This is a genomic window from Cupriavidus sp. Met-2 (genome assembly GCF_049843575.1).
In the GTDB taxonomy this organism is placed as follows: domain Bacteria; phylum Pseudomonadota; class Gammaproteobacteria; order Burkholderiales; family Burkholderiaceae; genus Cupriavidus; species Cupriavidus metallidurans.
In genome coordinates, this window is record NZ_JBBHZL010000011.1 from 1 (window position 1) to 230,686 (window position 230,686).

The 230,686-nt window shown below is 63.9% G+C and carries 196 protein-coding genes and 2 pseudogenes; 113 read left to right on the forward strand and 85 right to left on the reverse strand.

The window, feature by feature from the left end; genetic code table 11:
- The coding region (locus WD006_RS21500) for a helix-turn-helix domain-containing protein (protein WP_425648279.1) at positions 1-430 on the reverse strand (430 nt) is incomplete at its 3' end.
- A gap of 273 nt (positions 431-703) precedes the next feature.
- On the reverse strand, positions 704-1,573 hold the full coding sequence (locus tag WD006_RS21505; RefSeq protein ID WP_011519167.1) for an AraC family transcriptional regulator: 870 nt from the start codon (positions 1,571-1,573) through the stop codon (positions 704-706).
- 140 nt (positions 1,574-1,713) lie between these two features.
- Here WD006_RS21505 and WD006_RS21510 point away from each other — a divergent pair, with 140 nt between their 5' ends.
- Positions 1,714-2,259 (forward strand): carboxymuconolactone decarboxylase family protein, encoded by a 546-nt coding sequence (locus tag WD006_RS21510; RefSeq protein WP_029306334.1) that lies wholly within the window; start codon positions 1,714-1,716, stop codon positions 2,257-2,259.
- 145 nt (positions 2,260-2,404) lie between these two features.
- On the opposite strand, the gene WD006_RS21515 is transcribed toward WD006_RS21510, so the two are convergent.
- The 3 genes from WD006_RS21515 to WD006_RS21525 form a co-directional block, all read right to left on the reverse strand.
- A complete protein-coding gene (locus tag WD006_RS21515; RefSeq protein WP_029306333.1) occupies positions 2,405-3,055 on the reverse strand; it encodes an HAD domain-containing protein in 651 nt (216 codons plus the stop codon).
- Between the two features lie 334 nt (positions 3,056-3,389).
- Positions 3,390-3,590 (reverse strand): hypothetical protein, encoded by a 201-nt coding sequence (locus tag WD006_RS21520; protein WP_008651314.1) that lies wholly within the window; start codon positions 3,588-3,590, stop codon positions 3,390-3,392.
- A gap of 187 nt (positions 3,591-3,777) precedes the next feature.
- The gene (locus WD006_RS21525; protein ID WP_011519162.1) at positions 3,778-5,382 is read right to left on the reverse strand and encodes a methyl-accepting chemotaxis protein; all 1,605 of its coding nucleotides are present in this window, start codon (positions 5,380-5,382) and stop codon (positions 3,778-3,780) included.
- Positions 5,383-5,682: 300 nt separating this feature from the next.
- Between WD006_RS21525 and WD006_RS21530 the strand changes: the two genes are divergently transcribed.
- Positions 5,683-7,515, forward strand: a complete 1,833-nt coding sequence (locus WD006_RS21530; RefSeq protein WP_051722925.1) for a phosphodiesterase — start codon at positions 5,683-5,685, stop codon at positions 7,513-7,515.
- 20 nt (positions 7,516-7,535) lie between these two features.
- On the opposite strand, the gene WD006_RS21535 is transcribed toward WD006_RS21530, so the two are convergent.
- Entirely contained in the window at positions 7,536-8,321 is a 786-nt protein-coding gene (locus WD006_RS21535) for a response regulator transcription factor (protein ID WP_011519160.1), read from the reverse strand.
- Between the two features lie 323 nt (positions 8,322-8,644).
- On the opposite strand from WD006_RS21535, the gene cls reads away from it, so the two are divergent.
- The 4 genes from cls to WD006_RS21555 all read left to right on the forward strand — a co-directional run bounded on the left by cls (position 8,645) and on the right by WD006_RS21555 (position 11,813).
- Positions 8,645-10,078, forward strand: coding sequence for a cardiolipin synthase (gene cls / locus WD006_RS21540; RefSeq protein ID WP_029306331.1), 1,434 nt, complete (start codon positions 8,645-8,647; stop codon positions 10,076-10,078).
- 109 nt (positions 10,079-10,187) lie between these two features.
- On the forward strand, positions 10,188-10,844 hold the full coding sequence (locus WD006_RS21545) for a TetR/AcrR family transcriptional regulator (RefSeq protein WP_029306330.1): 657 nt from the start codon (positions 10,188-10,190) through the stop codon (positions 10,842-10,844).
- Positions 10,845-11,076: 232 nt separating this feature from the next.
- Positions 11,077-11,592, forward strand: coding sequence for a hypothetical protein (locus WD006_RS21550; RefSeq protein ID WP_080711333.1), 516 nt, complete (start codon positions 11,077-11,079; stop codon positions 11,590-11,592).
- A 35-nt stretch (positions 11,593-11,627) separates the two neighbouring features.
- Positions 11,628-11,813 (forward strand): hypothetical protein, encoded by a 186-nt coding sequence (locus WD006_RS21555; RefSeq protein ID WP_080711332.1) that lies wholly within the window; start codon positions 11,628-11,630, stop codon positions 11,811-11,813.
- A 60-nt stretch (positions 11,814-11,873) separates the two neighbouring features.
- On the opposite strand, the gene WD006_RS21560 is transcribed toward WD006_RS21555, so the two are convergent.
- The 4 genes from WD006_RS21560 to WD006_RS21575 form a co-directional block, all read right to left on the reverse strand.
- On the reverse strand, positions 11,874-12,299 hold the full coding sequence (locus WD006_RS21560; protein ID WP_011519155.1) for a hypothetical protein: 426 nt from the start codon (positions 12,297-12,299) through the stop codon (positions 11,874-11,876).
- A 298-nt stretch (positions 12,300-12,597) separates the two neighbouring features.
- On the reverse strand, positions 12,598-13,698 hold the full coding sequence (locus tag WD006_RS21565; protein WP_029306328.1) for an alpha/beta fold hydrolase: 1,101 nt from the start codon (positions 13,696-13,698) through the stop codon (positions 12,598-12,600).
- A gap of 80 nt (positions 13,699-13,778) precedes the next feature.
- Positions 13,779-14,546 carry a helix-turn-helix transcriptional regulator gene (locus WD006_RS21570; RefSeq protein ID WP_029306327.1) on the reverse strand — a complete coding sequence of 256 codons (768 nt, stop codon included), beginning with the start codon at positions 14,544-14,546 and terminating at the stop codon, positions 13,779-13,781.
- Complete coding sequence (locus WD006_RS21575; protein ID WP_011519152.1) at positions 14,530-15,438, reverse strand: DMT family transporter; 909 nt, start codon at positions 15,436-15,438, stop codon at positions 14,530-14,532. The genes WD006_RS21570 and WD006_RS21575 overlap by 17 nt, the downstream gene beginning before the upstream one ends.
- A gap of 254 nt (positions 15,439-15,692) precedes the next feature.
- Between WD006_RS21575 and WD006_RS21580 the strand changes: the two genes are divergently transcribed.
- The 3 genes from WD006_RS21580 (at position 15,693) to WD006_RS21590 (ending at position 18,119) form a co-directional block, all read left to right on the forward strand.
- Positions 15,693-16,208 carry a cupin domain-containing protein gene (locus tag WD006_RS21580; RefSeq protein WP_029306326.1) on the forward strand — a complete coding sequence of 172 codons (516 nt, stop codon included), beginning with the start codon at positions 15,693-15,695 and terminating at the stop codon, positions 16,206-16,208.
- A gap of 60 nt (positions 16,209-16,268) precedes the next feature.
- Entirely contained in the window at positions 16,269-16,715 is a 447-nt protein-coding gene (locus WD006_RS21585) for a hypothetical protein (protein ID WP_029306325.1), read from the forward strand.
- A gap of 609 nt (positions 16,716-17,324) precedes the next feature.
- Complete coding sequence (locus tag WD006_RS21590) at positions 17,325-18,119, forward strand: response regulator (protein WP_029306324.1); 795 nt, start codon at positions 17,325-17,327, stop codon at positions 18,117-18,119.
- A 40-nt stretch (positions 18,120-18,159) separates the two neighbouring features.
- Here the strand turns inward: WD006_RS21590 and WD006_RS21595 are convergent, their stop codons facing one another.
- On the reverse strand, positions 18,160-19,296 hold the full coding sequence (locus WD006_RS21595) for a histidine kinase (protein WP_029306323.1): 1,137 nt from the start codon (positions 19,294-19,296) through the stop codon (positions 18,160-18,162).
- Between the two features lie 313 nt (positions 19,297-19,609).
- On the opposite strand from WD006_RS21595, the gene gspG reads away from it, so the two are divergent.
- From gspG to WD006_RS21695, 20 genes are all read left to right on the forward strand, one after another.
- A complete protein-coding gene (gspG, locus tag WD006_RS21600; RefSeq protein ID WP_011519146.1) occupies positions 19,610-20,110 on the forward strand; it encodes a type II secretion system major pseudopilin GspG in 501 nt (166 codons plus the stop codon).
- Positions 20,111-20,153: 43 nt separating this feature from the next.
- Entirely contained in the window at positions 20,154-21,356 is a 1,203-nt protein-coding gene (locus WD006_RS21605) for a type II secretion system F family protein (protein WP_029306322.1), read from the forward strand.
- 6 nt (positions 21,357-21,362) lie between these two features.
- On the forward strand, positions 21,363-23,069 hold the full coding sequence (locus tag WD006_RS21610) for a GspE/PulE family protein (protein WP_011519144.1): 1,707 nt from the start codon (positions 21,363-21,365) through the stop codon (positions 23,067-23,069).
- Complete coding sequence (locus WD006_RS21615) at positions 23,050-23,964, forward strand: hypothetical protein (RefSeq protein ID WP_051722921.1); 915 nt, start codon at positions 23,050-23,052, stop codon at positions 23,962-23,964. The genes WD006_RS21610 and WD006_RS21615 overlap by 20 nt, the downstream gene beginning before the upstream one ends.
- A complete protein-coding gene (locus WD006_RS21620; RefSeq protein WP_029306320.1) occupies positions 23,961-24,491 on the forward strand; it encodes a hypothetical protein in 531 nt (176 codons plus the stop codon). The genes WD006_RS21615 and WD006_RS21620 overlap by 4 nt, the downstream gene beginning before the upstream one ends.
- On the forward strand, positions 24,488-25,054 hold the full coding sequence (locus tag WD006_RS21625; RefSeq protein WP_029306319.1) for a hypothetical protein: 567 nt from the start codon (positions 24,488-24,490) through the stop codon (positions 25,052-25,054). Before WD006_RS21620 ends, WD006_RS21625 begins: the two co-directional genes overlap by 4 nt.
- Entirely contained in the window at positions 25,051-25,659 is a 609-nt protein-coding gene (locus WD006_RS21630) for a hypothetical protein (RefSeq protein ID WP_029306318.1), read from the forward strand. The genes WD006_RS21625 and WD006_RS21630 overlap by 4 nt, the downstream gene beginning before the upstream one ends.
- Complete coding sequence (locus WD006_RS21635) at positions 25,660-27,864, forward strand: type IV pilus secretin PilQ (RefSeq protein ID WP_011519139.1); 2,205 nt, start codon at positions 25,660-25,662, stop codon at positions 27,862-27,864.
- A 3-nt stretch (positions 27,865-27,867) separates the two neighbouring features.
- Positions 27,868-28,398 carry a type II secretion system protein gene (locus WD006_RS21640; RefSeq protein ID WP_029306317.1) on the forward strand — a complete coding sequence of 177 codons (531 nt, stop codon included), beginning with the start codon at positions 27,868-27,870 and terminating at the stop codon, positions 28,396-28,398.
- 5 nt (positions 28,399-28,403) lie between these two features.
- Positions 28,404-28,841: a type II secretion system protein gene (locus WD006_RS21645; RefSeq protein ID WP_011519137.1), complete on the forward strand. Its 438-nt coding sequence runs from the start codon at positions 28,404-28,406 to the stop codon at positions 28,839-28,841.
- The gene (locus WD006_RS21650; protein ID WP_011519136.1) at positions 28,838-29,449 is read left to right on the forward strand and encodes a hypothetical protein; all 612 of its coding nucleotides are present in this window, start codon (positions 28,838-28,840) and stop codon (positions 29,447-29,449) included. Before WD006_RS21645 ends, WD006_RS21650 begins: the two co-directional genes overlap by 4 nt.
- A gap of 211 nt (positions 29,450-29,660) precedes the next feature.
- Positions 29,661-31,175, forward strand: a complete 1,515-nt coding sequence (locus WD006_RS21655) for a multicopper oxidase domain-containing protein (protein WP_011519135.1) — start codon at positions 29,661-29,663, stop codon at positions 31,173-31,175.
- Between the two features lie 10 nt (positions 31,176-31,185).
- Positions 31,186-32,817, forward strand: a complete 1,632-nt coding sequence (locus tag WD006_RS21660; RefSeq protein ID WP_029306315.1) for a multicopper oxidase family protein — start codon at positions 31,186-31,188, stop codon at positions 32,815-32,817.
- A 17-nt stretch (positions 32,818-32,834) separates the two neighbouring features.
- Entirely contained in the window at positions 32,835-40,931 is an 8,097-nt protein-coding gene (locus tag WD006_RS21665) for an Ig-like domain-containing protein (protein WP_029306314.1), read from the forward strand.
- Positions 40,932-40,943: 12 nt separating this feature from the next.
- On the forward strand, positions 40,944-41,432 hold the full coding sequence (locus tag WD006_RS21670) for a hypothetical protein (protein ID WP_011519132.1): 489 nt from the start codon (positions 40,944-40,946) through the stop codon (positions 41,430-41,432).
- 48 nt (positions 41,433-41,480) lie between these two features.
- Positions 41,481-42,260, forward strand: coding sequence for a hypothetical protein (locus WD006_RS21675; RefSeq protein WP_011519131.1), 780 nt, complete (start codon positions 41,481-41,483; stop codon positions 42,258-42,260).
- A 15-nt stretch (positions 42,261-42,275) separates the two neighbouring features.
- The gene (locus WD006_RS21680) at positions 42,276-43,124 is read left to right on the forward strand and encodes a hypothetical protein (RefSeq protein WP_051722918.1); all 849 of its coding nucleotides are present in this window, start codon (positions 42,276-42,278) and stop codon (positions 43,122-43,124) included.
- Complete coding sequence (locus WD006_RS21685; protein WP_029306312.1) at positions 43,121-44,746, forward strand: c-type cytochrome; 1,626 nt, start codon at positions 43,121-43,123, stop codon at positions 44,744-44,746. The genes WD006_RS21680 and WD006_RS21685 overlap by 4 nt, the downstream gene beginning before the upstream one ends.
- Positions 44,747-44,877: 131 nt before the next feature.
- Positions 44,878-45,501, forward strand: coding sequence for an SCO family protein (locus WD006_RS21690; RefSeq protein ID WP_029306311.1), 624 nt, complete (start codon positions 44,878-44,880; stop codon positions 45,499-45,501).
- A 52-nt stretch (positions 45,502-45,553) separates the two neighbouring features.
- The gene (locus tag WD006_RS21695; protein ID WP_029306310.1) at positions 45,554-46,429 is read left to right on the forward strand and encodes a peptidyl-prolyl cis-trans isomerase; all 876 of its coding nucleotides are present in this window, start codon (positions 45,554-45,556) and stop codon (positions 46,427-46,429) included.
- Positions 46,430-46,489: 60 nt separating this feature from the next.
- On the opposite strand, the gene WD006_RS21700 is transcribed toward WD006_RS21695, so the two are convergent.
- Positions 46,490-47,116 (reverse strand): lytic transglycosylase domain-containing protein, encoded by a 627-nt coding sequence (locus tag WD006_RS21700; protein WP_017514262.1) that lies wholly within the window; start codon positions 47,114-47,116, stop codon positions 46,490-46,492.
- 288 nt (positions 47,117-47,404) lie between these two features.
- Here WD006_RS21700 and WD006_RS21705 point away from each other — a divergent pair, with 288 nt between their 5' ends.
- The gene (locus WD006_RS21705) at positions 47,405-47,983 is read left to right on the forward strand and encodes a septation protein IspZ (protein WP_011519125.1); all 579 of its coding nucleotides are present in this window, start codon (positions 47,405-47,407) and stop codon (positions 47,981-47,983) included.
- A 64-nt stretch (positions 47,984-48,047) separates the two neighbouring features.
- Here the strand turns inward: WD006_RS21705 and WD006_RS21710 are convergent, their stop codons facing one another.
- The 6 genes from WD006_RS21710 to WD006_RS21735 form a co-directional block, all read right to left on the reverse strand.
- Positions 48,048-49,505 carry a GntP family permease gene (locus WD006_RS21710; protein WP_011519124.1) on the reverse strand — a complete coding sequence of 486 codons (1,458 nt, stop codon included), beginning with the start codon at positions 49,503-49,505 and terminating at the stop codon, positions 48,048-48,050.
- Between the two features lie 3 nt (positions 49,506-49,508).
- Positions 49,509-50,561: a patatin-like phospholipase family protein gene (locus tag WD006_RS21715; RefSeq protein WP_029306308.1), complete on the reverse strand. Its 1,053-nt coding sequence runs from the start codon at positions 50,559-50,561 to the stop codon at positions 49,509-49,511.
- A 65-nt stretch (positions 50,562-50,626) separates the two neighbouring features.
- On the reverse strand, positions 50,627-55,309 hold the full coding sequence (locus WD006_RS21720; protein ID WP_060784985.1) for a hypothetical protein: 4,683 nt from the start codon (positions 55,307-55,309) through the stop codon (positions 50,627-50,629).
- A gap of 29 nt (positions 55,310-55,338) precedes the next feature.
- On the reverse strand, positions 55,339-59,502 hold the full coding sequence (locus WD006_RS21725; protein WP_029306306.1) for a hypothetical protein: 4,164 nt from the start codon (positions 59,500-59,502) through the stop codon (positions 55,339-55,341).
- Between the two features lie 168 nt (positions 59,503-59,670).
- Positions 59,671-60,312 carry a DUF1109 domain-containing protein gene (locus tag WD006_RS21730; protein ID WP_029306305.1) on the reverse strand — a complete coding sequence of 214 codons (642 nt, stop codon included), beginning with the start codon at positions 60,310-60,312 and terminating at the stop codon, positions 59,671-59,673.
- A complete protein-coding gene (locus WD006_RS21735) occupies positions 60,309-60,893 on the reverse strand; it encodes a sigma-70 family RNA polymerase sigma factor (RefSeq protein WP_049799845.1) in 585 nt (194 codons plus the stop codon). Before WD006_RS21735 ends, WD006_RS21730 begins: the two co-directional genes overlap by 4 nt.
- Positions 60,894-61,219: 326 nt before the next feature.
- Between WD006_RS21735 and WD006_RS21740 the strand changes: the two genes are divergently transcribed.
- From WD006_RS21740 to WD006_RS21790, 11 genes are all read left to right on the forward strand, one after another.
- Complete coding sequence (locus tag WD006_RS21740) at positions 61,220-61,504, forward strand: BufA1 family periplasmic bufferin-type metallophore (RefSeq protein ID WP_011519119.1); 285 nt, start codon at positions 61,220-61,222, stop codon at positions 61,502-61,504.
- Positions 61,505-61,535: 31 nt separating this feature from the next.
- A complete protein-coding gene (locus tag WD006_RS21745) occupies positions 61,536-62,372 on the forward strand; it encodes a DUF692 domain-containing protein (protein ID WP_029306303.1) in 837 nt (278 codons plus the stop codon).
- Positions 62,369-63,145, forward strand: coding sequence for a DNA-binding domain-containing protein (locus tag WD006_RS21750; protein WP_011519117.1), 777 nt, complete (start codon positions 62,369-62,371; stop codon positions 63,143-63,145). Before WD006_RS21745 ends, WD006_RS21750 begins: the two co-directional genes overlap by 4 nt.
- 25 nt (positions 63,146-63,170) lie before the next feature.
- Positions 63,171-63,641 carry a DoxX family protein gene (locus WD006_RS21755; RefSeq protein ID WP_011519116.1) on the forward strand — a complete coding sequence of 157 codons (471 nt, stop codon included), beginning with the start codon at positions 63,171-63,173 and terminating at the stop codon, positions 63,639-63,641.
- A gap of 384 nt (positions 63,642-64,025) precedes the next feature.
- Positions 64,026-65,363 (forward strand): short-chain fatty acid transporter, encoded by a 1,338-nt coding sequence (locus WD006_RS21760; protein WP_011519114.1) that lies wholly within the window; start codon positions 64,026-64,028, stop codon positions 65,361-65,363.
- 22 nt (positions 65,364-65,385) lie between these two features.
- Positions 65,386-65,682, forward strand: a complete 297-nt coding sequence (locus WD006_RS21765) for a YciI family protein (RefSeq protein ID WP_008646080.1) — start codon at positions 65,386-65,388, stop codon at positions 65,680-65,682.
- Positions 65,683-65,704: 22 nt separating this feature from the next.
- Positions 65,705-66,763, forward strand: coding sequence for a cyclase family protein (locus WD006_RS21770; RefSeq protein WP_029306301.1), 1,059 nt, complete (start codon positions 65,705-65,707; stop codon positions 66,761-66,763).
- A 28-nt stretch (positions 66,764-66,791) separates the two neighbouring features.
- Positions 66,792-67,076: a muconolactone Delta-isomerase gene (gene catC / locus WD006_RS21775; RefSeq protein WP_008646082.1), complete on the forward strand. Its 285-nt coding sequence runs from the start codon at positions 66,792-66,794 to the stop codon at positions 67,074-67,076.
- A 15-nt stretch (positions 67,077-67,091) separates the two neighbouring features.
- Positions 67,092-67,871, forward strand: coding sequence for a 3-oxoadipate enol-lactonase (pcaD, locus tag WD006_RS21780; RefSeq protein ID WP_029306300.1), 780 nt, complete (start codon positions 67,092-67,094; stop codon positions 67,869-67,871).
- Positions 67,872-67,946: 75 nt separating this feature from the next.
- A complete protein-coding gene (locus WD006_RS21785) occupies positions 67,947-68,759 on the forward strand; it encodes a YdcF family protein (protein ID WP_029306299.1) in 813 nt (270 codons plus the stop codon).
- An 810-nt stretch (positions 68,760-69,569) separates the two neighbouring features.
- On the forward strand, positions 69,570-70,913 hold the full coding sequence (locus tag WD006_RS21790; protein ID WP_029306298.1) for an LGFP repeat-containing protein: 1,344 nt from the start codon (positions 69,570-69,572) through the stop codon (positions 70,911-70,913).
- A 196-nt stretch (positions 70,914-71,109) separates the two neighbouring features.
- Here the strand turns inward: WD006_RS21790 and WD006_RS21795 are convergent, their stop codons facing one another.
- On the reverse strand, positions 71,110-71,481 hold the full coding sequence (locus WD006_RS21795) for a hypothetical protein (RefSeq protein ID WP_141192950.1): 372 nt from the start codon (positions 71,479-71,481) through the stop codon (positions 71,110-71,112).
- Between WD006_RS21795 and WD006_RS21800 the strand changes: the two genes are divergently transcribed.
- From WD006_RS21800 to WD006_RS21835, 8 genes and pseudogenes are all read left to right on the forward strand, one after another.
- Complete coding sequence (locus WD006_RS21800) at positions 71,474-72,037, forward strand: hypothetical protein (RefSeq protein ID WP_035831813.1); 564 nt, start codon at positions 71,474-71,476, stop codon at positions 72,035-72,037. The genes WD006_RS21795 and WD006_RS21800 overlap by 8 nt on opposite strands.
- A 389-nt stretch (positions 72,038-72,426) precedes the next feature.
- Complete coding sequence (locus WD006_RS21805) at positions 72,427-72,711, forward strand: ribbon-helix-helix protein, CopG family (protein WP_011519105.1); 285 nt, start codon at positions 72,427-72,429, stop codon at positions 72,709-72,711.
- 48 nt (positions 72,712-72,759) lie between these two features.
- Positions 72,760-74,740, forward strand: a pseudogene (gene hyfB / locus WD006_RS21810) (hydrogenase 4 subunit B).
- Between the two features lie 10 nt (positions 74,741-74,750).
- Positions 74,751-75,698, forward strand: coding sequence for a respiratory chain complex I subunit 1 family protein (locus WD006_RS21815; protein ID WP_029308932.1), 948 nt, complete (start codon positions 74,751-74,753; stop codon positions 75,696-75,698).
- 1 nt (position 75,699) lies between these two features.
- Positions 75,700-76,359 (forward strand): formate hydrogenlyase, encoded by a 660-nt coding sequence (locus WD006_RS21820; RefSeq protein ID WP_011519102.1) that lies wholly within the window; start codon positions 75,700-75,702, stop codon positions 76,357-76,359.
- A gap of 1 nt (position 76,360) precedes the next feature.
- Positions 76,361-77,815 carry a hydrogenase 4 subunit F gene (locus WD006_RS21825; protein WP_029308933.1) on the forward strand — a complete coding sequence of 485 codons (1,455 nt, stop codon included), beginning with the start codon at positions 76,361-76,363 and terminating at the stop codon, positions 77,813-77,815.
- Between the two features lie 4 nt (positions 77,816-77,819).
- Complete coding sequence (locus tag WD006_RS21830; protein ID WP_029308934.1) at positions 77,820-79,364, forward strand: NADH-quinone oxidoreductase subunit C; 1,545 nt, start codon at positions 77,820-77,822, stop codon at positions 79,362-79,364.
- Positions 79,364-79,879 carry an NADH-quinone oxidoreductase subunit B family protein gene (locus tag WD006_RS21835; protein ID WP_029308935.1) on the forward strand — a complete coding sequence of 172 codons (516 nt, stop codon included), beginning with the start codon at positions 79,364-79,366 and terminating at the stop codon, positions 79,877-79,879. Before WD006_RS21830 ends, WD006_RS21835 begins: the two co-directional genes overlap by 1 nt.
- Before the next feature lie 23 nt (positions 79,880-79,902).
- Here WD006_RS21835 and WD006_RS21840 read toward each other — a convergent pair whose 3' ends face one another.
- Entirely contained in the window at positions 79,903-80,085 is a 183-nt protein-coding gene (locus WD006_RS21840) for a hypothetical protein (protein WP_029308936.1), read from the reverse strand.
- Between the two features lie 157 nt (positions 80,086-80,242).
- Between WD006_RS21840 and WD006_RS21845 the strand changes: the two genes are divergently transcribed.
- The 5 genes from WD006_RS21845 to WD006_RS21865 all read left to right on the forward strand — a co-directional run bounded on the left by WD006_RS21845 (position 80,243) and on the right by WD006_RS21865 (position 87,488).
- Positions 80,243-80,494, forward strand: coding sequence for an HPr family phosphocarrier protein (locus tag WD006_RS21845; protein WP_011519097.1), 252 nt, complete (start codon positions 80,243-80,245; stop codon positions 80,492-80,494).
- A gap of 29 nt (positions 80,495-80,523) precedes the next feature.
- The gene (locus WD006_RS21850; RefSeq protein WP_029308937.1) at positions 80,524-81,339 is read left to right on the forward strand and encodes a fused MFS/spermidine synthase; all 816 of its coding nucleotides are present in this window, start codon (positions 80,524-80,526) and stop codon (positions 81,337-81,339) included.
- 59 nt (positions 81,340-81,398) lie between these two features.
- Positions 81,399-82,559 carry a DUF1275 domain-containing transporter gene (locus WD006_RS21855; RefSeq protein WP_029308938.1) on the forward strand — a complete coding sequence of 387 codons (1,161 nt, stop codon included), beginning with the start codon at positions 81,399-81,401 and terminating at the stop codon, positions 82,557-82,559.
- On the forward strand, positions 82,556-84,409 hold the full coding sequence (gene rpoD, locus WD006_RS21860; protein WP_425648286.1) for an RNA polymerase sigma factor RpoD: 1,854 nt from the start codon (positions 82,556-82,558) through the stop codon (positions 84,407-84,409). Before WD006_RS21855 ends, rpoD begins: the two co-directional genes overlap by 4 nt.
- A 517-nt stretch (positions 84,410-84,926) precedes the next feature.
- A complete protein-coding gene (locus WD006_RS21865; protein WP_029308940.1) occupies positions 84,927-87,488 on the forward strand; it encodes a bifunctional diguanylate cyclase/phosphodiesterase in 2,562 nt (853 codons plus the stop codon).
- A 315-nt stretch (positions 87,489-87,803) separates the two neighbouring features.
- Here the strand turns inward: WD006_RS21865 and WD006_RS21870 are convergent, their stop codons facing one another.
- The 6 genes from WD006_RS21870 to WD006_RS21895 all read right to left on the reverse strand — a co-directional run bounded on the left by WD006_RS21870 (position 87,804) and on the right by WD006_RS21895 (position 95,454).
- Positions 87,804-88,184 carry a putative quinol monooxygenase gene (locus WD006_RS21870; RefSeq protein ID WP_011519093.1) on the reverse strand — a complete coding sequence of 127 codons (381 nt, stop codon included), beginning with the start codon at positions 88,182-88,184 and terminating at the stop codon, positions 87,804-87,806.
- 56 nt (positions 88,185-88,240) lie between these two features.
- Positions 88,241-89,767: an argininosuccinate lyase gene (locus tag WD006_RS21875; RefSeq protein WP_080711470.1), complete on the reverse strand. Its 1,527-nt coding sequence runs from the start codon at positions 89,765-89,767 to the stop codon at positions 88,241-88,243.
- Positions 89,768-90,119: 352 nt separating this feature from the next.
- Positions 90,120-91,802 carry an amidohydrolase gene (locus WD006_RS21880; protein ID WP_029308943.1) on the reverse strand — a complete coding sequence of 561 codons (1,683 nt, stop codon included), beginning with the start codon at positions 91,800-91,802 and terminating at the stop codon, positions 90,120-90,122.
- A 318-nt stretch (positions 91,803-92,120) separates the two neighbouring features.
- The gene (locus tag WD006_RS21885; RefSeq protein ID WP_024569721.1) at positions 92,121-93,659 is read right to left on the reverse strand and encodes a DHA2 family efflux MFS transporter permease subunit; all 1,539 of its coding nucleotides are present in this window, start codon (positions 93,657-93,659) and stop codon (positions 92,121-92,123) included.
- A gap of 95 nt (positions 93,660-93,754) precedes the next feature.
- Positions 93,755-94,897, reverse strand: coding sequence for an HlyD family secretion protein (locus WD006_RS21890; RefSeq protein WP_011519088.1), 1,143 nt, complete (start codon positions 94,895-94,897; stop codon positions 93,755-93,757).
- A gap of 23 nt (positions 94,898-94,920) precedes the next feature.
- Entirely contained in the window at positions 94,921-95,454 is a 534-nt protein-coding gene (locus WD006_RS21895) for a winged helix-turn-helix transcriptional regulator (protein ID WP_011519087.1), read from the reverse strand.
- Between the two features lie 122 nt (positions 95,455-95,576).
- Here WD006_RS21895 and WD006_RS21900 point away from each other — a divergent pair, with 122 nt between their 5' ends.
- Together WD006_RS21900 and WD006_RS21905 are read left to right on the forward strand one after the other, a co-directional pair.
- Positions 95,577-97,064 carry an efflux transporter outer membrane subunit gene (locus WD006_RS21900; protein ID WP_029308944.1) on the forward strand — a complete coding sequence of 496 codons (1,488 nt, stop codon included), beginning with the start codon at positions 95,577-95,579 and terminating at the stop codon, positions 97,062-97,064.
- 155 nt (positions 97,065-97,219) lie between these two features.
- A complete protein-coding gene (locus tag WD006_RS21905) occupies positions 97,220-98,356 on the forward strand; it encodes a Fic family protein (protein ID WP_029308945.1) in 1,137 nt (378 codons plus the stop codon).
- A 35-nt stretch (positions 98,357-98,391) separates the two neighbouring features.
- Here WD006_RS21905 and WD006_RS21910 read toward each other — a convergent pair whose 3' ends face one another.
- Positions 98,392-99,411, reverse strand: coding sequence for a LacI family DNA-binding transcriptional regulator (locus WD006_RS21910; RefSeq protein WP_029308946.1), 1,020 nt, complete (start codon positions 99,409-99,411; stop codon positions 98,392-98,394).
- Positions 99,412-99,518: 107 nt separating this feature from the next.
- On the opposite strand from WD006_RS21910, the gene WD006_RS21915 reads away from it, so the two are divergent.
- The 7 genes and pseudogenes from WD006_RS21915 to WD006_RS21945 all read left to right on the forward strand — a co-directional run bounded on the left by WD006_RS21915 (position 99,519) and on the right by WD006_RS21945 (position 106,520).
- On the forward strand, positions 99,519-100,376 hold the full coding sequence (locus WD006_RS21915) for an SDR family NAD(P)-dependent oxidoreductase (RefSeq protein WP_035833418.1): 858 nt from the start codon (positions 99,519-99,521) through the stop codon (positions 100,374-100,376).
- A 10-nt stretch (positions 100,377-100,386) separates the two neighbouring features.
- Positions 100,387-101,442, forward strand: a complete 1,056-nt coding sequence (locus WD006_RS21920; protein WP_051723301.1) for a Bug family tripartite tricarboxylate transporter substrate binding protein — start codon at positions 100,387-100,389, stop codon at positions 101,440-101,442.
- Between the two features lie 18 nt (positions 101,443-101,460).
- Positions 101,461-101,994 carry a carboxymuconolactone decarboxylase family protein gene (locus WD006_RS21925; RefSeq protein WP_029308949.1) on the forward strand — a complete coding sequence of 178 codons (534 nt, stop codon included), beginning with the start codon at positions 101,461-101,463 and terminating at the stop codon, positions 101,992-101,994.
- A 176-nt stretch (positions 101,995-102,170) separates the two neighbouring features.
- A complete protein-coding gene (locus WD006_RS21930; protein ID WP_024569727.1) occupies positions 102,171-102,569 on the forward strand; it encodes a hypothetical protein in 399 nt (132 codons plus the stop codon).
- A 599-nt stretch (positions 102,570-103,168) separates the two neighbouring features.
- Complete coding sequence (locus WD006_RS21935) at positions 103,169-103,699, forward strand: DUF2726 domain-containing protein (protein ID WP_011519079.1); 531 nt, start codon at positions 103,169-103,171, stop codon at positions 103,697-103,699.
- A gap of 213 nt (positions 103,700-103,912) precedes the next feature.
- Positions 103,913-105,792, forward strand: a pseudogene (locus tag WD006_RS21940) (ATP-dependent nuclease).
- 185 nt (positions 105,793-105,977) lie between these two features.
- Positions 105,978-106,520 carry a DUF6984 family protein gene (locus WD006_RS21945; protein ID WP_375198992.1) on the forward strand — a complete coding sequence of 181 codons (543 nt, stop codon included), beginning with the start codon at positions 105,978-105,980 and terminating at the stop codon, positions 106,518-106,520.
- Here WD006_RS21945 and WD006_RS21950 read toward each other — a convergent pair.
- The 3 genes from WD006_RS21950 to WD006_RS21960 all read right to left on the reverse strand — a co-directional run bounded on the left by WD006_RS21950 (position 106,457) and on the right by WD006_RS21960 (position 108,377).
- The gene (locus WD006_RS21950; RefSeq protein ID WP_035833420.1) at positions 106,457-106,855 is read right to left on the reverse strand and encodes a VOC family protein; all 399 of its coding nucleotides are present in this window, start codon (positions 106,853-106,855) and stop codon (positions 106,457-106,459) included. The genes WD006_RS21945 and WD006_RS21950 overlap by 64 nt on opposite strands.
- A gap of 84 nt (positions 106,856-106,939) precedes the next feature.
- Positions 106,940-108,073 carry a WD40/YVTN/BNR-like repeat-containing protein gene (locus WD006_RS21955; protein WP_029308951.1) on the reverse strand — a complete coding sequence of 378 codons (1,134 nt, stop codon included), beginning with the start codon at positions 108,071-108,073 and terminating at the stop codon, positions 106,940-106,942.
- A gap of 34 nt (positions 108,074-108,107) precedes the next feature.
- Positions 108,108-108,377 (reverse strand): MoaD/ThiS family protein, encoded by a 270-nt coding sequence (locus WD006_RS21960; protein WP_008646108.1) that lies wholly within the window; start codon positions 108,375-108,377, stop codon positions 108,108-108,110.
- A gap of 267 nt (positions 108,378-108,644) precedes the next feature.
- On the opposite strand from WD006_RS21960, the gene WD006_RS21965 reads away from it, so the two are divergent.
- Together WD006_RS21965 and WD006_RS21970 are read left to right on the forward strand one after the other, a co-directional pair.
- The gene (locus tag WD006_RS21965; RefSeq protein WP_029308952.1) at positions 108,645-109,517 is read left to right on the forward strand and encodes a c-type cytochrome; all 873 of its coding nucleotides are present in this window, start codon (positions 108,645-108,647) and stop codon (positions 109,515-109,517) included.
- A gap of 35 nt (positions 109,518-109,552) precedes the next feature.
- Entirely contained in the window at positions 109,553-111,289 is a 1,737-nt protein-coding gene (locus WD006_RS21970) for a SulP family inorganic anion transporter (RefSeq protein ID WP_029308953.1), read from the forward strand.
- Positions 111,290-111,309: 20 nt separating this feature from the next.
- On the opposite strand, the gene WD006_RS21975 is transcribed toward WD006_RS21970, so the two are convergent.
- Positions 111,310-112,245, reverse strand: a complete 936-nt coding sequence (locus tag WD006_RS21975) for a DNA/RNA non-specific endonuclease (protein WP_029308954.1) — start codon at positions 112,243-112,245, stop codon at positions 111,310-111,312.
- Positions 112,246-112,522: 277 nt separating this feature from the next.
- Here WD006_RS21975 and WD006_RS21980 point away from each other — a divergent pair, with 277 nt between their 5' ends.
- Positions 112,523-113,365 carry a TauD/TfdA dioxygenase family protein gene (locus tag WD006_RS21980; RefSeq protein ID WP_029308955.1) on the forward strand — a complete coding sequence of 281 codons (843 nt, stop codon included), beginning with the start codon at positions 112,523-112,525 and terminating at the stop codon, positions 113,363-113,365.
- A 34-nt stretch (positions 113,366-113,399) separates the two neighbouring features.
- Here the strand turns inward: WD006_RS21980 and WD006_RS21985 are convergent, their stop codons facing one another.
- Both WD006_RS21985 and WD006_RS21990 read right to left on the reverse strand, forming a co-directional pair.
- Positions 113,400-114,407 carry an AraC family transcriptional regulator gene (locus WD006_RS21985; protein WP_375198985.1) on the reverse strand — a complete coding sequence of 336 codons (1,008 nt, stop codon included), beginning with the start codon at positions 114,405-114,407 and terminating at the stop codon, positions 113,400-113,402.
- Between the two features lie 142 nt (positions 114,408-114,549).
- The gene (locus WD006_RS21990) at positions 114,550-115,608 is read right to left on the reverse strand and encodes a 3-keto-5-aminohexanoate cleavage protein (RefSeq protein ID WP_008646114.1); all 1,059 of its coding nucleotides are present in this window, start codon (positions 115,606-115,608) and stop codon (positions 114,550-114,552) included.
- Positions 115,609-116,069: 461 nt separating this feature from the next.
- Between WD006_RS21990 and WD006_RS21995 the strand changes: the two genes are divergently transcribed.
- Positions 116,070-117,023 carry a tripartite tricarboxylate transporter substrate binding protein gene (locus WD006_RS21995; RefSeq protein WP_051723303.1) on the forward strand — a complete coding sequence of 318 codons (954 nt, stop codon included), beginning with the start codon at positions 116,070-116,072 and terminating at the stop codon, positions 117,021-117,023.
- A gap of 60 nt (positions 117,024-117,083) precedes the next feature.
- On the opposite strand, the gene WD006_RS22000 is transcribed toward WD006_RS21995, so the two are convergent.
- Both WD006_RS22000 and WD006_RS22005 read right to left on the reverse strand, forming a co-directional pair.
- A complete protein-coding gene (locus tag WD006_RS22000) occupies positions 117,084-118,175 on the reverse strand; it encodes an AraC family transcriptional regulator (RefSeq protein ID WP_029308958.1) in 1,092 nt (363 codons plus the stop codon).
- A gap of 117 nt (positions 118,176-118,292) precedes the next feature.
- Positions 118,293-119,264, reverse strand: coding sequence for a quinone oxidoreductase family protein (locus WD006_RS22005; RefSeq protein ID WP_017515032.1), 972 nt, complete (start codon positions 119,262-119,264; stop codon positions 118,293-118,295).
- A gap of 336 nt (positions 119,265-119,600) precedes the next feature.
- Here WD006_RS22005 and WD006_RS22010 point away from each other — a divergent pair, with 336 nt between their 5' ends.
- The 3 genes from WD006_RS22010 to WD006_RS22020 all read left to right on the forward strand — a co-directional run bounded on the left by WD006_RS22010 (position 119,601) and on the right by WD006_RS22020 (position 124,018).
- Positions 119,601-120,251 carry a response regulator transcription factor gene (locus WD006_RS22010; RefSeq protein ID WP_029308959.1) on the forward strand — a complete coding sequence of 217 codons (651 nt, stop codon included), beginning with the start codon at positions 119,601-119,603 and terminating at the stop codon, positions 120,249-120,251.
- Positions 120,248-123,205 (forward strand): ATP-binding protein, encoded by a 2,958-nt coding sequence (locus WD006_RS22015; protein ID WP_029308960.1) that lies wholly within the window; start codon positions 120,248-120,250, stop codon positions 123,203-123,205. Before WD006_RS22010 ends, WD006_RS22015 begins: the two co-directional genes overlap by 4 nt.
- A gap of 315 nt (positions 123,206-123,520) precedes the next feature.
- Complete coding sequence (locus WD006_RS22020) at positions 123,521-124,018, forward strand: YMGG-like glycine zipper-containing protein (RefSeq protein WP_011519063.1); 498 nt, start codon at positions 123,521-123,523, stop codon at positions 124,016-124,018.
- 58 nt (positions 124,019-124,076) lie between these two features.
- On the opposite strand, the gene WD006_RS22025 is transcribed toward WD006_RS22020, so the two are convergent.
- From WD006_RS22025 to WD006_RS22035, 3 genes are all read right to left on the reverse strand, one after another.
- On the reverse strand, positions 124,077-126,311 hold the full coding sequence (locus tag WD006_RS22025) for a phosphocholine-specific phospholipase C (RefSeq protein ID WP_029308961.1): 2,235 nt from the start codon (positions 126,309-126,311) through the stop codon (positions 124,077-124,079).
- 35 nt (positions 126,312-126,346) lie between these two features.
- A complete protein-coding gene (locus WD006_RS22030) occupies positions 126,347-126,547 on the reverse strand; it encodes a hypothetical protein (protein WP_029308962.1) in 201 nt (66 codons plus the stop codon).
- Positions 126,548-126,704: 157 nt separating this feature from the next.
- Positions 126,705-127,151: a hypothetical protein gene (locus tag WD006_RS22035; protein WP_029308963.1), complete on the reverse strand. Its 447-nt coding sequence runs from the start codon at positions 127,149-127,151 to the stop codon at positions 126,705-126,707.
- A gap of 221 nt (positions 127,152-127,372) precedes the next feature.
- On the opposite strand from WD006_RS22035, the gene WD006_RS22040 reads away from it, so the two are divergent.
- From WD006_RS22040 to WD006_RS22060, 5 genes are all read left to right on the forward strand, one after another.
- Positions 127,373-127,708 carry a hypothetical protein gene (locus WD006_RS22040; protein WP_011519059.1) on the forward strand — a complete coding sequence of 112 codons (336 nt, stop codon included), beginning with the start codon at positions 127,373-127,375 and terminating at the stop codon, positions 127,706-127,708.
- 53 nt (positions 127,709-127,761) lie between these two features.
- The gene (locus WD006_RS22045; protein ID WP_011519058.1) at positions 127,762-128,154 is read left to right on the forward strand and encodes a DUF3302 domain-containing protein; all 393 of its coding nucleotides are present in this window, start codon (positions 127,762-127,764) and stop codon (positions 128,152-128,154) included.
- On the forward strand, positions 128,155-129,333 hold the full coding sequence (locus WD006_RS22050; RefSeq protein WP_375198986.1) for an HlyD family secretion protein: 1,179 nt from the start codon (positions 128,155-128,157) through the stop codon (positions 129,331-129,333). It abuts the gene before it with no gap.
- An 18-nt stretch (positions 129,334-129,351) separates the two neighbouring features.
- Entirely contained in the window at positions 129,352-130,824 is a 1,473-nt protein-coding gene (locus WD006_RS22055; protein WP_060784162.1) for an efflux transporter outer membrane subunit, read from the forward strand.
- Between the two features lie 89 nt (positions 130,825-130,913).
- Positions 130,914-131,309 (forward strand): hypothetical protein, encoded by a 396-nt coding sequence (locus WD006_RS22060; protein WP_011519055.1) that lies wholly within the window; start codon positions 130,914-130,916, stop codon positions 131,307-131,309.
- A 53-nt stretch (positions 131,310-131,362) separates the two neighbouring features.
- Here WD006_RS22060 and WD006_RS22065 read toward each other — a convergent pair whose 3' ends face one another.
- From WD006_RS22065 to WD006_RS22075, 3 genes are all read right to left on the reverse strand, one after another.
- The gene (locus WD006_RS22065; RefSeq protein ID WP_029308967.1) at positions 131,363-133,588 is read right to left on the reverse strand and encodes a TonB-dependent receptor; all 2,226 of its coding nucleotides are present in this window, start codon (positions 133,586-133,588) and stop codon (positions 131,363-131,365) included.
- Between the two features lie 318 nt (positions 133,589-133,906).
- Entirely contained in the window at positions 133,907-134,719 is an 813-nt protein-coding gene (locus tag WD006_RS22070; RefSeq protein WP_324608816.1) for a DUF3626 domain-containing protein, read from the reverse strand.
- A 209-nt stretch (positions 134,720-134,928) separates the two neighbouring features.
- A complete protein-coding gene (locus WD006_RS22075) occupies positions 134,929-135,585 on the reverse strand; it encodes a GntR family transcriptional regulator (protein ID WP_035833433.1) in 657 nt (218 codons plus the stop codon).
- A gap of 150 nt (positions 135,586-135,735) precedes the next feature.
- Here WD006_RS22075 and WD006_RS22080 point away from each other — a divergent pair, with 150 nt between their 5' ends.
- Genes WD006_RS22080 through WD006_RS22090 form a run of 3 tightly spaced genes read left to right on the forward strand, consistent with a single transcriptional unit; the run spans position 135,736 to position 138,597 of the window.
- On the forward strand, positions 135,736-136,488 hold the full coding sequence (locus WD006_RS22080; protein WP_029308970.1) for an SDR family NAD(P)-dependent oxidoreductase: 753 nt from the start codon (positions 135,736-135,738) through the stop codon (positions 136,486-136,488).
- A 14-nt stretch (positions 136,489-136,502) separates the two neighbouring features.
- On the forward strand, positions 136,503-137,696 hold the full coding sequence (locus WD006_RS22085; RefSeq protein WP_029308971.1) for an acyl-CoA dehydrogenase family protein: 1,194 nt from the start codon (positions 136,503-136,505) through the stop codon (positions 137,694-137,696).
- 43 nt (positions 137,697-137,739) lie between these two features.
- Entirely contained in the window at positions 137,740-138,597 is an 858-nt protein-coding gene (locus WD006_RS22090) for an IclR family transcriptional regulator (protein ID WP_375198987.1), read from the forward strand.
- Here the strand turns inward: WD006_RS22090 and WD006_RS22095 are convergent.
- The 3 genes from WD006_RS22095 to WD006_RS22105 are packed head-to-tail and all read right to left on the reverse strand — an operon-like array spanning position 138,507 to position 141,274.
- The gene (locus WD006_RS22095) at positions 138,507-138,857 is read right to left on the reverse strand and encodes an AtuA-related protein (RefSeq protein WP_011519048.1); all 351 of its coding nucleotides are present in this window, start codon (positions 138,855-138,857) and stop codon (positions 138,507-138,509) included. The two genes, WD006_RS22090 and WD006_RS22095, sit on opposite strands and share 91 nt — an antisense overlap.
- A 29-nt stretch (positions 138,858-138,886) precedes the next feature.
- Positions 138,887-140,242, reverse strand: coding sequence for an acyclic terpene utilization AtuA family protein (locus tag WD006_RS22100; protein WP_029308972.1), 1,356 nt, complete (start codon positions 140,240-140,242; stop codon positions 138,887-138,889).
- A gap of 45 nt (positions 140,243-140,287) precedes the next feature.
- Complete coding sequence (locus tag WD006_RS22105) at positions 140,288-141,274, reverse strand: Bug family tripartite tricarboxylate transporter substrate binding protein (protein WP_011519046.1); 987 nt, start codon at positions 141,272-141,274, stop codon at positions 140,288-140,290.
- 448 nt (positions 141,275-141,722) lie between these two features.
- Between WD006_RS22105 and WD006_RS22110 the strand changes: the two genes are divergently transcribed.
- Complete coding sequence (locus tag WD006_RS22110; protein ID WP_029308973.1) at positions 141,723-142,091, forward strand: DUF2946 domain-containing protein; 369 nt, start codon at positions 141,723-141,725, stop codon at positions 142,089-142,091.
- Between the two features lie 85 nt (positions 142,092-142,176).
- On the forward strand, positions 142,177-144,312 hold the full coding sequence (locus WD006_RS22115) for a TonB-dependent copper receptor (protein WP_231108933.1): 2,136 nt from the start codon (positions 142,177-142,179) through the stop codon (positions 144,310-144,312).
- Between the two features lie 78 nt (positions 144,313-144,390).
- Here WD006_RS22115 and WD006_RS22120 read toward each other — a convergent pair whose 3' ends face one another.
- A complete protein-coding gene (locus WD006_RS22120) occupies positions 144,391-145,686 on the reverse strand; it encodes an O-acetylhomoserine aminocarboxypropyltransferase/cysteine synthase family protein (protein ID WP_029308975.1) in 1,296 nt (431 codons plus the stop codon).
- A 411-nt stretch (positions 145,687-146,097) separates the two neighbouring features.
- Between WD006_RS22120 and WD006_RS22125 the strand changes: the two genes are divergently transcribed.
- Together WD006_RS22125 and WD006_RS22130 are read left to right on the forward strand one after the other, a co-directional pair.
- Positions 146,098-150,105 (forward strand): ATP-binding protein, encoded by a 4,008-nt coding sequence (locus WD006_RS22125; protein ID WP_029308976.1) that lies wholly within the window; start codon positions 146,098-146,100, stop codon positions 150,103-150,105.
- A gap of 653 nt (positions 150,106-150,758) precedes the next feature.
- Entirely contained in the window at positions 150,759-150,920 is a 162-nt protein-coding gene (locus WD006_RS22130) for a hypothetical protein (RefSeq protein ID WP_425648290.1), read from the forward strand.
- Between the two features lie 35 nt (positions 150,921-150,955).
- On the opposite strand, the gene WD006_RS22135 is transcribed toward WD006_RS22130, so the two are convergent.
- Positions 150,956-151,792 carry a FadR/GntR family transcriptional regulator gene (locus tag WD006_RS22135; protein WP_029308977.1) on the reverse strand — a complete coding sequence of 279 codons (837 nt, stop codon included), beginning with the start codon at positions 151,790-151,792 and terminating at the stop codon, positions 150,956-150,958.
- A gap of 362 nt (positions 151,793-152,154) precedes the next feature.
- Between WD006_RS22135 and WD006_RS22140 the strand changes: the two genes are divergently transcribed.
- From WD006_RS22140 to WD006_RS22170, 7 genes are all read left to right on the forward strand, one after another.
- Entirely contained in the window at positions 152,155-153,357 is a 1,203-nt protein-coding gene (locus tag WD006_RS22140) for an ABC transporter substrate-binding protein (RefSeq protein WP_024570417.1), read from the forward strand.
- A 104-nt stretch (positions 153,358-153,461) separates the two neighbouring features.
- The gene (locus tag WD006_RS22145; protein ID WP_008643513.1) at positions 153,462-154,319 is read left to right on the forward strand and encodes a branched-chain amino acid ABC transporter permease; all 858 of its coding nucleotides are present in this window, start codon (positions 153,462-153,464) and stop codon (positions 154,317-154,319) included.
- Positions 154,319-155,317, forward strand: coding sequence for a branched-chain amino acid ABC transporter permease (locus tag WD006_RS22150; protein WP_029308978.1), 999 nt, complete (start codon positions 154,319-154,321; stop codon positions 155,315-155,317). The genes WD006_RS22145 and WD006_RS22150 overlap by 1 nt, the downstream gene beginning before the upstream one ends.
- Positions 155,314-156,081, forward strand: coding sequence for an ABC transporter ATP-binding protein (locus WD006_RS22155; RefSeq protein ID WP_008643515.1), 768 nt, complete (start codon positions 155,314-155,316; stop codon positions 156,079-156,081). The genes WD006_RS22150 and WD006_RS22155 overlap by 4 nt, the downstream gene beginning before the upstream one ends.
- Positions 156,078-156,782: an ABC transporter ATP-binding protein gene (locus WD006_RS22160; RefSeq protein ID WP_011518942.1), complete on the forward strand. Its 705-nt coding sequence runs from the start codon at positions 156,078-156,080 to the stop codon at positions 156,780-156,782. The genes WD006_RS22155 and WD006_RS22160 overlap by 4 nt, the downstream gene beginning before the upstream one ends.
- A gap of 23 nt (positions 156,783-156,805) precedes the next feature.
- Positions 156,806-158,068, forward strand: a complete 1,263-nt coding sequence (locus WD006_RS22165) for a Zn-dependent hydrolase (RefSeq protein ID WP_029308979.1) — start codon at positions 156,806-156,808, stop codon at positions 158,066-158,068.
- Positions 158,069-158,101: 33 nt separating this feature from the next.
- On the forward strand, positions 158,102-159,595 hold the full coding sequence (locus WD006_RS22170) for a M81 family metallopeptidase (protein ID WP_029308980.1): 1,494 nt from the start codon (positions 158,102-158,104) through the stop codon (positions 159,593-159,595).
- Positions 159,596-159,634: 39 nt separating this feature from the next.
- Here WD006_RS22170 and WD006_RS22175 read toward each other — a convergent pair whose 3' ends face one another.
- The gene (locus WD006_RS22175; protein ID WP_029308981.1) at positions 159,635-160,228 is read right to left on the reverse strand and encodes a TetR/AcrR family transcriptional regulator; all 594 of its coding nucleotides are present in this window, start codon (positions 160,226-160,228) and stop codon (positions 159,635-159,637) included.
- Between the two features lie 75 nt (positions 160,229-160,303).
- Here WD006_RS22175 and WD006_RS22180 point away from each other — a divergent pair, with 75 nt between their 5' ends.
- The gene (locus WD006_RS22180) at positions 160,304-160,729 is read left to right on the forward strand and encodes a PaaI family thioesterase (protein ID WP_011518946.1); all 426 of its coding nucleotides are present in this window, start codon (positions 160,304-160,306) and stop codon (positions 160,727-160,729) included.
- A 95-nt stretch (positions 160,730-160,824) separates the two neighbouring features.
- The gene (locus WD006_RS22185; protein ID WP_029308982.1) at positions 160,825-161,469 is read left to right on the forward strand and encodes a dihydrofolate reductase family protein; all 645 of its coding nucleotides are present in this window, start codon (positions 160,825-160,827) and stop codon (positions 161,467-161,469) included.
- A 39-nt stretch (positions 161,470-161,508) separates the two neighbouring features.
- On the opposite strand, the gene WD006_RS22190 is transcribed toward WD006_RS22185, so the two are convergent.
- Positions 161,509-162,372, reverse strand: a complete 864-nt coding sequence (locus tag WD006_RS22190) for a hypothetical protein (RefSeq protein ID WP_060784161.1) — start codon at positions 162,370-162,372, stop codon at positions 161,509-161,511.
- Between the two features lie 852 nt (positions 162,373-163,224).
- Entirely contained in the window at positions 163,225-163,776 is a 552-nt protein-coding gene (locus tag WD006_RS22195) for a TetR/AcrR family transcriptional regulator (RefSeq protein WP_029308985.1), read from the reverse strand.
- Between the two features lie 109 nt (positions 163,777-163,885).
- Between WD006_RS22195 and WD006_RS22200 the strand changes: the two genes are divergently transcribed.
- The 3 genes from WD006_RS22200 to WD006_RS22210 all read left to right on the forward strand — a co-directional run bounded on the left by WD006_RS22200 (position 163,886) and on the right by WD006_RS22210 (position 165,590).
- Positions 163,886-164,545: a DJ-1/PfpI family protein gene (locus WD006_RS22200; protein ID WP_051723307.1), complete on the forward strand. Its 660-nt coding sequence runs from the start codon at positions 163,886-163,888 to the stop codon at positions 164,543-164,545.
- Positions 164,546-164,607: 62 nt separating this feature from the next.
- A complete protein-coding gene (locus WD006_RS22205; protein WP_051723310.1) occupies positions 164,608-165,033 on the forward strand; it encodes a lipocalin-like domain-containing protein in 426 nt (141 codons plus the stop codon).
- Between the two features lie 41 nt (positions 165,034-165,074).
- Positions 165,075-165,590 carry a DUF2867 domain-containing protein gene (locus tag WD006_RS22210; protein ID WP_029308988.1) on the forward strand — a complete coding sequence of 172 codons (516 nt, stop codon included), beginning with the start codon at positions 165,075-165,077 and terminating at the stop codon, positions 165,588-165,590.
- Here WD006_RS22210 and WD006_RS22215 read toward each other — a convergent pair.
- The 5 genes from WD006_RS22215 to WD006_RS22235 all read right to left on the reverse strand — a co-directional run bounded on the left by WD006_RS22215 (position 165,556) and on the right by WD006_RS22235 (position 169,171).
- The gene (locus tag WD006_RS22215; protein ID WP_231108936.1) at positions 165,556-165,729 is read right to left on the reverse strand and encodes a hypothetical protein; all 174 of its coding nucleotides are present in this window, start codon (positions 165,727-165,729) and stop codon (positions 165,556-165,558) included. The genes WD006_RS22210 and WD006_RS22215 overlap by 35 nt on opposite strands.
- A 189-nt stretch (positions 165,730-165,918) precedes the next feature.
- The gene (locus WD006_RS22220; RefSeq protein ID WP_029308989.1) at positions 165,919-166,389 is read right to left on the reverse strand and encodes an NUDIX hydrolase; all 471 of its coding nucleotides are present in this window, start codon (positions 166,387-166,389) and stop codon (positions 165,919-165,921) included.
- A 392-nt stretch (positions 166,390-166,781) separates the two neighbouring features.
- Complete coding sequence (locus tag WD006_RS22225) at positions 166,782-167,195, reverse strand: VOC family protein (RefSeq protein WP_008649245.1); 414 nt, start codon at positions 167,193-167,195, stop codon at positions 166,782-166,784.
- Between the two features lie 173 nt (positions 167,196-167,368).
- On the reverse strand, positions 167,369-168,109 hold the full coding sequence (locus WD006_RS22230; protein ID WP_029308991.1) for an SDR family NAD(P)-dependent oxidoreductase: 741 nt from the start codon (positions 168,107-168,109) through the stop codon (positions 167,369-167,371).
- A gap of 138 nt (positions 168,110-168,247) precedes the next feature.
- Complete coding sequence (locus tag WD006_RS22235; RefSeq protein WP_029308992.1) at positions 168,248-169,171, reverse strand: LysR family transcriptional regulator; 924 nt, start codon at positions 169,169-169,171, stop codon at positions 168,248-168,250.
- A 280-nt stretch (positions 169,172-169,451) separates the two neighbouring features.
- Here WD006_RS22235 and WD006_RS22240 point away from each other — a divergent pair, with 280 nt between their 5' ends.
- The 3 genes from WD006_RS22240 (at position 169,452) to WD006_RS22250 (ending at position 173,404) form a co-directional block, all read left to right on the forward strand.
- Entirely contained in the window at positions 169,452-169,748 is a 297-nt protein-coding gene (locus tag WD006_RS22240; protein ID WP_324608818.1) for an autotransporter outer membrane beta-barrel domain-containing protein, read from the forward strand.
- A gap of 965 nt (positions 169,749-170,713) precedes the next feature.
- On the forward strand, positions 170,714-172,096 hold the full coding sequence (locus WD006_RS22245) for an MATE family efflux transporter (protein WP_029308994.1): 1,383 nt from the start codon (positions 170,714-170,716) through the stop codon (positions 172,094-172,096).
- Positions 172,097-172,603: 507 nt separating this feature from the next.
- Positions 172,604-173,404: a YecA family protein gene (locus tag WD006_RS22250; protein WP_029308995.1), complete on the forward strand. Its 801-nt coding sequence runs from the start codon at positions 172,604-172,606 to the stop codon at positions 173,402-173,404.
- 727 nt (positions 173,405-174,131) lie between these two features.
- On the opposite strand, the gene WD006_RS22255 is transcribed toward WD006_RS22250, so the two are convergent.
- From WD006_RS22255 to WD006_RS22285, 7 genes are all read right to left on the reverse strand, one after another.
- Positions 174,132-176,546 carry a TonB-dependent receptor gene (locus WD006_RS22255; protein ID WP_060784160.1) on the reverse strand — a complete coding sequence of 805 codons (2,415 nt, stop codon included), beginning with the start codon at positions 176,544-176,546 and terminating at the stop codon, positions 174,132-174,134.
- 10 nt (positions 176,547-176,556) lie between these two features.
- Positions 176,557-178,791, reverse strand: a complete 2,235-nt coding sequence (locus WD006_RS22260; protein WP_060784159.1) for a TonB-dependent receptor — start codon at positions 178,789-178,791, stop codon at positions 176,557-176,559.
- Between the two features lie 103 nt (positions 178,792-178,894).
- The gene (locus tag WD006_RS22265; protein ID WP_011518958.1) at positions 178,895-179,881 is read right to left on the reverse strand and encodes a FecR domain-containing protein; all 987 of its coding nucleotides are present in this window, start codon (positions 179,879-179,881) and stop codon (positions 178,895-178,897) included.
- A 27-nt stretch (positions 179,882-179,908) separates the two neighbouring features.
- Positions 179,909-180,409 (reverse strand): sigma-70 family RNA polymerase sigma factor, encoded by a 501-nt coding sequence (locus WD006_RS22270; RefSeq protein WP_008643876.1) that lies wholly within the window; start codon positions 180,407-180,409, stop codon positions 179,909-179,911.
- Positions 180,410-181,092: 683 nt separating this feature from the next.
- Positions 181,093-182,076, reverse strand: coding sequence for a Bug family tripartite tricarboxylate transporter substrate binding protein (locus WD006_RS22275; protein WP_060784158.1), 984 nt, complete (start codon positions 182,074-182,076; stop codon positions 181,093-181,095).
- A gap of 83 nt (positions 182,077-182,159) precedes the next feature.
- Positions 182,160-183,854, reverse strand: coding sequence for a long-chain fatty acid--CoA ligase (locus tag WD006_RS22280; protein ID WP_060784157.1), 1,695 nt, complete (start codon positions 183,852-183,854; stop codon positions 182,160-182,162).
- Between the two features lie 13 nt (positions 183,855-183,867).
- Positions 183,868-184,875, reverse strand: coding sequence for a tripartite tricarboxylate transporter substrate binding protein (locus WD006_RS22285; protein ID WP_029309969.1), 1,008 nt, complete (start codon positions 184,873-184,875; stop codon positions 183,868-183,870).
- Between the two features lie 305 nt (positions 184,876-185,180).
- Here WD006_RS22285 and WD006_RS22290 point away from each other — a divergent pair, with 305 nt between their 5' ends.
- Positions 185,181-186,374 carry an AraC family transcriptional regulator gene (locus WD006_RS22290; RefSeq protein ID WP_060784155.1) on the forward strand — a complete coding sequence of 398 codons (1,194 nt, stop codon included), beginning with the start codon at positions 185,181-185,183 and terminating at the stop codon, positions 186,372-186,374.
- Here WD006_RS22290 and WD006_RS22295 read toward each other — a convergent pair.
- Complete coding sequence (locus WD006_RS22295) at positions 186,331-187,257, reverse strand: LysR family transcriptional regulator (protein WP_060784154.1); 927 nt, start codon at positions 187,255-187,257, stop codon at positions 186,331-186,333. The two genes, WD006_RS22290 and WD006_RS22295, sit on opposite strands and share 44 nt — an antisense overlap.
- Positions 187,258-187,549: 292 nt before the next feature.
- Between WD006_RS22295 and WD006_RS22300 the strand changes: the two genes are divergently transcribed.
- Positions 187,550-188,854: an MFS transporter gene (locus tag WD006_RS22300; protein WP_060784153.1), complete on the forward strand. Its 1,305-nt coding sequence runs from the start codon at positions 187,550-187,552 to the stop codon at positions 188,852-188,854.
- A gap of 54 nt (positions 188,855-188,908) precedes the next feature.
- A complete protein-coding gene (locus tag WD006_RS22305) occupies positions 188,909-190,120 on the forward strand; it encodes a M20 aminoacylase family protein (protein WP_060784152.1) in 1,212 nt (403 codons plus the stop codon).
- Between the two features lie 52 nt (positions 190,121-190,172).
- Here WD006_RS22305 and WD006_RS22310 read toward each other — a convergent pair whose 3' ends face one another.
- On the reverse strand, positions 190,173-191,045 hold the full coding sequence (locus tag WD006_RS22310; RefSeq protein ID WP_011518966.1) for a flagellar brake domain-containing protein: 873 nt from the start codon (positions 191,043-191,045) through the stop codon (positions 190,173-190,175).
- Between the two features lie 354 nt (positions 191,046-191,399).
- Here WD006_RS22310 and WD006_RS22315 point away from each other — a divergent pair, with 354 nt between their 5' ends.
- The 4 genes from WD006_RS22315 to WD006_RS22330 are packed head-to-tail and all read left to right on the forward strand — an operon-like array spanning position 191,400 to position 196,227.
- On the forward strand, positions 191,400-191,654 hold the full coding sequence (locus WD006_RS22315; protein WP_008643890.1) for a YtcA family lipoprotein: 255 nt from the start codon (positions 191,400-191,402) through the stop codon (positions 191,652-191,654).
- Positions 191,651-192,700, forward strand: coding sequence for a multidrug transporter subunit MdtN (gene mdtN, locus WD006_RS22320; RefSeq protein ID WP_011518968.1), 1,050 nt, complete (start codon positions 191,651-191,653; stop codon positions 192,698-192,700). Before WD006_RS22315 ends, mdtN begins: the two co-directional genes overlap by 4 nt.
- Positions 192,681-194,672 carry an FUSC family protein gene (locus tag WD006_RS22325; RefSeq protein WP_060784151.1) on the forward strand — a complete coding sequence of 664 codons (1,992 nt, stop codon included), beginning with the start codon at positions 192,681-192,683 and terminating at the stop codon, positions 194,670-194,672. Before mdtN ends, WD006_RS22325 begins: the two co-directional genes overlap by 20 nt.
- Positions 194,665-196,227, forward strand: coding sequence for a TolC family protein (locus WD006_RS22330; RefSeq protein WP_029309647.1), 1,563 nt, complete (start codon positions 194,665-194,667; stop codon positions 196,225-196,227). The genes WD006_RS22325 and WD006_RS22330 overlap by 8 nt, the downstream gene beginning before the upstream one ends.
- 7 nt (positions 196,228-196,234) lie before the next feature.
- Here WD006_RS22330 and WD006_RS22335 read toward each other — a convergent pair whose 3' ends face one another.
- On the reverse strand, positions 196,235-197,086 hold the full coding sequence (locus tag WD006_RS22335) for a 3-hydroxyacyl-ACP dehydratase FabZ family protein (RefSeq protein ID WP_029309646.1): 852 nt from the start codon (positions 197,084-197,086) through the stop codon (positions 196,235-196,237).
- A gap of 175 nt (positions 197,087-197,261) precedes the next feature.
- A complete protein-coding gene (locus tag WD006_RS22340) occupies positions 197,262-198,941 on the reverse strand; it encodes a site-specific integrase (protein WP_011518972.1) in 1,680 nt (559 codons plus the stop codon).
- Between the two features lie 564 nt (positions 198,942-199,505).
- Here WD006_RS22340 and WD006_RS22345 point away from each other — a divergent pair.
- Entirely contained in the window at positions 199,506-200,657 is a 1,152-nt protein-coding gene (locus tag WD006_RS22345; protein ID WP_029309645.1) for a sensor histidine kinase, read from the forward strand.
- Positions 200,654-201,298: a response regulator gene (locus WD006_RS22350; protein WP_011518974.1), complete on the forward strand. Its 645-nt coding sequence runs from the start codon at positions 200,654-200,656 to the stop codon at positions 201,296-201,298. The genes WD006_RS22345 and WD006_RS22350 overlap by 4 nt, the downstream gene beginning before the upstream one ends.
- A 30-nt stretch (positions 201,299-201,328) precedes the next feature.
- Here WD006_RS22350 and WD006_RS22355 read toward each other — a convergent pair whose 3' ends face one another.
- Complete coding sequence (locus WD006_RS22355) at positions 201,329-201,781, reverse strand: universal stress protein (protein ID WP_011518975.1); 453 nt, start codon at positions 201,779-201,781, stop codon at positions 201,329-201,331.
- A gap of 198 nt (positions 201,782-201,979) precedes the next feature.
- Here WD006_RS22355 and WD006_RS22360 point away from each other — a divergent pair, with 198 nt between their 5' ends.
- Entirely contained in the window at positions 201,980-202,828 is an 849-nt protein-coding gene (locus tag WD006_RS22360) for a universal stress protein (protein ID WP_029309644.1), read from the forward strand.
- Between the two features lie 51 nt (positions 202,829-202,879).
- On the opposite strand, the gene WD006_RS22365 is transcribed toward WD006_RS22360, so the two are convergent.
- Positions 202,880-204,238, reverse strand: coding sequence for an MBL fold metallo-hydrolase RNA specificity domain-containing protein (locus WD006_RS22365; RefSeq protein WP_029309643.1), 1,359 nt, complete (start codon positions 204,236-204,238; stop codon positions 202,880-202,882).
- A 104-nt stretch (positions 204,239-204,342) separates the two neighbouring features.
- Positions 204,343-205,167, reverse strand: a complete 825-nt coding sequence (locus WD006_RS22370) for a universal stress protein (protein ID WP_029309642.1) — start codon at positions 205,165-205,167, stop codon at positions 204,343-204,345.
- 400 nt (positions 205,168-205,567) lie between these two features.
- Between WD006_RS22370 and WD006_RS22375 the strand changes: the two genes are divergently transcribed.
- Positions 205,568-206,341 carry a helix-turn-helix domain-containing protein gene (locus WD006_RS22375; RefSeq protein ID WP_029309641.1) on the forward strand — a complete coding sequence of 258 codons (774 nt, stop codon included), beginning with the start codon at positions 205,568-205,570 and terminating at the stop codon, positions 206,339-206,341.
- Positions 206,342-206,361: 20 nt separating this feature from the next.
- Here WD006_RS22375 and WD006_RS22380 read toward each other — a convergent pair whose 3' ends face one another.
- Entirely contained in the window at positions 206,362-207,303 is a 942-nt protein-coding gene (locus WD006_RS22380; protein ID WP_011518980.1) for a GlxA family transcriptional regulator, read from the reverse strand.
- Between the two features lie 143 nt (positions 207,304-207,446).
- Here WD006_RS22380 and WD006_RS22385 point away from each other — a divergent pair, with 143 nt between their 5' ends.
- Positions 207,447-208,247, forward strand: a complete 801-nt coding sequence (locus WD006_RS22385) for an SDR family NAD(P)-dependent oxidoreductase (protein WP_011518981.1) — start codon at positions 207,447-207,449, stop codon at positions 208,245-208,247.
- Positions 208,248-208,280: 33 nt separating this feature from the next.
- On the opposite strand, the gene WD006_RS22390 is transcribed toward WD006_RS22385, so the two are convergent.
- The 12 genes from WD006_RS22390 to WD006_RS22445 all read right to left on the reverse strand — a co-directional run bounded on the left by WD006_RS22390 (position 208,281) and on the right by WD006_RS22445 (position 223,436).
- Complete coding sequence (locus WD006_RS22390) at positions 208,281-208,931, reverse strand: FMN-binding negative transcriptional regulator (RefSeq protein ID WP_011518982.1); 651 nt, start codon at positions 208,929-208,931, stop codon at positions 208,281-208,283.
- Positions 208,932-209,191: 260 nt separating this feature from the next.
- The gene (locus WD006_RS22395; RefSeq protein WP_029309640.1) at positions 209,192-210,199 is read right to left on the reverse strand and encodes a DUF58 domain-containing protein; all 1,008 of its coding nucleotides are present in this window, start codon (positions 210,197-210,199) and stop codon (positions 209,192-209,194) included.
- A 17-nt stretch (positions 210,200-210,216) separates the two neighbouring features.
- The gene (locus WD006_RS22400) at positions 210,217-211,197 is read right to left on the reverse strand and encodes an AAA family ATPase (protein ID WP_029309639.1); all 981 of its coding nucleotides are present in this window, start codon (positions 211,195-211,197) and stop codon (positions 210,217-210,219) included.
- Complete coding sequence (locus tag WD006_RS22405; RefSeq protein WP_029309638.1) at positions 211,194-213,728, reverse strand: fused MFS/spermidine synthase; 2,535 nt, start codon at positions 213,726-213,728, stop codon at positions 211,194-211,196. Before WD006_RS22405 ends, WD006_RS22400 begins: the two co-directional genes overlap by 4 nt.
- 183 nt (positions 213,729-213,911) lie before the next feature.
- The gene (locus WD006_RS22410) at positions 213,912-214,988 is read right to left on the reverse strand and encodes an HAD family hydrolase (RefSeq protein WP_011518986.1); all 1,077 of its coding nucleotides are present in this window, start codon (positions 214,986-214,988) and stop codon (positions 213,912-213,914) included.
- 63 nt (positions 214,989-215,051) lie between these two features.
- The gene (locus tag WD006_RS22415) at positions 215,052-216,278 is read right to left on the reverse strand and encodes a formylglycine-generating enzyme family protein (protein WP_029309637.1); all 1,227 of its coding nucleotides are present in this window, start codon (positions 216,276-216,278) and stop codon (positions 215,052-215,054) included.
- A gap of 128 nt (positions 216,279-216,406) precedes the next feature.
- On the reverse strand, positions 216,407-217,498 hold the full coding sequence (locus tag WD006_RS22420) for a BatD family protein (protein WP_029309636.1): 1,092 nt from the start codon (positions 217,496-217,498) through the stop codon (positions 216,407-216,409).
- Positions 217,495-219,090 carry a VWA domain-containing protein gene (locus WD006_RS22425; protein WP_029309635.1) on the reverse strand — a complete coding sequence of 532 codons (1,596 nt, stop codon included), beginning with the start codon at positions 219,088-219,090 and terminating at the stop codon, positions 217,495-217,497. Before WD006_RS22425 ends, WD006_RS22420 begins: the two co-directional genes overlap by 4 nt.
- Positions 219,087-220,091, reverse strand: a complete 1,005-nt coding sequence (locus WD006_RS22430) for a vWA domain-containing protein (RefSeq protein WP_029309634.1) — start codon at positions 220,089-220,091, stop codon at positions 219,087-219,089. The genes WD006_RS22425 and WD006_RS22430 overlap by 4 nt, the downstream gene beginning before the upstream one ends.
- Positions 220,078-220,575: a DUF4381 domain-containing protein gene (locus tag WD006_RS22435; RefSeq protein ID WP_029309633.1), complete on the reverse strand. Its 498-nt coding sequence runs from the start codon at positions 220,573-220,575 to the stop codon at positions 220,078-220,080. The genes WD006_RS22430 and WD006_RS22435 overlap by 14 nt, the downstream gene beginning before the upstream one ends.
- A 143-nt stretch (positions 220,576-220,718) precedes the next feature.
- Entirely contained in the window at positions 220,719-222,359 is a 1,641-nt protein-coding gene (locus tag WD006_RS22440) for a phage integrase family protein (protein ID WP_029309632.1), read from the reverse strand.
- A gap of 120 nt (positions 222,360-222,479) precedes the next feature.
- The gene (locus WD006_RS22445; RefSeq protein ID WP_011518992.1) at positions 222,480-223,436 is read right to left on the reverse strand and encodes a SphA family protein; all 957 of its coding nucleotides are present in this window, start codon (positions 223,434-223,436) and stop codon (positions 222,480-222,482) included.
- A 291-nt stretch (positions 223,437-223,727) separates the two neighbouring features.
- Here WD006_RS22445 and serA point away from each other — a divergent pair, with 291 nt between their 5' ends.
- Positions 223,728-224,933, forward strand: a complete 1,206-nt coding sequence (gene serA / locus WD006_RS22450; protein WP_029309631.1) for a phosphoglycerate dehydrogenase — start codon at positions 223,728-223,730, stop codon at positions 224,931-224,933.
- 24 nt (positions 224,934-224,957) lie between these two features.
- On the opposite strand, the gene soxR is transcribed toward serA, so the two are convergent.
- A complete protein-coding gene (gene soxR / locus WD006_RS22455; protein WP_011518994.1) occupies positions 224,958-225,467 on the reverse strand; it encodes a redox-sensitive transcriptional activator SoxR in 510 nt (169 codons plus the stop codon).
- Positions 225,468-225,589: 122 nt separating this feature from the next.
- Between soxR and WD006_RS22460 the strand changes: the two genes are divergently transcribed.
- Both WD006_RS22460 and WD006_RS22465 read left to right on the forward strand, forming a co-directional pair.
- On the forward strand, positions 225,590-226,018 hold the full coding sequence (locus WD006_RS22460) for a RidA family protein (protein ID WP_011518995.1): 429 nt from the start codon (positions 225,590-225,592) through the stop codon (positions 226,016-226,018).
- Between the two features lie 102 nt (positions 226,019-226,120).
- Positions 226,121-226,588 carry a hypothetical protein gene (locus WD006_RS22465; protein WP_011518996.1) on the forward strand — a complete coding sequence of 156 codons (468 nt, stop codon included), beginning with the start codon at positions 226,121-226,123 and terminating at the stop codon, positions 226,586-226,588.
- On the opposite strand, the gene WD006_RS22470 is transcribed toward WD006_RS22465, so the two are convergent.
- From WD006_RS22470 to WD006_RS22480, 3 genes are all read right to left on the reverse strand, one after another.
- Positions 226,577-227,134 (reverse strand): hypothetical protein, encoded by a 558-nt coding sequence (locus WD006_RS22470; RefSeq protein WP_011518997.1) that lies wholly within the window; start codon positions 227,132-227,134, stop codon positions 226,577-226,579. The genes WD006_RS22465 and WD006_RS22470 overlap by 12 nt on opposite strands.
- A 191-nt stretch (positions 227,135-227,325) precedes the next feature.
- Positions 227,326-228,693: an MFS transporter gene (locus WD006_RS22475; protein WP_035833906.1), complete on the reverse strand. Its 1,368-nt coding sequence runs from the start codon at positions 228,691-228,693 to the stop codon at positions 227,326-227,328.
- Positions 228,694-228,891: 198 nt separating this feature from the next.
- On the reverse strand, positions 228,892-229,806 hold the full coding sequence (locus WD006_RS22480; protein WP_029309628.1) for a LysR family transcriptional regulator: 915 nt from the start codon (positions 229,804-229,806) through the stop codon (positions 228,892-228,894).
- Positions 229,807-229,909: 103 nt separating this feature from the next.
- On the opposite strand from WD006_RS22480, the gene WD006_RS22485 reads away from it, so the two are divergent.
- The gene (locus tag WD006_RS22485; RefSeq protein ID WP_051723429.1) at positions 229,910-230,674 is read left to right on the forward strand and encodes an SDR family oxidoreductase; all 765 of its coding nucleotides are present in this window, start codon (positions 229,910-229,912) and stop codon (positions 230,672-230,674) included.
- Positions 230,675-230,686 lie beyond the last annotated feature (12 nt).

The following is a 230,686-nucleotide window of genomic DNA, read 5'->3' on the forward strand; positions in this document are numbered from 1 at the left end:
GGTAGGTCTCGGACTGGCAGTTCTCGAATACCAGCATACGTCCGCGGTCGCGCACGATCAGCGAGGCGACGCCTTGCGACAAATCCGCCAATTCCTGCATGTAGGGCCGCGCCACCGCCAGGACCTCTGCGCCCTGCTGCGCGGCGGGCGCCAGCGCCAGTGCGGAACTGCCCAGGCGGTAACGAACGGGGTCCGTCAGGGCCTGGAGGTAGCCAAGTTCGGTCAGCGTGTGGGTCAGGCGCGAGATCGTCGATTTTGGCAGGCCACAGCGCTTGGCGAGTTCGGCATTGCCAAGTTCGCTGTCGAATGCACGAAAGCACGCCAGCACATCCAGACCACGCGCCAGCGCGGTCACGAAATGGCGGTCTTCCTTGCGTTTGCTTTCCTTGGGTGCGGCGGCGATCTCCGCCATTTCGATCACATCTTCCATGGCGTGCTCACTCTTTGCCCGTGGCAAGTTGCACGTGCAGCTTCGCCTGGATGGTGGTGCCTGCGAGCAGGCGTGGTCTTGCGAAAAGGGGGAAGGACGCGAGACCAGAACGGTTCGCGGGTACTGCGGTACTACGCATGATGTCTCCGGGTAAGGCGTCCGGTGTTGATGACTCACCGGTATTCGATGAGTCGCATCGTCCCACCGATACTCGGCAATTGTCAACCGCAGCGCGGAATCATAATTCTGCATTGCAGAATTAAACGACTGAATCTAGTGCTCGGAGGCTTGCGTCTGCAGCCATTCCCGTGGCGATTTGCCAACTTTGGCCGCGAAAACACGCGACAGCGCAGAGGGGTTGGCATACCCAAGTTCGTTGGCCAGCAGCTTGATCGGTACGCCATCACGCAGCCGGGCCTGTGCAAGGCTGATACGCCAGCCGGCCAGGTAGTCGGCTGGCGTTTGTCCCACGATTTCGCGGAAGGCGGAGGCGAATGCGCTGCGCGACATGCCGGCGCAGGACGCCATGCGGTCCAGGTTCCAGGTCTCGCCAGGGGCTTCGTGCATCGCCACCAGTGCGCGGGCCAGTCGCGGATCGGAAAGCCCGGTAATCAGGCCCGCCTGGATGCCTGCATCGGCCGGATGATCGAGCATCCAGCGCAGTAGCTGGATCAGCACGACCTCGAACAAGCGGTCTGCCAGCAGCCGCTGGCCGCAGCGGACACGCCCGGTCTCGGCGAACAGCAGCGATAGCGCGGCATCCAGCCCCTCGACCCGCGCCAGCGGCAACACGATCAGCGGGGGCAGGGCCCTCGCAACCGGGTTCATTGCACCTCCGGCGAACTCGAGCGTGGCGCAGGTGAACTGCGAGCCTTCGATCGGCGGATTGTGGAAGGTGTGGACGACGTGCCGCGGATAGAACAGCAGGGACGGCTCGCGGATTTCCATGCGCCGAGGCAGGCCACGGGCCGAGTGCGAGAGCGTCAGATGGCCTTCGCGCAGCACGTGCAGGAATCCGCGTTCCTTCACATCGAACCGGCTGATCCCGCAGAGCGCCCCGGTATGGAACAGGTGGGCGCGAACGCGGAAGCGCTCCAGCAAGCCGGAGAGGCGGTCAGGAGTGGATTCGATCGGGTGGGACATCTTGATGGATGAATTGGTATGTTTCGTGGACGTATGGTATCCGATCGTGTTGCGCCCGGCGGCATAGTGGAGCCCATGGACGGCACGGCCCGTCCGGTTCCCAGTACCACTCCACTTATCATCCAGAAAGGAGCTTCATCATGACCGCACGTGTTCCCCTCGTAGACCAACGCACTGCTCCGGCCGCAAGCGTGACTGCCATCGAACAGATCCAGACCGCGTTCGGCGTCGTACCCAATATGTTCCGCGCCGTGGCCAACTCGCCGGCCGCGCTGCAGTCGATGTGGGGCAGCTTCGGCGCGCTCGGTGGTGGCACGATCTCAGCGCAACTGGGCGAGAAGATCGCCGTAGCCGTTGCCGACCGCAATCGCTGTGAATACTGTCTGGCCGCGCATACCGCGCTGGGCCGCAAGGCGGGCGCATCGGCCGAGGAGATGGCCGCAGCCCAGGCAGGTCTGTCGAACGAACCCAAGACGGCCGCCGCGCTGGCGTTCGCGGTGAAGGTGGTGGAAGCGCGCGGGCAGATTAGCGAGACCGAAGTGGCATCGCTGCGCCAGGTCGGTTTCAGCGACGAAGAGATTGTCGAGATCCTGGCACACGTCGCGTTGAACCTGTTCACGAACTACGTCAACGTGGTGTTCAACGTGCCAGTGGATTTCCCGAGCGTGAAGCTGATTGCGCGTTGAGGTTGCGCCGAGATTGCGCTGATGGCGCTGATTGCGCTGATGGCGCGCGAGGCTGAAAGCCAATGAAAAAAGGGCCGCAATTGCTTGCGGCCCTTTTTCTCTTGCTGCGGGACCGATTGAGCGTCAGTGCTGAGTCAGCCCTGAATCAAGCGTGAATGGCACCCGATTCGAGCTGCTTGCCAGTCAGGCTGGCCACCGCGACCGCCATGGCGCGCTCGCGGGCCTCGGCGGCGGCGGGCGCCGGCATAAAGCGCTCCGGTGCCTCGCGTGCCAATTGCTGCAGATGGCGCAGCTTGGCCTTGAGATCCGGGTCGACGCGCGAATCCGGCGTGATGGTGGAAGGGCAGGCCACACCGAGGATGTCGAGCGCCTTGCGGAAGATGTCGACGGTCAGACCTTCGGCCGGGTTCACCTGTACCAGGTGTGCGCGCTGCTCGTCGGTCAGGGACTCGGGGGCAGTGGTCGAGATGATGACCCATGCGCCCGGCGCCGGGTGTTGCGCGAACCAGGCGTCGATCTCCGCGCCGTGTCCGCCTGCCACTGGCGGCGTCATGCCTTCGACCTGCAGATCCAGCTGCTGGAAGATGGCGGCCGGGGTGCCACGGCGCCAGGCGTCCGAGACCACGACGCGGGCGCCGGCAATGCCGAACAGGCGGCGCAGGTAGCCGAGGGCGATGGGGTCGAAGTACCTGACGTCTCGCAGGGTTCCCGTGTTTGGCGTGCCGCCCAGGCGGGTAGCGGAGCGGTCCGAATACAGGACGCCGGGGACGTCCAGCATGATGAGGCGTTCAGACATGGGATTCCTGTGTTTGTCAGTCGCAGTTAAGCGGTTAAGTTGAATCAAGCGTATCTGGCTTTAGGGTGCGATGGGCTACACAAATTGTGCTCAAGTGCAACAGCCGTGTAACTTGGCCACACAACTCGTAAATGCCGGTTAGCGCTTGATATCAGTTGTTTCGTGCAGACACACTGCCCGGCTGCAGTCCGCATTGTCTCGACAATGTCGACGCGCGGATACAGACCCGATGCACGCCTCAACGAGTGGTTTGGCGGGTCGGTTGACAGGAATTTGAAAGGAAATGTTCGCGGATGTGAAACATTTGATGCATTACAAACGAGGGGAAGGGCGTTCAGCGCTTGCGCAGCAATTGCATTTCGAAATGCTCAAACGAGTACTGGCACGTGATGCCGCAAAACAGTTCGGCTCGCCTGACCGGCTGCTCGCAGGCGTGGCAGGTGCCGCAAGGCTTGAGCCGGGGCGCCCAATCGCGCCCGGCGTTCTCGAAGTCTTCCAGAAAGCTGCTGTCGTCCTGTACGGCTTTGCGTAGCATTCGCTTGTCTCCGCGGAGGCATTTCCTTGGCCAATGACGCAATGCCTTCGGCCCGAGGGCCATGCTCGCGGGGCGTTCTGCGTCGGTCAATAGGCGTGTTGCCATTTACGGACGACAAATGCGAAAACTGAAGCCTTGCCCCGGCGTTCTGCACCCTCAGGGCAAGGTATTGCGGCGGTGCGAAACCTCAGAAGCGGAAGCGCGCGACGTCTGCCTCCAGCGCTGCGGCCTGTTGGTCGAGTTGCGCCGCCTGGCCGGACACCGCCTCCACGAGCGTGCCGTTCTGGGCGCTGGTCTGCTCGAGCCGTGTCAGCGCATCGGCGACGTGCCCGATGCCGGCCGCCTGTTCGTCGGCCAGCAGGCGCAGTTCTTCGGCAAGGGTGTGGCTGTGATTGACCGCGACATCGATGCCTTCCATGGCGCCCACCACGCGCGTGCTGAGGTCCGCACCGCGTGCGATCTCTTTCGCCGCGTCGCCGACAATGCCGCCGATTTCGCGCGCAGCCGTGGCGCTACGCTGGGCCAACGCGCGGACTTCCTGCGCGACAACGGCGAAACCACGTCCCGCAGCGCCCGCGCGAGCGGCTTCCACCGCTGCATTCAGCGCCAGGATATTGGTCTGGAAGGCAATCCCTTCGATCACCGTGACGATCTCGGAGATGTTGCGCGACTGCGCGTGAACGTTCGCCATGGCGCCGCTCATGTCGCGCACCGACGCCATGCCTGTAGTGGTGGCTTCGCGCGCGCGGCTGGCCATGTCGCTCGACTGTCGGGCCTGTGCGTGCGCCTGCTGGACCAGTTCGGTCAGGCGCGCCACGTTCCCTGCAGCCTCGGCAAGCGCTGAAGCCTGCGTGCCCGTGCGTGCAGCCAGTTCGCGGTTGCCGTTTGCGATGCCGTCGCTGGCACTGGAGATTTCATGCGCGCATTGCTGAATGCGCGCGAGCACGCCGGCCAATTGATCGCGCATGCCGGCCAGGAAGTAGAGCAGGCTGCCTTGATCATGCGCGCCCACGGCGATCCGGGCGGTCAGGTCGCCATTGGCGATGCGATTCGCAACGGCCGCGGCGTCGCGCGGTTCGCCGCCGAGTTCGCGTGTCAGGCTACGTGCAGCGATCCAGGCCAGCGCGGCGGCGGCAATGAAACTGGCGACGAGCAGTACCGCCATCACGGTCTGGGCGGTGACTTGCGCGGCGGCCACGCCGGCAACCGTGTCCGCAGCTTGTTGATCCAGCGTGGACCGTGTCTGTTCGATCAGGCCGGCGAGCTTCTGCAGTTGTTCGCCGACGAAGTGTCCGTCGACCGAGACCGATGAATCGAATTGCAGGGCGTCGAGCGGCTGCTTGCCGATCAGGGCCACGAAGTTGTTCATCAGTTCGCCGGCAGTCGCGCGCTCTTTCTGCAGCGCGTCGGCTTGCTGCGGGGCGGCCGAGCGGACGCCGTCAACGGCCTGGTCGAGCCGACGCAGCGCCTGGGCGATCTCCGACGCGGCGGTGTCGCGCTCCGCGGTGCTGGTGGCCAACGTCAGCGACAGCTGGGCGCGGCCCAGCGTGGCCAGCGCCGCCTGAGCACGCTCGGCGGAGATCGCGCCGCGCATGTCGCGCTGGTAGAGCGTGTCCGTATCCTGCTTCAAATGAACCAGATTGATGATGCCGGTGAGTCCGACGGCCGCGCCGAAGGCGTAGATCAGCACGAATGCCGCTGACAGCCGCATGACCAGCGGCAGGCGCGCCAGTCCTTGCCACAGGGATTTGCCTCCCAGTCCAGGCAGACCCAGCTTGATGGCTTGCAACACGAGAAACACTCCTTCGGGGCCGCGACCCCGTCATTCCATGACCCGATGCGCTGCGGCATGCCGGCCTCTCGGTCATTCCCTGGAGAGTGCGGGGCGTCGGTCGTGCTGCGGTGCAGCGCGATCGTCGTGCATGAATGTGACGATAACGTGACACCCCCTGAATGGGTGACGTCGTCATACTGGCGACACATTGCTGTCATGAAATGGCGGACGCTCCATTTATCGTTCGCGCCGAAAGCCGCCTCGTGGCATCACGGCCTCCCGGCCGATAACCTGCCATTCAACCCTTATCCGCATGTCATGCTGACCGTCGCCTCCTCGTTGGCCACGGCCCGAGAGGCTGTGTGCCTGCCTTCGCTGCAGGCGGTATTCCAGCCTATCGTGTCGCTGGGCAATGGGGACATTCTTGGTCATGAGGCGTTGATTCGCGGCCCGGCCGCATCGTTGCACGAGATGCCTGACGCCTTGTTCCGACGCGCGCAGGCAAATGGGACAACCGTGGCGCTTGAAGTGGCGGCAGCCCGTACCGCGCTCGATGCGTGGTCGTCGCTGAACCTGCCCGGCAAGCTGTTCCTGAACTTCAGTCCATTGACGCTGCGCCATCTTCTGGTCGGGCGTGGACACGCCATGGCCGCGTTGCTGGGGGCCGATGGCATTGTCGGCGGAGCGGCGGCTATCGCACCATCCCGGGTCGTCATCGAGATCACGGAGCAGACTGCCATCGGCAATGCCCAGACCTTTGGCCAGGCCATGGCGTTGCTCGGCGAGCTCGGCGTGCATTACGCTCTGGACGATTTCGGCTCGGGACATGCCAATCTCGACATGCTGGCCGATCTGTCGCCGCAGTTCATCAAGCTGGACAAGTCGCTCGTGCGCGGGATAGGCACGTGCTCGCGCCGGCTGGAGATACTGCGCGGGATGCTACGCATGATGGGAGCATTCGGTGGGCACGTGATCGCAGAAGGCATCGAGCGGGCCGAGGAACTGGCCATGGTGCGGGATCTTGGTGTTTTCGCGGGCCAGGGCTACTTTTTGGGGAGGCCAGTGGCGCAGCCTGAACGGCAAGCGTCGCTGGAGGTGCGAGCTGTGCTGGCCTCGCGTCAGATCGCGGTGTTTCCCCAAGCCTTGCGCTCGGGGTGGTCGGGCATGACAGCCGGGCAACTCCTGCGCCCCGCGCCCACGATTCATCCGACTACCTCCAATAACGACGTCCTGGCGCGGTTTCACAGCCAGCCCGATCTGCACGCCATGGCGGTGGTGGACGAGGCCATGCGGCCGGTGGCGATGATGAACCGGCAAATCCTGATCGACCGCTACGCCACGCCATTTCATCGGGAACTCTATGGCAGGAAGGCCTGCATCACGATCGCCAATCCGGCGCCAGTTTGCTTCGACCGCCGCACCAGTCTGGAGGATATGGCCGAACTCTTCGCGGGCGAGCAATCGCATGTGCTGGCCGATGGTTTCGTGATCACTGATCAAGGCAGATACGTGGGTCTTGGCACCGTGGCCGATTTGCTACGCGCCACCACCGAGGTACGCATGGAGGCGGCACGTTATGCGAATCCGCTGACGTTCCTGCCCGGAAACATCCTGCTGAACCAGCACGTCGACCGACTCATCGCAGCTGGCAGCGCGTTCCATGCGTGCTACGTCGACCTCAACCAGTTCAAGCCATTCAACGATCGCTACGGCTACTGGAAGGGCGACGAAATGCTGAAGGGCGCGGCCGCGATTCTGGCGCAGGCTTGTGACCCCGCGCGCGACTTCCTTGGACATGTCGGCGGCGACGACTTCCTGGTGTTGTACCAGGGGGACGATTGGGAGGTACGTATCCGGGACGCCATCGCACGCTTCAACGATGCGGCACTGATGTCGTACTCGTCGACGGATCGTGCTGCTGGCGGTATTCACGGCGAGGACCGGTTCGGCAATCCGGCGTTTTTCGTGCCGGTAACGATGGCCGCCGGCGTGGTCAGTGTCGGTGCGGAAGCAATGGCGACGCTGCGGCTATGCAGTCAGCATATCGGCGCGGCCTCGGCGGTGGCCAAGCGCAGCGCCAAGCGCGCGCCATCAGGCGTTGCGCGGGTCGATATCGCCGAACTGGCTGCGCGCGGCGCGCTCGATATCTAGATCTGGATTTTCAGGCGGTCTTACGAAAGCAATTTGAACATCCGCGCAGGGGTCGATGACGCGGAGGCCGCGCGAGCGGCAGCGGACAATTCGTGGCGCGCAGCTTGATCGAGGATGTCCAGCCGATACCCCTGGGCATAGACGACGCTGACCGTGACGCCGTTCTCCGCGCACAGGTTCAGGGTACGACGCATTCGCGATACCAGTCCGGCCAGCGCGCGGGAGTAGGGCGGCAAGTCATGTCCCCAGATTGTGTGCTCGATGCGGCGGCTGGCCAGAATGCGGCCCGCGTTGGCGAACATCAGCATGGCCAGGTCGAACTCCTTGGGCGTCATCGGAATCCGGCCGCCATTGAGCGTGGCGTAGCGACCGGGGTTGCTCAGCTCGTATGGCCCGGCGCGCAACGGCATGGCTCCGCGCAAGCGCGTGCCGCTCATGCGCCGGCGCAATGCGGCGATGCGGGCCAGCAGCACACGCGCGGCCAGCGGGCGAAGCACGTAGTCGTCGGCGCCGGCATCAAGGGCCTCGACGAGGTCGTCGTCATTGTTCTCGCTGGCAAAGATCACGATTGGCACGTCGCGGTTGCGCACCGCCCGGACGGTGCGAATCACGTCGATGGCGGAGATGTCGGCCAGCTCACGGTCGATCAGGAGCATCTCGTAGGTGTCATGGCCGAGCCCTTGAATCAGGTCACGCCCGGCGTGAAAGACGTTGCATTGGTAGCCGGCGACGGCAAGGAGTTCCTGCAGCGGATGCAGGGGTGACGAGCTGTTTGCAAGCAGCGCGATGTTCGTTCGGGCATTCATGCGACATTCTCTGGAAAGCGAAGTAAACGCGTTGCAGCGTAGCCAGCGTTGGCAGGGCGAACAATCGGTGTTTCCTTAAATGGATGGCGTTGACGTCGGAATGAAACGAAATCGGGCGTCCGGCCGGCGACGCGTGCGTGGTGTCGCTTATCCACAGATTGTGTGGATAACTGCGTCGGCGCCTCCGCCAGTCGCGCCGGGTCATGGGAGCGCATCGGACTGCCTAAAAATTAAGCAGCATGGATTCGGGTGCGAGGCTTGGGGATGTTGGAAGTGATGTGCTGTGCCAGAATAGCGTCCATCCCGTCCGGCCCCGGCTGCCTATGTTGACCCCTAGTGTGATTGCAGCGATCGTCGTGTCTCTTCACGTGCTGGGCGTGATTGCGGCGCTGCACGCCGTTATGACCGTACGCACTGCGCCCGGGGCCATAGCCTGGGCTGGATCGCTGGTCATGATGCCGTACTTCTCGCTGATCCCCTATCTGATCTTTGGACGAAGCCGCTTCGCGGGATACGTCAATGCGCGGCGCTTCAACAATCACCGTCTGCGCGAGATCCGCCAGAACATGAGTACCCAGGAGCTGGATTCGCTCAGCGCCTGCCTGGTGATGAACCCCGACCAGGAATGCATGCGCGCATTGCCGCGTCTGACTGGCATGCCATGCCTGGGTAATAACGACGTGCGGCTGCTGGTCAACGGCGAGGCGACCTTCCAGGCGATCTTCGCCGCGATCGATGCCGCCACGCAGGTCGTGGTGGTCCAGTTCTTCATCGTTCATGATGATGAGCTTGGACTCGAACTGCAACGCCGCCTGTGCGCGCGTGCCAAGGCGGGGGTCAGGGTCTATTTCCTATACGACAGCATCGGCTGTCACGCGCTAGGCCGGGCCTACCTGCGTGCGCTGGAGGAAGCCGGCGTCCACGTGCGCTCATTCGCCACGCATCCCGGCTTTGTCAATCGCTTCCAGCTCAACTTCCGCAATCACCGCAAGCTGGTCATCGTCGATGGCGAGCGCGCCTTTGTCGGGGGTCATAACGTCGGCAACGAGTACCTCGGTCGCCGGCCACCACTCGCGCCCTGGCGGGATACCCATATCGAGATTCGCGGCGCGGTGGTGCTCGAGCTGCAGATGACGTTCGCCGAGGACTGGTACTGGGCCGCGCACGAGGTGCCCTACCTGTTGCTGCCACCGCCGAGGCGTTTCGGCGACATGGTGTGCCAGATCGTGCCATCCGGGCCGGCGGATGCGCAGGAGACATGCTCGCTGTTCTTCGTCGAGGCGATCCAGGCCGCGCGCAAGCGGATCTGGATTACGTCGCCATACTTCGTGCCCGACGAAGCCGTTTCCGCGATGCTACGGCTGGCAGTGCTGCGTGGTGTGGACGTGCGCATCCTGATACCGGCCCGGCCGGACCATTACGTGGTCTATGGGGCGTCGACGATCTATGCCCACCAGGCCGTCTGCGCCGGCGTGAAGGTGTTCCGCTACCAGCCGGGCTTCCTGCACCAGAAGGTCATCCTGATCGACGACGACGCGGCGGCTGTCGGCACCGCGAATCTGGACAATCGCTCGTTCCGGCTCAACTTCGAGATGATGGTCATGACGGCTCACCCGGCATTCGCGGCCAGCGTGGCCGAGATGCTGGAAGCCGATTTCGCGCAGGCCCGTCAGATCGACCGCGAGGACTTCCTTGGCGCGCCCGCCATCCTGCGCGTGGCGATGCACGTGGCCAAGCTTTTCGCTCCCATCCTTTAGTGACGCGGGAAATACGCGAACAGCGCGGACGAACGGCGCTGGAAGTGTTTGTGTACACTGTCTACTATTGTTATTCGTTGCCCTGGACGTTGTCCGCATGGGAGCTAGCATGAATCGAACCGCCGCGCCCACACCGCCCACACCGCCCACACGCACCACTTATCGCCATGGTGACCTGCGCCGGGCCCTGCTCGAAGCGGGCATCGATCTGGCACGGCAGGGCGGGCCCGATGCCATTGTCCTGCGCGAGGCGACACGCCGAGCGGGCGTGGTGCCGAATGCGGCATACCGGCACTTCGCGAACCGGCAGGATCTTTTGCAGGCAGTGCGCGCGCACGCGCTGTCCAGCCTGGCGATAGCGATGGAAGCGGAGTTGGCGACGATTCCTTCCGATGCCGCGCCAGCCGAGCGCGCGCGAGCCAGCCTGCGGGCGGTAGGCGCGGGCTACCTGCGCTTTGCCTTGGGTGAGACAGGGCTGTTTCGCACCGCATTCTCGGTTCCCGACGATGTGGAGGAAGATTCCGATCCGGCAAAAGCCGGCAATAGCGGACTGAACCCGTTCGAACTGCTTGGCGCCGCACTGGATCGCTGGGTAGAGGCAGGCCTGCTGCCAGTCGAACGACGTCCGGGTGCGGAGTACCTTGCGTGGTCGGCCGTACATGGCCTGGCGATCCTGCTCATCGACGGGCCGCTGCGCGGCCGGGCAAGGGAGCAGGCGGGAGTGCTCGGCCAACGACTGCTCGACCTGGTGGAGAAGGGCCTGTGAAAAAAAGATGCCACGGGACGGGGACCGCGTGGCATCGTGAAGCCTGAGTCTCAGGGGGAGGGGTCGGCCCTGAAACCGGGTGGGTCGCCCGTATTGCACGGGCGAGAGGCAGTGTAAGAAGACGATTCTCATATGAGAATCGGAAGATTCCGAAATTTGGACTTCTCGATGCAGCTATTGTCTAAGTGACTGTCGGAAGTCAATTCCGACCGGGTATCGACAGGAGGTTGTGATGAGGGGCGCCCACGGGTGGGTCCTGGCGGCAGTGACCGCGGCAACGATGCTGGGCGGCTGCGCGACGTATCCCGGCTATGACAGTCCGTACGGATATGACCCCAACTATCCGCTGGGCGACCTTGGTTCTGTCTACGGTGGGTACCCGGGCTACGAATATGACTACGCGTATCCCTATTGGTACGGCTACCCGTACGCGTATGGCGGCGGTTATCCATACTGGCCCGCTTACTGGCCGGCGTACACTGGTGGCGTATTCTTCGGCAGCTTCTGGTATGGCTGCTGTCACACCTCTTACTACCACCGCTACGGATGGTATGGGCATGGGTACCGTGGATACTACGGGCACGGCTGGTATGGGTATCGCGGTGGCTACTACGGCTACCGTGGATCGCCGGGCTATCCTGGGTATCGCGGGTACCCCGGCTACCAGGGCGCAGGTGGAATGCCGGGATGGGGGGGCGGTGGTAGGGGCGGACGGAGCGGTGGTGGCCGCGGAGGCGGACATCGCTGACACGCATCACCAGCACTTTTCAAGGAGCCGATGCTATGAGCAAACTGGATTCCACCAAATCTCTCACACCTGCTTCAAGAAAGGCACGCGAGTCGCATGATCAGAAGGTCGAGCAGGAACTCGACGAGGCCTTGCTCGAGACATTTCCGGCCAGTGATCCGATCGCGGTGCATCCTGTGCCGCACGAACCGGCCCACAAGGGGCCGGGCGGAAAAGGGTGATTGGAAGGCGTCTGCGAGCGTTAGCGAAAGTGGCCAGGCAACCAGGGCAACCAGGGCAATTTAGGGCAACTGGCGCAATTGCCCGATGACGGACATCAGCCGGCCGTGCGCGACGGTGACCGCGGCTTCATCCTGCAGCGCTTCCTGATAGCGCTTGCGGAAGTCCGCGTCGCCACGTTCGCTGAACAGCTTCTGCGCGGCGGCGGCCACGGCCCGGCAGGTTTCGTCGTGATGTTCTTCACCATCGAGTTCTTCGTCGATCTCGATGATCAGTCTCGATAGCGGATCGAGCCAGCGGAAGAAGGATTCCTCGGTCACGAGTTGCACGAACTGGCCGGCTGGAATCGGACCGTGCAGCCGCTCGTACTGGCCACGGTCATAACCGATGACTTCCTTGTGAACCTGGAGCAGCGCCGCGCGCAATGCCCGGAGCCCCAAGCGGCGGGTTTCCTGGATTGCAAGGAACTGTTCGCTGGGCATGTCCATCTTCACTTTCCTCTTCAATGGCAGGCCGAATGGACATGATCATCCGTGGCATCCTCCCTGGGCCGCCAGAGCCTGCCCGCTAGTGTTATCGGGCACACTCGTAGACAGCGTGATGCTGTGTACGGTGCGAAGTCAGTATAGGCAGCGGGGCAGGCGCGATCTAGCGTTGAAGCCTAGCGAAATACCCGTATTGCGGCCCCGCGACAAAGCGTGCCGGGCTTGCTGCGCAGGCGCTCGCCACGCCTCGCACGTTGCAGTGCGGCACTCGGCCGCACGGGCGGGACGGGCGAACGTGGCGCTACTTTTGCGCGGGTAGCGACTTCAGCAGTTCAACGAGATACGGCTTCCAGACCTCGGGGTGTTGCAACGTCTGATGCCCATATGTGTTCACGCTCTCCGGCATCTCCACGTACTTGCCTTGCCGTACCTTCGGCACGGTGCGTTGCATGACGCCGAGGTCCACCGCGTTGATCATGTCGTCGGCGAAGTTCACCGCGTAAAGCGGCGCGCGGATCATGCCCAGATCCGGCTCGGGGTTGTAGTCCCATGATGATTCGAACCAGTACAGGTAGTCATTGGCGTCCACGCCGCGGCTGTCCGCCACGGTCTTGTCGACGTACTGGTTGACCTGGTCGCGCGTAGGGGCGGCCTTCTGCAACGTGGCTGCGCTTTGCGTCATCAGGGCGAATACCGGCGTGGTGCGGGTCCAGTGCGTGGGCTGCCGCGTGTAGTTGCCACCATTCCATTCCGGGTCATTCCGGATCGCGTCGATCAGCATCCGGCGCCACAACCAGTTGCGGCCCGACATCGCCACGGGCTGGCTGGCGATCGGCATCAGCGCATCCATCATGTCCGGATGCCGTTCACCCCAGACCCACGTCTGCATGCCGCCCATCGACGTGCCCAGTATCAACCGCAGGTGATCGACTTTGAGTCCCTCGGTCAGCAGGCGGTAGTGGCCTTCCACCACATCGTTGTAGCCATAGCGCGGAAAGTTCGCGCGCAGGGCGTCGCTGGGCTTGCTCGATCCGCCTCGGCCGATGCCGTCGGGCATGATGATGTAGTAACGCGAGGCGTCGAGCGGCTGTCCCGCCGCGAACAGTTCCTTCTGCATCAGCGGCGTCAGGTACGCGCGTCCGGTGCCGGTAGTGCCGTGGAGCAGAAGCACGGCGTTGTTGATTTTGCCGTCGGCGCCGCGAGTGGGCGTGCCCAGTGTCGCGTAGTGAAGCTTGACGGTCGGCAGCGTCTGGCCGCTCTGGAAGTGGAAGTCGCGTGCTTCGAAATCGCCTTCGGTGGGTTGCATCACCGGCACCGTCGATTGCGCATGGACTATCCCGCAGGCGAATAGCGTGGCAACGGCGAGGCGCTTGAGCCCGACCGTCGTGATCGTTGTCTTCATGGTTGTCTCCCCGTTTTGGTTCGCTGGTTCGCTGGCTCGAACACGCGCGCATCATACGCGCGGCGGGAGAAATCTGCAGATCAGGCCAGCGCGGCGGCCCGCCACGTACCGGGCGGCTTGCCGAACCGACGGGCGAATGCGCGTGTGAAGGTGGTCTGATCGGGATAGCCAACGCCATAGGCGATATCGGCGAGCGGCATCGTACCGGCCATCAACCATTGCACGGCCTGGTCCAGCCGCAGCCGTGTCTGATAGCCGTGCGGGGTATCGCCAAACGCCTCGCAAAACAGCGTGTGGAACCGACGCGCGCCCCAGCCCATGCGCGCGGCAAGCTGGTCTACCCGCAACGGCGACGCGAGATTGGCGCGCAGCCATGCATCGATGGCCATTGCCGGAAAATGCGTGGCATCGTTACGGGCCGCATCGAGACCCAGCGCCGATGCCAGATTGCCCGCGAGCGCCGTTGCGCAATGCCACGCGTGCTGGAGTGGCAGGTCGCCAGACGGGCGATGCGTCGCCAACGCGCGGACGCGGGCAGCGAAGCTGGCATCCATGGCGAAGGCACGCGGGTTCTCCATTAGCCGCGCAGGCAGGGCGACGGAACTGGCGGGAAAGTCCGCCACGAGCTGGAGGTTTTCGGTCAGGCCCGCGCAGACATGGTGGGCGCCCGCAGGCACCACCAGGCCGTGTTGGCCATCGACGCGGTACGCATGGCCGTCAATTTGGAGCTCGATGGCCCCGTCCACGCCGAACAGCAACTGATGGTAGTCATGCGCATGACCGAAGGGCCGCGGCGAATAACGGCGCGGCTCGACCAACGGCGAGGCGTGTTCAACGAGCTTGGGCATGTCGGGGGTTGCCCTGCGTCTGACAGAGCCACACGCCAATACCGGCCACGGCCATGCCGAGCCACTGGAGCGGGGCGAGCCGGTCGCCGAACAATAGCGCGGCCTGCACGGCGGCAAGTGGTGGAGCCAGGAACATCAGCGCCGCCGCATTGGCGGCCTGACCACGGCGCACCAGGCTGAGCAGCAGCCAGGTGCCGATCCCAGACAGCACGAACGCAGCCCAGGCCAGCGATGCCCACAGCGTCGGGCCGGTTTCCCAGCGCAATGCGCCGATCCCGCCCGTGGCGCAGACCAGCACCCCGGCCACAAGCATGGCGCCGACATTCTGCCAGGCCGAGCTAGCGCGGATATCCGCACGGGCGATCGAGGTTTTCTGGAGGAGGGTTCCCATCGTGATGGAGAGAATGGCGAGCACGCCCGTCAGTATGATCCATGGCGACACGGTCTGCGGCGTGCCAGCCTGCATGGCCGGAAGCACCACCAGCCCGACGCCCAACGCGCCGAGCCCAAGGCCGCGCCAGGTACGGGACGAAGGTTGCTCCTTCAGTAGCGGGATCGCAAGCAGGGCGGTCAGCAGCGGCTGCAAGGCGCCAAGCAGCGCCATGATCGAAGGAGACAGTCCATGCGCCACCGCGCCGTAGCCCGCGCACAGGTAGATGCCCTGCATCAGCGCGCCGGCCAGCAGATGGCGTGGCACCTGCTTGAGCGCAGGCCACGTGACGCCGCTGGCCATCGCCGCCAGGGCAAACATCAGCGCGGCCAGCGTGAAGCGGGCCAGCAGGAACAGGTTGGCGTCGGCGACCGGAACGACGGCCTTGCCGACGATGAAGCCGGTGGACCAGATCAGGACGAAAGCCATGGCCGGGAGCCAGGCGGGGAAGGGGCGCGACATCGGTTCGAATCGGGTAGGGCCTTGGTGGAGCCTCGGGATGGCATTTCTTGGGCCGGAATGGTCCGCGGAATGGTCCGCATTGTCCGGGAGCCTAACCCGCCACGTGCCGGGTCGTCTTGGCGAATCCTGCAATGCCGGGGCCATGCCGCCATCGGCCGACATTCTGTCATGCCTGGCTTTCGGGTAAGGTGGCGTGTCAGTCATCCGATCCACACACCAGCCCCCCGCAGCCCCTGCAGCCCCGGAAACAAGTCATGCCTACGCGCTCACCGCAGCAACGCCTGATCGACGAACTGTCCCTGGTCCCGCACCCGGAAGGCGGCTATTACCGCGAGACCTACCGGGACCCCGCGCGTATCACACGCGTGGCCGACGGAGCCGAGCGCTCTGCATCCACGGCCATCTACTACCTGCTGTGCGATGGCGCCTATTCGGCTTGGCACCGCATCCAGTCCGACGAAGCATGGCACTTTTACGCGGGCGATGTGCTCAATGTCCACGTGCTGGCACCTGACGGCGCGTTCACCACGCACCGGTTGGGTAATCCGCTGTTCCAGCCAGGGACCGTCTTCCAGGCGGTGGTGCCGGCCGGCTGCTGGTTTGCCGCGGAACCCGTGGTGGGCGCGGCCGGCTATGCCCTGGCCGGTTGCACGGTGGCGCCGGGATTCGAGTTCAGCGAGTTCGAGCTGGCGGACCGCGATGAACTGGCGCGGCTGGCGTCATCCCATCCACGTCACGCCGCGTTGATTACCCGGCTGGGCAAGGCATAAGCAGCGGCCCGTCGCTTGCCTTACCTGTCCTGTCCGTCCGATCAACGAGGCCAATTCACCATGAATGCACGGAACGCTGTCCTGCTGGCTGTCCTGCTTTGCGCCACGAATGCGATGACCGCGTTCGCGGCGACCCGGTGCGATGGCCCAGACCACAAGGTTCTCTATCTCGACGATGGCGTGACGTGCCCGACCGGCTACCGCAATGCCGGCGAGCCAGGCGGCACGCTCTCGATCATCGGCAAGACGGCGGTCACCCGGCAGCAGGAGGAAGCCTACCTCCGTCGCCACGACGTCGAAGCCAGGCAGTTGCAGCAGGCCAGCGCCCGTGAACAACAGATGACGATCACCGCGGAGAACAATCGCCGCTCCGGTTGCACCATGCTGTTCAATCAGCTCCGCCAGAACGACCTCGCCATGCGTCAGGGCAACGCCTGGGACAACATGGCGCAGCTCAAGGCCAACCGCCAGGCCATCGTGAATCAGCGTGGTCAGCTTGGCTGTTAGGCGGACCGGATACCAGAGTGCTGCAAGCTGCGCGACATATATGGTGGTATATATCGCCTCATAATCATTGATATATCCACAATCGACTTATAATTAAGCGGTTTTCCTCGCTTCTTAATTTTCCATTAATGTATTTTCTTCGGACATTCAAAATAACACTGAATGTCTAATGAAAAATGCATTATTCATTCCTCAGATCGGTATCTTTTCTGGTGTTTCTCTCCTAATCTTCACGCAGGGAAGGAGAACGCGCGGCGTCACCATGACCAAGACATGGAAAGCCGGACCGGGAGGGCGCCGCTGCCTCAAGCGGACAGAAGTCGAAGCACGCAATGTACCCCTGAATTCGGGGGAGGCCGCGTCCTTTGTGACGCGCGCCGGGCACCTGGACAGCGCGGAATCCTGTGAGCCAGCAAGGGATTCCAGTTCGGTTCGTGACTGCCCCAAGCATTGTCGGGCGGGCCTCCGCGGGCCCGATCTGTCCCAGGCAGTATCACCACCTGACAGGCTGATTCATGCTGCCCCCGCGTTGAAATACGTGTCGCCTCGGACACGTTTTCAATGTGGATGCCGCTCGCACTTCCGCGTAGTTCGAAGTGGGAGGCGCAAATGAATAACAACTGCAGTGTGCTGATCGTGGAAGACCATAATCTTCTGCGCGCGGGTTTGCGTTCGATGCTGTCCGCGCAAATGGGATATCACGTGGCGGGGGAGGCAAGAGATGGTCGGGAGGCCTGCCAATTGGCAATCTCGCTGTGCCCGGATCTGATATTGATGGATCTTTCGCTCCCCGGCATGAACGGTATCGATGCCATTGCAGCAATCAAGCGCCGATCTCCTGGTATTCGGATCATTGCGCTTTCGGTGCACCAGAACGACGAATATGTGCGCGAGGCATTGCGGGCAGGCGTCGACGGCTATGTACTGAAAGACACCTCCTTCGATGATCTGGTGACCGCGATGCGCGTCGTCCTGCTGGGCAAGAAACATCTGAGCCCGGAGCTCTACGGTAATCTTGTGGAGTCCTACGTCAGCGGCCATGAAATGTCGACCGCCAAGACCGGATGGGACCTGCTGACGGCACGGGAGCGCAGCGTTCTCAAGCTGGTGGCCGAAGGGCGCTCGAACCGGCAAGTCGGCATCTACATGAATCTCAGCCCGAAGACGATCGAGAAGTATCGGGCGAGTTTGATGCGCAAGCTCGGCATCACCAACCTGACGGAACTGGTGCTGATCGCCATCAGCATGGGGCTGATCACATCGTTGGCGCGGAAGTATTGCGACGACAATCATCCATCCGTGACGAACCATGACGGGCTGGATGCCGTACCACTTCCCGCAGTACGCCGGCAGATGCTGGACGAGGGGCACGCCGCCGGTTCGGATGGTGAGGCTTCCCCATGACTGCGGAACGAGTGACAGGGTAGCGGGAGGGTCTGCCCGATCAGACCCTCCATGCAGCGCTGACCAGGGTTCCGCTACCTTGGCCTGACGTCAGCGCAAAGCTCCCTCCGTTCGATTCGACCCGCTCGCGCATGCCCAGAAGACCAAGGCCGGAGAATGTCGGGCCGTCGGGTGAGCTGGATAGATCGTCGAAGCCAATGCCATTGTCCTGAATCGTCAGCAGAATCTCCTTCGCGGCGCGGCGCAGGACGATGTTGATCTCCGTGGCCAGCGCGTGCTTGATGATGTTGTTGATCGCCTCCTGGGCAATCCGGAAAATGTCCGCCTTGAGGTTGTCGGGCACCTCGTTTTCAACGATGCGACAGTCGAAGACCACCAGCAGATTGCCGGTGCATTGCTGCGTCTGCTTGCACAGCGCCTCCAGCGCCGGCACCAGGCCCAGATCGTCCAGCAGCCGTGGGCGCAGGTCATTGCAGATGTGCCGGACCTCGCCGATGGTTTCCCTGATGCGTAGCAGCGTGGTTTCGAGCAGCGACTCCGCCTGCTCGGCGCTGCCATGGCGCATCCGCCCAAGCGCATCCTCCACCATCAGCTTGACCAGCGTCAGCGCCTGCCCAAGGCCGTCGTGAAGCTCTGAAGACAGGCGCTTGCGCTCGTGTTCCTGACCGGTCAGCAGGTGCGTGTACAGACGCCGGAAATCCGCTTCCGACCGCATCAGGGCATCCACCAGCCCCTGCTGCAGCACGACAGGCTCCTCGAAGATGACAAGCACCGCGCTGCAGTTGCCCCTGCCATCCATCACCGGCTGAAAATGCAGCAGGACACTGGCTGCTCGATTGTCACGGCCATGCAGCACGACATTGAACGAGCGGAGGGTGCAGGAGATGCTCGCGGCCAGGCAATCCACGATCCATGCGCGATCGCCGTCGTCTGCCATGTCGGCCAGTGACCGGCCGATCAGCTCCGCGCAGGTGTAGCCGAGCAATCTGGCGGCGCCATGGTTGACAGATACGAAGTACCCGTCAGGCGCCAGAACTGCGAGCGCCGTGCCTCGTCCGTCGGTAATGGCACGAAAGCACCGGTGACCCGTTTCGATGGCCGCGCTCATCCGGCGCATCGCATCCGTGACGTCACGCAACTTCAGGGGCTCGGCTCCATGGGATGGCTTGTCTTCCATTGGCCCTCCGATACAGATTCGCGCGATTCCCACGTTCCGATGAAAGGCGCGCCATGGTGGCCCGGACCACGCGGGCCTGTGTTCCCGACTGCGACGGGCCGGCACTCCCGATGCGTGCCTTGTATCGTTTGTGATCATTCTAGGCGCGTGAAAAATGCAATGCCATGAAAGCGGCCCGTCGGAGGAAGAAGGAGGGTCTCTACCCATGCCTAAAGGCGGACCTCCCTACTACTTGGCACCCGCCCTGTATCCAAGAATGTCACTAAGGCCCCAGGTTGGATCGCAGCTCTCCACCAGGAGGAAGGGATTTGCCATGCGTATCGACACGCAACCGAAGCGGCTGGCGCAGCGCCGATGGCGATGGGTAACGCGCCGCTTCCCGGATCATCGCCCATATCGGCTGGCGGTGGGATGCCCGCCAGGGTTCACGTTGCTCGAGTTGCTTGTCGTCATGGTCATCATCGGCTTGCTGGCCGGGCTGGTGGCGCCGCGCTACTTCGAACAGATCGGCAAGTCGAACACCAACGTGGCCAAGGCGCAGGTCGACTCGTTGAGCAAGGCGCTGGACGCATATCGCCTCGACGTGGGGGCATACCCCACTACCGAGGAGCGTCTCGACGCGCTGGTCACGCGGCCCCAGAACGCGCCGCGCTGGAATGGCCCCTATCTGCAGAAGCGTGTGCCGCTGGACCCATGGGATCGGCCCTATCAGTACAGGTCGCCGGGGGAGCATGGCGACTACGACCTCATGTCGTTTGGCAAGGACGGACAGCCGGGAGGGACGGGAGAGAACTCAGACATTACTTCGTGGTGAAAGCGTGAGGGGCCGGCCCGCCGGCCTGACGTGGAGAACGACGGTGACCTACATGTTGTGCGTGTTCGACAGCGGTGGCCGGGTCAAGACCATCTATCTGGACGGCGAGTCCGCTGCCAATGTGGTGACGCAGGCGGAATCCCGAGGCCTGCGCGTGGCATCCGTCCGTTCCACCGTCACGACCACGAACAGTCTCCGCGGATGGCGCGTGCTGCCGGGTGTGCGGTTCGACGTGGAACTGTTCGCGCGGGAGCTTGCCGCACTGCTCGATGCCGGTGTTGGCGTGATCGACGCCTTGCGCACGCTGGGCGGCAACGATCGCAGGGAGGCGTCGGCACGTGTCTACGGGAATCTGCTCCGGCAGCTTGAGGAAGGCCATTCGCTATCCGCAGCCATGGTGAACGCCGCGAACGTGTTTCCCGATGTGCTGATCGCCTGCGTCAAGGCCAGCGAACAGACCGGTGGTCTCGCGGACAGCCTGCGGCGCTACTCACGCAACAGTGCCACGCTGCAGGCGTTGCGCGCGCGCGTGATCTCTGCAGCCATCTATCCGTCGGTTCTGCTGGTGGTGGGGATGGCGGTAGTCCTGTTCCTGCTGGCGTTCGTGGTGCCACGGTTCGCCGCGCTGCTCGAGCACAGCGGCCGCGAACTGCCGTTGATGTCGCGCTGGTTGATGATGTGGGGCGGCGCGGTGCACCGGCACGGCTCAGCCATCGCATTGACATTCGCCATGCTGCTTCTGGCCGGCATCGTTGCGCTACAGCGTCAGTCCATACGCGATCTGCTGGCCGACCGGCTGCTTGCGCTGCCTGGCATCGGGCCGCATTTCCGTATCTATCGCCAATCCCAATTCTTCCGAACGTCGGCGATGCTGGTGGAAGGAGGGATTCCCGCGGTACACGCCTTCGAGCTGTCGCAAGGGCTCGTGAGCCAATCCGATCGCGCCGCGCTGAGCACGGCACTGCACGCGGTACGCAGCGGCAGGAAGATTTCGGAAGCCTTCCAGCAGTGTGGATTGGCCAATGCCATCACTTCTCGTTTGCTGACCGTCGCGGAGAAGACCGGTGGCCTCGGCCCGGTGCTGGACAAGATCGCCGGATTCCAGGAGTCGCATGTCTCGCGCGCCATCGACCTGATATCGCGGTTGATCGAGCCGGTGATGATGATTTTCATCGGCGTCGTGATCGGCGGCATTGTCGTGCTGATGTACATGCCGATCTTCGAACTCGCCTCCAGCGTTCAGTAGACCATCATGGACCCGATCGGCACGCATCCGGAGCAGCATGGGGGGACCACCCTCCGCGCAACGCTGCGCGAACTCGCGGCGTCCTACGGGTCGGGCACCCGCGCGCTGGAAGCGTATATGTCCCAGAGCGGCGTGGGCGCGGACGAGAGCCTTGCCGAGCTGGCAAGCGCCTTCCGGATGGAGCCCATCGGCATTCGCGACCTGCAGGAGATGGAGCCCGACTTCGAGATCATTCCATTCGTCGAGGCCGTGGCACGCCTGTGCGTGTGCTTCCGGTCCGGGGACGGGCTGGTGTTCGTGATCGCGGACCCGCTCGATGCGCAGTCGCGCGGGCGGGTTGACCAGCGGATGCGTGCCCGGCCGCACGTGCGTTACGAATGGCGCCTGGCGACCGTCGGCGACGTGACGGCCTATCTTGCGGCGCGTGAGAAAGACGTCCACGCGCTGGATACCGTTGCCTTCGAGGAACTGGAGCACCGCGCGGCGGAATCGTCCGCGCTGGCGCTGAGTCTGCAGGGCATCAGCAATGACGACAGCTCGGTCGTCAGGTTGCTCAATTCGACCATCTATGACGCCTTGAAGATGCAGGCCAGCGATATCCATCTGGAATGCCGCGCTAACGGCCTGGTGATCAAGTGCCGCATCGACGGCGTGCTGGCGGTGGTGGGCAGGGTCGACGGACGCGCACCCGCCGATCAGGTGCTGTCGCGTGTCAAGGTCATCTCGGAACTCGATATCGCCGAGCGGCGTGTGCCGCAGGATGGCCGCTTCAAGGCGCAGTATGCCGGGCGGGAGATCGACTTCCGCGTATCGATCATGCCGAACCTGTTCGGGGAGGACGCCGTCCTGCGCATTCTGGACCGCTACCAGCTATCGCAGTCCGCGCAGGGCCTGACGCTCGAAACACTGGGTTTTCAGGCTGCCGATACGGGTTTCATGCGGTCGGTGGCATCAATGCCTTACGGCATGTTGCTGGTGACCGGTCCAACCGGTAGTGGCAAGACCACGACGCTGTACGCCATCCTGACCGAGATAAACGATGGTCTGGACAAGATCGTGACCATCGAGGACCCGGTCGAGTACCAGCTCGGGGACATCCTGCAGATCCCGGTCAACGAGGCCAAGGGCCTGACCTTCGCGCGTGGCCTGCGCTCCATCCTGCGTCATGACCCGGACAAGATCATGGTGGGCGAGATCCGCGATGCGGAGACCGCGCAGATCGCGGTGCAGGCGGCGCTGACCGGACACCAGGTGTTCACGACCGTCCACGCGAACAACGTGTTCGACGTGATCGGTCGTTTCACGAACATGGGGGTGGATCCATACAGCTTCGTCTCGGCGCTGAATGGCGTGGTCGCCCAACGGCTGGTGCGCAAGTGTTGCGATGGCTGCGTGGTCGAGGAAGCCGGTGATCGGGACTTGCTGGCACGATCTGGCATCGACCCGGACATGGCGGACGGGTTCCGCTTCCGGCGCGGACTGGGTTGCGCGGCCTGCCGTGGCAGTGGCTATCGTGGCCGGCGCGCGATTGCGGAAGCGCTGCGGATGAACGACGAACTCCGGGCGCTGCTCTCGGAGCGCGCGCCACTTGCGCGCATCAAGAGCGTGGCACTGCGGCAAGGTATGCAAACGCTGCGCAAGGCCGCGATCGAGATGGCGGCCGCCGGGGAAACAACGCTCGAGGAGATCAATCGTGTCACGATCTCCGAGTAACCGTCTTGCCATCGGCATTGGCACGTGCGATGTCGCGGTCGGCGTGTGCCAGTCCAGGGCCGAGCGTCTGTGGACGCTGTTGCAGCGACGCGAAGTCAAGGCGCTGTCGCTGGGCGGCCTCACGGCGCCGCTGGCTATCGTTTCGCACCGCAGCGTCGAGACGCCGTCCGACCGCTGGTATAACGAGGAGGGCGCGCTCGATAGCCTGCGCATGGCACTTGCCGAGGCGCATTCCCCGTCCAACCCGCCTTTGGCGGGGCGCAGACACCATGCTGCGATCGTACTGGACGACTTCTGGGTGAATCATGGGGTGCTGCGTGGCGATTTCCGCAGTATGCGCAAGCGGGACGTGGAAGAGGTTGCGCGCGCGTACTTCTCGGATGCGTTCGGCCTTGAGGGTGTGAGTCTGGCGATCGCCATCGCAGTGCAAGCTGGCGGTGACGCTGTCTTTGCCAGCGCGATGCCGAGATCATTGCTGACAGGCATCCAGGAAACCTGTGCCGAAGCCGGCATCAAGGTGACGTGCCTGTCTCCCAGGCTGCCCCGACTGCTCGACCGGACCCAGCGCGATATGCCGGATCTTCCGGGCATGATCGTCGTGGTAGCGGACGATCTGCTGCAGGTGGCCATGACCGCTGGCAGCCACTGGGTTGCCTATGACGCGCAGCGATTGTTTCCCGGCGAGACGGCTAGCGATACGCGGCTCGCCGATCAGGCCCGCACGATGTTCGAGAGGTGGTCGGACGAGAGTGCGAGTACGTGCACGGTCTTTCTCAGCGGCAATGCGGTGGACACGGCACCGTTCGAGCGCTGCTTCGCCAAGGTGCATCGGGCGACGGGGATGGATGCCACGTATGCCTCGCCGGCGTTAGGCCTGATGGGGCTTGCATCATGAAGCCGCGCCTGGACATCGACTTCTGCGCGGCACGCTGGCAGCCGCCACTGGCTGGCATTGTACTGTTGCTCGTGTCCGGCATCCTGCTTGGGTCGGGGGTGTGGGAGCTTTGGCGGGCGGGCGAGAGCAACGAGATCGCGCGAACGGATCTCGAAACCGTCATGCGCCGTGCCAGCCCGGCGAGGCACGCCATCGCTGTTGCCTCCACGCCAGCCGCGAAGCTGGCCGAGAAGCAGTCTCAGGCGATCCTGCGGGAGCTGACGGTGCCCTGGCAGGACCTGTTGTCGATTGTCGAGAACTATCCCGAGCACGATGTGGCGCTGATCGGCATCGACCAGAATCCGGCGCAGGGGCAGATTCGGATCGTCGCGGAAGCCAAGGACGCCGATGCGATGATCGCCTATCTCAAGTACCTGCAGAGTAGCGCGCTGTTGCGCGAGGCGGTCCTGAACGCGCATCTGGTGGAAACCAATGTGCCTGGCACGCCAATACGGTTTCAGGTTGCCGCTGTCTGGAGAAAGCCATGACAGCCGCCCAGGTACGCGATCGCCTGCTGACGATGCGTTTCGCGCTCTGGCGGACACTGGGGGCCCCAGGGCTGCTTGGCATCGCCGTTCTAGCGGCGGCGATTGTGGTCTGGTCAATGGTGCCCGACCTGATGGCGGACACGAAGGCACTTCATGCGCAGACATGGCAGGCCCGCAAGGTGGCAGGAATTCGTGCCGCCGAGGCGGCGCAGGCAAAGGCCGATATCAGCGCGCCGGACAAATTCCCCGAACTATTCTCGACCTTCTCTGGCAGCGGCGAAGACCTGACCGTCATCTTTGCCCAGGCGCGGGAGAGCCACCTGACGCTCGGCTCGGCCCAGTACCAGTTCAGTGCCGAGCCGGGCGCGCGCTTCGTGCGCTATCAGGTCACGCTGCCGGTCAAGGATCAGTACGGCGCGATTCGGCGCTTTATCGCGTCGGTGCTGAACAGTGTGCCTAACGCGGCCTTGCAGGAGATTCACGTCGAGCGGCCGGCCGTGGATGGCAATCAGATCGAGGCGCGTATCCGCTTTGCCTTGATCTATCGGACGGAGCGGCCATGACGCACGATCTCGCCCGAAAGATCCTGATCGGCACGACTGGCTTCGTGTTGGCCGCCGTCGTTTCCTGGTCGGTGATGCCCGACCCGCGCACCAACCCGGCACTTGCAGCGATCAATTCCGGCCCTTCCTGGGGCACGATGACGCGGCACGGCGCCTCCAGTGATGCCGCAGCGGCCAGTCACGCGCATCATTCCGCGGCGAAGCACCCACCCGCCAGCGCAGCCGTGGCCCAGACGCAGACCCATGCCGCGCCACGCGAGCAGCTGGAGAAGCTGCGCAAGCCGATGTCCGCGGAGCCGGGGCACGATCCCTTCACGGCGTCATCGTGGTTGCCGCCGCCGCCCCCACCGCCGCCTCCGGAACCGGTCGTCGAGCCACCGCCAACGCCGCCGCCCCTGCCGTTCAGCTTCCTTGGTGCGCTGGACGGCAATACGCCCAAGCCGCAGATTTTCCTGGGCAACGGCGACCGCCTGTTGATTGTCTCTCGCGGCGACGTGATCGACGGGCAGTACCGCATCGATGCGATTGCGACCGAGAGCATCACGTTTACCTACCTGCCGCTCAATATGAAGCAGGTCCTGCCCACCCAGAGCGAGGGGAAATAAATGCATACCTCACGTGGGCCCAGGCTGATCCGGGCGAGATGCAAAGCGCAGCCCATCTGCATCGGCGTCATCCTGTTGGGAACCTGCCTTGCCGGTTGCTCGCCCATGTACCAGCGATTCCCGCCGGACCCGAGCACCAATGCAGAGCAGATCGTCGGCGCGCTGCGCGAGCGGGACAGGCAGGTCAATGCACTGCTCGAGGAGGCGGAGCGACTACGCGCGGCAGGCCAGTACCAGGACGCCGTTCCGCTGCTTGGCGCGGCGAACCAGCTGGACCCCACCAACGAGCGCGCGCGCATTCTTGGCGCGGCGCTGCAGCGTGACTGGCGCGACGCGGCCATCCTGCAGGAAGCGGAGCGTATGTTCGATCGTGGCTCCTACGATATTGCAGCGGAGCGCGTCCGCTACGTGCTTGCCGAGAATCCGAACAGCATTGCCGGCAGACAACTGGCCCAGCGTATCGAGGAGCAACGCCGTCTGCTGCGGCTTGCGCGTGAGGAACAGCGCGCGGCGGGGTCCATCATGCGCACGCCGGTGACCCTGCAGTTCCGCGATGCCAACATCCGCATGGTGTTCGAAGCACTATCCCGTACCTCCGGTCTCAATGTCATCTTCGACCGGGATGTGCGTGCCGATCTCAAGACCACGATTTTCGTGACCAATGCGGCAATCGAGGACGCGGTGGATCTGATCCTGCTGCAAAGCCAGCTCGACAAGAAGGTGCTGAACGCCAACACGCTGTTCATCTACCCAGCCACGCCCGCCAAGCAGCAGGAGTATCAGGAGCTCAAGGTCCGCACATTCCAGCTGTCGAATGTCGACTCCAAGCAGGTCCAGTCGCTGCTGAAGAGTCTGCTGAAGATCAAGGAAGTCGTGGTCGACGAACGCGCGAACACCGTGACCATTCGCGGTACGCCAGACACGATTCGCGTGGCGGAGCAGATGATCGCCGCGCAGGACCTGCCGGAGCCGGAAGTCATGCTCGAAGTCCAGGTTCTGGAGGTGTCGCGCGAGCGTCTGACCGACCTTGGCATCGCATGGCCAAATTCGTTCACGATGGCCACGCCAGCCTCCGCGACGACATGGGGCGTGCTGCACCACCTGACCGCCAACGAGCTTGAAGTGAGTCCGTTGTCGGCGACAGCCAACTTCAAGCTGACCGATACCGATGCCAATCTGCTCGCCAGCCCGCGGATTCGTACGCGAAACAAGGAGAAGGCAAGGATCCTGATTGGCGACAAGGTGCCGGTGATCTCCAGTTCCAGCACGCCCAGCACGAGCGGACCATCGTTCACCCAGACGATCCAGTATCTGGATGTCGGCATCAAGCTGGAAGTGGAGCCCCAGGTGTATCGCGACAACGACGTGGGCATCAAACTGGCCCTGGAGGTCAGCAATATCACCAAGACGATCCAGAGCGGCAACGCGCAGACGGGTCTGAGTTCGCTGGCTTACCAGATTGGCACGCGCAGCGCGTCCACGAGCCTGCGACTGCGGGACGGCGAAACGCAGATACTCGGCGGGCTGATCTCGGATCAGGATCGGACGTCTGCCGACAAGGTGCCCGGGCTGGGGCAGTTGCCGGTGGTTGGGAGGCTGTTCTCCGACCACAATGGTGACCACGTCAAGACCGAGATCGTGCTGCAGATCACGCCGCATATCGTACGCCCGCAACTGACGATGGATAGCGACACGCGCGAGCTCTGGTCCGGCACCGATACCAATGTCCGCACCGAACAATTGCGGCTGGACCCGAGCCGTCCCGTCGCATCGACGGCATCCGGCGCGCCTGCGTTGCCCTATACGCCGGTCAAGCCTGGACAGGTAGGTGGCGGAACCATGGGGCCGCCACCGGCCGCAAGCGGCAGCGCTGCAGCAACGCCAAAGAGTGCATTCGGGCAGCCTCCGCCGCCGATGCGGACCACGCCGCCACCGGCTCCCTATAACGGTCGCTTCTCGGGCACGCCTGCGGTGCCGCAGGGGCAGGCAGCGCCAGCCGGCACAGCCGAGCCGGCGCCGCCACCACCCGTGCCGGCGTCTGGCAACGCCGACGGCTCGGCCGAAAATACGGCGCCGCCGCCAGCGCCACGTGGTCCGGTGCAGGTGGAGCTGATTCCACCGACGCCGCCCGCGCCAATGCCCCGGCAGCCGACGGACATCCCCAGCGACAACCCGCTGTACTCGATCCCCGGCGGCAGCCCCTGAACCATGAATGCCAGGCCCGGATCTCTCTGCATTGCGCGTCGCGGCCCGCTGGCGGGATGCGGGGGGCGCGGCTTCACGCTGATCGAGCTGGTGGTGACCCTGGCGCTGGTGGGCATCGTGGCGCTGGCGGTGTTGCCGTTCTCCGAGCTGATCGTGCAGCGCCAGAAGGAGCAGGAACTCCGCGTTGCCCTGCGCGAGATCAGAACAGCGCTGGATGCGTACAAGGAGGCCAGCGACTTCGGCTCCATCGAGAAGAAGGCAGATATGTCCGGCTATCCGCCAACGCTCGACGTGCTGGCGACTGGCGTCGCCGATGCCAAGGACCCGAAGGGTGGGCTGCTGCAGTTTCTGCGACGGGTGCCGCGCGATCCGTTCTATGCGGGCGATGTCGATGTGCCACCCGAGAGTACGTGGAATGTCCGCGCCTACGGCAAGGCGGCAGACGGCAGCCAGGCGGGCAGTGCCGATGTCTATGATGTGTCGTCGACGTCCACGCGCGTTGGCCTCAACGGCATTCCGTACAAGGACTGGTGACGGCCATGCGATTTCCGGCTTTCACGTGGCGGCGAGGATTCACGCTGATCGAGATCGTGGTCGTGATGGCGATCCTTGGATTGCTGCTGACCATCGCGCTGCCACGCTACCTTCACGCGATCGACCGTGGCAAGGAGCAGGTTCAGCGGCAGAACCTTGCGGTGATGCGCGACGCCATTGACAAGTTCTACGGCGACAACGGGCGCTATCCCGAGACACTCGACGAGCTGGTGACCCGGCGTTACCTGCGCAATGTGCCCGACGATCCGGTCAGCGGCAGCCGCGACTGGGTGGTCGTTGCATCGCCAGACGGCGAGAAACCCGGCGTGTACGACCTGGCTCCCGCCAGCGCGCCGGAGGCGGTAAAGCCCGCCGCTGCCACGACTACCGCAGCCGGGGGAGCTTCCGCGGCAACTGCTGCAGCCGAACGGCCAAGCCAATGAGCCCGATGCCTAGTGCGCGTCTGGTGCGTGGATGCCTTCGTCGCAGGCGAGGGCAGGGGCTGGTCCTGCTGTCGCTATTGATCGCGCTGTTGCTGATGGCGATCGCGATGGAAGGGGCGCTGGACGTGTGGGCGCTGCAACGACAGCGACAGATGGAAGAAGAACTGCTCTTCGTTGGCGAACAGTACAGGCAGGCGATCCAGAGCTATTACCTGGTGGGACGCGCGCTTCCGGCATCCATCGACGATCTGCTCGAGGACAAGCGGTTTCCCGTGCCATTGCACCACTTGCGACGCGCCTATCCGGACCCGATGACGGGCAAGGCCGACTGGAAACTGTTGATCGAAGGTGGCCGGATCTACGGCGTCTACAGCAGCTCGACCGCCGAGACGATCAAACGGGCGAGGTTTCCCAGACGCTACGCCGAGTTCGCGAACGCCAAGACCTACGCAGAATGGCAGTTTTTCTATGTGCCTCCTGGCCGCGGCATTCCGGGCACGAACCCCGGGCCGCAGACGCCAGCGCCGAACACGCGCGGTGGGAAAGGGGCAGTGCCGGGCAACGGGAACAGGACCTCTCCATTCGCGCCATTGCGGCCGGGCGGTTGAGGGTGTCGAAGACGGGGCAGTCTTTGATGGATTGCCCTACCGCATCAGTAGGGTGTTGCCCCATGCCAAGCTTTCGTCGCGCTTTCCAGAATGGAAGCATCGGGCGATGGATGTCCTGGACATCGGCCATTCGCCCGGATCGTTCGGCTGCGCGCGCAGACAGCCGGGGGCACCGGACCAGGACCGAGGCTGCCGCCAGGAAGGAGGCCGTATGTCGAGTTCCCGCATATTGCGCAGCGCGTTCACCGCGCTGCTGCTGACCAGCATCGCCTTGCCTGCACTGGCACAGTCGTTCCGGGTCCAGTGTCCGGACAGCACGACACTGCATCCGGCACCCGCGCAGGGCGGCGGCGTCGCGGCAGGCATCAAATGCCAGCAAATCTCCGGCGGCGATGGCTACGCCACGATGGGCGATGGCACACAGACCTACCTGTTCTCGTTCGGGCCACTGTCTGGGCTGGCCGATATCAAGAAAGGCCTGCCCGGCACCCAGCCAAACTCCGTGTTCAATACCGTGGGCAGCCCACAGACCGATCCGACCTACAACGGCGCGGTGGGTCTGGTGCCGGATCCGGAGGCAACGGACGCCAACCATCCGCTGACCGGTCACGTCGATCCGAAGCAGATCATGGACGTAGGCGTCATGAACGGCAACATGCCGGCGCCGACGATGGCGATCGACGAAGACGACGAGTTCTTCCTCACGTTGACGAACGTCGGGATGATCATGCGCCCAGACCTGTTCGAGCAGCACACCGTGCACTTCCACGGCTACCCGAATGCCTCGTCGTTCTATGACGGCGTGCCGGACGCATCGGTCGCGATCAATATCGGCGGAAGCTTCACGTACTACTACCTGGCGCCGGACGCCGGAACGTACTTCTGGCACTGCCATATCACGCCACCGGAGCACTTGCAGATGGGCATGGTGGGGCAGATCTACGTACGGCCGCGCCAGAACCGCGTGCCAATGGACGGCACCACCACGCTGTACGCCGCACTGATGTCGCAGCAGGCGGACCCGCGCACCCGCTGTGGCACGGACATTCTCTGCGCCACGCCGCTGCCACCGCAGAACACATTCAAGCGCGTGCCGAACAAGAGCGGAACGCCCACCCTTTATGCCTACAACGATGGCGATGGATCCACCGCCTATGACGTCGAGTACCCGATCCAGATCCACGGCTTCGACCCGAACTTCCACTTCGTGGGGATGACCTTCAATCCCGAGCCGTTCACCGACATGAAAGACAAGTACTTCCTGCTGAACGGACGGAGCTACCCCGATACGATCAACCAGGCGGCGATGCATACCCAGGTGGCGGACGGTACCGAGCACTTCTCGCAGCCGCTGCCGACGCTGATCAACATTCCCGTTGGCGGGAAGGCGCTGCTGCGGATCTCGGACCTCGACGTCAGCGAGTTCCAGACGCTGGCGTCGCTCGGCATCCCGATGCACGTGATTGCCGTCAATGCGCGCCTGCTGCGCGACATGGCCGGCAATGACATGACCTACTACACCAACTCGATCACGCTCGGCGGTGGCGAATCGATCGACGTGATCCTCGATGCCAGCGATGTGAACAGGTTCCCGGTCGGTTCGACCTTCTACCTGTACACGCCGAACCTCGATCACCTCTCGAACGATGCGGAGAACTTCGGTGGCCTGATGACGGAAGTCCATATCTGCAACGCCGTCGACCCCGCCAGCAAGGTCTGTTCCTAGGAGAGATGCCGTGAGCCAACTATCCAGAAACAGGGGGGCGTCCAGGGTGGCATCGCTGGCCTGTGCCGGTGTGGTTGCACTGGCCTGCGCATCGGTGCAGGCCGCGGCGCCCGGCATCACTGGCCCGGTGTTCAACCTGAACGCCGAAGCGAACCGCATCAGCCAGCCTGACGGATCGAGCATCTATTCATGGGGCTATGGTTGCAAGACCACGCCGACCGGCTTCCTTCCTGCCAACATCACGGGTACGTGCTCCTCGATGCAGATTCCGGGGCCGACGCTTATCGTCAGGCAGGGGGACACCGTCACCGTCACGCTGACCAACAACCTTCCTGCCGCGGCCGGTACCACGTCGATCCTGTTTCCGGGCTTCCAGGTCTGCGCGGCGGCGCTGAAACCGGACAAGACCTGCCCGAACACACCGACCGGTGTCCCGGGCCTCCTGACGCGCGAAGCGGCCAACGGTGGTGGCACGGTGACCTACAGCTTCGTTGCCACCACGCCGGGTACCCATTCCTACTACAGCGGCACGCAGGGCGATCTGCAGATCGAGATGGGGATGTATGGGGCGCTCATCGTACTGCCCACATCGGGTGGCGGTGGCGCGACGGTCGTGCCGCCCGGATGCCGCGCGGTGGCTGCCACGCTGCCGGATGGCCAGACCGACTACCGCAATGCGGCAGCCGCCTACAACAATCCGTCGGCCTGCTACGACCGTGAGTACCTGTTTCAGTTCTCCGAGCTCGATCCGCGTATCCATGAGCAGGCGGAGCAGCAGGCCGCCAAGACGTGCAACCAGCCCAACGGGTGCATGTCCGTGGTCACCGAGCCGTACCATCCGGCGTACTTCATGATCAACGGTCGCTCGATGCCGGACCTCATGGACCCGAACTATGCCGTGCAGTACCCGCATCAGCCCTATAACGGCAATCCGCATATGCATCCTGGGGAACTGGTGCTGTTGCGGATTATCGGGACTGGCCGCTGGCAGCACCCCTTCCACGAGCACGGCAATCACGTGCGCGTGCTAGCCAGGGACGGCAACCTGCTGTTGAGCCAGAGCGATTCGACCAAGCTGGCCGGGCCGCTGCTGTTCACCACCACGACCACGCCGGGGCTGGCCATGGACGGCATCTTCTACTGGACGGGCAAGGGCCTGAACTGGGACGTGTACGGCCATGTGGCTGGCGCTGTCTACACCGATCCGGCTTTCCCCGCGTACGCCGGCAAGCCGGTGGTGTGCCAGCCGGACGCGAATGGCTATTACACGGTCGATCCGCACGCGCCGAACTACTACGAGTGGTGCGCCGACCATAACAAGGCGCTCGAGGCGCATCCGTTCGGCAATGTCGCCAGTGGCGGGCCGGTGACGCTGCCCGACGCCAACATCCTGACCAACGGCGCGTGGTACGGCGGCAGTCCATACCTCGGCCCGGACGCCACGATCCGCGCCGTGGGCGCCAATGGCACCACACCGCCTTCCGGGACCATCGCCAATTCGCCTACGAGCGAGGCTGGCTTCGCCTTCATGTGGCATTCGCACAATGAGCGCGAGATCACCACGAACAATATTTTCCCGGGCGGAATGATGATGATGATGCTTGTGGACCCACAGGCATTCACGATTAACGAAGGCAACTAGCGGGCGGGAGAAACGCGATGAGATCCGATCAGTTCAGGGCCAGGGTGCTTGACCTGGTCAAGGCAGGACTCGCGGTGTCGCTGCTGCTCGTGGCGAGCGGCGAGTCTCTTGCACAAACCGTCAACCTCACGGCCCAGGCGGCCACGGCGGCAATGCCTGATGGCCAGGTCGTGCCGATGTGGGGCTACAAGTGCGGCACCGCCACCGGCGCGACATGCGTGGCGTCCAATGCGAACGCCGGTACGGGCTGGTCGCCGGTCATTATCCGGGTGCCATACATTGGCGCCGCGACCACGTTGACCATCAACCTCACCAACAGCCTGCCGGTGCCCAAGAACGCCACGAGCGGGGTTCCGACCTCGCTGGTCATCGCGGGACAGCTGGGAGGCGGCCTCGGCAAGACGGCCACGACCACGGCCAGCCCGGCCCACCCGGTGCAAAGCGCAACGTGGCCGATTGCCGGCGGATCCGCACAGTTCACGCCGCCCCAACAGGCCGCGCGCGTCCAGTCGTTCTCGACCGAAGTGGCGACGGGCGGGATGGCTACGCTGACGTGGAGCAACCTCAAGCCTGGCACCTATCTCATCGAATCGGGCACGCACCCGTCGATTCAGGGTCCCATGGGGCTCTACGGGATGCTGATCGTGACCACGCCGGCCAGTGCCGGCAACCCCGCGCTGGCATACACCAACGTCCCTTATGACGCTGACCTGCCGCTGCTGCTGAGCGAAGTCGACCCCGTGCAGAACGCTGCGGTGGCAGCGGCGGTGGCGACGCCGAACTTCAGCGAGACCGCAGTCTGGTCGGGGCAGGCCGGCAGTTGCGGGGACCCGAAGTCCCCAACGTTCGGCACCTGCTACCCGCCTGCCGTGAACTACGATCCACGCTACTACATGATCAATGGCGTGGCCTTCGATCGCACGAACCAGAACCGGTCCAGCTTCCCGGTTAGCACCACGCCCTCCACGGGCAGGATTCTCGTGCGCTACGTCAATGCAGGGCTGCGCGCGCACGTGCCGGTGATCGTGGGTGCCCAGACCGGCAACGCCGGCTCGTCCGGTGTTGCGTTGATCGCTGAGGACGGCAACGTGCTGCCCGGCACGCCCAAGGTGCAGAGCGCCACGTTCCTGGCTGCCGGTAAGGCCTACGACGTGATGATGAACGCGCCTGCGAGTGGCGCGCTGGCCCTGCCGGTGTTCGACCGGCAACTCAGTCTGTCGACGAACAACCAGCGCGATGGCGGCATGCAGGCCTACATCGCGGTCAATGGTGGCGCGCTGCCTCAGGCGTCGTCGTCGACGAATGCGGTGGCCAACCCTGATACGTATTTCCTGGTCCCCGGCAATCCGGTCATCGTGGCGGACCCGGCCAAAGGCGTGATCGCCAATGATGTTGGCGTCTATGGGGTGACGGTGCAGCAGGGGCCTTCTGGCGGTACGCTGACATTGAACCCGGATGGGACGTTTACATACAGCCCGGCTAGTGGCACCACCACTGACAGCTTCATCTATCAGGCCAATGGCAATCCAGCGATCAAGGCCAAGGTCACGCTGGCTGCCTGCACCTCCAATTCAAAATGCCTGGGCAAGGCGCCCGTGGCGGTGGACGACGCCTTCTCCAGCAGTACGGCCTCGCGCTACCAGTCAGGCGCGCCCGGCGTACTGGCCAACGACACTGATCCTTCGGGTCTGCTTCTGACGGCTGCCATTTCTGGCGCCGTGCAGGGCGGCACGGTGACGCTGAATCAGGATGGATCGTTTACGGCCATTCCCTCGGCGCCGCCGTCGGGCAACGGTACGGCAACGGTACGTTTCAGCTACACGGCCGTAAACTCGCAGAAGACATCCAGCAAGCCGGCCACGGTGACCGTGACATTCGCGGGCGGAAGCGGGCTTGTCGTGGCCGTCAAGGATGCCCCGACCGGAACACCGATCAACGACTACCGCTGGATCATCGAGGAAGACCGCACTTTCTACATCGATCCTGCCTGTCAGGTTAACAGCACGAAGCGACCGGCCAACTGTCCGCCGCTGCCCGTGCCGAGTCTGGGCACCAACTTCCACACCAGCTACATGCCTGTGGTTGCCTCGGGATGCGTCGGCGTGGTGGCTTGCGAATCCGGGCAGTCGGTGCTTGACCCGAACACCGGCACGCATTCGGCAGCGACCTGCGATGTCGGCAACGGTACTTGCCGTACCGATGCCGCGCAGAAAACCCCGCTGGACCCGAGTCAGGTGGTGCTGGACCCCGCCAAGCGCTACTACATCTCGATCCTGCCAGGCGATGCCGGCAATCCGTTCAGCGCCGGGGCGGGCGCGCCGAAGCCGGTGGACCCGAACAACGCGAACAGCCCGCTGCGGCCGTTCAGCATTGCCGCGGATTGTCCGTCCGGCCCCGCAGGCGCGGATTTCGCGCCGGGCTCGGGTACCTGTGGCCACGGCATGGGCGGCGCGCCCATCGCGGCGGGCCAGAAAACGGTGAACGTCCTGCTGCAGCAGACGCCCTTGCAGACCGCGAAGATCTCGGTGTTCGTGTTCGAGGACGACGCGCCGCTCAATGGCGAAGTCGATGTCAGCGGCGGCACGGACGGCTTCGGCACGGCCCGCGAACCGGGCCTGGGCGGCTTCGAGATCAAGCTCTTCGACGATGCCGGCGGCACGGGCGATCCGACCGGACAGATGACCTACGACATGTTCAACATGCCGTTGTCGAACTCTCTGCAGGGAACGATCGATCCGCTCACGGGGCTGGATGCCTGCCCGATTTCGAAGTCTCCGCCCAATGGCACGCTGGTCGGCATGATCCCGACCTGCCCGAAATTCGAATCCGATGGCAAGACGCTGTCGCCACTGGTGGGGCAGGCGATCATCGCCAACCTGATGCCGGGCCGCTACGGCGTTGTGGCAACGCCCGCAGCCGATCGGATCGGCCGGGGCGAGGAGTGGCTCCAGACCAATACGCTTGACGGCCAGAAAGCACACGATGCGTTCATCAAGGTTGGCGGGCCGTCCTACTTCCAGGAGTTCGGGCCGGCTGGCTTCCATGTATCGGTCGGCTTTGCCAATCCGAAGATCATCAATGCCCGCCTGAAGGCAATCTGCGCAAGCGCGGGGTCAGGCTGCGTCAACAGTGTGAAAGGCAGGATCACCAACTTGCACTACAGCCGGCCGCCCAACCAGCATCTGTACGGCAGCGGATCGCGCGATTCGCTTGGCTTCACGCAATGCTATGTGAGCGTGGGTGACCCCGACGGGGAGGATATTGCCTTCGCGAAGTGCAATGCCGACGGCACCTTCTCCGTATCGGGCATTCCGGACGGGACATACCGCCTGACCGTCTTCGACCAATGGAACGACCAGATCGTCGATGGCCTGGCTACCGCATTCCAGGTGAAGGGCGGACAGAACATGGTCCTGGGCGATATCCCGGTATTGCAATGGCATACCAACCTGTACACGCGCACCTTCATCGACACGAACAAGGATGGCGTGTCCCAGAGCGGTGAACCGGGGTTGACGCTTGTTCCCACCAATATCCGGTTCCGCGACGGCAGCTACTCGAACTTCAACAACACCGATCTCAACGGTTATGCGGCGTTCAACGAGGTGTTCCCGCTGTTCAACTGGTACGTAGTCGAAGCCGATACCACACGCTTCAAGCAGACGGGCGTGCACGTGGTCTATGACTCGGGTGGTCCGCCGGACGGCACGCCGGGCGGGGGGACGTCCTCGATCGCGTCGAACTATGCCAACACCCTGGAATCGAGCACGGCTCATCTGCCGAACCCCCTGCGGGTACCGGGATCGGTGTACTGCGACAACGCGGACTGCAATGGATACTCGATCCAGAACGGACCCGGCAGCAGCGCGCACCAGCCATCCACGGGCCGTATCGATCCGCCGTGGATCACCACCATGGGCTGGCAGGGCTTCTCGGGCCAAAGCGGATTCATCGAGTTCGGCAAGCAGCCATTCGCCGCGAACGAGAACGGTGGCATCCGTGGCGAGGTCATCTACGCCTCGACGCGTCCGTTTGATGATCCAGCGCTGCTGATCCATACGAGCTGGACGCCGAACGTGCCGAACGTGACGGTGAATCTCTACCAGAAGACCGTTGCGGCTGATGGCTCGGTTGCGCTCACGCTGGTCGATACCACGAAGACCAGTAGCTGGGACGACTTCGCGCAGGGCTTCCGCACCAACAACGTGCCGAACATGAACTGCCCTGGGCAGGAGACGCAGGCCAAGGACCCGTTCTTCTTCACGTTGCGCAACAGCACGCAGTGGCTGGACCCGACCCAGAAGCAGTTGCCGTCGAACGCGCAGTTCAAATGCTATGACGGGATGCACGCCTTCAACCAGCTGCAGCCTGCGCCGTACGATGGGATGTACAGCTTCCCGAGCGTTACCGGCCGCAACCCTGGCAACGGGAATGCCACCGGGACCAACTGCACGATCTGCGTGAAAAACCCGACCGGCGACGGCACCATGATGCTGCCCCCGGGCAAGTATGTGGTGGAAGTCATCCTTCCGCCCGGATACGAGCTGGTCAAGGAAGAGGACAAGAACATCCTGATTGGCGACAACTACATCGCGCCGGTCACGCAGCAGTTCGGCGCGCTTGGCAATATCTTCATCCTGCCCGACCAGGCCGCGGTAAACGCCACCTACAACCGCTTCAATGCCCAGAATCCGACCACGGGCCTCGGTTCGTCGCCACGGCATGAGGGCGACACGGGCAGCGTGGAAACGTTCTGGCCGTGCGTTGGCGCGTTGCGCGTGGTGCCGGACTACATCAGCCTGTTCCCGGGCTCGAAGGAGGTGGCGCCGTTTGCAGGTGCTTCGCGGAACCTGTGCGATCGCAAGGAAGTCATCCTGACCGACCAGATGACCGTACTGGCCAAGTTCTGGGTCTTCAGCTCCACCCATGTGGCCGCGCACTATACGGGCTTCATGCTGGACGACTTCTCGTCCGAGTTCGATCCGTACTCGCCGCAGTTCGGAGAGAAGTTCGCCGTGCCCAATGTGCCGATTTCGATCAAGGATTTCGGCGGCACCGAAGTGGCGCGCGTCTACTCGGACCAATGGGGCATTTTCAACGGCCTGAACTATTCCACCTGGGAGGTCAATCCGCCCAATCCGACTGGTTACGCGCCGACCATGATGGTGGCGTGCATGAACGATCCGGATATGCCCGACCCGGCGCACCCCGGCAAGACCATGCGCGACCCGCTCTACAACCCCGGCTACAGCCAGTTCTGCTACGAGATCCCGTTCATGCCGGGCCAGACGCAGTACATGGACACGCCAGTGGTGCCTGTCCAGGCGTTCGCGGATGGCTACAACCAGCCGGACTGCGCCTATCCCGACGCCACGCCAGCCATTTCGACCGTGCAAGGCGATACGGTGGGTACTGGCAGCGGGCCATGGGTGCAGGCGGCAGGCAACAGCCTGACCATCAAGGCGCTTGGCGATCAGACGGTGACCAACCACGCCTACAGCGGCCCATCGGCCACGACGGCGCCGTTCAACGCGAAGTCCATCAGTCGGCATTACGGCTTTGGTAGCCGGCCTGCCGGTTGCCCGGCTTCGGGTCCGTGTCCGAACGTGACCATCGGCGGCAAGCCGATGACCGACGTGACGTGGAGCGACCTCAGCATCACGGGCAAGGTGCCCGCCGGCGTGGCGGCGTGCTCGGTGCAGCAGGCGGGTCAGTCTGCGGCCCAGTGCGGCGAACTTTCGATCGTGGCGGCCAATGGCAAGACGTCGATCGACACCGTTACCGTCACTATCGGCGGCAAGGCGCCGACGTTCGTCAACGGAGAGAACGGATCCAACAATGCCATCCAGACTGCCATCGACAAGGCGAGCCCGGGCGACATGATCCTGGTGGGCCCCGGCACGTACAACGAGATGCTGCTGATGTGGAAGCCTGTGCGCCTGCAAGGTGTCGGCGCTCCGTCGGTCGTGGTCAACGCCAATACGCATCCTTCGGGCAAGCTCGATCCGTGGCGCAGGCAGGTGCAGTGCCTGTTTGGCGTGGCGACGAACGGCGGTCTGATCTCCGCGACCAATCCGTATGACAAGTCGGGAACGTACACCTGCCCGGCGAACATGCAGCGGCAGGTGGATGCGATTCCGCTCGAACCGGTGATCGGCTGGGATGGCACCCTGAATGGCAACCTGGGCGAGCTGCTTATCGAGCCGACGCTGATGGGCGCCTACGAAGGGGCGGCGATCACGGTCCTGGCCAAGGGGGTACGTGACGTGTCCGTGAACGGCGTGCTGCAATCCGACCCGAACTGCAGCGCCAACGGTATCTGCACGCCGCTGACCAGCAGCGCGGCGGATTGCTCCACCTATCCGAGCAACTTCCTCTGCAACCCGTCGCGGATTGATGGCATCACCTTTACCAATAGTTCGCAAGGCGGTGGCGGGATTTTCCTGCACGGCTGGAACCACAACATGGAGGTCTCCAACAACCGCGTGTTCGGCAACGCCGGAACGCTGACAGGTGGCATCACGGTGGGGCAGGTGGAAGTGCCTGACGGCACCATCGCCGCCGACGGCTTCACGCAGCAGCCGTTTGCCTACAACACCAATGTGAAGGTGCACCACAACGCTGTCACGTCGAATGCCTCCTACGGCGACGAGATCAACTCCACCACGCCGTCTTCGGCGGGTGGGGTGACGTTCTGCTCGGGTGCCGACAACTACAAGTTCGACTACAACTGGGTGTGCGGGAACATCAGCAGCGGCGACGGTGGCGGCGTGGCCCACTTCGGCTTCAGCTACTTCGGCGAGATGTCGCATAACTGGGTGCTCTTCAACCAGAGCAACAACCCCACGCTTCCCACCTATGGCGGCGGCATCATCGTTCAGGGGGTTCCGCCGGATGGCACCTTCTGCGAGAACTCGGCAACCGACCTGGATTGCGCGCCGCAGTTGTCCGATGGCGCGGGCCCGGGGATAAAGATCGACAGCAACCTGATCGTCGGCAACACGGCGGAAAGCGGCAAGGGTGGCGGGCTGCGGCTCCAGTCGGTCAACGGCACCGACGTGGCGCGTAGCCCGACGAACCCGAGCCGCTGGTACCAGGTGTCCGTCACCAACAACATCATCGCCAACAACGTGGCGGGTTGGGCTGGAGGCGGGGTGTCGATTCAGGATGCGGTGTACGTGAGCTTCATCAACAACACGGTTGTGTCGAATGACTCGACGGCGTCCGCCGGCGTGCTGTTCAACACCGCCGCGGCAAGCCAGGCCAACGTACCACCGCCGACCAACTGCACCACCGTGGGTGCGGAAACGACCTGTGACCCGATCACGACATCCACCTATCAGCCAGCGGGACTGGAGACCGCGCGGCATACGCAGAACCTGCTCGGCGCGTTCAATGGACAGAGCGTGAACTGTCCGGCCGGGCTCCCGGGGTGCAAGACGTACTCGAACCCGGTGATCGCCAATAACCTGTTCTGGCAGAACCGGTCCTTCTACATCAAGGTGGGCGCGCTCGACCAGGGGATACCCGGCCTCCAGAACATCGTGACCCTGATCCCGACGCTGAACCAGTCGGGACATGCCACCGGCTACTGCGCGCCCAAAGCGGTGTACTGGGACATCGGCGCCTATGGCGACCAGGGGCCGAGCGACCACTCGTCGGGACTGACGCTTGCGCCACGGCAGTCGATTCTGACGGATGCCGCCGACTATCAGGGGCAGGGGAATCTGGGCTCCAATCCGGCCCTGGTGAGCCAGTACTGCAATGGCTCGCGCAAGCCGCCGGAAGCGGGTGGCAACGGCATCTCGGTGCCACCGGGCATTGCCGATGCGGTGATCCCGAACCCGCTGTTCAGCCTGACGCCGTCGGCCACGCCGGACGAGGGTAACCAGTGGATCAACATGTCCTACGGCCCGTTGTCGCTGGTGAATGCCTCCGTCACCGCGGGCAGCGCGGGGTACGGCGTGCCGCTTGGCAATTACTCGATTACGGGCGCGTCTCCGGCGATCAATGCGGCAGGGGCGGGTGCGCCGGACCACGACTTCTTCGGGACGCCACGGCCGCAAGGCGGTGGGGTGGACATCGGCGCGGTCGAGTACGTGCCCTCGAAATAAGGCGGCAACGAAATGACCTGTTTCGCATGCATCCTGACCACCACGGCGTTGCTGCTTGCCAGCGGCGCCGTGCCCGGCGCGCTGGCCGCGTCGGGCGATGCGACGGCGGCCAAGGCAGGCTCCGCGTCCGCCTATCGGCCCGTCAATGTGCCGAAACGGGCCCAGTCCTACTACGAGCTGAATCGCGGCGTGGACAACCTGCGGGTACGCCGCACGGCGTCGGGCAACCTGCTGCGCTTCAGTTTTCGCGTCGTCCAGCCTGAAATCGCTCAGGTGCTGGGCGACAAGAACGCCACGCCGTATCTGATTGGCCAGCGCACCCACGCACTGCTCGAGATTCCGGTGATGGACAAGATCGGCCAGTTGCGGCAGACCGGGCAACTGGAAGCTGGCCAGGAGTACTGGATGGTGTTTTCCAACAAGGGCAACGTGATCAAGGCCGGCGACCGGGTCAGCATACTGGTTGGCACGTATCGCATCGACGGCCTGGTGGTGGAATAGGTGGACGGGCTCGGACAAGTCGACGCCTGAACCGGGGAGGAGAAACCCATGAACCGAAATCTCTTTGTGGCGCTGGGTCTGGCCGTGCTCGTGACACCGGTCGCGGCCGCCGCCGCCGATGCAGGCCGGATGTCCGCCGCCCAGATCGTCGACCGGAACGTGGCCGCGCGGGGCGGCCTTGCGGCCTGGCGGGCGGTCAATACGCTGACCATGTCGGGCGAACTGGACGCGGGTGGCAAGAAGGAGACGAAGCTACCGTTCGTGGCCACCATGAAGCGCCCCCACAAGGTGCGATTCGAGTTGCGGTTCCAGGACCAGACGGCGGTGCAGGTCTACGACGGCACGCAAGGGTGGAAGGTCCGGCCGTTCCTGGGGCGGGACGGCGCCGAACCGTTCACGCCCGCCGAGGCAAAGGCAGCGGCCGAATGGGCTGAGCTCGACGGGCCGCTGGTCGATTACGCCCGCAAGGGGTCTACCGTCGAACTTGAAGGCACTGACACCGTGGAAGGCCATCGTGCTTACCGGCTCAGGCTGACGACGAAGGATAGGGTGCAACGCAGGGTGTGGGTAGATGCGTCGAGCTTCCTGGAGGTGAAGATGGACGGCGAACCCCGCGTGATGGACGGACGGCCGCGTCCGGTTGCGATCTACTACCGCGAATACGGCAAGGAGAACGGCCTGATGATGCCGCACGTCGTGGAAACCGTGGTTGTTGGCGTCAAGCCGGGGCACAAGATGAAGATCCAGCGAGTGGCCGTGAATCCGCCGGTAGACGATGCGGCGTTCGCCAAGCCGCAGGCTGCCGTTCCGGGAGCCGCAGGCCAGTAGCAGGGGGCGAACGCCATGAGCACCATAGCAACACGCGCCCGGACCATGGGCACCAGGGCGATGGCTGGTAACGCGCTGGCCGCCTGTCTGCTGGTACTGGCAGGCGCGCAGGGCTGCGCGGCGGAGCCTACCGCTGCCGAGGTCGTCGAGAAGCATGGCAAGGCCATTGGCGGCGCGGAAGCCTGGCGCAAGATCGATGCCATGGTATGGGTCGGGCACGTGGAAAGCGCGCAGGCCCCCGCCCAGTTCGTGCTGGCCCTCAAACGGCCCAACAAGACGCGCTTCGAGATTCGCGGCGGCAGTCAACAGGCCGTGCGGATCTTCGACGGCAATCGCGGCTGGAAGGTGCGTTCGGCGCAGGGCAAGCCGAGCCTGACGCCCTACACGCCGGAAGAGGACAAGTTCGCGCACGACGAGCAGGTCATCGACGGGCCGCTGATCGACTGCGAGGCCAAGGGCATTACCGTGGTGATGGAGGGCACTGACGAGGTTGACGGGCACAAGGCCTACCGGCTCGGTGTCGCCTTGCCCTCCGGCAGTTCGCGCCGCGAGTGGATCGACGCGCAGACCTATCTCGATATCAAGTCGGAGCGGCAGTCCCGCAACGCCGCCGGACAGGCGCATCTGGTGACCGTGTACTACCGCGATTACCGGGAGGTGGACGGCGTGCGTCTGCCATTCGTCATTGAGAGCGGCGAGGGCATGGCGCGTGCCGGGGAACGGCTCGTGATCGATCGCATCCAGATGAATCCGCCATTGCAAGACATCATGTTCGCCAAGCCGCCGTCGATGCGTGGCAGCGAAGAAGCGGCACGACCCACTGCGGCGCCCCCATACGGCTTCCGCCCGGCCCCGATGCAATGAACCCGCTTGCTTGCCGACTCTGGCGGATTGCCGCGTGGCTGGCGCTGCTATTGCTGGCGGGCCTAGCCCGTGCCGACCCGCCGCCAGACGCTGGCGAGCGGATTTTCCGGCAGGGCACGCTGGCCTCGGGCGAGCCGCTTCAGGCCATCCGCGATGGCGGGATGCGCATGGAGGGCCAGGCCGCCGCCTGCATGAACTGCCACCGGCGCAGCGGGCTCGGCGCGCGTGCCGGCCTGACGGCGATTCCCCCGATTACGGGCAGGTATCTCTTTCACCCGCGCGCAACTAATCCCGACGATCTCGACCTGCCATTTGTCGATGGCATCCGTATCGACCGCGAGCCCTACACGGAGGCTACGCTGGCACGGGCCATCCGCAGCGGGCTCGACTCGGAAGGCCGGCCACTGAGCTACCTGATGCCGCATTTCGCATTGGACGATGCCGATATGGCGGCGCTGATCGGCTTTTTGAAGCGCCTTGACGCACGCACGCTGCCCGGCGTCGATGGGACCATGCTGCACTTCGCCACGATCATCACGCCAGACGCGGACCCGGTCAAACGCCAGGGAATGCTGGACGTGTTGCAGCACTATTTCGCTGACAAGAACGCGTTCCCGCTGGGCCCCACGCCGCGTCTGCGCGCGTCGCGCAGCATGATGTTCATGGTGAACCGGCGCTGGCAGCTGCATGTCTGGGAACTGAGCGGCGCGCCCTCCGCGTGGCAGGCGCAATTGCAGAAACATCTCGCGGAACAGCCGGTGCTGGCCGTGGTATCCGGGCTTGGCGGTTCGAACTGGGCGCCGGTGCACGCGTTCTGCGAGCAGGCAGCCGTGCCGTGCCTGTTTCCCAATGTCGAGGTGCCCGCCGAGGAGGGCAAGGGGTTCTATTCGCTCTACTTTTCCAATGGCGTCACCCTTGAGGCGCAGTTGATGGCACGGTCGATCCTGCGCGGCCAGGACGGCAAGGCAGTTGGCCCGGTGCTTCAGGTATACCGCGAGGGCGATAGCGGTGACGCTGGCGCCAGGGCGCTCGCGGCAGCGCTCATGCCCGCAGGCGTTACGGTGTCGAACCGCGTGCTGAAGGCGCACGAGAGCATCGCCAGCGCACTGCGCAAGGTGCCAAAGGGCAACGTACTGGTGCTTTGGCTGCGCCCGCCGGATGTGGCGGCGCTTGGCGGCAGCCCACCGCCCGGAACGACCGTGCTGATGTCGGGGCTGATGGGCGGGCTGGAACATACGCCTGTCCCTGCGGGCTGGCGAGCGGTCACCGAGTTGGCGTATCCCGTCGACTTGCCCGAACGCCGGCGTGTGCGCGTCGACTATGCGCTCGGATGGTTCACGATCCGGCGCATCCCGCTGGTGGCCGAACAGGTGCAGGCGGATACGTTCCTGGCTTGCGGGCTGCTAGCCGAGACCCTGAACCATATGGCCGATACCTTCCAGCGCGACTACCTCGTGGAGCGCGTGGAGGACATGATCGAGCGCCGCGTCATCACCGGATACTATCCGCGCCTGACTCTCGCGCCAGGGCAGCGATTCGCATCCAAGGGCGGCTACATGGTCCGCTTCTCGGGGCCGGATGGCACCCGGGTTGCGGCGGATGGGGACTGGACGGTGCCCTAGGCGCGCCGGGCGGAGGTTTACCTATCCCAGTTAGGGGAGGGTTCCCCATGCCGCCCTTGGCGCTGCTTGCCCACAATGGAGTAAACACCCGCCAGGGTGCGCGTCAGCGAAACGTCGAGGAGGGGACTCCCATGAAAGCGTACGCAAAGCGTTGGAGCAAAGTGGCGGCAGTGACCGCCGTTGGGCTGATCGTGTGCGTCTCGATGGGCGCCGTCGGTCATGAATCCGACGATCCGCATTCCCATCACGAGATGAAACGGGAGATGCATACGTCCACGGTGGACTATCGCCTGCCGCCGGTGACGCTGGTGCGTGACGATGGGCAGGCCGTGTCGCTGGCCAATGAACTCGATGATGGCCGGCCCGTGGTACTGACCTTCATCTACACCACGTGCACGTCGATCTGTCCGGTCATCAGCCAGACGCTGTCACAGCTTCAGGCGGAACTGGGTCCTGACCGGGACAAGGTGCATCTGGTCTCCATCTCGATCGACCCCGAGCACGACACCCCGGGACGGTTGCGGGAATATGCGGCGAAGTTCGGCGCGGGCCCGGAGTGGCAGCACTACACCGGCGCAGTGTCGGCCAGCGTTGCCGCCCAGAAGGCCTTCAACGTTTATCACGAAGACAAGATGAATCACAGTCCGGTGGTCCTGCTGCGCGCGGCGCCGGGCAAGCCCTGGCTGCGGATAGATGGTTTCGCGACGGCGGACGAGATCCTCCATGCGTACCACCATCTGATGGCGTCGAACTGATCTCGCCGGGCGCACGAACATCGCGCCAGTCGTCCGAATGCGGAGGCCCACCATGAATGCGATTGCCCTGTCTCGTCTGTCAGGTCCGGCACGTCTGGCGCTCGGGCTGATGCTCGCTGCGTGCCTTGCGCCATGTCAGGCAGCGGATGACAGCGGGAGCGGGGCGGGCACAGGCCTGCCGCCCGGAACGCTCGCCGTCGTCAACGGCGTGCCGATTGCGCAGACGCAGCTCGACGACGCCTTGCGTGTGGCGCGCCAGGCAGACACCCCGCAGATGCGCCAGTTCTTCACACAGGAACTGATCGTGCGCGAAGTGCTGCGGCAGTCGGCGGAAAAGGATGGGTATGACCGGAGGCCGGAAGTCGTGCAGGCCGCCAACACCGCGAAGGCGTCGGCGGAGGCGGAGCTTTACCTGCGCGACAACCTGCGCCTCGATCCGATTACCGATGCGCAGGTCAAGGCGCGGTATGACGAGGTAGTCAGCATGATGGGGAAGGAGGAGTACAAGGTCCGCATCATTTCGGTGGCGGACGATCGGACCGCCCGTACCGTGCTGGAAAAGCTCAGGGCGGGCGTGTCCTTCGATGAGCTGGTCCGGATGTACAGCGTGGCGTCGAGCAAGGAGGGCGGGGGCGAGATGCCGTGGATCACGTTCCGGGTGCCCGTGGTCGAAGGCAAGAGCCAGGGCGTGCCGGTAGCCGTGGCCGAAGCCGTCTCCCATCTGGAGGTTGGTGCGGTCACGCAGGAGCCAGTCGTGGTCGACAATCTTCGTGTCATCGTCAGGCTCGATGCGAAGCGTGCCACGCAGGTCCCGGCATTTGACGAAGTCAAAGACGACATCCGCAGGCAACTGCATATTGTGGCGCTCAACAAGGCCAGGGCGGATGTGGTCGGCAATCTGATGCAGGCGGCGACGATCCGGCAGTAGAGCCGTAGAGCCGTAGAGCCGTAGGGCAGTAAAGCAGCAGCACCGGCCATCGCCGGCGCATTACCCCGAGGCCAGCAGCCTGCGGTAGTGCGCCATGACCATCGGTACGTAGGCCTGCGTTTCCGCGTAGGCCGGGATCCGGTTTCCCGCCTGGATCACCGCATTCTCGCCAGCGTTGTAGGCCGCCAGCGCAAGTTCCAGATCATCGCGGAACAGGTCCAGCAGATAGCGCAGGTACTGTGCGCCCGCGAGTATGTTGTCGCGCGGATTCAGCATGTCGCCGGTCGAGAACCGCTTGGCGGTATCCGGCATCAGTTGCATCAGTCCGATCGCGCCCTTTCTCGATACCGCATTGGGATTGAAGCGCGATTCGATGGCAATCACGGCACGGATCAGTTCCGGCGGCAGGTGGGAGTTGCGGCTGGCTTCCGAAATGAAAGTCGCGAACAGCGCGGCGTCGGTGGGCAGATCCCTCGGCTCCCGGGGCTTGCGCTCGGCCGGTGGATTGCCGGCGACCAGCAGGTGCAGATGTGGATTTCCCGCCGTATTGGTCAGCGTGATGGACCCGTCCGCACTGACCGCGCCGAAGATCTGGGCCCGTGCCACGCGCGCAAAGGCAAGCCCCACGATCACCACGACCGTGAAAAGGATGGTCCTCGGCAACGTTGATGGCTTGCGCTCAGTCATTGGCGTCCCCTCCCAGTACATTCTGGTACGTCCCGACCCATTGCGGCAGGAGGAAGTATCCCCATGACGCAGTAGGGATTGTGGGAGTTGTAGGGATTGTGGGGTTCCTGGCGCCCCGTGCAGCGTTTGCGCACTCCGGGCCAACCCTGATTCACTCATGTTTACCTTGACGCGGGCAGGCGCGTCTCCGACACTTCGCAGAACTATGCAATGATCAGTTTGACGCGCTCTGGCGTCCGGATCACTTGCTGCGACGCACCGCCAGTTGGAGACTGGGAAAGGACCCGCATGAGCGCATTCTTCTACGCATTACGACCGGTATTGTTCGACTCGCTTGGCGTGATCGTCTTTGCCGTACTGTTTGCCATGAAAGTCGATGTCGTGGTGGCCACTGCGGCAGGTACTGCCGTGGCGGTCGGCGTGGTGCTCTGGGCGAGGTTTCGCGGTGAGCCCATTGCCGCGCTGCAATGGATCAGCCTGATCAGCGTGCTGGTATCGGCCGCTGCCACGTTACTGACGAACGACCCCCGCTTCGTGATGGGCAAGCCCAGCGTGCTGTATGTGCTGGTCGGCGTGGTCATGCTGCGCGGCGGCTGGATGCACCGCTACGTGCCACCGGTCGCGCGGGAGCGCATGGGCGATCTGCTGACCCGTTATGGCTACCTGTGGGCCGGGCTGATGCTGCTCACCGGCTTGCTGAACCTGGTGGTGGCAGTGGCGTTCACGGCATCGTGGCCGCTCTTTATCGGCGTGTTTCCGCTGGCATCGAAGCTTGCGCTGTTCGGCATCCAGTTCACGCAAATGAAGCTGGCCGCGCGCCGGATGGGCATCGTGCAGCCCCAGGTCGGCGGGGAGGGGGCCGCCTGACCCCTCGGTTCATCGGGCTTTAGTTCATCAGGCTTTGGTTCATCAGGCTTTGGTTCATCAGGCTTCAGAACGACCCAACCCAACTCCCCAGCGCGATCACCGCCGCCAGCGCCAGCATCGGGCCGACGATCCCCACCATCACGATGCCGCCGTAGCTTTCCCGATGCGTGGCGCCGCATACGGCCAGCAGCGTGACCACGGCCCCGTTGTGCGGCAGCGTGTCGAGTGTGCCAGCGCTCATCACGGCCACGCGATGCAGGATGGCGGGATCGATGCCCAGGTCGAAGGCACGTGTCAGGTAGGTGCCACCCAGCGCATCGAGCGCAATGGTCAGGCCGCCAGAGGCTGAGCCGGTCAGCGCCGACAATACGTTTGTTGCCACGGCCAGCGACACGAGCGGGCCTCCCTCGATCGACAATACCCAGTCCCGCACGACGCCGAACCCGGGCAGGCTGGCGACCACCGCGCCGAATCCCACCAGACTGGCCACGCTGAGCACCGGCAGGGCGGCGGCGTGAGCGCCAGCCCCCATGCTGTCGCGCAGCTCCGGCAGGCGCCGGAAATTCAGCGCAATCAGGCAGAGAATGGCAGCGGTCAGTGCGACGATAACGGACCACACGCCGCTGACTGCCTGCAGCGTGGTCGCGCCCCACTCGGGCAGGCCGAGGTAGTCGGCATCCACCCGTGGCAGCACCACGAAGCTCATGAGCAGGTTCACCACGATCACCACGGCCAGCGGCAGCAGCGCGATAAAGGCTGCTGGCGGCTCGTCGCTGCGACTGCCTTGCAGCGCCTCGGCCGGGTCGAATTCGCGTGCGGTACTGGCAAGCTCACGGATCAGCGGGCGCTCCGCCACCTCATCGGGCGAAGCCTCCTCCTCGGCAATGGCGTAACCCTCGCCCCTGCGGCGCGCAGCGTTCTCGCGCTGCGACAGCCACCACAGCCCGAACGTCAGCATGATCGCGCTGGCCACGATACCCAGGCCGGGCGCGGCGAACGGCGTGGTGCTGAAGAACGGCATGGGAATCGCGTTCTGGATCGCCGGCGTTCCCGGCAGCGCCGACATCGTGAACGTCGACGTACCCAGCACGATGGCGGCGGGCATCAGGCGTGGCGGGATGTCCGCCGCGCGAAACAGCGCGTGCGCCATCGGCGCCAGCACAAAGAACGCCACGAACAGGCTCACGCCGCCGTAGGTCAGCAGCGCGCCCGCAAGCACCACGGCCAGCATCGCACGCTGGGGACCGAGCACGCGCGTCATCCATTCGGCGATGGCCGTGACGGAGCCGCTGTCGTCCATCAGCTTGCCGAACAGGGCGCCGAGCAGGAACAACGGGAAGAACTGGGCAACGAACCCCGCCGCCGTGCCCATGAAGGTCTGGGTCCAGTGAGCCAGCAGCGGTTCGCCCGCCGTGGCCGCGGCCAGCAGGGCCGCCGCCGGCGCGATGATCAGGATGCTCCAGCCGCGAAACGCGAGCCAGATCATCGCCCCCAGGGCGATGACGATGCCAAGGAGACCCATGGTTCAGATCTCCTCGAGCAGTTCGTCGAGATTGAACGAAGAGCGCTGGCCGAGCGCGTCGCCGTGCTCGGCCAGGAATTGCGAAGCCGCTTCACGCCCTTCGTCGCGCAGCAGGCACAGGAACGACCACTCTGCATTCATCTTCGATGCCGTGCCGTACTCCGCGATCTTGTCGCTGGCAATGCGGTGGATGCGCATATTGGCCCATTGAGCTCCTTCCGCGTCACCGGGATCGGCCACGCGCTGCAGCACCGCCATCATCCGCAACTCCTTGAGCAGCGCGGCGTTGAACGAGATTTCGTTGAGGCGGTTCACGATGTCCCGGGCGCTGCGTGGCGCGCCGGGGCGGGCCACGGGGTTGATCTGCACAAGGATCGTGTCGTGCGAGCAGCATTCCCGCACCAGCGGCGTGATCGTCGGATTGCCGGCGTAGCCGCCATCCCAGTACGGCACCCCGTCGATTTCCACGGCCTGGAATACCGTGGGCAGACACGCCGAGGCCAGCAGCACCTCGGACGTGACCTCCGCGTTCTTGAACACGCGTCCGCGGCCGGTTTCCACATTGGTGGCGGTGACGAACAGGTGGATAGGCGCGCGCGCCAGCAGCTCGAAGTCGATGCTGGCCTGCAGGATATCGGCCAGCGGATTGCTGCCGGCGCGGTTCAGGTCATAGGGCGACCAGATCCGAGCCGCCAGATCGGCGGCGACGAACAGCGGGGAATCGTCGAGGGTCCAGCGGCCCAGGATCACGTCCAGCGGACTGCGGCGGAACGGGCTGAAACGCGCCGTCTCGGAGACGCGCTGCCAGAAGTCCGACAACGCCTGCCGGGCGCCTTCGGCGCCGCCAAGCGCGTGGCCATGCACGAGCACCGCGGCGTTCATGGCGCCGGCCGAGGTGCCGGAAATGCCGTCGATCTCCAGCCACGGCTCTTCGAGCAGCCGATCGAGCACGCCCCAGGTGAAGGCGCCGTGCGCGCCGCCGCCCTGTAGCGCCAGGTCGATCAGCAGCGGCTCCCGCCTTGGCGGCGGTGCGGCGGTCTTGCCATCGTCGGCCATGTGTCTCTCCGTTGGGTGAATCACGTGAGGTACAAGCCGCTCTATTATTTGTGTTGCGCTGCAACTTAGGCAAGCGGAAAGAATGTCGTGTAGACCAGACGTTCCTCCACCACCCGGCGCCGCAACGATTTGCCGGCCCGGACTTCTGGCACGGTGCGGTCGGTGTAATACCGCTCGAACTCCCGGATGGCCAGCCGCGCGGGCTTGCCTGCGACATCGGGCAGTGTGACCGTGCCGGACCAGATGACCGGATCGAGCAGGTCGCCCAGCGATGGCCGTGTCACGTCGATTGCTCCAATGGCGCCAATAGCCCCAATAGCCCCAATAGCCCCGGTGACGGCAGCGGGCGGTGCGATGCGGCCAAGCCCTAGCACTTCCGGGACGATGCGCTGCGGCGCCTGCCCCACCAGATGCTGGCCGACGGTGCCGATATTCAGCGGGGCCTTCGGGTCCAGCAGGCTGTCCGCCAGCACGCGAACATCCTGCCAGGCCAGATCGCTGTCGATGGCCGGATCCCGCGTCTGCAGCACGACTTCCACCTTGTTGCGCCCGGTCTCGCCCTCGGTGCCGAATGGCGGGATAAACGAGATGTCGAGATATTCGCCATCGGCCGACCACTTCATCGGCCCGTGGGCCGGCACCGTACCGCGCAGGCTGACGTTGACCTGCGTCCCCGTGCGGGCGAAGGTGGCGCGTCGGCGCGGCAGGATCTGGGCGAACTCGCAGAGCACGACTTTCGACACCAGCGCCTCGTCGATTGCATTTGGCTGGTAGCGGACCAGCGCCAGCCGCACGAACGGCATATAGGTCAACCCCGGGTCCAGCTCGATATCGCAGTACCAGCAACTGCGTTCGGCGTGCCAGTGAACCCGATGCCCGACCACCATGACCCTGGGATTGCCCGCTTCCTGCAGCGGGGCCAATGCCGATGTCACCCGCGCCGGGAAGTCGGTGTCGTGGATCGACATTTTCGGCAGTACCGAATCCCAGAGCGGATCGGCGCCCCACTGGGTCACGAGCCCCTCGAGCGGCAGCGGGATGCTGGCGAAATCCCCGCTGGCCGGCAACACGACGCCAAGCAGTTCGCCTTCGCCGGACGTGAACCACGGGCGATCCAGCCATACGCGCACGCCGTTGCCGAGCCGGGTGGTGTCGAAGTCCGTGTTGGTGGGCGTGCCGCTCCAACGGAACGTCGGCACGCAGTAGCGCACGCGCGGCGCATCCGGCGGAGCGCTGGCGGGTATGACGGTATAGGCGTCGGTGCCATCGGCAGCCCGCAGCATCGGTGCGCCCGGATCGTCGTCGGCGCCACGCACCATGCGCGGCCCCTGGGCGAATTGCCCGGTACGGGTGATGGCGTTCGGGTCCGCATAAAGGGCCGCCGGCAGGTACTCGCGGAAGCGCGTCGTAGCCCGCAGGCAGTACGACACCAGACGGCATTTCGTATCGCCGAATTCGTGCTGGTCGCCGCGCGTGCGGGGTCGTAGCGGATCAGCGATCATCGCATCGACAAGCGGACCGAGACTGTCGAGGTTGGGTCCGTTTTCCGGCAGGGCGATCTCCGCCAACGTGCCCTCGCAATGCGCGATCCGGGGGCCTGCGGCGTCGGCGGGGTCATCGATCCATTCGGTCCATGTCGCCTGCAACTCGAGCTTGCCCGTGCTCGGCCCATGCACCCGCACACGCGCGCCAAGTTTGGCAAAGCGATCGCCCGGGCTGCGTGCTGTGCCCAGTCCGGTCAGGAATTCCGGCGTGCAGACCGGTTGCTGCGTCGCGTGAACCAGCACCAGCGGCCGGTACGGCGTGAGCATCCATGCCGCGCCCGTCAGCGCCATCTGCTGTAGCAGCGCCTTTTCGGCGGCGGTATCCACCCAGTCTGGCAGGCCGAACGTGCCGATCAGGTCGGGATGGACAAAGCTGGCATAGGTCAGCCTCGCGATCTGGCCCTTGGGCAGAAGGAACGTCAGCGTGCGGGCGTCGGCGTCCCAGCGTGGTGCGCCGTCGTCGGGATACGTGACCTGACAAGGTGGGTCGGCGAGCAGTCCGATGCGTTCCGCCAGCACGATGCGCAGCCCACGTGTATCGGGCCAGCGCTGGTCGAACGCCACCATCAGGACGAGTTCGTTACCCGGAATGGCGACGATCTCGGCACCCGCGCCCAGTGACATCGGCCCGGTCACGCCGGGCAGCCGGCTGCCCGGCGCGGCGCGCAGCGCGATGCCCCCGGCTGCGACATCGGGCAGCCACGGCGTTGGCACCCGTGCCTCGCGATGGATCACGTACTGGCCAGCCGCGAGCCGGTCGCCAGTCGGGTTGTCCGGCGACGGCAGGGCTGGCGGCACCGCGACGGTGGTGGCAACGTTCGCCAGCGCCGTGGGGGTGATCAACGCCACGTCAGCGCCCGGACCGGTGTCGTAGAGCGTGCCGGATTCGCGCGCGGCCAGCGCGTACGCATCGCGGATTCCCGATGCGGATCCGAACATTGGATCAAACAGGCCGTGGGTCTCGCACAGCGTTTGCGACGCCTTGGGCGGTACCACATGCCGCTCGTTCGCGGGTGTGTAGGCGAAATCGGCGGAAGCGGGCAGCTTGATCGCATCGGCAAACGCGCCGGTCGTCAAAAAGGTGGCCGGATCGGCGTCGTAGTTGCTGCGAATGACCATGCGTTCCAGCGACTCCCCCTCGCTGGTACGCGCGCGTTGCACCAGCACGGGCGGGTCCACCGGCTCGAAACGCCAGTACGTGACTGGCTGCGTGACCTCCAGTTCGTTTTCTCCGTCACCGAGCGAGGGGTCGTCGACATCGAGGCTGTTACCGGCGAGATCGACCAGCCGCGCGCGCAAGCGATAGGCAAAGCCGAAGCGCAGCCGGGGCAGACTGCCTTTCGCGGCCACGAAGCTGGCCAGGATGCCGTTCCCATCGGTAGCGGCCGCGGCATCGGTCACATCGGTCGGCACTTCGGCCTGCACGCCCGAATCGCCATCCTGCGCGCGCAGCGTGCGGCCCGGACGCGGCACCACCAGGCTCCATCCAGCCCAGCGGAACAACGATTCGTGCAGATAGTGATCGTCAGGGTCGGCGCCGCTGGCAGGGTTGGCGGTACTTGTCGTCGATGCGCCCTTGACGTAGCCCTCGTCATCGGCAGGCAGCGAGAGCTTCGCGCCCGTCGCGGCAATCTGGTATGCGCCTTGCCGCCGACACAGCGATTGCCAGCGACCCGGCTTGCCTCCGATGATCGGCTGCACGTCGACCCTATACCCGCGCAGCACATCTTCCGTGAACAGGGCAATCCCGGCCGAAGCCGCCGCGCCGCTGCGGACGGCGCCATCCTTGGCGGCGCTGCTGGCGGCCCCGAAGGCCAGCGCGGCGGCACGCCCATGGCGGGAGACACCGATCCCCCCGGCACGCAACGCGGCAACGGGCTGGTCGTCCCCGGTGGTGTAGGTCACCGCGCCATCGGTGCCGGTCTTGTGGCTCTTGTCGATCAGCCGCTGCGCCGACAGCACGAAATCCACGGTCTTCAGCGCGGTGCCGTCGGGGTCTACCTGATAGACGTCGAACGGAATGCGCTTCGACTGATCCCAGCGATCATTGGCGCCGCCCAGCCGCAGCATTCCCATGTGGTGATCGTTGGTGCGCGGGCGGGCCGTGAAACGTTGCGAGTCGGCCTGCCACGCGGTGGCCGGGCAGCCATCCACGCCGGGATCGTGATCATTGGCCCAGCGCAGATCGAGTTGCATCGTCCCTTGCGCGTTGCCTTGCTGGCCGACCTGCTGATCGATCGGGTTTTCGGCGGGCAGGACGAAGTCGAGCAGCACACCAAGTCTGCGCAGCAGGGCTGGGTAGTCGCTGTAGGACGCCAGACGCTTGTGGAAGTCGAGCGTCTGGGTCTCGGGCGGCGGGGGAATGCCCTTGCCGCTCGGCCGGCGCATGGCAAGCGCATCCGCCGAGAGGGGTTCCCGGCGATAAAAGCGGTCGGCCTGGTACAGCGTGTATTCGGCGGCGGTGGCCCAGTTGGCCATCAACGCCGTATCGGGCGTGCCGGTGGGCGGCTGCCAGTCCGGCGGCAGCACGCGCACCGGGAAACTTGCCCCGTTGACCGGGTTGCCACCCCTGTCGACACCGATGCCGGCCGCGGTGCCCGAGTATTTCGAGTTAGGGCCGAATACGCTATTGCGCAGCACCTGCTCGATGCCACCATCGCCATCGTTGAAGAAACGGGCGAAGCCACCCTGGCGCTCCGCGCCCACCTCGCGCGGTGCCCCCATGTCGATCAGCATGGCGCGTAGTGCCGGATTGGCCGATGACCAGGGCAACAACGTCGGGTGCCGGCTGGTGGCGCCCACGGCCAGTTGCGCGTAGTACTTGCGCGCCAGACCGAGCACGTTGCGCACGGCGTAGGAGCGCAGGTTGACCCGGCTCATGTCGTTGAAGACGAAGCCATCAACCGGCGTCTCCGGCGCGAAGAGCTGGCTCCACAGATCGACGTCGGGCTGTGCCTGACCGGCAAGCGGCCCAAGTGGCTCGAGTGGCAGCAACGTGGTGCCGATGCGTAGCCCGAACTTTGCCTCGGCCACGGTCCTTGGCCAGAGCAGCCATTCAGGAAAGGCCCGGAGTTGTCGCTCGTTCGCGCGTTCGGGTGTCAGTCGCGGCGAAGCGACGACCGACACCTTGAGGCGCCCCTTCAAGGCCCCCTCGGTCACACGCCCGGCGGGCAGGACCGTCCAGAGAATCGTTTGCGTGGCCATGCGCAGCCCCCTGTTTGACCAACGTCGGGTCAGGCAAATGCCTCGGCGTACTGCCGCCAGGCGTACTCGGTGTCGTCGTGGATCAGCGCCAGTTCGTCCGTCAGCGGCAGGGCCGGCTGCAGCCCCATGAGTTCGCGGAAGGTCGGGTCGCCGTTCGCGCCGGCGAACTTTCGCTCGCAGCTGATCGTGACGCTGGTGGAGAACAGGAACACCTCGACTTCGATCGTCAACTGCGCGCGTCCCACGCACTTGCCGCTTTGCGATTCGTACGCCAGCGCAAGGTAAAGCTCGATCGACGCCGTGATCAGCCCCAGCACGCTGACGCTGCCGCCAAGGCGGAAATAGCCGGTCAGGGCGCAGTTGTCCTGCTCCATGCGGAAGTAGATGCCGGCCATGACATGGACACCGCCGGATGCCACGCCGAGGTTGACCGAGATGCTGGCGCCAAACTCGAACGAGGCTTCCAGCAGCTGGATGCCGCCCGGATCAAGCGTGATGCCGAAGAACCCGCCGCCGCCAAACATGCAGACAGACAGATTGAACGGCTGCTCGCGCGTGCAGAAATTGAACCGCACCGCCAGCGGCTGGCCAATGAACGGCACCGTGAACCCGGCGCCCAGCGCGAGGTTGCTGAGATTGAACATGCCCACCGAGATCGACGGCAGGGCCACATTGAAGCCCGCATCTATCCCCTGGGTGGAAATATCCAGGTAGGGCGGGTCGGAGAAGCCGTCGAGCGGTATCAGGTCACGCAGCGTCTCCACGAATGAGAGCGGGCCGATAAATTTGATGTCGTTGAGCAGCACGTCGACGTTCATCTTGTCGGCGGTGCCAACGCGGAATTCGATCTTCTCGAAATTCAGTTCCAGGAAGCCGGCAGCGCCTATCAGGATCAGGTCGAAATGCTTGAGCGAACTGACGACCGTGAGCTTCGGCTGCCCGCCGCCTGATTTCTTGACCTTGGCCTCCACGGCCACCGAGAAGCCGGCGGGGTCGTTGGGGTGAAAGATCGGGCCGGAGGCTGGCCAACTGGCGATGCGCGGGTTCCAGTTGAAGCGGATGGTCAGTTCATCGCCGAACAGCACCTGCAAAAGCGTGCGGAGCACATCATCGCTCACTGCGAGCGCCTGCATCATCGCGTCGAGTACGTTCAACAGCGTCTGCCGCGCCGCGCCTTCGAGCAGCCGGAAGTTGGCGAGGGTATTCCGCAGCGGCGCCAGCGCGTTCTGCACGGCCTTGAGGTGGGTAAAAGACGCGTCCGGATCGCTCAGCAGCGCCTGGAACGCTTTCGGGTCGCCGAGGATCGCATCGAGCGCGGCGAACAGCGCCTTGCCTTCGGCCACCAGCGCGGCCACCGTGCCGAGGTCGCCGGCAAGCGCCGTGGCAACGTTGGCGGCCTGAACCAACGACTGACGCAGGCCAGAGGGTAGCGAGACACCGGCGACCGTCGCACCCGCGGTGGCGCGCAATTGATCCGAGGCGCTCTGCACAGCCGTGATCGCCGTGGCGAGATTGGGCAGAGCAGGCGCTGCGTCGATCGACGTGTTGACCAGCGGCGCGATAGCGTTGCTGAGTGCGGTCAGCGCGGCTTGCAGGGCGTCCAGTCGCGCCTGCGCATCGGCAACGAGGCCCGGCGCGTAGGTGGCGGCCTGCTGTTTCAGGTCTGCCACCGTCGAGCCAATGGCGCTCACCCCGCCCGTGGCGGCGCTGCCTGTCTGCCCGGCCAGCCCAGTCAAGGCGGCATAAAGCTGCGCCAGACCGTTCAGGAATAGTTCGGCCTGGCTGCCGCACTCCGAGACAAAGCGCGGCACCTGCTCGGGCGTGTCCACCAACGACGTCACTGTCTCAATGACCGCGCCGAGTGGAATGCATCCGAACAGCAACGGAAGGTTGGGCAGTCCGGCGCCGGGGAAGGCATCCGACCCGGTCATGCGCCCGCCCACGAAATCGTTGACAGAGCCGGCGACCGGCCCGGTCAGGCGAGACACCGCGCTCGGACTGAGGTTCGGCTGGACGAAGCCGCCGGCGCGATCCCCCTGTGCGGAGAAATCGAGCCGGGCCTGGTTCTTCGGATCGTCTGGCACGATGTTGACGAACACCTGTCCCTTGTTGTCCGCGCCGAACTCGCTGACCAGGTAGGTGTTGTTCCATTCCACCACGTTGGCGTCGCCGCTGCCCGTAAGCTGCGCCAATGCAGGAATGCGCACCGTGGCCCGAACCACCTTCGGATAGAAGGCGGGACGCTGCTGGGTCTGGCCGTACGCCTTCAGCGTTGGATTGCCGGTGCCGGCTTCCGCGCCGAAGCGTAGCTCGCGCACCTCCAGCATCGTGTCACCGGGCTGGGCGCTGCGCGCCAGCGTCATCGATTGCGGCGCCATCGTCGCGCCACGTCCCGTGCCGGGGACCTCGCCGGGTGGCAGCCCTTGATCCCAAAGCGTCTGCGCTTTGGCGAACGTGTCGTTCGCAGTGCTCGGGTCCATGGCGATGGATTCATACATGAACACCATCGGCAGGTCGAAGCGGATGGCGCGCCCGTCGAGATCCGTGCCTTCGCAGCGGAACGGAAACGGCACGCCGCCGACCAGGGGCCAGATCGGGGCCGTCGTCGGCGTTACCGGGCTCAGGTCCGGCGTCACCAGGCTCAGGATGCGCACACTGGTCAGGGGCATCTGCAGGTGCAATTGCGTGCGGCCATCGGTACCGCTGCGCAGATCGGTCTCCGTGAAGGCCCGCTCGCGTTCGCGCACGATGATGAACGTACGCTTGCGTAGCACCGCCGCATTGCCGGGCACACCGCCATGCTGGAATTTTCGCTCGGTGACTTCGACCAGCACCGCGCGGTGCCCGAAGGGCCATAGAAACCCGCGCTTGACCGTGCGCACGTAGTGGTCGCGCCCCATGCTGCCGCGATGGGTCCAGGCGACGAGGTCGATCGACTGGGGGCCGTCCCATACGCCACGCACGTTGATCCACGCGCCCAGCGCGGAGAGCATCAACTGATCGGCAGGAATCGCGGCGGGGGTGTAGCCAGAGCGCGAGAAGTTGGACGACAGATGGACAATGCTGTAGCGGTCCATGTCGTTGAGTGCTGCCTTGAACGGCATGTCCACGGGAGCGGGCAGTTCCCCGACGGCGGCCGGAAACTTGGCCTGCATCGGCTTCGACGTCCCTTCACCCGCCAGCGCCCAGACCGCGCGCACGATGCGGTTGGGGTCGGGGTGCGGGGGCACGATGGTGCCCTGATCGGTGGGTGCCACGAGCTGGGTGTGCCATAGCTCCGTATGCCCGTCCGGCGTGGTGACTGGCGCCACCGCGTGATGCCAGCGCTCATCGGCATCGGGGCTCAGGATCAGGCGCCAGGGTACCTCCAGCGCGGTCTGCTGGGCGGTAGGCTCGGCGGGACGGGGTTTCAGGCCCGACAGGATCGGACCCAGCCCGACGTCCGTGGTAACGCCCCGGCGAACGTCGATGGCCGGCAGGGCCGCACGGCGCCGTGCCGTAGCCGGGGCCACCTGCCGCCGCTCAAGCGTCGACGTATCGCGCTGGACCGATGCGAGCTTCAGGTTGCGTAGCGTGATGCTCGGCAGGGCGGCGCGCTGGGCCAGCGTCAGGCTGCCGGTTGCCTGCGCGATCAGTCCGCCGAGCCATTCGGGAAAAGACAGGGGCGGTTGCGCGGCCGTGGGCGGCAGGGCATTGGCGCCCACGGCCAGCGGCAGATCGCGCACGGCCGTGAGCACGCCTTCGAGCGTGTATGGGATATCGAAACCATCAGGCACGGCAAACGCGATCCGCGATTCCCCCGCGATACGCGCGCGCGCCGGCAGCGTGACGGGGGGATCAACGGCTGGTGGGGAGGATTCGGCGAACGCCTGCTCGAAGATCGACTGAGGTGGAAAATGCAGGACCAGCGTGGCCACACCGCTGCCAGTCTTGCGCAGCCGAGGCGGGCTGCCTCGCTGCACGGTCAGATTGTTCAGTTCCACCCGCAGCACGAGCAGGTCGTCCTGCCGGACCACTGGCTGACCGGGGCGGCCCGCGTCGAAGAAATTCTGATTGGGATCGGGCGCGACAGGGAGCGGGATCGGGATCGGAATCGGAATCGGCCGGATTACCACGGGGCCATCGACACGCGTCTGGACTGAAGTTGTCTTGCCGGCGGCCGGCGTCGGCTTGCGCGGGACTCTGCTGACCATCGCAGCCCCCTTTCAGAGAATGTTCTGATTGTTTGCAAGAAACGGGGTCACGGGCAGCGTCCCGGGACACAGCCAATATATTCAGTCCGCGCGTTTGCGGAATTCGATATCTTGCAGATCAGATCTGAGACGGGCCACGCGCGGGGGGCAGGGTGTGGCCGTGGCGTCTCACCAGCGCAGCAGGCGCGGGCCGAGCAGCCAGCCCAGCGCCGCCGGAATCAGCATCCCGGCCAGATACCAGATTGCCCAGAACGGGACCTCCATTTCGGGGCAATGCAGGCAATAGACGATAGTCGCCACCGAACCGGCGAGCAGTCCGGCCAGGGCGCTGGCGGCGCGGAGGTTCGTTGGGGCCATCTGCCGAACCGCCCAGACCAGCGCCACGCACAGCGGCAAGGACAGGAACACGATATTGAACGGGCAGGTCCTCCACGTCATGCCGAGCATCAGTGACAGCCGCTCGGTTGCCGGCACATTGGCCAGCACCGCCAGGGCGCCGATCCACACCGCCAGCACCGGCACGCCGGGCACCGCCCAACGGGTACCCACCTGCGCGCCGGGCACCACCAGCCGTTTCAGCACAACGAATGCGCCGATTGCCAGCGACAGCGGAAACGCCACCTTGAGCCAGAAGATCGGCGTGACCAGCATCACGCGGATGTCTGGGCGCACCCCATACGTCATGGTCAGCAGCAGGAGCGCGCCGGCGGCACCGGCGCAGAGCGCCCGGACGAACGCCCGGCGCATGATGTGCGGGTCCACCGGGCGGATGCCGGTGGCCAGCAGGGAGATCAGATCGTCTGTCTTCATGATGTGAACAGGCGCGCTTTGGCGGCCAATGCCTTGAGCCCGCGATGAATACCTACCTTGACCGCCGATTCGGACAGCCCCGTCAGCCGGGCGGTCTCCGCCACCGACAGGCCCTCCAGTTTCACGTGCAGGATCGGTAGCCGCTGCTTGTCCGGCAGTTGCTCGAGCAGGCCGCTCAGGTCGAGTCGTGCATCGTGCGCCGGCGCGTCGTCGCTATGGCAGAGGATGTCCGCGACATCGTCCAGCGACTCCGTCGCCCCGTGACGGGAACGGCTACGCAGGAAATCCAGCAGCTTGTAGCGGGCAATCGCGTAGACCCACGCCGTCAGCGGTTCCTCGGCGCGGTAGGTGTGCCGGGCGTTGTGCACCGCCAGAAGCGTTTCCTGGACGATGTCCTCGACTTCATCCTGCAACTGATAGAGCCGCCGCCGGACAAAGGCGCGCAGCCGGCCGGTCAGTTCGGTCAGGAATGCATGATAGGCGGCCTGATCGCCACCCAGGCCGGCCAGGAGCAGCGCACGCAGGCGCTGCTCCACCGCATCCATCGCCTCCATGCCGGCGCGCTCGGGAGCGGGCTTCATGCAGGCGACGACTGCGCGGAGATTTGATCGATCAACATCGTCACGAGGTTCAGGGGTGATCGCTTCGAAATGATATGTGAGTGCACCCATGGCGACAATCCGCGTGCATGTGCTTCTCCGTTATTCGTCGGCGGGCGCCATCCGGTTACAGCGGACCACAAAAAAATATCCTCCCGGGCGGCTGTAACCGGTGACGGATCCCCCGCGAATTGACAGTCAGATCATCCGACCACCGAGCCCAACAACCTTGCGTCACAAGGCAGGCCGGGCGGGACCACGGATATCTGACTTCCCTTCACATTGATCCGCTCTCAAGGAGTATCGCCATGAACACCATCAAGCTCGCCGCCGCCGTGACCCTGGCCGCCCTGACTTCGGGCGTCGCCCTGGCGCAGAACAGCACCATGCAGCCGTCCAAGGACAAGCCCGCCATGGAGAAGTGCTACGGCGTGGCCATGGCCGGCCAGAACGATTGCAAGGCGGGGGCGGGCACGACGTGCGCCGGTACCCAGAAGACCGATTACGAGCGCGACCACTTCAAGTCCGTGCCCGTTGGTACCTGCGCGACGATCAAGACGCCGCACGGCATGGGCACGCTGAAGCCGATGTAAGCCGGATAGCAGCCCGTTGGAGACGTCTACCATGACAGCGACACCACGCGCGGGGCTTGGACTCAAGCCGCAACACTTCGAGCAGGCGCTGCAATGCGCCGAGCCGGGCCTGTGGTTCGAGGTCCACCCGGAGAACTACCTGATGGCAGGCGGTCCGCGCCTGGCGTGGCTGACGGCCATCAGGGAGCGCCATCCGGTGGCACTGCACGGCGTGTCGCTGTCATTGGCGGGCGATGCCCCGCCGGACGAGGCGCATCTCGATCGGCTTCACGCACTTTTGCGGCGGATCGAGCCGGTGCTGGTTTCCGAGCATCTGGCGTGGTCGACGCTGGACGGGCGCTACGTGCCGGATCTATTGCCGGTGGCGCGGACCACGGCAAGACTGGCGCAAGTGGCGGCCAATATCTCCCGCGTTCAGGACCGCCTTGGATGTGCCATCGCGCTGGAGAACCCGTCGCACTACCTGCGCATGGACCAGCACGACTGGAGCGAGACCGATTTTCTGGCCGAACTGGTACGGCGCACCGGTTGCGGGCTGCTGCTGGACATTAACAACGTTTACGTCAGCGCCCGAAACATGGGTTACGACGCGTGGGACTACCTGACCCGCGTGCCGGCCGAAGCCGTGCGGGAGATTCATCTGGCCGGACACAGCTTCGACGACGAGTTCGGCGCGTCACTGCTGATCGACTCGCACGATGCGCCGGTGGCGGAGGCCGTCTGGTCGCTATATCGCCGCTTCGTGGCGCGGGTAGGTGAGCGTCCGACGCTGATCGAACGGGACGACAACATTCCCGAATTCGCCGACTTGCTTGACGAGCGGGATCGCGCACAGTCCATCCTGGACGCGGAGGTCGCCACATCATGAACGCCAACGGACATCACTTTCAGGACGATTTCCTGCGCGCCATTCTGGCGCCGCCGGGCATCGCGCCGCCGTGGACCCCAATCACGCCGCTGACGCAGCAGCCCGGCTTCAAGGTCTATCGCAACACCGTGCTCAAGGGCTGTGTGGATGCGCTGGCCGCGAATTTCCCGACGGTCCTGCGGCTGGTAGGAGAGGACTGGTTTCGCGCGGCGGCGCTGATCCACGTCTGCGCGGAGCCCCCGCGCAGCGTCTGCCTGATTGAGTATGGGCAGGAATTCGCGGATTTCCTGTCGGGATTCGAGCCTGCCGCGGCACTGCCATACCTGCCGGACGTGGCACGTCTGGATCGCCTCTGGACCGAGTCCCACCTGGCCGCCGATGACGAGGCGCTGGACGCGGCGGCACTGGCCACGCTGAACGGGGGCGATCTCCTTGGCGCGGCGCTACGGCCATGCGCCAGCGTGCGCTGGCGCTGGTTCGAAACGCCTGCCTTCACGATCTGGCGGGCAAATCGGGAGCAGCGTGACCTTGATGGCGAACTCGAATGGATCGGGGAGGGCGCCTTGCTGACGCGGCCAGAAGGTGCCGTGGTCTGGCAACACGCCACGCAGGGCATGTGCGCCTTTCTGGATGCCTGCGCCGCAGGCGCCAACCTTCAGATCGCCAGCCAGTCCGCCATGGTTGCCGAGCCCGGCATCGACATCGCCCGCCTGCTGGCCACGCTGCTTGGCGCGCGGGTTTTCGCAGACATTCACGGCGCAGACATTCACTGAGCCTATCCAGCTTGCCGAGGTAGCCATGTCAAACGTATCTCATACCGATTCCCCAGTGCGGGCCGATACCACGCTCTGGTCGAACCTTACAACGCGGGCCTCGCGGCTGATCAGCGACTCGTTTCTGGCATTGCTGGCACGGCTGGCAATTGCCTCGGTGTTCTTCCTGTCGGGCCGCACCAAGGTCACCGGGCTGCTGACGATCAAGGACAGCACCTATTCGCTGTTCGAGCAGGAGTACAACCTGCCGCTGATCCCGCCCGAACTCGCGGCCCATCTGGCCGCGTACGCCGAGCACCTGTTTCCGGTGCTGCTGGTGCTCGGCCTGTTCACGCGATTTTCGGCGTTCGCGCTGCTGGGGATGACGCTGGTCATCGAGATCTTTGTCTATCCCGATGCCTGGCCCACGCACCTGACCTGGGCCGCGTTGCAACTCTTCCTGATTGGCCGGGGTGCCGGCGCCTTTTCGCTCGACCGCCGATTCGGCATCAAGTAGCCCTCAAGTGGACCTCAACCTGGCCCGAGAAACCTCTCGCGTCTTCTCCTTCCGCCCCGGCACGCTCGTTGGCCGGGGCATTCTCCTTTCTGCATGGCGGTTCTGTGCGGATATCGGCCAGATCTAGGCCGTCCGTCCGCACGTCAATGCTGCACTGCGCAATCCGATTGCTGGCGTATTTACAAGGCCAGAAGCCCTGGGTCACGCAGAGCATGTCGCGCTGCAATGCAGCATCGGATAGTTGTGACTTTCGCACTAATTAAGCAATTCATTAACTTGACTTTGCGCATTCGGACTCTTACGCTCCCGATCTTCATACAAGACGTTCGCATGTAGAACGCTAGTTCGATATGCGTTCATTTCGGATTTCGTAGGAGACAGATCTTGAGTAAGGTCGCCGGGTTCTTTACTGAACTGATGCGCCGGTATTTGCCGGACCCCTTTGTATTCGCCATCGGCCTGACGTTGCTGACGATGGTCATGGCAATGCTGGTAGAAGGACAGGCCGCCCAGGCGGTCATCACGAACTGGGGCAAGGGGTTCTGGAACCTGCTCTCGTTCACCACCCAGATGGCGGTGATTCTGGCGATGGGCTACGTGCTGGCCACCGCGCCGCTGGTCGACCGCTTCCTCAATGCCATCGTCGCCCGCGTGCAGACGCCGCGCGGCGCCATCATCGTGGCCACACTGGTCGGCGGTATCGGCAGCTACCTGAACTGGGGCTTCGGCCTGGTGATCGGCGGCATCATCGCCCGCAAGCTGGCGCTGAAGGTCAAGGGCGTGCATTACCCCCTGATCATCGCCTCGGCCTACAGCGGCTTCACGATGTATGGCCTGGGCCTGTCTGCCAGCATCCCGGTACTGATCTCCACCCCGGGCCACCCGATGGAAAAGCTGATGGGCGTGATCGGTCTCAAGGAGACGATCTTCTCCACACCGATGCTGCTGACGAGCCTTGCCGTCATCGTCACGCTGCCGCTGCTCAACGCGATGCTGCACCCGCGTGACGCCAAGGAAGTGGTGGAAATCCGCGAGGAGAACAGCTCCGAGGACCGCGCCGCCGGGCACGGCCACAGCATGGGCATCGAGAACACGCTTGCCACGCGCATGAACAACAGCCGCCTGCTGAGCCTGATCATCGGCCTGTGCGGGCTGGCCTACGCGGGTCTGCATTTCTCGCAGGGTGGTTCGCTGGACCTGAACCTGATCAACTTCCTGATCCTGTTTATCGGCGTGCTGTTGCTGGGCACCCCGGCCAACTACGTGGCCAAGCTGAACGAAGGCATCAAGACGATCTCCGGCATCATCCTGCAGTATCCGTTCTACGCAGGCATCATGGCGGTCATGGCCGGCTCCGGGCTGGTGGACAGCATCTCGCGCGTGTTCGTCGATATCGCCACGCCGCAGACGCTGCCGTTCTGGGGTCTGGTCAGCTCGTTCGTGATCAACTTCTTCGCGCCGTCCGGCGGTGGCCACTGGGTGATCCAGGGTCCGTTCATGATCGACGCGGCCAAGGCCATCAACAGCTCTGTGGCGCAGACGTCGATGTCGGTCATGCTCGGCAACGCCTGGAATGACCTGGTGCAGCCGTTCTGGATTCTGCCGGCGCTGGCGCTGTCGAAGCTGAAGCTCAAGGACGTGATGGGCTACACCGTGATCATGATGTTCTGGGTCGGCGCGATCTACATCGTCGCCATGCTGGCCTGGGGCGCGCAGATCTGACAACCGATACAGGAGACATTCGATGCCGTACCTCATTGAGACCTTCGACAAGCCCGAACACCAGCACGTACGCCAGGCCAACCGGCCCGCGCACCTGGAGTTCCTGGCGGAGAACAGCAAGCTGCTGCTGGCCTGCGGGGCCAAGCTCAATGACGACGGCAGCGATGGCGGCGGTGGCATCTACATCGTCGACGTGGACACACGCGAGGCCGCGCGGGCACTGATCGAGGCCGATCCGTTCTTCACGGCCGGCCTGTTCGCCGACATCCGGATCGTGCGCTGGCGCAAGGCGTACCTGGACGGCGTCTGCCATCTCTGAACGCCAGTCCGGAGCGTCAGCCATGAAACGATGGAAGCAACGGCCCGAAGGCGCCAACTGGGGTGATTTCGGCGATGACGACCAACTCGGCCGCCTGAACCTGATTACCGCAGACCGCGTGCTTGCCGCCGCGCGCGAAATCCGCAGCGGCAAGACGTTCTGCCTGTCTCTGCCGCTCGATCTGCCGGGCGGCAATGTTCTCAATCCACGCCGGCATCCGCCGGTGCTGCGTCCCACGTTCCGTGACGACGTGGCGTACGTCAACTTTCCGCTGGCCAAGGTCGACCCAAACGCGCTTGATGTCTTGAGCGACGACCAGGTACTGCTGTCGATGCAGTACTCGACGCAATGGGATTCCCTGGCGCACGTCGGCGCGCTGTTCGATGCCGACGGCGACGGCGTGGCCGAGCGGGTCTACTACAACGGCTTTCGCCCCAATACCGACATCGTCGGCCCGGTCGACTACGCGGAAGGCGACCATTTCTCCGCGCACCCGTGCGGCCATGACCACAGCCACGCCGACGCGCTCGGCATCGAGACCTTCGCCGCGCACGGTATCCAGGCGCGTGGCGTGCTGGTCGACCTGGCCGCGCATTACGGGCGCGAGTGCCGCACGGTCGGATACGACGACCTGATGCGCGTGATCGAGGCCGATGGCATCGTGGTCGAACCCGGCGACATCCTTGTGCTGCGCACCGGGTTTGCCGAGATGGTGATGGAGATGGCCGGCCAACCCGACGCCGAGGTGCTGCACCATAGCTGCTGCGCGCTGGACGGCCGCGACGAACGCCTGCTGCAATGGATCACCGATTCCGGCATCGCCGCGATCGCCGCGGACAACTACGCCGTCGAGCGCTATCCAGCGCGGCCCGCGCCGGAGGGTGCAGGGCCAGTGCCGATGCTGCCCCTGCATCATCATTGCCTGTTCAAGCTCGGCCTGCCGCTGGGCGAGCTGTGGTACCTGCGCGATCTCGCCGCATGGCTGCGTGCCGAGGGTCGCCATCACTTTTTCCTGTCGGCGCCGCCGCTGCGGCTGCCGGGTGCGATGGGGTCGCCGGTGACGCCCGTCGCCACCGTCTGATTTCGCCGGATTCACAAGGAGCCCCCACATGTTGTTCATGGTGGAAATGACCGTCCGTATCCCCCAATCGCTCGACCCGGAAGTGGCCGATGCGATCAAGGCCAAGGAAAAAGCCTATTCACAGCAACTGCAGCGCGACGGCAAGTGGCGCCATCTGTGGCGCGTGGCTGGCCTTTACGCCAACGTCAGCATCTTCGACGTGAAGGATGCCGACGAACTGCACACGCTGCTGACCGGCCTGCCGCTGTATCCGTACATGGAAATGAAGGTCACCGCGCTGGCGCAGCACGGCTCGGCCATCGCGCAGAACTGAGCCACGGGAGCCGTCATGCCTTTTGCCGACCTCTCCGACGTCCGCATCCATTACCGCCTGGATGGCGACGAGCACCTGCCGGTGCTGGTGCTGTCCAACTCGCTCGGCACCACCCTCGACATGTGGAAGCCGCAGATCGCCGCGCTGTCCCAACACTTCCGCGTGCTGCGCTATGACACGCGCGGCCATGGCGAGTCGGGCGTGACGCCCGGCCCGTACAGCATCGCGCAGCTTGGCGGCGATGTGATCGGGCTGCTCGACCATCTGGGTCTGCAGCGCGTGCATTTCTGCGGGTTGTCGATGGGCGGCATCACCGGCATGTGGCTGGCGCTGCATCACGCCGATCGCCTGAACCGCCTCGTACTGTGCAACACCGCGGCCTATATCGGCCCGCCCGAGAACTGGACCAATCGCGCCGCGCTGGTGGAACGCGAGGGCATGGCCGCGATCACGGCGGCCGTGGTCGACAAATGGCTGACGCCGGACTTCAGCGCGCAGCAGCCGGAACTGGTGCAGCGTCTGCAGACCATGCTTGGGGCCACCAGTCCGAGCGGCTATGCCGCCAACTGCCTGGCCGTGCGCGATTCCGATCTGCGCGCGGAGATCCAGCGCATCCAGACGCCGACGCTGGTGATCGCCGGCTCGGGCGATATCCCCACGCCGCCCGCCGACGGCCGCTATCTGGCCGACACGATCCCCGGCGCCCGCTACACGGAGTTGTATGCCGCCCACCTGTCGAATCTGCAGCAGGTGGAGGGCTTCACCCAGGCCGTGCTGACGTTTCTCGGCAGCTGATTCGAGCGGTCATTTGCCCGCCGCCACGCGGTGCGGGTAGCATTGCCCGCCTGACGACAACTTCTCGGGCGGGTGATGATCGACAAGCAGTACGGCGGCAAGCCTGCATGGCGACTGGCCATGGCTGTGGTGGGAGCCTTGCTGGCGGGCGACGGCATCGCCCTGATGCTGATGGGCGTGTTCAACTTCGGTATCGTGCTGCCGTTTTCGCTGGGTGTCGCCCTGATGGGCCTGGCCTGGCGCTGGGCCGCCATCGCCCGGTGGCGCGCGGCGGTGCCCTGGCGGCAATGGCTCTGGCGCGCCGGCTGGGCAGGGTTGATCGTGTGGCTGGTCAGCGTCGCCATGTTCTTCCAGCACATGCGTCACGGCATCGCCGACCTGGCGCCGAACGCTTCGGCGGCGGGCGCCCCCGTGGCGATCGTCATTCTGGGTTCCGGCTCACCCAACTGCGAGGTATCGCCCACGCTTGCGGCCCGGCTCGATGAAGGGCTGCAACAGGCCAGCCGTTTCCCGGCGGCATCGGTGGTCGTCAGCGGTGGGCAGGATTTTGGCCGGTTGCCCTGCACCGAGGCCGGCATCATGGGGGATTACCTGCTGGCCCATGGCCTGGTCCCGGAGCGCCTGATCCGCGAGGACCGCAGCACCAGCACCGCGGAAAACATGCAGTTCAGCCGCGAGGTACTGGCCCGACACGGCGTCCGCGCTACCGATCCCGTGCTGGTGGTGACCAGCGACTTCCATCTGCTGCGCGCCGAGCGGATCGCCCGCAAAGCGGGCTTTACGACACTTTCCGGCGCGGCTGCCGCCACGCCGCTCTATATCCGCTACAACGCCTGGCTGCGCGAGTATTTCGCCTATATCAGCGGCTGGGTGCTTGGAGAGTACTAAAAGACATTTTGGACGGCGTCCGCAAGTCCGATAAGCAGAGCCGCCGGCCGTGCATATCCCCAGAATTAGCGATGTGCAACGGCAGGCGATCCGGTCATCATGCCGCCACAGGCGTTTGCCGCGACTCGCCTGCTACCACTTCCAGCCCTCATTCCTCCCGGCCTGAGGGCTTTTTCTTTGCTTCTTCGCGATTGACGCGGGGTGTCGGAAAACGACCCATGACGGTCATTTGCGTTTTCGTTCGCAAATGACCGCAATCAGTCGCGGATCGGCCGTGCACAGTGTTACTCGCAGGTCCGGGATTTTGAGGTAGCCCGAACGCCGACAGTCGTTGAGAAGTCCTGTCGACCTCCGGACTGGCGAGGGCACTGACGCCCCAATCCTCCGAATCACTTTGCCACCACGAGGACCGCCTTGGCCGTCAGTCTGTAGGAGCCGTGGAAAGTGACACCCTGCCTGCCGTATTTCAACGCTACCCCAGCGTAGTTCAAATTGCGTCCGCCGATGTTGCGAGTCGAGTTGTCCACCTGAAAATGCACGGCTTTGTTAGGACGAATGAGAGAGTGGAGGTTTTGGACGACCTGTCAGCAGTTGATTAGTCTGAGGCGGTCTCCTTGTGATAGCGGAATCCCTTTATCTCGGATATTTACAGAGGACTCAAGTATTTAACATGTGCCATTAACTTTATTTGATTCAGATATAAATAAATATACTCGGAAGCCGGCTTGAATCTACTTACGTGGCCGCATAGCCTTCCTTCCAGTGTCTCGAGAACTTGGCTATTGCTATTCACTTTTCAGGAGCCAACAAATGCGAAAATGCGACTTTGCGAAACGCGGCTTCGCACTCGGGCTCTTTCTTTGCGCGGTAACGACCGCGATTGCTGCCGCGGTCTACGGGGCGATCGGGGATAAGTACAACGTTTTGGGAAGGGAGAACGGGCCGTTGGGCCCCGCCTTGACCGATGAAGCGAGCGCCCCTCGTGGCGGTCGCTTCAACGAGTTCAAGAACGGCTTCATCTATTGGCGTCCGGACATCGGAGCGTTTGCCGTTTGGGGTGCCATCGGAGCCAAATGGAATCAGCTCGGCCGCGTCGAATACGGGTATCCGATCACGGACGAATCAAAAACCCCCGACCAGCGAGGACGCTTCAATCACTTCCGCGCCGTTCACCTTCCAGGGACGCCCGAGTCGTCGATTTACTGGACGCCGCAAACTGGTGCCATTGCCATCTACGGAGCCATCCGTGAGAAGTGGGCGGCCGAAGGCTGGGAACGTGGCCGCGTGGGCTATCCCACCAGCGACGAAATCGCCGATGGCCCCTACCGCCGGAGCACCTTCGAGCGGGGATTCATTCGCTGGACCAGCACTGGCGGCCCCCAGGTCATCCCAACCACGCTCGCGCCGCACGACGGCGGGGGATTCGCTGGAAACGTCGTCAACGGCATCGCTGCGTACGCTGATCTTCCCACCGGTGCTCGAACGGAGCTCTACCGCGATCCCACGCTCATGTCCCATGCTGAACTCTGTGCCCGCTTCCTGAATCAGCCCGGCCTGAACGATACCCTTCGCAATACCTTGATTTCGAGGATACGACCGAAGCTACCGTCGGGCTTCGGCATTCATTCGCAGTCCAATCATACGACGGGCACTTCGTGCGCCGCCCGTTCGGAATTGTGGCCTCACTCGGTCTCCATCCTGATCCGGGTTCCGGGCAATCGATTGTTTGTCCGCGTCACCACGCCCGACGGGTTCCCGGGGGCCGTCGATCCCAACTTCGCCGTGACCTACGACCTTATTATCAGGACATCCATCACGTTCCCCGATACTGTCGCCGGCAGCGTAGTCCAGGGGCCTGTCACAGTTGAGGGCACGAACGTCAGTCGACCCGAGTCGAGAAGTGTCACCGGCAACCTCGTAATTGCCGTGAACGACATTAGCAGCTTCCTCGGCGGGCCCGACTTCTTCGCGGCCGTTCGTCAAGGCGGTATCGCGCAAATGTCGGGCGTCAATACGGGCGCGGCGCTGCTCAACCAGAAGCTGGCCCAACTCAGGAACAGTGCGCCACCGGGTACCCGACTCGAGCTATACCCCCAGGACTCCTTGGTTGCTGTGGTGGCCACCAATCGGCCGCCTCCTCAGGGGCCGCGTTGACAAACATCAAAGGACTTAGCTGTCGTCTTCCTTTGCATGTTCCATCCGTCGCAGCAAAGATGATCGTCGATAAGCGAGCCGTGGGTAATGGAAGCTAAGCGGACATCCGGGCTTACCTTTGAGGCCGAGACGAACGACGCTTCATGGCCGGCAGCGCCCGATCAGCCCGGAAGGCTGCTAGCAAGGAGTTGGCCCACTAGTTTGGGACAGGCGCCTCAACCTTCTTGCCCTGCAGTTGATACTCCAAGGTACTTCCTTCTGGCGCGCCTAGCTCAATGCGTTTCACCTTCAGGAAGGGCAGCCCTTTGTCTAGGTCGATCAGATCAACGTCAAGACCCACCCATTCAATTTCGCGCTCCTTGGATAGAGAACTGCCGCCGCCCGTGACTTCACCGAGCGTCGCTTTCTTCAGGCTGCGTCGAGTGGGTCTTCGTACTTCTGTCCTCTCTCGATCGGCATGATCGATTCGTTGATTCTCACGAACACGAACGTTGGTGCCGCTTGGGCCAGTGCCGCGGACGGCAATAGTAGAGCTAGAAGGAACGGGAGAGCTTACTGGGTTGGCCACGGCGGCTGCCGATCCTCTGCGCACGTTTTTGCAGCAAGCCGCCGAATCGAGTGAACCCCCAAATGGCGACCTTGTTGTCGCCGAGCAGGACCGCTTGCGTGTCGAGCACTTCGATCCACCAAAGGCCATCCGAAATTGGCCGGAACCAAGTGAAAAGACCCGACTTTCTTGGGATGAGCGCAGGAAGATGCGTTGCCATGAGTTGCTCAAGCCAGAGTTCGTAGGCGCGCGTGTTCAGATATGGTCTGTGTTCACGAATGACCCAGCGCGGCGGCACAAGATTCGGTCAGCAGGCCGGATCTGCGACGAAGCTGTGGTTTGGGATTTCGACTACCACGCGATGCCTGGCCGCGTAGTTGTGTCCAAGTACGACGTGGAAGGAAACCCCAAATACAGAATAGCGATCGCACGGCCTGCAAGCGACGCCACGATTCGCCAGCCCTCTTTTCAAGCCGAAGAAGGAACTCTGGACTTCGAATGGTGGAGTGGCGACCATTCCGGATCGAGCTACAACGCCACATCGGTCACTCGCGTGAGAGTCAGGGAGCCGGCGTGAGAGCGAGAGAAAATGACAGAGGGGACTTCTGGCGCGCGCATTTCGGACGCTCGTGACCGTCCGCTTCTGGCCGGTCTCGGCCTTCGGTCCACTTAGGAGGGGGCTCGGCGGCGCCAGAGGCGACTCCCGACCCACCTCAGCCGTTCCACTATTCCTGCCGTAACGGCGGCCCTCAAGTGTAAAGCGATCGATCAACAAAAACCGTGGCTGCCACGCGTGGGAGTGAGGGCTCTGGCACGAAAGAAAGCTTTGACGAGCAGGTCGCCGGCCCGCTGCGCGAAAGCGTCTTGCTCTGCTCCTGCCCTCGATTGCCGACACGCCTTGGTATTTCAACGAACATGGCACTACTATGTGATGCATATGATCATGGCATTGCAATGCGAGGCTCCATGGAACTCAAGACGGCCCGGCTCACGATCCTGATCGACCCGAATAAAAAGGCCGCCTTCGAGGCCCTGTGCGCGCAGCAGGACCGGACTGCCTCACAGGTGATACGCCAACTCATTCGCGACTACCTGACTCAGCACGGCGTTGACTACGTACCCAGCGGCTTGAATCTGGACGAGACGGTTGAGGGCAAACCGGCCACCGCTAAAAAGCCTGCCAGGAAGAAGTCATCGCAGCGCGATACGACTTCGCCCGCCAGGCGGCGCACGGTTCGCCGCGGAGCCTGAGTCGTGGACGGCGTGCCTGCGGTCGGACAGTGGTTGTTGCTCGACTGGATGCTCGTTGTCACGGCCGCGTGGCTGATGATCGGGGCAACCGGTGTGCTCGCACTGCATCGTCTGGCACTGGTGTCGCGCCTGCTCTTCCCTCTGGGCGCTCTGCTCGGGCTGGTGCTCAGCGCGCTGGCTCTTGCGGCGGTGGGTAACAGCCCCGAAGTGGCAGTGCTTTCCATCGGGCTGCCGCGTCTGCCTTTCCATCTCCGGCTGGATAGCCTGTCCGCCTATTTCCTGATGGTAATCGGTGCCGCAGCGGCCGGAATCTCCGTGTTCGCGGCGGGTTACTTCCGCCAAGGCGAGGGCACGCCCCCCCGGCTTGCTATGCCTGGAGTATCACCTGTTCCTGGCCAGCATGGCTGGCGTTGTGCTGGCCGACGACGCCTACGCGTTCATGGTGATGTGGGAGACCATGGCGTTGTCATCGTTCTTCCTGGTGACCGCCAACCACCGCATCGCGGAGGTTCGCAGCGCCGGCTACCTGTACATCACCATGGCACACATCGGGGCGATCGCGGTCCTGTTGTGCTTTGGCGTCCTGCAGGCCAATACCGGCGACTACACCTTCGCGAACATGCGCGCCCAAACGCTGACGCCGTTCTGGGCGTCGGTCGCGTTCCTGCTTGCAATGTTCGGCTTCGGCGCCAAGGCCGGTCTGCTTCCACTGCATGTGTGGCTGCCCGAAGCGCACCCGGCCGCGCCATCGCCGGTGTCGGCAATGATGAGTGGCGTCATGCTCAATACCGCCATTTATGGCCTCTTGCGTGTGGTTCTGGACCTGGCACAGATACATCTGTGGTGGTGGGGCGGGCTACTGTTGGCCTCCGGCCTGGCCACCGCGCTGTATGGCGTGGTGTTCGCCGCAGTGCAAACCGACATGAAGCGGTTGCTGGCCTACTCATCGATTGAGAACATGGGCCTGCTGTTCGTTGCTATTGGCCTCGCTTTGATCTTCTCGGCCTACGGCATGAAACCGTTGGCCGCTCTGGCGCTGACCGCAGCGCTATATCACGTGGCCAGCCATGCCTTCTTCAAGAGCCTGCTTTTCCTTGGTACTGGCAGCGTGCTGCATGCTACTGCCGAGCGCAGCCTCGGCAAGCTGGGAGGTTTAATACGCCAGATGCCGTGGGTGGGCTGGCTCACACTGGTGGGCGTGCTGACCAGCGCGGGTCTGCCACCGCTTGGTGGGTTCGTCTCGGAGTGGTTGCTCCTGCAGAGCTTTCTGTTTACGACCGGATTGCCGGTGCCGCTCCTGACCATGCTTATCCCCGTGGTGGCGGCGCTGATTGCGCTGGTAGCGGCCCTGGCCGGCTACACGATGGTGAAGTTCTTCGGTGTGATCTTTCTCGGCCTTCCGCGCGAGCCCAGACTCAACGACGCGCAGGACGCTGGCGGCTGGGAGCGCGCCGGCATGCTATGGCTGGCACTGGGAAGCATCGCGCTTGGACTATTGCCATCTCCTTTCATCGGCCTGATCGATGCAGTGACGCAGCAATTGGTCGGCAGCGGCCTCGGCGCACGTGTCGCGACCAGCGGCTGGCTGCTTGCGCCGATCAGTCCGGAGCAGGCCAGCTACGGGCCGGTCATCTTCCTGCTAGGTATCCTTGCCAGTTTCGCGCTTGCCTATCTTCTTGTGCGCGGTCTCTACCATGGCAGGCTGCGTCGCAGCGTGGCCTGGGCCTGCGGCTTTCCGTGGGGCACCCCGCGCATGCAAGATACCGCCGAGGGTTTCGGCCAGCCGATTCGGCAGATCTTCGAGCCCTTTTTTCAGATTAGGCGTGACCTGCCCACCCCGTTCGACGAACACCCGCAATATCGGGTGATAGTGTCAGATCCGTTCTGGCGCTGGCTGTACTTGCCCGTGGTCCGCCTGGTCGCGGTTATGGCACGCGCGGTCGGTGCAATTCAGCAGGGGCGCATTTCAGCGTATCTGCTGTTCAGCTTTCTGACGTTGATTGCCGTGCTGCTGGCGGTCATGCGGTGAGGCCATACCCATGAGCGCAACCGGCGTGCTGGCACAACTGCTCGAGATAGTGATCTCGATTGTCCTGGCGCCGTTGCTTTCCGGCTGGATCAATGTGTGGCGTGCCTGGCTGCAGAACAAGTCCGCGCCGAGCTTCTGGCAGCCCTATCGCATGCTGCACAAGCTCCTCAACAAGGAATCGGTGGTGGCTGACAATGCCTCGCCGCTATTCCGCGTCACCCCCTATGTGGTGTTTGGCTGCATGACACTGGCGTGTTCCATCATCCCCACATTGTCTACCGACCTGCCACTGGCGCCCGCCGCCGATGCCATCGCCCTGGTTAGCTTGTTCGCGCTGGCACGGGTGTTCATCTCGCTGGCTGCCATGGATGTTGGCACGGCCTTTGGCACGATGGGTGCGCGCCGAGAGATGCTGATCGGCTTCTTGGCGGAGCCGGCGTTGCTGATGGTGCTGTTCTCGGCCTCGCTTATCTCTCACTCGACCTCGCTCGCCACGATTGTCGAGACGCTGGCCCATCGTGAGCTGACCATCTATCCCGGCATGGCCTTCGCCGGTGTCGCATTCACCATGGTGTCACTGGCCGAAAACGCGCGCGTGCCGGTGGACAATCCCGCTACTCACCTGGAGCTGACCATGATCCATGAAGCGTTGATCCTGGAATACTCGGGCCGGCATCTGGCGCTGCTGGAGTGGGCGGCCAGTCTCAAATTGTTCGCATACTCCTGTATCGGGCTGGCGCTGTTTATTCCCTGGGGCGTGGGCGAGGCCAATGCACCGCTCTCGGTGTTGCTGGCATTGCCGGCACTGATGTTAAAACTGCTGTTGGGCGGGTTCCTGCTGGCGCTGCTGGAGACCGTCAACGCCAAGATGCGGATATTCCGTGTACCCGAGTTCCTCGCCACCGCTTTCCTGCTGGCGGTCATCGGCCTGCTTGTGCATCTGCTCCTGGTCCACTGATATGAGCATGCTACTCGCCCAGTTTGTCAACCTGCTCGGCGCGGTCCTGCTGATACTCGCGTTTGCGATGATTTCGCAGCGCCGCATCCTGTCACTGATTCATCTGTTTACGCTGCAGGGCATGACATTGGCGCTGGCGACAGCGGTGGTTGGCTATGTCACAACCCAGCCGCACCTGTACCTGTCGGCCGCGCTGACGCTGGTGCTCAAGGCCCTGTTGATTCCCTATCTGCTGCACCGGATCATCGATCGGTTGCAGATTCGTTGGGACATAGAAAGGCTGATCAATATTCCCACCACCATGCTGATCGGCATTCTCGTGGTGATATTCGCCTTCAACCTGGCCATGCCGATCTCGCAAATGTCGCTCAAGCTGGCCAGCGGCACGCTCGGCATTGCGCTGGCGTGCGTGCTGCTGTCCTTCCTGATGATGATCACACGCTCCAAGGCGGTGCCACAGGTGATCGGCTTTCTGTCGATGGAAAACGGGCTGTTCTTTGCAGCCACCGCAGCCACCTACGGCATGCCGATGGTGGTTGAGCTGGGCATTGCGCTGGATGTGCTGATCGGGGTGCTGATCCTGGGCGTGTTCATGTTCCAGATCCGGGCGCAGTTCGACAGTCTGGACATCCGGAATCTGGAGCAATTGAAGGAGGATTGACGTGGCGGCGCTCGCATTCCTGCTCGCAATTCCGCTCGCCGGCGGCCTGGTGCTGGCACTGGCAGGGCATCGCGAACATGCGCGCGACATCAATGTTGCGTTCAGCCTGGGCACCTTTGCTGCGGCCTGCGTGCTTGCGGCGATTGTTGTCTCCGATGGCCCCTTGCTCGCGTGGCAGTACGAGTTCTACGTCGACTCTCTGAACGTCTTCCTGGTCGCGCTGACCGCCCTCGTGGGGCTGACTACTTCGCTCTTTTCGCGACCATATATGCGGATCGAACGTGACCACGGCAAGATGACACCGCCCCGTCTGCGGCTGTACCACAGCATGTATCAGTTGTTCATGTTCACCATGTTGCTGGCGCTGACCACAAACAATCTCGGCATCGTGTGGGTCGCAATGGAAGCCGCAACGCTGACAACAGTGCTATTGGTCAGCGTCTACCGCACCGCGGCCAGCCTGGAGGCAGCGTGGAAATATTTCATTCTGTGCGGTGTGGGTATCGCTCAGGCGCTGTTTGGCACGGTGCTGCTCTACATGGCGGCGGAGAAGGTGGTCGGTGCCGAGGGCGGCGCTCTGCTATGGACCAACCTCAACGCGGTAAAGGAACACCTGGACCCCAATATCATCACACTGGCCTTCGCCTTTCTCTTCATCGGCTATGGCACCAAGGTGGGGCTGGTGCCACTGCACAACTGGCTACCCGATGCGCACGCAGAGGGGCCGACGCCGGTGTCAGCCGTGCTGTCCGGCCTGCTGCTTAATGTGGCCCTCTACGCGGTGCTGCGTTGCAAGATGCTGACGGACGCGGCGGTGGGCAGCCATCTCACCGGCTATCTCATGATGGGCTTCGGTCTGCTCTCAGTGGTGGCGGTCGTGTTTTTCCTGATGCGTCAGCGCGACGTAAAGCGCATGTTTGCGTACTCGTCGATCGAGCATATGGGCCTGATCACCTTTGCCTTTGGCATGGGCGGTCCGATCGCCAGCTATGCCGGGCTGCTGCACATGACGATGCATTCGCTGGTCAAGTCAGCCATCTTTTTCGCCGTCGGCCATGCCGCGCAGAAAGCAGGCACGCAGATCATGGATGACATCCGCGGGCTGATCCGCGTCAGTCCCACGGTTGGTTGGGGCTTGATGCTGGGCGCGCTGGCCATCCTCGGCATGCCACCGTTCGGCGTCTTTGCCAGCGAGTTCCTGATTGTCACGACCGCCATGCGCGAGCATGCATGGGCGACGCCGTTTCTGTTGATCGCGCTCGGCGTGGCCTTCGCATCGATCTTCAGCCGTGTTCAGCCGATGGTGTTCGGTGACACCGAACTCAAGCCGCTGGCGCATCCACCGGCCTTGGTCCCCGTGTTCCTGCATCTTGCGCTTGGGCTGGTTGCAGGACTTTACATTCCGCCATATCTCGATGTCTGGTACCGGCAGGCAGCCGCGATGCTGGGAGGCTAAGCGCATGACGCAACCCGACCTTGGTGTAGAGCTGGAGCGCCTGGTGGCGCCATTGCCGATGTGGCACGGGCGCCTTGGTCAAGATGCCTGGCAGGCGATTGCGTGTGTCGTTGCGAACGCGGGCGGACGCCTTGTTGCTGTGTGGGGCGCCGAGCGCGATCCAGATGCGATGGCGACGGCTTGCGTTGCCTATGCGATGCCGCATGGACTGGTCTGGCTCGAACTTCAGCTCGACGGCGCCCGGGCGATACCGGATCTGGCTGGCGTCTTTCCCTGTGCCAGCCGGATGCAACGAGCTATGACCGACCTCTCTGGAGTTTCCGTGGAAGGCGCCCACGATACTCGTCCGTGGCTTGATCATGGCCTGTGGCCGCCTGGCGCGCGTCCTCTGCAGTCAAGTGGGCCGGGGTTCGCCGTCGCAGCGGGGATGTTGCCGGCGGACTACGCCTTCGTGCGCGTTGAGGGTGATGGCGTACACGAGGTCGCGGTAGGGCCGGTACACGCCGGCATCATCGAGCCCGGACACTTCCGCTTCTCGGTGGTTGGCGAAAAAGTATTGCGGCTCGAGGAGCGGCTGGGCTATACGCACAAGGGAATCGAGCGTCGGTTTACTGAGCTTGCGCCAGAGGAGGGCTATCGGTTGGCGGGCCGGGTCTCGGGCGATTCCACGGTGGCTTACGCCTGGGCCTACTGCATGGCGCTCGAATCCGCATGCCGCATGACGCTGCCTGCGCGCGCGGCCTGCTTACGTGCGCTGATGCTCGAGCGCGAACGGGTGGCCAATCACCTGGGCGATCTTGGCGCACTGGGCAATGATGCGGGGCTGGCATTCGGATTAGCGCAGTTCTCGCGCTTGCGCGAAGACTGGCAGCGACTGTCGGGGCAAGTGTTTGGCCATCGACTGATGATGGATGTGGTGGTGCCAGGCGGGGTGGCGATCGACACGTCTGCGCCCGCGCTGGAGCGGCTGGGGCGGCAGTGTGACGAAATTGAGCGCGAACTGCACGTGCTGCGTGCCATCTACGATGAGCATGCCGGTTTGCAGGACCGCTTTCGGGGTACCGGGCAGATAACCCCGCAGCTCGCGGCCCGGCTCGGACTCACCGGACTGGCAGGTCGTGCGAGCGGCCAGGCCGTGGATCTGCGCTGCGACGTCGCATGGCTGTCCTATGAAACCCTGGCGGTCAGAATGGCCACGCAGAACGTTGGCGATGTGGCGGCGCGCGTGGCGGTGCGCTTTGACGAGGTGATTGAATCGCTGCGACTTATTCGTGCCCTCTGCACCGGGCTGCCAGAGGGGGAAATTCGCGGCGAACTGCGGTTACCGAGCGTGAGGGCGATCGGAGCAGGGTGGGTGGAAGGGTGGCGCGGTGAGGTCCTCGTCGCGCTCGAACTCGGGGCCGACGACCGTGTTCTGCGTTGTCATTGTCATGACCCTTCATGGCAGAACTGGCTGGCGCTCGAGCATGCCATTATCGGCAACATCGTTCCGGACTTTCCGCTGATCAACAAGTCCTTCAACCTCAGCTATGCGGGGCACGACCTCTGATGTGGCAAATACTGAAACAGATCGCGCGTACCGGCATTCTCACGGAGCCTGCGCCGCAAGGTAGTGCCGACGACACCGCGATCGAGCGTATCCACAAGGACCTGCTCGATATCCTCGGCCGCGCACTGACCATCCGGCAGGTCGACGCCGGCTCCTGCAACGGCTGTGAGCTTGAGATCCACGCGCTCGGCAACCCCTACTACAACATCGAAGGACTGGGCGTCAGGTTCGTGGCTAGCCCGCGGCATGCCGACATGCTGCTCGTCACCGGGCCGGTCTCACGCCATATGGAGGAAGCATTGCGGCGTACCTACGAGGCAACGCCCGAGCCAAAACTGGTGGTCGCCGTGGGAGATTGCGGGTGCACCAGTGGCATCTTCGGCGAAAGCTACGCGAGCTGCGGCCGTGTCTCCAATGTCATTCCAGTCGATTTGAGCGTCCCGGGTTGCCCACCGCCACCCATCGACATCCTGCGAGGCATCCTTGGCGCCGTTCTGCGCGATCGCGTTGGTTAGCGGGTACAAATTGCCCTGTTGCGTCAGGACGGGTCCCCGACCTTCGGGCGGGTCGCATAGTCAACGCCGTGTCGATTCAGGTACTCGCGGATGAGTTGGCGCACCACTTGCGACGGCGTCTGGTCTTGCGCCGCGCACAGTGATTCGAAGGCGTTTTTCTTCACCGGGTCGATCAAGACAGTGAGTCGGGCGGTCTTGGATTCCATGTGTGTTGGAGTTGTATTGTATGATAATGAAATTATCATAATACACAACTCGACTGTGGCGTGTGGATCTCACAAGGTGTTTGGGGGAATTTGACCCAGATGTCTCGGCTCAGGTTTGCCGCGCGACTGGCTCGGGGGCGGCTAGCTTGAGGGAGCGGTGGTAGAAAAATCGATTGTGGTGACCAGCAGTATTGGACTGCAAGGCCGGGGCTCGGCACGGCTCGCGCATGCGGCGAATCAGTTTGAGAGCGATTTGCTTCTAGTCAACGACGTCTGCATTGTGAATGCCAAAGACGTCATGCAGGTGCTGCGGTTTTCCGCGCGTGCGGGTAGCAGGGTACGGGTTCAGGCGAGTGGCTCGGATGAGGCCGCCGCCGTGAAGCGGTTGGTGGCGTTACTGACAGCCTGAACCACCCACAAGTACTGACCGAGTATCAGATGAATTCCCAACGCGCCTCTTTGAGAGAGTACCTACGGTTTCTAGCTACAGTCACCAACGATGGGAAGCCTGTAGTACTGGAGACGGAGCAGGCACTTTCGCTCCATTTCGACATACACGCGACGCAGAGCCTCATGTCTGTGCGCGACCCCAACAAGCTCGTGCTCGGCTATACACGCACGATGATGAGTTTTCTGCTGCTGCAGCCGACGCCGTCACGTATCTCCATGATCGGCCTAGGTGGGGGGTCCCTTGCCAAATACTGCTACCACCATCTTCCCAGTGCGAAGGTGGTGGCAATTGAGATTGACCCGGCAGTGATTGCCTTGCGCGACAAGTTCCAGATTCCGCAGGATGACGACCGGTTCGAAGTCATCTGCGCGGATGGCGCGGAGTATGTCAAGGGACAGGATGCTCGACCCGATGTCATTCTGGTGGACGGGTTTCTGGCGCACGGCATGCCTGCACAACTCGGAACAATCGCCTTCTACTCGGCCTGCCATGCGCGGCTTGCCGACGATGGCGTCCTCGTCGCCAATTTCTTGGAGAACGACAGGGACATCCCCTTCTATCTCGAAGAGATTCGCTCCGTATTCGGTGATTCGTTTTCCGTGTCGCTGACCGAAGATAGCTGTAATTACACGTTGATCGCGTGGAAGGGAACATGGAAGCTCCCTTCGCTGGATACGCTGGTCACGCGTGCGCGCCAGCTCGAGACCTCGCACCCCTTGAACCTGCGCTCGGCCGCCAGCCGTCTGAAGCGTGGCAGACACCTCGCGTCTGACCATACGTACTGGCAGAGGCTGACAAGATAGGCGGCGCCAGCCCACGATGCCCCCACATTTGCCCAAGCGCCTTTCCAAGTAAGGGGAGCATGCTGATCCCATACCTGCGCCGACTGACGGGGAAGGACCGCAGTCCCGAAGCGAACCTCCAATTGGCTCGGTATCTTGCGTTCGTTGCTGGAGCAACCAACGCGGGTGGATTCCTAGCCGTGCAGCAGTACACGTCACACATGTCCGGTATTCTGTCCGCTATGGCCGATAACCTGGCACTGGGTAGCCTGGGACTTGTACTCGATGGCCTTGGAGCCTTGATAGCGTTTCTGTCAGGTGCCGCTTGCTCGGCTGTGCTCATCAACTGGGGACGAAGGGAGCAACTGCAAAGTACCTTTGCCTTACCGCTGATGGTGGAGGCTGGGCTTCTGGTTTCCTTCGGGCTGCTCGGCGGCAACCTCGAACATCACGAATGGCTATTTGTTCCCGCGACAGTTCTGGTTTTGTGCTTCATCATGGGCTTGCAAAACGCCATGGTGACAAAGGTATCGAATGCTGAGATCCGCACTACGCATGTGACGGGTATGGTGACCGATATTGGCATCGAACTCGGCAAACTCTTTTACTGGAATCTGTCCAGGGCCGACTCTGGCAAGCCCGTGGTGCTAGCCAACAGGCAAAAGCTGCGTGTCTTGGCCACTCTGGTTGGTCTCTTCTTCGTCGGTGGCGTGGTCGGTGCACTGGGATTCAAGCATATCGGGTTCAGTGCCACCCTACCGTTGGCAATCCTGCTGCTCGCCCTCGCGGCAGTCCCGGTGGTCGACGATGTGCGCTTGCGCATGTGGCGCCAGGATTTTCTATCCCGCATTGCTGCGCGGGCACGTCGGTGGTCCCGCACGGTCAAGACGGACATCCACGCGATCTGGCTGGCCGCACGGGACCCCCGAACTCCTTGGTATGCAAAGGTTCTTGCCGCGGTTGTTGCGGGCTACGCGCTATCCCCGATCGATCTCATTCCGGATTTCATCCCGGTGATTGGGTATCTGGACGATGTTGTGCTGGTTCCCTTGGGCATCCTGGTCGTAATCCGGCTGATCCCGGAAGAAGTCATGAAGGAGCATCGGGCTGCGGCCAGCAGCGCCGAGCGCCGGCCCGCAAGCAAGATGGCGGCGGCAGCAATTATCGTGATCTGGACACTTTCCGCTTTCGCAATCGCGCATGCGCTCCCGCGCTTGCTGGCAAGCTTTTTTCATCCATGAATAACACCCACCCCGAGTCCTTGGTCGCGCTGGTTGCTTTAGGCCGCGAGCGGGGATTCCTGACGCACGGCGAGATCAGCGACGCCCTTCCTGACAGTGACTTTGGGCAGATCCAACGCGTGTTGGAGGAGCTGGGCGTCCAGATCGTTGAACGGACGTTGCCGAACGAACCCGTCAGACTGGAGGAGCACGCGGACGCTCTGGTCGTGGATGAGGCGGTCATCGAGGAAGCGGCAGCGGCAGTCATGCAGGCCGATGGGCGTGAGGCACGAACTACCGACCCTGTGCAACTGTATCTGCGTGAAATTGGGACGATTCCTTTGTTGACGCGAGAGGACGAGGTCGCGATTGCCAGGAGACATGAAATCGCGGTGACCGAAATGGTTGCCGAAATGGTCTCGTGTCCGCTCGTGGTTTATGAACTGCTCACGATGGCAGACGAAATCGAGCGAGGCGAGATGGCTGTCGACGACCTTATCGACCATTGGGATGAGGTGCCTGCCGCCGCAGTCAATGTACCAGCTATCGAGATGAGTGAGGCGGTCCAGGATGATGATCCAGCGCCTGGCGCTGCGGGTGTGGACCTCGAAGAGACGGATCCGGTCTCCACCGGCGCCTCGACGGCCCGATCATCGGCCGCATTGGAGCGTGAGGTGATAGCGCGACTTGCAATCGTTCGAAACCGGTTCCTTGACTGGTCACGCCAATCCAGGCAGCAGGCAGCCACATCGGACGCCTTCGTTGCATTGAATGCGATTCGGGGCGAGTTGGCGGTCTATCACTTCAGTGCCGCTGCAGTCGCCCGTCTCGGCCAGGTGCTGTCCACTCACATCGCTGCAATTCAACAGGCCGAACGCCGTATCGCGGGAATCGTCATTGATAGATGCGGTATCGCAAGAGAGCAATTCCTTCAGACGTTTCCGGGGCATGAAATCGATCTTGGCTGGTCGGAGGCGCTGGCGGCAGAGCGCATCAGTGGTGCTGCGGACGCGCTTGTGCGAGCCATCCCGGAAATTCAGGCAATTCAGCGGGAAATGAGGGTACTTGAGAACCGCGCGGCCATGTCACTTGGCGATCTGAAAAACCTCGGCCAGCGCGTTGCCAAAGCACGCGCGAGGGCTCAGGCCGCCAGGGACGAAATGATCAGGTCCAATCTCCGTCTCGTCGTTTCAAATGCCAAGAAGTATCTTCACCGCGGGATGCCTCTGCTGGATCTTATTCAGGAGGGCAATCTCGGGCTGATGCGAGCCGTAGACCGATTCGATTACCGCCGGGGCTACAAGTTCTCGACCTATGCCACGTGGTGGATTCGTCAGGGCATTACCCGCGCTATCGCGGACAAGGGGCCGACTATCCGGATTCCGATTCATCTGGTGGAGGTTGTGGGAAAGGTCAATCGTGCGTCACGGGAACTCTTTCATGAAACGGGAGAGGCCCCTGCACCGGAAGCTTTGGCCGCGCGTCTTTCCCTTTCCGTAAAAAAGGTCAAGGCGATTCTTGATCTGGTCAAAGAACCACTGTCGCTGGAAATGCCGGTTGGCGAAAGCGGAGATGCCTTGCTATGGGATACGCTCACCGACGAATGTTCAGCTTCACCGGATGAATCCGCAATGCGCGTGTCGCTCAGAAAGGATCTGGATGAGGCGTTGGCAACCCTGAAACCAAGGGAAGCGAAGATTGTAAAGATGCGGTACGGCGTTGATGCCGGCACAGACTACACACTCGAAGAAATAGGCCAGCAGTATGGTCTTTCGCGTGAGCGAGTCCGCCAGCTCGAACGTCAGGCCCTGCGCAAGCTACGCAATCCCGATCGCGCACCTCGCTTGCAGGCGCATCGAGATATCCATTAGGGTGCACGTTTACCTCTCGCCGGCAAAAATGGGGCCATGGAAAATGCTCGCCCAAGCTTGCAATAGGTGGTCCAAGCTCTTTCGGTTCCACGTGGGCACCGAAAGAGTGGCTAGCGCACGAAGGTATCTCGTCTGGGTCACGTACTCATTTAGGCTGGTACCGTCGATTGACCGTTGCGGACTGCGGATTCAACCGGTCGATACCTGCCACTTGACCGACGCTTCTGAAACATCCGCCTAGCATTGAGGTGAACGACTGCATTGGCTAGACGCGGAAGTTCGCCAGATACCCCATTTCGGCTACTGACTTATGCCCCTCGAAGGAAGGGGTACATCTCACTCCGATTGGGTCGACAACTACATGTTGATCTTTGAGGAGGAATGGGTCGGTACTCTTTGGAAGTACCGGCGCCAGCCAGACTTCAAGTGTGTGTCCGTGCGAAGCCTTTACTAGTTGCGTGACTACCCTCCCGAGAATCGCGGTGTTGCTGACCTCGTATTGAGCCCATCCTTCGGCATGAAACCCAACTCCTCCCTTCTGTTCGCTCCAACTATTGACGCGTATCGGAAGCGCCTGACCCTGTTAGTCGGCTTCCTGTTCGTTCTCTACGGGATACTGTGGCTCAAGGACACCAGAGCTGATATCGGGCTCGCGAACTATCTGCCATTGCACCTTGCGATGGAAACCGCAGCCATCGTTGCGGCGACGCTGGTCTTCGGCATTGCCTGGAATGCCCACGCGGAATCTCGTCCGGGCAGTGTCATTCTTCTTGGCGTGGTGCTGTTGGGTTCGGCGCTACTAGACTTCGCGCACATGCTGGGGTCCGGCGGCATGCCAGATTTCGTGACCCCTGCAAGCCCTCAGAAAGCCATCACATTCTGGTTCGCCGCACGATTTCTGGTAGCCATTGGATTGCTCATTATTTCTCTCCGCCCCTGGCAGCCGGTGCTGAATCGGCGAGGGCGATATCTGGCTCTCATGCTGGTTTTAGCTTACGTTGGGGCGATCTACATTAGTGAACTGTTCTTTCCGGTGGATGCGCCGCATTTCTTCATTCCGGGCAGTGGCATGACCCCGTTGAAGATCCGGATAGAGTATTCGCTGGTTCTGATGTACGGTATTGCCGCTGTTGCCCTCTATCGCAAGGCTTGCCTGGAAGCCGGTTTCAATCGGGCTGACTTGTTCGCCGCCGCTTCCATCACGTGCCTGTCAGAGTTATGCGCCACGCTTTACGGATCAGTCAGTGATACGTTCAATATTGCGTGCCACGTATTCAAGATCATTTCTTTTTTGCTGATCTTCCGTGCCGTTTTTGTCGATAGCGTGCGTCAGCCGTTCCGCGATCTCAATGGGGCGCTGCTGAAGGAGAGGCAGTATGCGGCGGAACAGCATTCGCTGGTGCGGACCCTGGACATGCTGGAGGAGGGCGTGGTGGAGCTTAGCCCGGATGGCGTCGTTATGCATGCCAATACAGGGTGGTGGAGGCTGGCCGATACGCGTTCTACTAACGGCACTCTGGATGAATTGATCCACCCCCAAGACCGCCCTGCATTTCTGGCGTGTCTTGGACATTTGCAATCCGGGCAAAAGGATGAATTCCACGGACGCTTCCGCTTCGTCGCCGGCGCCAGCCACGAACGCTGGATGGACTGTCGCTTTCTTGCAGAACGAAACGACCGGAGTCTGATCATCGGTATTCGGGGCGTTCTGCGCGACATCACCAAGACTTATCTTCAAGAGCGCCACATTGCTCATATGGCGCACCACGATGCACTTACCGGGCTGCCCAATCGGATATTGCTGGAAGACCGCATTAGTAAGGCCATCCAATCCGCCAAGCGCCACAACGAGATCGTCGCGGTATGCTTTGTCGATCTTGATCATTTCAAGAATATCAACGACGCTTACGGGCATAAGACGGGCGATGGCCTACTACGAGAGGTCTCCAGCGCACTGGTAACCTGTCTCGAGGAAGGCGACACGGTGGCACGCTGGGGGGGTGATGAATTTGTTGTACTGTTCCCGTGCATCACGGACCTCGACGCTGCGCGCGAGGCAGCAGGCAGGCTGATCAACGTCATGGGCCAGTCCTTTGAGTCGAATGGACAATGTGTCAATGCGACGTTCAGCGTGGGCGTTTCCCTCTACCCCATCGACGGAGACAATGTCGATACGTTGCTGACTCATGCCGATCGGGCAATGTTTTACGCAAAATCTCAGGGGCGCAACAACTTCCAGTTCTTTTCTGACATGACTGAAAGAGGGTTCGCGAAGAAGGAGCTTTACATCCAGGCGCGTCTAGCGCAGGCCCTCCGAGACGAGTGCATTACTATCTGGTTCCAGCCGCTGGTGAGCACTCGCAGCGTAGCCTCCGGCGAACGTTATCATCTGACGGGGGTGGAAGCCTTGGCACGCTGGAAAGACGACGAATTCGGCTGGATTCCTCCTGGCAGCTTTATCCCGATGGCTGAGAACCTCGGCCTGATCGGTGAGCTTGGCCGCCTGGTGCGAAGGAAATCGCTGGCCCAGTTCCGGGAATGGATGCCAGGCCGTCCGGACCTGCATCTTTCCCTGAATATTTCCAAACGCCAGTTGGTTGCGCCGGATTTTTGCAGCTCAATGGTCGAAGACTGTGTGACTTTTGGGGTTCCGACCGGCAGGCTGGTTCTGGAGGTCACGGAATCGATCGCTTTGATGGAAGTGGAGGGCGCCGCCGACCAACTACAGCGACTTGCCGACGCCGGCTTCACGCTTTCCATCGATGATTTCGGAACTGGCTACGCCTCCCTATCGCAATTGCATGCACTGCCCGTCGGAGAGCTGAAGATCGATATCTCCTTCGTGCGGCGCGCTCATACGCCGGATGGCCTGCGGATACTGCAGGCCATTGTGCAACTGGCCAAGGCTTTGTCTTTCCGCACGGTAGCAGAGGGCGTCGAGGATGAAGCGACAAGCGCCTTACTTGACGAATTGAATGTCGACATCCAGCAAGGCTACTACTTTGGTCGCCCATGCGCGGGCGAGGAGTTTGAAGAGCACGCACTTTATCTTTGCGGCGAGCTCCGACCCTGTCTCTGACATGAGGTACGGCAAGACACCTATCGATTGAGCTGCGGATCTCCGTGTGGCGACACGCTGCCCGTTTACGAATGACCGTTTCGGAGATCTGTAGCCAGTCGAGACACAATGGGCTGACGACGGTTCCTGGCCGGTCTCGGCCTTCCGTCTATCCAGGCAAGGGCTTCCTGGCGCAGAAGATCGCTACCGACCCAAAGCCGCCGTACGATTCGTTCCAAAGCGGTCGCTAAAGAGGGCAGCGCAACTGTCCCCGTTTGAAGCCAGCCCGTGCGGTGGTTGGCAAACTGGCCTTAACGAAGACGGTGGCGGTTGCCTCTAGCGAGTTGTTAACCCCTGGCCGCCAATCGGCGTTGTCTCAAACCGTTCGCCGAAACCCGCGATGAGTGGTTTGCCGCGCACGATGGCTTGTTGCACTGACGGCAAAGACAGGGAGGCTCGATGGCTATCTTGGCTGTCCCAGACCTCGGTGATCCAGATCGCATCAGCATCATTCGGATCATGCGCGACGATGTAGCTCAAACAGCCAGGCATTCCGCTAACGCCCTCAAGGAGGATCGAGGCTAGTGCCTCGCGTTGTCCAGGAATGACCTTCATCTTTCCAATCAGTCCGTACATCCTTGTTTCCTCATCACAGAAAAGCTCAACTTGCGTCATCTTGAGCCAATGATGGTCGAGCGTGGTGTCTTCGTCGATCACTCGCTGGCTTCACCACGCCGCCGTTATCGCGACAGAACCGCAGCGGGCATCGGCGCCTACTTCAGCAATTTCTCGAAATCACGGTCGAGTCGGCCCAGCGAGCCATCGATCGCCGCCCGCCGCGCGCGGATCCACGCATCCTGTTGTGCCAGTTGTCCCTCGGACGCCTTCAGCATGCGTTCCATCTCTGCTGGCTGCGGTCCGCCCACCGTCACGCGATGCTTGACGATGGCCACCGGATCGAGCGCCGCGCGAAACTCCGCCTCGCTCATCGGAAACTCCCCACCACCGTAGTCGCGCACGGCTTCGGCATAGATGCGCTTCGCCTCGGCATAGGGGAAGGCGCTTGGCTTGATGTCGTGCGCCTTCGCATAGTCCACCAGGTTCGACGCGAAGTGATGGCCGACGCGGAACGGCAGCTTGTACTTGCGCATCAATTCGTCAGCCAGTTCCTGCGACGCCGTCCAGTCGCTGTCCAGTTCATCCAGCGCGCGCTGCCGATCGATCACCAGGGCTGTCATGATGCGGTCCAGCCCCTTCAATGTCGTGATCGCGCTCTGCACCATCTGGCCATTGGTAACGGCATCCTTGGCATCGGACATGCCCGGCGGCAGGTTGTGGGCACGAATCACCGGCCCCATGGCCAACGTGATCGCTGTGGAGGCCTTCTCGCGCGTGGAGTTGAGCAGCCCCGGATTGCGCTTCTGCGGCATCGCACTGGACACATAGGTATTGCCGCCGCCCTCCTGCAGCAGGATCCAGGGGCGCGGCTGCGCATACTGCGTCATCACATCCTCGATGAAGCTCCCGGTGTGCAGGGCGATGCTGGTCACGATCGAGCCCACTTCCACCGGCAGGTCCACGGCGCTGATCTGCGACGCATCATAGGCGTTATCCACCAGCGCGGAGAATCCGAGGTAGCTCGCCATCCGCGTGCGGTTCAGCGGCCAGCCCGTGCCGTTCAGCACCGTCGTTCCCATCGGCGAGCGATCGATGCGCTGATAGGCTTCCCGCAGGCGCTGGGCATCGCGTTCCAGACCCGCATTGATGCCGAGCAGGTAGTGGCCATAACTGTTGGGCTGCGCAGCAACGCCGTTCGTGTAGTTCGGCACGATGGTTTCGGCATGCTGCCGCGCCAGCTTGACGATGGTGGCGGAGGTCTTGTTGAGCTGGTCGGCCAGCGACAAGACTTCGTCGCGCAACATCGCCGCGCGCACCGTCGCAAGCATGTCCTGGCTCGAGCGGCCGGCATGGATCAGCGTGACTTCCTGACCTGCGGCCTGAATCATCAGCGGCTCGAAAGTAATCACCGTCGACGGTCGTTGGCCGCCGGGCTTGTCGCCATTGGCCAGCACCGTGGCAATGCCGCCCGCCACGCGCGGCGCCTGCGAGCGATCCAGCAATCCCTCGTCGGTATTGATGACCGTCGACGCCTTGTTGATCTCCCCTAGCCAGAAAAAGGCATCGTGGCTAGCGCCGCCCGCCGCGAATGCGGCTTGGGGGCCGACCGACATCATCAGCATGGCTAGTGCGGTCAGCCTGGCCAGTGATTTGACTCGGCTGTGCAGTCGGGGGGTAGGCATGTAGTCTCCAGAGGTGTTTGCTTGTTCGGACAGGACTCCGGATTCTAGGGTGGAATCGCCGAGTTGTGGCACACGTGGCATTCTGCCTGTGGTGTGCATTGCTGCTGTGCTTCGTGATAAGCAGGCAACGCCGGATGTATCGAAATGGTGTCTCGGTGCTCGATCTCTCGGCCAGGGACGCCGGGGGCCTTGCAGCGTCGGGCGACGGGCTTGGTGTGCTGCGACATGGGCGTGCCGTGCGCAACGCCGTTCGACGTTTAAGAGGCAAAGAAAAAATCCCGCTCTCGTGAAGAGAGCGGGATTTTTCCCATGCAACGGCTATCACGCCATCACGGCGCAATCATGACTCGGTTCAGCGCTGTGCCGACTGCTCACCCTTCGCATACACGCGCTCGCCGGCCACCCACGTTTCCAGTACCTGGATCTTCCAGATATCGGCCGGGGCTACCTTGAACAGGTCGCGGTCCACCACGATGAAATCGGCCCACTTGCCGGTCTCCAGCGAACCCAGCGTCTTTTCCTGATGCTCGGCGTAGGCGGCGTCCAGCGTGAACGCGCGGAATGCCTGCGGCAGGGTCATTGCTTCCTCGGGGTGCCAGCCGTGGATCGGTCGGCCTTCATGGTCGGTACGCGTCACCGCCGCGTGCAGACCGTAGAACGGGTTGGCCGATTCCACCGGGAAATCCGAGCCGCCGGCAATCACGGTGCCTTGCTTCAGGAAGGTTTGCCAGGCATAGGCGCCCTTGATGCGTTCCTTGCCGATACGGTCTTCCGCCATGTTCATGTCGCTGGTGGCGTGCGTCGGCTGCATCGACGCGATCAGGTCCAGCTTCTTGAAGCGCGGAATATCAGGCAGCGAGACCACCTGCGCGTGTTCGATCCGGTTGCGCAGGTCGCGGCCACCCACTTCCTTGTAGGCCACTTCTATGGCGTCGAGCACCTGATGATTGGTCTTGTCGCCGATGGCGTGCACATTGACCTGGTAACCAGCCTTGAGGGCGGTCTTCACGGCGGTCTGCATCGCGGCATCGCTCATGAACAGCAGGCCGCTATGGGCGTGGTCGTCGGTGTAGGGCTCCATCAGCGCGGCGCCACGGCTGCCCAGCGCGCCATCGCCGTAGAGCTTCACGGCACGCAGGTAATAGCGGTCATTACCGTAGCCGATCAGCGGCCCCTTGGCGGAAAGGGCCTTGAAGTCGTCGCCCGTATCGCGAATCATCCCGTAGATGCGGGTGTTCAGCTTGCCCTGGTCGGCGAACTCGCGATAGATGCGGTCGTCGGCCACGGTCACGCCGGCATCGCCCACGGCGGTCAGGCCCAGCGCGTTCATATGCGCGACGGCGGCGGCCAGCGCGGCACGGCGATCGTTGTCGGTGTAGGGCGGAATCACATCGTTGACCAGCGCCATGGCCTTGTCGACCAGCACGCCGGTCGGGTTGCCCTCCGCGTCGCGCTCGATACGGCCACCGGCCGGGTCCTTGGTGTCACGTGTGATGCCGGCCGCCTGCATGGCCTTGGTGTTCAGCCACGCGGCATGGCCATCCACCCGAACCAGTCGCACCGGGCGGTCCGACACCGCGGCATCGAGCTCGGCGGCGGTCGGGAAGCGGCCCAGCTTCCAGTTCACCTGATTCCAGCCGTAGCCGAGCAGCCACTGGCGTTGAGGGTTCTTCTGACCGTGGGCACGGATCAGGCCTTGCGCTTCTTGCAGGTCGCGCGTGCCGGAGAGCGAAATCTCGGTCGTCTTGAAGCCCAGGCGGAACACGTGGCCGTGGGCGTCGATCAGGCCCGGCAGCAACGTCTTGCCCTGACCGTCGATACGCTTGGCATCGGGGTATTTCGCGCGCAGGGCGGCGGCGTCACCGGTGGCCACGACCTTGCCCTGGTCGAACACGAGACCGCTGAACTGCACGATCTGATCGTGCTGCAGCGTGTAGCCCTGCACCGACTCCACCAGCGTTGGGGCTGCGTGGGCGTGCATCATGGTCATGGCGGCTGCCAACGCTACCAGACTGGTACGGATGACTTTCTTCAAGAATCTCTCCTTCTCGTTGTGCTTTGTTTTTTAGTGTTCTGGCCGGCGATGGTGAGACCGGCCCACCTTCTTTGTATGTACTTGACCGGACATTGCAGACATTGGTCTGGCCCAAATCGGACGGCGCACGGGTAGTACAGTGCGCCGCATCATAAGAGAAAAAAGAAGGGGGCGATAGGCGGGGAAATGCCGAAACAAGGCCGTTCGGCGTGACCGTTACCAATGGACGTTCGATAGCCGCTCAATAGAAGCTCAATAGAAGCTCAATGGACGGTCGATGGACGGTCGATGGACGGTCAATCGACATTCCGCCGGCGTTCAATGGGCATCCGCAGACGGCGCGCTCGGGGGCGCAACCTTTCGCATTAGCACGACCATTGGAACCGCGATGACAAAACACACAAAGATCGCGAGGAACGCATCGGCGTAGGTCAGCGTGTGGGCCTCGCGCATCGTCAGCGCCCAGAGTTGCTTCAGGGCGGCCGCGTTGCCATCACTGATCTCGTTGTTCATCGTCACCGCGTGCGTGGTTGCCTCGTTGAGGAAAGCGGCCATGGACTCGTTGCGAATGTTCAGGTGTTCCGCCAGACGCAGGAAGTGCAGGTTGGTCCGGTCGTTGAGGATCGTCGCGCAGGCGGCAATACCGATGGCCCCGCCCAGGTTGCGCATCAGGTTGAATAGCCCGGATGCCAGCTTGAGCCGTGCCGGCGGTAAGCCGCCAAGCGTCAGCGTAACGGTGGGCGCCACGGCGAACTGCTGCGCCATACCCCGCAACGCCTGCGGAAACAGCAGTTCCGCGCCGCCCCAGTCGTGCGTGATTGGCGCGAAATTCCACATCGATAGCGCAAACAGGGCGAGGCCGAACATCAGCAGCCAGCGTAGATCCACGCGGTTCGCCAGGTAGGCATAGAACGGTATCGATAGCACCTGGAACAGGCCCGTCGAGAAGATCGCCAGCCCGATCTGCAGGGCGCTGAATCCGCGTACCTGACCCAGGAACAGCGGCGTCAGATATATCGTCGCGAAAATTCCGATGCCGACCACAAACGAGAAGAAACATCCGAGCGCGAAGTTGATGTCCTTCAGCGCGCGTAGATCTACCACCGGGTTCTTGTACGTGAGCGAACGCCACAGGAAACCAATGCCGGCCAGCCCGGAGATCCAGGCCGTGGTCAGGATCGTCCGGTCGCCCAGCCAGTCCCAGCGGGGGCCTTCCTCCAGGGTGTACTCGAGACAGCCAAGAAACAGCGCCATCAGTACGATGCCGAGGTAGTCCGCCCCCTTGAGCAGCGACCAGTCGGGCTCGTCGATCTTGACCAGCGCCGGCACCGCGATCGTCACGAAGATCCCCGGCACCAGGTTGATGAAAAACAGCCAGTGCCACGAAAAATTGTCGGTGATCCAGCCGCCGATGGTTGGGCCAAGGGTGGGGGCCAGCGACGCCAGACCACCGATGATCGCGGCGGCGGCCACACGCTGACGTCCCTGGAAGAACGCGAAGACGGTGGTGAAGACCATCGGGATCATCGATCCGCCCAGAAAGCCCTGCGCCGCGCGGAAGGCGATCATGCTCTGGATATTCCACGCGATGCCGCAGAGCAGGCTGGTAGCCGTGAATCCGGCGGCTGATGCGGCAAACAGCCAGCGCGTGGACATGACGCGCGCGAGCCAGCCTGATAGGGGGATGACGATGATCTCGGCGATCAGGTAGGCGGTCTGGACCCACACCGTCTCGTCCGCGCCAGCGGACAGCCCACCGCCAATATCACGCAGCGACGCGGAGACGATCTGGATGTCCAGCAGGGCGATAAACATGCCCACGCACATCGAGGCAAAGGCGAACACCCGCGCTCCCATCGGCAGTTCGCCGGGCGAGTGTATCGGGGAGACGGGTGGCGCTACGGGTGGAACCGATGACGCCTGCGCGGCGGAAGGCGTGCTGACGTCGGCGCTCATGACTTGCTCGCTGCGGTGTCTGCCGTCACCACCTTTGCGGCCTTCGTATCGACTTCCGCCACCACCGACAGGCCCGGGCGCAGGGTGCCGAGCCTGGCATCTTCGTCATCCAGCACGATCCGCACCGGCACGCGCTGCACGATCTTCGTGAAGTTGCCGGTGGCGTTCTCCGGAGGCAGCACGCTGAACTGCGCGCCCGTGGCCGGTGCCAGGCTTTCGACGCGGCCGTGGAAGACCTTGCCGGGCATCACGTCGGCCACGATCGTGGCACGCATGCCGGGCCGCATATGTGCAAGCTGGCCCTCCTTGAAATTGGCATCGACCCAGAGTCCGCGTGCCGGCACGATCGACAGCAACTGGCCGCCGTTAGGCGCGTAGACGCCGACGCGCGCGCGGCGGTTGCCCACGGTGCCGTCGACTGGCGCGCGAAGTTCGGTGTAGCCAAGATTGAGTCGGGCGATGTCGCGCTCGGCAATCGCCTGGGTCAGCGATGCCTGCGCCTGCTGCCTTTGCGTGGCGATCACATCGAGTTGGCGCAGGGCGGCTTCCGCGCTGGCCTTCGCTTTCTGGCCGTTGGCGACCGATTGCTTGTAGTCGGCATCGGCCTTCTGAGAGCTTTGGATCGAGACCGCCGATTTCTCGACCAGACTGGCATAGCGCGCCTGGTCGTCGCGCGCCCGCTTGGTTTCCGCATCCACCGCCGCCACACCGGCGCGGGCCTCGGCGATCACCGCCTGCTGCAGTTTTTCCCGTGCATCGAGATTGGCGATCAGCGCCTGCTCGGACGCGACTGCGCCCTCCGCCTTGGCCAGCGCTGCGCGATAGTCGCGGTCGTCGATGCGTGCCAGCAGATCTCCCGCGTGCACCTGCTGATTGTCGGTCACCAGAACCTCCGCGACATAGCCCGGCACCTTCGCGGCAATCAGCGTCACGTCACCGCCTACGTAGGCGTCGTCGGTCTCTTCGGTGAAGCGTGAATCAGTCCACCAGTGATAGCCGTATCCCGCGGCTGTCACGACGAGCAAGGCGCCCGCGCCGCGTATCAGCAACGCCCGCCGGTTGGTGCCACGCCTGGCCGGGGCTGCCGTGGATGGAGCGGCCTCGGCGGGGGCGCGGCTCGCGGTGGTGGTGCTTGTCATGACTGTGCTCCGTGGTTCCATGGTTAGCACGCGCCCATCGTGGGCGCGGTGGTATTCGAATCGGATTGCTGATGCTGAGCGGCGCGTTCCAGGCGCGCGCGCAGGCCCGGACCCGCGGCGGGGCCCGGCGCGAGGTAGTGATCGGATGCGGTGATGGGGGTGCCGGTGGCCGTATCCACCAGCGCGAATTCCACCGGGTGGCCGGTGCGGCGATCCATGAGACGTACCAGTTCGCCCTCCTGTGAGAAGTGGCGACTCCCCCATGCCAGCAGGGCCAGCAGCACGGGACGGAAATCGCGCCCGAGATCGGTCAGCAGGTATTCGTCGCGGGGCGGGTGGGCGCTGTACTGGCGTCGGGTCAGCAGCCCGTCGTCCACCAGACTGTTCAGTCGTCGCGTCAGCATGTTCGGCGCGATGCCAAGCACTTTCTGGAACTCGTCGAAGCGGGTCGTGCCGTAGAACGCCTCACGCAGGATCAGGAAAGTCCAGGGGTCTCCGACACGTTCGATGCCACGTGCCATTGGGCAGGGCGCATTGCGATGTGACTTTCTGAACATGGCAGTCCGTCCTCGAAAAAAGACGTTGCTATCAATATGAAAGTTAGTCTAGGCTAGTAACTATCATCATGCAAGAAACAGTTTCGAGAACCGCTGCATGAGAACTGACGAAAGGAATCGAGATGGCATCGAAAGCACTTCCCGGCACCCATGCCCAAGGACTGGTTCAACGTACCGCGCGCGCCGTGGCCCTGGCCGCCGCCACACTCGCTGCACTGGGCGTGGCCGCCTGCGCGGTCGGCCCTGACTACCGCACGCCGGATAGCGAGATGCCGACGCAGTACCAGCACGCCGCCGACGTGGCAGCGATCAACGACGCGCGCGAACCGGTGGCGCTGGATACGTGGTGGGCCGGCTTCCAGGACCCGGTGCTGACAAAGATCGTCGAGCGGGCCCTTGAACAGAATCTCGACATGGCGGCGTCAATTGCCCGCGTGGCGCAAGCCCGTGCCGCCGCCAACTTCGCTGGGGCCGAGTTGCTTCCGCAAGGCAATGCCTATAGCGACGTGACCAAGCTGCATCAATCCGTACAAAGCCCGCTGGGCAAGATCGGCAGCACATTCCCCGGATATGACCGCAACCAGACGCTCTATTCGGTGGGCGCTGCGGCCACGTGGGAAATCGACATCGCTGGCGGGCTGCGGCGCGGTGCCGAGGCGGCCAATGCCGAACTGCAGGCGGCAGAGGCGAACCATATGGGCGTTCGGATTCTCGTGGCAGCGGAGGCGGCGGACGCCTACTTCCGTGTGCGGGGTGCTCAGGCTCGCATCGCCATCGCGCAGCAACAGGTTGAGACCAACCAGCGCCTGCTTGATCTCGTGCGTTTGCGGTTGGCCGATGGCATCGGGGCGGAGCGCGAGCAGGCGCAGGCCGAGGCCCAACTCTCGCAGACGCGCGTCACGATTCCGCCGCTGCAGATCGAACTGGAAACGCAGCTTAATCGCCTCGACGTCCTGATGGGCGCGCAACCGGGCACCTACGCAGCCGAGTTGCGCGATTCGAAGCACGAAACGCAGGCGGTGCCACAAGTCGCCTTGGCACAGGGTCCGGCAAACCTGCTGGAACGTCGCCCAGACGTCATTGCCGCCGAACGCAGGCTTGCGGCGTCGAGTGCGCGCATTGGCGTGGCCACGGCGGAGTACTACCCGAAGGTTTCGCTATCGGCATTGCTTGGATTCGAAAGCCTGTCCGCCGGCAAGCTGTTCACCGCGCAGGCCTTCCAGCCTGCGGCGGCGGCTGGGCTGCGCTGGCGGCTGTTCGATTTCGGCCGGGTCAATGCGGAGGTCGCGCTGGCCAAGGGCGCCAATGCCGAAGCGTTGGCCAGCTATCGCAAGTCGATGCTGCAGGCCACCGAGGACGTCGAAAACGCATTGATCTCGCTGGCGCAGCTCGAATCGCAAAACCGCGAACTCGCCGTAGAGATCCGTGCGCATGAGCGTGCGCGAAACGCATCCGAGGATGCCTACAAGGGCGGGGTGGTCAGCCTCTATGAAGTGCTGGACGAAGACCGGCAATTGCTGGCTGCACGCGACCAGCAGGCAAGGGTGCAGGCGGATAATGCACGGGCGGCGGTGTCGGCGTTCCGGGCGCTGGGAGGTGGATGGTCCTGAGCCATTGGACGCGCCTTGGCTTCATGCTCAAAAAGCGGATCAATAGACATTTTGATGCCTCATCCAGACGATTTGCGGGGAATGACGGCAATATTCACCGCAACTTGTGCGGCGAATATCTTGTCCATGCGGTGAATGCCGGCCATAATCCCCGCATGAATCGCGGCGAATACACCTATATCTGGCAAGCCCCCGACTGGCCCAACTGGCGCTACGACCTCGGCGCGCTAGCCTCGCAGATGGCCGAGGTCAGTCGCGCCCAAGGCATGTTGATGGGGAGACTGGCAGACCTCGGCATGGGGCTGCGGGACCAGGCGTGCCTGGCGGCGCTGACCGACGACGTAGTCAAGACCAGTGAAATCGAGGGCGAGCATCTCAGCGTGCATTCGGTGCGCTCGTCCATCGCACGACGGCTCGGTGTTGAAATCGGCGCGCTGGCGCCCGTCGATCGACATGTCGATGGCGTCGTCGAAATGGTGCTGGACGCCACCACCAACAGCCAGGCGCCGGTGTCCCAGACGCGACTGTTCGGCTGGCACGCGGCGCTGTTTCCAACCGGCTACTCGGGCCTGTCGCGGATCAACGTCGCCCACTGGCGCGACGACTCGGCGGGGCCCATGCAGGTGGTTTCCGGCCCGATCGGCCGACAGCGCGTGCATTTCGAAGCGCCGCCCGCCGAACGTCTGCCCGCGGAGACGGACCGTTTCCTGGCATGGATCAACGCCGCGTCTGGCGAAGCCCCATTGATCCGCGCCGGCCTTGCTCACCTGTGGTTCGTGACACTGCACCCGTTCGACGATGGCAATGGCCGTATCGCGCGCGCCATCGGCGATCTGATGCTGGCGCGGGCCGACGGCAGCACGCAACGCTTCTACAGCCTGTCGGCCCAGATCCAGCGCGAACGCAACGCGTACTACGACATCCTCGAACGGACGCAGAAGGACGCAATGGAGGTCACGCCGTGGTTGTCATGGTTCCTTGAGACGTTGCACCGCGCGGTGGATCAGGCGCAGGTCACGCTCGACGACGTCCTGGCCAAGTCACGCTTCTGGCAGCACTGGGGCACGCAGGCGCTCAACGCCCGGCAGATCAAGGTGTTGAACCGGTTGCTGGACGGATTCGACGGCAAGCTCACGAGCAGCAAATGGGCGGCCATCGCCAAATGCTCCAGCGATACCGCGCTGCGGGACCTTAACGATCTGGTCGAGCGGGGGATGCTGCGCAAGGCGGCGGCGGGCGGCCGAAGCACCAGCTACGAGTTGAACGATGTGCCAGGCGACGGCAATCGCTGAATTCGCGGACTGCCGTACCGGGCGTCCTGGGGACGCTACCGCCCCGGACGCACCGGCGCGCATGATTCGCCCAACATAAGATCCATCGGTATCACCACGCGCCGCGCCTCGCCAGCGTAGTGGCCTTCGAGCCGGTCGAGCATCAGGTTCGCCGCGGTCTCTGCCGAAAGCGCTGTGTTGAAGCGGAGCATCGTCGGGGGCGGATACATCAGTTCGAGCGTTTCCGGCGTGCCAAGCGCGATGACGGACAGATCGTGCGGCACTTCCAGCCCGGCCTTGCGCGCCTCATAGAGCGCCCCTGAAAGCAGGCGCGTGCCCAGCGCGATCACCGCCGTCGGCGGTTGCTTCAGCGCCAGCATCTGCTTCATCGCCGCGCGCGAGGAGTCCATCGAGGGCAGGGTGCACACCAGCGCGGGATCGAATGCAAGCCCGACCTCGGCCAGTCCTTCCTGATAGCCGAGCAGCTTCTCACGGCCCGGACGGATGCTTTCCTTTGGCCCGAAGAACGCAATGCGCCGATGGCCGAGTTGCTTCAGGTAGCGCACTGCCAGGCTCAGTCCGGTTCGATGGTCGATCAGCACGCAATCCCTGGGCGATGCCGTTTCGCGATCCATGATGACGATCGGCAGGTCCGCCTTGGCGAACAGGTCTTCGGCCGGGTCCGAACTTTCCATGCTCAGTGACGCGATGATGCCCTCAAGCCGGCGCGTCTCGAACAGTTCGACCAGCAGGCGGTCGCGGTGGTGCTGGTTCCGCGTGGTGCCGATCAGCATCGAATAGCCCGCAGCGTGCATGTGCTGCTCGACTTCGCTGAAATGGGCCGCCAGCAGCGGATTGCTGATATCGGTTGTCAGATAGCCGACCGTTCGACTGCGCCCGGTACGCAGATGGCGCGCGGCGAAGCTCGGCTCATAGTCGAGTGCTTTCGCCGCGGCCAGCACGCGGCCGCGCAGTTCCTGGCTCGCATAGCCGTTGCCGTTCAGGACGCGCGACACACTGCCGACCGATACCCCCGCCGCCTGCGCCACATCGCGCACAGAAGCCTTTCCCGTCATGGTCTTCCCTAATGAAAACGTTCCACAGTTGGACGCCGATTTCCTTGCTGGGTAAATTAATACCACACGGAAAACGATTCCACATCTGGAACTACAACGGAGACAACATGACCGCGACACGCCCGATCCATCCGGAAGTGCAATGTTTTGACGAGGCGCTGGGACAAACCCCGCCCGCTGGCGGCCGACTGGCAGGGCGTCGCATTCTCGTCGTCGGGGCCGGACAGCGCGTCATCGATGATCCGGACCCGCCCGTCGGCAACGGCCGCGCGATCTCGCTGCTGTTTGCGCGTGAAGGCGCCACACTGACCTGCGTCGATATTTCCGAACCCGCCGTGGCGGAGACCTGCAGGCAGGCGAAGGACCTGGGTGCGACCGTCTTTGCCGAGGTGGCCGATGTCGAACGCGCCGAGACCATCGCGCCGCTAGTCGAGCGCGCGGCTCGTCAGATGGGAGGCCTCGACGGCCTGGTCATGGTGGTGGGCATTTCCAGCGCCTTGCCGATCGATAAGCAGGACGCCAACACGTGGGACCGCGAGTACGCCGTCAACGTGCGCAGCAACATGCTGTTCGCGCAGCAGGCCATGCGCCATATGGAGCCGGGTAGTTCCATCGTGCTGATGTCCTCGCTGGCTGCCTTGCGCAACAGCAGCGGCAACCCGGCCTATGAGTCGTCGAAGGCCGCCCAGGTGGCGCTGGCGCGTTCCATTGCGATGGCCGGGCAGAAGCAGGGCATCCGCTGCAACAGCCTGTTGCCGGGACTCATGGACACGCCGATGGGCCGTGCCGCCACCGCGCGACGGCCCGCGCGCGTCGGTGGGGCGCTGCCGTTCGGCCGGCAGGGCACCGGATGGGAGGTGGCGTATGCGTGCCTGTTCCTGATGTCCCACGAATCGTCGTACGTCAACGCGCACGCGTTGCAGGTGGACGGCGGACTGGCCGCCGGTGTGGCCCTGACGGCCTGAGGAGCGCTGCATGGATGCATCTCTTGTTTATGCGCGGGCGCACCGGTTGCGCGCGTTACGACCATTACGACCACTACGCCCGTTGCCTGCCCTGTTGCCGACGGCCTTGTCCATCGCGACGGTATGCCTGGCAGCCGTGACGCCCGTGCCGGGCCAGGCGGCTTCGGACTATCCGAGCCGGCCCATCAAGCTGGTGCTCGGCTTTCCGCCCGGTGGCAGTACCGATGTGGGCGCCAGGCGGGTGGCTGACCAGCTCGGCAAACGGCTCGGCCAGCCGGTGGTGGTGGAGAATCGTCCGGGCGCGTCGGGCAATATCGCGGCCGCCTATGTCGCCAAGACGCCGCCGGATGGCTACACGCTGTTCTACGGCACCAACACCACGCACGCGATGAACGTCAGCCTGTATCCGAAACTGGGCTACGACCCGGTGAAGGATTTCGTCCCGATCGTGCTGATGGGCAAGGTCTGGAACGTGCTGAGCGTGAATCCGTCGTACAAGGCCACCTCGCTGGCAGAGCTGATCGCGATGGCCAAGGCAGCGCCGGGACAGATCGACGTCGCGACACCGGGAAACTCGACCAGTCCGCATATGTCGCTCGTGCTGTTGGAGTCCAGAGCGGGCATCAAGATCACGCACGTGCCGTACAAGGGCAGCGCCGCGGCGCTGAACGACGTGATGGGCGGCCAGACGTCCGTGCTCTTCGACAACCTGCCGGCCTCGCTGCCCTATATCAAGGCAGGCAAGCTGCGCGCGCTGGCGGTTTCATCGCCCAAACGGCTGTCCGTCCTGCCTGACGTTCCGACCTTCGACGAACTCGGCATCAAGGGCTACGAAGTTGCAGGGTGGGGCGCGCTGTGGGCGCCGGCCGGGACACCGCAGGCCATCGTGGACCGGCTCAATCGCGAGACCAATGCAGTCCTGAAGGATCCCACCATGATCGCGCAAATGGAGGCGCTGGCATCTGACCCTCAGGGCGGTACGGCGAAGTCGCTGGCAGCCTTTGCCGCAACCGAAACGCAGCGCTGGGGCGAGGTCATCCGCGCCGCCGGACTCAAACTCGACTAGACAACGCAGGAGACAATCATGGCAAGACTTCCATACTTCGATCTGGAACAGGCATCGCCGACGTACAGGAAGATGATCGGCGCGCGTCCGCCGCTGAACCTCTACAGGATGCTGCCCCATGGCGGCGCCGTGGGCGAGGGATTCCTGGCGCTCGGTGGCGCGATCCTGCGCGAATCGGAACTGGACCCGACGTTGCGCGAACTGGTGATCCTGCGTGTGGGGGCGCTATCGGGGGCATCCTATGAAATCCATCAGCATCGGCGCGTCGCCCGGAAGGCAGGGGTGCCTGAAAACAAGATCGAAAGCGTGCTCGACCACGGCGCCGCCGAGCCTGACCCGAACGTGTTCTCCGACCTCGAGATCCGGCTGATCCGCTTCACAGATGCGGTCGTCCGGGACGTCAAGGCGCCGGCCCCGCTATACGAGGCCGTCGCATCGGTGCTGTCCAACAAGCAGCTGATCGAGGTGCTGATGACGATCGGCTTCTACATGCTGGTCAGCCGCTTCCTGGAAAATCTCGAGATCGATATCGAGAATCCACCTGTGGTCTGACGGCGCGACGCCCGCCCGCGTGTTTTTTCTAGTAGGGCCCCGGGACGCGGTTGTGCCAAGGCAACGAGGTCTGTACGATGCCGGCACCATGGCTGGCACGGCGGCGAAAGCACGCTCGCCGCCCGGCCCGACTTCGGACCACCCACGCCCGCGGGGCGGGCGTCTCAGGAAAACACATGCAAAAAACCCGGGTTCTGCTGATTGCCGCCTTGGCGGCCCCTTTGCTTGCGGCCTGCGCGGGCGGCGGTAATACCCCCGACTACATCCAGTCGCAAGAACCCAAGCGCATCCACTCGAATGCCAGCGTAGGCGACCTGGTCCAGTGCCTGAAGAGCAAGCTGCAGGAAGAAGCGACCATCGTCCCCTATGCGGAACCGGGCAAGGTCGATATCCGCATCGGCCACGCGTCCGCCTCCGAGATGCGCTACTTCTACCTGATCTACCTCCGCGCCGCCGCCCAGGGCTCGGACGTGGAAATCCGCAGCGCGGGCGAGTGGCACCCAATCCTGCGACAAGGCCGTATCGAAGGCATCGTTGAAGACTGCAAGCCCGGCGCCGCCAGCGCGCGCGGGTAATCTCAGGCCGCCGGCCAACTCACCATGTCGTACCGAATCGCCCGGGCGTTACGTAACACGTAACACCGGCGCGACAGCGACGTTCGCCACCAACGGCCTTGCACCGGCCGTCTGAAACGCCCGTAAGTCATTGAAACGATTGATTTTCAAGGTGCTCGACCGAGCGAATCCGACGAGGGCGAATTGAGCCGTGCCAGGGCTGGCACGCGGGTTGCGAATATGGAAGCGTCAAGGCTCAGGCCAAGGCTCAAGCAGTGGAGCCCCGGGCAGATCCCCGACCTACCACCCCAGGCTGATACCTGCACAGCCTGGGGTCTTTTTTTGCGGGGGCTGGGTTTGGCCAGAAGCCGCCGGTCGACACACTCGCCTCGATTGCACACAATCCGAAGGCAACGCCCGCGATCGCTTGGGGGCGGCAATGCTAGCCCCGTACGAAGATTGCTTTCTCCGGTGTTGTGATCAAGTTGGCAAGTGCGGATGGAACCCTCCGTTTGGGGCATGCGAGGTTACAGGCCTCTCGCCATAATCGCCGGTCGGGCCTCCGGGCACCGATATCGCTAGCTAATGCGGCGCACAGAGCAAGAATATCGAGGAGGCATATGAAGGCATTATTCGGCCTAGCGTTGTTCATGGCGCTCGTCTTTATCGTGCTGGGCGCGATGAAGACGAAGCGCGGCGGGGACAGGTCTTCGAAGCGCTATCAGTTTTCCCGAAAGGCACCGTTCATGCGCGACGACGAAATCCATCTCTATGAGCGGTTAGTGGTTGGCCTTCGAAACGCGCATGTGTTTCCGCAGGTAGCCATGTCGTCTTTCGTGCAGCACAAGGGGAAGGAGTACGGTGCCCGGAGTCTGTTTTCGCAGAAATATGTCGATTATCTCGTGTGTGAACGCGGGACAATGAGACCGCTGTATGTGATCGAGCTTGACGGCGCTTCGCATGGCAGCGTGCGGGCGAAAAAGCGGGATGAGCAAAAGAATCAGGTGCTGGAATCGGCGGGGATTCCGATCAAGCGGTACACGTCGAAGGACGTCGATTTCAAGGTCATTTTGTTGGATTTCGCATCGGTGGTTAGACCGGCAGAATCGGTTATGGATCCCGTTAGTAGGAGCGTGGTAAACCTTATGTAATGAAAGGACGAGCTCGGGACGAGCGGATTCGGCCAGGAATGGTCGTCCGCCGCCGTCGCCAAATTGTGAACAATTTTCGCGACCATAGGGTGGGTGGCCCTCCACCCACACATCGCAGAGGACGGAAACGCGCCTGTCGCCGCCATGCAGGAGCCGCTCAGCGGGTTCAATAGTTCAAGAGGCGACATAAATCACAAGGAGCAGAAGCCAGAAATGAAGATCCAAACCGTTCGCATCCGAAACTTTCGCACGTTGAAAGACGTAACGATTCCGTTCGATTCCGTCACGACCTTCATCGGGCCGAACGGTGCTGGCAAATCAACGGTGCTTCGTGCGCTTGACTGGTTCTTCAACGGCAAGCCCGGCTCGCTGACCGAGGAGGATTGCTCTTTTGGGGCGACCGACGAAGACATCGAGGTTCAGATCACCTTCGCAGACCTCACCGAAAAGGATCGTGAGGCACTTGGCAAGTACGCGCCGGAGGGAGTTGGCACGTTCACCGCATGGAAGCGCCGATCTCCTGATGGCGCCGATGTGCTCTCCGCCAATGCAAAGGGATTTCCGGACTTCAATGGCATCAAGGCGGCAGGGGGTGCGACTGCGAAGAGAGAGCTGTACGCCAGTCTCCGGCGCGATCGCCCGGAGCTTGATCTTCCCGCGGCGAATACTGGTCCTGCCGTCGAGCAGTCGATGACGACTTGGGAGGCGGCTCACACTGATCAACTTCTCGATGCGCCCGAGGCTCTACAAACTAACTTCTTCGGTTTCAACAGCGGCGGCAAGATGAGTGGGCTCTTCGACTTCGTCCTCGTTACGGCCGACCTTCGGGCGAGTGAAGAGTCCATCGACGGCAAGGCAAGCATCATTGGGCGAATCCTTGAGCGCTCGATTGACCGAACTGCCGCTGATGAGGCAATCGCAGAAATCGTTGCGGAGTCACGGGCAAAGCAGCAACAGGTCTATGAAGAGAAGTTCAAGGAGCAGCTTGGGGCCATCACGACGCAGCTCAACGAGGTCGTCACAACCTATGCGCTGGCCGTGCAATCACGGTTTCGCCGGCTGAAGTGGAACTCAAGGCGCCTCGCACGACGTTCGACGTGGCTGTGCTTGATGGCACCACCGAGACTGCGGTGGAGCGGCAAGGACACGGTTTTCAGCGCACGCTGCTGATCTCAGCACTACAACTCTTGGCCCAGTCAGGTGCAGCCTCGGCCGAGGGAATAATTTGCCTGGCGATCGAGGAGCCAGAACTTTTCCAGCATCCGATTCAGGCGCAGGCCTTTGCGAAGGTGCTTAGATCGCTCGCCGAAGACGCTAGCAAACGCATTCAGGTGACCTATGCGACGCATAGTCCCTACTTCCTGGAGGCCCGACATTTCCATCAAATCAGACGGCTGACGAGATCGGCTGACGAAGTCCCGGTAGTTACGGTCCACTGTGCCACTGTTGAGATTGTGAAGGCCAAGCTGAATGGAACAGTGGATGGCGATGTGGTCGATCGCAGGCTCGACCATAACGTGGCTGACCAGCTTGCCATAGCACTCTTCGCGAATCGCGCTTTTCTTGTGGAGGGCACAACCGAATCTGCTGTGTTCTACGGTATTGGAGATAGAACTTCCCCCGGCGCACTTGAAGCGGCAGGAATTTCGATCGTTCCTGTGGGCAGCAAGACATCGATACCCCTCGCGCATGCGATTCTGGAATCTATTGGCGTGCCAGTCTACGCACTGTTTGATGCGGACGGTGGATTTGAAACGCGAGCCAAAGCCAAAAACAAAAAGCAAGAGGAAATAGATCGGGAGCGCAACAATCATGCACTGGAGAACCGCAGGTTAATGCGGTACTTCGGCTTGCCTGAAGAGGATTTTCCACCTACTACTATTTCGGACGTCGCGGCCATATTGGATGATCACCTTGAATCGTTTCTGTCTGCGAACTGGAGTGAATGGATAACTACCTGCAATAGCGTCGAGCAGGATGCTGGAATAAATCTCTCGAAAAACCAATTGGCATACCGGACTGCAACACTCCGGTCGGGAGGAGTGGTGCCAGTAATGCTTACACAGATTCTTGTCAAGGTGGAGGGTAAGTAACCTGACATTGACCTCCTGGCCTAGCTGCACGTTTTGAAGCAGATGCGGCCGTTGCATCGATGGTGGACTAGCCGCGCTGAGCCCAGTCTTCATGCTGACTCGAAACATTCACGGCGCGCGCACTTTTCTTTTCAAGCATGACGATCAGAACCCTGAACGAAGCTGAGATTGTATTGATCAGGCATATGCTGCGGGGAACAGTGCAGGAGATTGCAATCGCTAACTCCCTCCCGACGTGCCTCGTCGAAGAAATGACCGATGATGGAATTGGGAGTCTCCGCTTCGATTCCAATATTCAAGCCCGGCTTCTCTGCAGGGATATCTGCAAGATGGAGTTCCCAGACTTCAATGCTGTGCGCAACTTCGTAACGTTGTTGCTGGACAATTACGACGAGTTGTTCGATCTCAACGTTTGGAACGCAGATTTCTCTCCTCTCAAACAATTCCCGCAGATTCGTCCGGCATCGGGCTCACGCACGCTGCCCCCTCAAGATTGCGTTAGACACTCCAACGTCCGCTTTCGGGAAAATGAACGTCCGCTTCGGGTCGATCAGAGACAGCCATCGCCCTGGCTGTTGGCAGCCGACTCGATCGGGCTCTTCCCAGCCAGATGGAGACAGTCGCGACGCAACCTATATGGCCACGCCAATCGCAACAGCCAGGCCTATTCACGCACCGGATCGTGGCAGCAAACGCAGATCTTATTTCCCTCGGAATCCCGGAAATAAGCGCCGTAATAGTCAGGGTGGTATTCAGGTCTTAAACCCGGAACGCCCTCGCAAGATCCTCCGGTGGCCAAGGCGCTGGCGTAGGCCTTGTCGACCGACTTGCGATCCGGCGCAAGTAACGCAACCATTTGACCGTTACCGCACCTGGCAGGGTTGCCGTCGTATGGCCCGCCAATCAGGAAGAGGGGCCGTGGCATGCCTTCCGCCATCCAGCCGGCCCAAGGCTTGTCAGGCTCGCTGAACTTCAGTTTGTGCCCGAGATCGCCCATGATCACCGAATAGAATCTGAAAGCCCGGGCAAAATCGGTAACGCCGACAAAAACGTGCGAAATCATCTGGTTCTTCCCCGAAGCAGGCATTAGCGCTGTCTGACGATAGCATGGCAGCAGCGCGTATGGCGCCTGCGGCAGGCTCTGCTCCTATCCAAAGCGAACACAATAAATCGGTGGCAAATGGGCTGAAATCAGATGCCAGTTTTCGCCGCCGTTCTCGGACGCCCAAAGCGCGCCGGTGGTCGATCCCATCGCCAGGCGCGTGCCGGAGTCATCCACCGCGAGGCCGTGCCGATACACCAGGTCATAGGCCGGTGCGGACGGCAGACCTGCCGAGAAACGCTCGAACGTGCGCCCGCCATCGCGGGTGCGCGTGACGACGAACTGGCCATCCACCGGGATCCGGCACTGGTCCTTCACGGCGGGCACGAACCACGCGGTGTCTGGCTCGTGCGGATGCACGGCAACCGCGAAGCCGAAGCTCGATGGCTGCGCTTCAATCCGGTGCCACTGCATCGCCCCGTCGGTCGAGCGGAAGATGGCGCAATGATGCTGTGTCCACAGGACGTCCGGGTTGGCCGCGCATTGCACGACGCGGTGCGGGTCCTGCGTGTTGGCGTCGCCGCGCTGTTCCGGTGGCATGTAGTCGGCCTCCATGCCATCGGCAGTCAATTGCCAGGTCGCGCCTCCGTCGCTGGTTTGCCAGACGCCACCGCACGACACACCGATCGTCACGTGCCGGCTGTCGCGCGGATCCACCATCACGGAATGGATGCCCGGCGCATCGTAGCCGCCTCCAAACCATCCGCGACGCTCCGGACGATCCCATAGCGTGCGGTTGAGTACCCATGTGTCGCCGCCATCGTCGGAGCGGAAGAGCCCGCCGGGAATCGTGCCGGCCCACAAGACGCCCGGCTCGTCCCCGCCGCCTGTCTCGAGCGACCAGATTTGCTGAAGCGACCACGGAGGCGAGGGTGGGATTGGGGCAGTCGCGCTTGCATCGTTCGCGCCGCCACCGGCGTGCTCGTCGGCTGGCTGCGGCGGGTAGACAGGCACCGCGCATTCTTCCCAATCGTCCATGCCAGCGCGCCGGCGATGCAGCTTCACGCCGAAATGGCCGAGATTGAGCGCCGCATACAGCGATCCGTCTCGCCGGTCAGCCAGCACCATGTTCACGGGCTCGCCGATGAAATGGGGCTCGCCGAGCGTCCAGCCGCCTTTGCCGTCGGCCTGCAACACAAACAATCCCTTGCGAGTTGCAACAAGCAACCTGTCGCTCATGTCTAGTGCCTCCTCGCGTGTGAGTGGACTCCCGCTATCCGCCCGACAGCGCCTGTATGACGTGCACCTGGCTTTTTTCGCCGAGCGCATCGGACAGATGTTGCCGATCGAGCACCCGTCGGCCGTCCACAAACACGGCAAGATGCCTTCGCAGCGCCCCCTGATCGTCGAGGATATAGCCGCGTAGTTGGGGGCGATCCGCGAAGACAGCCTCGAGCGCTTCGCCAAGCGTGCGCGCGTCGACCTCGCGCTCGGGCGTTGGAATATGGCGCTGAATCGAAGCGGCGAAGAAAATGTGCGCCATGAAGGGGGCTGCGCTGGAACGGGGCCTGGCTGTTGGTTTTGTAGTTTAGGCGATCCGGAATGGGCTTTGAGGCATCTCGAGACGCCACTGACACACCAGACACAGCGGCGTGTGGCGATGGTTTTGGACCTGAACGCTCGCCGCTCAATGCCCAACCCAGACCACCTTATGGCCTCCATTTGCTTGTGCGTGCACAGCACTCCAGCACGCCGCCATACGCTAGACTCCCGACACCGCCCAACTGACAATTCGCCCCCCGGAGACCCCATGCCCCCCTGGTTCGCCAAGCTCGCCGGCACACTCGGTTGCGCCCTGATGCTTCTGACCGGCCCAGCCGGAGCCGCAGGCGCAGCCGACCCCGCCACACTGACCATCGTGTCCGGCCCGCAGGAGCGAAGCTGGACACGCCAGGAACTGCTCAAGGATCGCCGTCTTGTGTCGGTGACCGTGGACGATGACAACCTCAAGCGGCGCCTGACCTTCAAGGCCATCCCGCTGGCGGCGCTGTTGCACGGCTTGCCGGTTGCCGCCGATGCCACAGCCACGACCGCTGCCAGCGACGGGTATATTTCCCACCTGCCGGTGCGGCTGCTGATTGCCGATGGCGCAGATACCCCGCGCGCGTGGCTCGCTGTGGAAAATCCGGCTGCGCCGTGGCCGAAGCTCAAAGGGCAGGACATCGGGCCGTTCCGGCTGATCTGGAGCGTGCCAAAGGGGCACGCCCATAACAAGGTCAGCGAGAGCAGCGAGATCAACGAAAGTCTCTGGACCTACAGCATCGTCCGGATCGACGTGACCGTATCGCCGGGCGAGCGCTTTGCCGCCATCCGTCCGGCGGCGGACCTGCCAGCCGACAGCCCGGTGGTGCGCGGCTTCGCCACCTTCCAGCGAGTCTGTTTTTCCTGCCACTCGATGAACCGAATGGGCGATGCCACGCTGGGGCCGGACCTGAACGTGCCGAACAGCGCCGTGGAGTACCTGGGCGACGAAAAGTTGAGCGCGCTGATCCGCGACCCGCAATCGCTACGCTGGTGGCCGGGCTCGCGCATGTCGTCGATCGACCAGAGAACCCTGTCCGATGCCGACCTGAAGGACCTGCTGGCCTATCTGCATCACATGGCCGGGCGAAAGGCGCCATGAGGATGGAAAAAAGAGGGGCCTGACTTGCCGGGCGCATGGGGCTACCATGCGTCAGATACGCACCCGCGGGAAAAACAACAAAGGGAATCGTGACCACGACCGATTCGACGCACCCGACCGACAGCGCGCGCGACGGCAGCCGCCTGCGCGACCTGGTTGCCGGCTGTTCGATAGCCGGCCTGCTGCTACCCGAAGCGGTGGCGTACGCCGGCATCGCCAATTTGCCACCGCAGGCCGGCCTGATCGGCCTGCTGGTGGGCCTGGTGGTCTACGGTCTCGCAGGCACCAGCCGGTTCGCGGTGGTTTCGGCCACGTCGTCCTCAGCAGCGGTGCTGGCCGCCATCACGCTTTCCATGTCCGGCGCGGACCCCGCGCAGCGGCTGTTGCTGGCTGCGGGGCTGGTGATCCTGAGCGGCTTCTTCCTGATGCTGGCCGGGCTGGCCAAGCTGGGCGGCATCACCGAATTCATTGCCAAGCCGGTGCTGCGCGGATTTACGTTCGGCCTGGCCATCACCATCATCCTCAAGCAACTGGCCAGCGTGGTGGGCGTGCACCCCGCGCACAACGATCTGCCGCGCTTCACCTACGAAATGCTGGGGCAGCTCTCGGCCTGGAACGTGAATGCGCTCATCGTCGCGCTGGTTGCGCTGGCGTTGCTGTTCGGCATGTCGCGCTGGAAGAACGTCCCCGGCCCGCTGGTGGTAATCGTGCTCGGCATTGCCGCCTCGCATGGGGTGGACCTGCATCACTTCGGGATCGGGCAGGTCGGCACGATCGATCTGGCGGATCTGTCGTTCTCGATTCCCGACCTGTCGCGCAGCCAGTGGCTCAGGCTCGGCGAACTGGCCTTCGCGCTGGTGCTGATCCTCTATGCGGAATCCTACAGTTCGATCCGGAGTTTCGCGCTCAAGCACGGCGACAGCACGTCGGCGGACCGCGACCTGCTCGCGCTCGGCTTCGCGAACCTCGGCTCCGGGCTGTTGCATGGTATGCCGGTGGGCGCCGGTTACTCGGCCACTTCGGCCAACGAAGCGGCCGGGGCAACGTCCCGGCTGGCGGGATGGTGCGCGGCCGTGGTCGTCGCCGTGATCGTCGCGCTGTTGCTGCCGCAGCTGGCGCTGACCCCGGAACCGGTGCTGGCCGCCATCGTGGCCTACGCAGTCAGCCATACGCTGCGACTGAGCGTGTTCCGGCCCTATTGGTCATGGCAGCGCGACCGCCTGCTGGTGGTGGCGGCGTGTGTGGCGGTGTTGCTGCTTGGCGTGCTGGATGGCCTGCTGGCCGGCATCGTGGTAAGCCTGCTGCTCACGCTCCGCAATTTTTCCGAACCTCGGGTCAGCCAGTTGGGCCGACTGGGCACGAGCCACAACTACGTGGATGTCTCCAAGCATCCCGAAGCCACGATTCCTCCCGGCTTGCTGATCGCGCGGCCCGAAGCGCCGCTGTTCTTCGCCAATGTGGAACGCATTCTGCTGCGCGTGCGGCACCTGGCCGAGGCGGAGCAGGGCGCCGTGCACACCGTGATCATCAGCCTGGAGGAAACGCCTGACCTGGATGGTTCGACGATCGAGGCCTTGCGTACGTTCGCCGCGGGGGTAGCCAGCCGTGGCCGCCGACTGTTGCTGGTCCGTCTGAAACCGCCTGCGCTGGACGTATTGACGCGCTCGGCGGACGATACGCTGCCGCTCGGCGCCCTGCATGAACTCAGCGTGGATGAGGCGGTGCAGTCGCTGGCCCTGGAAGCCATCGGCGCCGATGCGCCGGCAACATGAACGCGGTGACGGTCCGGCGATCAGGCCATGATGTGTCGTAGCTGAGCCCACCACCGCAGCAAGGTGTGCATGATCCGCTCGAAATCCTGCGCGATGGGCTGAATCAGCGATCTGAGCGCCTGGCCAAGATCCTCGCCCTCGCGCTTCGGCTCGCGCTTCGGCTCACGGTTGCCACGTGTGGTCGATTCCGCCCGCAGCTCCGGCGCAGTGGCAGTCGTGTTTTCACCGGGCATCAGGCCCGGCAGGAATTCGATGCCGGTACGTTTCACCAGTTCGTGATAGCTGATCGGCTTCGAAGGGCGAGCCTCGTTGGTGTTCGCAATCCAGTGCGCCCAGGCGCGATTCGTGGTGGGGTCGTAGACCAGCTTGAAGTAGTAGCTGGGCACCCAGACGCGGCCCGCGCCGATGGTTTGGGGGCGATCGGAGAATACAGGGCCAGAGATCACGTAGACATCGCCCTTGGCCCGCATGGCGTACTTGCGCGTGGCCGATTCGATCGAACTCCACGCCTCGCGGTTGTTCTTTGGCGCCTGTGGCGTCATGTTGGCCAGGCTGAACGATTGCGCCATGGCCTGCGCAGTGGGCTGATCGCCTGCCGGCGCCAGGTGACCACGATCCCATCCGCTGCCGCGGTAGTCGTCCAGCTCGGCGCGTTCGGCTCGCGGTAATCGCGCGTCGGCGAAGAACTGGTTGGTCCGCTTTTCATCGCGGGCATCGACAAGCTGGGATCTCGATAATCGCTCTGCGACGTAGACCGGCGTCTTGCTGCGGCCCGAGTGCATGACCGCGAATGCGTCATAGCAGAGCGGCCGTAACTTCAGGTCGGACGTGGCGGTGACTCTCGGTGGCGCGCTGTGGGCAAAGAACTGGCGGCATTGGGAAAAGTCCGCCATACCTGCGGCGCCAGCAAGCACGGGCGCCATCCCCAGGATCAGGGAAATCACTAACTTCTTCATTGTTCTGGTGTCACGAGTGGGACCAGATTGACTGCGCAAGCGTCAATACGTTCACTCGAAAAAATCAAAATCCGACAGTCTTCTCATTCCGGGCCTTGCACAGACGCCGCGCGCGGGCGATTGGCATGGTCCGCCAAGTCATGGCGCGATGGGTCAAGCAGCAGGCATCGCGGTTGGCCACAATCATTTCCAGACGGCGCGCGGGTGTTTCCGGATTGCCCGCACCACGGCTTCTGGCGTGGCCGCCCTCAATCCACAACGCCCAAGGAATGAAATCATGCAAGTCAATCCCCTCACATGCTCGATCGGCGCCGAACTGGCGGGTGTGAGTATCGCCGATGTTGCGCGCGACGATACGCTCTTCGCTGAAATCAAGGCGCTCCTGCTCAAACACCGCGTGCTGTTCTTCCGCGACCAGGACATCTCGCGGGCCGACCACGTGGCGTTCGCCAAGCGCTTTGGCGATCTGGAAGATCACCCGGTCGCGAACTCGGTGCCCGAGCATCCTGGCCTGATCGAGATCTACAAGAGCGAGAAGCGGGACCACTTCGAGAACACGTACCACACCGATGCCTCGTGGCGCGCCTGTCCACCCAAAGGTGCGGTGCTGCGCTGCATTTCCTGCCCCGATGTCGGTGGCGACACCATATGGGTCAACATGGTAGAGGCCTACAAGCACCTGCCCGAGGACATCAAGGTAAAGATCGCCGGCCTGCGAGCCAAGCATGGTATCGAGCATTCCTTTGGCGCGATCATGACGACCGAAGAGCGCGAGGAACTGGTGCGAAAGAACCCGCTGGTGGACCACCCCGTGGTCCGGACGCACCCCGAAACCGGCGAGAAGATCCTGTACGTCGGGCCGTTCTCAACGCACTTCATTAACTACCACACCGCGGAAAACGTGCGCTTCGGGCAGGACAAGACCCCCGGCGCGAGCCTGCTGCTCAACTACCTCATCAGCCAGGCGGCGATTCCCGAGTATCAGGTCCGCTTCCGCTGGAAGCCGAACAGCGTGGCGCTGTGGGACAACGTCTCCACGCAGCACTATGCCGTGAGCGACTACTGGCCCGCGCCACGCCGGATGGAGCGAGCCACGATCAAGGGCGATCGTCCGTTCTGATCTGCGCTCAACCGAACAGGGCAGGGACGGCCGCTCACGCGGGCTTGTCCGCCCTCCAGCGTGTCGGGGACACACCGAACTGCGCGGCGAACCAGCGCGAGAACGTGCTGACCTCGGAGAAACCGAGCAACGTGGCCACCTGCGACACCGGGTACCGCTGGTCTCCCAGATAGCGGTTGGCCAGCCCCCTGCGCACCTCGCCGAGCAGCGTGGAGAACTCGACGCCTTCCTGCTCCAGCCGCCGCTGTAGCGTGCGCGAACTCATGCCGAGTTGCTGGCCGACCTGTTCGATGCCACTGCGCCCACGCGGCAGCAGCAACTGAATGGCCCGGCGCACGTTGGATGCCGTGGACGCCTGCTTGCCATGCGGACGCTCGTCGAGAAACTCCTTGGCATAGCGGGCCAGATTGACGTCGCCGAGCGGATTGGGCCGATCGAGGTCATGCCGGTCGATCGTGATGCCATCAAAGTCACAGCCGAACTCGACCCGCGTGCCGAACAGGCGCTGGTGCACATGCAGGCTCGGCGGCGCGGCATGGGAGAAATGAACGCTGCGCGGCTTCCAGTGACCACCGAGCATCGACTTCATCAGGCTCTGCAACGCGCCGACCGACAGTTCCACCGGCTGACGGCCAGGATTAGGCCGCTCGGTAATGACCTGCTGGTGGACGATGGCGATATCGTCGAATTCCTCCACGTGGACCGCGACGGATTCGCTGAGCAGATGCCGGTAGGTCTCTAGCTGGCCCAGTGCGTGGCGCAGCGTGGGCTGATGCTGCAGTAGCAGACTGATCGGGCCGAAATCCGACATCCGCCAGGTTTCCGCCATCAGCAAGCCGATCGACGCCGATGCGCCTTGGCCGGCCTGCTCGCTGCTTTCCAGCATCCGGGCGAGCCACGGTTCCGGCACGTGCAGATCCGGCGAGAACATGCAGGATCTGTCGCCACCGACATACTGGATCAGCCGGTCGGCGTCGATGCCAACGGTGCGGGACACTTCGGAGAATTTGACGAGGAGGGCGCTGCGAATCAGAGTACTCATGGCATCACGGGGGCGGAGAAGCGGCAAGTGTTATCTGATGATTCGGGGAACCGGACAAGACGGGATTGCCCTGATCCGGCTCCAGCCCCTGTGCCGGGGCTTCACTCGGTCGATGCGGGAAACAGTGACCGGCTCAGGCCGCTCAGGCCGTTTTGCGCAGGAAGCCCTGGTTTCCGCCGTTGCGGTTGGGGGCAAAACCGTTGGCCTGCAGCGATTCCTCGACGGTATCGTAGAACTCGCCAATGCGGCTGATCTGGCGCGCCTGCTTGGCCGTGGCGATCTCGCGGCCAAATTCGCGCGAGATCCGCACGAGTTGCTCGATCTGCTTTACGGTGCTCATTTTCTCGGTGCGCGACTGGTTCCACAGGCAGTCCTCGGTGCCGCAGCGCACGTGCAGGCCCATGGAAATGCCCATCATGTTGACCGGCAGCACGTTGCGCACGTTGCTCTCCACCGTCACCACCGCGCCATCCGGCACGGCACGGATGAAATTGGCCAGGCTGTAGACGCTCGGCGTGTCCATGCCACCGGCGATAGCCACCCAGTTCATGACCAGCGGCCCCTTGTAGAAGCCCCGGCGCATCAATCGCTCCACGGACTCGAAGCTGTTGAGGTTGTAGCACTGGAAGGCGCTCTGGATGCCCTTGGCGGTCAGGCGGCGCACGTGTTCTTCGACCCAGCCCGGCTGCGCGGGCACCGTCATCTCCTTGTAGGCGTTGAAGATGGCGGCCCGTTCGCGCGACGTGCCCTTGAAATCGGCGTCTTCGGCCTGGTCGGTGACGTTCATCTGCGACGTGTTCACCGTCACCGTAACCTGATCCGGCGTGGGTTCGAGATCGGCCAGCATGTGGCGCGTGTCGTCTGAGAGCCATTTTGCGGCCTGACCTTCGTCCTCAGGCGCAAACGAGATCGATCCGCCGACCTGGATGATCATTTCCGGCACCGCCTTGCGCACGCCGGCAATCAGCTCGTTGAACTTGGACAGGCGCTTGCTGCCCTTGCCGTCCAGTTCGCGCACGTGCAGATGCAGCACCGTGGCGCCCGCGTTGTAGCAATCCACCGCCTTCTGAATCTGCGCTTCCATGCTGACCGGGATCTCCTCGGGGAAGTCCTCGGGCAGCCAGCCCGGCGCGTAGGGCGCGGCGGTGATGATCAGGGGCGGCTGGTTCTCGGGGAAGAGGTGACCGTCGAGGAAGTTCATGGTGTGTCTCCAGAGTGTTCGTTTTGGTGGGGATGATTGCCGCGGTGGCTTTGCAAGCCTGCCCTTTGAGTATCTGGAGCATTCCCGGCCGCCGCTTGCTTATCTGGGACAGGCATTTGCTTTTGTGGGACATGCGCGGGACATACCCAGGCCTGGCATGGCGACCGGTTCCGGCACGGTCGCCCCGACGTGCCAGTGGCGCGATCGGCATGACTCTGTCGCGCATTGCCAAGCACCCGGGGGAGTGACGCCACAGAATCCGTCCCAAGGCTGGCACGGGCTGCCCCGTGGCATCGAAGAATGCGATCCCGCCAACAACTCCACCCGACGCTTTCATCCATCCGGAGCGAGACATGCGCAACCCAGGCCCCCACCTGCCTGCACCGAATCGTGCAGGCACGACTCACGCCACCACCACGCCACCTGCAATCCGCCGCCGGCTAGTCATCGCGAGCCTCGCGATGGTGCTGGCGCCGATGCTGTCTGCCCAGACGGCCCACGCGGCCCAGGCGGGCGAATGGCCTACCAAGCCCGTGCGCATCCTGGTAGGCGCGCCGCCCGGAGGCACGGCAGACATCCTGGCGCGCCTGTTCGCGCAGGAGCTGCAGAAGCCGCTCGGCCAGCCTGTCATCGTCGACTACAAGTCGGGCGCGGCCGGCACCATCGCCGTCCAGGGCATGCTGTCTTCGCCACGCGACGGCTACACGTTCCTGCTGATCCAGAAAGGTATTGCTGCCGAGGTTCCGCAGGCCATCAAGGTGTCCTACGACCCGTTCAAGGACATCGTGCCGATAGCGCAGTTGTCGCGGCAGGGCCTGATCCTGGTCGGCAACCCGAGCCTGCCCGCGAAAAATCTCGGCGAACTGGTCACGTACATCAAGGCCAACCCGGGCAAGGTCGACTACGCGAACTTCGGTATCGGCCTGCGCGGCCAGACCATCGGCGTGCAGTTCAATCGCCTGGCCGGGCTGCAGACGGGTACCGTGAGCTACAAGGGATCGCCGCCAGCGCTGCAGGACGTAATGGGCGGCCACGTGCCACTGATGTTCGATGCCCCGGCCACGTCTCTGCCGTTCATCCGGGCCGGCAAGCTGCGGGCCTTCGCGATCGCCTACCCACACCGGATCAGCACGTTGCCCGAGGTGCCCACGTTCGCCGAACTGGGCTATCCCGACCTGCAGGAAGTCGGCTGGATGGGCCTCTGGTCCGCGCCGGGCGTGCCGGCGGCCGTGACGACAAAGCTCCGCGACGCCACGCTCAAGGCGCTGCAATCGCCCACGCTGCGCAAGAAGATCGAGGAGCTCGGCATGGAACCCGGCTCGCAGGCGTCGATGGAGGAGCTTGCCAGCGACGTGCGCGAATCGTATGAACGGCAGGGCAAGCTGCTGCATTCGATTCACTTCGTGCCGGAGTAAGACGGACGGCGCGAAGGGGCAGGGCGGCCCTTCCGCGCGCTGGGCTACGTCAGGCGCGCATCAGACGCGCGAAGGCGCCCGTCGGCCGGTTGCGGCAGCGGACTGCCCGGATCTCGCGGATTTCCCGGGCTGCGCCGATTGGACCCTGCGCCAGTCGGTGGCACTGCACCCGAATACGGTCTGGAACCAGTGGCTGAAGCTGCTCTGTGCCGAGAATCCTAGCAGGCCCGCCACTTCCCCCATCGGCATATCGCTTTCCAGCAGGTGGCGCATGACCAGTTCGGACCGCACCTCGTGGAGCAGGGTCGAAAACGTCAGGCCTTCGGCGCTCAGGTAGCGGTGCAAGGTGCGGCGATCGACACCCAGATGACGTGCCACCTGATCGGCGGTACAGCGCCCGCCGGGAAGCAGCGCCTGGACCAGTTCGCGGCAGGAGTCTCGGATGCCGATCTCGCGGTGCCGCAGCGCCGCCTCCAGGTAATCGCGCGCGAAGCGTGCCACGCCGGGGTCATCGGGCATCCGTGACATGCTCAGGTCGGCCGCCGCGCAGACCATGCCATTGAACGGCTGGTTGAACATCGGGTTGCGCCCGAAGAACGCACGGTATGGGGACAAATCGGCCGGCGGGCGGTGCATGAAGCAGACTTGCTGCGGGCGCCACCGGGGGCCAATCAGCTCGCGCAACATGCGGAAGGTCACGCCCATCGCCAGTTCCAGCGCCTGGCGAGACGACAGCCCAGGGGTGGGCAGCAGATCCTCGCGGATGATCACCGCGTCGCCAACGTCCTCCACGCGCGTGATCAGCGCGGCGCTAAGCAACTTCAGATAGCGGCAGAGCGTGTCCAGCGCCTCACGCGGCGTGGCGGCTTCCTTGAGCACCAGGCTGATTGGCCCGAGGTTGGAGAACGTGCGCCGCGCCGCCAGGCGCAATGCAAAGTCTTCCACGCCGGTGACCTGCGCGGTGACTTCGAGCAGTTCGCGCACGGCGGGGCTGGGGATCAATGTCTCGGGATTCTCGAGCAGCCGGGCCGACAGCCCCACGCCCCGCAGGAACGCGCGCGGATCGTACCCGAGCGACTTCACCAGTTCGATGTAGCCGTTCAGGCTGGCGCTGCGGACGAGTCTGAATTGCTGGATGGAGGGGGCTGTCATTGTTTGCATCCTGACCAGACAGGAAGGCTCGGGCATCCTGCCGCCCGAGCCTCAATTTGAGCACACCTGAAGGCCGTGTTGGGTGGCGTGGCAAACGCCGGACGCCACCCCGTACGGCTACGGCACCAGCACCGTGGCGCCGCTGGTCTGGCGCGATTCCAGCGCCTGGTGGGCCAGCGCGGCCTCTGCCAGAGCGAACGTCTGGCGGGGCTCGTTGTGGATCTTGCCCGCCATGACCATGTCGAACACCTCCGCCGCCATCGCCAGCATGTGGGAGCGCGGCGTGGCGTAGTGGATCATGGCCGGGCGCGTGACCCAGAGCGAACCCTTGCGGGCGATCACCCGGCTGTCGATCTCGACCGGGCCCGAGGTCGTGCCATTGCTCACCAGCGTGCCGCGCACCTGCAAGCTGTCGAGCGACGCCTCGAGCGTGGATTTGCCGATGGAATCGAACACCACCGGCACACCCTTGCCATCGGTGAGCGCCTTGACGCGCTCGGCGATGTTCTCCCGCGAGGTGACGATGGTATGTGTGCAGCCATTGGCCTTGGCGATCTCGGCCTTTTCGTCGGAGCTGACGGTGCCGATCATCGTCACGCCAAGCGCGCGCGCCCACTGGCAGGCAATCAGACCCACGCCGCCGGCTGCGGCGTGATAGAGGATCGTCTCGCCACCCTTGAGGGGATAGACCTGGCGGAACAGGTACTGCGCGGTCATGCCTTTCATCATCAGCGTGGCGGCCGTGCGGTCGGCAATGCCATCCGGCAGCGGAATCAGCACGTCGGCAGGCATCACGCGCACGTCCGAGTAAGCGCCCTGCGGCCCGAGCAGGTATCCGACGCGGTCACCAACGCGAATATCGGTCACGCCGGGACCCACCGCCTCGACTACGCCCACAGCGTCGGAGCCCAGTCCGTTCGGCAGCTCCAGCGGGTAGTGGCCGGTGCGGAAGTAGATGTCGATGAAGTTCACGGCGATATAGGTGTGCCGCACCCGCGCCTGACCGGGACCCGGGTCTCCGACTTCGACGTTCTCGAACTTCAGGACTTCGGGACCACCGGTCTCGTAGAAACGAACAGCCTTTGCCATCTTGATGTCTCCTGTGAATCGCCCACCGCGCGGCCCATTGGTTGCCCATTAGCGGCACATTGCCGGTGCCATCGAGCCGGCGGTTTGAACGCGATTGTCCTGCCCTGGCGGGTCCACTGCCTGACAATGCGCGACAGAATCGTGCAAAACGCGCCAGCGCCAGGTGTGGGACGAATGGTCAAGCGACTGCCCCCATCCATCAAATGGGCGCACCCGCCACTTGGTAAAATCGGGAGCCCCATGTGGGCGAGGTGCCGAACCGGACCGCGCTCCCGCATGTTGTAGACGCAGAAACCCTCCCGGATCTTGTCCGGGGTGCGGAAAAACCCAACGTACATGCCACCAGACACCATCTCCGTCGTGATCGCGGATGATCACCCGGCGATTCAGCTAGCCGTCAAATCCACCCTTACCGAGATTCCGACCGTCCAGATTGCCGCGATGTGCGCGTCCGGCGGAGAGCTTTTCGCGGCTGTGGAAGCACATCGGCCCGATCTCATTGTTACGGATTTCACAATGGGCCGTTCCGAAGGCAACGATGATGGCCTTCGCCTGATCCAGCGGCTGCGCCAGTCCGGCCCCGACACGCCGATCGTCGTCTTCACCATGCTGACCAACGGCGGCCTGCTCACGCGCATACAGGAATCAGGCGTCGCGGGCATCGTGGGCAAGGACGAGGAGCCGGCCATCCTGAGGCAGGTTTGCATGGATGCGGTTGCCGGAAATGGCCTGCGCCTGTCGCCAGGTATCTCGGCGAGGATGGCAAGTGCCGGCGCAATGGCCGGCGGCGGTATCAGCCCGCTCTCGCCCAAGGAAATCGAAGTGGTGCGGATGTTCGCCGCTGGCAGCCCACTGACCGAAATTGCCGGATACCTCCATCGCACGCTGGCCACGGTGGCAACGCAGAAGCGTTCGGCCATGCGCAAGCTGAACATCACCAGTAACGCCGACCTCGTCACGTACGCGCGCGACAACGGCCTGACATGACACCGGACACCGTCGAGCCGAACCCGAACCTGAATCCGGACGCGGACCCGACCCGGCCTGCGCCGCCAGACCTCCGCGCCGTCGAACGCAATCTCCAGCGGGAACGCCGCGTATTCTCGATGGTGGTGCTGCTTCTGGGGCTGCTGGTCGTTGCCATCGCCTCGACGGCCGTGCTCGTGCGATTCAATGGCTCGCTGCGTGCCCAGGAGCAGATGACTCGCCTGTACGAGCAGGGCGTGGTTGATGCGGTGCTGGAGCGCCGGAGCACGCTGGCCGCGAGCAACCTGATTCTGGAACTGCGTGCCAACGGCACGCTTCCCGTTGCAACGGGAGGGCGAACCGGTCTCTGCGCGAAGGTGGATGCGTCCGTGCCATCCGACGACGTGCTGCAGCAAAGCTGCGACCAGTCGGTCCGCGCATTGCTCGCCGCCAGCCAGCGGCCCTCGATCGAGATGATCTCGATCGGCAGCGGCGCCACGTATCGCTATGAAGCCCCAGATGCATCGGGCGCGGCATCGCAGACGGTGTTGCCACCGATGTCTCCGGGGGCCATCACGCAAACGGTCCTCACCAGCTTTCATGATCGCGATATCGACGTCCTGCAGGCGGCCCGGGAAAAGCGTGTCGAATGGTTCGGGGTACCCGGTAGTACGCCGGGCGCCGATCCGGAGATGGTTGGCGCATCGCTGGTGGCGAAGGGTAGCCAGCTTTACGCGATCGCGCTCACCCGCATCCCGCTGCACGTGCTGCTGCGCGATGCCGGGCCCAACCTTCCGATCCCGGAACCGATCGTGTTCGACGGCGTCGGTGCGCCACTGGTGCCGGCCACCGCGCGGACCAACGCGCAACGGCTCGACGCCCGGCTGGAGTCGAAGGCGGACGGCATGTTCCACTGGGTCCCCGGCTACGGCTGGGCGCTGCGCCGGCCGCCGCTCGTATCCGACGTCGGCCACCTGATCTTCGCGCTCCCGATCGGGCATCAGCTTCAGGGCATGGCCGACGAACTGATGGTGATTGGCGCGATCGCCGGCGCGCTGCTCGCCTTGCTGTTTGCGATGTACCGCTACTGGAACTATCGCTTCCTGACCGGCACCTATGCCGAAGCAGCGCGTGCCCAGCGGCTGCTGCACCAAGCCCGCCTTGCCAGCGACGCTGCCGCCAGCGCCCGGGTGGCATTCTTCGCATCGATGAGCCACGAGATACGGACACCGCTTGCCTCGCTGCTGGGCAACATGGAACTCGTTGCCAGAGGCCCACTGCCGCCGGATCAACGGACACGGGTCGGCGCCATGCAGGTATCGGCCGAAGGGTTGCTGCAGATCGTCAACGACGTGCTCGATTTTTCCCGAATCGACGTGGGCGAACTAAGCATCGAGCCGCAACCGATAGTCGTGACCGATCTGCTCTCGCGTATCGCCGTCGCCCATGCGCCGCTGGCCGCAGGGCGCGGCTTGCGCTTCATCACGGTGTACGGCCGGGACATCCCCGCACGGCTCGACCTTGATCCCGTGCGGCTGACCCAGATCGTCAACAACCTGCTTGGCAATGCGTTCAAGTTCACGCAGGCCGGCAAGGTAGTTCTGCGCGCGCGCTGGGCAGATGGGGCATTGGAAATTATCGTCGCGGATACCGGCATCGGCATTCCGGACGAGTACAAGGACCGCCTGTTCCAGCCGTTCTCACAGGTGGCTGACAATCGGCTCGCCCAGGCCCGTGGAACCGGGCTCGGACTGTCCATCTGCTCGCGGCTTGCGGAACGGATGGGCGGGCGTATCTCGCTCGACAGCATTCTGGGCGTGGGCACGCGTGTGACGGTTTGCGTGCCGCCACGCATCGCCGACGCAGCGCCAATGGCACGACCGGGCCTGCCGCCGAGCCGCACGCTGGTGCTGTCGCGCGAACCCGAATGCCTGGAGGGAATGCTCAACCAGATCGACTGGGGCACCTGCCAGCCATCGGCCAGGATGGATCTGGACCGCCCGGTCGACGCGGAGAGCTATGACTGTCTGCTGGTCGCCGACGGCTTCGATCCGGATCGGGTGCTGGCCTGGTGGCCAAGGCCGGCTTCGATCGTCTGGCTGAAGCAGTTGGGCCCGGTGGTGGCCACGGTGCGACCCGATGGCGGGCGCGAGGTGTCCGCCTACAGTCTTGTCGGTATCCATGCGGCTGCGTGCGCGGTCATCACTGGCCTCCACCCGGTCACGTCTGACGATGACGGGGGTACGGGTCAATTGCTGTCGCCACTGGCTGGCCGTCTGTTGCTGATTGCCGAGGACAATCTGCTGAACCGCGATCTGCTGCGGGACCAGCTTCTCGCGCTCGGCGCCAGGGTAGTTGCCACCGGCGACGGCACCGAAGCCATGGCGGCGCTCGCGGAGCATCGGGTGGATGCCGTGCTGACCGATATCGACATGCCCGGCATGAGCGGCTTCGATCTATTGCGCGAGCTACGGCAGGCCAGCATCGACATTCCGGTCTATGCCGTCAGCGCAAGCGCGCGGCCAGAGGACGTTGCCGCCGGGCAAGCCAAGGGCTTCACGGGCTATCTGACCAAGCCTGTCTCGCTTGCCATGCTCGCCTCGGTTCTTGCACGCGCCGAATGGCCCCGCGATGGCCAGGGCAACGACGCGCCCAATGACGAGGGGCTCCCGGAACTGCCCCGGATTCCCGGGCCCCATGTCGAGGCGTTCCTCGCGCAGACCCAGGCTGATCTCGATGACCTTGACGAAATCCTCGCGACGCAGGACCTGGCAGCGCTAACGCGTCTGCTGCATCGGATCTCGGGAGGGCTGGCGGTGCTCGGTCGTTCGCGACTGGCCGAACTGTGCGAAGACCTGCGCGGCTACGTTGCCGATGCGCCTGGCTGGAACGAAGAAATCGCGCTCCAGTCCGAGTACCTCGCCACGCAACTCAGACTGATCCGGCAAAGGCACCAGCGCTTGCCCATGGGTTGACCACATCGGTTGAACACATCGGCTGCCCCCATCGGCTGATCACTTTCTAATTTCTATGATTGTGACCCCGTCGCCGCGACGCCACTATTAAGGGGACGGGTGACGGCCTCCTCTTGCTGCCACCCGTTTTGGGTACTTCCCCAAGCAAGACCTCGCAGTTTGCCCGCCCCCCGGCGGGCATTTTTTCTTTCAGCCTGGAACGGGCGTGGTGGATTGCCGCAGGATGGCGCGACTTTCGGATTTGAGGCGCGCAGCGTCAAGACTCCCTCGACGCCCCCCCGAAGGCCCGAACCCGGCACCTGATCAGGAGAGTTCATGAGCAATCGTCCAGACTTCGCGCTGGCCGCGTGTACGGCAATCGTTCTGATATCAGGCGCGCTACCCGGCCTGGCGCGCGCGCAGATGATCCCGCAGAAACCTATCGCCTATCCGGCGAGAGGGCAATCGTCCTATCAGCAGAGCAACGACGATGGCGCGTGCTATAGCTGGGCAAGACAGCAGACAGGCATTGATCCGCTCCAGATCGCAAGCTCGCCGGTGCCGGTCATCGTGCCCGGTGGCGAGCGCGTGCGCGGCGCGGCCGGTGGCGCTGCTGCGGGTGCGGTCGTGGGTGCGATCGCCGGTGACGCGGGGAAGGGCGCCGCGGCGGGTGCGGCGGCAGGGACAATCGCCGGTGGCGTGGCGCATCGCCAGCAGCGCCGTCAGGCCGTAGCCACCAGTGCGCAGATTCAGGCGAACAATGGCTGGGCCGTGACGTCGTACTGGCAAGCGTGGCGCGCCTGCATGACGGGCCGCGGGTACTCGGTGCAGTAACTGGCGCGGCGGCGTGCGTTGGCAAGCGGCGGCTTACGGACCACCGCTTGTCGACGCGTTACGCCTCGCTCATGGCCGGATCGCTGATGGCGTGCTTGCCAGTCTCCACACGGCCAGAGAAGCGGCGATAGAACGACGCATCACTGCTGCACGTCACGGCGAAGTCATACCACTGCCCGCTGGCCTGCAGCTCCCAGTGCTGGGTGGTGCTGGCGCCGGCGGCCACATTCGCGGTCCACGGACCGTCCTGGCGGTAGGCCACTGGCGTCACGGTGAACACGCACGGCTGGCCGCCCTTGTTCATCAGGTCCACGTAGACATTGCCATTGGCTACGTCGTAGCACACGCGGACTTCCGGCGCGGCCTGCGTGCCGGTCAGGCGGTTCAGGTCGCCCTTGAAATGCCGATGGAAGCCGTTCGGGCCCAGCACCCATAGGTCGTACTTGCCGAAGTTGTCACGTGCGGCGTCCCAGGTGTCCGACAAGGTCTTGCCCGCCTCGATGGTATAGCGGCGCGGGATGCGATCAAGCTTGAAGCCGTCGTACACGTGGAAGACGGCAGCCTGCGTGCCCGAGTTCGCGAATACCAGTTCCACCTGACCGGAAGCACGGCAACGCGCGCTGGTATGCAGTTCGTACGGCAAGGCCCGCGACGGACGCGCACCGGCGGCCTGCAGCGGCAACTGCATGTCGCGTGGCACCGGCACCTGCTGCAACTTCTGCTGGTCCGCGCGCAGCTTGTCGGCAAGTTCTCGCGTGGTGCGGCCGCCCAGCGTCGGCATGGGCTCGTTGTTGGGCGTCTTGAAGTTGAACGCGCTGGTCAGGTCGCCGCAGACCGCGCGGCGGAACGGGCTGATGTTCGGCTCGCGCACGCCGAATCGGGCCTCAAGGAAGCGCAGCACCGACGTATGATCGAACACCTGCGAATTGACCCACCCGCCGCGGCTCCACGGCGAGATCACATAAAGCGGCACCCGCGGACCGGGGCCGAAGACGCGGCCATCCGGCGCGGGCTGGCCCGTGCTGCCGGCCGGCGCGCCTTGCGTGAAGTACTCGGCGGTCAGGTCCGCATCCGCCAGCGTGGTCTTGCCCGCATAGGTGCCATCCGGGTTCTTCGACGGTGCCGACGGGGAGGGCACATGGTCGAAGTAGCCGTCGTTCTCATCGAAGTTGATCAGCAGTACGGTCTTGCTCCAGACATCCGGATTCGCGGTCAGGGCGTCCAGTACCTCCTGCAGGAACCACGCGCCTTGCACCGGGCTGGACGGCGACGGATGCTCGCAGTAGATCGACGGTGCGTTGATCCACGACACCTGCGGCAGCTTGTTGTCGAGAACCGCCTTCCTGAAAGCGTCCAGGTACTGGTCCGGCTTGTCGCCGGGCAGCGTGTTCGCCACGCCCTTGTACAGCGGATTGGCGGCATTGTCGGTGGCGGCGTCGTACGCGTGATACGGCACGGCCTGGCCGGTATTGGTGTAGGGCTTGCCCGGCGAGCCGCCGCTGGAGACCGGGAAGCCCGATGCCAGGTTCGCGCGCCGGAACGTCTGGAACGCGCCAAGCATGTTGTCGCCCCATTCGTCGGGCATGTTCTGGTAGCTGATCCAGCTCACGCCGGCTTCTTCCAGCCGCTCGGCATAGGTCTTCCACGTATAGCCGAGGTTTGCGTCGGCCGGCACGCCATTGATCGCATCCCACTCATTGTTGACGAAAGCCACGTTCTGCGGCGTCGCGCCGTTGGTCCCCGAGATATGGAACGAGCGGTTCGCGTCGGTGCCGGTGTGCATCGAGCAGTGATACGCGTCGCAGATCGTGAAGGCATTGGCCAGCGCGAACTGGTACGGGATCTCCTGCTCCTTGAAGTAGCCCATCGACGTGTCGGTTTTGGCAACCGGCCAGCGGGACATGCGACCGTTGTCCCAGGCCTGCTGGCTGTCCGCCCATGCGTGCGGCGTGCCGGACGTGCGTTGGGCGTTGTTGGCCGTGCCATCAAGGTGGTAGGGCGTGATGACGGTGCCGTTAGCGCGCTCCTGCTGCCAGACCTTGCGGCCATTGGGCATCGGAATCGTGATCCGGTCACCGAAGCCACGCACACCATTGAGCGTGCCGAAGTAATGGTCGAACGAGCGGTTTTCCTGCATCAGGATCACCACGTGCTGAACGTCGTTGATCGTTCCTGTGACGTTGCTGGCGGGAATCGCCAGCGCACGGCGGATGCTCGGCGGAAATGCAGCGAGGGCGGCGGCGGAAAAGGCGGCACCGGCGCTGGCCTGCAAGAACTTGCGGCGCGAATTCATGATGTCATCGAGTGAGGGTTGAGCCGTGCGCGCATTCAGGGCGCGCAGCGCATGTCCGGCTTGGCCGGCTCGGTGGGGCTGGCAGTGCCGTCGGGCGTGGAGGGCTGCTGAGGGGGCGAGACAGGCTGCTGAGGCGAGCTGGCTGGCGGGCTGTCATCGTTGCCGCCGCAAGCGACAGTGCCGATGGCCACCAGGCTGGCGACCAGCAGCGCCCGGATCAAACGCATACGTTGCATGGGGTCCTTGGCATGAGGAATGTCTGGGGTGCTTTGAAAGCCCCGCAAGCCTAAGGACCGAAGATGACGCTACCGTGACTACATGTGTGTCAGGCAGGGCGATGCATCGATACGGCGATACGCCGCGTCGATGCATCGGGAAGGCACGTGGTTCGTGCTAGAGCACCGCGCACGCTTCCGGCGTGGCAACGATGGTCATGCTTGGGCGCTCATCCTCGCGCAACAGCACGCACAGATAGCCCGTCGTGAGGTCATCGGGGCCAGGTTTCTCGCGCCACAAGGGCGGCAGCGCCACGGCGGTGGTGTGCGGCGCGCCAGTGACGCTGTCGCTCCACGTAATGGCAATGGGCGCTTCCGGCTTCTTGCCGAGGAAGCAATAGGCTGGCATCGATTGCGATTGGCGGGGTGCGGGTCCGGTCTCACACTGGCCGGCGTGCACGGCCAGCACGTCGTGATTGGTGCGATTGACGAGCACGACCTTGGTCCAGGGCCAGGGCTCCTGGAACGGGCTCAGGGTTTCGGCGGTTGGCACTGCGCACGCGGACAGGGCGCCGATGGCTGCCACGGCCATCAGGCGCGTGGCGATCGAGCAGAAAGCATTCATTGGGCGCTGCATATCGGGGGAGCCTGGGCTACACCCGAGCGAGTTACGACGGCGCACAGGGTAGGCCGTACCACCACGCCACGACTATCAAAGAAATTAGAAAAACAGCGCGGCACCGGTGTCCAGTCAATGTCGCGCCCACGCACTTTCTAAGTTCTTTGATAGCCGAGATCGGCACGTCGCCCCTAAGGTGTGCGCTTCTTCCGAACGAACCTCCAGACATGATCAATCACTGCCGTCCGGCCGTCCGGGTCTTTGGTATTGCGCTGCTGATCGCGGGCGCTGGCCATGCTTATGCGCAACTCGCGAGCGACATGGCATCGCCAGCATTGCCTGACTGGTCGCACGTATGCCAGGGCGCCGGAGTGGCCGCGAAACCCGCTGGCTGCCATGCCTCCGATGCGCCCGCCGGCAGCAAGTACAACCTGCTCTACGCAAACGACACATCAGAGGGCGATGAAGGTGAGGCCCCCTACCTCCCCGCCAACCAGCCGCCCCGGCACGCGCACGAAGATGCCAGCCGGGACGCGCCGCGTGACAACGCCTCCGGCAACTGACCGGTCGGCGCATCGCGCCCGAGCTTTCGAGCTTCAGACAACAAGACGATTCGATGAAACTGCGCCCCTATCTGTTGGCAGGCATTCTCCTGCTTGCATCGACCGAACCTGCTTTTGCGTCCGCGCTCCGTGGCAAGACCCTGGAGACCGTGGCGAATGCTATTTCCTGGGTGGTACTGATCTTCGTGCCGATGGCGGGGATCTACCTCTTCTGGATGCTGCATATCTGGCCCGAGAAGATTGCGCATCGCAAGCGGCATCCGCAGAAGGAGGCGATCCATTCGCTATGCCTGCTTTCTCTGTTTTTCGGGGGCCTGCTGTGGCCGCTGGCCTGGCTGTGGGCCCATACCAAGCCCGTGTTCTACCGGGCGGCCTACGGCACCGACCAGGCGCCGGAAGACACTGAAGCGCCCGGCGAGATTCGCGCCGGAAAGGAGCCGATCTGAATGGATGCGCTGATACTCGGTGTCTACGCGCTGGCCGTCTGGCTGGTCTTCTTCAAGTTCAAGTGGCTGCCGTGGAACACCCCGACCATGGTGATCGTGGTCACCATCCCGGTGGTGGCGATGACGGTGCTGGTCCTGACGCTGAACGTGGTGGCGCCGTCCTCGCATGACGTGCGGGTGGTCGGCAAGGTCCTGCAGGTGGTGCCGCAAGTCAGGGGCCGCATTGTCGAACTGCCGGCCGAAGGCAACCGAAGCTACAAGAAGGGCGAGGTGCTGCTGCGTATCGATCCAACGCCATATCAGGCGTCGGTCAGGCAGCTCGAAGGCAGGCTGATGGCCGACGATGCGGCGCTCGCCGAAGCCGAAGCGGCGGCACGTCAGCTAAGTGAATCGGTGCGTGGCGCTGCGGGGCGGGTGAGTGCCGTTCAGGCCAGGCTGTCGCTGGCCCGCAGGCGGGTCAGCGAGCACGATGCGCTGCTTTCCGCCTGTGCCGGGTCGAAGTTCGACCGTGAGGAAGCCAGCGCTCGCGAGCATGAACTGGAAGGCGATCTGCTCAGTGCCCAGGCCGCGGAGGAAGAGGCCCGGCAGAAGCTATCGGCCAAAAGCCAGGGAGAGTTTGTCGCGATCGCCACCGCGCGCGCCAAGCGCGCCGAGACCGAAGTCATGCTCGAGAACGCCCGCTGGGAACTGGAGCAGACGGTCTATCGGGCGCCGTCGGACGGCCGCGTCGTGAACTTGCAGGTGCGCGTCGGCACTATGCTCGTGCCGTTCCCGTTCTCCCCGGCATTCAGCTTCGTGGAGGATCAGCAGGAGGTCCTGGCCTTCTATCATCAGAACGAGCTCTACAACGTCAAAACGGGCGATCTCGCTGAAATCTACCTGCCAACGGCCCCGGGCGAAATCATCAAGGCCCGCGTCGATTCGATCGTCTGGGCCCAGTCGCAAGGCCAGTTCGCACAGGGCGGCATGATTCCGAACACCGGGGCCACGGATGTGGTGCCGAACCGGTTCGCGGTCAAGCTTGCGCTCCGCGACGAATCGAGCGGACTGACGCTACCCGTCGGCGCGGTGGGTGCTGGCGCGATCTACACGGAGCGCATGGAGATGTTCCATATCATCCGCATGGTCTTCCTGCGCGTCAGTTCCAAGCTGAACTACCTCGTGTTCAAGCTGCACTAGGCCACGGGAGACAAGCTTATGTCGTCATCTCAGATCAAGAAGTCCCTGCTGCTGGCGCTGCCGGTTGCCATGCTTGCCGGGTGCGCCCTGCAGACCCCGCCAAAGGGCGAGGACCTTCGCCAACAAACCGTTCCCTCGCTCGAAGGGCGGGCCGGGTGGGCGAACCCGACCTCGGGCGACGCTGTCGCCGATGGCTGGCTTGCCGCGTTCGACGATGCCGAACTGCAACGGCTCGTGCGGGAAGCCATCGCGCACAACGGCGATCTGCGACTTGCGGAGGCGCGTGTGCAGCAGGCGCAGGCGCTCGTTGCCATCGCACGGAGCGGGCTGCTGCCAAGCGCTGGCGTGAAGGGCAGGGCGGGCAACTCGGAAACGCAGATCCTCTCCATCGGCGCAAGCTGGGAGGTGGACCTCTGGGGGCGCATTCGCGCGGAGTCCCGCTCGGCCGAATCGCAGTACGCCGCCACACAGGACGACTATCTCTGGGCGCAGCGCGTGATTGCGGCGACCACTGCCAAGGCATGGTTCTCGCTGATCCGATACACCGTGCTCGAAGACCGGTTGCGGCAATCCGCCACCATTCAGGAGGAGCTGGTGCGAATCGTCGGCCAACGGGTGACCATCGGCATTGCGCCGGAGACCGACCTGCTGGAAGCCAGGAACACCCTGCACGCACAGCGCGACGGCATCGAGAAGACCGCACTGGCCAGGAGCCAGGCCGCGCAGGCGCTGGAACTGCTGCTGGGCCGCTACCCGGCCGGAGACATCGCGACGGCGCCGACCCTGCCTGCCATGCCGCCCGCGCCGAACGCGAGCCTGCCGGCGAATGTGGTCGAGCGTCGCCCCGACCTGACTGCCGCCGCGCATCGCGTTGCGGCGGCGTTCGACATGCGGCAGTCGGCGGAAGCGGCTCGTCTGCCGCGCATCTCGATCAGCGCGGCCGTTACCGGCATCCGCAGCGACGTGTTCCTGCTCAATCAGGCCGGTAGCCCGGTCAAAGGTCTGAACGGTGCCTTCTTTGCTCCGATCTTCATGGGTGGCGAGCTGAAGGCCCGTGTGGACTACTACACGGCAGAACAGAAGGCGGCACTGATCGCCTATGGCAACAGTGCGCTGCGGGCGCTGGGAGAGGTCGAAACCGGGTTACGGGCAGAGTCTGGCTACGCCGAACGCACCAGGCAACTCCGCGAGCGCGTGAACGAGCGTCGGGTGCTGGTGCAGCGAGAGGAAACACGCGTGACGATCGGCGCGTCGGACACACGGAGTCTGCAGCAGCAGCGGCAGACGCTCGTGGCGGCCGAGATGGATCTCGTGAACGTGGAAGCCGATCACCTCGACCAGCGCGTGGCGCTGCTGCTGGCGCTGGGCGGGGACTGGAGGCCGGAAACCACAGCCACAGCTACAGCTACAGCTACAGCTACAGCTACAGCTACAGCTACAGCTACAGCTACAGGTACAGGTACAGGTACAGGTACGGGGACGGGGACATAAGAACCTGGGCACTGTGACTAGTCACAGTAGACGCCTTCACGGCGACCTTTCATCATGCGGGCAGGTTTCCAGACGACGAAGTCACCCCCATGCACCCCCGCAAGTGGCACACCAATCTGCTGATCCTGTTCCTGGCAGGCTGGTCGCTGGTATCGCTCGTCGGGGTATCGGTCCTGATGATCCGCGCCCCGGTGCCGGTCGATCCGGCCGATTGCCTGTTGTTTCTCTGGACGCCGATCCTGATCGGCTGGGCGTCCTGGCTGCTGTTCCGGCAGCACCGCTATCAGGCGCTGCCGCTATGCATCGTGCCGGCGATGTACATCATGACGGCCGTTCGCTTGTCGCAGGGCCGGCTAAGCTTCGTGAACTGGCGCGTCAACGTGTGGAACCTGACCAGCTTTCCCCTCGGCTATGGCCTGTGCGCGGCGTTCTTCCTGGCCTGCGCGTTCTATGCCGCGCACCTCGCGGCCAGGGCCTCCGCCTGAAACCATTGCGGGTCAGGCGGAGACGATTGGCGAAGCAAGCCGTGAAGGGCAGCTTACATGTGGACGTTGAGGGTCAGCACTGCCGAGCGCCCCGGTGCCCACGTGGCGTAGATCGGGTAGGCCGACGAGTAGTACTTCTTGTCGAAGATGTTCTGCAAGTTCAACTGCAGGTCCATGGTCTTGTCGAGGCGATACGTCGCAACGGCATCGAAGCGGGCGTACCCCGGCGTCCACTTGCGCGTGGTCGCCGTGACGGACGCGTAGGTCAGGCTCGAGAACGTGGCGCCACCGCCGATCGACAGCTTGGGCAGCACGTCGTAGTAGGTCCACAGCACGAAGTTGTGCTTGGGCACCATCACCATCGGCAGGCCCGAGGCGGTTGGGTTCGCCGGGCCGGCGTCGGTCGTGATCGCGTCCAGGTACGAATAGCCGCCGAACACGCGCCACTGGTTGGTCAGGTTCCCGGCAAAGCCGAGTTCGGCACCGCGCACGCGCTGGCTGCCAGCGTTGACCGTGCCACCCAGGCCATCGCTGACGCGCGCATTGGTCTTGTCGGTCTGGAACAACGCGGAAGTCAGCGAGAGGCGGCGGTCCAGCACATCCCACTTGGCACCCACTTCGATATTGCGGCTGCGTTCCGGCGACAGGTTCTGGTTGGTCGCGGTGATCTGGTCGGTGCCGCCACCCAGACCGCTATTCGCGCCCGGCGGATTGGCCGACGTGCCATACGAAGCGTACAGGCTGACCGTCTGCACCGGCTTGAACACCAGGCCAAGCTGGTAGCTGAACAGGTTCGAGATATTGTTCAGGTCTGGCGCGCCCGCCTGCGTGGAGGAGACATCGAAGCGGTCGAATCGCGTGCCGGCATTGAACAGCCAGCGCTCGCTGAGCTTGATGCTGTCGAAGAGATAGGCCGATGCCACGTTGGTATGCGTGTAGGTCGGCGCGCCCGGGAATCCCTTGTCGCCATTCAGCACGATGCTGCCGGTCCACGGTGCGTTGGAATTCCATCCGCCAATGGGCGTGCAGTTGTAGGCGACCGTGCACGGCCCGCCCGAGCGAATATTGTTGCCGGCGCTGTCGCTCACGAGGTAGCCCTCGTACGTGCTGCGTTCCCAGCTGAATTCCATCCCGGCGGACAGGCTGTGTTCCATGCCGAACAGCGTGGCCTTGCCCGAGACCTCGGTCTGGTTCGCCACGCTATTGGTCGCGTACTTGCCGCTCTTGGCCTGCAATTGCAGGATGTTCGGATTGGTGCTGAGGAACTGCGGATTGGTGGCCACATAGTCCAGTGTCGAGCGGCCGAACATGGTGGTATTGCGCAGCTTCCAGTTCTCGTCGAGGCGATGTTCGACGCGGATCTCGCCCGTATCGGTCTGGCCCCGGCGGTAGTCCCGGTTGCTCAGGCCATAGAACTGCGAGCGCTCGATGCCGCTGTTCGCGCCAGGCGTGCCACCGGTCGATCGGAACGGCACGCTGAAGTCCGGCATGTCGTAGCTGTTCAGGTGGTAGTAGCTCACGTACACCGTGGTGGGCGAGTTCAGGCCGAACGCCACCGACGGCGACACGCCCCAGCGCTTGCTGTAGACGTTGTTGCGGCCGGGCTGGTTGGCGTCGTATCCCATCACGTTCAGACGTACCGCGGTCTCGTCATTGATCTTGCGGTTCATATCCACGGTCGCGCGCTTGTAGGCTTCGGTGCCCAGGCCAAGGCTGGCATTCGTGAAATCGTCGAGACGGGGCATCTTGGTCACGATGTCGATGCTACCGCCCACCGCGCCACGGCCCGCGTACACCGAGTCCGGCCCCTTGACCACGCTGATCTGCTCGACGGCAAACGTCTCACGGTTTTGCACGCCAGAGTCGCGCATGCCATCGACGAAGATCGAGTTGCGCGATTCGAAGCCACGGATCACGGGGCGATCCGCGGACGGATTCGCCGCGGCATCGCCACCCAGGAACGTGACGCCGGGCACCGTCTTCAGTGCTTCGGCGAACGTAGTCGCGTTGGTCTGCTTGATGACCTCCTCGGGGATGACCGTCACCGAGCGCGGCGTGTCCAGCAATGGCGCCACGAACTTGTATGACGGCAGTTCCTTGGTCTGCATCGGCGAATCGGCCGTGACCACGGCCGTCGGCAACGTCGCCTCCGTGGGTTTCGCGGACGGCGGGTTATCCGTGCTCTGGGCAGATGCGGACTGGGAGGCTGCAAATCCGGAGCAGCAAAGGGCACACGCGTACGCGACCAAGCGTACACGCGATGTGGCGTGGGCTGACATGACGATGGGAGGGAAGAGGAAAAACAAGAGGCGGCTTGCCCCCGAAAAGGTGTCTAATACACGACAAATCGAGGTATTAAGTGCGAATCATTATTGTTTACAGGCGGATTGTATTGGGGATGTCACAATTTGTAAACGTTCGCTAAAAACTCCACATGCCGCGCAGGGGCTCTCGACGATGTCTCACCGGATCGTCAACGGGTATCAGCCGTGCCGAAAAGGCAACTTGCCGAAGGGAGTCCTCGTGATCTTCAGGCCCTATTCTTCGGGGGGCAGCCGCCACCTCCCCGCCGCCTTCACGGGCGTGCGGCTTATGGCTTACGGCCGATTGCGGTTGCCGAAACGCGCCAGGCAGTGCCAGGCTTTCTTGAGCATCTGCGGATCGTGGCGACCCGCGCGCGCCGCTTCGCCAATGCGCGCGGGCGTCAAGATGCCATTGCCCGCCAGTGACGCCGCGAGTTCGGCTACGGCCTCGCCGCGGTAGGCGATGTCACGGGTCAGTTGATCCGCATCCGCGAGAAATCCGGCATGCCATTCGACGCGACAGGGCAATGCGTGCGCGAGGGCCTCGACCTCGGTATTGCGATATGAGGGATCGAGCACGATAGCCTCCACGTCCTGTGCGAGCAGCACGGGACCATGAACGTGTGCTTCCACATAATGGTCGAGCGGATCATCGTGGCCTGCGACGGATGCCAGCCGTTCCGCCAGCGCAAAGCGATCGGCCACCCCAAAATGCGTCGGCTCGTAGACGCTGTCCGGGTGACAGAACGTGGCGCGGGCCAGCACCCCGGCGGCAAGCCGCAGGTGCGCCGAGCCAAAACGCGGCGCGGCGCCTGCCCCGGCGCGGTCGATATTGAGCGCGCCATAGCGTGGCCGATCGGACGGCGAGGCCGTGTCATAGGCCCGTCCGAAGATCCGGCTCTCCCAATGCCATCGGTCCCCGCCGGGATACGCGGTCAAGCCGCCATTGCTCGTGCCGGTTTCGAACTGGGATCGATAGACGCCATCGTCAGCCATTGTCGCCAGCAGCGGTCGCCCCGCAAACATCCGGTCCGGATGGAAATTCAGCGTGACCCGCCAGGTCGGATCGATGGGATTGCCGCCGCATTGCCCGGCGACATGGGCCAATGCACGATCTGCGGGCGAGCTTTCGGAAGGCATATGGTTCGAGGCTGGAGGTGAGGCAGGGGGCGGGATTCGATTCTAGCGTAGCCCTGTCACGCAACCCCTTCGCCGGCGGGCTGAGTTCACCGCCACCGACGGCGTGATCTGCGGTCCCAGTCCAGTCGGTCGATCTGCGACTTCTTCATTCGGCGAATCGTCCGGAGCCGCCAGTGCTACTGACCCAGGATCGCGCCACGCACGTTCTGCACGTGCGCGGTGCCAGCAGCTTCGGCGGCGTCGGGTTCGCCCGCCTGCACGGCCGTGGCGATACGTTTGTAGTCATCCAGCCGCATCTGCCGCAATGACGCCAGCCGATGCTGCGCATGGACGATCGGCATCTGGATAGTGGGAAAGAGCCGGCGCAATTCGCGGTTATCGCCCATATCCAGCAGCGTGCGATAGAAATGACGCCTTGCCGTGGAGAACGCTTCGCCGTCGTGGGCCTTTTCGGCGGCCACGAGCGCCTGCACCGATGCGCGCAACGCCTGCGCGAGTGTCCGGTCACCGCTTCCCCGCGTGGCGGCGCGCGCGAGCAGGCCAGTCATGCGCTCCGCCACATCGAGCACGTCGAGTGTCTCCTGCAGGCTCAGGCGCCGGATGATCGCGCCGCGATGGCGCGGCAGGTCGACAATGCCCTCCGCAGCCAGCCGCTGCAGCGCTTCGCGCACGGAATTCCGCCCCACGCCGAATTGCTCGACAAGATCGGTTTCCACCAGCCGCTGGCCGGGCACAAACGTGCCAAGTTCCAGGCCATTCATGATCCCGAAGAACACCGAGTCCGATGCGCTGCGGCTTGCTGGGCCTGCGGTGACGGGCGAATCGATCGACATGGCGTGGGATGGAAAGGTCGGATGTGGCACAGGGCGCGATTCTAGCGGAAAGGTTGTGGCAATACCGGCCGGAGAGCCGTCCCATCCATTGACATAGGATGAAATCATCCTACAATTTGCCCCTACTATGCAATCGGAAGGAGACAGGGGATGAAGGAGACACTGCTCGGACTGGCCGGCAAGCGGGCGCTGGTCACCGGCGCCTCGAGCGGGCTCGGCGCGCATTTCGCGCAGCGGCTGGCCGCGCATGGCGCGGAAGTGGTGCTTGCGGCACGGCGAGTGGATGCACTGCAATCGGTCGCGAAACAGCTGGAGCCGTATGGCAGCGCCCGTTGCGTGGCGCTCGACGTCACCAGCGCATCGTCGCGCGCGGCGATGGTGGAAGAAGCGGGCCCCATCGACATTCTGGTCAACAACGCCGGGCTGGTTCGCGAGGGCGCGGCCCTCAAACATTCCGAAGAAGACTGGGACGTGGTGCTGGACACCAACCTCAAGGGCATGTTCTTCATGGCGCAGGCGCTGGCCTCAGGGATGCGCGAACGCGGCGGCGGGAGCATCATCAACGTGGCGTCGATTCTGGGGCTGCGGCAGGCGGGCGGGGTAGTGTCCTATGCCGTGTCCAAGGCAGGCGTCGTGCAACTGACGCGGACACTGGCGCTGGAATGGGCACGCCACGGCATTCGCGTGAATGCCCTCGCGCCCGGATACATCGATACTGAGATCAACCACGACTACTGGCAGACCGATGCGGGCAAGGCGCTCATCCAACGCATTCCGCAGCGCCGGTTGGGGCAGCCCGAGGATCTCGACGGCCCGCTGTTGCTGCTGGCATCCGATGCCTCGCGCTACATGACGGGCGCTGTGCTGCCGGTCGACGGCGGGCATCTGGTCAATACACTTTGAGAGGAATGGCATTCATGTTCACACCCTGTCCCACCGAACGCAGCCGCGACATCGCGGATCGCGTCGAGCGCTTCGTGCGCGACGTGGTCGCGCCGTACGAACAAGATCCGCGCTGCAGCGCTCACGGCCCCACCGAGGAACTGGTGCTGGAGCTTCGCGCCAAGGCACGTGCCGCTGGCATCATGACGCCCCACATCCTGCCCGACGGCGGGCACCTGAGCCAACTCGAGACCGCCGCCGTGCTCAAGCGCTCGGGCCTGTCGCCGCTTGGTCCGGTCGCCGTCAACACCATGGCGCCCGACGAGGGCAACATGTTCCTGCTCGGCAAGGTGGCCACCGCCGCGCAGAAGGCGCGGTTTCTTGAGCCACTGGTGCGCGGCGAGGCACGCTCGGCGTTCTTCATGACCGAACCGGCGGAAGAGGGCGGGGCGGGATCGGACCCCTCGATGCTGAGCACCACGGCGGTACGCGACGGCAACGACTGGGTACTCAACGGTCGCAAGAAGTTCATCACCGGCGCCGAGGGTGCCCGGGTGGGCATCGTGATGGCGCGTACCGGCGACGGCGAGCGCGCGCAAGCCACCATGTTTCTGGTCGACCTTCCACATCCCGCCATCCGCACCGAGCGCGTGATCGACACGATCGACAGTTCGATGCCCGGTGGCCACGCGCAAGTGCTCATCGATGGATTGCGCCTGCCGGCTGATCAGGTGCTGGGCGAGGTCAACGAAGGGTTCCGCTATGCGCAGGTACGGCTGTCACCGGCCCGGCTTTCTCACTGCATGCGCTGGTTCGGCACGGTCACGCGCGCGGACGAGATCGCGCGGGCCTATGCCACCACGCGCAAGGCGTTCGGCAAGCTGCTGATCGACCATGAGGGCGTGGGCTTCATGCTGGCCGAAAACCTGATCGACCTGCAGCAGGCGGCGCTGATGATCGACTGGTGCGCGGGCGTGCTCGACACCGGCTCGGCTGGCACGACGGAAAGCTCGATGGCGAAGGTGGCCGTCTCCGAGGCGCTGTTCCGTGTGGCGGACCGCTGCGTGCAGATTCTGGGCGGCAACGGCGTTTCCCGCGACACCATTGTCGACCAGGCCTTCCGCGAGTTGCGCGCATTCCGGATCTACGACGGCCCGACCGAAGTCCACAAGTGGTCGCTGGCGAAGAAGATCAAGCGCGACACGCTGCAGTCCTCGCACCATGGCTGAGCGCATGGGTGACGCCATGGCGACCCGCTAAGCGCATCGCATCATGGCGACGCGATCCTCCCCGGTTCAGCGCGCGCTTGCCGTGCTGCGGGCGCTCTCCGACCCCGAAGTGCGACGCATGAGCGACGTAGCACGCGCGACGGGCCTGGACCCGGCCACCACGTCGCGCCTGCTCGACCTGCTGGTGCAGGAGGGCTTCGCCACCCGCGATGCCAGGCGTCACTATGGCATCGGCCCGGAGGTGTTCCAGCTTGCGGATGTCGGGCAGCGGCGTGTGGACCTGCGCCAGCTTGCGCGACCCGCTCTGGAACGGCTCCAGGACGCGTTCGGCGATACGGCGGTGCTGACAGAAACCAGCCGTGGAGAAGCCGTGTGTTCGGAGGTGATCACGGGCACGTATCCCGTTCACGCGAACTACGTGACGGTGGGCACTCGGCGCCCACTCGGGGTTGGCGCGGGCAGTCTGGCGGTGCTGGCTTGGCTGCCACACGCCGAGCGCGCGCGACGCCTGCAGCAAACGGCCCGCAAGCTGGCCAACTACCCGCAGCTCGATGCGGCATCCATTGCTGCCGAGGCGGACGCCGCGTGCGCGCGCGGCTACGTGCTGTTTCTGGATTGGGTGGTGGAGGGGATGGGCGGTATCGCCGTGCCGATCCTCGACTACGACGGCTGGCCCATCGGCGCGTTAAGCGTGGCGGCCCTGAGTACCCGCATCCGCAGCCGTGAGGCCGCCATGGCACGCCTGCTACGACAGGAAGCGCGCCGCATCACCAGCGCATGGACGCGCGCCGTAGTGCCCGCAGGGGGCACTCAGCGTGCCGGCCCGCGAAGCAGGGGGGCCAGCGCATCCGGAATCTCCACCTCGAAGCGCAGCACCGCGCTGGCCAAGGCCTTGCCGTAGTTGTCGATTGCCAGGCTGCGGGACACCCCACCACCGAGCGCGCCCTCGGCCACGAAGTTGAGGACCTGCAGGCCATCCACGTCAAACCTCGTGACCAGCCCCGTGATCAACGCGCCATAGTGCGCCTTGAACGCGTCGGCCGTCAGTTGCTGCTTGATATGCGGATAGAACTCCGGCGCGTAGGCAATGACGGCCGTGTTCGAGGTATTGCCCTTGTCGCCGGAGCGGCTGTGGGCGAGGCGGCGCAGCGGAACGCGCATGATGATGTCTCCCGATCAGGTTGGCAGGGTCAGACGAACTGGACCCGCGACTGGATCAGCGCACGCGGCACCAGGGCCGACCACACGCCGATAATCTCGCGTGTGCGGTCCTGATGGGGCACGCGCTTGCCAGTAGAGGCCAGTCCGCAAACAGCCATGCTGTCGATTTCCCGCCCCACCTTGGCCGCTTCTTCCTTTGTGCGGGTACGGGCCGCCACACGTACCGCGATCTCGTTAGGCTCGCACGCCGGTTCTGGCGATGCCACGCCGTGCACGGCATTGACGCCGAGGAAGTCGATACGCAGTTCGTCGGCCTGCAAGGCTGCCATGGCAAAACGCTCCTCGAGAATGCGCTTTGCCAGCTTCGCCTTTTCCAGGCATCCCGGGCCGGCATAGAAGAACATGTCCTCGCCGATATGCCCTTCGGTGCAGCCCAGCGACACCTTGAGCGTATCGGTACGCGGCAGGCCGCTCACGCCGCTGATGCGCACGCGGTCGGGGCCTGCCTGTTCCAGCACGGCTGTCGAGAAATCCACGATGACATCCGGCGTGATATAGCGCCGCGGATCGTGGACTTCATAGAACATCTGCTCCTTGACCGTTTGCAAGTCGATGCGGCCACCGCTGCCCGCCACCTTCGCGATCACGGCACTGCCATCGGCCTCCACCTCGGCGATCGGAAATGCGAGGTTCCACGGCTCGGGCACGTCCTTGTAGCCCGGATCGCCGAAGTACCCGCCGGTCACCTGTGCGCCGCATTCGAGCAGATGGCCGATGGCGCTGCCCCGCGCCAGCAGGGCGACGTCGTCCGGCTGCCAGCCGAAATGATGGATCATCGGCGCCAGGAACAATGACGGATCGGCAACCCGCCCGGTGATTACGATTTGCGCGCCAGCTCGCAGTGCCTCGACGATCGGGCCCGCGCCCTCGTACGGCTCCGCGCTGATCAGCGTCTCCCGCAGCGTCGATACAGGGGCGCCGGTTTCGAACAACGTGAGGTCGAGTTCGCAGATACTGCCCGTGAGATCGGTCGTGGTGACGGCGGCAATCTTCACGCCGGACAGGCCGAGTTCCTCGCACAGTTCCGCTACGCGCCTGGCCGCGCCAAGCGGGTGAATCCAACCCTGGTTGCTGATAATGCGTGTGCCATTGGCAATGCAGTGGGGCAACACCGCACGCATCCGGTCGTCCAGATACGTGTCGTAGCCGCCAAACGCGGGATCGCGCCGCTTGCGCACCTGTGCGGCCGATACCGTTGCCTCGGCCATGGTTTCAAAGCAGAGGTAGTCGAGCTTGCCGAGACGCGCGGACCGTTCCGCCGGCTCGACCCGGTCTCCCCACCAGCCAGATCCGGAGCCGATGCGAAGCGTAGTCTTCTGGGTCATGACTTCAAGTGTCCTGGTTTGACGATGGCGCGAGGGGCGTGCCGCTCATTGCGCCTTGATGCCGGCGCTCTTGATCACGCGCGACCATTTTTCGGTATCAGCCTTGATTTCGGCGGCAAACGCGGCGGAGCCTTCGCCGCCCGGTTCGGCACCAAGCTGCTCGATGCGTTTGCGCACGTCAGGCATCGCCAGCGCCTTGTCGACCGCCTGCTGGAGCTGGCGCACGCGCTCCGGCGGCGTGCCCGCTGGCGCCAGCAGGCCGAACCACGAATTGACTTCGTATCCGGGCAACCCGGATTCGCGCACCGTCGGCACGTTTGGCAGTACCGATGCCCGCTTGATGCTGGTCACCGCGAGCGCCTTGACCTTGCCGGCCTGGATCTGCGCAAGCGCGGAAGGCAGGTTGTCGAACATCAGGTTGACCTGTCCCGCAAGCAGGTCGGTCATCGCGGGGGCAGCTCCCTTGTAGGGTACGTGCTGCATGGTGGTACCAGCCATCGCGTTGAGCAGTTCGCCCGAAAGGTGAGGGGAGCCCCCGGTACTGGTCGACGCGTAGTTGATCTTGCCGGGCTCCCGCTTGGCCAGCGCAATCAGCTCGCCGACTGAGTTCGCGGGCAGCGTGCTGTTGACCAGCAACACGTTCGGGGAATTGGCGACCAGCGTGACGGGCGCGAAGTCCTTCGCGCTCTCATACGGCATCCGGGCGTAGATAAACTGGTTCGTGACCTGCGTGCCAAGCGTGCCCATCAGCAGCGTGTAGCCGTCTGGCGTCGCGCGCGCGACCGCCTCGGCGCCGATATTGCCGCCCGCGCCGGGCCGATTGTCGACGATGACCGACTGCCCGAGCACTTCGCCCGACTTCTGCGCGATCAGGCGCGCGAGGATGTCGGTCGTGCCCCCCGGGGTGAACGGCACCACGAGCCGGATCGGCTTGGTCGGGAATGCTTCGGTGGCACCGGCCGGAGCGCTGGCCGCGATGCAGAGAAGGGGCAGGACGGCGGCCAGCAGGCGCTGGCGCGGGAAGGTGATCATCGGCTGTCTCCTGTTTGCAGGCATTGGTTTCATCGACGGAAACTCTATGCGGCACATGGTAGGAAGCAGCCGGAAACGGCGTCAATCAATCGGCCGAAATTTTCAATGGATGAAAATTCGACGGTCACTGATGGCAAGCGTCTGGCGCATCGCGAACAGCGCCTGCGCCCTCATGTCAGCCCGCTGAGTGCCTAGGATCTGCCGGATGCGACAAGGGGTCGCATCCATCCGATATCGTGGCACTGATGCAGGTCAAGGCCGGTATAGTCGCGACTCCACATCATTCAGGACGGCGGCTGATTGCACACGTGATGCTCAGGTTTGCATCGCCTTGCCATCTAACAATCAGCCTTGCGAGCATATCGCTCGCGCCCTCCGTAGTCGGTGACTTGTCGCCGCAGTTGGACATGCACCGTCGCACGAAACACCACCGCTTCGAGGTTTCCTGATGCGCCGACAGTCGTCTCATCGCACTGCCTGGCTGGGGATTCTCGCCATTCTGCTGGCCACGCTCATGCCGCTCGCGTCGACGCTTGTGAGCGGCGCAAAGCTGCCTGTCGACACGGTCTGCAGCGCGGCCGGGCACCAGACCGGCGGCCAGAATGAGGCTTCGCTCGAGGATTCGTTCGCCGCGCACTTCAAGCATTGCGGCTATTGCGGCCTGCTCGCGCAATTGCCTGCGCTGGCGACCACGTCAATCGACACCGCTTTGGCAATCGTCGTCAGGGCCGCTGCCGTGCTGCCCCGCCTGCCTGCCGGGGTGCGGCACCAGCGCTACCTGCGCCGCCCATCGCGCGCGCCGCCTTTCAGCATCTGAACACGCCTAAACCGTCCTTCTGATTCTTATCACGCCCTCGCTCGCGATGTCATCCCGAGCGGGTGGGTGTCATTGCGCTGTTCAAATGCTTATCCCAAACAAAATCCAGCGTGCCTGCGCGCTGTCCCCGTTCGATCGCGATCGCTTTTCGCATCGCGCATCGGTCCTGGTGCTGTCGCTCGTTGCCTGCGCACCCTTTGCCAGCCGTGCCGCTGAGCACACGGAACATGCCGAGCACACCAGCAACGACGCTGCGGCCGAAGTTGTCCTGCCGACTGTCGAGGTCTCCGCGAGTCCCCTCAATATCCCGATCGTGGTCGTGACGGACCCCAAGGCGCCGCGACAGCCTTTGCCCGCGAGCGACGGCGCCGATTACCTGAAAACCGTGCCCGGGTTCACCGCGATCCGCAATGGCGGCAGCAATGGCGACCCCGTCCTGCGCGGCATGTTCGGGTCCAGACTCAATATGCTGGCCAACGGTGCGCCGAGCCTGGGCGCATGTCCCGGCCGGATGGACCCGCCCACCTCGTACATCGCCCCGGAGAGCTACGACAAGGTCACCGTGATCAAGGGCCCGCAGACCGTGCTCTACGGCCCAGGCGCATCGGCCGGCACAGTGCTGTTCGAGCGCGAGGCGCCACGTTTCGACAAACCGGGCGTGCACATGGATGCGAGTCTGGTGGGCGGATCGAATGGCCGCAATGACGAGAACCTCGAAGTCACCGCCGGCACCCCGGAAGTCTACGGGCGCCTGAATGCCAACAAGTCGTACGCCCAGGACTATCGCGACGGCAACGGCAATACCGTGCCTTCGGCCTGGAGCAAGTGGAATGCTGACGCGGCGGTGGGCATCACTCCCGATGCCAACACGCTCATCGAGTTCGCCGCCAGCGCCGGTGACGGCAACGCCCGATACGCCGGGCGCGGCATGGACGGCGTGCGTTTCAAGCGCGACAGTTTCCAGTTGCGCTTCAAGAAGCAGAACATCGGCGAATTCCTTCGCCGCGTCGACGCCGAGGTGTATTACAGCGATGCCGACCATCGCATGGACAACTACACCTTGCGAACACCGCCTCCCGGCAGCATGGCCATGGCTTCGGACGTGCGCCGCCGTACCGCAGGCGGTCGCATCGCCGCGACATTCGACCTCGGTGAGAACGTGCAATGGGTGGCGGGCTTCGATGCGCAGTCGAATAACCTCGATACACGCTCGGCCATGGGCGTGCTGAGCCCGTCGTCGATGCCGTGGAATTCGTCGGCGTCGCTTTCGAACTATGGTCTCTTCAGCGAACTGACCTGGGAGATCAACGACGCACGGCGCGTGGTTGCCGGGGCGCGGCTGGATCGCTCGGGCGCCACGGACGAGCGCGCCACGGTCAGTGGGTCGATGGGCATGATGAAGATGCCGAATCCCACCGCGGATGAGACACGCAGTCAATTGCTGCCGAGCGGTTTCCTGCGCTACGAGCACACGCTCGCGGAAACGCCGATGACCTGGTACGCGGGACTCGGGCACACCGAGCGCTTTCCTGACTACTGGGAGCTGTTCTCGCCGAAACGTGGCCCGTCTGGGTCGACAAACGCGTTCACAGGCATTGAGCCCGAGAAGACCACCCAGCTCGACATCGGCGCCCGCTACCGCACCAAGACGCTCGACGCCTCGATTTCGGCGTACGCCGGCTACGTCAACAACTTCATCCTGTTCTCCTATGGCTCCGGCGCGACCGCGAACCTGTCGCAGGCCAGCAATGTCAACGCGCAGATCATGGGCGGTGAGATCAGCACGTTCTGGTTCCCCAGCGCGAGCTGGAAGCTGGGCGGGTCAGTCGCCTATGCCTGGGGCCGCAACGTGGACAGCGGGGCCCCGCTGCCGCAGATTCCGCCACTCGAGATGCGTCTGAGCGCCGATTACTCGTGGCGCGAGTGGTCGGTTGGCGGCTTGTGGCGTGTCGTGGCGCCGCAGCGTCGCTATGCGCTGCACGAGGGGAATGTGGTCGGTCAGGATTTTGGGCCGAGCGCTGGCTTTGGCGTGGTCTCGGTGAATGCGCAGTACAACTTCAACAAGAGCGCGCAGTTGTCGATCGGCATCGACAACCTGTTCGACAAGGCCTACACCGAGCATCTGAACCTCGCCGGCAACGCCGGCTTCGGCTACGCCGCCTCCACGCCAATCATGTCACCGGGACGGACGTTCTGGGGGCGGTTGCGCATCAAGATCTGAGGGCAGGGCGGCAAGAGTAGAAAGTGGGCGGAGAAGCGTGGCTTCCCGCCCACCAATGCCGCGCGACAGCGCCGACGGTTATACCGCCTGCAGCGCCTGGTCGATATCAGCCAGCAGGTCGTCGATGTGCTCGATGCCAACGCAGAGGCGAACCGTATCCAGTCCCACGCCCGTCTGTGCCAACTCTTCCGGGGAAAGCTGGCGATGCGTCGTGGAAGCAGGGTGCGTGGCCAGCGACCGCACATCGCCGATGTTCACCAAGCGCGTGAACAGCTGCAGCGCATCCAGGAACCGGGCACCAGCCGCCCGCCCATCGCCATCGGCGGCCTTGACACCGAACGTGAGCAGGCCGGAAGCCTTGCCATTCATGTACTTCTTGGCGAGCGCGTAGTCCTGGTTGTCCTCGAGCCCCGCGTAGTTGACCCAGCCCACCTTGGCGTGCTGGCTAAGATGCCGGGCGACCGCGAGCGTGTTGTCGTTGATCCGATCCATGCGCAGGCCAAGCGTTTCGATGCCTTGCAGGATCAGGAAGGCATTGAATGGCGACAGCGCCGCGCCCATGTTCCGCAGCGGGACCACGCGAGCCCGGCCGATGTATGCCGCGGGGCCGAAGGCTTCCGTATACGTCACGCCGTGATAGCTGGCATCCGGGGTATTGAGCTTCGGAAAGCGAGAGGGGTACTTCGCCCACGGGAACTTGCCCGAATCGACGATGGCTCCGCCAATGCTCGTGCCATGACCGCCGAGGTACTTCGTCAGCGAGTGAACGACGATATCGGCGCCATGCTCGAACGGCCGAAGGAGATAGGGCGTGGCGACGGTATTGTCGACGATGACTGGCACACCATGCCGCTTTGCGATCGCCGCAATCTTCGCGATATCCGTCACGTTACCCGCCGGATTACCGATCGACTCCACAAACACAGCCTTGGTCCGATCGTCGATTAGTGCCTCGAAGCTTTCCGGGCGCCGGTGATCGGCAAACCGTGTCGTAACGCCAAACTGCGGCATGGTATGCGCCAGCAGGTTGTAGGTGCCGCCGTAGAGCGCCGAGGAAGCGACGATATTATCGCCGGCCTCGGTGATCGTCTGGATCGCCGCGGTGACCGCCGCCTGGCCGGATGCGACCGCCAGCGCCCCGACACCGCCTTCCAGCGCCGCGATCCGCTTCTCGAGCACGTCGGTCGTCGGGTTCATGATCCGGGTGTAGATATTCCCCGGCACCTTCAGATCGAACAGGTCCGCGCCATGCTGCGCATTGTCGAAGGCGTAGGCCGCCGTCTGGTAGATCGGAACTGCCACTGCCTTAGTCGTAGGGTCAGGGCTATATCCCGCGTGGACCGAACGCGTTTCGAATTTCCAGTTTTCAGACATTGATCAAGCACTCCCAGGTTTCACCAAAAGACAGCCTTCTCGCGGTGGCTTAGCACCTCCGTAGATCAGGGGCATGTTACCCGGAGAGGTGGTACCAAGGTGAAATACGAATCACTCATATGCATATGCCATGCACAGCATGTGGGTCGGGATTCAAATGGATATTGGGATTTTTCACCGCAAAACTAGGAAATTTCTGCCTCCGATTGACAGCTCCCCTGCGCAGAATTTGGCTTTATCCACCAGGCATTTAGCCACCATCGGACCCGCTTGCCAGGCCCGATCCGTGGGAACCCCGAAATCGTTTCTCACGCGCTGAATGCAAAGCCAGGGACCGACGCTTCTTCGTCGAGCACACCCACGATTTTCAATCCATTCCTTCAACCCGCTCCTCTTCCTGGGCATGACCTCATGAAAGAGACACTTCGCCACGCCGCCTCCCAATGCCGGCGCTGGACGCTGTCCGTCCTGATCCTCGGTCTGAGCCTGATGCAGCCCGCCATGGCGCTGCCGGCGAAACTGACCGTCGGCATGCTCGACAACGGCTGGCCTCCGTTCACGATGCTCAATGCCGGGCGGGCCGAAGGCATCGGCATGGATTTCCTTCATGAGGCTCTGCGCGGACACCAGATCACGTACAGCGTGAAGGGGTATCCCGACATGACGGCCCTTCTGGCGGCGTTGTGCAAGGGCGATGTGGACGTGGTGCTCAATGTTGCCATCACGCCGGCACGACGTCGGTGCCTCTCCTTCTCCGAGCCATACTTTGATGGTGATGCCGTGGTGGTCGGTCGTCCGTCCGCCGCGTTGGAAGAAGACCTGCTTGCGTCCATGCAAACCGGCCGCTTCGCGATCGAGCCCGGTTATTACATGGAGGGCATTCTGCGCCAGCGTTATCCGAAGGCGCGCATGGTGCCCATCAAGGACACGACCGATGGATTGCGCGCCATCGTGAACGGGCGGGCCGACTACTACGCCACCGTGCAGCCAGTGGCCGAGTATGCAATGGTTTCACCTGAGTTTGCGGGACTGAAGGTCCTCTCGCGCTACCGGGAGCCAACAGGAGCCATTCACTTTGCGTTTCGATCCAACGCGACGGAACTGCGTGACGCGACCGATGCCGGCCTGGCGGCGATTGATCCAGCTCGCCGCGCTGCCTTGCTGGCACACTGGATAACCTCGCAGGTGGCCTCGCCCGACAAGCCCCAGAAATTCTTCCTGACCGACGAGGAGCGTGCGTTCCTGAAGTCGTTGCCAACCTTGACGGTTGGTGTCGACGCGGGGCTCGCGCCCTACACGTACCTGGACGAGAGTGGCCGCGCCAGCGGCATAGCGATTGACTATCTGAGTTACCTTGGCGAGACCCTGGGCGTCCGCTTCCGACGCCAGCCGACGACTGACATCCAGCAGACCGTCGAGGCGCTGCATCAGGGCAAGATCGATCTGATGGCCGTAGCGGTGCCAGAGGACCCCACGCTGCGCGGCTTGCCGGTATCCCGTCCGTACTCGACGTTTCCAGTGGTGGTGGCGGGCAGAAACTCGGCCTTGCCGCTCGCACACCTGCGCGACCTCACCGGAAAGCGAGTTGTCGTCACCGACTCTGGCGGGGTTGGCGATTTCACCCGGCACGAGGTACCGGGCGTGAAGCTGGTGATCGCCCCGAATGTCCACGCCGGACTCGACATGGTGGCACAGGGGAAAGCCGATGCTTATGTCGACGATATCGTCTCGACCGATATCGAACTGCGACGCAATTTTGCCGGCAAGCTACGCGTGATCGGTTCGGGCGAGCACATGCTCAACAGCGGCTTTGCGGTCAACCCCGCGCTAGCCGGGCGACTGCTGCCATTGATCAATCGCGCACTCTCCGTGCTACCGGAGGACCGCCGGCTGGATATCCAGAATCGCTACGCCGGCACCAGCTATGTGCTGGAAACGTCGTGGCTGAATGCGCTCTGGCGGGCGAGTCCAATCCTGATCGGGATGATGGTCATCCTCCTGATCCTGCTTCGTTCCCAGCGCCTGTACCGCAAGGAGGCTTCCATTCGTCGCGAGGCCGAACGGGAGCTTTCGACCCAGTTGCGCTTCCAGTCGACGCTGATGGATGCCATCCCCCTGCCCATTGTGGTCAGTAACAAGGACGGCCGGTATCTGCGGTTGAACGCATTCTCCGAGTGGATCACGGGGCGGTCATGGGCCGACATCGTAGGTCACACCACCACGGAAGTACATTTCTGGGGCGAGGCGAACAGCGCGCGGGTGGAGGAGGCGAGCCAGCGGGCCATCGACACAGGCAGGCTGGTGCAACTCCAGTTGCAACTGCAGGACAAGGAGGGCGTGGAGCGGCATTTCCTTCTCTATATCAAGCCCTTTGTCGGCGAAAACAATGTCGAGGGACTGATCAACACCGGCGTGGATGTGACGGAAATCCGCCAGGCGGAGCTCGAGGCGCGCGAGGCACAGGGCCGTCTGGCCGACGTCACGCGCTACCTGCCGATCATGGTGTTCCAGGCACGCCAGTCGGGCCACCTAGGCCGGGGACCGATATGGGTGAGTGGCAATACCACGGACCTGTTTGGCGTCGACGCCGAAACCCTGGCGGTCAATCCCCCCACGATCGAAGCTTGTGTGCATCCCGATGACCGGATGTCCCTGCGTCGCGCCATCGCCAGGGCGCGGCGGGAGCTTCAGGTTCTGAACCACGAAGTGCGCCTGCGCAAGCTGGAAGGGTTTCGCTGGACGCGTTTGCAGGCCGTGCCCCGTATCGAGATCGACGGCAGCGTGCTCTGGAACGGCTATTGGCGTGACACCCAGGCCGAGCATGAACGCGCGGCCGCACTGGCCAGCGCAAAAGAGTCCGCGGAGGCGGCATCCCGTGCCAAGGATAGTTTCCTGGCCATGATGAGCCATGAGATTCGCACGCCGATGAACGGTGTACTGGGGCTTGCTGAACTGCTTTCCCATACGTCCCTGACGCCGGAACAATCCGCCACGGTCGGCATGATGGGGGATTCGGCGAGCGCGTTGCTCCAGATTCTCGACGATATCCTGGACTACTCGAAGATTGAAGCCGGCCGCATTGACATTGAATCCCGGCCATTGGATATCCGCGAGCTTTGCGATTGCACCATCGGTGTGCTGGCGACACGCGCGCATGAGAAAGGCCTGCATCTGCGGCTGCATGTGGGGGCGGATGTTGCCGCCGTGGTACTAGGCGACAGCGTGCGCCTGCGCCAGGTCCTGTTTAACCTGCTCAGCAACGCCATCAAGTTCACCGAAAGCGGCATGGTGTCGGTGTCCGCCGAGGTGGTACAGGAAACGGAGACCGCGCAAACCCTCCGGTGGCGCGTGACCGATACCGGTATCGGCATCGAGCCGCAGAACCAGAGCCGGCTGTTCGATCCTTTCGTGCAGGCCGACACGTCGACCACGCGCCGATTCGGCGGCACGGGCCTTGGCCTGGCAATCTGCCGGCGTCTGGTGCAGTTGATGGGTGGGCGCATCACACTGAAGAGCGAGCCCGGCATCGGCACCCAGGTCGAGGTCGAGTTGAGCCTCCCGGTCAAGGAAAGACGCTACTCAAAGCCGCCGCTGGCGGGCATCCAGTTCGGGGTCCGCTTGCGGGATCGCGCGGTGGGCCAAGCGCTGACGGACTTCCTGTCTGCCGCTGGCGCGACCAACTCTGCAAGCCAGGACGAGCGTGACAAGCCGCAGATGCTGTTCCTCAACGACGGCGAGTATGCGCCGCCGTCGCCGGTCGGGCAGGCCAGCCCCATCGTCGTGCATGTCACGGAAAAACCCAAACTGGCGGGCTACCGGCTGACAGAATCCGATGTCCGCCTGAGCAGCAATCCCGTGAGCTGGCGCGCGATCAACGCGGTGACGGTCGCCGCCATGCAGGGCCGGGCGCACACTGTCGCTACCCATGCGCAGGCCAAGCCGAAGCCTGCTGCGCACGCAGTGACGCGAGAACAGGCGCTGGCATCCGGCAGGTTGATCCTGGTGGCGGAAGACCACGAAACCAATCGTATCCTGCTGCAGCATCAGCTAAAGCTGCTCGGTTATGCCTGCGATGCCGTGGTCGACGGGCAGCAGGCACTCGAGGCCGCCGAGAAGACGGCCTACGCGATGCTGATCACGGATTGCCACATGCCGAACGTCAACGGCTATGAACTGGCAAGACAGCTTCGCGCCCGCGAAGCCGAAGCCAAAACGGAAGCCGGAACGCACGCCCATCGCCTCCCGATCGTCGCAATCACGGCCAGCACCGAAGCCGAAGAAGTCCAGCGCTGCAGAGAGGCCGGGATCGACGAATGCATGTTCAAGCCGACACAGCTCAATGCCTTGCGCGCGTGTCTCCAGAGATGGAACCCGGACAATCAGGACGCCGACGGACGCAAGGGGTCCGGCAAGGCCTGAAAGTAGCTGGGTTACGGCGGCTGCATGTCGCTCCCCGGAGGCGCCGGTGAACCGGCGCGGCAGCGCCACGATCGATCAACGCCACGCGGTCTACTGCCTCTGTCGTGGTGCATCAGTTTGCGCAGACGGAGCCGGGCTGGGCGCTGGCGACTCGTAGACGTCGGAGGCCGGCACGTTCATGCGTGGTGGCGCGGGGGCAGGGGGCATGGCGTGATTGCGTTGCGGAGCATTGCACCCGGCGATCAGACCCGCCGCAACGGCTCCGAGGCTCCATCGCACCAATGGAAGAAATTCCATGCCTGCCTCCTCCTTGTCAGACTCGTGCTACCAGCATAGTCATTTTCCGGCGATGAGGCTGGCCCCATCGCCGGCGTGGGCTCACATGAAGCAAGAACGCAAGAACGCAAGAAATTGCCTAAAGTATCCAGCATGGCTGCCGTTGATGGATAAACAACGATCCACGTTCGGGGGTGATCATGCAGGGGACAAGGCTATCTTTGTTGCTCGCCTTGATGGGCTCGATCTCTTTGGCTGGACCAGCGTGGGGTGGCACCATCCAGTTTCGCGGCGCGATCACGGAACCTTCATGCCAGATGACCCAGGTCGGCCAGTCGCGAGGGATATCGGCCACGTGTAGCGAGGCCGGAAGGATGATGACCCGAACGCTGAGCGATGTCCGCGAACTGCCTCGCGATACGCGTATCGGCCCCAACCGGCTAAACGTAACAGCGGTATTCGGCGCCAGCACCAGCACCAGCACCAGCACGACCGATGCCCGGCCAGCCGGCTACATCGTCACCATCACCTATCTGTAGGACGCCAGAGCATCGTGCACGACCGACGAGGCTGATCAAGCCTTGTCGGTCGTCTCACTCGGTTTCAGCCATGTCCGCCGAGTCATCTCGGAATCCAGGACCAGCCTGCCATGCACACGGCCGTTCATGCGCGTAACGTAATGCGTGCACTCTTCCATGTGCGCCGACATCAGCGAGCGCACCGCCTCCGCATCGCGCGCGCGCGCAGCCGCCACGATCCGCCGGTGAAACACCACGTTGGCGGCCCCGAAACGTTCGTGCTCGCACGCCGGAGTCTCGTTGCCGAACACGACTAGCTGGCGAATCATCTCGTTGATGAGTTCGCAGCAAAAACGCAGCATCGGATTCGGGTTCGCCGCGGCCAGGATGTCGTGGAAGGTCAGGTCCTCCTGTCGCTGGTCCAGCATCTTGGTGCCGGCGGCAGCCTGTGACGCCGGGTCGCACAAGTCGATCGTGCGCTCGAGCGCCAGAAAATCATCCTCGGTCAAATGCGGAATCGCGCCGGCGGCCAGCTCGGGCTCCAGGAGCCGGCGGACCGTGTAGACATCGGCAATGCCAACGTCCTTGAAGAAAAGATAGTTCTGCATGAGCTGGAAGGTGCGGTCCAGCGGTACTTCAACGATCGTGGCACCGCCCGAAGGTCCGGTGCTGACACTGATCAGTCCCTGGACTTCCAACGACTTCAGCGCCTCCCGAATCGTGCTCTTGCTGACCGAGAACATCTGCTGAAGCTTGATCTCGTGAGGCAGCTTGTCGCCAGGCTTGAGGTTGCGCTGGGTAATCAGCCGCTTCAGTTCTTCAGCCACGAGGTCCGCACGTTTTTGCTTGCGGATTCCAATGGCACCTTCCTTCGCTTCGCGAAACATCGACATTGCGCAATCCTTCACGTTTGCTGGACCTGCATGCCTCGCCCAGTCGATCACTGGGCGCCATTCTATCCATCTGGGGCCTGGCTGCCGCATCCGGACGAAAGGGCGCGCCAGCCTGGTCCGACGAGGACCCTCGTCGAAAGAGCGGGGCTGCGTAAACCCTGACCCCGCATTCATTGACAAGGCGTTTTCCAGCCTCCTAAGATGATTCTATTCTATTTATGATGATAAATAGGATAAATGCAATCGACCTGCCTCTCGCTGCGTCGCGCCAGGAGGCGGAATAAAGCTGGACGGGGCAAGGTGCCACATACGGCGCCCAACGCTTCGCCACAACACGATCCCCACCTAACGAGGAGTGAGCCGTGAACCGTCGTGATTTGCTGAAGTTGGCCGCCGTGTCGGCAGTCCCTGGCGTAGTGACCTATTCACGCAGTGTCCTGGCAGCCGGGGAGGCCATCGAGCTCGGGTGTCCCGTGCCGATGTCCGGCGCGTTTGCGGCGAACGGGAAGTTCGCGGATCTCGGCATGAAACTGGCCGTGGAGCAATATGGCAAGGTCCTGGGACGACCGTTGCAGTACAGCGTCCTCGATACCGAGGGCAAGCCAGCCACGGCGGTCAGAAAGGTGCAGGAGTTGGCGCAGCAGAAAGCCGCCCGCTACTTTGCCGGCGGCATCCTGTCCTCGGAGTCGCTTGCCATGGGCAAGGAAGCGGAGAAGCTTGGCGGCGTGTTCGTGACGACCGCTGGCGCCGACGAAATCACCGGCAAGGACTGCAACCGGGCCACGTTCCGCTGGTCCGTTCCCACCTATGGCGCGATCGAGCGCACGGTGCGACCGCTGATCGAAGCGATGCCGAAGGCCAAGCGCTGGTACACGATCACCCCCCAGTATGTGTTTGGCGACGGACTGCTTTCCGCAGCCAAGGCCATCTTCAAGGAAAAGGGCATCGAGCACGTCGGCAACAGCTATCACGCGCTAACGGAGAAGGAATTCAGCGGCTACCTCACCAACGCGATGGCCGCCAAGCCGGATGTGTTGCTGATCCTGAACTTCGGCTCGCAGTCGTCGGACACCCTCCGGCAGGCCGTGAGCTTCGGCATGAAGAAGAACTGCACCATCCTCGTCGCCTGGGCATCGGGTCTGGAACAGTTCGAATCGCTCGGCGCCGACCTCTGCGAAGGCGTCTACTTCGGCGCGCAGTACTGGCACGGCGTGGACACGCCCCTGAACCGCGATCTGGTCAAGCGCGCCAACGAGAAGTTCAAGGCGAATCCGAACTACAGCCTTGCCGGCTCATATATCTGCACGAAGATCCTGGTGGACGGCATGATCAAGGCAGGCTCGGCCGACCCGAAGGCCGTGGTGGCCGCGCTGGAAGGTCTGAAGTACGAGGGCCTGACGGGTCCCGAAGAGATCCGGGCCGGCGACCATCAGGTACTCAAGAACTACTATCTGCTGAAGGGCAAAGCCAAGTCCAAGATGAAGGACAAGGATGACTTTGCCGAGATCGTGAGCGTCGGCAAGGCATTCCTGCCGCTCGATCAGACGCAGTGCAAGATGGCATAAGCCGGGCGAAGCCGCGGTCGTTCTGACCGCGGACATCTCAAGTCATATTCGATGCAACGGACCGCGCCGCCGCGGTCTGGCGGTCTCCCTCATTCGCACGGTTTATGAACGTCTATCTGTTGCAGGTCATCAATGGCGTTGGCATCGGGATGCTCTACTTCCTGCTGGCAGTAGGCTTGTCGATCGTCTTCGGTCTCTTGCGTTTCGTGAATTTCGCCCACGGCGCGTTCTACGCGCTTGGCGCCTACCTGTGCTTCCAGGCGCTCCAGTTCGGCCTGGACTTCTGGGCGGCGCTCATCCTGGCGCCCATCATCATCGGCGCGCTGGCATGGCTCACGGAAAAGGTGATGCTTCGCTATGTCTACGCGCAGCCGCACGAATTCCACATCCTCATCACGGTCGGCCTGGCCCTGGCGATCCAGGAACTCATCATTGTCGGGTGGGGCCCGCTAGGCGTCGACGTACCGCCTCCCGATGTGCTGCAAGGCGTGGTGATGTGGGGCGATTTCGTCTATCCGAAATACCGTCTCTTCGTGATCGGCTTCACGGCCCTCCTTGCCGTTGCGCTCTGGTGGCTGCTCGAAGGCACCCGCATCGGCAGTGCCGTTCGCGCTGGCAGTGAATCCACGGAAATGGTCTCGCTGCTTGGCATCAATGTTTTCCGACTGTTCAGCCTGATGTTCGCGCTCGGCGCGGGGACTGCCGCCATCGCGGGCGTCCTGGCCGCGCCAATCCGGGGTGCCGAGCCGTTCATGGGCGTGGAAGCCCTGGGGGTGGCCTTTATCGTGGTCGTGATCGGCGGCATGGGCAGCTTCACCGGCGCCCTGGTGGGTGGCCTGCTTGTTGGCATTGTGCAAAGCCTGATGAGCACGCTCTGGCCGGAAGGTGCCCGGCTGATGATCTATGTGGCCATGGCCGCGGTGCTGTTGCTGCGTCCGCACGGCCTGCTTGGGAGGGGATGATGGCGTCAAGCAGACAATGGTTGTTTCGCTACCGCTACTGGTGGCTAGCGCTGGGCGTCACGCTGCTGCTCCCGTTGACGATGCGTTCGGGCACGCTGGCGACCGAAGTCCTGATCTATGGCATGGCTGCCATGGCCTGCAATCTTCTGCTCGGATACACGGGCCTGCTGTCGTTCGGCCAGGGGATCTTCTTTGGATTGGGAAGCTATGCGGTTGGCCTGGCGCTGACACGTGCCGGCGGCCTGCCGATGCCCGTGGCCCTGCTGGGTGCCGTGGTGATCGGCGCGGCGACCGCAGCCCTGGTAGGGTGGTTCTCCATCCGTCAACGCGGCACGTATTTCGTGATGCTGACGCTGGCGTTCGCGCAGATGTTCTACTTCCTCGCCTACACGGCGCCCGGCATCACCGGCGGTGACAACGGCTTGCTCGACATCCCACGCCCCCCGATTTCCATCGGCGGGCATGCCCTGATCGATCTGACGTCGTCGTGGGGATTCTACGGATTCGTGGCGGTGCTGTTCCTGATCGTCTTCGCACTCGTTCTGCGCGTCACGGAATCCGTCCTCGGCCGCACGCTGCTGGCTATTCGCGACAACGAGGAACGGGCGCTTGCCGTCGGCTACAACGTCCGGGCCTTCAAACTGCTGGCATTCGTGATCTCCGGCGCCGTGACGGGGCTTGCCGGCGCCTTGCACGCCATGCTGACAGGTATCGCGCCGCTGGCGAACATCGACTACCACGCGAGCGAAATGATCCTGATCATGACGGTGATCGGCGGCACCAGCAATATCTTCGCCTCGGTGCTCGGCGCGGCGTTCTACGTCCTGCTGGCGGACTGGCTGTCCACGCTCTGGCCGCGCTGGCTCATGCTTCTGGGCTTCCTGCTTATCGCGGTCAGCCTGTTCATGCAGCGCGGATTGTGGGGCCTGGGATCGACCATCGCGGCACGCCTGCGAGGTGTGACGGGCGCCGCATCCACCCAGGAGGAGCGCGCATGAGCACGCCGATTCTTGAAGCCACGGGCATCGTCAAGCAATACGGGAAGTTCATGGCGCTGGGCGGGGTCGACCTGCGGGTGATGCCCGGGACCGTTCATTCCGTCATCGGCCCCAATGGCGCGGGCAAGACAACCCTGTTCCATATGCTGACCGGCACGCGGCCAGTCAGCGCGGGGCGAATCGTGTTCGAGGGCAAGGATGTCACGGCGGAGGCCGACTATCAGCGGGTCCAGCGCGGCATCGCCCGGTCCTTTCAGGTAACCAGCCTGTTCCCCAACCTGTCCGTCCGCGAGAACCTGCGGCTGGCGGCGCTTGGCACCTCGCCCCGCAAGGCGATGAATGGATGGCGTCTGCCGGCCGGCGACCTCGCCTGCGCCGAGGTTGTCGACCATGTGCTGGAGCGGCTTGAACTCACTCATGTGTCGGGCTCCGCTGCCGGCGTGCTCTCGCACGGCCAGCAACGGCGGCTGGAGGTCGGCATGGCGCTGGCGGCACGTCCCCGCGCCGTGTTCCTCGACGAGCCGACCTCCGGCATGGGCGTGGACGATCTGGGCGCGATGAAGCGGTTGATACGTGGATTGGTCCAGGACCATACCGTCGTGCTGATCGAACACAACATGGACATCGTGATGGATATCTCGGACACCATCACCGTGATGCAGCAGGGCAAGGTGCTGATGGAGGGCGCGCCGGCCGACGTGCGTAGCGACCCCCGAGTCCGGGCGGCCTACCTTGGCAACATGATCACCGGAGGCAAGGGATGATGCTCGACGTACAGGATATTCATGGCTACTACGGCAAGAGCCATGTACTGCAAGGCGTCTCCCTTGCCATTGGCGACGGAGAACTGGTCACGCTACTGGGCCGCAACGGCGCCGGCAAATCGACAACCTTGAAGGCAATTGCCGGCATCGTACCCCCACGCGGCGGGCGTGTGCTGTTTCATGGCAAGGACATTGCGGGAATGGCCCCGCACCGGATCGCGCGCGAAGGCCTGTGCTTCGTACCGGAGCACCGGGGCATCTTCAAGCTGCTGACCGTCGAGGAGAACCTGAAGCTGGCGGCAAGGAAGGCGTCGCCATGGCAGCTTGAGGATGTCTACCGGATTTTCCCGCGTCTTCGCGAGCGGCGCCGCAATGGTGGCGCGCAGCTTTCCGGGGGCGAGCAGCAGATGCTCGCGATCGGCCGGGCCCTGATGAATCATCCGCGCCTGCTCATGCTCGACGAGCCCGTGGAGGGTCTGGCCCCGGTTATCGTCGAAGAGATCGTCGCGCAGCTCAAGGTCATCAAGGCCGCGGGCGTCCCCATTCTTCTGGTGGAGCAGAACCTTGAGGTCTGCATGCAGCTTGCTGACAGGCATGTGGTGATCGAGCAGGGAAGGGTGGTCTACACCGGCGGCAACGAGGAGTTCCGCCGCAACGACGCGGTCAAGGACAAGTACCTCGGCGTCGGCCTTACCGTCTGATCCGCCATCGCACTGGAGAAAGCATGAGCAACACGCAAGCATCTGCCGGCATCGGACATGATGTGCGCATCAACGGCTCCCGCCTGTGGGACACGCTGATGCGCCTTGCAGAGATTGGCGCGACCCCCAAAGGGGGCGTCTGCCGTCTTGCATTGACTGATCTGGACCGCCAGGGCAGGGATTTTTTCGTGAAGGAGGCCGAAGCGGCCGGCTGCACGATCCGCGTCGACGCCATCGGCAATATCTTTGCGCGCAGGCGTGGCCGCAACGACAGCCTGCCGGCCGTCATGACCGGAAGCCACATCGACACCCAGCCGACAGGCGGCAAGTTCGACGGGAACTACGGCGTGTTCGCCGGCATCGAGGTCCTCAGGACGCTCAACGACCACGACATTGTCACGGAGGCCCCGCTCGAAGTGGCAGTCTGGACGAATGAAGAGGGATCTCGGTTCGTGCCCGTGATGATGGGATCTGGCGCGTTCATCGGAGAATTCGTCCTCAAGGACTTGCTGGTGCAGACCGACCGCGAGGGCATCTCCGTCAAGGATGCACTCGAGGCTATTGGCTATGCCGGCTCGGCACCGATTGGCGAACCCCGGCCCGGCGCGTACTTCGAGGCTCATATCGAACAGGGGCCGGTGCTGGAGGCACACGACACCGTGATCGGCGTCGTGACTGGCGCACTGGGGCAGCGCTGGTACGACGTCACCATCACGGGCATGGAAGCCCACGCGGGACCGACGCCGATGGCGCTACGCAAGGACGCGCTGCTTGCCGCTTCGGAGCTGGTCGGCATCGTCAACCGTATCGCGCTGGACCATCCGCCGCACGGGCGCGGTACCGTAGGCTGCCTGACGGTCCATCCCGACTCCCGCAACGTGATTCCCGGACGCGTCAACATGACCGTCGATCTTCGCGCATCGGACGACGATCTATTGACCTCGATGCACGACACGTTCCTGGCCCAGACAGGCGAACTGGCGGTACGTAACGGTGTCTCGATCGATGTCAAGCAGGTTGTCTACTTCCCGCCGCAGCCATTCGACGAGCGGCTGATCCGCGCCATTCGCGCGGGCGCCGGACGGATCGGCCATTCGGAGATGGACGTCATCAGTGGCGCTGGCCACGACGCCGTCTATCTCGCGCGCGTGGCCCCGACCGCTATGATTTTTGTGCCTTGCAAGGACGGCATCAGCCACAACGAGATCGAGGATGCGAAACCAGAGCATCTGGAGGCGGGGGCCAACGTGCTGCTTCATGCCATGCTCGATGCGGCCAATCGGTAATCGTCGACGTCATTCCGATCATTCAGGACACCCATGAAGATTCTGATCGCCAGACTCAATCACGAAACGAACACGTACTCGCCGGTGGCAACACCACTTGAGTCCTTCAGCCCACGATACGGAGCCCAGGGGTATCGGGCCGCCAAGGGCACGCGCACCGCAGCCGGCGCGTTCATCGACCTCGCCGAAGCGGTGGGCGCGGAAATCGTGGTGCCGGTGATCGCCGGCGCGAACCCAAGTGGCCGTGTGGCCGCTGACGCCTATACGCACCTGACGGACACGATCGTCGCGGCGGCGGCGGGCTGTGATGCAGTGATGCTCGATCTGCACGGCGCGATGGTCGCGGAGAACAGCGACGATGGCGAAGGAGAGCTGCTCCAGCGCCTGCGGCAAGTCCTGCCCGACGCGCCGATTGCGGTTGCGCTCGATCTGCACGGCAATATCACGCAGCCCCTGATCGACCATGCCGACATTGCCGTCAGCTTCAAGACCTATCCACATATCGACATGTACGAAACGGGTGAACATGCTGGCCGCCTGCTTCTGGAGATGATCGCGGGGCGCGTGCGTCCCGTCATGGCGTGGCGCAGACCGCCGCTTGTTACCCATACCCTGCGCAGCCGTACCGACGAAGGGGCCATGCAACGGGCGGTGGCACTGGCCAAGGAGGCGGAAAAGGGCGGCATGTTGGCGGTATCCATCCTGGCCGGCTTTGGTCTGGCCGACATTCCGGCGCCGTGCATCAGCGTGATCGTGGTGGGCGATGGCGATCGCCGGAAGGCGGACGAGGTGGCCGAGCGCATCGCGGCGCAGATCTGGGAAGAGCGCGAAGGCTTCACGTATCGACCCGATCCGTTGCCGACATCCATCGCCACGGCGGCGGCTGCGGCGAATGCCACCGCCGAGCACCGTCCCGTGCTGCTCCTCGATCATGGTGACAACTGCATGTCGGGCGGCACCTGCGACAACATGGCCGTTCTGCACGAGGCGTTGGCCCAGGGCCTGGATGGCATCGAAGTCGGCCCGGTGTGCGACCCGGAAGCCGTGGCCCAACTGATCGCGGCAGGCGTGGGAGCAAGCGTCACGCTCAACGTCGGCGACAAGGTGGCCGCGCCGCAGCTCAACGTGTATCCGGAATCAAAGCCGCTATCCGGCAAGGTCACCGCGATCAGCGACGGGGAATACGTCATCTCCGGCCCGACATATACGGGCCAGCGCATCCGGATGGGCCGCACGGTGCTGCTCGATACCGGTGCGGCAAAGGTCATCGTCACCGAAACGCCGCAAGAGCATTGGGACCTTGGCATCTTCACCCATATCGGCGTGGACCCTCACGCCGCACGGTTCCTGATCCTGAAGTCGCGCATGTATTGCAGGCCGGTTTTCGTGCCGATCGCGAAGTCAGTGATCGAATGCGATAGCGAAGGCGTGACCAGTTCGCGCTATGAGATGTTCCCGTTCCGCAATGTCTCCAGGCCGGTGTACCCGCTGGACAAGGACACGGCCTGGTCGGCGTCGGCAGGTTGATTTGACCGCGGAAGGGCGCAGGGCAGGGGGCTCATGCGCTCAACCTGGCCGTCGATCCGGCACGGCCGTCTCAAATAGCAGCCCGAGCTCGGCTGCGGCATCCAGCAAAGGCGTGGCGCTCTTCTGCACGCGCATCTGGACCAGCGCTCCCGAGATCGTGGCCATTGCCATGCGGGAAAGGCGGTGCGCCCGCGACGCTTCCACGTCGCTTCGAAGCAGCGCCTGCTCGATGATGCAGGCCCACGCGCCAAATGCCGCCTCGCCGGCCTGCCGGATGTCTTCGTGCTCCGGCGCGAGTTCCAGAAGCGTGGTCGTGATCGGGCAGCCGTCCCGAAACTCGGATTGCTTCATCCAGCCGGCAAGCAGTCCGCAATACTGCGTGATCAGGCGGGAAGGCGAGTCAGATTGGCGCGCCAACTCCTCCAGCGTCGCCGCGACCTTATTGCCAGCAAACTCGATTGCCGCCACGCCGATCGAGATCTTGCCGTTCGGAAAGTAGTAGTAGAGCGACCCCTTTGGCGCGCCACTTGCGCCAAGGATGTCGCTTAGACCGGTGCCCGCATAACCCTGTTTCCGAAAAAGCGCGACGGCACTCTGCACGATCGCATCACGATGCTTGGCGGCTGCTGACATGTCGTTCGGGTCCTTGCCTTGTTTTCCTTCATTGAATTATATAGAGTGGTCTACATAATATCGAGGAGAACGTGCATGGAACATCAGGACAAGCTTGCCTTGATTCAGCAAATCAGCGCCACTGCGCCTTTCAACCGATGGGCCGGCTTCGAGGTCCTGCGCGCGGGCGACGGTGAAGCGGAATTGGGGATGGACTGGCGCGCCGAAGACATGGCGCAATATTCCGGCTTCCTGCACGCCGGGCTGATCTCGGCCTTGCTCGACACCGTATGCGGCTTTGCCGCCGCAACGGTTTCCGGCCGTGTCCTGGCATCCCACATCGCCGTGAGTTGCCTCGCGCCGGCGGTTGGACATCGGTTTATCGCCCAGGGCAAGGTGGTAAAAGCGGGCAGAAAGCAGGTCTTCACCAAGGCCGAGTTGTATGCGCTGGGAGAGGACAATGCGCGCAAGCTGGTGGCGATTGGCGACACGATCCTTGTGCCGGTCGAGGAGTCGCGGTAGCTTGGCGAGGCGGATGGCGCGGCGCGGTATCTGATGGTCGACATCCGTTGTCTGGGCCCCGGATTTCGTTTTAGGCGTCCAAACGGAGGCAAACGATGGCACGCGTTCGCGTTAACGGCTTTACCATCTCGCTCGACGGATACGGAGCGGGTCCGAATCAGGACATTAACAATCCGCTAGGCATTGGCGGGACGGAGCTCCATCAGTGGCTCATCCCGACACGGACGTTCCAGCGATCGTTGTTCGGCAAGGACGACGGCACGACCGGGATTGATGATGACTTCGCCGCGCGCGGCTTTCAGAATGTCGGGGCCTGGATTCTTGGGCGCAACATGTTCGGGCCCATTCGCGGGGACTGGCCGGACATGAACTGGAACGGCTGGTGGGGAGACAGTCCTCCGTATCACGTTCCAGTCTTCGTCTTGACCCATCATCCGCGCCTCTCCGTCGAGATGAAGGGCGGTACAACGTTCCACTTCATCACAGGCGGCATTCGCGAGGCCCTCGACCTCGCCCGCGAGGCCGCAGCCGGCATGGACGTGCGGATTGGCGGCGGGCCGGAGACGATCAGGCAGTATCTTCGCGAAGGCCTCATCGACGAACTGCACATCGCCATCTCGCCGGTTCTGCTTGGCCAGGGAGAATCACTGTTCGAAGGGATCGACTTGAGAGCGTTGGGATACACGTGCGCTGAGTCCGTGGCCTCCGAAAAGGCCACGCATGTCATCCTGCGGCGCTAGGGACGCACGGATGACATGCCTGCAGATCGGCGCCAGGCCTCAGCGGGGGCCCCAGCTTCCGCTAATCAACTCGGTCGGTTTTTGCCGCGCAATGATACGGGCGCAATCCTCCCAGGCGTCGACGCGCACATTCAGGCCCGCGTAAATGCCATAGCCTGCGCCGGTCAGAATATCTTCCTCGGTTTGGATTCCCTCGCCGGCCTTGATAGCCCCTTCGGCAACGATGGAGCCTTTGGCTTTGATACCCCATCCAGCTTCCAGGTGCTGACCGGCGTGAATGGCGCCGCCAGCCTCGATGCCACAGCCGGCAATGATGTCGTGCTGTCCATCAATGCTTTCGCCAGCCCTGATGCCACGGCCACAATGGATAGCGCCTTGCGCGGTAATGCCGTCTCCAGCGAACAGGTTGCCATGCGTCGATATGCGCTCGCCGGCAGTGACATACCAACCGGCGCGGAGATTGCCGCCACAATCGATCCTTGTTTCGGCCTCGACTCCCCAACTGGCCTTGATATCGTCGCCAGCTTCGATGGAGCCACCGCTGTAGACATTCCCCCCGCAGTCGATATCCGTACCGGCCACTATCGCAGTACCCGCCCGGATGCCCGCGCCGACACGGATGCTGTGTCCGACCCGGATCACAGATTCGACGTCGACGCTTCCCTTCACAATCACTGTGCCGGCGAAGATCAACGCCTTTGCGTCAAGCCCATTCAGCATGAGCACCGCGTCGGTCGGGCCAAACTGCTGGAGCAGCCAGCAGGCATCGGCAACGCGATCCGCACGAACCAGCGCATCGAGCAGGCGTTGATAGTCGCTACCACCGTCGCGATTACGCAGAAACCATTTGTATCCATCCGCGCAGGGGCGTTTGGCCTTGATAAGGTTTTGAGAGAGTTCCATAGCGATGAAGTCGCCGCTTGCAATCCTGCTCGGGCCGTCGCACGGCGAGCAGATTCCGCCCTCGTCATATGACAGGCGACAAGTACCCGATTTGGATCGAAGCCGGCTTGGGTTCGGTAATTGATCGAGGTGAGGGCGAGCGGCCAGTTGTCGGCCTGCACATCAAGCAGCAGGCCACCTTCGAACGCTCGCATCCCCCAGAGCAAGATGCCGTGCCAGGAAGATCAGATGGACTGCGATTTAGTCCCTGGCTTCCCGCACGGCTAAATGAAGCACGGCGAGAAGGGAAGCCTGTTGGGCAATCACTTGCGGAATAGCAGAGTCGCGCAGATGCGCACAGGTACACGCGCTCGCAACATGCTTGGCATGTTGGCGGTTGGCGCTGTGGATCTGTACGGAATGCATTCGATCGCCAGGTTTGAAAGGGGGCTCACACGACGGACGCGCAGTTGGCGTCTTACAGGACGATACACCACGAGATAGTGTCGCCGCACGGTCTGGAAGTCGTGGTCCAGCCGAGAGTCGTATGCCGCTATTAGACCATACTCCGCGCGACATGTAGGCCTATGGCCGCACTGGAGTCGTCGAAGCCTTCGCGGCGTGCTCCGGTTGATGCTCAGGCGCTATCCGTATGGGGTAGCCTCTGCACTCCAATATCCAGACCGTTTTTAAAGGCCGTAGCGCCAGCCATTTTCAAACGTCGCTGCGACCGTGCCTTTTGTGCGAAGTTGGAGTCTTTCAGGGGTTGACCGTATCCAGATTCGTGCGCCGCCGAGGCCCCAACTGACCTGCATGTCAATCACAATGACTAACGACGTTGGATGGACTTGCCGTTAAGCCGGCAACGTGGTCTCAGACACGCGGTGGAAGTGTGTCTTTGAAGAGGGTAAACGCATCCTGCAAGAGCTTATTGAAGCGACTGGCGTCACGTCGCAGTCCTGCCTGCTGACCACCAATTAAGCACAAGTGAGCCGCCTGGCCGATTATTTCTGCATGGCTAGGCGAGCGCGCCCATCGACGGCACATTCTGACCGCGAAAGCCAGTCGAGTTGCGTCGACTCGTTGCTGAAACTCGGCCACCAACGGATCGTGCAGCGCCCACGCTCGGATGGCAACTTCCCGGCCTGGCTGTTTCTCGGCGGCAATGCTCAAATAGCGCATCAAGGTTTCGCTGGCGGTGCGTCCCTGCGCTGCATAGGCAAGCATCCGCTCCGTGTAGTCCTCTTCCCACTTGGCCAGCAACGTACGCACGAAGTCTTCGCGATTGCGAAAGTGGTGATAGAACGAACCACGGGTTACGTTCAACCGACGAGCCAGGATTTCGGCCGAGACGCCGGCGTGTCCTTCTTGGTCCAGGGACTCAAGGCCAGCCGAGACCCAGTGGTTACGAGTCAGTTTGCTCATATGTCTGCACCATACAGGCTGTGTATGGTGTGATCTGGATTGATACGCTGCGAACATAGCATAGACCGCCACTGCATTTTGCACAGCAGCGCTTCGCCGGGAGTTCACCTTGAAAGAAATCGCACTGGTCACGTTCGACCGATTCACCGATATCGACCTCTTCCTAATGTGGGACATCTTGGGCCGCAACACCAAGGACTGGAAGGTGCGCATCCTGGCGCCTAGTTCTATCGTGCGATCGGCGAACGGACTGTCGGTTTCGGCACATGGCTCTCTCTCTGAGGCCAATCACGCCGATGCAGTGTTGTTTGCCAGCGGCAAGCAGGGCATACCTGCAGCGCTTGCTCATCCGGATTTCCTACCATCCTTCCAACTCGATCCCACACGACAGTTCATTGGCTCCATCTGTGCAGGCGCCTTCATCCTTGAACGACTTGGACTCCTTCCTAGTGGTCGTGCGACAACGCATCCGGATGCGCGCGGAGGCTTGCAAGCTCTAGGGCTGGAGTTAGTGGACCAGCCCCTGGTATGCCAAGGAAGCGTCGCGACGGCTGGAGGCTGCCTTGCTGCGCTCTATCTGGTGGGGTGGCTGGTGGAATCCCTGTTCGATATCGAGAAACGACGCGCCACACTGCTGCCGGTGCTGCCGGCTGGACAGCAGGAACTTTACGGCGCACTGATTGGGTTCAGTATCCGGCAAGGCGTTGGCCAGATGGCCCACGGCAGACCTTGTATCGGCACATACCCCCCAAAGGTGAATTGCGCCTGATGGCGTGACGCCAATCGCCCGTGTCTGACTTTTTTAGGTTGGCAACACCAAGGAGAGATGAGATGGCTATGTCCGACGTCGAAGCCCACCCGTTGTCCGGGTGGTGGAAGATTCTATCTTTTCAGGTCGAGTTCGAGGATACAGGTGAGCGCGCGGACACATACGGTGTCGAACCACTCGGCCACATAGTCATCGAACACGACAGGATGATGTCGATACTCACATCCAGAGAGCGCCTGAGTAGCGATCCGGCGGCCCTCTTCGAGACAATGATTGCGTATTCTGGTTTGTGTCGTGTCGAGGACGAGGACAAACTCATCATCAAGGTCGACACGGCTTGGCATCCAGCCTGGATTGGCACTGAGCAGGTTCGGTTTTTCAAAGTAGATCGCGGCGTCCTGGCAATAACAACTGCGTGGCAGCTGCATCCATCGTTCCCCGGGCGAATTGCTCGCGGTGTGCTGATGGCACAGAGAAGCAATGATTAGCGCAGGCTCGCGCTCAACCCAAACCATGGAGAGACTGGTTGATGATCGATGCCCATAAAGCTCACGCGATACCCATGCCATCCGACAGCATCCTGGCGCCGCTTTATAGGAGCGCGGACCTGCTGGATGCGTATGCGGTTCAGTTGCCGGCGGGGGCCAGCGACGATCTCGAAGTGTTGGCGCGCGCTGGATTCGAGCGGCAGGCGTGGTGGATTCGTGCGCTGACGCGGGTACGGGACACGATAATGGCGACAGTCGGCGTCAAATCGTCTCGTGCGGTCGGTATTGCTGCGGCGGCGCGAGGGCCGGTGATCGGTTTCTTTCCACTGCGGTCGAAGAGTGCGGGGGAACTGGTGATGGGCGAGGACGATCGGCATCTCGACTTCCGGATCGCGATCCAACTGCGCGCGGGTGCGGCAGGCGGCAGGGAGCTCGTCTTGGTGACCGTAGTGCATTGCCACAACTTGCTGGGACGGACGTACCTCGCGGTAATCACACCGTTCCACCGTGTAATCGCGCGGGCTAGTCTGGAACAGGCGGCAAGCCGTGCTGTCTGAACTGGACCTGGCGCCGCCGGTTAATGCCGAGCTTCTCGGCGGCGCGCCACACCATCAGGCCATCCCGCACGACGGCCTCGATGACGTTGCAGCGATCCAGTTCGCGCAGGCTCATTGTGATGGTGTCCGGTCGTGTCATGTCGTGCTCCCGCCAAGCCGTGCGGTACGACATTTCAATCTAGCCCAGGTACGACATGACAACTTACCCCTGACACTGTCCACTCCGTCTTCAAATGTCGGCACGATCGTTCGAGAACGTCTCTCTTGGGGCAACGTCGGGCGGTGTCGCTGGAGATCCATCCTCCAACTATCGCAAGCGCGGAACGCGTCAACCGCGTTGGACTATGTGCTTGATACCAGGGAAGTCTTCCTGCAACGCTTCGCGTAGGAACGCCGGGTAGAGCTCGACGTTGCCAAGCTCCCGACGACGAAACCAGCGGAACACCAAGCGCTTTGTATCTTCCATGCCAATGTGATCCCGGTTGACGTCAACGATGTGAGAGTCATCCGGCACGGAGATAGCGAAATATAGGCCTAGCTCATGGTGCGGCTTTGCTTCATTCTCGAAGAAATTCTCCACCGCGAATAGCAGGCGCTCCACCTCGGTAGCGACGCCTAGTTCCTCGCGCATTTCCCTGACGACAGCATGAGTTGCCTCCTCGCCGAGTTCCACACGTCCTCCGGGAAGGCTCCAGAAAGTGTCAGTCTCGACACGGTGTAGTAGAACATAGCCTCCGCGGATCAAGATCGCGGCGGCTCGCAAGTCGAAGCGGAATCTATCGGTGTTGAAAGAAATCATCGTGATGTCGCTGGTGTCCTATCGATAGGCTTGATTTCGGCCGAGTACGGAAACTCTCATCTTGTTCTTCAGAGGCCGGTGAATCTCGGCCAGGAACGGGCCAGGCCGGACTCTGCCCTTGGCAGGCAGAATGTCGGAAGTCCGGTGGTAGTCTGGCTTCGGACAGAGGGCAATTCCCTCACGCTGCCACCCGCTAGGATGTCGAACACGTAGACGCGGTCACCCATCGCGGAAAGGCCATAGACGACCGTGGTCACCTGAATCTCCGCCGCGTCTTGACGCGTGGCTTTGATGTCGGGTGCCGGATGAATGGGATGGCTTGTCTGGAGCAATACCAGACGACGCTGGAAGACGCGCCCGCGTGAGGGTTCGGCGGGCGCGTCGTCAGACATTTAACCGTGAGGCGGAACGGCTTCCGGGTCCATCCACATCACCTCCCAGATATGGCCGTCCGGATCCTCGAAGCTGCGTCCGTACATGAAGCCGAAATCCTGGACAGGCGTGGGGTCCGCCTTGCCGCCGGCGTCAGTCGCCTTCTGCACGAGGTCAGACACCTCTACTCGTCCGCCCGCTGACAGACACAGCAATACCTGTGCCTCCGCGTGCGCGTCGACGATTCGCTTCCCCGTGAACTGCCGCCATTTGTCGTGGGTAAGCAGCATGGCGTAGATCGTCTCGGAGATCACCATGCATGCCGCGGTTTCATCAGTGAACGCGGGATTGTTGACCGCGCCAATGGCTTCGTAGAAGGCCTTGGATCGCGGCAGGTCTGTCACCGGCAGGTTGATGAAAATCTGCTTGTTCATGATCTGGTCCTGTATTTGAGCGAAATATGAACTTCGGTTGTTGATGCGAGCCATGAAGAGGTAGCCATGGCATCTTACTGACGAATACTGAAAGAAGGTATTCAACGAGACCGTTTCCGGCCTCGGCCGAGGCCAGCAGCAGGATAGGCAGGAGCATGGGCCGAGCGCCTCCCTCAGTCGGTGAAGCCACCGTCCGTCAGCAGCGAACGGCCGGTGACCCAGGCCATATCTGGCAAGACCAGCGCCGCGATGACCTTGGCAATATCTTCGGGATCGGCCAGCCGGCCCAGCGGCGTCCTTTCGCGCGCCTGATCCAGATGCGCTTGGGGAATGCCGGCGGTCATATCGGTGCGCGTGATGAAGGGCGCCACGGCGTTGACGCGGATCCTCCGCGGCCCGAGTTCGAGCGCAAATGCGCGGGTGAGCGCGTCCACCGCCGCCTTGCTGGCCGAGTAGACGCCGGCCTCGGCCGTAGGTGCACGCGCAAGATTGCTCGACACATTGACAATGCTGCCGCCCGCCGCGCCGAACAGCGGTGCGAACGCCTGCGTCATCAGCATCACGCTGAGTGCGTTGTGGTGGAACTGTTCGTCGAAGAATGCGGCATCCAACTCGCCGATCGGCCGCGCGCCGTACACGCCCGCGTTGTTGACGAGGATGTCTATACGGCCACGCTCGTTCGCGATGGCGTCGGCCAGTGCGCGGACAGAGTCGGCGCGGCTGACGTCCGCCTGGAACGCATGCGCGCGGCCGCCGACGCCCCGGATCTCATCGACCACGATCTGCGCCGACTCGCGCTGCTGCCGGTAGACGACAGCGACGCTGGCACCGCGAGCGGCGAGGGCGATTGCGGTGGCGCGGCCTATGCCGCGGGAGCCGCCAGATACGACGGCGACTTTGTCTTTCAGGGACACGAAAGTTCTCCGGTAAGGTGCGGGCGAGAATGAGGCCCGTCGATACGGAGAACGTTATCGACTCGCCCCGGCGGCGGGAAGCCGGTGGTTTGCAACGAGGCGTTGCGGAAGTGGAACGGGCCCGCCGGACACGAGGGATCAGGCGGTAGCCAGATCAGACGGCCACCTTGCGCGCACCAACTCGAGAAACACACGCACGGCGGACGTCATGCCGCGTCGACTCGGGTACATCGCGTACAGCGTGGCCGGGCGGGAGCGCACGGCTTCCAGCACGGGCACCAGCGTGCCGTCAACGATGGCGTCCTGGCAAAGATAAGCCGGCAACTGCGCCATGCCGGCGCCGCGCAGCGCGAGTTCGCGGATGGCCAGCAGGTTATCCACGACAATGCCCGGCGTGACAGCAATATCGATCGGCTTGTCGTCTGCGTCGACGAACTGCCATGGCCGCGGATTTGCGAGTGTGCCCTGCGCGAGGCAGGGGTAGCCCGCCAACTCGTCGAGGCGCGCTGGCGGGCCGTCGGCTTCCAGCAACGACGGATGGGCCACGACGATCGACGCCGACGTCGCCACCGGCACGGCGATCACGTCCTCCGAGGCGAGCGGCACAACGGCCGCGCGGATGACCAGGTCCAGTCGCTCCTCGGCCAGGTCGACAAAGCGATTCGAGAGCGTCAACTGCACCTGCACGCCCGGGTGCGTGCGCGCAAACTCGGCCAGAATCGGAGGGAGCGTGGTCTCGGCGATCAGCACGGAGGTATGGAGGTGGATCACGCCGGATGGCTCCGCCACGGCGCTGCGCGTGAGGGCGCCGATCTTGTCGACGTGCGCGGCCGCCTCCCGCGCGTGCGCGAGCACCGCCTCGCCAACCGGCGTGAGGCCGAAGACTTGCCCCGACCGGTGCAGCAGTCGCACGCCGAGCGCGCGCTCGAGTGTCGCCACCCGTCGGGACAGCCGCGACTTGGCGATGCCGGTCTGCCGCTCGGCGGCGCTGAATCCGCTGGCATCGACCACGTGGATGAAGAGCAGCAGGTCGTCGAGATGTGCGCGGATGCTCTGCAGCATGGGGGCAGATTCTGTGTAGTCGGCGGAGGCCGCTCGGGGATCTGGCATAGGAGGCGAAGGCGCGGGGCCGCGAGATTGCGGGAAACGTAGATGCTACGGCCCTGAGGGGCGGCTGGGAAGGCCGTAGCCGCGGATCTGCCGGCGCAGGGGTCGCCGCTCGACCTGCGCCTGAACACTCAACAGCCCGTCAGACCGCCCGCAGCGCCGCCTCCCGACGCCAACGCCCGCGGCAAGGTGGAAGGCTGGAGCGTGGGCGCCTGCGGCACCTTGTACCGGAACGATGAAAGCAAGCTCGACGTGTATGCCGATACCTGGCTCCAGTACGGCTGGTTCAACAAATCGCATTGAGGCGACCTGCCTCACCCTCAACTGGTGGCACGCCACCGCCAGCAGCAACTTCAGCTCCAACGAGTTGCCGCTGGGCAGCGTGTACCCCGAAAATCGCCATGAGCTCAGGCTCGGCATGAAAGCGGACTTCCGCAAACACTGGACAGGCTGGACCAATGTCTCGGTCTCATGGGGAGCGCAGCGCTTTTACAAGTACGCGGTGCGGGTGGGTGTGAAATTCACATGGTAGGCGGCCGGCTATAAGGCGCAACGCGCCTGGACCATCCTTTCCTGGCCGTGGGCGGGCATATGCCCCTGCAATTCACCTTTGCTCGGGCAGCGTTTGTCCGGAGTGCAGGGCGGTCTCGTTCCGGCTGCATTGCCGGACATGCCTCTTAACCAGACAGAGTACAAGGACGGCAGGAACACCGGGGCCAAGAAGGTCCCGCTTTTCCTGCCACGATTCCTGCCACGAGCTGGTAGGCCCAGCAAACGCTCGGAACATTGATCTTCCCTTCATCCCATTGCGGAGCGATCTTCGCTTCGGGCGACCGCTATCGAGCAGCCGTTGCGAATGTCCACTTTTGACCGGTCTCAGCCTTCGGCCCTCCCACGCAAGGGCTTGGGACGCGAGCCTGAGCGACTGCGATTGGCTCGATTGCTGCCGACGCTGTCAGCTTCGCGCTAGCTCTGATCAGAGCTTGGGGTGCTAACGGTGCCTTGGAAGCCGGTGATCAAAGAACGGCTGGGACTACTAAGCACGGGACGATGAGTAGTAGAGGAACGTCGTGGGGGGCTCCACAGGAAGGGGCCCCAAACCAGGGTCACCTTTTCCCAATAGTATTTTTTTACCCGGGTAATATTGACGGAGATTTTTATCCGGGTACAATTCGTGTCATCAAATCTCACCTCGCCACCATGTCACCAGACAAGTCCAACTCCCTCACGTGTTCCGGTGGCAACCGCCGTGTTGCCAAGAGGCCTGTTCGCCCGACCATCGTAGGGTCGATCCTCGCCTTTGTGTCTCGCAAGGCTTGTCTCGCGGGTATAGGCCACCGCCCGGCGGCGATCGACGACTCGCCGCTGCTGCCGCTTTCGGGAGTCGGGGACAGCCCTTCGGCATAGACACCGAGTCACTCCATTAACCCGCTAGTGCCCTTTCTCGGACGGTCTGCTGTCAATCCGGGCGGGGAGCCCTTTGTCCAGAAAAAGAAAATGACCTCCAGTTCGTCAATCGCACCCGCCGCTCCAGCAACCTCCCGCCCGCTGTGGCGTACATACCTGGCCATCCTGCTACCAATGATTCTGACAAACACGCTGCAGGTTGCGGCCGGAACCATAGATGGCATCTACCTGGGGCAGATGCTCGGCGTTCAGGCCATAGCGGCCGTCTCGGCATTCTTTCCGGCGTTCTTCATGCTCCTGGCGATCATCATAGGATTGAGTACAGGTGCCACGGTGCTGATCGGCCAGGCATGGGGGGCAGGCAACCTGGAGAAGGTGCGCTCCATCGCAGGAACCGCCATTGCATTGGCACTGACCACAGGCATTGTCGTCAGCGTCGCGGGCGGCGTGTTCGCTTCATCGTTGCTGCAGGGGCTGGGAACGTCGCCAGACATCCTGCCCGAGGCCACGCTGTATGCACGCATCATGTTTGTTGGCTCACCACTCATCATTCTGCTGTGGCTGATGACTTCGATGAGTCGGGGAGTTGGTGATGCCGTCTCGCCATTGTGGACATTGGCCGTGGCAACCATCATCACCATGATATGTACACCAGCCCTGATTCGCGGCTGGGGTGGCATGCCTCGATTAGGGGTGGCCAGTGCGGCCGTCTCGACGCTGGTCGCGTTTGCGCTGGCGCTAGCGTGGATGGCTCTCCGCTGGCTTCGCACTTCGCATCCACTGGCACCAAATGTCGAACTGCTTTGCCAGATCCGCTTCGACTTGCCCACGGTACAGCGCATGTTGCGTATCGGCATTCCGTCGTCGCTTCAAATGTTCACGGCGGCATTGGCCGAGATCGTGCTGCTTGGCCTCGTCAATGGCCATGGCTACAACGCAACTGCGGCCTATGGTGCCGTGAACCAGGTCATGAGCTGGATTCAGTTGCCCGCGATGTCCCTGGGCATCACTGCTACGGTTCTGTCGGCGCATGCAATCGGCGCAGGTCGCAACCAGCGTGTCCTCGACATTGTGCGGGCCGGCCTCTGGCTGAACATCGTGGTCACAGGTGCCGTAGTTTCCATCGTGTACTTCATGGCTCCTGCGGTCATTTCGCTGTTCTTGACGGATGGCCCCACTGCCTCCCTCGCTCAGGATTTGCTGCGCACAGTTGCCTGGAGTGTCGTGATACTGGGTGCAGCCAACGTAGTTGTCGGCGCGATGCGCGCTAGCGGTACGGTTTTGTGGCCCGCGATGCTTGGCATGGTATCGATCCTGGGAGTGGAGGTTCCGTTCGCCTATTGGCTGCACAGTCGCATCGGAATTTCCGGGATATGGTGGGCTTACACCGTGGGATTCGGGTCCATGCTGCTGCTCCAGTCGATGTACTTCAACTGGAGCTGGCGTCGTCAGCGCATCGAGCGGCTCGTGTAGCGGACGAAAGCGCTCGTGACTCGAGAGCGCCGAATGGCATGCCGCGGACGCAGGGCGGGGCGGTTTGTGGAATTAGTTGTTTGCCAAAAGGAGATTCTTCGATGGCACGCTCCATAGTCAGCTGATTCATCGGAAGTGCTCCTTCACGTTCAGGTCGAGTCGTGTATATGAGCGGCCGCAGCCCTAGTCGCCGTCGCTTCGTGACTGCACAACGGACGCTCGCGAATCCATACGCAATGACCGAGTTTGGCCGTTCTGGGACATCGACCCATCCGGGCAGCGGATTCGAGTATGGCATGGTGGGACCGGCTGCTACCGACCAACAGGAGCCACTCGGGAGCGGCCGCCGCTCCGGCGAACGGCCGCGGGGATCCACCCGGCTTGGCGCGCGGTGCCGAAACGGCACGGTCTTGCACGTCGTACGACGCACTTCTGCAATGGGGCGGCGCTATACTTCGCGGCGATGCGTCCAGCGCATCCCCACCCCGCACCGAGAGAACCCGCTCCATGACCGAAGCCACCGCCCTGACACCCGATGAACTCCAAGAGCTTGACGATCTGCTGGACGACCTGCGTCAGCGCGCTGAGGAAATCCCGCAATGGGAGTTCTGCGATGGCTTTCTCACGGCCTTGGTCTGCACGCGCCGCCGCATCCCCGCTGCCGACTACCTGCCCATGCTGCTGGGCGACGGCGCGGCGCTCGATGTGGCCGAGGGCAGCCCGCTGCCGTTGCTGCCCGCGTTCCATGAAGCGGCCCAGCAGACCCGCTTTATGGAGCTGTGGCAGCGCCGGTGGAACGAGGTGGAGCACCAGCTCGACCAGCCCGTGGAGACGCTGGAGGACGAACGCACCTTCCATCCCGAGGCCATGGACATCCGCGGCGCCATCTTGAGCTTGCCCCAGGAAGAGCGCGCCGAGATGGATGGGCGGGAAATCCCGTCGTTTGGCCAGGTGTGGGCGCTGGGCTTCATGTTCGCGGTGGAGAACTGGCCCGAGGACTGGGCCGCCCCGCGCGACAAGGAGGCCGCCCAGTGGCTGGACAACGCGCTCGACAGCATCGTCGCCCTGACCGAGGACGACACCGGCCAGCCCGAGGTCTGCATGTACAGCGAGGATGGCCCGCCCAGCACCAGCCAGGCGCGCGTGGAAACCTTCGGCGAGGCGATCTGGGCTGTCTACGACCTGCGCCAGATCTGGAAAAGCCTGGGTCCGCGCGTGGAGGCCGTGGTGAAGGGCGACCAGCCCGGCCGCAACGACCCGTGCCCTTGTGGCAGCGGCAAGAAGTTCAAGAAGTGCCACGGCAGATAAGGGAAAAGCGCTTTCTCGCAGCTTATAGCTGCTTGCTTGCACCTTGTTTTTCGACTGGCGTGCCGGCGTGCCATCGCTGATGAGGCACGCATCGGCCTCAGCCGGGTGACTTAGGGGCAAGGCAGCGGGCTTTCGCAGTAGACTCGCCGCTCACCAAATGCTGTTGCACCTTAAAAACGTGTCGTTGGGCGCCACGAACTCTTTCGTGCATGGAGCCATCCATTCGTTGGCGCCGCACCGCAGATGAATTTCCCATGCGGTGCCGGCCGGCAACCCGGCCATCACCAAGCCGATCAGTGCCATTCAGCCAGAATTTGCCAACTGTCTGCCCGAACTGCTCAGGCGAGTCGCATGAGGGTGGCTGGTCGCCGCCGCCCAACGTCGAGCGACCAGTGGCCAGCCGGCGACTTGCTCGCGGCCGGTTTCCCGCCTCAAAAGGACGGGGCGACGCCGCCGCAGACTATGACCGTGACAATGTCAGGTCTGGACGTGCCATCGCGTTGCCTCCGTGCGGTGAATCGCAAAGTCGACAGCATGGCCAACCCCGACATTTCTATCTGGCTGTAGCCCGACATTAGCATGTAGCCGCTACACAATCAAAAACATAATGTATATTATGTTAAATGGATGATGGGGCAACTATTTGATTGAGGAAGCTGCATATGGTCGCGACATTAGGCAAGCCTGGCGGGTGGGCTTAGGTTGATGTCCCATTGGTAACTGACAATCAGAAGCTGGCAGTTACTGAGACCAATGCGACCCGTGGATCAGCTTGAGCCAGCCCTCCGTAGGCATCAACGGCGGCCCATCCTCGTCTTCCCAGAACGTTGCGAATAGCAAGACGCACTGTCGCGGGGTAGCGCGCGCCACTCACGCGATATCGCATTCCCAGGTCCCAGCGAGTCCACGATGGCACAAGCTGAGTATTCGCCGCATCCACATACTGCGCACCGTTGCTAGAGACGGCAGTGACCAGCGTCAGGCCTGGAATCTGGCGGACGTCCCATTCCGCGCCAAGATTGAGTTGCCACGATGGCACGCCGACCGGGGTCTTTCCAGACAGCGTTGGACTCCCCGAGATCGTCGCGTCGAGCCACATCGCACCGGCGTTGACGCGCACGCCTGGCAGCAACTCGTGTCGTACGCCAAGTTCCAGTCCGCGGTTACGCTGCTCGCCGTCGACCGCAAAACTCGCCCCACTCATCACGCCAACAGGCCTGCTGATCTGGAAAGCGCTGATGGTCGCTTCAAGGTCCTGCCGCGCGAGCCTGACCCCGGCCTCGTACTGGGTAGAACGGTAAGGTGCCATCACCTCCCCTGCGTTTGCCGCGCTTGTCGGCGCGACACCTCCTTTGCTGAGTCCGTCAATGCGGTGCGCGTAGAGTGATACGGCCTGGTTCGGCTTGAACACGATACCGAGCAGAGGGGCTAACGCACCCGCGTCGTAGTGCTCGATCACAACGCCTTCCGGGTTGAAGTTGTCGGAACGAATGCGCTGATAGCGAAATCCGGCCGTCAACTGCAAGGACTCATCCCTTGTCGATACCGTGTCGACAAGGGACAACCCTGTCAGGTACGTCGACGACACCTTGGGCACGCTGGCGGGATCGGCAATCGACTGGGGAGGTAGCGGCACCGGATCGTAGAGATTGGTAAGCGACGTGATCGCAGAGCTCACGAGTCCGCGATTGAGCCGGTCCCTGTAGCCGCTGGCCGACAGTACAATACGATGCGTCATCGGGCCGATGGCAACCCGCCATCGCATACCGGCTTCGGCGCTAGTGCGTGCCACGTCGAATCGGTAGTTCGTATCGGATACGGATACGTCTCCCGCCTCGTTGATGATCGTCGGCGTGATGGCGAAAACGCGCGCCACGCGTGTGCGGCCACCTCCGACGTGGGCGAACACCTGCGTGTTCTCGTCAACGTCGTAGGCAACCCGCGCCAATGTCGCGCCATCATGGATTTCCGAAGACTCCCATGGCTGAGATATGTTGCGATGGCCGTCCGGCGCCGCTGGCACGTCGATACCCGCAACGATATGCAGCAGCCGGAACGGCGCCGATATCCGCTCATACTGGGCGATGACATCGAGGCTCGCGCGCAACTGACTGCCGCGATAGTCGAAAGCCAGCGCCCCTGAGCCGGCATCGCGATGCTGGTTGTCCAGAGCGGTATCACCACCGCGGTAGCCACCATTGAAGCGAATGCCGAACGCACGGTCGCCGCCGAGCCGCCTGCCCACATCGATGTTCGCGCCAAACTGGGACAACGAGCCATAGTCCGCAGCAGCCTCGGTCACGTCCGCGTCCCCTGCCCTCTTCGGCGCGATGTTGATGGCGCCGCCCACGCTGCCGCCAGGTGACATGCCGTAGAGCAGTGTGGCGGGGCCCTTGATCAGCTCCACCCGCTCGACGTACCCCGTCGCAACGCGATAGTTGGACGCGATGCCGTAGACGCCATCGAACGCAATTTCACCGAAGTTACCGTTGCTGTACGGAAATCCGCGAATCGTGAAGGCGTCGAGAATGCCGCCCGGCTTGCTGACCGAGCGAACCGAAGCATCGTTATCCACGACATCGGCCACGCTATGCGCCTGCTGGTCCCGGATCTCGCGCGCGTCGAAAACCCGGGTACTGACTGGCGAGTCCATGCCGCCTATGCTTCCCAGGGCTCCCAGATTCACCTTGCCGGCGATTCCATGACCGGCTTCCGCGCCCTGCGACACATCGGTGCGATAGGCCTGGCCGACTACGGTCACCGTGGGTAATGTCTGCGCGGCTTCCGCCTGCGTGTCGGCGGCAGAGGTCTTGCGAATCAGATACCCTCCATCGCGCAAGTCGACGGCGTAATAGCCAGTCTCGTGGAGCAGGATCCCGATGCCGTCGGCAATCGTATGCAGCCCCGTCAGCCCCGCGCTGTGCAGCTTCCGCAGCGCGTCGGCATCGAAGGCCAGGTCCATCTTCGATGCCGTGGCGAACTGTATGAGCGCCGCGTCCAGCGGACCGGGTGGTATCGAGTAAGTGCGAGCCTCGGCCGCCGCCCCTTGCACGGAACCAGCGGCCGGACAGTCCCGGGCATCCAGGATGATTGCCGTCGCGAGAGCGATCCCGAGCAGGATTTGGCGGCAGCCTATCTGCATGGGCCCTGCATCAGAAGTCCACCGTCACCGAGCCGAGGAACGTGCGCGGCGCGCCCTGCGAGATCGTGCTGTAGGAAGCCACGCCCGACCAGTAATGCTTGTCGAAGGCATTGATGACCGTGGCCCGGAACGTGGTGGTCTTGCCCGACACCTTCGTCCGGTAGCGAGCCCCAAAGTCGACGGTGGTCCACGACGGCACCGACTGCGTGTTGGCCTGGTTGACGTAGGTGCGGCCCGTGTAATTGAGCGCGCCAGTCAATGTCAGGCCCTGCAGCCACGGCAGGTCCCATTCGGCGCCAAGATTGGCCATGAAGTCCGGTACGCCCACCGGCCGGTTGCCCTGCGTCGCAGTGCTATTGGTCTTGGTCAGCTTGCCGTCCAGCCAGGTAATGCCGCCCAGCAGCCGAACACGCCGCACCACTTCGCCAGAGACAGTCAGTTCCAGCCCCTGATTTCGTTGTTCGCTGTCCACAGCGTAAACCGTGCCGAACAACTGGCCGCTCGGCTTGGTCATGCGGAAGGCTGCCAGCGTGGCCATGATGGATCCGGCATCGACCTTGACGCCGACCTCTTGCTGCCTCGTCTTGTAGGGGGCGAATACCTGACCTGCATTCGAAGCAGTGGCCGGTGCGATATCACCCTTGCTCAGCCCCTCGACATAGTTCGCATAGAAGGAAACATTGCGCCATGGCCTGAAGACGATGCCGGCCAGCGGCGTCACAGCGTTCTCGTCATACGAGGACGACTTTGCGCCGGTTGCGGTGTTGTAGTTGTTCGACTCGACCTGTTGATACCGCAAGCCAAGCGTCAAGGCCACGCGATCATCCATGGTGCTGACCGTGTCGACCAGGGCTACGCCGGAGAGCGTGGAATCCGACACCTTGGGAACAAAGCTCGGCGGCGCGATCGACTGCTCGGGGCCCACCACCGGGTTGTAGATATTCGAACGGACCGGCGTTCCCGCGACGTTGGCGTTGGCAATACGATCCGAGTAGAGATTGGCCTGCAATGCAAGTGCATGCTTGACCGGACCGGTGTCGAACTTCGCGCGCACGCCGGTATCGAACGACATCCGGTTGATCTGAAACCTCCAGTTTTGCACTGCGGCGGAAGTATCGCCTGCCGCGTTGAGGATTGTCGGGGTCTGGTCCGAGAGGCGGGACACGTCGGACCGCGTCCCGCCGGCATCGGCATAGACAGTGACGTTGTCCGCCACGTCATATTCGACGCGCAACAGCGTCGAGACGTCGTTGGACTTCCACCATCCCCAAGGCTGCGTGACGTTACGCCGACCATCGGGTGCCGCCGGCACTTCGATGCCAGGAGCCACCAGAAACGGGCGCGTCGGCGCATCGATCCACTGGTACTGCTCGATCAGGTCGAGCGATGCCCGCAGACGGTCGCCGTGATAGTCAAGCGATACGGCCGCCACCTCGCTGCGTGACTTCTGGTTGTCCAGCGGCGTGGGCCCCTGGCGGTGCAAGCCATTGAAGCGAACGCCCCACTCCTTGTCGTTGCCCCAGCGACGGCTCAAGTCAACGGCCCCGCCCACTTGGGCGTCCGATGCATAGTCGAGCGTGAAGCGTGTCAGGTCCGTGGCACCCGCCCGCTTGGGAACGAGGTTCACCACGCCCCCCACACCGCTGTTGGGCGACATCCCGTAGAGCATCGCGGCCGGCCCCTTGAGGACCTCGACGCGCTCCATGTATTCAGGAAAGAGATGGTAGTTCGGCGAAACGCCATACACGCCGTCGAACGCGACTTCCGACAGGTTGCCTTCATTGATCGGGAAGCCGCGAATCATGAACGAGTCGGTGACACCGCCAGTCTGGCCGGTGAAACGAATCGAAGGGTCCGCGTTGAGCACGTCGGCCAGGGTCACGGCCTGTTGATCCTCGATGCGCTGGGCCGTGTAGCTGGTGGTGGAGAACGGGGTATCCAGGCTGCCACGGTTGCCGAGCATCCCGAGGCGGCCGCCGCGCGCGGTTTGCCCGCCCGCATAGGCTGCCGGGAGATCGGTGGAATCACTGGCGGCCACGGCGCTCACCGTCACTGCGGGAAGGGTGGTTTCCGGAGCCTTGTCCGTGGAAGTCTGCGCGATGGCGTTGATCGACATGGCACCCGAGCCGACGGCAAGGCAGAGCATCGCCTGATGGAGTGCGGCAGCAAGTGGCTTGGGCGAAGGGAGGCATGCGGACTGGGTGCTGGTGCGGGATGACAGATGGCGGGATCGGTGTGACGACATGGTTGCGAAGTCCAGAGCGGATTGAAGAGGGTTCCTACAATCCAAGCCGGACAGGTCGTCCAATCCCCTCAATTCATCTCGATTTTTTTTACATCACCCTGTCTCAGGCATGCACCCTGGGCCCGACGCGAACCCAGTAGCGCGTGAAGTACGACACCCGGATTGGCAGCGCCTTCTCCAGAAAACGCAGCGTGCGATCCGTATCGTCGATGCGGTACGCACCCGAGATGACCAGATCCGCCACGGCGGGATCGCAATCGATGCGCCCGTGGCGATAGCGGGCCAGCTCCGCAAGCACGTCGGCCAGGCGCATGTTGCTGCCGGATAGCAGCCCGTTGGCCCAGCTGTCGGGCGACAGCGCGGCGGCATCGCTCAATGCGCTCGTGTCCTGCGTCATCGTCCAGGTCGTGCCCGGTGTGGCAACGGCTTGCGATGGCGCTTTGCCGTCGTGCAGCGCGACCGCGCCCTGCTGCACGCTGACACACGCGCGATCCGCTTCGAGCCGCACCGCGAAACGTGTTCCGAGCGCGCGCATCGCGCCGAACGGCGTTTGCACACGGAATGGCCGCGCTGCGTCGCCGTCGTGCCCAGTCGTGACCAGAATTTCGCCACGCCGAAGCAACACGTCGCGATGTTGGCCATCGAAGCGAATATCGAGGGCGGTCTCGGTGTTGAGCACGACGACCGTGCCATCTTCCAGCGCCAGCCTGCGTTGCTCGCCCACGCCGGTATGCACGTCGGCGGCCCAGCTTCTCCATGGCGATTCGCGATAGGCCATGGACAACCCAAACGCCGATACGCCACCCAGAGCCAGCAACTTGATCGCCTGGCGGCGCCCTGCCTGGCGGCGGCCGCGAATGGTCTCGGCGTTGCGGAGCGTCTCCACAGCCAGCGTCGCCGGCACACGGGGGAATCCATCGCGTAGTGATTGGATGCGTTGCCATGCCAGCCGGTGCCGGGGATCCGCGCCCTCCCAGACCAGAAAGCGCTGGCGCATCTCGTCGCTGGGTTCATTGAACAGCAGGCGGATGGCCCAATCAATGGCCGCATCAATGACTTCTGACGGCAAATCGGCTTGCGAACTGGACATCTTTGCGCCCTGTGCTTGTGCCGGTTGCTAAGCGCCGAACTGCAACGCGTAGCATCGGCGCAGCGCCTGGCTGATGTACCGCTCGACGGTCGCCAGCGACATGCCAATGCGCTCCGCGATCTGCGGGCAAGTCAGGCCGTCGAGCTGCGCCAGCAGGAATGCCGTGCGCGCGTTCGGCTTCAGCGTATCGAGCATCTGATCGATCTCGATCAACGTCTGCAGGAAGTGCAGACGGCTTTCGGGCGATGGCGTATGTGCTTCCGGCAATTGAGCCAGCGTCTCCAGCCATGCTTGCTCAAGTTCCCGCCGCCGCCAGAAATCGATGACCAGCCCATTGGCAATGGTGCCCAGGTAGGTGCGCGGCTCACGGATCTCGACGACTTTCCTGTGAAGCACCCTGACGAATACATCCTGGGCGATGTCCGCCGCATCGCATGCATTGCCGATCTTTCGCAACAGCCAGCCTTGCAGCCATGCGTGATGCCGGCTGTAAAGGACATCGACCTGCGAACGGGTACCTGGATCCATCACGACTACCTCATCTCACCGCAGCGGGTGTCATCAGGTCTTCCAGGACATACGCCGCCAACTGACGGCGCCCCGCTATGGACGAGCTGATTGAGATCCCAAGCCTGATAGGCAGGAAAAACGGCAAGTAGAAGAGGCAACCTGGTGAACATAGACACTGCGGCGGGCACCGCCGTGCTGCACGGCGGTTCAGGAATTTCGGATTCGCATCAGATGCAAATGTAACTTATTCTCACTTACGAAGAAAGAACGTTACTAGAGACACCGCCACATGTGTCGCATACGGCATATGAAATGCCTGGGACGTGACCAAACAAATGCTGCGCCAAGGCGAAACAGCACTGGCCACCGAATCGTCATACGTCGTCAAGAATTGGACACGGCACCGCATTGGCGTGGTGAAGCCAATGGTCTACGCGCGCCTGATCGGCAGCGAAAAGACGTTTCAGGGCAAGACCCTGCCCCGCGATATCGTGCCAACTGGCAAACCCCTGGAATTTCGCGCGATCTTCAACGATGCGCCGCTTCCCGGCGCGGATGTGAGGCGTTCGCACGCGAGGTCGTGCACGACCTCCGCGTCTTATTGTTGGAAAGGCCATCACGGGCCACTGGCGGCCATGGGCTGGGACCTCTCCGCCAAACATCGGAACGTGTCCGATAAACCGCGCGTGATCCGACGGTGTTCAGTCGAGCTGGATATGGGCGTCCTGCACGATCTTGGCCCACTTGGGCATATCACCCGAGACCACCGCCGCCAGTTCCTGCGGCGCCGACCCGACCGGTTGCAGGCCCATACCCGCCAGCTTCTGGCTGATTTCAGGCAGCTTGACGATACGCGCCACCTCGGCGGCCATACGGCTGGTCACGTCTTTCGGCGCATTGGCGGGCAGGAACAGCGCAAACCATCCGCTAGGCTCAAATCCCGGCAAGCCCTGCTCCGCGAACGTCGGCACGTTCGGAATCGCCTTGTAGCGCAGGGTACCGGTAATGCCCAGGATCTTGAATTTGCCGCTGGTCAGGTACGGATACGCCGATGTCACATCGACGAAAGCCGAATCCACCTGGCCGCCGAGCAGATCGTTGAGCAAGGGCGCAGCCCCCTTGTACGGAATATGTGTCAGTTCGACGCCGGTCTGCTGCCGTAGGAGCTCGCCGTGCAGATGCGACGAAGTCCCGTTGCCGTATGAACCGTAACTGAGCTTGCCGGCCTTGGCCAGCGCGATGAATTCACGTAGCGTGCTGGCCGGAACGCGGTTGGGCACGACAAACAGGTCGGACGATTTGGCAATCAGCGAGACCGGCGTGAAATCCTTGTTCACGTCATACGGCATACGCTTGTAAAGGCTGGGCGACTGGATCAGCGCGGTGATGGCCAGCAGCACCGTGTAGCCATCGGGCGCGGCCTTGGCCACGGTATCGTTGCCCAGCATGCCACTGGCGCCGGGCTTGTTGTCGACGACCACGGGCTGGCCCCAGGCTTCGGCCAGCCGCTGGCCGATCATGCGGCCCACAGTATCGGTGCCGCCGCCGGCCGGATACGGCACGACCAGCCGGATCGGCTTGCTCGGGTAGCTGGGCTGGGCCAGTGCCTGGCCAACGCCGCCCAGCATGGCGGCGCCCGCCAGGGTGCCGGCTTGCGCCAGCCAGGTTCGTCTGCTCGTTTGCATGAAGCTGTCTCTCTCAAGAACTGGATTCGGTACGCCGGATACGTCGGATACGCCGGATACGCCGGATACACCGGCCTCCCCCCCTATGCCCGCATGGCGTCTTCCTGCAGCGCCCGCCACTGGATCTTGCCGGTGGCCGATTTGGGCAGCGCGTCCACGAACTCGACGATGCGCGGCACCTTGTAGGCCGCCAAACGCTCGCGGCACCAGGCCATGATGCGTTCCGCATCGGCCTCCGGCGTGCCGCGCGATTCGGGGCGCAGCGCCACCACGGCCTTGACCGTTTCGCCGCGATGCTCATCGCGCGCGGCGATCACGCAGGCCTCGTGGATGGCCGGGTGGCCGTAGAGCAGGTTTTCCACCTCGGCCGGCCAGACCTTGAAGCCGGACGCGTTGATCATGCGCTTGAGGCGGTCGCGCATGAAGAAATAGCCTTCTTCATCCATGAAACCGAGGTCGCCGGTGCGTAGAAAGCGCTTGCCGGCGATTTCGATGAAGGATTCCGCATTGGCCTGCGGGTTGTTCCAGTAGCCCTGCATCACCTGACCGCCGTGGACGACGATCTCGCCGATCTCGCCCTGCGGCAGTTCGGCGAGCGATTCGGGGTCCACCACGCGGGCATCCACGCCGAAGGTGGCAATGCCCAGGCACTCACGCTTGGGCTTCTGGCGCGGGTTGGACAGCAGGAACGACGCGGTCTCGGTCATGCCATAGGCCTCGACGTACGGCAGGCCGAAGCGTTCCTGCAACATATTGGCCACCGCGTCGGGCATGGCCGCGCCACCGCCACCCAGAAAAGCCAGGCTGGAAAGGTCACGCCGGGCCACATCGGGCTGCGCGAAAAAGTCCACCAGCATGGCCGGCGGCGCGCCCCAGGCCGAGACGCGGTAGCGCTCGATCAGATCGGCGGCAAGCGCGCGGTCCCAGCGCGGCATCAGCACCACGGTGGCACCCAGGTAGATCGGCGAATGCATGCAGTTCTGCATGCCGAGCAGGTGGAACATCGGCGCCACCGCGAGCACCACCGATTCCGGCGAACTGCTGCGCCAGACTTGCGAGCCCACCGCGGAACTCATCATGGTGCCGTGGGTATGCATGCAGCCCTTGGGATTGCCCGTGGTGCCGGAGGTATATGCCAGCATGCAAAGCGTGTTGTAGCCAGCCTCGTGCGCGCGCGGACGCTGGCCAGCATTGCGCGCGGTGTCCCAGTCCACTGGCATGGCGCCACCTGGGGCCGCGCGCGACGCGGGAGCAGGCTCGCGCAGCCAGGCCGGAACCGGCAGGCCACCATCGTCGCGCAGCATCCCCGCGTAGTGGTACGTGATCACATGACGCAGCGCCTTGCCATGCAGCGACGCGACGCGCTCATACAATTCGCTGCCGCAGAACGCGGCCACCGCCCCGCTATCGGCAACCACATGCTCCAGTTCGGCTTCCAGCCACATCGGATTGGCTGGCACGACCACCGCCTCGGCACGCAGGATGGCGTAGTACGCCACGATGAACTGCGGGGCGTTCTGGCTGTAAAGCACTACCCTATCCCCGGGCTGAATGCCGCAGCTTTGCTGCAGATAGCCGGCCATCCGTTCGACGTCATCCAGCAGTTCCGCATAGGTGATCGCGGTGCCGAAATACTGGATCGCCGTCTTGCCGGGATAGCGCCGCGCGGCCACTTCCAGGTTGTGGAACAGGCTGGTCTGCGGCACATGCAGCGTGCCAGGCAGGCCGGCAGGCCAGGCGGGAGAACGGTAAGGCTGGGATGTACTGGCGGACTTCATGTCAGGCAAAGGCTCAATCAAGACGAATGTTGTGGGTACGGATCACTTTGCCCCAGCGGGCATAGTCGGCCTGCACGGTCTGCGTAAAGGCATCGGGCGTGCTGCCGGTCAGGATCACGCCCATGTCGTTCATGCGCATACGCACCGCGGGGTCTGCCAACACCTTGTTGACGTCGGCAGAGAACTTCTCGACGATCGGCCGCGGCGTGGCGGCTGGCAGCAGCAGGCCGAACCAGCCCAGCGAATCCATCCCGGAAACGCCGCTCTCCTTGAAGGTCGGCACATCAGGCAGTTGGGGCGAGCGCGACGCGCCGGTCACGGCAAGCGCGCGCAGACGCCCGGACGCGGCGTGGGGCTTGGCGCCCATTACCGAGATCACCGCGGATGGCACCTGGCCACCGAGCAAGTCGTTCAACTCCGGCGCCTCGCCCTTGTAGGAGACGTGGATCATGTCTAGGTTGGCGGATTCGTTGAATATCTCGCCGTAGAGATGGCCGCTCGAGCCTGTGCCAAACGATCCGAAGGAGTACTGCTTGGGCTTGGCACGGACCAGCGCGATGAATTCCTTCAGGCTGGTGGCCGGCACTGCACTACTGTTGATGGCAAACACCAGGTTGGTGGTACCAAGCTCGGATACCGCCGCGAAGTCCTTGACTGGGTCAAAGGGCGCCTTGGTGTAGAGGCTCGGCGCCTGCACGAGCGTGGTGATGGTCAGCAGCGCGGTGTAGCCGTCCGGCTCCGCACGGGCCACGGCATCGGCGCCGATCATGCCGCTGGCACCGGGGCGGTTCTCCACCACGACCGGGCGCTTCCAGGCCTTACCGAGGCCATCGGCAATCGCCCGCGCCAGCACGTCGGTAGCCCCGCCTGCCGGGAACGGCACCACAAGGCGCACGGATTTCGACGGGAAAGCCCCTTGGGCCATGGCGGTACCGGCGCCAGACAGGCCAGCAAAGGCACCTGCCAGCGCCAGCGCTCCGGTGCCAAGACGCAGCAATGCACTCCGGCGATTTGCCAGCATGTGGTTGTCTCCTTTCTTGTTGTCCTTTTTTCCCGGGTCGCTGCCGAGTCCGGCGATGCCGGCGATGCCGGCGGCGATCCGCCCGGCTCCGGACTTCTGCATAGTGAGAGAGTGCGTGATCCGGCACGGTCTGGACAATGACCAGACAACCCAAAATCATTGGCCGAATCGTTCAGACGGAAGGCAGGCTTTGGCAAATCCCGATTGTGTGGCGCGAACCGGGCGCGGTAAGGTCCGCATCAGCCCGGCATGCCGCCATTGCGCGCGGCAGGGTTCCGGAGCTGCCCTACACGACGAGGAGACTCATGCACATCGTTGCCACTCCCGCTCACCGGCACCCCGTGCCGGGCAAGCAGCGCAGCACCGTTGTACCGGGTCCGGCATTGGCTGGCACTACTGGCACTACCGGCACCATCATCGCCCCGCTTGCGGCAACGGCAACGCCAGCCCGCCATACCATCGCCATCCATCATGTCGACCAGATCCTGCTCGGGGTGCGCCGACTGGGATTCGACATCGATGCCCTGCTGCGGCGCGCCGCGATCTCTCCGGCGCTGCTGGCGTCGCCGAACGCGCGCGTGACCCAGGACCAGTACGCCGCGCTGATCCGTACGCTGCGCCGCACCACGCGCGACGAACTGTGGGGCCTGCTTAGCCGCCCCGTGCCTCCGGGCGTCTTCGCCCAGGCGGCCGGCGCAATGATCCATAGCGCCACCCTGGAAGAAGCCATCCAGGCCGGGTTGCGCCGGTACCGGCTGCATATCGACGAATTCACGCCACGGCTGCACCTCAGCCCCGATGGCAAGACCGCTTCCCTGATATTGCACGGGCATGCGCCGGCCTCGCCGTGCCAGATCTTCGCCAAGTCGACCTTCGCGTTCCATGCTTACGGCCTGATCAACTGGCTGGTGGCACGGCGTGTACCCCTGTCGCGCGTCGATCTGGGTTCGGGCCCGCCCCAGGCGCTGACCGACACCGAGCGCATCTTCAATACGACGGTCCGATACGGGCAGTCCTGCACGGCCCTGCACTTCGATGCCGCCTGGCTGCGGCTGCCAGTGATGCAGGATCCCGCTGGCCTGCGCGAATTCCTGCTTGAGACCCCGCACAAGCTGCTGGTGCGTTATCGCGACAATAGCTGCCTGGCGGAACGCATCCGGCTGCACCTGCGCTCCCACCTGGATGACGAGCTGCCGTCGCTGGAGCAGATGGCGCAGATGCTGCGCCTGACACCGCAAACCCTGAGCCGTCGCTTGCGCGATGAAGGCCGCGGTTACCAGAACATCAAGGACAACCTGCGCCGCGACGCGGCGATCGGCATGCTCGAGCACTCATGCCTGTCGCTGCAACAGGTGGCGCTGAGGCTGGGCTTTTCCGAGCTGAGCACCTTCCACCGCGCATTCAAGAAATGGACCGGCGTCGCGCCCGGCGAGTACCGGCAGCGCGGCATGCAACCTATCTCGCCCATCCAGGACGATAGCCCTCGGCAAAGTGCCTGATTTCCTTGCTGAACTCGGCACAGACATGCGTCATCAGGTCCATCGAGCGATAGACCAGGTAGACGTTGAAGTCCGGCAGTTCGTCTTCCATCGCTAGCACCTCCAGCGAACCGGGGTCCATGCGCAATGGCCCGCCAGTGCCCCGGAAAACGAAGTCCGACCACATGCTGATAAGGTCGGTCTTGGTGGCCAGCTGCAGCCCCAGTAGATTGGATGCGCTCTGCACGACCCGGCGCGGTATTTCCAGTCGGTGCAATCGCATCAGGCTTGATATCGGGCTGCCGGGGTCATCGAGCGGGTCCAGCACCAGCCAGTCGGCATCCAGCAGCGGACGCAGCCGGCGGACACGCCGTAGTGGATGGCCCGGCCGCACGGCCAGACGCATCGGCACCGAGAACAAGGACTCCCACTGGAGTCCGCCCGCTCCCGGCCCGCTATTGGTGGAGATCAGCCCGAGATCAAGCCGCCCCTCCCGCAGCCCCTCCTGAATCTGCTGCGGGCGCTGCTCGAAGCCACGCAAGGCGACATTGGGAAAGCGCTTGCGCAACGCCGCCATGGCATCGGGCAGCGGGCCACTGGAGGCCACGGCGGTAAACCCGATATTGAGTTCGGCTTCCGCATGGCCGCGTATGGATTCGATGTCTTCCAGCGCGTGACGCAGTTCCTGTTCGACCACGGTCGCGCGCTTGACCAGCGCCATCCCGTACGCGGTCAGGCTCACGCCGCGCACGGAGCGGGACAGCAGCGTGACGCCAAGCTCTCGCTCCAGTTCAGCGATGGCCTTGGATAGCGCGGGCTGCGAAATATGCAGCCCGCGTGACGCCTCGTGGATGCTGCCGTGCTGCGCCACGGCCAGCAGAATGCGCAGTTGATGTAGCTTCACGTTCGCCTGGTCTCCCCTCTTCTCCGCGCCCGCTGCGGCGTCCCGACCGGACCATGCCCGCATCAGGTGCGCATCAGGTGCTTCGCGCGCCTGTGCGGTGCACCATGCGTCCGGTCGCTCGCGCCAGCACTTCCGGGCTTTCCCCGATAGCCGGTGAACACTGGTTATGACGGTGATTCTATTTGGTTATCGGGATGAATATTTGCGATTTTGTAGGTTCGCGACTTCCCCGAATACTTCATCGCCAAGGGTTCCTGCACAGAAGCCCGTCCCCCACCCTCGGAGACCACCGATGAATGACGTCACCCTGCAGCCGGCTCTTTCCCCCGCACCGGCTGCTGCCGAGCCACGACGAACCAGCCAGGCCCGGCTGATCGCCGCCTGCTCCATCGGCAACGCGCTGGAAATGTATGACTTCACCGTCTACAGCTTCTTCGCGCTCATGATCGGCAAGCTGTTCTTCCCCTCCGAGAGCGCCTACGGTTCGCTGCTGCTGGCCGTGGCAACGTTCGGTATCGGCTTTGTGATGCGGCCGCTGGGCGGCTTCGTGATCGGCAACTATGCCGACCGCCACGGGCGCAAGGCTGCCATGACGCTGACCATCGGCCTGATGGTGGTTGGAACGCTTTGTCTGGCGGTGGCCCCGACGTACGCCACGGCGGGCCTGCTTGGCCCGCTGATCATTCTGGCGGGGCGTCTGCTCCAGGGCTTCTCGCTGGGCGGCGAGATCGGTGCCTCCACCGCCATGCTGATGGAGGCTGGCGGTATCCGCGGGCGTGGATTTCGTGTGAGCTGGCAGCTTGGCAGCCAGGGCATCGCCGCCCTGTGCGGCGCGCTGACAGCGGCGGTGCTGTACGGCAGCCTGTCGCCAGAAGCGCTGCAGAGCTGGGGATGGCGCGTGCCATTCTTCCTGGGCTTGCTGATTGCGCCTGTTGGCTTTTACATCCGATCGCATCTGGACGAAACGCACACGGCCGAGACCCATGCGCCAAGCCCGCTCGGCACGCTGTTCCGCGAGCACGGCACCCTGGTGGCCAAAGGCGTCCTCACCATCATCGGCGGCACCGTCGGCACGTATCTGGTGATCTATTTCATGCCGACCTACATGATCCGGGAACTGCACCTCCCGGCCTCGCTATCGCTACTGGCAGGGTGCGTCACGGGTCTGACCAGCTTTGCCGCGTCGCTCTGCTCCGGCTGGCTGGCCGACCGCCTCCAGCGCCGCAAGCCGCTGGTGGTCGCCGCCATCCTGTTCACCGTGGTGGCCCTCTATCCGGCCTTCTGGCTGATGACGCACTACCCCAGCGTGCCGCTGGTGCTGTCGCTCTCCGCGCTGCTGACCGCGAGCCTGTATCTGGGAACGACGCCACTGCTGCTCATGATGATGGAGATGCTGCCGATCAAGGTACGGGCCAGCGGCCTGTCGGTGATCTACGCCATCGGCGTCACGGTGTTCGGCGGCTCGTGCCAGTTCGTCGTCACCTGGCTGCTGGCCCGCACCGGCAATCCGCTGTCCCCGGCGTTCTACATGATGGCCTGCAGCGCCGTGACACTGCTGACCGTGCTGACCCTGCGCGAAGTGCGCGAAACCCACTGACCTGCCAGCATCCGCCAGCACCCGCTAGCCCCTTTCCCCGCAAGGAACCCTGACATGACCAAAGCACCCACGCTCCAGCCCTTTCAACTGCTGCCCCATCTGCTGCCTCCGGTCGACATCGACGCCGAGACCTTCGTCAACATCCGTCGTCAGATTCACGCCCAACCCGAACTCGGCTTCGAAGTCGGCGCCACCAGTACGCTGGTGACGCACCTGCTGCAGAGCTGGGGCTATGACGTCCACACGGGTATCGGCAAGAGCGGGGTGGTAGGCCAGTTGAAACTGGGCAACGGCGCGCGCCGGCTGGGCATTCGCGCCGACATGGACGCGCTGCCCATTGTCGAAGCCACCGGCCTGCCCTATGCCAGCCGCAACCACGGCAAGATGCACGCCTGCGGACACGACGGGCATACCGCGATCCTGCTGGCTGCGGCGAAAGCGCTGGCCGACAGCCGCAGCTTCGACGGCACACTCAACCTGATTTTCCAGCCTGACGAAGAGAACCTCTGCGGCGCGCGCGCGATGATCGAAGACGGGCTCTTCGAGCGCTTCCCCTGCGACGCGGTTTTTGCGCTCCACAATATGCCGGGCGTGCCGGCGGGCAGTTTCCGTGTGTTGCCGGGGCCGGTCAGCCTGTCTTCCGACGTGGCCGACATCACCATCAAGGGCGTGGGCGGGCATGGGGCGATGCCGCACCGCGCGCGTGATCCGATTGCAGCATCCGCAGCGATCGTGACGGCACTGCAAACCGTGGTAGCCCGCAATGTGGCGCCAGACGACACTGCCGTCGTGTCGATCGGTTTCATTCGTGGCGGCGCCACCCACAACGTGATCCCCGAATCGGTAACTCTGGGCGTCAACGTGCGCGCGGCGCGCGCGGAAACCCGGGCGATGGTGGAGCAGCGCATCCGCGAGATTGTCAGCCTGACCGCGCAGGCCCACGGCGTCGAGGCACACATCGACTACCGCCAGCTCACCCCGCCCATGGTCAATACCGAAGCCGAAACCCGACTGGCGCAGCGGATCTGCACCGATCTCGTGGGGGCGGAGAACGTCGTCACGCAAGCCCCGAAGGGACTCAACGGCAGCGAGGATTTCGCCTGGATGCTCAATGAAGTCCCGGGCTGCTACCTGATCCTCGGCAACGGCGAAGGCGAATTCGGCGGCTGCATGGTGCATAACCCCGGCTACGACTTCAACGATCAGGTGCTGCCGCTTGGCGCCGCCTGCTGGGTACGGCTGGCGCAGGCGTACCTGACAGCCTGACGGCCTGACTGCCTGAGCCCCGACCGGCCGCCACCGGCCGCCCCGTCGGCGGCTAGTCCTTCGCCAGCTTTGCCGGACGCATGGTCGCGCTTTCCAGCAACTGTTCGTGGACGAAGGAGCGCAGCAGCAGCGCCTCGCGTTCGCCATAGCCGTCAAACGCCACGCCGACGCTATGGTACGGTGCGGCGGCGCCAGCATTCGGGTCCTGCCGCGTCCAGCCCTCCAACGAGAAGGTCGACTTGATCCCCCCGGTGCGGAGCGTGAACGCCAGCCGCACCTGCAAGCCCGGCGCGGTCAGCGCGTCGTTGGCCGTGGAAACCGACACGCCGCCGGTACTCAGGTCCGTGATCAGCACGGTCTGAGGGGCTTCGGCCCCGTCCACACGGGACATTCGTCCCGCCAGCCGGACCGGCACACGGATGCTGCCACGCATTTCACGGGCATCGACATGGCTGATGTCCGTCAGCATCCAATAAGGGAACGGCGTGCGCGAAGTCGCCCGGACACGTGCCGAAAAGCTGTGGATGCTGGTGCCCGTGAAACCGCGGACCAGCACCAGATCGCCGTCGCAGGGCTCCGCAGACATGCCGGCCAGGCCGGGCCACGCCACGAACACGGCGTCATCGTTGAAACCGATCAAGCGGCTCACCCAGGCGCGTTCCAGATCGCCCGGTCGCTTGACGTGCAGCAGCGTGCCGACCAGCAGCCCGTAACCGCCGGCCCATGGGGGCGATGGCTCGTCCGGCCTGAGCGGCGCCATGTCGTCCGCCCAGAAACAACGTCCCGCCTGCAGCACGAGCGCAACTTCGTCCCCGGTCTGGAAGACGGTTCCCTCATCCGCCACGGGAAAGCCCAGTTCATCGACCAACGCCGACTTCAGTGGCTGTCCCAGCTCGATCTCATTTGCCAGAATTTCCCTTCGCATTGCAGTCTGCCCTTGATTCTTCCCTGTCTTCCCTGGTCGTGCCTGTTGGCCCTTACTCTACCGCCGTATCTGTTGCAAGCGTTCGAGTGCCCTGTTCGAATTACCAATCAATCACCTTTGGACAAGCGTCAATGTGCGCTGTTATATTGCCTGAGCCGATTTTGTCTCGGTTTCATGCATGTGAGCGACGCTATCCATGACCTCTGAACTGTCCACGTCTACAACCGGTCCCCGGTATTCCGCTCGCCAGTTTCCTGAATTTGCTGATACATCAGCCCATCGGCTTCCCGAGTGATGCGGATGCCCGGTGCTTTTTCCCCGAAAACCGTTGCCCGGCTTGGGCTTCGGGCTCGCATGGCCATTATCGGCACGTTGACTTGTCTACTTGAAGGATGCGCCGGAGCGCCTTCGGTCGGCCTGTTTGGCGCTTATTTTCCATTGTGGCTGTTAAGCGCCGTCATCGGTATTTTCGGCGCCGTGGTTTCGTACCGCGTGTTCGTGAAAACCGGTTGGGCGGAAACTGTTCGTTCCCAATTAATTGTCAATACAGCAATTGGCCTGATCATCGCCGAGATCGTCTGGCTGATCGGTACGGGGCATCTCCTATGAAAATGGCCGGCGTTCAAAAGGGGCCGCTGCGCGGCCGGGTCATTACCCTGGCCATCGTGCTGGTGGCCGTGTTGCTTTCCGTCTATGCCTATGAGCGCACCGTGCACCATCCGTCGTCGGACGATGCCACGCTCGACGCCGATGTCGTTCATGTGGCCTCGCCGGTAGGCGGACGCATCGCCCGCATCGCCGTCACCGAGAACCAGCACGTAGCCAAGGGCGACGTGCTATTCGAAATCGACCCTGTGCCTTACAAGCTGGCGGTGGACCAGGCGCGGGCAGACCTCGAACTCGCGCAGGCGGGCCTCGGCACGCGGCGGCGCACGATCGTCAGCGAACGCGCGGCCGCGTCGATCGCCTCCGAGCAGACCACGCGCGCGGCGCAAAACTACGCCTTGACGGCACGCACGGTGGAACGCCTGCGCCCGCTGGCCGCCGATGGCTACGTGCCAAAGCAGCAGCTCGACCAGGCCCAGGTGGCGCAGCATGACGCGGCGGTCTCGCTCAAGCAGGCGAACGTCCAGCACTCGGCATCCACGCAAGCCATCGGCAACGACGACGACGCCATCGCCGCGGTCCACGCCCGGGAAGCCGCGCTCGCAATCGCCCAGCGCGCGTTGCAGGACACCGTAGTCCATGCCCCGCAGGAAGGCCGCGTCACCGGGCTCTCCGTGCTGGCCGGTGAAGTCGTGATTCCAAACCAGTCGCTGTTCCTGCTCGTTCATACCGGCGAATGGTTTGCCGTGGCGAACTTCCGGGAGACATCGCTAGCCGATATTCATATCGGCGACTGCGCCACGGTCTACTCGATGATCGACCGGCGCAAGGCGATACGCGGCACCGTGACCGGCATCGGCGCGGGCATCACCGATACGGAACGGCTCAACCTGCCGCGCTCGCTGCCCTACGTGCAGGCCTCGGTGAACTGGGTACGCGTCGCCAAGCGTTTCCCGGTTCGCATCCGGCTCGAAGATCCGCCCGAGACGCTGGCCCGCGCCGGCGCCAGCGCAAACGTCGAGATCCGGCATGGCGCAGCCTGCCGCTGACAAGCTGCGCCTCGGCCTGGGCGACATCGGCGCCCTGCTCGCGCCGACGCCCGGCCGGGCGGCCGCCACCACCCGTATCACCGTGGCGAGCGTGCTGACGGTGCTCGTCACCGCCATCTACGGCACGCCGGAAGCCGCTATCTCTGCCTACGTCATCTTCTTCATCAACCGGGAAGATCGCACCGTCAGCATCGTGATGAGTGTGGCAGCGTTGGTGCTGGTCAGCCTGATCATTGGCCTGGTGATCGTGCTGGCCAACTTCAGTGTCGACGATTCGCTGCGGCGGCTGGCCTTCATGGCCGTCCTGTCGGCCGCGCTGCTGTTTCTCACGTCGGCCAGCAAGCTTCGGCCGATCGGCGCCATCGTGGCAATGATCATCGGCTTCGGGCTCGATGAACTCGGACTGGTCCCGGGCGGAGAGGCCGCCACGCGCGCCCTGCTCTACGCGTGGCTGATGGTAGCGATTCCGATTGGCGTGAATGTAGCGGTCAATCTCGTGATGGGACCTTCGCCACGCCGGTTGGCGGGCGACCGGCTCGCCCATTGCCTGCGCATGGCTGCTGCCAGCCTGCGACAGGAGGACGCCGCCCCGGCCATGCTCGTCCCGCTGCTGCGCGACGGCACGCAACCCGTCGGCATGTGGCTGAAGCTGGCGAAGATCGAGGGGCTGTCCCGCGCCGAAGACCTTGCGGCGCTGCGACGGGCCGCCGCGTCGACCACGGCCATTCTGATCGCCGCCGACATGGCGCTCCGGCAGCCGAACGCCCGCTTGCCGGCCGCCTTCCGCACCCCGATTGCGGACACGCTCGATCAGATGGCGGCGATGCTCCAGGCGGGCGGCTACCCGGTGGAAATCACGCTGGCGCTTCCCGCGCTCGAATCGCTCGCGCCAGTGCAGCAGGCCATCGCCGTGGAACTGCGTGACGCCATCGTCGGCTTCACCGATGCGGATGCACCGAGCGCACAGGCCAACGCGGCCCTCGCCGAGGCCCCCAACGCAACGGAAGAGAAAAAAGGCGGATTCCTCAGCGCGGATGCCTTCACGAATCCCGAGCACATCCGCTACGCGCTCAAGACCACCGGCGCGGCAATGTTCTGCTACGTGCTCTACCAGCAACTGAACTGGCCCGGCATCCATACCTGCTTCATCACGGTCTACCTGGTATCGCTGTCGACCGCGGCCGAAACGGTCGAAAAGCTCTCGCTGCGGCTGGCTGGCTGCCTGATCGGCGCGCTGATCGGCACTGCCGCGCTGGTCTATGTCGTACCGTCGATCGATTCCGTCGGTGGGCTCCTGATGCTGGTCTTCGCGGGCACATGGGTGGCCGCCTGGGTCGCGCAGGGGTCGCCCCGTATCTCCTATGCGGGCTTCCAGATCGCGTTCGCGTTCTACCTCTGCGTGATTCAGGGAGCCGGACCCGGCTACGACCTGACGATTGCGCGGGACCGGACCATCGGCATCGTGATCGGCAATCTGGTGACATTCCTGGTCTTCACGCGCATCTGGCCGGTCAGCATTTCAGGGCGGATCGAAGCCGCGCTCCATGACATGGTGCGGCAATGGCGGCAACTAATTGCCACGCCGCGGCGCGAAGCACAGCGGCAAAACGCCGCCGCCGCGTTGGCGCTGCATGGCGCCATCACGCAGGACCTGATCCTGGCCAGATATGAGCCGGCATTGGTCGGCCCCGGCACTGACTGGATCGAGGCCCGCCAGCGCCATCTGGCAACGCTGGACGCCGTAGCCGGTCCGCTTTTTCTGCTGGCGGAGCGATTTCCGGGCGATCCGGAGGTCGATCGACGTCTGCAGGCCGTTCGCATGGATGGCCACGCGCCCGTAACAAGCGCGGCCCCGCTTTCTCCGCAGCATTCCCCGCGCGACGCGCTGCTCGCCCTGGTTGACCGGCATCTCGCCGCTCCGCGCCAGGACGATCCGCCGGCCGCCGCCACCGGATCACCGTTGCATGCCTAGAACAGGATTACCGATTTTCCCGCTGATGCTGCTCGGCGCCAGCCTTGCCGGTTGCGCGACGGCGTCGCTCGACCTTGCGCCGGAGCAGCCCGATCGTCCGTGGCAGCCTACGACCACGGCATCCGGAGAACTCGTGCCGGGCAAGCCCTCCGCAACGGCCAACACCGGCAAGCCGGCCGACTACCGGCTGCCAGCCAATTCGGCGCTGGCGTCGATCACACCGCCAGCGGCACTCGATCCGGCGCATCCCTACACGTTGCCCGAGCTGATCGACATGGCCGAATCGGCGAATCCGATCACACGCGTGGCCTGGAACGATGCACGCAACGCCGCGCTGGCTGCGGGGATCGCGAAGAGTAGCTATCTGCCGCAGATCTCCGCTTCCGCGCTGGGCGGCTACCAGAACGGGCACGGTTCGGTATCGGGCGCGCTCGGATCAGTCGGCACGAATTCGTCGGGCCACGGCGGCGTGGGCGTGCTGTCGCTGCAATGGCTGCTGTTCGATTTCGGCGAGCGCGCGGGCATTGTCGAAGCCGCCGAACAGACTTCGCTCGCGGCAAATATCGCGTTCACGGCCGCCCACCAGCGCATCATCCACGACGTCAGCGTGGCGTTCTACCGCTATCAGGCAGCGCGCACCCGCGCGGGCACCGTGCAGCAGGCCATGGAAAACGCGGACGCCGTGCTGGCAGCCGCCAAGTCCCGCTTTCAGCGCGGTATCGGCACCGTTGTGGAAGTTGCCCAGGCCACACAGAATCGCGCGCAGACCAACCTGGCGATGGTGCAGGCGCGGGGCGCGGAGACCGATGCCTACCTGGCGCTGGTCACCGCGATCGGCATCTCGCCATTGTCGAAGCCGCGTATCGCCGAGATGCCAGTCCGTCCGCTGTCGCCGGCGCTGCAAAGCTCCGTCGAGCAGATCGTGGAATCAGCCATCGCGCGGCGACCCGACGTGCTGGGCGCCTACGCAATCGAGCGGGCCAGCCAGGCCAAGGTCAAGGCGGCCGAAGCCGAATTCCTGCCCAAGGTGTTCATGTCGGCGTTCACGTCGTATGCGTCGGGCGGGTCTTCGATTACGGCGATCCCTTCGGTGGCCCAGCAGGCGCCAACCGTGAACCTGAATGGCTACCGCTATGGCGCCAGCGTGTTCCTCGGCATTACCGTGCCGATCTACGACGGCGGGCTGCGATCGGCGGTGCTGACGCAAGCGCGCAACGACGCCGACAGCGCGTCGACCAAACTCACGCGGGCCAAGGAAGAATCGGTGCGACAAGTCGTGGTCAGTCAGAGCGCGCTCGAAACCAGCCTTGCGGCATACGAAGCCGCCAAGGCCCTGGCCGACGCCGCCCAGATCACGTACGACGCCGCGTTCGCGGCCTACCGCAAGGGCGTCGGCACGGTCACGGATGCCAACCTGGCCCAGAACCAGCTACTGCTGGCGCGGAATGCATCGGCCGACGCTTACAGTGGCGCGCTATCGGCGGCAGCCGCGCTGGCCCTGGCCACGGGAGCGGTCGGCGCGACACCTGAGCCGGGCGGCTGGGCACCGCGCTGAGCGCTGACTACGCGCCCGCCAAGGGCTGCTCCGGTCCGATCATGACCACGAGACTGCCTACGTGGATGACGGACTCCTCGCCGATCCGGATGTCACCACCAAAAATCACGGCATTGGAGCGCAGGCGGTCGATGCGGACATCCAGCGTCAGTACCGTGTCGTAGGGAATGGTCCGATGCACGGTAACGTCGCGCATCAGCCCGACCAGCACCTGCGCCGGCGAGGCGTTGTCCTGGCTCAGGCAAAACAGCGTGACGCCGGCCTGGCCGAACGACTCGATCGCCAGTGAGGCCGGATATGCGGCGGGCGGGTGCGCCCCCAGAATCGGGGATTCACGGTTGATGACCTTCGTGGCCAGGATGTGCTCACGCGGAGTGAAGCTGCGCACGGTGTCCAGCAGCAGGAATGGGTAGCGATGCGGCAGCAGGCGGGCGATGTCGGGATGCGTCAGCGCCGGTGCCTCGCTGGCAACGTCACATTCGAGCGGCGCCGAAACCGGCTCCGCGTTCGGCACGCACACGATCGTGGCTTGCACACGCGCATTGCCCTGAACGTGCGCCACGGCAAGACACGTAATCTGATCGCCGTCGCGCTCGACGATGGACACATCAAGTTCGACGACATCTCCGGGCACGACCACGCCGAGGTACTGAACCCGTTTCACGCGCCGCGCCCAGGCCTCCTGGCCGAACGCCTGACCGGCCAGCGCCGCGGCCATGATCAACATGCGATCGAGCATCAACGCGCCGGGGTAAACGGGATTGCCTGGGTAGTGGCCCAGCGCGAACAGATCGGTACCGCTGACAAACAGCCGGTCGCGCAGCGCAGTGGCCGCGCAGGGAATCTCGGAATGCGACATGAGGAGGCTCGACAAGCAGGCGGAATGATCCGTCAGGCTAGAGCACCGAAGCAGCCCGCCGTTTGCGTTGACGCAATCTGATGCAATCTGGGCGATGCCCCGGGGGCCAGGCTTGGGAATACCGCTGTCCGCGTTCGAGCCATCCGTCACATGGCCGGCACGTGTCTGTTAGCCGTCACTGGAACGCGTCGTCCATCTGCCTGGCACGCTTCACATCGTCGCCATGTAGATACAGTGACGTGGTCGAGACCGACGCATGGCGCAGGTTGTCTCGCACCGTGGTCAGTTCCGCGCCGCGCGCCAGCGCATGGGTGGCGTGCGTATGGCGCAGCCAGTGTGGGCTGGCGCGGCGCAGCTTTTCGGCGGTGGCCGGGCGTTCGGCTTCGAGCTGGTCGGCGGCGGTGCCGAAGAAGCGCTTGATCACCATCCACAATCGCGCGCCGGTGATGCCGCCGGCTTCGTCGGAACCTAGATTGCCGACGATCGGCGTCGTCGGGTCCCAGAGGGCGCGTGTCACCGGCAAGCCCCGCTCAACCAGATAGCGGTCAAGCGCGTTGCGGGCCATCGTCGGCAGCGCCACCCTGCCCGCCTTCGCGCCCTTGCCCACCAGCCGCAACCAGTGATCGCCGTGCACGTCGGTTTCGACATTGCGCAGCGTGGCGCCGACCAGTTCGCTCGCCCGCAGCCCGGTCGCGTATGTGAAATCGAGGATAAAGCGCAGCCGTTGCGCGGCGGAGGCTTCCCAACCGTATGACCACTCCAGGCCATCCGCGATGCTGCGCGTCAGCAGCCATTCCCCTTCGGAGAACGCGTGCGATACATCGAGCGCGGCCGTCTTGGCGCCGCCCCGCACCTTGATGCCGGCGAACGGGTTGGCCAGCACGTAGCGTTGCTGCACCAGCCAGCGAAACAGCGCCCCAAGCACCTGCAGGCTGTAGGCTGCCGAGCGTGGCGAAAGCCCGTCAGCAAACGGCTTCCAATCCGTGGCGCCACGCGGCCGGGCGGGCCCTACCCAGCGTTCGCGCGGCGCGGGTTGGCGCAGGAAGTTCCGGTAGGCCGTGGCGTCCTCGGTGGTCAGCGACGACAGCGGCCGCCCGCGCTCGATGATCGCCCAGAGGATCAGCCTCTCGGCTTCCTTGCGATAGGCGCGCAGCGTAGACGGCGATTCGTGCAACCCCAGCCACGCTTGCACAGCCGCGTAGTCGTTGTCCGCGTTCAGCGTGGAGGTCTCGCGCGGCGCGCGGAACTGGCCGAGCGAGCCGTCCACCTCATGCGGCAGTCGCCCCATCTTCTCCCAGGGCACGATCACGCCGCGCGGCTCGGCTTCGATTAGCGCCCGCGCGCGAGCCGTGAGTTGCGGATGGCCGGCGAAGAACGCCTCGATTCGCCTGGCGCCCGCCACTCCCAGCCCGGAAATGCCGCGCCACCACTGGCGCCGGCGGGGGATTCGCACAGTGAGGTCAGCCAGCGTGTGAATGTCGCAAGCGCGCAGGGCCTCCACGGCAGTCGGTGCCAGCCACAGGCCGATATCGTCGGAAATCGCCGGTGCTGGAGGCGGCAAGCCACGGAGTGTTTCGATTGCGTGGTCTGCTTCCCTACCCTTCGCCGCCCGTTCGGCGGCCGGGAATTCGAACAATTGCGCAAGATCTTCACGCAGCCGGTAGCGCGCATAGGCGGCAAGCTGCCGGCGAATCTTGCTCACCATCCCGCGCGAGGACTGGCCCGTGGCCCGCGCATCGTCCAGATACCGAGAGACCGCGTCACGCGTGGAAAGTCCCGCATGCCAGGCTCGCAGGGCGGCCAGGGCAGCGGCGTCGGGAAAGTCCATGTGCGTGGCGGTCGGGCGATTCGTCATGGCGGAATCTTAACATTTACCCATGCCATTGCGATAACTTTTCTTATCGCAATAGCTTGATCATGGAAGCAAACCCATGGCTGGTGATCTGCGTCGGAGGCGCCGCAACGCTATCGTCTTCCACTGTCCAGCCTTCCGCCTGCACCAAGTGATGAATGTCGGCCCTGCGGTATAGCGTGATCACCTTGAGGGGGTATTGGCGACAATATCTCCCACGATAAAAATCGCCCGATATCGTATTAATAGACCGAAATAAGAAAATGAAATACCAAGGCGTCAATAATCAATCGCCACCCCGATTTGGTAACAACGATCTCTACTGAGTCCGAAACTGCGTTCCTGCTGCATTCGCATCCTCCTGATTCACCCATGACGCACGCTTGACGCTGCCGGAGCCCAGATTGCTTGTACTCCGGGCACGAAACCGGTATAGCGCTTGCTCGATGGATATTGGGCACACGCGTGGCGCCACCCCCATGTTTCATCGCATAATTACGAATACAGATTCTGGCTGGAGCAGCAAGTCGCCCGCCACCGACCACGAATCCAGGACAGGAGTTGGGAATGGGGCCGGAAGCCGTGACGGGCACCGATGACAATGGCGACCGGCGAATCGCCGAAAACGAAGCACGGCTGGCGGGAATCATCCGCTCGTCGATGGAAGCCATCATCTCGGTGGACGAAGAACAGCGCGTGGTGCTGTTCAACCCGATGGCGGAAAAGCTGTTTGGCTTGCCGGCGGAACAGGCCATGGGCCGCCCCCTTGGCGATTTCATCCCTGCCCGTTTCCGCACTGCCCATGCGGCGCACGTCACGCGTTTTGGCGTGACCGGTGTTTCCGACCGGCAGATGGGGCGCCAGCTCACGCTGCACGCCCTGCGTCAGGACGGAACCGAATTCCCGATCGAAGCGTCGATCTCGCAGACCTCCGATGGTGCCGGACACAAGCTTTTTACGGTCATGCTGCGCGACGTCACCGCTCGCGTGCGTGCCGAGACTGCGCTGCAGCGGTCCCGCGAGGAACTCCAGGCGCTGTCGGACAGCATCCTGGCAGCGCGCGAGGACGAAAAGCGACGCGTCGCGCGCGAGCTTCACGACGATCTGGGCCAGCGCCTGAGCGCGCTGAAAATGGATCTGGTGATGCTGGAGACCGACTTGCGTACCGACTGCGGCGCTGTGCGTGCGCTCGGACAGGTCAGCGCCATGCACACTGTCATCGACGAAACCATCGCCGCCGTGCGCAGGATTTCATCCGATCTGCGGCCCGCGTTGCTCGATGAACTGGGCCTCGCTGCCGCGCTGGACTGGCTGGCCAAGGATTTCAGCCGGCGCTACGCGATTCCGGTGAGCACGCGGACCCCCGAGGAGATCGACGTCACCGAACAAGCCGCCACCGCTGTGTTCCGGATCGTCCAGGAGGCGCTCAACAACGTCGTGCATCATGCGGACGCCAGCGAGGCCTGGGTAACGCTGACGCACCAGAACCCGAACCAGAACCACGATCACGACCAGTACGTGCTGCGCGTGCACGATGACGGGCGCGGCTGGAACGGCCAGCCGAAGGACGGCGCGCGACGCTCGTTCGGCCTGCTTGGCATCCGGGAACGGGCACGCCTGCTGGGTGGCACGGTGTCCATCGAACATTCGCCCGGCGAGGGCTTCGAACTCGTCGTCACGTTTCCGGGTCATCCGGATTGCAAGGAGACCCAGGCATGATTCGCGTGATCATTGCAGACGATCACACTGTGGTGCGCAACGGATTGCGCCATATCCTCGAACGCACCAGCGACTTCGAGGTGGTTGGCGAAGCAGCCCGCGGTACCGAGGTGCCACAACTCGTGCGCGAGCTGTCGCCGCATGTCATCCTGCTGGACCTGTCGATGCCCGGCCGGAACGGGCTGGAACTGATCCGGCAGCTGCGGACCGATCATCCGGCACTACGAATCCTCGTGCTGACGATGCACGCGGAGGAACAGTATGTGGTCCGCGCCTTCCGTGCCGGCGCGGCTGGCTACCTGACCAAGGAAAGCGCGGCGACAGAACTGGTGGAGGCGCTGAGGAAGGTGGCCGCGGGCGGCACCTACGTCAGCCCCGCCATGGCCGAAAAGCTGGCGCTGGGCCTGCAGGAAAAGCCCGATGCGCCGCACGAGGGCCTGTCGGATCGTGAACTCGAGGTCTTCCGGCGCATCGTCGACGGCGAGTCGCTCACGCAGATCGCTGCCGCGCTGTGCGTCAGCGCCAAGACGGTCAGCACCTACAAGATGCGCCTGATGGAAAAACTCCAGCTTCGCAGCGACGCCGCGCTGGTCCGCTATGCGATCGAGGCGAGGCTGTTCGGCGACGAAGACAAGCTATAGCGTCGTGGCCCCCAGCCACAGCCCCGTCGTTCAGGCCGCCTCGCCGCGAATCAGCAGCACCGGCTTGCTGGTCTTGGCCACCACACCTTCAGAGACGCTACCCATGATCATGCGGCGCACACCGCGTCGGCCGCGCGTACCCATCACGATCACATCGGCTGGCCAGCGGTCGGCATAGCCGACGATCGCGCCGGCGATGTCACCGGGTACCGCCGACTTCTCTGCCAGTTCGGTTTGAAACCGCACGCCAGCGTCCTGGAGACGGCGAGCGGCGGCAGCCAGGGCCTTCTTGCCGAAGTCCGTCAGCCCATTCAGGATGTCCTGCGGATTGACGAAACCTGCCTCAAGGAACACTTCGCCCTCGTCCACCACGAACAGGACCTTCACCTCCGCGCCCATGCCCTTGGCCAGCCCGGCTGCCTGCGCAATGGCCAGGTCGGAAGACGGGCTGCCATCCACGGCAACCAGGATGCGTTCATACATATCGGTCTCCTCAGTCCGGGCCACGTGCCCTCACTGACCCAGCATAGGACGTGCCAAGGCTCCATGGTTGATGTATCGCAAGACGACCCGAGCCCACCGAATCAGGCGCTCTTGATCTGTCGCAACCATACGCGGCACATCACGCATACATTTGAGACCCAAATGGCGCCGAAGCGCCTTGCTTTTTCAGGAGACCACATGGACATCTCGGCGATCATGGTCCACGTCGATGCCTCGCAATCAGTGGAGGCCCGGCTCTGTCATGCCGTGGCGCTGGCCGGATCGTTTAACGCCACGCTGATCGGCCTGCTCTCGCTAAGCGCGGACGAGCCAGCGTGGGTCTACCGCACTGCGGACGGCCGCCGCGAGCGCCAGGCCTACGAGCCGGATCTTGGCGCCGCATGTGAAGCCGCCCGGGAAGCCTTCGATATCGCCACCGAAGCCGCGACGTTTGCCGTCGACTGGCGCGTCGGCGAGGGCGCACCCACCGACGCCATCCAGTGCGAAGGCCGGCTGGCCGACCTGCTGATCGTCGGCCAGCCGGACCGATTGAACACCGACGGCGAGGTAGCCCGGCACTTCGTCGAGACGGCCATTCTTTCGAGTGGCCGCCCGGTGCTGGTCATTCCTCAAGGGCCGCTGCCGGACGCCTCCACCTTCCCCTATAGCTCGATCGTGGTGGCCTGGAACGGTACCCGCGAATCCGCGCGTGCGCTGCATGACGCGCTGCCGTTGCTCAAGCGCGCCACCCAGGTCGACGTGGTGTCCTGCATTCCTCCGCACGCGCGCCGCAAGGCCGAGCTCTCCCCGCCCGCCTACGCGGCAAACTGGCTGGCTCGGCATGGCGTGCACGCGGGCATGGTCGAGATGGTGCTGGAACGATCGGCCGATATTGGCGAGTCACTGCTTGCCATCGCCGGCCAGCGCCGGGCCGACCTGCTGGTTTGTGGCGCATATGGCCGGGGACTGCTGCGCGAGGAATTGCTGGGTGGCGTGACGGACACCGTGCTGCGCCACGCCACGATTCCCACCCTCTTTTCCTACTAGCCGCGCCGACACCCCTTGCTCGGGCGCTCAGTCGAGCGCTTAGTCGGGCGCTTAGTCGAGCCTATAGATACCCCGGTACTCGGGCATCGTGACATCCCAATGCAGCGAATGCTCGATGCGCTGGCGTAGCGCATCGGCGGCACCGGGCTCGCCGTGGACGATGAACGTCTGCCGTGGCGGCGTCCCGATGGCACTCATCCAGTCCATCAGCCCATCCGCATCGGCATGTGCCGAGAAATGGCGGATCTGTTCGACTGAAGCACGCAGCTCGACTTCGCGCCCGTGCATACGCAATGTGCGCTGGCCGGACGCCAACGCCGCCCCCCGCGTTCCCGCCGCCTGGAACCCCACCAGCAGGAAAGTGCTGCGCGGGTCCTGCCCGAACGACTCAAGGTGATGCACCACGCGCCCGCCCGTCAGCATTCCGCTACCGGCCAGGATGATCTTCGGCTGATCCAGCCGGTTGATGCGGATCGACTCCTCCATGCTCCGGGTCGGAATCGCCACCGAACAAGCAGCCGCGCACGTTTCGGGGTCGAGGCGCAGTTCGTCCGTGTGCTCGCTGAGAATCCGCGTGGCTTCGATGGCCATCGGGCTGTTCAGATAGATGGGCACATCGGGAAAGCGCCGTCGCTGGCGCAGGCGGTAGAGGCAATACAGCAGCAACTGGGCGCGCCCAACCGCAAAGACGGGAATGATCACGCTGCCGCCCCGGGCAACGGTCTTGCGGATGATATCGGCCAGCAGTTCGATGGGATCGCCCTCCGGGTGCAGGCGGTCACCGTAAGTCGATTCCACGATGAGGTAATCCGCCGCGGTGGGCGGCTCCGGCGGCCGCATCAGCATGTCGTCCTGCGGGCCGAGGTCGCCGGAGAACAGGATGCGCCGGCCCTTGGCATGGATCGTCACGCTGGACGAGCCAAGAATATGGCCCGCGCGATGAAACTCCGCTTCCACACCGCGTGCGATTGTCACCCGCTTGCTGTAAGGCGCGGGCTTCAGATATTCCAGCGCATGCATGGCATCCGCCACGGTATAGAGCGGCAGCGCCGGTTGATGACGCGAATACCCCTTGCGGTTGGCATAGTTGGCGTCTTCTTCCGCCAGATGGGCGCTGTCCGGCAGCAGCAGGCCGCAAAGCTCCGACGTTCCCGTCGTACAGTGCACGCGCCCCTTGTAACCGCGTTTCACCAACAGGGGCAGATAGCCGCTGTGGTCGATATGCGCATGTGTCAACACCACGGCATCGAGACTGTCCGGGCTGATCGGAAAGCGATCCCAGTTACGTAGCCGCAGGGCCTTGTAGCCCTGAAACAGTCCGCAGTCGATCAGCACCCGCGCTTCTCCGGTGTCGAGCAGAAAGCGCGAACCGGTCACGGTGTCCGTTGCCCCAAGGAACTGGATGTGCATGGTCTGTGATGTTGGTGTTGGCGTCGTCAGTGGCGGTGTTGTCAGTATTGCCGTAGCCGTTCACTGGCTTTGAAACGATGGCAAAACAGTACGTATCACGCGCTTCAATGCGACATCAGCAGCGGCACCGGTGCGTTGCGCAGCAGCGTGCGCGTGGTTCCGCCCATCACGAGTTCGCCGAGCCGCGAGTGGCCGTAGCCGCCGGTCACCAGCAGATCGGCTGCCTCGTTGCGCGTCACGCGCATCAGGCTGTCAGCTGGCGACGCGGCCTCGTCGATACGCAGCGAAGCGCTGACGCCGTGATCGGCCAGCCAGCGCACGGCCTCGGCCGCGCCATGCTCGTTCGGCCCCGCGCCGCTGAGCACCACCTGCAGGATCACACGCGATGCCAGTGCCAGCAGCGGCAACGCATCTCTCATAGCGCGCGCGGCTTCGCGCCGCCCGTCCCAGGCCACCACGACGGTGCCGCCCGGCACCAGGCTGCCGCCAGGTGGCATCACCAGAATCGGACGGCCAGAGTTCAGCAGCACATACTCGGCGGAAGTGGCCATCAGCGCCGGCGTATCTTGCGCCAGCGACGGCGGCGCCGGCAGAATCAGATCGCTGCTGACACCGCGCGAGGTCAGCGCCCAGCCCGCCTCCTGCTCGACCACCACGTGTGAAATCTCGATGCCCCGCCCACGTCGCGCCACTGCCGCATCGAGCGCAGCGGCATCGGCCTGTTTCAGGTTGCGCAGCATGTCGGCGCGCATCTGCTGATAACGCGCGGTCTCCTCGCCGGCGCTCCGGAATGGATCCAGCAAGGTGCCAGTGGCGGTCAGTCCGACGACCCGGGCGGTGAACAGCGACGCCAGCGTCAGCGCGGCATCCAGACGCGCATCGCGCGCCGGATCAGCGGCAAGATCGACGAGAATGGTCTTGAAATCCATGGGGGCTCCAGGCAAGGGGGCGATCGGGCGGCAAGAATGGATACCGTCTTGTGCACTTTAATCGCCAAAGATGCTCCGCGCTTGCCTCAAGTCAAATACATGACGGCCAGGAAACCAAACATTGTCGGTACAAGTCGCGGCAATCAACCGTCTGAAGGAGGACTCAATCGAAGGCGAACTACCTTGCCTCGGCTATCGGGAGCACCTGTGCTGCACGTAGGTAATGCCCGACCTGTCAGGTAACCCTTACACGCGCACTCCAGACCCTGACACAGGTATCAGCCGACGCTGATTTCAGCCTTTCCGATCACAAGGCATACTTCCGCGCAGATGGGGAGTTATTCAGATCAAAGAACCTTGATTTGGCGGTGAACGCCTGACGGCCCCAGGGGAGAGCATCATGTATGAAGTGGTAGAGGGGGCAACCGTCGAAGCAGGAATGGATGGGGAATGCACCGGACATGCGCACGCGCCGAGCACGACGCGGCATTTCCAGGCGCGCTGCATGGATTGCGGCCTGCGCCGCCTCTGCATCGCCTCGTCTCTCGAACCGGAGGAGCTTCCGCAACTGGAAGCCGTGGTCAGCCACTGGCGCATGGTGCATCGTGGCGAATACCTGTACCGCTCCGGCGACAAATTCCAGAACCTCTACACCGTCCGGTCGGGATCGCTGAAGACCGTGGCCACCCACGCTGGCGGCCATGAGCACGTCACCGGCTTCTTCCTGCCGGGAGAAACGGTCGGCCTTGGGGCGATTGGCGAAGGCGAGTATGACTGCGACGCGATTGCGCTCGAAGACAGTGCCGTCTGCGTGCTGCCGTTCTCACCGCTCGAAGGACTGTGCCGCGACGTCAAGAGCGTGCAACAGCATTTCCACCGGATGCTGAGCCGCGAGATCCTGCGCGAGTCCAAGCAGATGATCCTGCTGTCGGGCATGACTTCGGAACAGCGTGTAGCGGCATTCCTGATCAACGTGTCGTGTCGCCTGCAGGAACGCGGCTATGCTTCGCGCGACTTCACGCTGCGCATGACCCGCGAGGAAATCGGCAGCTACCTCGGCATCAAGCTCGAAACGGTCAGCCGCACGTTCTCCCGCTTCCAGCGCGAAGGCCTGATCCGCGTGGATGGCAAGCGCATCGAACTGTTCGATATCGAGGCGCTCGCGGCCATCTGAGCCGCTGGCACCAGCGCCTGCTACTCACGGGCCTCCCGCCGCACCGCCTGCGGCGGCACGCCGAACCCCCGCAGGAACGCCTCGCGCATATGGCGCCGGTCTCGAAAGCCGGCCTCCCGCGCCACGACTTCCAACGGGTGGCGACTCTGTTCGATCATCAGCCGCGCCGCTTCCAGCCTCAGATTCTCGATCGCCTTGGCCGGCGACTGCCCGGTCTCCGCGGTGAACACGCGGCTGAACTGGCGTGGGCTCAGATGCACCGTCTCCGCCAGTTCCTCCACCGTCAGTGCCTGGCTCAGGTTCTTGCGCGCGTAATCCAGCGCACTCTGGATACGGTCGGATTTCGGCGCCATATCCAGTAGCTCCGAGTGCTGTGACTGTCCACCCGAGCGCCGCTGGTGCATCACCAGCTTGTGGGCGACCGACCGCGCGATGTCCGCGCCCAGATCCTTCTCGACCATGGCAAGCGCCAGATCCAGGCCGGCCGTCATGCCCGCCGACGTCCAGATCGCGCCATCGACGATGTAGATGCGATCGTCCTCCACCTTGATGTCCGGATGGAGCCGTTTCATGTCGCGCGCGAAGGCCCAGTGCGTGGTCGCGCGTCGGCCATCGAGCAGACCGGCTTCCGCCAGAATGAACGCCCCCGTGCAAATCGACGCCGTCCGGCGCGCGCGCGGCACCGCCTTGCTCACGAACGCCAGTACCGGTGCGGGTGTTGGCTGCGCGACTGGGTCGCCAACGCCGGCCAGCACCCAGGTATCGACGGCCACGCGCGCGCTTGCCGCGTGCGTCTCTACCGTCATCCCCAGCGAAGACACGACCGGACCACCGTCGATCGAGTAATTCCTGATGCGATAGAAAGGCTCGCCGGCCACGAGATTCGCGTACTCGAAGACGCTCTGCGTCGCCAGCGCCATCACCTGAAAACCGTCCGTCAGCAGGAAGCCGATGTTGTGCATGATTGGCCTCGTCGCACCCATGTCCTAAAACATGACCATAATCGTCATTTCTGCCATGGTCAAGTCGCTTTACGATGCAATGCATGGATTCAACGCATCCCGATTTTCGAATCCCCATCGCACGACATCGCAAGGAGAACACCATGACGCAAACTCATCTCGGCACGGCCCTGGTTACCGGCGCATCCTCGGGCATCGGCGCCATCTACGCAGACCGTCTGGCACGCCGCGGCTATGACCTGATCCTCGTCGCCCGCAATCGCGACAAGCTCGACACCCTGGCCCGGCGCATCACTGACGATACGCAGCGCGTGGTCGAAGTCTTCCCGGCTGATCTCAACGACCGCCAATCGCTCGCACGGGTGGAGGAAAAGCTGCGGCAGGACGCCAGCATCACGCTGCTGGTCAACAACGCAGGCGTCGGCACGCACACGCCACTGCTCGACAGCGATGTCGATGCCATGAACCGGATGATCGACCTCAACGTCACCGCGCTGACGCGCCTGACCTATGCCGCCGTGCCAGGATTCGTCGCGCGCGGCCGTGGCGCGATCATCAATATTTCGTCGATCGTCGGCATCGCGCCCGAAATCCTGAACGGGGTGTACGGCGGCAGCAAGGCGTTCGTGCTGGCATTCAGCCAGTCGCTGCATCACGAACTCGCGGCCAAGGGGCTGCGCGTGCAGGCGGTACTGCCGGGGGCGACCGCCACGGACTTCTGGGAAACCGGTGGCCTGCCGATCGAACATCTCGACAAGGCGATCGTCATGCCGGCTGAAGCGATGGTCGATGCGGCGCTGGTAGGCTTCGATCGTGGCGAGCTGGTGACGATTCCACCGCTGCACGCGATCGAGCAATGGAATGCGTATGAAGGCGCGCGCCAGGCGATGGCGGGCCTGCTATCGACCAACACTCCCGCGCCCCGGTACGCGACGGGACGCTGAGAGGCGGAAGGCAAAGGGTGGAAGGCCCGGGAATTACTGGGTCTCGCCCCGCTCCTTGGCATCTGCGCGGGCCAGCATCGCTTCGCCGAGCGTTGTGCTGCCCTGCTCGGCCAGCGCCGTGCCCGCGCCACGGATGTCGCGCACTTCCTTGTTCTGACTCAGCTTCAACTTGCCTTCCAGTCGCGTGATCTCGATCTCGATACCGACGATCGCCTTGAGCATCGTGTCGACGAAATCCGACGGGGCGTCGGACATCTTCCACGGCCTCGGTTGCGTGGCCTCGTGCGTGCGCGTCAGATGGGCCACGACGCCGCGCACGAAGCGTTCATCGTCGCGAATCGTGATGCGACCGTGCGCGTGCACGACCATGTAGTTCCACGTGGGCACCTGCTTGTGGGCCTCGTGCTTGCTCGGATACCAGTTCGGCGAGATATACGCATCAGCGGCGCGGAAGATCACCAGTACCTCATCACCGTCCGCCACGTCCTGCCAGACCGGGTTGGCGCGGGCAACGTGAGCCTTCAGCATCCCATTCGGCCCTTGCGAGGGATCGAGATGGAAGGGAATGTGATTCGCATCCAGACCGTTCCTGCCATGCGTGACCAGCGTGCCAAATGGATACGCGGTCATCAACGCATGGAGAGCCTCAGGGCGCGATTCTTCGAAATGGGCAGGGACGTACATGAGAGTGCTGGGCGTGGGGGTGTAGGGTTCGGAATGCAGGCATTGTCATCGGAAACTGGAGCCGAGTGTAGCCGCAGTTTGCGGTTATCGCCCACACGCTGATCGAGAACTGCTAGCTCAGCGGAATCGACCCAGACGTTGACCCAGACGTTGACCCAGATGCGGCTTGTTTTTCGGCAGGAGTCGCCGCCAGTTGAGCTTCGCCGTCATAACGGCCAATTGAGGGTGCTTGGACTGCACATCCGGCCCGAAGCTGCGTTCTATGCCCTGCCGCGCCGCGGCGACGCATCGGCAGGGTATCCCAGCAGCCGGCGCAGTTGCAGCGCCGTATCCTCAGCTGCCGATACCGGGAGCAGCGGCACGCCAATCCCGTTGTGCCACTCGACCAGCGCCGCATTGTGATCGTCCGCGAAGCGGTGAATCGCACTCCGGAGCGTCTCCCGGCCAAAGCCGAGTTCCACCTGCAGTTCGCCGTCGCTGACCACGAGGTGACCGGAGTCGGGTAGGTTCAGCAGGAACGGGTCATAGACCAGCACCGACAACATGTCGTTGCGACGGCGCAGTTCGAGCATCAGGTCGCGGGTCTGCGCATCGTTGCCGCTGAAGTCGCTGATGACGATAACCAGATAGTCGTGACGGGCCAGTTGCAGCGCGTGTTGCAACGCCGCGTTCAACTGGCTGGCGCCCTGGCTGGCCGGGGCGTCCGCGCGCAGCGCCTGATTGTGGCGTGCCAATTCGCCAAGCAGGTGAAGCACGCCGTGCTGGCTGCGCTGCGGTGTCAGCGCGGTCACTTCCTTGTCGCCGAAGACGACACCGCCCACGCGGTCCCCCTCTGCCACCATTCGCCACGTGGCCAGCGCGGCCACTTCCGCCGCCGCCACCGATTTCATCGCACGGCGGCTGCCGAAGAACATGTTGATGCGCTGATCCACCACCACCAGCGCCGGGCGTTCCTTTTCCTCGGCATAGACCCGTACGTGCGGTTTGCCAGTTCGCGCCGTCACGCGCCAGTCCATCGTCCGAACGTCGTCCCCGGGCAGGTAGGGGCGCAATTCCTCGAAGGCCAGCCCACGGCCCCGCACGCGTGACCCGTGGAGCCCCGACAGCAGGCTGTGCACGGGCTGGCGCGACAGGAAATGGAAGTCCCGCGCAGCAGCCTCAAGCGCGGCCAGCGATGCCGCATCGACATTGACGCCGGGCGTGGCGCTGGACGGAAGCGTCTTGTGCTGGGCCGGCGAGCGGCCGAGTGCGGCGGTATCGGGTTTCATAACGGAGCCGGATGGCCTCAGGCCACCGCCACCCGCTGCACCAGGCGGTCGATGACCGCGTTTGCGCTGACTCCCGCCGCGTGGGCGTCGTACGAGAGGATCAGCCGGTGCCGGAACACGTCGTGCACCACCGCCTGCACGTCCTCGGGGGTGACGTAGTCGCGCCCGCGCAGCCAGGCCATCGCCCGCGCGACCTTGTCGAGACCAATCGAACCACGCGGGCTCACACCCACCTCGATCCAGCGTTTCAGATCGTCGTCGAGACGCGCGGGCTCGCGCGTGGCCTGCACAAGCGCGACGATATAGCGCTCCACCGGCTCGCTCACCTTGATCTCGTGGATTTGCCGGCGCGCGTCGAACACTGTTGCCGGGGACATGCGAGTTTCGCTACTCCCGGCATCGCCATGATGCGTGTCCGGTTCTTCCTCGGCACGCGCCAGCCGGATGATCTCCGCTTCGGCATCGGCCGCAGGATAGTCAACGTTCACGTGCATCAGAAAGCGGTCCATCTGTGCTTCTGGCAGCGGATAAGTGCCTTCCTGCTCGATGGGGTTCTGCGTGGCCATGACCAGGAACAGCCGTTCCAGCGGGTGCGTATTACCGCCCACGGTGACCTGCCGCTCCTCCATGGCTTCGAGCAACGCGGATTGCACCTTGGCCGGGGAACGGTTGACTTCATCCGCCAGAATCAGGTTCGCGAACAGCGGACCGGGCTGGAAGCGAAATTCGCCCTTGCCGCCTTCGCTGTAATAGATGTCCGAGCCGGTGATGTCGGCGGGCAGCAGGTCTGGCGTGAACTGCACGCGCGACAGCCGCGCGTCGAGATGCTTCGCCAGACTCTTGATGGCACGGGTCTTGGCCAGCCCCGGCAGGCCTTCCACCAGCAGGTGCCCGTCGGCAAGCAGCCCAAGCAACAACCGCTCGATCATGCGTGCCTGGCCGACAATGGTTTCGCCCATACGTGCCTGCAGCGCCAGAAAATCGTCGCGAGCGCTCATTGCGCGCCTCCCGTGAACCAGTTGTAGTACGGATTGCCCGGATCCTCGCGCATCACCTGCGTGATATCGCGCAGCCATTGCTGGCGGTCGCCCCGGTATGCATCGAGCCCGGCGCGATAGAACAGATGCAGGTTGGCCCGCTCGCGCCGGATGGCGACTTGCAGTGCGTCGTCCGCGCCTTGCAGTTGCGGCTCGGACGAGAGGTTCAGCAACTCCTCCAGCACGGGCGGGAACGACTGCTTGCGCACCCAGCCCGAGTATTCGATGCGCGGACGGTCGTCTGTAACGGCGGGCGCGTCGCTGGCAAACCAGTCGAGGCCGGTGCGGTCGGTCACGTAGGTAGCCAGCAAGGCGGCGGGCGATGCCACGCCGACGGACCGCAGCGCGGCGCTGACCCCGGCATCGGCGAAACGCGACTGAATACGCGCCACGTCAAGCGTGACCGGCTGCAATGATCCAACCAACAGCATCTCGTGCAGTTCGGTGGTCCAGAGCGTGGCGTGCGGAAACACACCGAGGAAGCTACGCACCAGCGAGCGGGTGTCCTCGGGATTCTGCGTCGGCAGGGGCAGCCATTGCGCCACAATGCCGCCCGTCTCCAGTCGCTGCGCGGCGAGACGATAGAAATCGCGCGAATACAGGTTCACGACACCGCTGGCCGACGGCGGCGGCGGTTCCAGCGTGATCAGGTCGTAACGCTGGGCGCTTTGCAGCAGCTCGCGCCGACCGTCGCGCAAGCGGATGTCGACGCGCTTGTCGCCAGTCACGCCGTAGTTACCCTGGAAGTTCGGCGCGGCACGCACCACGGCGGGCAGCAACTCGGCCACTACCCGATGCTCGAGCCCCGGATACTGCAGCAGCGCGCCTGCGGTAATACCGGTCCCAAGGCCGATCACCAGGGTCGACCGCGGTGCGCCGTTGTGGATCAGCAGGGGCAGCAGCGCCTGCAGCCGCATATAGCGCAGCGACGTCATCGTATCGCCGGAATTCGATACGCCCTGAATATAGAGCCGCCGGAACGGTTGACGGGCCTTGCCCTGCTCGACCACGGCTACCGTGGCGCCGCGGCTTTCCTCGTAGAAAACAAGTTCACCGCCGCGCGTCTGCGCCAGCAATGCGGCAAGCCGATCGGCCGGCGTCACCACGGCCACGATCAAGGTCACCACGGCCAGCAACGGCACGGCCACCCGTGCGAAGCGGTGCACGCCGGTGCCGAAAGCGGTAGCCAGCAGCGCCACGACGCCGCTTGCCACGGCCAGCACGCCGAGCGTATGGACCACGCCGATCCACGGCACCAGCACGAAGCCGGCCAGCACCGAGCCAGCAATGCCGCCCAGCGTATTCACTGCAAGCACGGCGCCCAGCCCTGAACCGGGGCGCGAGACATCGACGGAGAGTCGCACGACATACGGAAACGCCGCGCCAAGCAGCACCGTCGGCACGAACACGATACAAAATGCCGCCATGCCAAAGCTCGCGCACATGGCGGCAAGCTGGCTGCCGGTGGCGCCGAGCACGCGTTGTGACACCACGGACTGGGCGGCCGGGAGCCATTCACCCAGCCATGCGAACTCGACCAGACCCGCCAGCCCGGCGCCGACGACCAGCGCCGCGAACACACCCCAAGGGTCCCTGGCTCGATCAACCTTGCGTGCCACCAGCGCGCTACCAAGCATGAGGCCCGCCAGATACGTGGCAAGCATCACCGCGAACGCGAATGCGCGCGTGCTCAGGAACTGGACAATGGCTTGCGACCAGACCACCTCGTAGCCAAGCGCGATACCGCCGGCCAGGGCATAAAGCGTGAGCGCCAGTGCGCGCTGCCCAGTCCTTGGCGTTGCCTCGACTTGCGCCTGTGGCACGGTCTGGGTGGTCGCTTTGGGGGCGCGGCGGACCATCCAGTACGCGCCGAGTGCGGCCAGCAGGTTCAGCGCGGCTGCCGCGCAGGCGCTACCCGTGACGCCGAACGCAGGAATCCACACAAACCCCGCGAGCAGCGTGCCCGCAATGGCACCGGCCGTGTTGGCCGCGTAGAACCGGCCGCCGTGGCCGCCGAGTTCGTGCTCGGCGGGCGTCACCGCCCGGAGCAACGCCGGCAGCGTGCCGCCCATTGCGACCGCGGGCAGGCCGACCAGCAGCACCGGAAGCGCCCACGCCACGGCCCCCGCGCGCAACTGCAGCCATGCGAACGGCGCCGCCGCATGAGCCAGCGCCAGCGTCGCGCCAATGCCCAGCAAGGCGATGGCGACTTCGAGCCAGAGGTATAGCCGCCAGGCGGAGGTACTGCGATCGGCGTGACGGCCAACCAGCCAGCCGCCAAGCGCCAGGCCCGCGAAGAACGCGCTGACACCGGTGGTCACCGCCTGCACCTCGACGCCGACCACCAGCGAAAGCTGCTTGATCCACAGCACCTGATAAACCAGGCCCGCGGCGCCGGACAGGATCAGCAGCAACGCGGGCCATCGCCATGCGGTCGACCGCGGCACGGCTGCAGGCTCGGATGCTTGGGCTGGCCGCCGTTTCGCACGCATCCCCTGCCCCAGCTTACGGTCGGCTGCCGTCACGTTTCTTGCCGCGCTTGTTGCCTGTGAAGTCTGCCAATCGAGGGCTCCGCTATTGTTGGTGTTGTGGTTTGTATTGTTCCGTCCGCGCTGGCAAGGCAACCCCAAGGGTCAACTGAAGTGTCAACCGAGGGGGCAGCCTGAAGGGGCATCTCACGGCTTCGCGGCAGGATAGATCTGAGCCCAGTCCTTCTGCATGCTGATGACGGTCCAGCCACGCGTCGTCGCTTCGTCAAGCGCCTTGTCGAGCTTGCCGATCTTCGACTGGCGATCGTAGGCGAACTCGCGCTGGGCATCGTCGTGGTGGACCAGCATGGCCAGGCGCGCGCCGGTGCCGGCCATCGTGTATTGCAGCATCTGCAGGTCGCCGTCGGAGTTGCCCACCGCCAGGATCGGCTGGCGGCCAATCTGGCGATAGATGCCGACCGGCTTGCCCGGGCCATCGTCGATGAAGTCGAGTTTCGGACCACGCATCAGCACCGGCTTGCCGTCGCGGACGTCATAAGTGATGGTCTGGGTCGAGCCAACCACCTGCTCGGGCGGAATCCCGTACACGCGCTCGGTCCAGGGACGCATGAACTCGATCGTGCCGCCGGAGACGATATACGTCTTGAAGCCGTTGGCCCGCAGGTACGACAGCAGTTCCAACTGCGGCTGGTAGACGAGGTCCGTGTAGCGCCGGTTGAGCTTTGGATGCCGCGCCGTATCGATCCATGCGCGAATCGTGCGGTCATACTCGTCGACGGTCATGCCGCTGTTCGCCGCCGTGATCAGGGGCAGCAACCGCTTTTCCTCGCGCATGAGCCCGGCCATGTCATTGGCCATCAGCGCCTTGAACGCCGGATTGTTCTTCCATTCCGGATGTGAAGGCGCTGCCGCCTTGACCTGATCGAGCAGGAAGAAGAACTGGAAATACAGCGGCTGCTCGCTCCACAGCGTGCCGTCGTTGTCGAACACGGCGATTCGTTCAGCCGGGGGCACATAGGTCGGCGAGCCCTGCTGCGTCACGTCGGCCACGAACTTGATGATCGTCTTGCGCGTGGCCCCATCGCGCCAGGACGGCAGTGCCGCCTCGGCATTGACGGCGGTCTGCGCCGATTCCTGCGTGCCGCCAGACTGCGGCGCGCTGGATGCGCATCCACCCAGCGTGGTGGCGGTGGCGCCAATGACAAGGGCCGCGACCGCGGTATTGATCCAGCGTCGCAACCACGGTGCGCGGGCATGTTCCATCAGGTTCTCTCCGGTTCAGTGCGTCTCTTGTATGTCTGCTTTGCGGCTTGCCGCTTCGATGCGTTATTTCTGCACGTTCTGCTGCCCGCCCGCGGCCATTGCCACGGCTGGCTGCTTGCGAACTTCTGCCCAACGGGCGTCATCCATCACGAGCCGGAAGCCGAGGTGCGACATGCTGGTGTACGGGTCGGTACCGCGCCGGGCACTCGGGCGGTAGCTGAGGCAGAAGTCCTCGTTGCAGAGGAACGAGCCACCGCGCGTGACCCGCTTCGGCGCCGACACCGGCACGCCAGGTTCGGTCGGGTCCCACGAATCGGTCGGGCCGGTCGGATTCTGCAGCACTGCCGCCACCGTGGCTTCGCGGCGGAACTGGTCCGCGCGATACCAGTCGGCCACCCACTGCCAGGCGTTGCCGGTCATGTCATAGAGCCCGTAGCCATTGCCCGGGAACGTGCCGACAGCACTGGTGCCAGCCGCGCCGCCCGCCTTGGCGCTGACCACCGGGAACGGCTGCACCTGCTGGCCCTGCCAGACATTCGCCATCTGCCGGCCATCCGGCGCGAACTTGTCACCCCAGGCGTAGGTGGCCTGCTCCAGGCCGCCACGGGCGGCAAACTCCCACTCGGCCTCGGTGGGCAGACGCTTGCCGGCCCACTTGGCGTACGCCTGCGCGTCTTCATACGAGACCTGCACGACGGGATGATTGTCCTTGCCTTCGATGGAACTGCCCGGGCCGGTCGGGTGACGCCAGTCCGCGCCAGGTACGAAGCGCCACCAGCGCCAGTATTCGCGCAGCGGCACCGGGCTGTTGGTGCCGACGAACACCATCCCGCCCGCGACCATCGCACTGTCAGGCGGGCGTGGCGTGCCGGCCGGAAGCTGAACCCTCAGCGTCTCCCAGTCCGGCTTGCGCTCCGCCGTGGTCAGGTAGCCCGTGGCCTCGACGAACTTGCGGAAGTCGGCATTGGTGACGTGGTGCTGATCCATCCAAAAGGCCTTGACCTGTACCTTGTGTGCCGGGCGCTCGTTGGCCTGGGACATCTTGTGGTCACTACCCATCAGGAATTCGCCGCCCGGGACATGCACCATGCCGGCCGGGCCGCTGACGCCGTCGCCCGCGCGAATCGACGCGGGGTCCACGCCCTGCCCATTGTGCCGGCTATACCAGACCGTGCCGGCTGCGCCCGCCCCGGCCATCCCTACGACCAATGTGCCCAGCCACATGCGCCGCCGCCACGATGACGGCGCCGCGCTCGCGGCCGCCGCTCTTTCCTGCTGTTTACGTGCCATCAGTGTTCCTTGCCCGGTGCAATCCTGAACTCGGGCAGTATGAGCATCCTGGCTCGGCGAAGGAATGCAATATTTTATTGACTGATCTGAATGATTTTTTACAAGATTCTTAATAGCGCTCAGACCGGTTATGGGTTGAGCGGTGGCAGCGGGCCACGCAACTCGCGCCAGGCGGCCTTCCAGGCCTTCCGTTGCGTATGCCACCAGGCCGGCATCCGCCCGCGCAGCCCGAACGCCGCCAGGGCGATCACGGCCAGCCCCACCAATCCAGCGAAGACCCTGCCGTCGAGCCAGGCCGGCCACCAGTCCTCCCCACTGAACGGGTCGCCGGTCGGCGCAAGACCCAGGCCCGCCCCAGCTCGGCCCACTTCCACGGTAATGGCCGGGGCCACAGACTCGGAAGGTTTGCCGCTGGCGGGGTCATACCATTTCACGGTCACCGCCGGCAGCGTGTGAGTGCCGCTGGACTCGAACACATAGGTCACGCGCTCCACGCGCCGCCCGCCCGGGGGCTCGCCGGCACCGGCCGCGCCATCGGATAGCTTCGGATCCGCCCTGAACAGCTTCACCCCGCCTGGCGCCTCGAGCACGGGCGGCTGGATCATCATGGCCGGCGCATTGGGCGCGACGATCGTGATCGTCCGGACCACGGCATCGCCTGCGCGCAGGTGAGCATCCTTGCCCGTGACCGGGCGATCGAACTGTTGCGTGATCTGGAGCGGTCCGGCCGGAAGCGTGCCGACATTTGCCTGCACGCCGGATGCCGCGCCCGGCGCACCACTTCCAACCTGCCCGCCGGCATGAATCACCGTGGGTGGCAACGTGACGCTGCCGGAGAGCGGCTTGCCGTCGCCACCCGCATAGGTAAACGGGATCTCCGGCTGCGGCAGCGTGAAATCGCCGGCGCTTTGCGGAGTCAGTACATAGGTCTTGGTGATCGCCGCATAGCTGACGCCGCCCAGCGTCTCGGTTGAGTTGACGGCGCGATCGTCGGGCATCGTGATCACGGCGCCAGCCACCTGAAGCGTCGGGAACACCGGCGCCGACATGAAGAAGTTCGGCGCCAGGATCGTCACCGAGATCTGGACGGACTGCCCAACCACTGCGGGACGCTGAGCACCGTTGCCGCCAACCTCGACGCGAACGATCGGCGCCGGCTCGGCCGCATGGGCCAGTGCCGCCATACAGAACGCGATCAGGGAAAGCAGGCGCGCGATCATGGCTTCCCCTGTTGTCTCTGCAGCGCGAACTTGCGCGCCAGCAGTTCCGTTGGAGACGTCTGAATCGCGCGCATCCACATCTCCGCGTTCTGCTGCGCGAGGCCTTTCTGCATCTTGTCACCGCCGGGAGGGGGCGATGGCGTCGAGGCGTCGTACTGGATCTGATCAGGCTTGATGTCTGGCGCCTCTTCGTCGTGCTTCTCGTTCTGCTTCTGGCGCTCGATCAACTCCTGCATCAGCGCCAGGTTCCGCTGCGCTGGCGCCCAGCCGGGCCGCTGCTGCAGTACCAGCCGGTACTGCGGGATGGCGTCCTGATACTTGCCCTGCTTCGCCAGCGCGTTACCCAGATTGAAATGCCCGTCCGGACTGCTGATGTGCTCGAACTCGCGCGCGGCCTCGGCAAACTTGCCTGCGCGGTACCACGACACGCCGCGCCACATCGGATCGTCGAATTGCGTCGCAGCCTCCGCGAACTTGCCCTGTTCGAACGCCCTCCGCCCCTGCTGGTCGTGCGTGAGCCAGAGATCGGCCATGCGCCATGCTCGCGGGGCGGTGGTGGATTGCGCCCGCAGATCGGCCTGCGGCGCAGCCAGCACCACGGCCGCGCCGATGCCGACGATCCAGCGGATCGTCCAGCCCTTGCGGAACCACAGCAGCGCCAGCAGCGCGATCGGAATCGTCAGGGGCCAGCCCACGTCGTGCCAGCGCACCGTGTCGGGCGATGCGGCCTGTTCCACGTGCTGCCGCACATGGCGCTGCACCCACGCCACGTCGGCATCGCCATCGGGGGTCAGCGTCGCAACGTCGATGTCCGCCGCACGCAGCGCGTGAAGCGTGGCTGAGTCCAGCCCCGGCGCGGTGCCATCGCGACCGCGCAGCGGACCGCCATCCGCTGTCCCGATGGCCAACACCACTACTTGCGTCCGTGCCGAGCGGGCGTAGGCATGAAGCGGCTCGACCGCCGCAGGCTCCACGCCATCGGTCAGCAACAGGATCGTTCCGGGAACGGTCTCCTTCTTCAGCGCTGCGTCGATGATCCGCACGGCCAGCACGGTGTCCTTGCCGGGCACCGGCATGATGCGGGTCTGCAGCGCATCGGCGAACGTCTGCAGCAGCGTCGGGTCATCGGTCAGCGGCAGTACCAGATGGGTCGAGCCTGCATACGCATAGATTGCCGTGCGCCCGCCGTCGCGCCGGGCCAGCAATGCCTTGATCTTGAGTTTGGCTCGCTCGAGCCGGGTCGGGGTCACGTCGATGGCGTCCATCGTCGGCGACAGGTCGACGGCAATGACCAGCGGTGCCTTGTCTGACGGAAACGGCGGCCGTTCGCGCTCCCAGGTCGGCCCCGCCAGCGCGATGGCGCCCAATGCCAGCAGCAAGGCCGACAGATGTACCGGGCGCAGCGCGCGCTTGCGGGTCTCTCCAACCACCAGCGCATTGAGCAGATGGGGCGCGATGACACCCCGCCAGCGTCGGCGAATATCGCCACGACGCCGCACGGCCCAGGGCAGCCAGATCGCCGCCAGCAGCACCAGCAGCCACCAGGGGCGCAGAAAATGGAATTCGGCCAGGGCCTCGAAGTACGCGCTCATGCCGTCGATTCCAACGCAGCCGCCCGCGCCAGCCAGCGCGCGTAGAGCGCCATCGCCAACTGGTAGCACAGCATCAGCAACACGGCGGCGCCAAGCGGCCACATGAACAACTCGCGGCGCGGCTGCCAGGTCAGTGTCTTCTCCCTGTGCGGCGTGACGCGGTCCAGCGTGGCGTAGATGGAGGCCAGGCTGGTTTGGTCAGCGCCAAAGAAGTACCGGCCTCCGGTGGTGCTGGCAATGTGCTTCAGCGCGTCCAGGTCGACCTTCTGCTCGCCGCTCGTGGCTGGGTCCCCGATGCCGACGGTATGGACCACCACGCCGCGCGTCTTCGCGATGTCGGCCGCCTGAGCCGGCGGCATCCGGCTGGCGGTGTCATTGCCGTCGGTCAGCAGAATCATCACCTTCTCCTGCGCGTGACTCTGGTCGAACATCTTGATACCGAGGCCGATGGCGTCACCGAGCGACGTGCTTGCCCCGGCCATGCCGGGCACCATGTCGGCCAGCAGTTCACGCACCAGTGCGTGGTCGAGCGTGAAAGGGGCCAGCGGATACGGGGCATCGCCAAAAACGATCAGCCCGATGCGATCACCGGTCCTGCGCGCCACGAAATCGGCCACCACCTGCCGCACGGCATCGACACGCGGCTCCAGGACGCCCGACGGGGTCTTGAAGTCGCGCGTGTCCATCGACTGTGACAGATCGAGCGCCAGCAGCAGATCGCGCACGGGCTGGGTCCGTTGCAGCGGCGGCTCGAGGTACTGCGGACGGGCCAGCGCGACGACTACCAGGCCCCATGCAATCGGCCCCAGCAGCAACTGGACGAGATTGCGCCGTGGCACGTGCGCCCCGAGCGCGGGCTTCAGGCCAGCGGCACTGGCAACCTCCCCGAAAAACGGCAAGCGGACCGACGCGCTTTCCTCGCGATATGGCGGCAGCCACCACCAGAGCAGCAACGGCAGCGGCAGGAGCGCGAACAGCCAGGGATATTCAAATGTGATCATCGCGCCCATCGTGCCGATAGCCAGCGATCCAGATCCGGCATGCGCCAAGGGTTGCCCGAAGCTGCGCCTCGGGCCACTGGGCCAGGGTAGCCGCGCCGCGATACTCGGCATCGTCGATCAGCGCCGCGAGAGCCGGTACCACATCGCCCGCGCTACCTGCATGGGTGTGCAGAAAATCGCGCCACGCCGGGCCAGACAGGGCCGCCACGGCGTGCCGGGGCCACTGGACCAATGCCAGCCGCTTGAGCAGCTCGGCCAGCGACAAGAGCAGCGTGGCCTGTTCGGCGCTATCCGCCGTCTGCTGCAAGGCAGTCAATTCCCTGAGCGCCGCCCGGCGGAAACGATTGGCGTACCAGCGTCGCGCGGTCCTCCAGGCCAGCCAGAGCACCCCGGCAAGCAGCACGACGCCAACCACGGCCCAGCCCACCGTCTGCGGCATCCACGACGGCGGCGTTGGCGTGACGATATCGATCAGTTCGTTCACGGCCCCACCCGTGTCATGCGAATGCTCCCTCTCGTGCGGATCGCCCGGAATTGGGGCAGGTTACGCTGAGTCGGGGGCTGACCGAAGTAAGATTTTTCGAGCGCCGGGCTGAACGAAATCGACGAAGGCCGGGTTGCCGGCCATCACGCGGCCAGCACGTACATTGACGTCGTGTCCAGGCTCGCATGACCAAGCTGCTGCTGCACGACCTCGAGCGCAACGCCTCGCGCCACTGCGTGCGCACCCGCCGTGTGCCGCATCCAGTGCGCGCTGGCCTGGGCCAGTTGCGCCGCATCATCCTCGCCCCCCGCCAAGGTGGCGGCCTGGGCGAAGTACCGCTTCCAGATCGCGCCGATCTGCGCGACCGACAGCGCATCACCCTCGTCACCAGTCTTGACGCGGCCAATCAGCGGCGTCGCAGCCGGCAGGCTTTCGAATCCGCGCCCAAGCCCACGCGCTGCCAGATGCCCACGCAGGGCATCGATCACCGCCTCGGGAAGTGGAATCTGGCGCGGCTTGGGGCCCGGCACCGCAAGCGTCCAGTGCCCGCTCCACGTCAGATGCCCGACTGTAGCCACCGCCTGCTCCGAGATACGCAGCCCCGAGGCATGTGCCAGATGCAGCATGAAGGTCAACCGAGCGGCACGCGGGTCGTCTGCGGGCAGACTCGACACATGACGCAGCAGGAAGCGCCACTGCGGCTCAGTGAAGCTGCGGGCAACCTGGATGCGAGGGGCGTCCCCGCCAGTCGGGAGGGACAACACCTCGAACGGGTTCGCGCGCGCATGGCCTTGCTCGATCAGACATCCATACAGCGTGCTGAGGATCTTTCGTGCGTGACGGATGCTGGCAGGCGAAAGCGGCCCTTCGAAAGGCCGCCAGTCATGGCGATCGCGCGGCGTGCCGCGCCGGCCCACCCACTGGGCGGACGGTTGCGGATCAGCAAGGAACGCGATGTAGGCGGCGCCATCCTCGGCCGTCACCGTCGCCAGGGACTTGCCTCGCGCGTGCAGGGTCCATAGCAGGAACCGCTCGGCCTGCGTCCGGTAGGCGCGCCAGGTGTGCCCGCCTTCCGGCTGATAGCCGCCCAGCCAGCCCTGAATCGCCCTGACATCGGCGCGCGCACCCGGCGCGCGCAGCGACTCGAGCGGCCCCGGCGCCAATACCGCAGCCATCGCGCCGATATGGACGCCCTGCTCCTGCAACCAGCTCTCCACCTGCCGCGCGGTCCGCGCGCCGATGCCGGGTACGCGCCGGTACCAGCTTTGTCCGCCCGCGCCCACGGCAGCCTGCAATGCGCCCAGTGTCTGCCAGCCGGCATCGGCCAGCTTTGCGGCGATGGCCGGGGCGAGCCAGCCACTCACCGCATCGGCTGCAGTGGGGCGCGTCAGCAGCATCGGCTGGAGCGCGTCAAGCGCCCGCAGCAGCCTGCGCTGGCGGGTCTGCCTGGCTGTGACGGATTCCCCGGCCGGTGCATGAATCAGGGCCAGCCACGCCGACTCGGTGAGCATCCGCTCCTGGCCGCTGCCACCGGATCGCGGACGGGTAGCCAGACGCCTGACGCCTCGCGCCAGCGCTTCTTCGATCCAGAGAAGCTGGGAACGGACCAGGCGCAGATCGAGACCGTTGTCCAGATAGCGGTCGGCCAGACGCCCGAGGTCCAGCCCCTGCAGGTACCCACGGTAGAACGCGAAATCATTGGGGCCAAGCGCGCGGCCGGGGGTGACCGGCGGGCGCTGACGCCGGCGTGCCGGCGGGGCAATACGGGGTACGGCTTGAGGCAAGGCGGTAAGACGTAAACGACAAAGGGCGCGATGATACCGCGAGTCGCGGTGCCATCACGCACCCAGTACCTTGCCAGGCGGGCCCCTTCATCCAAGGGCAACCCGCGAACACGCCGCGCCTCAGAACACCAGCGTCGCGCTCCCCATCACCGTCGCCGTGCTGTCCAGACGGTTCTTGCTGGCGACGGTCGGCACCCAGCGCAGGGAGAGGGACAGCGGTGCCTTGCCGCCGAGTTTGGTGTCGTAGGTCACGATCGGGCCCATGGCGAAGTCACGCCCACGGAATCCGTTCAGGCGATCCGCAATCGGACCGCTGTCGTTGCCCAACTGCTGCACGGTGCCCATCACGATGCCAGCGCCCCACTTGCCGAATTTCTTCACGCCCATCACGTCGAGCGTGAACAGCGGCGCATTCTGATAGTCGGTAGCGGTGTTCCGCGTATAGAACTGGAAAGCCCCCACCGCATTGAATTCGAGCCCGTATTCCGGCATCAGATGCGTAAATGCAATCTGCGGCACGAAGGTCCAGTTGTTCAGGCTCGGGTTAGCCAGCGCATTCTTGTCGTACTGGCCCGTGGGTGCCCACACATTGAAGCTCAGCGCCATATGGCTGGTCTTCGAGAAGTGATAGCCCGCGATGATCGGGCTGAAGTACATGTCGTACAGATTGGAGGCCCGATCCGATGTCCCACGCGAGAAGTTGCCAATACCGGCAGTCGTATGGACCGACATCCAGACGTAGGGCAGCGTAAAGCTCGAGGCAAAATTCCACGCCCCACCGCCGGTATCCCAGACCTTCATCAGCGTGGCCAGCGTGAAGGCGACCTTCGCGTCGAGACCGATCGAGGTCTTGCCGGCGATCGGCACTTCCCGGCCGCCAGTGATCGATCCGTCCATGTAAAGCTGTTGCAAATTTGCAATCCAGACCGGCTCGGACGGGATAACGGCCACATTGGGCGACACACTCGTGCCGGTCACGGGGCGACCCAGTGCGCCTTCCGTGGCGTGACATGCCAGCGGAGCCAGTAGCCCTCCCGCTGCCACGGCAGTCAGGACGGCCGATTGCGCGCGCTTCATTCTTGTTTCCTTTTGACGATGACAATGCGCCCCTCCCGGCGCAGAAGCTGCATCGTCTCAGATTCCTCCCGGGTCCGAATTCAGCTTTCTAATCTCACGAGTTGAATGTTTTCGCTGTCCCGACTCCTCCGGGGGCCCTGAGTCCTGGCGGAATCGCTTTGATCCCCTTGCCCACGTCAACAGCACGGGTAAGCGTCGGTGGTAAGGTGTGCCCATGCGCGTCCCGCATATCGCATATTGCATAGGGACGCCCCGTGCCTTTCCAACTCTCCTGCATTCAGCCCGACCATCATGGCCAGCGCCCTGCTTCTCGAGAACATCCACGCCAGCGCCCAGCAGTTGCTGGGCCGCCACCAGATCGACCTCGCCACCCAGGGCAAGGCCCTGGCCGGCGACGCGCTGCTTGCCGCCGTGCGCGATCACGAACTGCTGGGCATTCGCTCGGCTACCACCCTGACAGCCGAAGCGTTCGCCAAGGCGCAGCGGCTGCTCACGGTCGGCTGCTTCTGCATCGGCACGTCCCAAGTGGACCTGGGCGCGGCTGCCCATGCCGGCATCCCGGTTTTCAATGCGCCGTTTTCGAACACACGTTCCGTGGCCGAGCTGGTCATCGGCCAGGCCATCATGCTGATGCGGCGCATCCCGGAAAAGAGCCGCGCCGCCCACAGCGGCCAATGGCAGAAAACCGCCAAGGGCGCCTTCGAGATCCGGGGCAAGACCATGGCGGTGATCGGCTATGGGAACATCGGCGCGCAGGTCGGCATCCTGGCCGAGGCGATGGGGATGCGCGTGGTGTTCTACGACATCCGCCCCCGCCTGTCGATCGGAGGCGCCATGCCGGTGCACTCGCTCGAAGATGCCCTGTCGCAGGCCGACGTGGTGACGCTGCACGTCCCCGCCACGCCGCAGACACGCAACCTGATGGATGCCAAGGCACTGGCTGCCATGCGACATGGCAGCATCCTGATCAATGCCTCGCGCGGCACCGTGGTGGATATCCCGGCGCTGGCGCAATTGCTGGACAACGGGCAACTGGCCGGCGCGGCCATCGACGTGTTCCCGGAAGAGCCGCGCAGTAACGCCGATCCGTTCGTCTCGCCGCTGCAGGGCAAGCCGAATGTCATCCTGACGCCCCATGTCGGCGGCAGCACCGAGGAGGCGCAGGAGAACATCGGCGTGGAAGTGGCGACCAAGCTGGTCAACTTTCTCGAAACCGGCGCGACCCTGGGCGCGGTGAACCTGCCCCAGATTCAGCCAGCGCCGCAACAGGCTCCAGCCCGCGTGCTCAACATCCACTACAACCGGCCGGGCACGCTGTCGCACTTCAACCAGGCGCTGGCCGAGATCGGCGCGAATATCGTCGCCCAGCAACTGCAGACCGAGGGCGATATTGGCTACGCGATTACCGACATCAGCCTGGTGCCGCCTGCCGGCTGGGCGGAGGCGCTGATGAAGGATGACGCCTTCATTCGCACCCGGGTGATCGTGGCGCCCTGACCGGCGGCTCCATCGCCGCGCTGGTCATCGCGCCTTGCCCGATTTCCGGTGCTCACAGGGCCCGGCCCCGAAATGCGGGCCGGGCCCTTCTTCCGCCAGCGCGTCCTGCGGATTGCGCAACGGACATTCCTTCAGGGACAGACACCCGCATCCGATACAGCCATCGAGCTGATCGCGGAGTTGGGTCAGCGTGCGGATGCGCGCGTCCAGATCCGCGCGCCATACGGCCGAGAGCCGTCGCCAATCCGCAACCGTCGGCGCCTTGTCATCCGGCAGGCGGCTGAACGCTTCGGCAATCACGGACAGCGGCAAGCCCATGCGCTGGGCCACCCGTATGACCGCAAGGCGCCGCAGTATCCCGCGCGGATACCGGCGCTGGTTGCCGGCACTTCGTGTGCTGCAGATCAATCCCTTCGATTCATAGAAATGCAGCGCGGACACCGCGACGCCGCTACGCGCGGCAACTTCACCAACGGTGAGCGGATCGCCGGATCGCAACGGGTGGTCTTCCTGATCTTCGAGGGCGCGTTTCATGGTGGTGGAAAGCTGGTCACGGACGATGCGCCATCGTAGCGTGAAAACTCGCCAACAAACAGCTTGACCTCAAGCGCACTTGAGGTTTGATACTGGCGCGACTTTCCACTGAGGACCTTGCCATGCTGCTCGAACCGCCCCGCGCTCCCTATCTCCAGTTCATGAATCCTCCCGATCTGTACGATCCCAAGCTCAACGGCTATTCGCATGTGGCTGTGGCGACGCGCCCGGCAAGAATCATTTTCGCGGCCGGGCAAGGCGGGGAAGACATGATCGGCGGCTTGCGTGCCGGCTTCCAGGAGCAGGTGAAACAGGCGCTTGCCAACCTGCGCGTCGCGCTGCAGGCCGGCGGCGCCGACATTCCTGATATCGCAAAGATCACCGTGCTCATCGTCGACCATTCGATGGACCGTCTGGCGATCTTCAGCCGCGCGTGGCAAGCCATGCTCGGTGACTGGCCGGCCCCCGCCTGCACGCTAATCCCGGTGCCGCGACTGGCGCTGGACGGCATGTTGTTCGAGATCGAGGCCACCGCTGTATTGCCGGAGTAAGAGGACTGCCACGAAGAGGACTGCCGGGCGCAAGATTCGTACCCCGAGCGAACCGGGCGTGCGTCACCTACAGTAGGTGGAGATGCAACGGAGACGTACGTCATGGAAGCACTGACCACTGCACTGGCGCGGCTAAGCCTCCGTGCCAGGCGGTGCGCGGAATCGTTGGCAGCCGTGGCCGCGGTGGCTACGGAACCTCAGTGGCGTGCCGAGCTGGCGCATCGCGCCAACCTGCAGCATTGCGCGGCCGCGGAACTGGCGGCACGTGCCGGCATCCCTGACGAGGATGCCGACGACCCTCCGGTCAGTCTTCGGGAGATTCCGCCCTTCCTCGCCGGCAAACAGGGTCTGATCGATTTCGCAGCGCAGCAGGCAGCGCGCGCTGCCGCCGCGTACGGCGACTTGCTACGCGAACCACTGGATGACGTAGAGTTGCGCCTGCTGCTGGCGCACTACTATCGTGGCGCAACGGAACTGCAGCGCCTACTCGAACAACGCGCGATGGATGATGTCGAGCGCTCTCATGGCGATGAGCGCGCGGCCCATGCAACGCCTCCGCTACATCGTTAAGGCGCCGGGTGGCGGCAAGGCCGCTGGTTGCAGCGCCGCCTGGGTCTTCGCGGTCAACTCCTGCTGCGGCAAATAGGGACGAATAACCAGCGCCACGTAGTCCTGGTCGTCCGGCGAGACCACCAGATACACCAGCCCCGAGATCACCAGTGCCACCTCGCCGATCTGCTCGGCGATGCGCGCGGCCACGAAGTACTGCAGCAATGTCTGGTCGATGGTCGAGTCGATGGCCTGGGCCGCCGTGGAAATCGTCTGCAGGCATTGCTCGCCGGTCTGGCACACCACAATCACTTCATCGATTGCATAGCCGGTCGGCGCCCCGCGCACCATCACCGAAATTCCCTCGCTGGTCTTGGCCCGATGCCAGCCCGGCTTGGCATGAAAATCCGGCAGGACCATCTTTGCCCCGGCCTCATGGGCAACGGCGTTGAACTGCTGGGCAAAATCGTGAGGACTGATGGCAAGCAACTGCCGTTCGACAGGCGTGGAGGACACGGCCACGGACGCGGCCACGCTCGCGCTGACCAGAATGGCGGCTAGATTCATCGCTACCTCCCTCGCACGCGCGCCAGCAGGAGGCACGGCGCCGCCAGCCGGTCACGATGCACGCCATGTCTGGGCGACAGGCGTTCCTGCCTCTGGCGGGCGGTTGGACGTCCCAGGCGAGACATTGTCCCGATATGTGGTCCCCTTCAGGACCACTATAGGCGGCGGAGACGTCCGGCGATATGCCCCGGCTACTTTCTGGCGGTTTGCATCGCGGCGCTATCGGCACTCTGCGGCGTCACCAGCCGCAGCCCACTGGCAACAGCCGCCGCACCCGCGAATCCTGCGCCGAGTGCCAGCGCAAGCGTCGGGCCGTGGCTGTCGGCAATGCTGTACGACAACGCCACCAGCGCAGCGCCCGTGGCCTGACCAAGCAGCCGTGCCGTGGCCACCACTCCGCTGGCGCCGCCGGCACGCTCGCGCGGCGCGCTTGCCATCAGCGCCTTGAGGTTGGGTGACTGGAAGAAGCCAAAACCAGCGCCACAGATCGCCATGCGGATACCGATATTGAGGACGCTGGCGTCAGCCGGCATCAGCGCCAGCGATGCCATGCCCACGGACATGATCGCCAGACCGATACCGCCGAGCAGCCCCGGCGGATAGCGATCCGAAAGGCGGCCCGCGATCGGCGCCATCAGCGCCACCACGGCGGACCACGGCGTGAGCAGGAACCCGGTTTCCACCGGACTGCGACCCAGGACATGCTCGAAATAGAACGGCAACGACACAAAGGCCAGCCCTTGCGCCGCAAACGAGCAGATTGCCGTCAGCGTCGAGAGCGCGAACATCGGCCGCTTGAACAGATCCACCGGCAACATCGGGGCCGGGTGACCACGCTCGCGGCGCAGCAGCAATATGAACGCAATGACGAACACGATGGCAGCGGCCACCACGTATTCGGCCGGCGCGCGCTGGACGCCTTCGCCCAATGCAAAGATCAGTGAGGCAAACGTGATGACGTTAAGAATTGCCGCCACCGGGTCGAAACCATGGTCGCTACGCTTGGTCTTCGGCAGCGACGGAATGGCGATCGCCAGCGCAAGCAGCCCGATCGGCAGGTTCACCGCGAACAGCCACGGCCACGATCCGAACGACAGGATGACCGATGCCACGGTGGGCCCGACCGCGAAGGACACCCCCACCACCAGCGCATTGAGCCCGACACCTCGGCCAAGGCGGTGAATCGGAAAGATGGCGCTGATCAGGGCAGTGTTCACGCTCATGATCGCCGAGGCGCCGATGCCCTGAAGCGCGCGAGCGGCGGCCAGCGATGGCAGCGACCACGCCATCGCGCAGATCACCGACGAGACGATAAACACCACCACGCCGGCGAGATAGATCCGCCGATGGCCAAGAATGCCGCCGAGCGCCGCGAACGGCAGCAGCGTCGCCACCATGGCCAGCTGGTAAGCGTTGATGATCCACACGGAAGCGGCCGGTGTGCTGTTCAGGTCGGCCGCGATATTGGGCAGCGCCGTGTTCGCGATTGCCGTGTCGAGCGTGGCCAGCGAGACCGCGATCATGATGGCGGCCATGCCGCGCTTCTCGCGCGCGGTCATCGGGGTGTCAAGGGGCGCGGCGGCGGAGGCTGGCTGGCTGGCGTTGTTCTGCACGGTGTCGAACGGGAGCGAGTGTCGGAAACGGCGATTTCGTTGCAACGTCAACTATCGCCAAGTCGCAACAATACGGGAAAACGCCAAGGTCTGCTGGACTCGCTTCAACGCGCGGTTGACTGATGTCTGGCAAGTATCGCCCGTTCAGTCGACTTCTACGCCGTTCTTTCCACGATGTTTTGCGAACTCCGCCGAAACCCAGTCGAGAAACACTCTCACTCGCTGCGACAACTGACGACTCCGGGGATACAGCAGCGATACCGACATCGTCGGTGGGGGAATTTCCGACAACACGCTGACCAACGTGCCTCGGAGCAAATCCTCCTCGACGTGGTAGCGCGGCACCTGAATCAATCCGAGGCCGAGCCGACATGCCGCCACCAGGCTTTCCGCGCCGCTCACCGACACCGGCGCCGGCAGCATGACCTCGCTGCGTACCCCACCGGTCATGAATTCGAGCGGCAGTAGACCACCGGTTAGCGTGGAGCGGAACCCGACCATCCTGTGGTCGCCAAGCGACTCGATCGACACTGGACTGCCATGCCGCGCAAGGTACGGGGGAGCGGCGAGCGTGAGTTGCGCCAGTCGGGCCACGCGTCTGGCCACCATTTCGCTGTCCTGCGGTTCGCCAACGCGGAGCACGCAGTCGATGCCCTCCCGGACGAGATCGACCAAACGATCGCCCTCGCTGATTTGCAGCGTAATGCCCGGGTGCTGTGCCAGAAATGCCGGCAAGGCCGGAAACAGGAAGCGGCGCGCGAGTTGCCCTTGCACGTCGACCCGCAGCACGCCTTTAGGTGAAGTGCCCGCGAATGCCGCCTCTGCCTCCTCGAAATCCGCCAGCAGCCGCAGACAGCGCTGGAAATAGGCTTCGCCGTCGAGCGTCGGGCTCACGTGGCGTGTCGTCCGCTGCAGTAATCGCACGCCAAGCCGCGATTCCAGTTGTTTGACTGCGTCAGTCACCGACGACCGTGGCAAGTCCAGGTCCTTGGCCGCAGCGGTGAAACTGCGCCGCTCCACGATTCGCGTGAACACGCGCATGGCGTCGATCCGGTCCATATTGTTCGGATTTTCGAATATTGATGCCGAATTCTGCCTGTTTATCTAGCATGGCGTAAGGTCTATCGTTCCCTCACCGATTCAGTTCATTCGAGGAAATGCCATGACTACAGACCACTCGCAGCCGTCGCAGGGGGAATCACAAAAGGTCGCCATCGTTACCGGCGCATCACGCGGCATCGGCGCCGCCATTTCGGCGCGGCTGGCCCGCGACGGCTTCGCGGTCGTCATCAACTATGCGAACGGCGCGGACACCGCCGGGGATCTGCGTCGCAAGCTCGAAGCAAGTGGCGGCAGGGCCATGACCTTCCAGGCCGATGTCAGCGATGCCAGCGCGGTCGCCCGCATGTTCGATGCAGCCGAGGCAACGTTCGACGGCGTCGACGTTGTCGTTAACAACGCGGGCGTGATGGTGCTCGACACAATTGCAGCGTCTGACGACGCAGCATTCGAGCGCGTGATGAACATCAATCTGAAAGGGGCTTTCCACACCATGCGCGAGGCTGCCCGCCGCCTGCGCCATGGCGGCCGGATCATCAATCTCTCGTCCAGCGTCATTGGTTTGCGCATGGAGCGCTATGGCATCTACGCGGCCTCGAAGGCGGCGGTGGAAGCGATGACCGCCGTATTGAGCAAGGAGATGCGCGGCCGCGCCATTACCGTCAATGCGGTGGCACCCGGGCCGACCGCCACCGACCTGTTCCTCGACGGCAAATCACCTGAAACGATCGAACGGCTCGCGAAGCTCAATCCGCTCGAACGACTGGGCACACCTGAAGATATAACGGCAACGGTGGCATTCCTGGCCAGCCCCGATGGAGCCTGGATCAATGGCCAGGTGTTACGCGCGAATGGGGGAATGGTCTAGCGGCCGCGCAGG

Coding starts and splice junctions, on each gene's coding strand:
- WD006_RS21505 (WP_011519167.1), bottom strand. CDS start 1,573: ATGTCCCACCCGATCGAATCCACTCCTGACCGCCTCTCCGGCTTGCTG.
- WD006_RS21510 (WP_029306334.1), top strand. CDS start 1,714: ATGACCGCACGTGTTCCCCTCGTAGACCAACGCACTGCTCCGGCCGCA.
- WD006_RS21515 (WP_029306333.1), bottom strand. CDS start 3,055: ATGTCTGAACGCCTCATCATGCTGGACGTCCCCGGCGTCCTGTATTCG.
- WD006_RS21520 (WP_008651314.1), bottom strand. CDS start 3,590: ATGCTACGCAAAGCCGTACAGGACGACAGCAGCTTTCTGGAAGACTTC.
- WD006_RS21530 (WP_051722925.1), top strand. CDS start 5,683: ATGCTGACCGTCGCCTCCTCGTTGGCCACGGCCCGAGAGGCTGTGTGC.
- WD006_RS21535 (WP_011519160.1), bottom strand. CDS start 8,321: ATGAATGCCCGAACGAACATCGCGCTGCTTGCAAACAGCTCGTCACCC.
- cls (WP_029306331.1), top strand. CDS start 8,645: ATGTTGACCCCTAGTGTGATTGCAGCGATCGTCGTGTCTCTTCACGTG.
- WD006_RS21545 (WP_029306330.1), top strand. CDS start 10,188: ATGAATCGAACCGCCGCGCCCACACCGCCCACACCGCCCACACGCACC.
- WD006_RS21550 (WP_080711333.1), top strand. CDS start 11,077: ATGAGGGGCGCCCACGGGTGGGTCCTGGCGGCAGTGACCGCGGCAACG.
- WD006_RS21555 (WP_080711332.1), top strand. CDS start 11,628: ATGAGCAAACTGGATTCCACCAAATCTCTCACACCTGCTTCAAGAAAG.
- WD006_RS21560 (WP_011519155.1), bottom strand. CDS start 12,299: ATGGACATGCCCAGCGAACAGTTCCTTGCAATCCAGGAAACCCGCCGC.
- WD006_RS21565 (WP_029306328.1), bottom strand. CDS start 13,698: ATGAAGACAACGATCACGACGGTCGGGCTCAAGCGCCTCGCCGTTGCC.
- WD006_RS21570 (WP_029306327.1), bottom strand. CDS start 14,546: ATGCCCAAGCTCGTTGAACACGCCTCGCCGTTGGTCGAGCCGCGCCGT.
- WD006_RS21575 (WP_011519152.1), bottom strand. CDS start 15,438: ATGTCGCGCCCCTTCCCCGCCTGGCTCCCGGCCATGGCTTTCGTCCTG.
- WD006_RS21580 (WP_029306326.1), top strand. CDS start 15,693: ATGCCTACGCGCTCACCGCAGCAACGCCTGATCGACGAACTGTCCCTG.
- WD006_RS21585 (WP_029306325.1), top strand. CDS start 16,269: ATGAATGCACGGAACGCTGTCCTGCTGGCTGTCCTGCTTTGCGCCACG.
- WD006_RS21590 (WP_029306324.1), top strand. CDS start 17,325: ATGAATAACAACTGCAGTGTGCTGATCGTGGAAGACCATAATCTTCTG.
- WD006_RS21595 (WP_029306323.1), bottom strand. CDS start 19,296: ATGGAAGACAAGCCATCCCATGGAGCCGAGCCCCTGAAGTTGCGTGAC.
- gspG (WP_011519146.1), top strand. CDS start 19,610: ATGCGTATCGACACGCAACCGAAGCGGCTGGCGCAGCGCCGATGGCGA.
- WD006_RS21610 (WP_011519144.1), top strand. CDS start 21,363: ATGGACCCGATCGGCACGCATCCGGAGCAGCATGGGGGGACCACCCTC.
- WD006_RS21620 (WP_029306320.1), top strand. CDS start 23,961: ATGAAGCCGCGCCTGGACATCGACTTCTGCGCGGCACGCTGGCAGCCG.
- WD006_RS21625 (WP_029306319.1), top strand. CDS start 24,488: ATGACAGCCGCCCAGGTACGCGATCGCCTGCTGACGATGCGTTTCGCG.
- WD006_RS21630 (WP_029306318.1), top strand. CDS start 25,051: ATGACGCACGATCTCGCCCGAAAGATCCTGATCGGCACGACTGGCTTC.
- WD006_RS21635 (WP_011519139.1), top strand. CDS start 25,660: ATGCATACCTCACGTGGGCCCAGGCTGATCCGGGCGAGATGCAAAGCG.
- WD006_RS21640 (WP_029306317.1), top strand. CDS start 27,868: ATGAATGCCAGGCCCGGATCTCTCTGCATTGCGCGTCGCGGCCCGCTG.
- WD006_RS21645 (WP_011519137.1), top strand. CDS start 28,404: ATGCGATTTCCGGCTTTCACGTGGCGGCGAGGATTCACGCTGATCGAG.
- WD006_RS21650 (WP_011519136.1), top strand. CDS start 28,838: ATGAGCCCGATGCCTAGTGCGCGTCTGGTGCGTGGATGCCTTCGTCGC.
- WD006_RS21655 (WP_011519135.1), top strand. CDS start 29,661: ATGTCGAGTTCCCGCATATTGCGCAGCGCGTTCACCGCGCTGCTGCTG.
- WD006_RS21665 (WP_029306314.1), top strand. CDS start 32,835: ATGAGATCCGATCAGTTCAGGGCCAGGGTGCTTGACCTGGTCAAGGCA.
- WD006_RS21670 (WP_011519132.1), top strand. CDS start 40,944: ATGACCTGTTTCGCATGCATCCTGACCACCACGGCGTTGCTGCTTGCC.
- WD006_RS21675 (WP_011519131.1), top strand. CDS start 41,481: ATGAACCGAAATCTCTTTGTGGCGCTGGGTCTGGCCGTGCTCGTGACA.
- WD006_RS21680 (WP_051722918.1), top strand. CDS start 42,276: ATGAGCACCATAGCAACACGCGCCCGGACCATGGGCACCAGGGCGATG.
- WD006_RS21685 (WP_029306312.1), top strand. CDS start 43,121: ATGAACCCGCTTGCTTGCCGACTCTGGCGGATTGCCGCGTGGCTGGCG.
- WD006_RS21690 (WP_029306311.1), top strand. CDS start 44,878: ATGAAAGCGTACGCAAAGCGTTGGAGCAAAGTGGCGGCAGTGACCGCC.
- WD006_RS21695 (WP_029306310.1), top strand. CDS start 45,554: ATGAATGCGATTGCCCTGTCTCGTCTGTCAGGTCCGGCACGTCTGGCG.
- WD006_RS21700 (WP_017514262.1), bottom strand. CDS start 47,116: ATGACTGAGCGCAAGCCATCAACGTTGCCGAGGACCATCCTTTTCACG.
- WD006_RS21705 (WP_011519125.1), top strand. CDS start 47,405: ATGAGCGCATTCTTCTACGCATTACGACCGGTATTGTTCGACTCGCTT.
- WD006_RS21710 (WP_011519124.1), bottom strand. CDS start 49,505: ATGGGTCTCCTTGGCATCGTCATCGCCCTGGGGGCGATGATCTGGCTC.
- WD006_RS21715 (WP_029306308.1), bottom strand. CDS start 50,561: ATGGCCGACGATGGCAAGACCGCCGCACCGCCGCCAAGGCGGGAGCCG.
- WD006_RS21720 (WP_060784985.1), bottom strand. CDS start 55,309: ATGGCCACGCAAACGATTCTCTGGACGGTCCTGCCCGCCGGGCGTGTG.
- WD006_RS21725 (WP_029306306.1), bottom strand. CDS start 59,502: ATGGTCAGCAGAGTCCCGCGCAAGCCGACGCCGGCCGCCGGCAAGACA.
- WD006_RS21730 (WP_029306305.1), bottom strand. CDS start 60,312: ATGAAGACAGACGATCTGATCTCCCTGCTGGCCACCGGCATCCGCCCG.
- WD006_RS21735 (WP_049799845.1), bottom strand. CDS start 60,893: ATGAAGCCCGCTCCCGAGCGCGCCGGCATGGAGGCGATGGATGCGGTG.
- WD006_RS21740 (WP_011519119.1), top strand. CDS start 61,220: ATGAACACCATCAAGCTCGCCGCCGCCGTGACCCTGGCCGCCCTGACT.
- WD006_RS21745 (WP_029306303.1), top strand. CDS start 61,536: ATGACAGCGACACCACGCGCGGGGCTTGGACTCAAGCCGCAACACTTC.
- WD006_RS21750 (WP_011519117.1), top strand. CDS start 62,369: ATGAACGCCAACGGACATCACTTTCAGGACGATTTCCTGCGCGCCATT.
- WD006_RS21755 (WP_011519116.1), top strand. CDS start 63,171: ATGTCAAACGTATCTCATACCGATTCCCCAGTGCGGGCCGATACCACG.
- WD006_RS21765 (WP_008646080.1), top strand. CDS start 65,386: ATGCCGTACCTCATTGAGACCTTCGACAAGCCCGAACACCAGCACGTA.
- WD006_RS21770 (WP_029306301.1), top strand. CDS start 65,705: ATGAAACGATGGAAGCAACGGCCCGAAGGCGCCAACTGGGGTGATTTC.
- catC (WP_008646082.1), top strand. CDS start 66,792: ATGTTGTTCATGGTGGAAATGACCGTCCGTATCCCCCAATCGCTCGAC.
- pcaD (WP_029306300.1), top strand. CDS start 67,092: ATGCCTTTTGCCGACCTCTCCGACGTCCGCATCCATTACCGCCTGGAT.
- WD006_RS21785 (WP_029306299.1), top strand. CDS start 67,947: ATGATCGACAAGCAGTACGGCGGCAAGCCTGCATGGCGACTGGCCATG.
- WD006_RS21790 (WP_029306298.1), top strand. CDS start 69,570: ATGCGAAAATGCGACTTTGCGAAACGCGGCTTCGCACTCGGGCTCTTT.
- WD006_RS21805 (WP_011519105.1), top strand. CDS start 72,427: ATGGAACTCAAGACGGCCCGGCTCACGATCCTGATCGACCCGAATAAA.
- WD006_RS21815 (WP_029308932.1), top strand. CDS start 74,751: ATGAGCGCAACCGGCGTGCTGGCACAACTGCTCGAGATAGTGATCTCG.
- WD006_RS21820 (WP_011519102.1), top strand. CDS start 75,700: ATGAGCATGCTACTCGCCCAGTTTGTCAACCTGCTCGGCGCGGTCCTG.
- WD006_RS21830 (WP_029308934.1), top strand. CDS start 77,820: ATGACGCAACCCGACCTTGGTGTAGAGCTGGAGCGCCTGGTGGCGCCA.
- WD006_RS21835 (WP_029308935.1), top strand. CDS start 79,364: ATGTGGCAAATACTGAAACAGATCGCGCGTACCGGCATTCTCACGGAG.
- WD006_RS21840 (WP_029308936.1), bottom strand. CDS start 80,085: ATGGAATCCAAGACCGCCCGACTCACTGTCTTGATCGACCCGGTGAAG.
- WD006_RS21850 (WP_029308937.1), top strand. CDS start 80,524: ATGAATTCCCAACGCGCCTCTTTGAGAGAGTACCTACGGTTTCTAGCT.
- WD006_RS21855 (WP_029308938.1), top strand. CDS start 81,399: ATGCTGATCCCATACCTGCGCCGACTGACGGGGAAGGACCGCAGTCCC.
- rpoD (WP_425648286.1), top strand. CDS start 82,556: ATGAATAACACCCACCCCGAGTCCTTGGTCGCGCTGGTTGCTTTAGGC.
- WD006_RS21865 (WP_029308940.1), top strand. CDS start 84,927: ATGAAACCCAACTCCTCCCTTCTGTTCGCTCCAACTATTGACGCGTAT.
- WD006_RS21875 (WP_080711470.1), bottom strand. CDS start 89,767: ATGCCTACCCCCCGACTGCACAGCCGAGTCAAATCACTGGCCAGGCTG.
- WD006_RS21885 (WP_024569721.1), bottom strand. CDS start 93,659: ATGGGAGCGCGGGTGTTCGCCTTTGCCTCGATGTGCGTGGGCATGTTT.
- WD006_RS21890 (WP_011519088.1), bottom strand. CDS start 94,897: ATGACAAGCACCACCACCGCGAGCCGCGCCCCCGCCGAGGCCGCTCCA.
- WD006_RS21895 (WP_011519087.1), bottom strand. CDS start 95,454: ATGTTCAGAAAGTCACATCGCAATGCGCCCTGCCCAATGGCACGTGGC.
- WD006_RS21900 (WP_029308944.1), top strand. CDS start 95,577: ATGGCATCGAAAGCACTTCCCGGCACCCATGCCCAAGGACTGGTTCAA.
- WD006_RS21905 (WP_029308945.1), top strand. CDS start 97,220: ATGAATCGCGGCGAATACACCTATATCTGGCAAGCCCCCGACTGGCCC.
- WD006_RS21910 (WP_029308946.1), bottom strand. CDS start 99,411: ATGACGGGAAAGGCTTCTGTGCGCGATGTGGCGCAGGCGGCGGGGGTA.
- WD006_RS21915 (WP_035833418.1), top strand. CDS start 99,519: ATGACCGCGACACGCCCGATCCATCCGGAAGTGCAATGTTTTGACGAG.
- WD006_RS21920 (WP_051723301.1), top strand. CDS start 100,387: ATGGATGCATCTCTTGTTTATGCGCGGGCGCACCGGTTGCGCGCGTTA.
- WD006_RS21925 (WP_029308949.1), top strand. CDS start 101,461: ATGGCAAGACTTCCATACTTCGATCTGGAACAGGCATCGCCGACGTAC.
- WD006_RS21930 (WP_024569727.1), top strand. CDS start 102,171: ATGCAAAAAACCCGGGTTCTGCTGATTGCCGCCTTGGCGGCCCCTTTG.
- WD006_RS21935 (WP_011519079.1), top strand. CDS start 103,169: ATGAAGGCATTATTCGGCCTAGCGTTGTTCATGGCGCTCGTCTTTATC.
- WD006_RS21945 (WP_375198992.1), top strand. CDS start 105,978: ATGCTGCGGGGAACAGTGCAGGAGATTGCAATCGCTAACTCCCTCCCG.
- WD006_RS21950 (WP_035833420.1), bottom strand. CDS start 106,855: ATGATTTCGCACGTTTTTGTCGGCGTTACCGATTTTGCCCGGGCTTTC.
- WD006_RS21955 (WP_029308951.1), bottom strand. CDS start 108,073: ATGAGCGACAGGTTGCTTGTTGCAACTCGCAAGGGATTGTTTGTGTTG.
- WD006_RS21960 (WP_008646108.1), bottom strand. CDS start 108,377: ATGGCGCACATTTTCTTCGCCGCTTCGATTCAGCGCCATATTCCAACG.
- WD006_RS21965 (WP_029308952.1), top strand. CDS start 108,645: ATGCCCCCCTGGTTCGCCAAGCTCGCCGGCACACTCGGTTGCGCCCTG.
- WD006_RS21970 (WP_029308953.1), top strand. CDS start 109,553: ATGGGGCTACCATGCGTCAGATACGCACCCGCGGGAAAAACAACAAAG.
- WD006_RS21975 (WP_029308954.1), bottom strand. CDS start 112,245: ATGAAGAAGTTAGTGATTTCCCTGATCCTGGGGATGGCGCCCGTGCTT.
- WD006_RS21980 (WP_029308955.1), top strand. CDS start 112,523: ATGCAAGTCAATCCCCTCACATGCTCGATCGGCGCCGAACTGGCGGGT.
- WD006_RS21985 (WP_375198985.1), bottom strand. CDS start 114,407: ATGAGTACTCTGATTCGCAGCGCCCTCCTCGTCAAATTCTCCGAAGTG.
- WD006_RS21990 (WP_008646114.1), bottom strand. CDS start 115,608: ATGAACTTCCTCGACGGTCACCTCTTCCCCGAGAACCAGCCGCCCCTG.
- WD006_RS21995 (WP_051723303.1), top strand. CDS start 116,070: ATGGTGCTGGCGCCGATGCTGTCTGCCCAGACGGCCCACGCGGCCCAG.
- WD006_RS22000 (WP_029308958.1), bottom strand. CDS start 118,175: ATGACAGCCCCCTCCATCCAGCAATTCAGACTCGTCCGCAGCGCCAGC.
- WD006_RS22005 (WP_017515032.1), bottom strand. CDS start 119,264: ATGGCAAAGGCTGTTCGTTTCTACGAGACCGGTGGTCCCGAAGTCCTG.
- WD006_RS22010 (WP_029308959.1), top strand. CDS start 119,601: ATGCCACCAGACACCATCTCCGTCGTGATCGCGGATGATCACCCGGCG.
- WD006_RS22015 (WP_029308960.1), top strand. CDS start 120,248: ATGACACCGGACACCGTCGAGCCGAACCCGAACCTGAATCCGGACGCG.
- WD006_RS22020 (WP_011519063.1), top strand. CDS start 123,521: ATGAGCAATCGTCCAGACTTCGCGCTGGCCGCGTGTACGGCAATCGTT.
- WD006_RS22025 (WP_029308961.1), bottom strand. CDS start 126,311: ATGAATTCGCGCCGCAAGTTCTTGCAGGCCAGCGCCGGTGCCGCCTTT.
- WD006_RS22030 (WP_029308962.1), bottom strand. CDS start 126,547: ATGCAACGTATGCGTTTGATCCGGGCGCTGCTGGTCGCCAGCCTGGTG.
- WD006_RS22035 (WP_029308963.1), bottom strand. CDS start 127,151: ATGAATGCTTTCTGCTCGATCGCCACGCGCCTGATGGCCGTGGCAGCC.
- WD006_RS22040 (WP_011519059.1), top strand. CDS start 127,373: ATGATCAATCACTGCCGTCCGGCCGTCCGGGTCTTTGGTATTGCGCTG.
- WD006_RS22045 (WP_011519058.1), top strand. CDS start 127,762: ATGAAACTGCGCCCCTATCTGTTGGCAGGCATTCTCCTGCTTGCATCG.
- WD006_RS22050 (WP_375198986.1), top strand. CDS start 128,155: ATGGATGCGCTGATACTCGGTGTCTACGCGCTGGCCGTCTGGCTGGTC.
- WD006_RS22055 (WP_060784162.1), top strand. CDS start 129,352: ATGTCGTCATCTCAGATCAAGAAGTCCCTGCTGCTGGCGCTGCCGGTT.
- WD006_RS22060 (WP_011519055.1), top strand. CDS start 130,914: ATGCACCCCCGCAAGTGGCACACCAATCTGCTGATCCTGTTCCTGGCA.
- WD006_RS22065 (WP_029308967.1), bottom strand. CDS start 133,588: ATGTCAGCCCACGCCACATCGCGTGTACGCTTGGTCGCGTACGCGTGT.
- WD006_RS22075 (WP_035833433.1), bottom strand. CDS start 135,585: ATGTCGATCGATTCGCCCGTCACCGCAGGCCCAGCAAGCCGCAGCGCA.
- WD006_RS22080 (WP_029308970.1), top strand. CDS start 135,736: ATGAAGGAGACACTGCTCGGACTGGCCGGCAAGCGGGCGCTGGTCACC.
- WD006_RS22085 (WP_029308971.1), top strand. CDS start 136,503: ATGTTCACACCCTGTCCCACCGAACGCAGCCGCGACATCGCGGATCGC.
- WD006_RS22090 (WP_375198987.1), top strand. CDS start 137,740: ATGGCGACGCGATCCTCCCCGGTTCAGCGCGCGCTTGCCGTGCTGCGG.
- WD006_RS22095 (WP_011519048.1), bottom strand. CDS start 138,857: ATGCGCGTTCCGCTGCGCCGCCTCGCCCACAGCCGCTCCGGCGACAAG.
- WD006_RS22100 (WP_029308972.1), bottom strand. CDS start 140,242: ATGACCCAGAAGACTACGCTTCGCATCGGCTCCGGATCTGGCTGGTGG.
- WD006_RS22105 (WP_011519046.1), bottom strand. CDS start 141,274: ATGATCACCTTCCCGCGCCAGCGCCTGCTGGCCGCCGTCCTGCCCCTT.
- WD006_RS22110 (WP_029308973.1), top strand. CDS start 141,723: ATGCGCCGACAGTCGTCTCATCGCACTGCCTGGCTGGGGATTCTCGCC.
- WD006_RS22115 (WP_231108933.1), top strand. CDS start 142,177: ATGCTTATCCCAAACAAAATCCAGCGTGCCTGCGCGCTGTCCCCGTTC.
- WD006_RS22120 (WP_029308975.1), bottom strand. CDS start 145,686: ATGTCTGAAAACTGGAAATTCGAAACGCGTTCGGTCCACGCGGGATAT.
- WD006_RS22125 (WP_029308976.1), top strand. CDS start 146,098: ATGAAAGAGACACTTCGCCACGCCGCCTCCCAATGCCGGCGCTGGACG.
- WD006_RS22130 (WP_425648290.1), top strand. CDS start 150,759: ATGACCCGAACGCTGAGCGATGTCCGCGAACTGCCTCGCGATACGCGT.
- WD006_RS22135 (WP_029308977.1), bottom strand. CDS start 151,792: ATGTCGATGTTTCGCGAAGCGAAGGAAGGTGCCATTGGAATCCGCAAG.
- WD006_RS22145 (WP_008643513.1), top strand. CDS start 153,462: ATGAACGTCTATCTGTTGCAGGTCATCAATGGCGTTGGCATCGGGATG.
- WD006_RS22150 (WP_029308978.1), top strand. CDS start 154,319: ATGGCGTCAAGCAGACAATGGTTGTTTCGCTACCGCTACTGGTGGCTA.
- WD006_RS22155 (WP_008643515.1), top strand. CDS start 155,314: ATGAGCACGCCGATTCTTGAAGCCACGGGCATCGTCAAGCAATACGGG.
- WD006_RS22160 (WP_011518942.1), top strand. CDS start 156,078: ATGATGCTCGACGTACAGGATATTCATGGCTACTACGGCAAGAGCCAT.
- WD006_RS22165 (WP_029308979.1), top strand. CDS start 156,806: ATGAGCAACACGCAAGCATCTGCCGGCATCGGACATGATGTGCGCATC.
- WD006_RS22170 (WP_029308980.1), top strand. CDS start 158,102: ATGAAGATTCTGATCGCCAGACTCAATCACGAAACGAACACGTACTCG.
- WD006_RS22175 (WP_029308981.1), bottom strand. CDS start 160,228: ATGTCAGCAGCCGCCAAGCATCGTGATGCGATCGTGCAGAGTGCCGTC.
- WD006_RS22180 (WP_011518946.1), top strand. CDS start 160,304: ATGGAACATCAGGACAAGCTTGCCTTGATTCAGCAAATCAGCGCCACT.
- WD006_RS22185 (WP_029308982.1), top strand. CDS start 160,825: ATGGCACGCGTTCGCGTTAACGGCTTTACCATCTCGCTCGACGGATAC.
- WD006_RS22190 (WP_060784161.1), bottom strand. CDS start 162,372: ATGGAACTCTCTCAAAACCTTATCAAGGCCAAACGCCCCTGCGCGGAT.
- WD006_RS22195 (WP_029308985.1), bottom strand. CDS start 163,776: ATGAGCAAACTGACTCGTAACCACTGGGTCTCGGCTGGCCTTGAGTCC.
- WD006_RS22205 (WP_051723310.1), top strand. CDS start 164,608: ATGGCTATGTCCGACGTCGAAGCCCACCCGTTGTCCGGGTGGTGGAAG.
- WD006_RS22210 (WP_029308988.1), top strand. CDS start 165,075: ATGATCGATGCCCATAAAGCTCACGCGATACCCATGCCATCCGACAGC.
- WD006_RS22215 (WP_231108936.1), bottom strand. CDS start 165,729: ATGACACGACCGGACACCATCACAATGAGCCTGCGCGAACTGGATCGC.
- WD006_RS22220 (WP_029308989.1), bottom strand. CDS start 166,389: ATGATTTCTTTCAACACCGATAGATTCCGCTTCGACTTGCGAGCCGCC.
- WD006_RS22225 (WP_008649245.1), bottom strand. CDS start 167,195: ATGAACAAGCAGATTTTCATCAACCTGCCGGTGACAGACCTGCCGCGA.
- WD006_RS22235 (WP_029308992.1), bottom strand. CDS start 169,171: ATGCTGCAGAGCATCCGCGCACATCTCGACGACCTGCTGCTCTTCATC.
- WD006_RS22240 (WP_324608818.1), top strand. CDS start 169,452: ATGAAAGCAAGCTCGACGTGTATGCCGATACCTGGCTCCAGTACGGCT.
- WD006_RS22245 (WP_029308994.1), top strand. CDS start 170,714: ATGACCTCCAGTTCGTCAATCGCACCCGCCGCTCCAGCAACCTCCCGC.
- WD006_RS22250 (WP_029308995.1), top strand. CDS start 172,604: ATGACCGAAGCCACCGCCCTGACACCCGATGAACTCCAAGAGCTTGAC.
- WD006_RS22255 (WP_060784160.1), bottom strand. CDS start 176,546: ATGCAGATAGGCTGCCGCCAAATCCTGCTCGGGATCGCTCTCGCGACG.
- WD006_RS22260 (WP_060784159.1), bottom strand. CDS start 178,791: ATGTCGTCACACCGATCCCGCCATCTGTCATCCCGCACCAGCACCCAG.
- WD006_RS22265 (WP_011518958.1), bottom strand. CDS start 179,881: ATGTCCAGTTCGCAAGCCGATTTGCCGTCAGAAGTCATTGATGCGGCC.
- WD006_RS22270 (WP_008643876.1), bottom strand. CDS start 180,409: ATGGATCCAGGTACCCGTTCGCAGGTCGATGTCCTTTACAGCCGGCAT.
- WD006_RS22275 (WP_060784158.1), bottom strand. CDS start 182,076: ATGCAAACGAGCAGACGAACCTGGCTGGCGCAAGCCGGCACCCTGGCG.
- WD006_RS22280 (WP_060784157.1), bottom strand. CDS start 183,854: ATGAAGTCCGCCAGTACATCCCAGCCTTACCGTTCTCCCGCCTGGCCT.
- WD006_RS22285 (WP_029309969.1), bottom strand. CDS start 184,875: ATGCTGGCAAATCGCCGGAGTGCATTGCTGCGTCTTGGCACCGGAGCG.
- WD006_RS22290 (WP_060784155.1), top strand. CDS start 185,181: ATGCACATCGTTGCCACTCCCGCTCACCGGCACCCCGTGCCGGGCAAG.
- WD006_RS22300 (WP_060784153.1), top strand. CDS start 187,550: ATGAATGACGTCACCCTGCAGCCGGCTCTTTCCCCCGCACCGGCTGCT.
- WD006_RS22305 (WP_060784152.1), top strand. CDS start 188,909: ATGACCAAAGCACCCACGCTCCAGCCCTTTCAACTGCTGCCCCATCTG.
- WD006_RS22310 (WP_011518966.1), bottom strand. CDS start 191,045: ATGCGAAGGGAAATTCTGGCAAATGAGATCGAGCTGGGACAGCCACTG.
- WD006_RS22315 (WP_008643890.1), top strand. CDS start 191,400: ATGGCCATTATCGGCACGTTGACTTGTCTACTTGAAGGATGCGCCGGA.
- mdtN (WP_011518968.1), top strand. CDS start 191,651: ATGAAAATGGCCGGCGTTCAAAAGGGGCCGCTGCGCGGCCGGGTCATT.
- WD006_RS22325 (WP_060784151.1), top strand. CDS start 192,681: ATGGCGCAGCCTGCCGCTGACAAGCTGCGCCTCGGCCTGGGCGACATC.
- WD006_RS22330 (WP_029309647.1), top strand. CDS start 194,665: ATGCCTAGAACAGGATTACCGATTTTCCCGCTGATGCTGCTCGGCGCC.
- WD006_RS22335 (WP_029309646.1), bottom strand. CDS start 197,086: ATGTCGCATTCCGAGATTCCCTGCGCGGCCACTGCGCTGCGCGACCGG.
- WD006_RS22340 (WP_011518972.1), bottom strand. CDS start 198,941: ATGACGAATCGCCCGACCGCCACGCACATGGACTTTCCCGACGCCGCT.
- WD006_RS22345 (WP_029309645.1), top strand. CDS start 199,506: ATGGGGCCGGAAGCCGTGACGGGCACCGATGACAATGGCGACCGGCGA.
- WD006_RS22350 (WP_011518974.1), top strand. CDS start 200,654: ATGATTCGCGTGATCATTGCAGACGATCACACTGTGGTGCGCAACGGA.
- WD006_RS22355 (WP_011518975.1), bottom strand. CDS start 201,781: ATGTATGAACGCATCCTGGTTGCCGTGGATGGCAGCCCGTCTTCCGAC.
- WD006_RS22360 (WP_029309644.1), top strand. CDS start 201,980: ATGGACATCTCGGCGATCATGGTCCACGTCGATGCCTCGCAATCAGTG.
- WD006_RS22365 (WP_029309643.1), bottom strand. CDS start 204,238: ATGCACATCCAGTTCCTTGGGGCAACGGACACCGTGACCGGTTCGCGC.
- WD006_RS22370 (WP_029309642.1), bottom strand. CDS start 205,167: ATGGATTTCAAGACCATTCTCGTCGATCTTGCCGCTGATCCGGCGCGC.
- WD006_RS22375 (WP_029309641.1), top strand. CDS start 205,568: ATGTATGAAGTGGTAGAGGGGGCAACCGTCGAAGCAGGAATGGATGGG.
- WD006_RS22380 (WP_011518980.1), bottom strand. CDS start 207,303: ATGCACAACATCGGCTTCCTGCTGACGGACGGTTTTCAGGTGATGGCG.
- WD006_RS22385 (WP_011518981.1), top strand. CDS start 207,447: ATGACGCAAACTCATCTCGGCACGGCCCTGGTTACCGGCGCATCCTCG.
- WD006_RS22390 (WP_011518982.1), bottom strand. CDS start 208,931: ATGTACGTCCCTGCCCATTTCGAAGAATCGCGCCCTGAGGCTCTCCAT.
- WD006_RS22395 (WP_029309640.1), bottom strand. CDS start 210,199: ATGAAACCCGATACCGCCGCACTCGGCCGCTCGCCGGCCCAGCACAAG.
- WD006_RS22400 (WP_029309639.1), bottom strand. CDS start 211,197: ATGAGCGCTCGCGACGATTTTCTGGCGCTGCAGGCACGTATGGGCGAA.
- WD006_RS22405 (WP_029309638.1), bottom strand. CDS start 213,728: ATGCGTGCGAAACGGCGGCCAGCCCAAGCATCCGAGCCTGCAGCCGTG.
- WD006_RS22410 (WP_011518986.1), bottom strand. CDS start 214,988: ATGGAACATGCCCGCGCACCGTGGTTGCGACGCTGGATCAATACCGCG.
- WD006_RS22415 (WP_029309637.1), bottom strand. CDS start 216,278: ATGGCACGTAAACAGCAGGAAAGAGCGGCGGCCGCGAGCGCGGCGCCG.
- WD006_RS22420 (WP_029309636.1), bottom strand. CDS start 217,498: ATGATCGCGCGCCTGCTTTCCCTGATCGCGTTCTGTATGGCGGCACTG.
- WD006_RS22425 (WP_029309635.1), bottom strand. CDS start 219,090: ATGAGCGCGTACTTCGAGGCCCTGGCCGAATTCCATTTTCTGCGCCCC.
- WD006_RS22430 (WP_029309634.1), bottom strand. CDS start 220,091: ATGATCACATTTGAATATCCCTGGCTGTTCGCGCTCCTGCCGCTGCCG.
- WD006_RS22445 (WP_011518992.1), bottom strand. CDS start 223,436: ATGAAGCGCGCGCAATCGGCCGTCCTGACTGCCGTGGCAGCGGGAGGG.
- serA (WP_029309631.1), top strand. CDS start 223,728: ATGGCCAGCGCCCTGCTTCTCGAGAACATCCACGCCAGCGCCCAGCAG.
- soxR (WP_011518994.1), bottom strand. CDS start 225,467: ATGAAACGCGCCCTCGAAGATCAGGAAGACCACCCGTTGCGATCCGGC.
- WD006_RS22460 (WP_011518995.1), top strand. CDS start 225,590: ATGCTGCTCGAACCGCCCCGCGCTCCCTATCTCCAGTTCATGAATCCT.
- WD006_RS22465 (WP_011518996.1), top strand. CDS start 226,121: ATGGAAGCACTGACCACTGCACTGGCGCGGCTAAGCCTCCGTGCCAGG.
- WD006_RS22470 (WP_011518997.1), bottom strand. CDS start 227,134: ATGAATCTAGCCGCCATTCTGGTCAGCGCGAGCGTGGCCGCGTCCGTG.
- WD006_RS22475 (WP_035833906.1), bottom strand. CDS start 228,693: ATGACCGCGCGCGAGAAGCGCGGCATGGCCGCCATCATGATCGCGGTC.
- WD006_RS22480 (WP_029309628.1), bottom strand. CDS start 229,806: ATGGACCGGATCGACGCCATGCGCGTGTTCACGCGAATCGTGGAGCGG.
- WD006_RS22485 (WP_051723429.1), top strand. CDS start 229,910: ATGACTACAGACCACTCGCAGCCGTCGCAGGGGGAATCACAAAAGGTC.